The sequence below is a fragment of the Arthrobacter sp. MDT1-49-2 genome (assembly GCF_059090185.1).
In genome coordinates this window covers 344,297-525,822 of record NZ_JBNHFK010000001.1, presented here as the reverse complement: position 1 = coordinate 525,822, position 181,526 = coordinate 344,297, and the positions used below count along the sequence as shown (strand labels likewise).

Here is a 181,526-nt window from a genome sequence, read left to right as displayed (position 1 = left end):
GATGCCTGGCTTCATCACTACAATCATCACCGAGCCCATACCGGGATCGGGGGCCTCTCACCTATCGAACGCGTTCACAACGTCCGTAAGAGTTACACCTAGACGTCGCCGGGGAACGGGAGCCTCAGGCGGGCCTGGTTGCCCTGCCGTCCAGCCAGAGAGTGTCGGAATCGTCGCGGTGGGTTCCCGTTGTTCCAACGTGTTTCCGGTCAACGCCGGGGCCGTTCTTAATGACGTGGACGAGTGCCATCCCGTGTCCGCGGCCGACGCCGTAGTCGGTCTTGAGCCATTCGAGGACTTCCGAAGCCTTGATGTTTTCACCGCTGAAGCCTTTGGCTGCAGCGATATCCAGAAGTTGGCGTGGCGTCGAGCCTGTTTTCTCCTCAAGGGCATCGAGGTACGCCTGGAAGGACATGCTGTCTCCTCATGATGTATCACCCTCGAAGGGTGAAGCGTGCCAACATCCGCACGGACGCTGCGGTAAGTGCGAGGGCAGTGCCCGCCATCAGCCAGTTCCACGGCTCATGGAACGGCAACAGGAAAACCAGCCAGACAGCCACGAACGTACTCAGTATCACCGCAACCGTTCGCCTGGCGTGCTTCTGAGACCGCGTCGGGTCCTCGCTCATGCAGGGAGGCTAGCGCGGCTGCGGAGGACTTTCCAGACCTGGCCGAAAGGAGCGCCCGTCCGGAAACGCGAAAGCGCCGGACGGACCGGGTTTGGCGGCTTTAATAATCCTTGCGAGCTCTGCGAGCCAGGATTTTCGTTGCCGCCGTTCCGGTCCGCCCGGCGCCGGGCGAAGCAGACAGACTGGCTATGCAGCCACGGCCGCCTCATGGAACTTCTTGCCGTTGACCCGCTCGGATGCACCGACACGGTCCAGGTACGGCGTGATGCCGCCCAGGTGCATCGGCCAGCCGGCGCCGAGGATCATGCACAGGTCGATGTCCTCGGGACCTGCCACCACGCCTTCGTCGAGCATGAGCCCGATTTCCTCGGCCAGGGCGTCCTGCGTGCGGCGCAGGACTTCCTCCGAGGTGGAGGGGGTGGTGCCGAAGTCCAGCATCGCCAGGGTTTCCTCGGGGATGTAGGCGTTGCCGTCCTCGTCCTTCTGCCACAGGGACTTGATGCCGGCGTCAATGATCTTCTGCGAGTTCTTCGAGAGCCAGAAGCGCTCACCGAACGCACTGTGCAGGGATTCCTGGACGTGCTGTCCCACCGGCAGGCCCACGAGGGCAAGCAGCGTGAACGGAGACATCGGCAGGCCCATGGGGCGCAGCGCGTTGTCCGCCGTGGCGGCGTCGGTGCCTTCGTCGAAGACGCGGGTAATTTCGCCGAACATGCGGCCCAGGATGCGGTTCACCACGAAGGCGGCGGCATCCTTGACCAGCACGGCGGTCTTCTTGAGCTGCTTGGCGAGGACAAACGCGGTGGCCAGGACGGCGTCGTCGGTCTTGGGAGCCCGGACAATCTCCAGCAGCGGCATCACCGCCACCGGGTTGAAGAAGTGGAAGCCCACCACGCGCTCGGGGTGCTGAAGGTCCGCTGCCATCTCCGTCACGGAGAGGGAAGAGGTGTTCGTGGCCAGGATGCACTCGGGGGAGACGACGGCCTCCACCTCGGCGAAGACCTGCTTCTTGACTGACATCTCTTCGAAGACGGCTTCGATGACGAAGTCGGCGTCCGAGAAGGCTTCCTTGGAGACCGACCCGGTGACCAGTGCCTTGGTGCGGTTGGCGGCGTCGGGGGAGATGCGCTTCTTGGCGAGCATCTTATCCACCTCGGCGTGCACGTAGCCCACGCCCTTGTCCACGCGCTCCTGGTCGATGTCCGTCATGACCACGGGTACCTTCAGCTGGCGGGCGAACAGCAGGGCGAGCTGGCTGGCCATGAGGCCGGCACCGACCACGCCGACCTTGGTGACCGGACGGGCAAGCTTCTTGTCTGGCGCGCCGGCGGGACGCTTGCCGCGCTTCTGGACCAGGTCCAGGAACGCGTACACGGTGGAGGTGAACTGCGGGGACTGCATCAGTTCGGCCAGGGCGTCGCATTCGGCTTCGCGGGATTCCTCGCGGGTCCAGGTTTTGCCGTGCTCCAGCAGGTCCAGGACCTTGGCCGGTGCCGGTGCGGCGTTGGAGGTCTTTGCCTCCACAAACGCGCGGCCGCGGGCTACGGCTGCGTCCCAGGCTTCGCCCACGGCAGCCGGCTCGACGGCGTTGGGGCGCTGCACCTGCTCCTCGCCGGTGATGACGCGGGCGGCCCAGGTGAGGGACTGCTCCAGGAAATCGGCCGGCTCGAAGAGGGCGTCGGCGATGCCCAGCTTGTAGGCAGCCGGCCCGTTCAGGGTGCGGTTGTTGCTCAGCGGGTTTTCGATCATCACCTTGACGGCGTTCTCGGGCCCGATGAGGCGCGGCAGCAGGTAAACGCCGCCCCAGCCCGGAACCAGGCCGATGAAGGCCTCGGGCAGGGAGATCGCACCGGCACCGGTGGACACCGTGCGGTAATCGGACTGCAGTGCAATTTCCAGGCCGCCGCCCAGGGCGACGCCGTTGATGAAGGCGAAGCTGGGAACACCCAGGCTGCCCAGCTTGGCGTACACGTCGTGGCCCAGGCGGGCCATGGCGTAGCCGGCTTCGATGTCGGAGATGCCCTTGACCGCGGACAGGTCGGCACCGGCCACCAGGTAGAACGGCTTGCCGGTGACGCCGACGCCGACAATTTCCCCGGCTTCGGCACGTGCCTTAAGCGCGTCCAGCTTTTCACCGAGCTCGAGCAGGGTGTTCGGGCCAAGCGTGGTGGGACGGCTGTGGTCGACGTCGTTGTCCAGGGTGATCAGTGCGAAGGTGCCGGCATTGCCGGGCAGCTGGATGTCCGAGACGTAGGAGTGGGTGACAACCTCGTTGGGGAAGAGGCCCGCGAGGCGCTGGTAATCAGGAGCTGACATTACTTGGTGGCCTCCGTGGAATCGGTGTTGTAGTCGGGGTGGTTCGGGTTTTCCCAGATCACGGTGGCGCCCATGCCCAGGCCGATGCACATGGTGGTCATGCCGTAGCGGACGCTCGGATCTTCCTCGAACTGGCGGGCCAGCTGGTTCATCAGGCGCACGCCCGAGGAGGCCAGCGGGTGGCCGACGGCGATGGCGCCGCCGTAGCGGTTCACGCGGGGATCGTCGTCGGCAATGCCGAAGTGGTCCAGGAAGGACAGCACCTGGATGGCGAAGGCCTCGTTGATTTCGAACAGGCCGATGTCCTCGATGGACAGGCCGGTCTGTTTCAGCACCTTTTCGGTGGCGGGGACCGGGCCGTAGCCCATGACCTCGGGCTCAACGCCGGCAAAGGCGAAGCCGACCAGGCGCATCTTCACACCCAGGCCGAGTTCCTCGGCGGCTTCGGCCGAGGCGAGCAGGGCGGTGGTGGCGCCGTCGTTCAGGCCGGCGGCGTTACCGGCGGTGACGCGGCCGTGGGCGCGGAACGGGGTGCGCAGTGCGGCCAGGTCCTCGACCGTGGTACCGGGCCGCGGCGGCTCGTCCACGGTGTTCAGGGTCCAGCCGGTGCCGGGTTTCTTGGTGGCAACGGGTACCAGATCAGGCTGGATCTCGTTGTTGGCGTAGGCCCTGGCGAGCTTCTCCTGGCTGGCGGCGGCGTACGCGTCGGTGCGTTCCTTGGTGATGTTCGGGAAGCGGTCGTGCAGGTTCTCGGCGGTGTTGCCCATGTTCAGGGCGGCCGGATCCACCAGGCGCTCGGTCATAAAGCGCGGGTTCGGATCGGCGTCCTTGCCCATCGGGTGGTTGCCCATGTGCTCCACGCCGCCGGCGATGACGACGTCGTAGGCGCCGAAGCCGATGCCGGAGGCGGTGGTGGTCACGGCGGTCATGGCGCCGGCGCACATGCGGTCGATGGCGAAGCCGGGCACCGTGCGCGGCAGGCCGGCCAGCAGTGCGGCGGTACGGCCGATGGTCATGCCCTGGTCACCGGACTGGGTGGTGGCGGCAATGGCCACTTCGTCGATCCGTTCCGCGGGGAGGGAGGGGTTGCGGCGCATCAGTTCACGGATGCACTTGACCACCAGGTCGTCTGCACGCATTCCGGCGTAGATGCCCTTTTCGCCGGCCTTGCCGAACGGAGTCCGTACTCCGTCTACGAAAACTACGTCCCTGATCTGCCGTGATCGGCTTTGTGGGCTCACGTACTTACTCCTCTTTGAGATATGAAACGGAACAACGTCCGACTCGATGTTACTCGCGAGTAACATAGGCCGCAAGGGACCCCGGCGGGCCGAGCGGGCGGAACCGGCTATGACGTGGATCATGCAGGTCCCGCCACCGACCCTACCCACATACCGCCGGAATCCGCAGCCGGATTTCCACTGCTACCTTGGTCCGATGGATGCCGTTGCCGACCCAGCCCTGGCGGACTGGCTGACCGAAGTGCGCCGTGCGCCCGATGCACCGCCGTCCCTTGCGGAGATACGCCGGTTACGTGCGCCGCGGCGCAGGGAAGCCGGGCCGGATTTGGCCGCGGTGCGCGACATTTTCATTCCCGCTCTCCCGGACGCCGGAAGTGTTACGGACCATGTCCCGCTCCGGGCACGGCTGTACCGGCCCGGGCCCGGAGCGCTGCCGCTGACGGTCTTCGCTCACGGCGGGTGTTTCGTCTTCGGCGGACTGGACTCCCATGACCGGTTGTGCCGCCGGATGGCGCGTCTGGCGGGCACGGCGGTCCTGGCGGTGGATTACCGGTTGGCGCCCGAGCATCCCGCGCCCGCGGCGGTGGAGGACCTGGTCCGGGCTGTCCGGTGGGCGGCCGGAGGTCCGGAGGTGCTGGGGCCGATCCTTCCTGTAACGGGACTGGCCGGAGACAGCGCCGGCGGACTCATTGCCTATCAGGCTGCCCGCCGGCTGGCGGCAGGGGTTGCGGCATCCCGGCCCGATCTGCTGTTTCTGGCCTATCCCAACACCGACCTGACTCCGGGGCTGCCGGCGGCGAAGGAGAAAGGGGAGGGGTGGGGTTTGTCGGTGCGGAACCTGGACTGGTTTGTGCGGTTATGGCTTCCGGATGCCTCGCCCGAAAAGCTGGCTGAGTTCAGTCCCGTACACGGGCTTGCCGGTCAGGGGAGCCCGGCGTCGATGCCGGTCACCACCCTGTTGGCTACCGCTGAACACGATCCCTTACAGCCCGAGGGCGCTCGACTGGCCGAGCGGCTTCACGCGGCAGGCACACCGGTGGACTACGTTTCCCATCCCGGGCTGGTCCACGGTTTCCTCACACTGGATACCGTCTCGGAAGCCGCCCGGAGGGCCGGGGACAGGCTGCTTGCCCGCTACGGCGGCCGGCTTCGGGAGGCTGCCGGCTGATGCCCGCGGGCTCCCGGGCCGGAAGCTCCCGACCGGGACGCCTATGCCCCCGCAGCACCCGGGTGGCCGACGGCGCGGTGTTCCGCCCGCCGGAGAACCAAGCGCTGGCTCACCAGCGCACCTGCGGCGCTGCATACCCAGAGAATGAGTGCGGCGAGGACCCAGTCGCCAAAGCCTGCCACGCTCACGCCGCCGGGGAACAAGCCTGCTATCAACAGGGCCAGGAGCGCAGCGATCAATCCGGTTCCGCCGGCGAAAGTGGGGGCGTACCGGCTTGCAGCTCTAGAGACCAGCGGCAGCAGCGCGGCCTGGGCCAGCACCACCACCAGGACGGCGACAATGAAACCGGGCACCTGGAGCGAAAAACCTGAGACCCACCACAGACTCAGGAGGAGCCCCGCACAGGCCGCCAGGATGTGGATTCCGATGGTGGTTAGAAGGTTCTTCACGATGCTCACCTGACCTTCGCGTGGACTTGCATCAACGGAACCACACTAGGCCGCGCTCGCGGATCCGTGATCACCCGCATGGGGTGAGTGCTCGGCCGCTGAGCGCCCGGCCGCCTGAGTTCCCGGCCGGTGAGTTCCCGACCGCTTGAGTTCCCGACCCCGCGGGTTCAGGGCAGCTGTCCGCAGCGGTAGGCGGCCGAAACGGCGTCGTGTCTGGAGGAAACCCCGAGCTTGGCGTAGATGATCTTCACGTGGGTTTTGACCGTGTTGACGGATACCTGCAGTTCGGCGGCAACCTGAGGCAGGGAAAGGTGGGACGGCAGCAGCGAGAGGATCTCCTGCTGCCGCGGCGTCAGGGGATAGGGACGCCTGACGGCGGGGCGCAGGGCGAGCACCCGTTCAGCTGTTTCTTCCTCGGCCCCGCAGGCGCCGGCGCGTTCAGCAAGCAGGTCGGTGACCTCGGCTGGTCCGTTGGCCAGCGGGCGCAGCACATCAAGCTCCTCGCTTTGGTGCAGGGCCCGGCCCAGGTGCTCCACGGCCAGGGCCCGCCGGCCGGTGCGGACGGCCATGGAGCATTCCAGGACGGACACTTGGATCGCTGTCCAGCCGAGGAGGGGACGGCAGGAGCCGTTGTAGAGCGGCTGTAGGCGTTCGGCGGCGGTGGTGAACCGGCTGATGGCCGCGGCGCCGGAGGCACGCAGCAGGCACAACTCCCCGGACCGCGGAAGGCGTTCCCTGGTCCAGTCCGTCACTTCCCGCGCACGCCTGCTGTGCCCCAGTGCCAGGGCGGCGGTATGTTCCGTCACTGCGATCCAGGCGGCCAGCACCGCATCAAAGGGATCTTCCGGCGCCAGAAGGTCGCGTGCCCGCCGCAGTTCGTTCAGGGCACGGTATCCGCCGCCCAGATCCAGCAGTGCACAGCCCTCCAGGACGGCGGCAGCGGCACGCATCGTGGCTCCGATCCCGTGCGGAACTGATTCGAGCTGGCCCAGGTTGGCGCGTGCCGCCGCGCTGAGTTCCCGTGCCGACGCCGGTTCCATCCGCAGCAGGGCCCGCAGCGCCTGCACCAGGTGTGCTGCCGGGCGCTCCGGTCCGTTCGATTCCGGCGTTGCGGCCGGGGGATTGCCTGCCTGGGTCAGGAACCGGCCAGCGTCACGAAGCTGTCCCCGGACAGCCGCCCCGAAGGCCAGTGTGGTCAGTATTTTTTCGGCCGCACGGTTGTTGCGTACCTCGGCGGCATCCGCGAGCGCATCAGCCGCCCAGCCCTCGGCGGCTGAAAAGTTCCCCACCGCCTGCGCAGCCGCGGCCTCCAGCAGCATGGCCTCAATCCGGATATCCGGAAGCGGCGAGCCCGTCGGCGGGTCAGCCCTACGGAAGGCTGCGGTGCCGGCCGAAGGGGCGCGCCAGGACGGGCTGAACCAGGCGAGACCGGCATGCACCAGGGCCCTCAGGTCCCGGACGTCCTTTTCGGCGGCGCCGCTCCAGTTGTTTTCCGCGGCGTCGGCGAACCGTGCAGCGCTTATCGGTTCCAGGGTCTCCAGGTGCGCAAGCGCGGCTACAAGGCTGAGTTTCGTGTTGGTGAGCACTGCTGTCTCCGCCATCGGAGCGAGGGCACGAAGGACGGGAGCTGCCCGCCCCGAGGCGACCAGCCGGACCCCGTGACTGCAGAGGATTGCAGCCACCAGCCCGTCGTCTTCGGTGGCGGCGGCGTGCCGCAGGGCTGCCGCGGGATCACCGGCGCGGGTGTGCCAGTCAGCTGCCACCCCGTGCAGCCGGTGCAGTTCGCCAGGTACGGTCCGGATCAGGGCGTCCAGGAAGTAGTCCCGCAGCACGGACCGGGAACGGAATGTTCCCGGTCCGGCCGGCTCCACCAGCCCGCGCTCCGTGAGCTGCGTGAGCACCCAACCGGCATCCGGCCGGCCGGAGAGCTCCTCTGCCTGGGCGGCGCTGACTTCATGGCAGACACCCGTGCTGGCGAGCAGGCCGGCCTCGGCTCCGTTGAGGGTGGGCAGGACATCCCGCTCGAGATACTCCGTCAGCGGCCGCATACCGTCCGGCGGAAGGGGCCCGCCGGCAGACTGGTGGAGGGAACGCAGTGCCAGTACGGTGCACGCGGGCCATCCGCCGTGGTGCTGGTGCACCCGGCCCACCGAGTGCTCTCCCACCTGCGGAGCCAGCAGGCTGGCCAGTTCTTCCGTCTCGCTGCCGGTGAACGCCAGATCGGCGGCAAACAGGTCCAGCAATCTGCCGGAGAGGCGGGCGGGTCCGGCGTCCACGGCGGCAGCGTTCCGGGTTGTCGCGAGCGACTGGACCGGATATGCACCCCGGTTCAGCAGCTCCGGAAGCCAGTAGTCGCGTTCGCCCGCGCTGAAGACGTCAATGTCATCGAAGACCAGGCGCACCTGCCGGTCCCCGAGATGGGAACAGAGCCGGGAAAGAGCCGCACCGGCAGAACCTTCGGTTTCCTCCAGCGCATCAAGGGCGGCGGGGGAAATAACCGAAGACTCACGGAGTCCGGCCAACACGGCTGGCCAGACGGCCCCATGGTGGCGGGGGTCCGCCCCGTTGACCCAGATGGATGGGCAAGCGGATCCCTGCGTCCATTGGCGAAGCAGGGTTGTCTTACCGAAACCGGCGGGTGCCGTCAGGAGCACCGAGCCGGGGGCGGCATCCAGGGCGGCCATCAGCCGGGGCCGAACGATTAGCGCCGGCAACGGGGCCGGGGGAGACACCCCGGGCGGCCCGGTGCCGGCCTGCACGTAGCGTTCCACCTTTTGAGTCTAGGTCCGCCCGGCCGGGTTTAACCCGGACGCTTTAGGCGAGGGCCATGGACTTGAGGCGCTCATATTCGGATTCGCTAATCTCTCCCTCTGCCAGCAGTGTGCGGGCGGACTGGATTTGCTCCTCGGGGGTAGGGCGTCCCGCCACCCGCCGGACGTATTTCTCCGTTTCCTCCGCCATCCTCTCCTCACGCTCCCGGTTCCGCCGTGTCATGCCCTCGCCGCGGGCGATCACGTAGATCAATGCGCTGAGGAAGGGTGCCACAAACAGGAAAACGATCCACAGCGCCTTGGCGAAGCCGCCCATCGAGCTGTCACGGAACAGGTCACCAAGGATTTGGAACAGCAGCATCAAGTAGGCGACGAACAGGAAGGAAACCACTATGGTCCACATCAGTTCCCAGAAACTCATGGTTTGTCTCCTTAGGGATTGCCCGGCTGTGTAACACCATCTGCGCGCCGATTCGCCTGCCGGGCGTGCCGGCCCCGACGCTGGCTTCATTGTCGAACCGCTGACCGGGACGGCGCATCGTGCTGCGCAACCTGATTGGCGCAAAAGCGAGAGTTCACCCGATGGGGGTGAATTCGGAGCGTCGTCGGCGGTCCGGTTTCCCGCCCGTGATGCCGGTCTCGATTCGAAGCTCCGGCACCTGCCTCGCTAAAGTAAGTAGGATGAGTATTGAGACCAAAGCCGCGCCAGACAGCCGTGCCGATGTCCGCCGCAACGGCATGGTTCATGTTCGCGGAGCGCAGGAAAACAACCTGCGCAACGTCGACGTCGACATTCCGCGCGATGCCATCGTCGCCTTTACGGGAGTGTCGGGCTCCGGGAAATCCTCCCTCGCCTTCGGCACCATTTACGCCGAAGCCCAGCGGCGTTACTTCGAATCAGTGGCCCCGTATGCGCGGCGGCTCCTGTCCCAGGGGCACAACCCCAAGGTTGAGGAAATCACCGGGCTGCCGCCGGCCGTTGCCCTGCAGCAGCGCCGCGGAGCCCCCAGTTCCCGTTCCACCGTGGGTACGCTGACGACGCTCTCGAACTCCATGCGAATGCTCTTTTCCCGTGGCGGCACGTACCCGGCCGACGCGGAGCCGGGCAGCCTCGACTCGGATGCTTTCTCCCCGAACACCGCCGCCGGGGCCTGCCGGGAATGCTCAGGGCTGGGTATTGCCCACACGGTGACCGAGGATTCCCTCGTCCCGGATGCCGGCCTGACCATCCGCGAGGGTGCCATTGCCGCCTGGCCCGGGGCCTGGCAGGGAAAGAACCTGCGCGACATCCTCATCCAGCTGGGCTACGACGTCGACGTGCCCTGGAAGAAGCTGCCGAAGAAGGACCGCGACTGGATCCTGTTCACCGAGGAACAGCCGGTGGTGATGATCACGCCGCAGCGAGACCGCGTGGCCAAACCGTACAAGGGCCGCTTCTGGAGCGCCAAGAGCTACGTGATGCACACGCTGGCCGATTCGGGCAGCGAACAGATGCGCAACCGCGTCCTCGAATACATGGTCTCCGGACCGTGCCCGGTCTGCGGGGGCGCGGGCCTGCGTCCCGAGGCGCTCGCAGTCACCTTCGCCGGCCGGAACATTGCCGAGCTGAATGGCGCCACACTGGCGGAGCTGGCGGAAATCATCCGGCCGACGGCGGAGCTCAAGTCGGTCGGCACGGCCTCCCGTGCGGCTGCCTCCAATGAGGACACCGAAGTGGCCGTGACCATTACCCGGGACCTGCTGGGACGGCTGGAAGTGCTGCTCGGCCTGGGACTGGGCTACCTCAGCCTGTCCCGTGCCACCCCCACCCTGTCACCGGGAGAGATGCAGCGCCTGCGGATTGCCACCCAGCTGCGGTCGGGGCTGTTTGGCGTTATCTATGTCCTGGATGAGCCGTCTGCGGGTCTGCACCCGGCGGACGCGGAACCGCTGCTGACGGTCCTGCAGGAGCTGAAGGACGCCGGCAACTCGGTGTTCGTCGTCGAGCACAACATGGACGTGGTGCGCAGCGCGGAGTGGATTGTCGACGTCGGCCCGGAGGCCGGCGACGGCGGCGGAACCGTGCTCTACAGCGGACCCGTGGAGGGATTGGCCGAGGTCAAGGACAGTGCCACCCGCCCGTTCCTGTTCGGGGACGCCCGCGACGTGCCGCCGGCCCGCCGGGTGCCGGAACAGTGGCTGAGCCTGAAGGGCATCACGCGGCACAACCTGCGCGAACTGGATGCGGAAATCCCCCTGGGTGTGCTGACGGCGGTGACCGGTGTCTCCGGCTCCGGCAAGTCCACCCTGGTCAGCCAGGTGCTGGCTGAAACCGTGGGCGGCAAGGTCAACGGTGCCGCGCCGAAGCCGGCGGACGATGACGCAGCGGAGGATGACGATCCGGGTGCCAAGGTCCGCGGCATCGCCGGCCTGGAGCACCTGGACCGGCTGGTCCGCGTGGACCAGCGGCCCATCGGTCGCACGCCGCGCTCCAACCTCGCCACTTATACGGGCCTTTTCGACGCCGTCCGGAAGTTGTACGCCTCAACCGAGGAGGCCCGTGCCCGGGGGTACACCGCCGGGCGGTTCTCCTTCAACGTGGCCGGCGGACGCTGCGAGACCTGTCAGGGTGAAGGCTTCCTCGCCGTCGAACTGCTCTTCCTGCCCGGCACCTACGGGCCGTGCCCGGTCTGCCACGGCGCCCGCTATAACGAGGAAACCCTGCAGGTCACCTACCGCGGAAAGTCCATCGCCGATGTGCTGGCCATGCGGGTGGAAACCGCCGCCGAGTTCCTCGCCGACATCCCCGCAGCTGCCCGCAGCCTGCGGACCCTGCTCGACGTCGGACTGGGCTATCTGCGGCTGGGCCAGCCCGCCACGGAGCTCTCCGGCGGCGAGGCGCAGCGCATCAAGCTCGCCACCGAGCTGCAGCGCGCCCGGCGCGGGCACACGCTCTACCTGCTGGATGAACCCACCACCGGCCTGCATCCGCAGGACGTGCAGCTGCTGCTGGGCCAGCTCAACCGGCTCGTGGAAGCAGGCAACACCGTGGTGGTGGTGGAACACTCCATGAATGTGGTGGCCTCAGCCGACTGGGTCATCGACATGGGCCCCTCCGGCGGGGAGGAAGGCGGCCGGATCATCTGCGCCGGCACCGCGGCGGACGTTGCCGGCTGCGAGGCAAGCCGGACCGCGCCGTACCTTGCGGCGGCGCTCAAGACGCTCGGTTAGGCTTCCGGCCCGCGCCGGAAGCGTTCCCAGGCGGACTGCCGGGACATACCCAGGGCGGTGCCGATGGTTGCCCAGCTGATGTTCCGTTCCCGGGCGACCGCCACCCAGCGCTGAAGGTGCTGCTCCACCTGGTCCCGGGCTTCGGCGACCCGGGGCAAACGTGTGAGCAGCTCTTCATCGTTCAGCGCGTCCCAGGGGGTTCCGGGCAGCGGGTCCGACGCCGAGGAGCGGTGGGCCTCCAACATTCGCAGCGCTTTGGCGGCACAGTCGCGGCAGACAGCGGCAGTGGGTGCTGCCGCCAGGACCCCGGTTTCCTCCCGGCCGCGCAGGCAGAAGGAGCACATAAAGGGATGGCTCGGGGTGTCGGTGCGGTCCACTGCGGGCAGCTCGGGAAGCATGCGGCCATCCTATCCATCCCGGTGACCGGTCGCCCATCTCTTGTGCTGTCAGGTATTACCTGACAGGATGTCCGCAGTCTCGGGAGGTGCCCGGACGATACGGGGGATGGTCAGATGGCGGCAGAGGACATTGAGGCTCGGCCGGCCGGAACCGAGAGCAGCACGGCCACCCCAGGCACGCGGACCACTGGAGGACGCGGGTTGGGTTTCCTGCTCTGCACCGCCGCGTCGGAGGGATTCGGGGACGCCATCAGCCGCACGGTGCTTCCCATCCTTGCGGTGTCGGTGCTGGGTCTGGGCGCAGGGTTCGTCGGGATGCTCAATGCGGTAGGGGTTGCAGCGTTTGTGCTTCTGGGCGTGCATGTGGGTGCTGCGGTGGACCGGAAGGGGAAGCCGCACCGCGCCATGGGCACTGCGTCGCTGCTGCGGTGCCTGGCGCTCCTCGCCCTCGCAGGGGCTGCCCTCGCAGGGGCTGCCCTCGGCGGATGGCTCTCACCCCCGGTGCTCGCCGGGGCGGCGCTCCTTATCGGGGTGGCCGACGTCGTTTTCACCACCGCCCAGACGCTACTCATACCCACCGTCGCCGGCAGGCGGGGCCTCAAACATGCCTACTCACGCCTGGCGATCACCGGACAAACGGCATCGGCAGGAGCCGCCGCCGCGGCAGGTGCGTTCCTGGCGCTGCTCGGCATGCCTCTGCTGCTCGCGGCAGCGGCAATCGCCTACGCCGCCTCCCGGCTGTTCCAGCTTGGTCTTCCGCGCAGCGTGCGGAGCGGCGTCGTTTCCCACCGAAGCGGGCTGGGCGGCACAGGCACAGGCGCCCTTCGGCCGGGGGCCCGGCCGCGCCAAGGAAGGGAAGGTTTTGCCCTCCTCCGGAAGTCACCCGCCCTGTGGTCGCTTACCCTCAGTGCCTGCCTGACCAACGCCGCGGCCATGGTCGGTAACACCATCCTCCCGGTCTATGCACTGCGGGATCTCTCTCTGGCACCTGCTGCCTATGCCGTGCTTGGGGCTTTCGGTGCGGCAGGGGCGGTCCTGGGGGCAGCGGCGGCACCGTCCATCAGTAGCAGGTGGGGTTTGCGGGTCACCCGGGCGGGCGCGGCAGTGCTATCCGTCCCGGTCATCCTGCTGGTAGTGGCCTGCACCTGGCTTCCCGGCCCGGAATTGGTGTGGCTGGGTGCGGAATTCCTCTTGTGGGCCTTCCTGGTGGCAGTAGCCGGAGTGGCCGGATCGGAGGTCCTGCCCGGGTCCGTCCCGCCTGACCGTCTGGCCACCGCTGGTGCGGCGCAGCGGACGCTGACACTCGGCGTCATGCCGGTTGCTGCCCTCTCGGCCGGCCTGCTAGGGGCAACTGCCGGAACACCGCCCGTGTGCTGCTTGTGGGTCCTTCTGGCGGCAGCGGCTGCCGTACCGATCCTCGGCGCGCGGTCCCTCGAGCGTTTCCGGTAAGCCGGACGGGTGTGGCTGCAGTTACTCCGCAGGGGGAACGGAGGGGCCTGCGGTCCTGGGAGGCGGCGTCTGTCCCGGTACACCGGGACCGGCGTTCCGGCGGAAGCGAAGGTAGCTGTACACGATGAGTGCCAAGCCGATACACCCCGAGGCAATCAGGGTTCCGCCCGTAACCCAGCCGCCGGGCAGCCACCAGGAATCCCGCAGCCGCCACCACTGCGGCGCCTGCCGCCACAGCCCCCACACCACACCCGTTGCCATCACGGCCAGAGCGGCGCATACGGAGCCCGCAATGCGCGGCCAGGTTTGCACGCCCTGCGCTGCGGCCCGAAAGGCACGAACCCGGACCGGATGCAGCCAGCGGTGGGCCCACGCGTACCGCAGCGACAACACCGCCAGTCCGGCGACAATCATCAGCAGGCCCGGTCCGGGAAGCACCAATGCTGCCGCCCCCAGGACAACCAGGCTCCAGCCGGCCACCTCAATGCCGGTGCGGCGCAGCCAGGCCGGGATCCGTTCCGTGCGCATCATCCACCAAGCTTTGCACACTGCCGGACCGGGAAGCAGGTCCCGCCGCGTCACCAATTCCGCGGTGGGCCGCACCGGGTGCCAGAATGCTGCCTGACTATCCGCGGACAGGAAGGAAGACCAATGACGTTCCATATGGAGGCCATAGGGAAGGTGTCATCCAGCCGGAGCGAGGTGCGGGACGACGACTGGGACAGTGAGAGCGCCGTCATCTCGCTGGATCCGGCCCTGTTTACGGAGGAAGCGCTGTGGGGGCTGGCGGAGTTCAGTCACGCGGAGGTCCTTTTTGTCTTTGACCAGGTCCCGGAGAACAAGGTGGAGCGCGGCGCCCGCCGGCCGCGGGGCAACGCGGACTGGCCCCTGGTAGGTATTTTTAGCCAGCGCGGCAAGAACCGGCCCAACCGGATCGGGACCACCATTGTGCAGATCTCCTCGGTGGACGGGATGTCCCTGAAGGTCACCGGTCTGGATGCGGTGGACGGCACGCCGGTGCTCGACATCAAACCCTTTATGGCCGAGTTCGGCCCCCGTGGTGCGGTAGTCCAGCCACAGTGGGCCACGGAGCTCATGCGCAGCTACTGGTAGCCGACGGGGTGGCCGGCCCGGCGCCGTCACCGGGTTAGGCTGGGGCATGCTTACCGAGCCCCTTCCCGTTGCAACGCTGCTCCACGGAGTCCGGCTGCGGATGATGGACCCGTCCGATGCCGGTGCGCTTACCGCGGCCTACCGGCTTAACCGGTCGCATCTGGCGCCGTGGGAGCCGTTGCGGGAGGAGGACTTCTATACCTCAGCCGGACAGCAGGCCGTTATTGACGCGAAGCTTGAGCTGTACCGGGCGGGCAGCGAGGTGCCCTTGGTCCTGGTGGACGGGGAACGGATCATCGGTGCCGTCACACTGACTGGAATTGTCCGTGGCCCGTTCCTGTCCGCGAATCTGGGGTACTGGATAGATGGAGACTACGCCGGGCGGGGGATCGGCACCGCGGCCGTTGCCGCCGTCGTGGAAACCGCCCGGGAGCAGCTGGACCTGCACCGCATCCAGGCTGCGGCCCTACCGCACAACGTTCCGTCGCTGCGGATCCTGGAACGGCTCGGCTTTGAACGCATCGGCCTGGCGCCGCGGTACCTGAGGATCGCCGGACAATGGCAGGACCACGTTCTTCTCCAGCGGATCCTGCAGGGGCCGCTGTGAACGGGGTGCTGCGGGCCGAAGTGATCACTACGGTGCGCCTGAGGCTGGAACCGTTGTCCGTGCATCATGCCGAGGAAATGGTTGCGGTGCTGGCAGGCACTGCCATTTATCGGCACATCGGGGGTACGGCGCCCACCGTTGAGGAACTGGGTGCCCGGTACGCCGTCCAATCGGTCGGCGTGTCACCGGACGGCAGGGAGGCCTGGCTGAACTGGATCATCCGGGAGCAGGGCGCCGCCGTCGGCTTTGTGCAGGCCACCGTGGCCGTTGGCGAACCGAGCCCGACGGCGGACGTGGCGTGGGTGGTGGGCGAAGCCTTCCAGGGCCGCGGCATTGCCACGGAAGCGGCCGGGGCCGTGCTTGCCTGGCTGCTGCCGCGCACATCGGGAGCGGCAGCGGCCTCCATCCATCCGGAGAACCCGGCCTCCGCCGGTGTCGCGCTGAAACTGGGGCTGGCCGGCACCGGTCAGCTGGACGAGGACGGCGAAGAACTGTGGCACCGCGGGGCCATGCCTTCGTAGGAGTGCCTGCGCAGCAGAACGGCGGGTCCGGAAGCATCGTGCTCCGGCACCCGCCGTTCCATGGTTGGAAGGCTTACTTGACCTTGACGGTCATCATGCCCTTCGGGTTGCTCTGGATCACTTCAATGGTGGTGCCGGTGCCTGCCACTACTACGCTGCCCTGCGGGTTCGCCGGGTCATAGTACGCATTCGGATTGCTGTCATTGAAGACCGCGATACCGGGCTTGGAGGGCACGTTGAGCGTGGTCATCCCGGCCGCCGTTTCGCGGTGCAGGCTGATCGGATCGGTGGCTTCCTTGCTGAACGTCGCATCAAAGCTCTGGATCCGGTTCCGTGCCAGGGTGCCGTCGGTCCACCGCAGGGCCTGGGGCCGGGCATCCACCGGAAGCACCAGGCCTGCACCGGGATGCTGGCTGGTGTTGTTATTGCGCTGCCCTGCGTTCCAGTACGTCACCAGCAGCCCGTTCTGGTACGGGAAGTGCTCCACCTTGTCCGGTGCACTGACGGCCCAGCCGAAGTTGTACGGGCCGGTCTGGAGCGTGGTGTCGTAACCGGCATATTGCCGGTTCTCGGCAATGTAGTACCTGCCGTTGCCGTTGGCGTCCTTGGGCAGGGTTACCACTACAGCCTGCTGCTTCTTGGTGGCGTGGTAGGACGGGCCGAGCATGTGCGTGGATTTTTCTCCGGCCGTGGCTACGTCATAGTCCAGCCACCCCATCTGCAGCTTTTCCCAGGCGCCCATGTGGTTGGGGGTGGTGCCGATGGAGTCCTCGCCCCGGCCCAGCCAGGAGCCGGAGCTCATCAGGGTCCAGAATCCGGTTCCGTTGTCCCCGCCGGCCGTGTCGTACAGATCCGGCAGGCCAAGGTCGTGACCGTATTCGTGGGCAAAGACACCGAGTCCGCCGTTCTCCGGTTCAGTGGTGTAATCCCGGATCCAGACCTTGGAATCACCGATCCGGATACCGCCGAACGGGTTGCTGGCCGGGCCCTCGACGCCGCGCCCGGCCTGGCCGACGGACCAGCGGTGTGACCAGATGGCCGACGACGCCGCGCCTGCTTCCTCACCCTCGCCGGCATGGATTGCCTGGAAGTGGTCGATGTAGCCGTCCGGCTCGTCGAAGTTGCCGTTCTGGTTGTAGTCGTAACGGTCCCACTGGTCGAAACCGGCCAGATAGGCGTCAATATCCGCGGCACTCTTGCCGGCGGCAATCTGGCTGTCATACCAGGCATCGGCCGCATCCTGGACGAAACGGGTCATATCCGTCTGGGATTCGGTTTCACCGTAACTGGCCGAATTATAGGGCACCGTCACCCAGTCGCTGACGTCGCCGTCGACCGTGTACCGGCCGCTGGACATCTCTTCATACAGGGTTTTCAGGGATTCGCCCTGCGGATTGAAAAACATGTCCATGTAATGTTCCCGGTCGAACTCCGGGAGCCAATAGGTGGAGTTGTCCACGCTGCGATTGGGGGCGGGAATCTGGTTGTATGCCGGCCCCGGCGCCGATGCCGGGAAGCGGGGGTCCACCTGGTCCCCGAACTCAATCAGGAAGGACAGGATCTGATCGCTGTCCTCCAGGCCGTACTCCGCCCACTGGCCCGGAGCCACCTGGACGGATTTGGAACCGCCGCGGTTCTGGACGGGCGCTTCGCCGCGCACCACCTTTTCCACCGCCTGCTGGTTCCGCGCCCGGCGTTCATCCGCGGCGGCGTCGGGCCGGTCGTCGGTTTTCGCGGAGCTTCCGTTCGCCCCGGGAGCGCCGGAAGCGCCGTTGCTGCCGGCGGCCGGGGGCTGGGGAGACGGAGCGGCGACGGCGGCTACGGCCACCACCGGTGAGAGCAGAAGGGTGCTGCTGAAAGCCAGCACGGCAGCCTTCCGCGCAACGTTGTTCATTGAACTCAATGGATCCCCTTAGAAATGCTTGGTGCGTGAGTGAGGTGGAATCACGCTACTGGAGGGCCGTGTCCTGGCAGGGCCGGAAAACAGGCTGAAAATGAATTGGCACCAAAGTCGCACCGGTTTTCGGCAGACCTCTTCCCCTTTGATTCGCGTGGCTGTAAAGCGGCGGCGGTAGACAGCTAGACTGCCGTCCATGACACAGGCGGGGGGACTGACAGGGGACGAGACCGGGCGACAGACCGGGGGAGAGGCAGCGGGAAAGGCTGCGGAAGGTGCTGCCCTGCCGGAACCTGAATACCGGATTGATTCGCGAACCCTTCGGGAAGTCCCGGTGGATCCAGCCGCCGCCGAGGAATGGCTGGCAGCGACCAGCGGGGATGAAGCTGTAGCTGCTGCCCGGATCGCCTGGTTGCGGATCATGGGACGGCTTCCCGAAGCTGAAGCGGCAGCCCGGGCAGCACTCGAAGCCGCTTCCCCTGCGTCCTTATCTCCGCATACCCGAGCCGGGAGTGCCCTGGTGCCGGCGGGAATCCTCCCGTCCATCCGCCTGGCCCAAGTGCTGCAGTGGAAAGGGCAGCACGGCGACGCCCTGAGTCTGCTCGCGACCGTGGACCGGCTCCTGGGAGGGCTTGCTTCGGCATCCGCGGATGCCGGGCAGGGCACCCGGGCGTTCCTGCACCAGCACCGCGGCAAGGTGCTCCTGGACGCAGGGCATCCGGTCTGGGCGCTGAGCGAGTTCCGGCGGGCGTTGCAGCTTCGCATTGCTGCCGGGTCCCCGGACGACCAACGGCAATCCGCCGAAACGGCTGTGAGAGATGCCCTGCGGCGCCTGAAATAGACAGCAGGCTTAGGGAACTGCCGGCTTCCGGTCTAGGATTGATGGCAGAACAGCTCTCCGGAAGCGGATAAACCGCTCGGGCGTCCGTTGTTTGCACCGTTACGAAGGGATCAGGACCATGATCGGATTCATCATCGCAGGGCTAATCATTGGAGCGCTGGCGCGGCTGATCAAGCCCGGCAAGCAGAACCTGGGCATCGTGGCGACCCTGCTGCTCGGCCTGGCGGGTTCCGTCATCGGCGGCGTGATTGCCAATCTGCTGGGCACGGGAGACATATTCGAACTCAATGTCCTCGGCTTCATCATTGCGGTAGTTGCCGCCGTGCTGCTTATAGGTACGGCCGAAGCTATCGCCGGCCGGAACAAGGGCAACTCCCAGATTCGCCGGTAAATCTCCGGGCCGCCCCTGGGGAGATCAACGGGGCGACACCGGGGGACACCCGGAAAAACAAGCCGTCCCGGCTCCGCAGCATCATGCTGTGGGGTCGGGACGGTTTTGTTTAGGTGTGGGGCACGCGAAACGGCCGGGTCAGGCCGGCAGTCCCATCAGGCCGGCAGCGACTCCGGAGCCGGGTAACCGGCAGCCGGTTCGACTGGGGCGACGGCGGGGGTGATGGTTGCGGGGCGCAGGCTGCGCTCCTCAAGTTCCGCCAAGAGCGAGACATAGAAGCCGTAGAGGCCCTCGATGAGCGGCCCGTCTTCGAGCTGGTTGAACGCCTGGTCACACAGAGCTTCGAGGCTGCTCGTGTTCATGGAGGCGAAGTCGGGAAAAAGATCAACATGGGTGATCGGGGCATGGGTCATATGGATTCCTCACAAAGGAAGCAATGGTCCACGTCTTAAACCACAGCGACCCCCTACGCTAGCCGTTCCACCGGCCCCTGTAAATGCGGGCTGAACGCGGCCCGGGCGCGTATCCCGCTCTGCAGGGTGTCCGGGGGTTAGATTGAGGGCATGCAAACCGATAACCGGGTCGAACCGCCCGAGACTGCCGGGGAACTCGAGACCCTGACCGGATTTCTGGACTACTTTCGGGACACTGTGGTGATGAAGGCGTCCGGGCTCACCGATGCGCAGGGGGCGAAGCGGCTGCTGCCATCGATCACGACCGTCTCCGGGCTGGTCCGCCATCTTGCGGACGTGGAGCGTTTCTGGTTCCTCGGTCGGATCGACGGGCAACCGGATGTGAGGACCAGATGGTCCGATGACGATCCCGACGGCGAGTTCCGGGTCAGCGACCAGGACAGCCTGGCGGACATCATCGCGGATTACCAAGCAGCCTGTGCGGAGTCGCGTGCCGTGTTGGAGAACTACCAGCTGGACGAGCGCTGCCGCGGCGGCGAAGGCACACAGACGGTCCGCTGGGTGCTGGTGCACATGATCGAGGAGACCGGCCGGCACTGCGGACACCTGGACATCCTGCGCGAGTTACTGGATGGCTCCACCGGTGACTAGGTGCGGCGAAAACCCGCACCCCGCTCACGCCACCGGGAATGATTCCAACATGGCCTTTAGCCCGGCGTAAATCCCCGGGGTGTCGTGGTCGACCGAGATTGCCGATGCCCCGTAGAGTCCGGTGATTCGGACCGTGAGCTCGCAGCCGTCACCGGCCTGTTCCAAGGTGTATTCGAGGACGCCGGGGGATTCCGCTGCCACTGTACCGTTCCACTGCGGGTTGAAAGTGAGGGCCAGACGGACCGGTTCCTCGACGGTGAGGACTGTCCCGGTGATCAGGACCTCGCCGTCGTAGCCCATTGCGTAGGTACTTCCTTCGGACATGGCCCCGGAGAGAACCGAGTTCCACATCCACCGGCGGGGGATGTCCGTGGCCGTCAGCTCCTCCCACACCCGCTCAGGGCGGCAGGCAATGCGAGTCCGGTAGAGAGTTGCCGCGGTGTCGCTCATGACCTGCCTCCTGGGTGAAGTGCCGCGCGTCTGCAGCAAGGTGACACTAAACCATGCACCCTCGAACCGCCATCCCCTGGTACGGCCTGTGGATAGTGCTCATTCTCCGCCTTCGGCCGGATCGACCGGATGCAGTTCGGTTCGGATGGCGTCCAGGTGCCGGGCGCCAGCCCGCAGTGTCAACAGGTAGGGCAGCGGACTACCGTCGCCGTGCCGCTCCCCGCGTGTCTGCAGCCGGCTTCTCCTCCGCCGGCTTTTCCACCAGGGGATCGGGGTCCAGGAAGGCCACGGTGAGCACTGCGGCGGTTTCGCGGATCTGCCATTCCCGCGCGCCCAGCTCACGCAGCGCGGCACTCACGGTATCCAGGTTGATCTCGGCCGGCGGGCGCCAGGCCAGCCGGCGCAGGTGATCCGGAGTGAGGAGGTTTTCCAGCGGCAGGTCCAGCTTCTCTGCCAGCGCAGTCAGCCGGGGCTTGGCGGTCTGCAGCCGGGCAGCGGCAGCCGGATCGTTTTTGGCCCAGACACGCGGGGGAGGCGGGGCGTGAGTGGGGATGTGCAGCGGCGGAAGGTCCGTGGTGGAACGGGCAGCTGAAATACACCGCAGCCAGCGCGGAGCCTCCTTCTGCGCCGCACGGCCGTGGAACCCGGGTGTTTTCAGCAGCTGCGGAACCGTGGTGGGCATGGCCCGGGCAGCGGCCACGATCGCCGAATCCGGAATCAGCCGGCCGGGCGCGGTGTCGCGCAGTTCCGCCAGGTGCTCGCGTTCGGTCCACAGTTCACGCACAGCGGCCAGCTGGCGGCGGTCCCGGAGCTGGTGCATGCCGGAAGTGCGGCGCCAGGGGTCGACCCGGGGCGGCGCGGGCGGAGCGGTGCGGATCGCTTCGAACTCCTCCTCCGCCAGTTCGAGCTTCCCTGCCTCGTCCAGCACCCGGATCAGTTCGATCCGCAGCTCCGCGAGGACTTCGACGTCGAGCGCCGCGTAACGCAGCCACGGCTCCGGCAGCGGCCGGGTGGACCAGTCGGCTGCGGAGTGTTCCTTCGCCAGGGAGAAGCCCAGCAGGTTTTCAATCACTGCCGCCAGACCCACGCGGGGCAGCCCGGCCAGCCGGGCAGCGAGTTCAGTGTCAAAGAGCTTGTCCGGCCACATACCCAGGGCGGAAAGGCAGGGCAGGTCCTGGGTGGCGGCGTGCAGGATCCATTCGACACCGCGCAATGCCTCGTTGATGATCCGCAGGTCACCGAATGCCTCGGGGTCGATGAGCCAGGTGCCGGCGCCTTCACGTCGGATCTGGACCAGGAAGGCGCGCTGGCCGTAGCGGAAACCCGAGGCGCGTTCAGCGTCGACAGCTGCGGGGCCGGTACCGGCGGCCAGGGCTGCCGCGGCACGTTCCAGCCCGCGGGGAGAATCAATGACCAGCGGGACGCCGTCCCGCGGGGTTTCAAGGACCGGAAGCAGTTCCGGCGGTTCCCCGGTCTCGGCTGGTGCGGAGCTGGACGGGTTTTCGGTCTTGCCGGATATATGCGCGGTCATAAGGATTCCATTCTACCGACGAAGCCGGGAGCAGCGGACAGGGCGGCGGCCTCAGCTGCGCCGGCGGCCCGGAAGGGGGGTGACGCCGTCGGGCAGCGGGGGCAGGCCGGCGAAGGTGCAGACCATGTCCGACCACGCTTCCAGATGGGATTGCACGTCGGCATCTGCCGGCGTCCAGGAAGCGCGCAGCTCAATATCGATGGAGTCGTCCCGGCCCTCGAGGGTGCCGTAGCTTTCCGAAAGGACCCTGGTGGCCGTTCCGCCGGCCAGCGAATAGGGGGCACCGTGCTCCTCCAGTGCCTCCACCAGCCAGGTCCAGGCCACCGAGCCCAGCAGCTGGTCATTGCCCATATCCGGTTCCAATTCGGCGCGGATGTAGGTCACAATGCGGAAGGTGCCGTTCCAGACCGGGGAACCTGCCGGATCGTGCAGCAGGATGAACCGGCCCGTGGCCAGTTCCAGCTGTTCGGGGATCTGCAGGGCGGCCGGGCCGTGCAGGCTGGTGGGCCCGGCCGGTCCGGGTGCCAGGACCTCGGCGCCGAGCGATACGGCGTACGGAGCCAGGCGCGTGGGGGCGGGGATTTCCTCGAGTTTCAGTTCCGCCCGGCAGGTGGCCCGGCGCAGCGCGCCGAGGGCTGTCAGGAAATCCGGGGGCACCTGGGAAAGGTCACCTATTGCACTCACCTCCGCAGACTATGGCCTGCGGAACATTGCCGCCGACGCAGGCTCGCCGCTGTGGCCGTTTTGTTACCTGCCGCCCGTTGTGCGGACACGGACGGACGGCAGGTGAGCAGCGTTTAGTGTGTGCCCAGCGGTGCCGGATCGGCGGCCACTTCGCGGGCGATGGCTTCGGCGAAGGCATCGATATCGTCCTCGGAAGTATCGAAGGTGCACATCCAGCGCACCTCGCCGGTGGACTGGTCCCAGTCGTAGAACCGGAAGTCGCTGCGCAGACGGTCCGCCACGCCGGCGGGCAGCTTGGCGAAGACGGCGTTGGACTGCGTGGGCTGGGTGATCTCCACGCCGTCGATCTTCTCCACGGCGGCACGCAGGCGCTGCGCCATGGCGTTGGCGTGCGACGCCGAGCGGTGCCACAGGTCCGTGCCGTACAGGGTGACGAACTGGGCGGAGATGAAGCGCATCTTCGAGGCCAGCTGCATGTTCATCTTGCGCAGGTAGTCCAGGCCCGGTGAGGCCTCCGGGTCGAAGGTGATGATGCATTCGCCGTACATCATGCCGTTCTTGGTGCCGCCCAGGGACAGGATGTCCACGCCGGCATCGGCGGTCATTTCCTTGAAGGAGACGCCAAGGCTGGCGGCGGCGTTGCCCAGCCGGGCGCCGTCCATATGGAGCTTCATGCCGCGGGCGTGGATGTGCTCGGCAATGGCGGCGATTTCCTCCACGCTGTAGAGGGTGCCGAGTTCGGTGGACTGGGTGATGGACACGGCCAGCGGCTGGGCGCGGTGCTCGTCGCCCCAGCCCCAGGCCTCGCGGTCGATCAGTTCCGGGGTCAGCTTGCCGTCCTCGGTGGGGATGCCGAGCAGCTTCATCCCGCCGATGCGTTCGGGGGCGCCGTTCTCATCCACGTTGATGTGCGCCGTCGTCGGGCAGATCACCGCACCCCAGCGGGGCAAAAGCGACTGCAGTGCGGTCACGTTCGCGCCGGTGCCGTTGAAGACAGGGAATGCGCGGATGCGGCTGCCGAACTGGTCCGTCATTACCTCGCGGAGCTTGGCGGTGTACACGTCTTCGCCGTAGGCCACCTGGTGGCCCTGGTTGGCGGCGGTCAGTGCGGCCAGGATTTCCGGATGGACACCGGAGTAGTTGTCGGAGGCGAAGGCCCGGATGGTGGTGTCGTGCAGGGGGAGAATGTCAGTCACGGTTCCTAGTATCTCTTACATTGGGTGTTGCGCCGGTCACTTTTCCTAACCGGTGAGGGGGATCCGCTGCCCGTTGATGTCGCCGGCGTCCTGTTCGAAGAGGCGGACGACGGCGCGAGCCAGATCTGCCACGTCGGTGGCCCCTTTGAAGGTCCGGTCCGGGGACGCCCGGCGCTGCTCGTCATCCACCAGCGACTTCACCACAAACACCACGGCGGCGGAGTGCTGGGGCCCGGGGTTTTCCTTGCGCGCGGACTGGGCCCGACGGAAGCCGGCAGCAACGGCACGAACCCAGGCATCGGCGGCTGCCTTGGCGGCGGCATAGGCCGCGCCGCCGGCGGTGGGGGAGTCCACAGCGGTGGCGGACACGATCGCCAGGCGCCCGGCCGGTGATGCCTGTAGCTGGTCATAAAAACTGCGGCTGACGTTGCGCAGGGTGCGCAGGATGTTCGTTTCCAGGAACTCCCAGTCCTCCTCGGACTGCGAGGTGATCCCGGCACCGGCGCGCCAGCCGCCCACCAGGTGGATCAGCCCGTCGACGCCGCCGTAGGGTTCCTGCAGGTCGGCGGCGAGAGCCGCGACCTCCCCGGCGTCGTCGAGGTTACACGTACGCAGGTCGGCGTTCCTGAGCCGGGACAGCGTGTGTTCCAGCCGAGCGGCGTCACGGCCAACGGCCACCACCCGGGCGCCGGCGGCGTCGAGGGCTTCGCACACGGCCGTGCCCGAGGCGCTCCCGGCACCGGCCACGAGGACGGTCAAACCCGTGAGGGCAGCGGCGTCCCGGCTGGCGCCGGTGCCGGGAGGGGTGCTCATGCTGCGTGTTCGCCGGCTGCCGCGTCCGTGGCTCCGGTGATCCCGGCGGTGGACTCGATGACCGGGGCCATCTTCTTGGACAGTGCTTCGTAGAACATGGACAGCGGGAACTCGTCATCCAGGACCTGGTCGGTGAGTGCGCGCGGCGGTCCGTCCAGCGGCAGCGCCTGCGGTCCCCGGGCCCAGACCGAGGCCGGGTGCGGCGTCAGGGTTGCCGACACCAGATCGTAGGCCGCCAGCCAGTGCGCCGTCTTGGGCCGGTCGATGGAGCGCCAGTACAGTTCCTCGATCTGGGCGCCGAGCCGGACAACGACGTCGGCGGTCTCCTCCCAGTCGATGCTCAGTTTGCCGTCGGTCCAGTGCAGGACGTGGTTCTGGTGCATCCAGGCGAACAGCAGCTGGCCGCCGAGGCCGTCATAGTTGCGCACCCGGCTGCCGGTGATGGCGAAGCGGAAGATGCGGTCAAAGATCACTGCGTACTGGACCAGGCGGGCGTGCCGGCGGGTTTCCGCGGGAGCGTCCTCGTCGCGCTGGATTTTGACGGCTTCGCGGAACGCGGTCAGGTCGCAGCGCAGTTCCTCCAGCGAGTAGAGGAAGTAGGGCATGCGCTGCTTGATCATGAACGGGTCAAAGGGCAGGTCGCCGCGCATATGGGTGCGGTCGTGGATGAGGTCCCACATAATGAAGGTTTCCTCGGTGAGCTGCTGGTCCTCGAGCAGTTCCGCGGCTTCGGCGGGCAGCTGCAGCGAGGTGATGTCCGCTGCGGCGGCGAGGACGCGCCGGAAGCGGGCGGCTTCACGGTCGGCGAAGATGGCGCCCCAGGTGAATGCCGGGGTTTCCCGCACGGCGACGGTTTCCGGGAAGAGAACGGCGGAATTGGTGTCGTAGCCGGGGGTGAAGTCCAGGAAACGGATCGGGACGAACAGCCCGTTGGAGTACTCGCCGGCCTCGAGTTCCGCCACGAACTCGGGCCAGATGACCTCAATCAGCACAGCCTCCACCAGCCGGTCGGAGCTGCCGTTCTGCGTGTACATCGGGAACACCACCAGATGCGTCAGGCCATCGACACGCTCGCGCTGCGGCTGGAAAGCCATGAGTGAGTCCAGGAAGTCGGGCTCGGTCTCCAAGCCGGCGGCAACCCAGCGCTCGAAGTCGGCGACGACGAGTCGGAGGTAGTCGCCGTCGTGCGGGAAGGCCGGGGCCAGGGCCGTGACCGCTGCACAGATGGTGCCGATGAGTTCCACGGCCCGGTCATGGTGCGGGGCATCCACGGAACCGTTCTTGTTCTGCAGCGGCTGCAGATCGGTGGCGGCCTGTTTCAGGGTCAGCCATGCTTCGGTCCCGGCGGGGGCAGTGCCCGCCGGCACAGCGGCGATGTCGGGCCGGTTGAGCGCGGAGAAAGCGGGGGAGGACATGGCTGTGGCCTTCCGGGAAGGAGCCGTCACGTCGCGGACGGGACGGCAGCTGGACTAATTAGCCGCCAGCATACTCACGTATTCCTAACGCTTACCGAAGAACAGCCCGGACGTAAGCACTTCTTATGCTCATGTGGCGTCCGTCACGCCGGAGCTTCAGTGCCGCTTCATCTGGGATCCGCTAGTAGCCGCGGCTGTTCGGCGACTCGGTGCCGATGACGGTCAGCGAAACCTCCGGGTGGTTCTTTTCCACCCGGCGCAGCGCCCACACGTCGTTGAACACCGCGACGTACGCACCGTCGGTCCGCACCAGCACCTCGGCGCCGTGCACGTTGGCGAGGATCTCCGCCGCGTCCGGCGTGGTCAGCCGGGCCAGCGAGTAGGAGAGCTGCTCGTAGCGCATGGGGGCGTTGAAGTCCTGCGTCATGCGGTCCTCCACCACCTCGAACTGCATGGGACCCACGGCGGCCAGCACGGGCGCCTGATCGCCGCGCCGGTCCGAGCGGAGCACCTGGATGATGCCCTCGTGCTCGAGCTGGTCGATGCCGCGGCGGAACTGCTTGTAGCGGCTGGGGTCCTGGGACCGGGCCACGCGGAAGTGCTCGGGGGAGAAGAACGGGATGGGCGGGTACTCCACCGGTTCCTCCACGTACAGGCTGTCGCCCACCCGCAGCGCCGAGGCGTTGACCAGCCCGACGACGTCGCCCGGGTAGGCCTGGTCGATTACTTCGCGTTCGCGGCCGAACAGGTGCTGGGCGTACTTGGTGGCGAAGGTCTTGCCGGTGTTGGAGTGCGTGACCACCATGCCGCGTTCGAAGATGCCGGAGCAGACACGGATGAAGGCCACATGGTCGCGGTGGGCGCGGTTCATGCCGGCCTGGACCTTGAAGACGAAACCGGAGAACGGTGCATCGACCGGACGCAGGCCGCCGTCCTTGTCCTCGCGGGCGGACGCCGACGGCGCCAGATCGACCAGGGTGTCCAGGATCTGCTTGACGCCGAAGTTCAGTGCGGCGGAGGAGAAGAGGATGGGGGTGGCCTTGGCGTTGAGGAAAGCGTCACGGTCGAACTCGCGGCCGTCGATGACCAGCTCGGCCTCGTCCAGGGAGTCGGTCCAGACGCTGCCTTCGCGCTCCAGGGCCTGTTCCGGGGTGAAGTGTTCCTCCTTGGCCAGGGAGGCACCGGAGTTCTGCCGTTCGAAGTGGACGTATTCATCCTTCTTCAGGTCCCAGACGCCGCGGAAATCGCCGGCAATGCCGACGGCCCAGGTCAGCGGCATGGGTGCCAGCCCGGTGCGTTCGGTGATCTCGTCCATCAGCGCCAGCGGGTCCAGGCCCGGGCGGTCCCACTTGTTGATCACGGTGATGATGGGCAGGTTCCGGGCCCGGCACACTTCGAACAGCTTCATGGTCTGGGTTTCCAGGCCCTTGGCGGCATCCACCAGCATCACGGCACAGTCCACGGCGGCGAGGACGCGGTAGGTGTCCTCGGAGAAGTCGGCGTGGCCGGGGGTGTCCAGCAGGTTGATCACGGTGTCGCGGTAGGCGAACTGCAGGGCCGTGGAGCTGATGGAGATGCCGCGGTCCTTTTCCATCTGCATCCAGTCGGAAACCGTCTCGCGGCGGTTTTCCTTGCCGTTGGTGGCACCGGCCGTGCCGATCACCCGGGCGTGCAGGGCCAGCGCTTCGGTGAGCGTGGACTTACCGGCGTCGGGGTGGGAGATCACGGCGAAGGTGCGCCGCCGGGCGGACTCCCGAACGATCTCTTTGGTGGCGGTGGCGCTGACGGTGGTGGAAACCTGTTGGGACACTCCGCTGCTTTCACGTGTGGTGGGTTGGTGCCGCAGGATTCGCGGCTCGGGCTGCCAGTGATGGCAGCCTTTCCATTCTAGCCGTTCGCTGCCTGCCCCCGGGACTCCCTGTGCCGGCACCCGGTTTTGTCCGGCCATCCGGCACGTTTCGCGCATACCGGCGGTCGGATGACCGAACCAGCGGTATCCCCTAATGTGGTGCACGGCACACACTTGGCAACCATCTGCCTTACAACGACGAAAGGCCCTCCATCATGGCTGAAGCGTTCATCATCGACGCGGTCCGCACACCTGTCGGCAAACGAAAGGGGGGACTGAGCGGCATCCACCCCGCCGACCTTGCCGCGCATGTCATCGCCGAAACGGTCCGCCGCAGCGGGATCGATTCCGAGGAATACGATGAGGTGATCCTCGGCGCCATTGACCAGGTTGGACCGCAGTCCATGGACATTGCCCGCACCGCCTGGCTCGCGGCCGGCCTATCCGAGCGGGTTCCCGGAACCACCGTGGAACGCCAGTGCGGCTCCGGCCAGCAGGCGGTCTCCTATGCGGCGCAAGCCGTCATGAGCGGCACCAGTGACCTGGTGATCGCCGGCGGTGTGCAGAGCATGTCCTCCGTGCCCATCGGCTACGCGAACACCGCTGCCAGGGAGCTGGGTTTCCCGGACCCGTTCGCGGGCTCGGTCGGCTGGGAAAAGCGCTACGGCAACCAGCAGGTTTCACAGTTCATCGGTGCGGAGATGATGGTGAAGCAGTGGGGGATCAGCCGTGAAGAGATGGAGGACTTCGCCGTCGAGTCCCATGTGCGGGCCATCGCCGCGCAGGCAGCGGGACGCTTTGACCGGGAAATCCTGCCCATGAACGGGGTCACCGCCGACGAGGGTCCCCGGGATCCGGACCGGGCCAAGATCGCCACCCTCGCCCCGCTGGCCGAAGGCGGCTCCCTGACTGCCGCCACGTCGTCGCAGATTTCCGACGCCGCCGCCGTCCTGCTCATAGCCTCCGAGGACGCGGTGCGCCGGCACGGCCTGAAGCCGCGTGCCCGGATCCATTCCATCTCCGCCCGCGGCGATGATCCGATCATGATGCTCAGCGCCCCGATCGAGGCCACCCGGCATGCCCTGAAGCGCACCGGCATGAGCGTGGAGGACATCGATCTGTTCGAGATCAACGAGGCCTTCGCCTCCGTGGTGCTGGCCTGGCAGCGCGAGCTTGGCGTGGACATGGCCAAGGTCAACGTCAACGGCGGCGGCATTTCCCTCGGCCACCCGATCGGGGCCACCGGGGCGCGGATCATGACCACCCTGCTGCACGAACTCGAGCGCACCGGCGGCCGCTACGGGCTGCAGACCATGTGCGAGGGCGGCGGACAGGCCAACGTCACCATCATTGAACGCCTGGATGAGGACTTCCGGCTCTAACCGCTCCTTTCACGCTGCACCCACTGCACACCCGGCAGGACGGGCCTTCGCTTCGGCGGAGGCCCGTCCTGCTGTCCCGGGACCGTTCCCGGGCCGTCCAACGTGCTCAGCCAGCCCTGCGGAGTCCGCCGAGTCTGCGCGGAACCAGCCTGTCACCCAGGCCCGCGCCCGCCGCACCTGCCAGATAGGCCGGCAGGTCCCAGGGATTGAACGTGGTGCCCAGCACCAGGCGCAGCGGCGGCCACTGCGCACCCCAACGGGTGGGGTACGGAGTGAGTTGGAAGAGCTCGACCAGCACGCAGACCACGACGGCGGCGCCTGCCAGCCGCCAGGCCCGCGCCCCGGGCAGGACAAGGGCCATCAGCAGATAGATCAGTGCTGCGTACAGGATGCCGCCGGACGCGTCGCCCGGAATTCCCGGCAGCCCGCGGGCAAACAGGCCCAAAGCAAGAACAACGACGGCGGCGCAGGCCAGCGCGGCACGGCGGCGGACAACCCGCCTCCGGACAGGGCGCCGCCGGTCAACTTGCCGCCGGGTACCTCGTCGCCGGACAACGTGCCGCCGGTCAACTTGCCGCCGGGTACCTCGTCGCCGGACAACGTGCCGTCGGACGACGTGCTCTCGGGCAGGATCGCTCCGGGCAGCATCGGCGGGGTCAGGAAATGTATCGATGCCCCACAGTAACCGGCCTGCCCCGTCCGGCGACGGGCGGTCCGGGATCCATTCCGCATTATTTACCGGATTCCGGGCCGAAAAACGGTAAATTTTGCAGACTCGATTCCGACGCCGCCCTAACGTTTACCGGGTCTCACTAGCTAGGCAGCAGCTCACATCAGCCCGGCAGCCCAGCGCAGCCGCAGGCTTTCCTCCAGTTCCTGCTCGGCGATGCGCTGCTCGATGGCCTTCAGCTGCTCCTCGAGCAACGGAATCCACCGATTCTCCACGGCCCGCTGCCGGGTCCGGGTTGCGGCCAGTTCCTCGGAGACCAGCAGGAGCGCCCGCTCGGCCGCCGCCGCCGAGACCACCGCTTCGAGTGCGGTACGGTGCGCTGCCGCCGCGTAGGCCAGGGCCGAAGAACCGCCGGCCGGCGGTACGGACGGGACGCTGCAGGACGCTTCCTCGGGGTAGGAGATGCCCATGGCCCCGCCCCACCGCACGGCCACCAGCGCGTCCTGCAGCGGCGCCGCGGCCAGCAGACGGTCCGCGCCGTCCAGGGCAGTGGTACGCCGCAGCCACACGGATGCCTCACGGGCTGCCGCCTCCCACGCCAGCCGCGCGGCGTCCGCCCGCTCCGCCATCCCCTCGATGGAGCGCTGCAGGATGCGCTGTTTGCGGTCCAGCAGCTCGGCCCCGCGCCGCGCGGTCGCGAGCCGCCGCTGCACCTCGGCCCGCTCGGCCCGGCTGCCTCCGGACCGGAACCCGCTCACCGCACCGGTCCCGTCACAGCTGCGCTCCGCCCGCGGGTCCCGGCAGGTACCGGTCGAGGAACTCCGCCGAAAGCATGGTCAGCTCCCGCCGCGGCAGCAGTGACAGTGCCTGCCACGCCAGGTCCAGGGTCTGCTGCAATGTCCGCAGCTCATCACGGCCCTGGTTGAGCAGCTCGCGTTCCACCACGGTCCGGAATTCAATGTAGGCCTTGTCCGTCTCACTCAGCGCAGCGGCTCCCACCAGTTCGGCCAGTTCGGAGGCGGAGCGCGCACGGGACATTGCGGAGAGGATCTGGGCAGCGACGTCGAGGTGGTCCTCGCGGGTGCGTCCCTTCCCGGCACCGCTGCGCATCAGCCGGGACAGGGAGGACAGGACATCCACAGGCGGGTAGACCCCGCGGGCGTCAATGTCGCCGTCGAGCACTACCTGCCCTTCGGTGATGTAGCCGGTAAGGTCCGGCACCGGATGGGTGATGTCCCCGGCGGGCATGGTCAGCACCGGCACAATGGTGACCGATCCTTCACGGCCCCGGACCCGGCCGCAGCGTTCGTAGAGGGTGGCCAGGTCACTGTAGAGGTAGCCGGGGTAGCCGCGGCGGGCCGGGATCTCGCGCCGTGCCGCGGAAACTTCCCGGACCGCCTCGGCATAGCTCGTCATATCCGACATCACCACCAGCACATCCGAGCCGTGGTCATAGGCCAGGGACTCCGCGACCGTCAGCGCGATCCGCGGGGTGAGGATGCGTTCAATCACCGGATCGTCCGCAGCATTCAGCAGCAGCACCAGCTCGCCGGCGGCGGAGCGTTCCTCCAGCCGGTCGCGGATGTAGGCAATGTCCGCGTGCGTCATTCCCATGGCGGCGAACACCACCCGGAATGCGCGCCCCGACGAGGTGGCGGCCTGGGCTGCAATCTGCGTGGCCAGGGTCAGGTGCGGCAGGCCGGGGATGGAGAAGATGGGCAGCTTCTGGCCGCGCACCAGGGTGGTCAGGGCATCCACCACGGAGATGCCGGTGATGACCGGATCCTGGGGCGGTTCCCGGTAGACGGGGTTCAGCGGCCAGCCACCCACCGGTGCGGTCTCTTCCGAGGTGACAGGCGGGCCGCCGTCGAGCGGTTCCCCGCGGCCGTTGCACACCCGGCCCAGCCAGTCCGGGCCCACCGGTACGGACAGCGGCCGGCCCTGGAACCGGACCTCCACTCCTCCCAGCGCCATGCCCTCGGTGCCTTCGAGGACCTGCAGGGTGGTTTCATCCCCGTCAACCTCCAGCACCAGGCCGTGCCGCTCCGCCCCGCCGGCCACCGAGACCGTGGCGAACTCATCCCAGCCCACGCCGTCGGTATCTCCCATCACCAGCAACGGGCCGCGAAGCTCCCGCACATCGCTGTGACCCACCCGGGCCGTGGAACCGGTGTTGTTAGCCATGGGCTGCTCCCGCCGCTGGTTGCACTGGGGTTGGCTGATCAAGATCCCCCCGGAGCTGCTCGAGGAACTCCCGGGCACGCCGGGTGACGCCCTCCGCGTCGGTGGGACCGGTGTCCTCGCGCAGGCGGAGGATGGGGGAGAAGTCATAGCGTTCGACGTCGGCAGGCGGCACGCCCCGGCCCACCATGGCCTGGCACGCCTCCACGACGTCAAGGACCGTCTGCAGCAGGGCGGCACCCTTGTCCGCGGAGCTGTACCCGTCATTGGGGCTTAGCGCGTTCTGCAGTAGGACGCCGTCGCGCAGCAGCCGTCCGCCCAGCAGGACCATCTGCTCATGCCCGGGCAGCGAGGAGGCGCCGATGATCTCCGCCAGCGCGGTGAGCCGGTCCGCCTCGGCCAGCAGCAGCGACGCCCGGGCACGGCGCTGGGTCCATTGCGGGTCTCCGTGGGCGGAGTACCAGCGCCCCAGCGACTCGGCGTCCCGGGAGAAGGAGCCGCGCCAGCTGACCGCAGGATAGTGCCGGGAATAGGCCAGGTCCCGGTCCAGCAGCCAGAGGGTGCGGACAAAGCGCTGGGTGCCGGTAGTGACCGGTTCACTCATATCCCCGCCGGGAGGGGAGACCGCCCCGATGACGGTGACCGACGCCGTCGCACCGCCGAGGGTACGCACCCGGGCGGCACGCTCGTAGAAGGCTGCCAGTTCGCTGGCCAGGGAGGCCGGATAGCCTTCCTCCGCGGGGAGGTCACCGTTGCGGTTGGCGAACTCGCGCAGTGCCTCTGCCCAGCGGGAGGTGGAATCGGCAATCACCACGGCGTCGTAACCCATGTCGCGGAAAAACTCGGCCACGGTGACGCCGGAGGCAATGGAGGCCTCACGGGCCATCATCGGCATGTTGGAGGTGTTGGCAATGATCACCGTACGGTCAATCAGCTTGCCGCCGGTGCGCGGGTCATCCAGGCCGGAGAGTCCGTCAAGGACGTCAGCCATCTCATTGCCGCGCTCGCCGCAGCCCACGTAGACAATGACGTCTGCGTCCGACCATTTGGCAATCTGCTGCAGGGTCAGCGTCTTGCCGGTGCCGAAACCGCCGGGTACTGCGGCTGCTGCGCCTCGTGGAACCGGGAAGAGCAGGTCCAGCACCCGCTGTCCGGTCTGCAGCGGGGCAAGATCGGTGATGCGCTCGCCGAAAGGGCGGGGTTGGTGCACCGGCCAGCGCTGGGCCAGGGGAACCTCCACCCCGCCCACCACGGCCACCGGGTCCAGGGGACGGACCTTGCCTTCGGCCAGCCAGGTGACTTCCCCGGAGATTGCCGGAGGGACCATCACCCGGAATTCGAGGGTTCCGGCCTCCGGGACGGTTCCCAGGATCTGCCCGGCCCGGACGGTATCACCGACGGAAACCACGGGGGAGAAGCCCCAATCGGTTTCCAGCACGACGGGGTCCTCAGCCGAACTCTGCCGCTGCTGCGTCAGCCAGAGCGGTGCCGAGGAGAGCTGGCGCAGCAGCCCGTCAAACACCGTGCCCAGCAACCCCGGTCCCAGCAGCCCGGCGAGCTGGTGGCCCGTCCTCCGCACGGGGTCGCCGGCTTTGACGCCGCCCGTGTATTCGTAGGCCTGCACAGTGGCGGAATCCCCGTTGATGGACACAGCCTGGGCGGCAATGCCGTCCGGACCCACGTTGACCACTTCCAGCATGGACAGCCCCGGCAGGCCGCTGATTTCCACGAGCGGGCCGCTGACCCGTGTCACCGTCCCGGTTTCCCCGCCGCCCGACGGTTCCCCCTGCCGGGCAGCCCTGCTCGGACTCCCCGGGTTTGTTCCCGGAGTCCTTACGCGTCTTCCCATAATGTCTGCACCTCCCGGGCATGGTCTTCCAAAGCCTGTTCGGCCAGGGCGGGCAGTGAGAGATTCAGCCGACGCGATCCCGCCGTACCGACCACGCCGCCCAGATGGCTTTCGGTGACCGAGGCCATTGGCCCGAGCAGCCGGTCTGCCTGGGCGGTGAGCCGGCGCAGGATCTGCGGATACCGCGGGTCATGGCGGATCCCGCGTGCCCGCTGCATAACCTCTGCGGTCAGCAGCGAGTGAAGGTGCTCCTGCTCGGCCAGGACAGTCCGCCGTGCCTGGCGGCGGGCCCGCGCAGAGGAGGCCACGGCGTCTGCGCGGGCCGCATCGGCACCTTCACGCTCGGCGGTGGCGAGGATATTCCCGGCTTCGCTGCGCGCAGCGGCGAGAATCTGCTCCGCCTGCTTCCGAGCCTCCGTGACGGTCCGGGTGGCACCCTCCTCGGCCTGGCGGTGCAGGGCCTCGCGCACCGGACCGAGGGTGTTCTCAGCACCGCGGGGCAGCCGCGTCATAAGGGCAGCACCGCCGTCAGGGGTGCCAGGGGATCGGCCATTTCGACGGCGAGGGCCGCAGCGGCAGCAGGTGTCAGCAGCACCACGCAGACGGAATCTGGCAGCCCGGCCCAGACCGCACGCACGTCGGCGTCACCGGCCGCCGGGTAGAGCGTGGCCCCGGCCAGTCGAAAGCCCTGCAGCAGAGCCGGGCTGCCCACCGCGGCCACGGTCCCTTCGCGACTGCTCATGCCTGGCCGATGAGGATGATGGAAATGATCAGCCCGTAGATGGCAATGCCCTCGGCCAGGCCCACCACCACCATGGCGCGGCCAAAGATTTCCGGCCGTTCACTCATGGCGGCCAGTGCCGCCGACCCGGTATAGGCCACCGCGATCGCCGCGCCGATTGAGGACCCGGCGACGGCGATGGCCGCCCCCAGCAGGGCGGCGCTGCTGCTGTCACTGCCGTCGGTGGCCATGGCTACGGAAGCGGCGGCAGCACCGCCGTCGCCCGCCGTGGCAGGCACCGCGTTGAAGGCGGCCACCAGCAGTGCCAGCGCTCCGCCCATCAGGACGGCGTTGAGGCCGAGCAGTGCCCGCACGCCGGTTCGGCGCCGCCGCCGCATCAGCATCACGGCACCTACGGTCAGCAGGACGGTCAGGATCAGGACCAGCGGAATGCTGGCAAACCAGGGATTCACGGCAGGTGCCTTTCAGCAGGGGTGGGCGGGGAAACGGCCGCAGCGGCCCGGTTGTGGTTATCGCCAGTGGGGCCAACCGTGGGCGTCCACGGGCGGAACCGGCGCCCTTCATCGAGGAAGATGCGGGAGAAGAGTTCGTAGTACTCCAGCCTCAGGGCCTGGATCCCGGCAACCAGTCCCTCGAGGGCGAAGGTGAGGATGTTGCCTATAACGAACATCAGGATGGCGGGGATGATCCGCCAGTTCGGTTCCCAGATGGCCGTGGTGGCCTGCCAGACCACCATCATCAGTGCCGCGTGCGTCAGCCCGAAGGCGGCCAGACGGGTGAAGGACACCAGGTTTGACCCGAGCTGCACCACCGTATCCATCAGCTCCACAGAGGCCTGCAGGCCTCCGGTGGGTCCGCCGCCCGCTTCCACGAACAATCCGATGAAGATGAACACCAGCGCCACCAGGGCCGCCGCGCCGGCAAACACCAGCACAATGGTGTTCCCGGTGAGCAGCCCCCATGCCGCCAGACCGACGGCTACAAACAGCAGGGATCCGGCCAGGCCGGACCGGGCGTAGAGCGCATACCCCCAGCCGCCCTCCCGGACCCGGTTAATGGTGCCCAGCACGTAGGAACCCGCCAGCAGCACCGCGCCGAACGCCAGTGCGGCGATGATCAGGGTTATTGGTTCCTCCAGCGGTTCGAGCCACAGCACGGGCAGCACCCCGGTGGGGCCGAAGAATTCCCCGTACAGGAACCCAAAGACCACGGCGGAGAGTCCCGCCCCGGTGATGAACAGCCAGGTCCTGCGGTAGCGTTCCAGCCACGGTACCTTCAGGAAACGGATCAGCAGCCCGGCGATCAGCAGGAGGGCACCCTGCCCTGCGTCACCGAACATCATCCCGAACATGACCACGTACGCGACGCCGGCAATCCGCGCCGGATCCAGGTCCGAGTACGGGACGGTGGTGTAGGTATCCACCAGCAGCCGGGAGAGCCGCGGCACCTGCCGGGACGGGTCGTCGCCGGTCAGCTTGGTGGGCGGCTGGACCCCCCGGGGCCGGCGCAGCGGCACCACGGATGCGCCGTGGGGTTCAAGCGCCTTCCGCAGGGCGGGGAGCTCGGCCGTCGGCGTCCAGCCGACGAGGGCAGCCACCGGGCCGTGAACGACGGCGGCGTCGGCCGCGCGCTGAATCTCCTCCGGCCCCTCGCCGGACTCGTAGGGCAGGTCCAGTTCGACGGCGGCGCTGTCCGCCACTTCGGCCAGCATGGGTTCGCGGGCCTCAAGGGGGCAGACCAGGGCGATGCGCTCCATCCGCAACGGGCTCAGGTTCTCACGCCACGGCATCGAGCACCTCGCTTCCGCCGCCACCGGCGGACGCTGCAGCCAAGGCGGCGCGCAACCGCCAGGCATCAGCGGCCAATACTGCGGCGGCACCAAGGACCACGCCGGGACCCGGGAGCCCGGCGCGCAGCAGGGAAAACGCGTCGGTTTCCACCCGGGCGGCCAGCTGCGCTTCGGCCCGCCAGAGTTCCGCCGGATCCTCTGTCCCGGCGAGGGCCTGCCCGGCGGCCGGGCTGAGTGCCAGGGCCAGTTCCGGCAGTGAGCCTGCCTCCGTCCAGCCGGTGCCGATCAGCGGCCGGAGCAGGGAGATCAGGCGGTCGGTCGGGCGGGCGGTATCCACCAACAGCAGCCGGGCCACCAGCAGAACGGCTCCGGCCACGGCCCACGGGCGTGCCTGCGGGGCGGCAGAGGCCAGCCTGCGCAGCCAGACCGCCGTCAGCATGTCCGGCAGCGTTTGTGCGAGGCTGTCCGCCGGGCCGGGATTGCCCCAGGGCGACGCGGACAGCATGGCCTGCAGAGTATCGGGGGAGTCGGCGGTGCTTAGCCGGGGCCAGGCTGTGGCCAGTCCGCCCGGATCAAACGGTGCCGCGGACGCCGCGCCCTGTTCCCCGCTGCCCGTTGTGTCCGCCTGCAGGGCGGTGGAAAGGGAAACGATGTTGTCCGCCTCGAACCGTGCGGCGGCCGCCCGGATCACCGGCGTGCCGCTGGCCGGCAGCCAGCCGGCCAGCACACGCAGCTGCCAGAGCACGGCGCGGCGGGTGGCCAGCTGCGCGTCCTGCAGCGTGCGTGCGGAGGCTAGCTCCTCACCGTAGACGGATCCGGAAAGGGCATCGATCACGGCGGGAAGGTCCGGCCGCGTGGCCAGGTCACGGCAGGTTCCGGCACCGAGCCGGCGCTGTGCCATGGACCGTCCGCGGACGGTGGCCGCCACCCAGTCAGCCTGCATCAGGTGCTGTCCGTTCCGCGGCCGAGGAGGTCCTGGACCAGGTCCGCCACGATGGCCGAGGCCAGTTCGGGGACCCGGGATTCACCCCGCTGCCGGAGTTCGGCAGCTTCATTGCCTGCTTCGGTGAGCAGAGCCTCATCCTGCCGGGACATCTCGGCGGAAACCTGTGCGGCGGCCTCGGCCCGGACGCCGGCGCTGTCCATGCGTGCCTGTTCTATGAGAGCGGCTGCCTGACGGCGAGCTGCGGCGACGGTCTCCCGGGCCAGCCCGGCGGCGTCCTCGGCCACGGCCTGCGCGGCGTCAATCTGCGGGTCCAGGGCTTCGAAGACGGGAATCAGTTCGGCGGCCGGACCCTCGTCATCCTGGGCCGGAACTCCGGCAGGACCGGCGGCCCCGGGTGCCCCGACGGGCCGGAAGCGGTCCAGCAGGCTGTTGCGTGCCATGCGGTACCTCCTTGACGCAGGAGTGGGCGGGCCTCGTTTTAGGACCCGGCCCCGGGTCGCAGGGGCCTGGGCCGGTGAAGGCTCGGAACGGTTTTCCCCGTTCCTCGAGGTTACGTTTGGCCCGGAGGGGACACAATGGTTCGCGGTCCCAACCGTGCCTGCTCGGCCGAGCTCCCCGCCCAAGTCAGCCTCAGCGAGGCAGGGAAGATGCAGCCATGCAGGGAACTAGGAGCGGGGAAGTGTCAGGATTTCGGCGCCGTCGTCGGTAATGGCAATGGTGTGCTCGCTGTGCGCCGTCCGGCTGCCGGTGGCGCTCCGCAGGGTCCAGCCGTCGGGATCCATGGCCAGTTCAGCGGTGTCGGCCATGATCCACGGTTCAAGGGCGAGCAGCAGTCCGGGGCGCAGTTTGTAGCCGCGGCCGGCCCGGCCGGTGTTGGGGATGTGCGGGTCCTGGTGCATGGTGGAGCCGATGCCGTGACCGCCGAAGTCGGTGTTGACCGGGTACCCGGCAGCACTCAGGCTCGTGCCGATGGCATGGGAAATGTCGCCGATCCGGGCACCCGGCCCGGCGGCAGCGATGCCGGCCTTGAGCGCCTGCTCGGTAGCCCGGATCATGGCCGCACTCTGCGGGTCCGGTGTGCCGACAACGAAGCTGATGGCCGAGTCCGCAGCGATGCCGTTTTTGCTGACGGCCAGATCCAGGCTGACCAGGTCGCCGTCCGCCAGCGCATAGTCGTGCGGCAGGCCGTGCAGCACGGCGTCGTTCACGGAGGTGCAGATGTAGTGGCCGAACGGCCCTCGCCCGAAGGACGGCGCGTAGTCCACGTAGCAGGACTGCGCTCCGGCCTCCTGGATCATCTCCGCCGTCCAGCGGTCAATCTCCAGCAGGTTCGTCCCGGCGGTGCTGCGCTGCTTCATGGTCTGCAGGATCTCGGCCACCAGCGCTCCGGTTACCCGGGCGCGCGCTATTTCGTCCGGCGTCAGAATCTCGATCATGGTGCCTTCCTGCCGCATCTACTCAGCGGGCGAGCCTGGCGTACGCCGAGGCAAAGTGGATCAGGGGGTCAGACTCGTCGTCGGCGGAGGCCCGACGCCCCATCGACACTACCTCTCCCACGATCAGTTCGTGAGTAGCCGCCGTCGTAACGGAGGTGGTGCGGACCTCGAACCAGGCGATGGCGCCGTCAATGATGGCGGCACCGGTTTCGGGACCCCTGCCGTAGTCCACCTGGTTCAGCAGTCCCTCCAGGGGCGAGCCCGGGCTCGCCAGCCAATTGGCGGTGCCGCGCAGCCTCGCCGGCAGCAGGCTCAGCGCCCAGCTGCCGGCGTCGGTCACTGCCTCGGCAATGCGTGCCTCGGCGTACAGGCTCACCAGGAGGGTGGGCGGATCGTAGGAGACGGAGAGGAACCCGCTGACCGTGGCCGCGTAGTCACGCCCGCGGAGCCGGGTGGAGACCACGCCGACGCCGGAGGCAATGTCCGCGCTGAGCCCGCGGTAGCTGTCAATCACCTCGTCCGGAACATCCGGTCCTTCCACGGCCTCGCCCGGGAAAACCCCGTACTCCAAGGGGAACCCGCTATTCCGCAGCGGCGGTGCCGGCGGCCTCGCCGGGGACCAGCTTTACGGAAATGGAGTTGATGCAGAACCGCTGATCGGTGGGGGTGTCGAAACCTTCGCCCTCGAACAGGTGTCCCATGTGCGAATCGCAGTTGGCGCAGCGGACCTCAATGCGGTCCATGCCCATACTGCGGTCATGCAGGTAGCGCACCTTGCCCTCGGCCAGCGGCGCGAAGAAGGACGGCCAGCCGCAGTGCGAGTCGAACTTCTCGTTGCTGGTGAACAGCTCGCTGCCGCAGGCCCGGCACTGGTACACGCCGGCGGTCTTGGTGTCCCAGTATTCGCCCGTGTAGGGGCGTTCGGTCCCGGCCTGGCGGAGCACAGCGAACTCCTGCGGTGTCAGTTCCTCGCGCCACTGCTCATCGGATTTCTGGACAGGGATGGTTCCGGCGTTCTCTTCGGTAGTCATATCCGCCTCAACGCTTAAGAGTCGCCAATAAATCCCGAGCCGCTGTACAGGTGCAGCACCGGCACGCCGAGCCGGTCCTGTGCCTCATTGGCCCAGTCGGTGCGGAAGGTGTCCTCGATGGCGTGCGGGGTGGTGATGACCACCACCTGGCTCGCTCCGGTCCGCTTGGCGGTCTCGACGACGGCGGCCACGGGATCCTCGCCCGTCACGCTGCCGGTGGCTTCCAGGCCCACTGCCTGCAGTGCTTCCAGGGACTCGGCCAGCTCGGTGACGGCTTCCTTCACGCCTTCGGCCTTGGTCTGCCGCCCGCCCGTCAGGTCCTTGAACGCCGCGGAGAAGTCCAGCAGGCTCAGGTTGTCCAGCACGTCCACCAGCAGGTTCCGGCCGGTGTCCGCCGGCACCAGGATGTCGAAGCGGGTGGGTTCCTCACCCATCAGGGCCCGCAGGTTCTCCACATCGCCGCTGCCCAGCGATTCTTCCGTCAGCACCACAATTGTCGAAGTCATGCATCCCAGCCTAATATGTCCGCCGTCACGGTGCCGATCGGCGCGGCGCGGAGGGCCGGTGCCCGGGCCGTGCGCCTGCGTCGGTAAGAATGGTGTTATGGCTATTTCCGTTCCTACCGAAGTTTCTTCCGGTTCCGCTGCCCGCTCCGCCGCACCCTGGGTCCGCTGGACCGCGTTCGGCGCCGGCATAGGCGCTGCAGCATCCACTGCCGTTGTGGCCGCGGCATCGGGACTGGGCATTTACTTCGCCCGGCAGGTGGTGACCCCGGCGCGGACTCGGGACGCGAACCTGGAGATCCTGGCGGTCACCGAGGGCGGGCTCGGCCGGCAGATTATCCTCCCCGCCAACGCAGACACCACCGTGGACGGCACGTACAGCCTGTACTTCGACGACGGCAACGGTCACGCCCGGATCGGCGCCATCCGCTCCTATGTGCCGCGCGAGGGGACCGTGCAGCGGGACGTGGAGGAGGTGTACAGCGGCGACCTGGCCAAGGCAAGGCGCGGCTGGTGGAGCGGTTCGATCTATCCCTCGCCGGCCGCCGTCGGGCTGCCGGAGGAGGAAGTGGACATTCCGGTGGAGAACGGCACCGCACCGGCCTGGCTGGTACGGACGCCCGGAGCCGAAACCTGGGCGATCATGGTCCACGGCCGCGGCGCCCGGCGCACGGAATGCCTGCGTGCACTGAGGACCGCCCGGGAGGCCGGGCTGACCAGCCTGGTGATTTCCTACCGGAACGACGGCGAGGCTCCCTACGCCTCCGACGGACGCTACGGTCTGGGGCTGACCGAGTGGCAGGACGTTGAGGCAGCCATCCGCTTTGCCCTGGAGAACGGCGCCAAGGACGTGGTGCTGTTCGGCTGGTCCATGGGCGGGGCCATCAGCCTGCAGGCAGCGGATCGCTCACCGCTGCGCCGCTACATCCGTGCCATGGTGCTGGACGGTCCGGTGATCGACTGGGTGAACGTGCTCTCCCACCACGCCAAGGTGAACCGGATTCCCGCACAGGCCGGCAGGCTCGGGCAGTGGCTGATTTCCAATGCTGCCGGGCGGGCACTGACCGGGCTGGCCGCCCCGCTGGACCTGAAGAGCATGGACTGGGTGACCCGGGCCGAGGAGATCCGCATTCCCACGCTGATCCTGCACAGCAAGGATGATGACTTTGTGCCTTACGGACCGTCAGCGGAACTGGCGGAGAAAAACCCGGAGGTCATCACCTTCGAGCCGTTTACCGAGGCGGGGCACACCAAGGAATACAACGTGGATCCGGAGCGCTGGGAGCGCGTGGTGCTGGGCTGGCTCGGTGACGCGCTGGGGCGCACCCGGCACCCGTCGGAGCACCGCACGGGGGACTAGGACGGGGGGGTCAGGACAGGTGCCAGTACAAGGGCCAGTTCAGGACTAGCTTCGGGGACCAGCTCGGGGGAGCAGCTCGAGGGAGCAGCTCAGCGAAGGGCCGCGCGGTACCGGACTTCGGTCAGGAGTGATCCGTTGAGCATTTCGGTTTTGACGGCTCCGTCCGGGGCCAGTCCCATTCTTTCGTAGAACGCGCGTCCTCGTTTGTTCGTGTCCAGCACCCAGACCGTGACCTCGGTATGTCCGCTGGCGCGCAGCTGGTCCAGTGCTGCCTCCCAGAGGCGGCGCCCGAGCCCCGTGCCGACGTGGTCTTCCCGCAGATACAGGGAGGTGACCTCGCCAGTCTTCAGGCCGGCGTCGTCGTCGCGGCTGGTGTCCGCGTGGGAGAAACCGGCCATCGCCGTACCGCTCACGGCCACGTGCGGCGGTGCGGTTCCTTCCCGCACCAGGCGGGTCCAGCCGCCGGCCCGGCGGGCCGGGTCCAGGGCGTCCAGCAGGGTGTCCGGCATCAGCCCGCGGTACGCCCACTGCCAGGCCCGTACGTGGACTTCGGCTAGAGCCGGCATGTCGTTTTCGGCGGCGCGGCGTATGTTCGCGGTAGGCATGGGCGTATTCAACACTGGTCCGTGAGCCGGCGCCAGTGCCCATGCCGGCGCATGCGAGACTGGCGCGTATGCGGAACCTGTACCTCGTTACCCACCCGGAGGCAGAGCACCACGTCCGGAAGCAGGTGGGTGGCTGGTTCGACTCCGCGCTGACGGACCGGGGCATCATGGACGCCAGACGGATTGCGGCCGAACTGGCAGCACGGGTGTCAGGGGGCGAGCCGGCGCTGCTTTTTTCCTCGGATCTGCGGCGGGCGCGGCAGACTGCCGAGCCGATCAGCTCTTTGCTGAATCTGGAGGTGCGTGCGGAGCGGGACCTGCGTGAACAGACCTATGGATGTGCCGACGGCACTCCGGCCGGATCCACTCCCTACCTGCCGCCTCCGCCGCACGGGGACCGGATGCACCACTGGGATGGAAATCCCGGTTCGGAGACGAGGTTCCAGTGGGCGGGCCGTGCCTACGCCGCCCTGGACCGGATGCTGGCTGCCGGTGCGCAGGAGACGGTGGCGGTGACCCACGGAGGTACCGCGACCTATCTCATCGCGGCGTGGATAGGGCTTCCGCTTGAAGCCGCAGGGTATGTGAAGTTTCGGCTCTCGCCCGGCAGCATCACGCACCTTCGGGAGGATGACGTCTTCCGGGACCGCCAGGTGCTTTCCCTCAACGACACCGGGCATCTCTGACGCGCCGGTGTCCGGGGGGCGCCTATGCCTCCGGCCGGCGGGGCTGGCCCGGCTGATTCTCGGGATGCTGGTTCTCGGGATGCACGGCCAGGAAGATTGAATACCTGGTGCTGTCTGCTTCCCCGTCCGTTTCCTCCGACTTGATCTCCTCCAGGATTCCCATCACCCGTTCCAGGAACCGGTCGTGTCCTTCCTTGGTCAGCCGCACCGCGAGCCGGGAAATCAATACCTCGTCCGAGGCCGGGACCTGGCCCATTTCATCGACGAAGGCACCGATCACTGCCTGGCGGACGTCCAGGTCATGCCCGTCCTGCTCCAGACGCCATGACTTTTCGGTCGCCAGATAGGGGACTTCGTACGCCCCGCTGGGTCCGGACCGGGCCTCCTGCGCCTCGAGGAATCCGGTGGAGACGAGTTTCCGGACGTGGTAGAGCACCGTGGCGGGGTTGGCCCCGAGCCGGGTGGCAATCTCCTTGTTGGTGAGCTGTTCCTTGAAACACAGCCGAAGGATCCGAAGCCGTATGGCCGAGGCAAGGGCTTTGACTTCTTCCTCCGTAGGCGTCCGCCGCGGGGCCGGGCGGCTCTCTTGCATCATGTGGGCAGACTAGCAGACACCCATTGACAAATCTCAATCGATTGTTCAAGGTCAATCGCATGACAACGGACATCGCATGACGACTGACGAGCGCGCGGCAAACACGACGGCTGCGGGCATCGCGGCTCCTGCCGGCCGCCCGGTCCTGCGGGAGCGCGACTTCCGCAACCTCTTTTACTCCACCGCCCTGAGCAGGTTCGGACAGGAGGTCTCCGGCCTCGCGCTTCCGCTGGTGGCCGTGCTCTCGCTGAACGCGGGGGAGCTGGAAGTGGGACTGCTGGCCGCCATGAGCAGCGCGGCTTTCCTGCTGGTGGGACTGCCGGCCGGCGTCTGGGTGGACTGGCTCCGGTACCGGCACGTCCTGGTTCTCTCCGACGTCATCCGTGCCGTGGTGCTGCTGACCATTCCGCTGGCCTGGTGGCTGGGGGCGCTGTCCATCTGGCAGCTTTACGCGGTGGCGCTGGTCACCGGCATCTTCAGCGTTTTCTTTGACGTCGCCTACCAGAGCTGCCTTCCGCACCTGATCGGCCGCAGCCGGCTGGTGGACGGCAACGCCAGCCTGGAAACCGTGCGGTCCGTGGCCCAGCTGGGCGGCCCCGCCGTGGCCGGCCAACTCATTGCCTGGCTTACCGCGCCCATAGCGCTGGCCTTGGACGCCCTGGCCATGGGTTTATCCGCGCTTTTCGTCTTCCGGATCCGGAAACCCCAGGCCAAACCGGAGCGGGAACCCGGCTCCCAGCTCTTCGCGGATATTGCTGAAGGTCTCCGGTTTGTTCTGGCCAACCCCCTGCTGCGCGCCATCGCGGCGTCCAGCGGTTTGTTCAATCTGGCTTTCTCCGCCTACATGGCGATGCTGATCTTCTTCCTTCCCCGCGAGATGGGACTGGGATCGGGGCAGATGGGAGTCGTTTTCTCGGTGCTCGGGATTGGCGGACTCCTGGGTGCCCTGGCGGCCAAGCGGGTCACCGCATGGTTGGGTGAAGGACCTGCCATCTGGATCTGCGTGGCGGCAACGGCGCCTTTCGCCCTGCTCTGGCCGGCCGCAGCTGCCGGCTGGTCCGTCTGGCTCGGAGCAGCCGGCCTGGGAATCGCGAGTTTCGGCGTGGTGATCTACAACATCGCGCAGGTCAGCTTCCGCCAGCGGGTGACCCCGGACCGGCTGCTGGGACGGATGAATGCCACCATGCGGTTCCTGGTCTGGGGAACCCAGCCGGTCGGAGCGGTCCTCGGCGGAGTGCTGGGCCAGTTCTGCGGAGCACGGGCTGCGCTCTGGATTGCCGGTGCCCTCGCCTGCCTGGCGTTTCTCCCGGTGCTCCTGTCACCGCTGCGGGGGATGCGGGACCTGCCGGGCGGCGGGCATTGATCGGGCACCGCCCGCCGAACCGGTATCTTCGGGGAAGCAAAGCCGCATCTATGGGGGAACCAAATGCTGAATCATGACTCTGCCGGAATGCCGGCAGACTTCTTCCGGGCGTGGAACCAGGGGCTGCATCCGGACCTGTATGAGCTCGAGAACCGTGCCCTGGACCGCGAAGGACTGGTGTGGGCTGCGCTTGGCCGGCTGGCCTCGTGGAAGGACCGCGTCATCCTCGACCTGGGCTGCGGCACCGGGTTCTGGCTGCCGCGCTATGCGGAGCTGGCGGCCTCGGTGATCGGTGTCGAACCCGATCCGGATCTGCTGGCCGCGGCACGGTCCCGTCCCGGCGGCGCGTCCGTGCTGCACGGTTCCGCGGAGCACATCCCGCTGCCGGACAATTCAGTGGACGTCGTCCACGCCAGGTTCGCGTACTTCTTCCCGTCACCGCAGAACGACTGCTCCGCCGGGCTGGCGGAAGTGCAGCGGGTGCTTCGCCCCGGCGGGTCCCTGGTGGTGATCGACAACGACCAGCTTGCCGGCGAGTTCGCGGATCTGCTCCAGGCGGCCAACGCGTCAGCCGGGCAGGGCGACGGTGCTTATATCGCCAACTGGTGGAAGGCACGCGGTGCCTCAACCGAGCATGTGATGAGCAGCTGGACATTCGACAGCGCACAGGACCTGGCCGACGTCGTGCGGATGGAATTCCCGAAAGGTACGGCCGAGGCGTGGCTGGCCGCCGACCCGGAGCGCACACGGCTGAGCTACGGCTACGCCCTGCACCACCTGCGGAAGCCCTGAATATGTGCGGGGTGGTGGGGTGGGACGGTACCGGGCGTTCATAGTGCAGCAAACGTCGGGTAGTCCGTCCGAAGGCAGCATTTACTGCACTGTGAATGGGTACTGCACAGTGAACCTCGACGGACGCCGAACCGCGCCGGACGCCGACAAGGACCGGCACGGCCGAAGACGGGCGACACGGCCGCCATTCCCGTCCCTACGACGGAGCTACGACGGAGCTACGACGGAGCTACGCCGGCGCCGCCGCAATCGGCGCAGTGACGGCGTGCGTCAGGCGGATCAGGTCAAAGGGAGACACCCCGATCTGCAGTCCCCGCCGGCCGCCGGACACGTAGACGGTATCCAGCAGTTCCACCCCGTTGTCGATGCCGGCCGGCGAGGAATGCTTCTGCCCGAGCGGTGAAATCCCGCCCACCACGTAGCCGGTGCGTTTCTCCGCCTCATGCCGGTCCGCCATGACGGCCTTCCGGGCACCCATCAGTGCGGCAAACCTCTTCAGGTCCAGGTTCAGCGCCACGGGCACCATGGCCACCGCCAGGTGCCCGCCCAGATCCACCATCAGGGTTTTGTAGACCGATTCCGGCGGCAGGTCCAGCTTCTCCGCGGCCTCCAAGCCGTAGGACGGCGCACCGGCCTCGTGCTCGTAGTGGCGCACGGTGTAGCGGACGTTGTGCTGATCCAGCAGGCGTGTGGCCGGCGTCGCGCCCTTGCCCGCATGCTTATCCCGGTTCCCTGCCATGGCTGGAGCCTTCCGCCTTGGTGCGTCTACGCCTGGCGAAGCTTCTCGTGCTCTGACAGGCGGCGTTTGATACGTCCCAGCATGGCGGACATCCCGCGCATGCGCAGCGGGGTGATGGCCCGGGTGAGGCCCAACCGGTCAGGAACATCGGCGGGGACCGCCAGGATCTGCTCCGCCGGCAATCCGTTCAGGCCCTCGTAGAGCACACCGGCGAATCCGCGGGTAGTGGGCGCCTCTTTCGGTGCCTTGAAGAACAGGGTCACGAGATGCTCGGGGGAGTCGTCCACATCCAGGCTGAGGAACACCGGCGACTGGCATTCCACCACCTGCTCCAGCAGCTCGGGCCGGTCGGCGATTTCGGCCGGCAGGTCCGGCAGGTCGCGGGAGAATTCAAGCAGCAGTTCAAGCCGCTCTGCTTTCTCCAGCGCCTGGAAGTCGTCGACAATCTCGGCCAGAGAGTCCGGGACGGAGGTTTCGGGGGTGGCAGTCATAAGGGAGTTCTTTCGTTGTGCAGTGGGTGGATCAGCGGGGAGCGTTGCCGGGCTCTTCGCCGCGGGCAATCGGCACGCGTACCGCATTGCCCCACTCGGTCCACGAGCCGTCGTAGTTGCGGACGGAATCGAAGCCGAGCAGGTGCTTCAGCACAAACCAGGTGTGGCTGGAACGTTCGCCGATGCGGCAGTAGGCCACGACGTCGTCGCCCTCCCGCAGCCCGGCGCCGTCCTTGTAGAGGGCCTCGAGCTCTTCGCGGGTACGGAAGGTGCCGTCTTCCGCGGCAGCCTTGCCCCACGGAACCGACTTGGCGGTGGGAATGTGCCCGCCCTTCATTGCGCCCTCGTCCATGTAGTCGGGCATGTGCGTGCGTTCGCCGGTGTATTCGGCGGGGGAGCGGACATCGATCAGCGGTCCCTTGCCCAGGTGTCCGACGACGTCGGGGAGGAACGCGCGGATCTTCTCGTCGTCGCGCTCCACTACGGGGTAGTCGGTGGCATCCACGGTGACCTTGTCCGTGGTCATGGGGCGGCCTTCGGCAACCCACTTGTCCCGGCCGCCGTCGAGCAGGCGGACATCCTCGTGGCCGAAGAGGGTGAAGACCCACAGGGCGTACGCCGCCCACCAGTTGCTCTTGTCGCCGTAGATCACCACGGTGGAGTCCCGGGTGATGCCCTTGCGGGACATCAGCTGGGCGAAGGCTTCACCGTCCACGAAGTCGCGGGTGTCGGCATCGTTCAGGTCGGTATGCCAGTCGATCTTGCGGGCGCCGGGGATGTGGCCCGTTTCGTACAGCAGGATGTCCTCGTTGGATTCAAGGACCACCAGGTTCTCCGCGTCCAGGTTGTCGGCCAGCCACTGTGTGGAGACCAGGCGTTCCGGATGGGCGTAGGCGGCGAACTTGGGGTTGCTGTCAGCGGTAATCGACATACGTGCTACTTCTTTCCTCGGCTTTGTGCTTTCGGGTTTCTATCTAGCCTAACGACGGCGGCGGCCGAAAACTTCCACGGGACGGTGGCTTGGGTCTTCGCGTCGGTGTGGTTGGGTTGTGCCGGTGTGTGCCGGGACCAGCTGCCGGGGGCGGGATGGACGGTCCCGTGCGGAGTTGGGGGAAGGGGGTGCGGGAAGGATCGTGTCAGTGCGCTGCGGAACACCCTGGGTTCTCAAAAAAGACTGAGGGCGACTTGGCTTAGGACATCTTCGAACTCTATGACGGCGCCGTGGCGCTGGCCGGTAGACGCAACGCCAGCACAACAACCGCGGCACCGATTCCCGCAAACACCGCCTCCAGTGGCTGAAACTCAACAAAGGCGACTTCCCACGCTTCCAAACCGATCAGGGCGAGCCCGGCCGCTACGGAAACCGCCCGGGCCGCCCGCCGGTGCTGAAGATGCATCACCCCTGCGGCCAGATAGCCACCGCCGCAGCCCGCGGCCAGGAGCAGCCCGGGAACCCGCCAGTTCGTGAACGGGGTACGCCGCAGCACGTGCGGATCCGCGTGCAGGAAGGCGCCGTCGGGACGAAGAGCCAGCAGGATCCCGCCACCCAGGGCGGAGGCAGCAGTGCCGAATTCCAGGCCGATCAGGGTCCGTTCCGTGCGGGTACGCCGTGCTCTTGCAACATGCCGTGCCATGCCCCTGAGTATTCGCGGTCCCGGTGCACCCGTCCAGTGCCGTCGTCGTGTTTGGTGACGGAAACATGTTTCGTGATGGGAACGCTGCAGTGCGGCTTGGCGGGCGGCGTGGCGTATCGTTTGCAGGGCGGCAAAATGCCGCAGCACTCAGCACAAGAGCCCGGCGGATCCCTGCCGGTTCGCAGGCATGGAACGGACGGACAGCGCGCAGTGGCACAACTGGAGCACCTGACAGAACGGACTCCCCAGGTATCCGTAGACGAACTGTTGAAGGGGTTCTTCCCCTCGCCCCGCTTCGGCAGCGTGTCCTTTGATTCCTACCGTCCCGATCCGCAGCAGCCCTCACAGGCGCAGGCCGTGGAGGCCATGCGCGGTTTCGCAGCCGGGGTGGATACGCCCGAGCCGAGCGGCCTGCGCAAGCTCTTCGGCGGTAAGAAACCTCAGGGTAAGGCGGGTTTCTACCTGGACGGCGGCTTCGGCGTCGGCAAGACCCACCTGCTGGCCTCACTCTGGCACGCCGTGGAGGGCCCCAAGGCCTTCGGCACGTTCGTGGAGTACACCAACCTGGTTGGCGCCATGTCCTTCCGCAAGACGGTGGATGCGCTGAGCGCCTACAAGCTGGTCTGCATTGACGAGTTTGAGCTCGATGATCCGGGGGACACCGTGCTGATGTCCCGGCTGATGCGTGAATTGGCCGACGCCGGCGTCAAGCTTGCTGCCACGTCCAACACCCTGCCCGGTTCCCTGGGCGAGGGCCGTTTTGCCGCCGTCGACTTCCAGCGCGAGATCCAGGTGCTGGCCGACCAGTTCGATGTGGTCCGCATCGACGGCGAGGATTACCGGCACCGCGGGCTGCCCGAATCTCCGGCACCGCTGGACGACGACGAACTGGATTCCCGCATGGAAGCGGAGTTCAGCGGCAAGACAGTGGCTGCCGATGACTTCTCCGAGCTGATTGCGCATCTGTCCACCGTCCACCCGAGCCGTTACCGGCAGTTGATCGAGGGCGTGGACGCCGTCGTCTGGCGCAACGTGCAGACCATCACCGAACAGTCCGTGGCGCTGCGGTTCGTGGTCCTGGCCGACCGGCTGTACGACAAGGATGTGCCGATCCTGGCCAGCGGCGTGCCGTTTGATCAGTTGTTCACCACGGAGATGATGGGCGGCGGTTACATGAAGAAGTATTTCCGTGCCGTGTCGCGCCTGACCGCGCTGGCCCGCGAAGGCCAGACCGGCGAGGAATCCTAGCCTCCTGCAGGAACAGCCAGGCACTTAACTGGGCAGCCCTTAAATGACGAAAGCGCCGGTGCCGCCTCTCGGCGGGACCGGCGCTTCTTGTCGTGCCCGGCAGGCTTACTGGGCCGGAGGGGTCTGCCCGGGACCGTTGCCGGTTCCCGGTTCCTTGCCGCGGTTGGTCTTATCCACCGCTTCGGAAACCTTGTTCTGGAGGCCATCAATCTTGCTGGAGTACTTGTGGCCCGTCTTCTGGTCCACAAAGTTGCCGGCCTGATCGATTCCGCCCTTGATCTTGTCGGCGTTCTCGCCCACAAATCCGGCGGCCTTGTCCTTCAGCTCTCCGGCCCTGCCCTTGAGCTCGTCAAATACAGACACGGATCACCTCCTTTCACAGGGGAAACCCACTCGTTTCCCGTTCGCATACATCCTAGGTCCGGCAAGGGGGCGAGGGAAAGGCCTTTTCTCTTATGGCATATCCCGGTTGTCCGGCGGGTCGGTCAGTCTTCGGCGCCGCCGTCGGGCACACCGTAATCTGCGTGCCCGTGCCCGCCGCCATGTCCTCCGTGGTGATGGTGGCCGCGGCAGTTGGCGTCCAGGTCAATCCGGATGATGCTGCTGGTTTCCGGCGCCGGTTGCGCCGGAGGTTCCGGAGCAGGCGGCTGCGGGGCCGGCGGCTGCTGGGCACCCGTTGCTCGTGCCCCCGGCTCCATCGGTACTCCACCTGCCAGGGCATCCACCGATGCGTACAAACCGTCCCCGCGCAGTTCCACGGCCGCCGGCTGGTTGACCTCCAGGAACAGCTGCGGCGTGGCCGACCCGGCAGGCACCATGGAAATCCGGTTGCCGAACAGTTCTGCAACGAAAATGTCGCCGTTCCGGTTCACCGCCAATCCGGTGGCGCCGACGAATCCTGTGGTCACCAGCGCCGGTGCACCCGTGCCCGGGTCGATCCGGTACACGGCTCCGGGAACACCGGCTTCAAACGAGCCCGGCAGCGAGGTGACGTATAGGGCGCCGTCGGGGCCGCGTTCGACGTCGGTCGGAACGGGTTCAGCCCGGTAGGTAAGTCCGACAATGCACTCCGGAATCCCGGGGGCTGCAGGGATGGTGAAGGGGATCGGCGGCAGGACGGCCAAAGTGGAGACAGTGCCGTCGTAGCCGGCCAGCACCAGGGCGTTCATCCCGGCATCAGCCACAACTATCCCGTTGCGGCCCGGCAGGGACGCGACCGGGTTGGAGTCCGGCAGACCGGTATAGGGGGTCGGCCGGATGCCGGCCGGCAGCTGCGCCGCGCAGTCAGCCGGGAGCGCTTCCTCAAATCCGTACGTATTGATGCGGTCCGGGTTTGCCGCATATTCATAGCCGGCAATGTCGGCGACGGTTCGAACGTTGCCTCCCCGGTCAACCGCCTGCAGCAGCCCGATGTTCGTAGCCGGATCCTGGGTGTCCTGCCCGACACTGATCGAGAAGTAGGTGGTGCCGCGTGCGCGGGAGATGGAGGCGGTACCGAACCCCTGGTCCGGGGGCGCCGCAGCAAGGAGCTGGATGCCGCCGTCGTTGGTGATGCGGCTGACGATACCGGGAAAGGATTGGGCCACATCGATGGTGCCCCGTCGTCCGACGGCGAAGCTCAGGGGGCTGATCAGACCCTCGGCGACGGTGGTTACCTCTCCGGCAACAGGTACAGGCGGTGGTGATGGCGGGTGGTGCCGCCCGCCTGCGGATGCCGGTGACGCGGCCAGTCCGAGGGCGGCGGTTGCGGCGAGGACGGCGAGTGCGGGTGATGACTTCTTCACGGTGTTCTCCTCAGCATTGGTGTGGGCAATGCGAGACTTGCCTCCAGGCCTCCCGTGGTTTCCCCGCCACGCCCCCGGCCGAGGCAGTCACAGACTAGGGGCGCCCCCGCTGAGGGACCACGTGGTTTCTACATATGGGGCGGAACAGGACCTAGAAAAACCGAGTAGCCGAAGCGATTGTCAGGCGAGTATTTTCTGCGGCCCGAGTGTGGCGGGCGTGGTTACGCCGATTGGCTGGACCGGCGTGGTGGACTGAGCCGGGTCATGCGCCATTGCCCGACGTGATAATTGAGGATCCCCGATGCCTGCACGCACGCCGCCTCCCACGCCGCCTCCCACGACGCCGGCCCGGCTGCCGGCCCAGTCACGCCCGCCGATCCCGCGGTGGCGCGCACTTCAGGCGGCGGTGATCGGCTGGATGTTCCTCGGGATTGGTCTTGGCCTGGCCATCGGCATCTCGGAATGCGTGGGCAACGCCTTTGGCTGGGGACGCCTGGCCGAAGTACTGCTGCAGGCGGTCCTAATGACCGGCATTGTGGTCCCCGGCATCGTGTTGCTGCGCCGCAGGCTGGACCGCCGCGGACTGCAGGGGCTGGGCATCAGCAGATCGGCCGCCCGCCCGCTGACCCTTGGTTTCGCCGTCGGCGCCGGGACCGGGCTCCTTGTCTGGCTACCCGCGGGTTTGGCCGGATGGATCCGCGTGGAAGAGGTGGACGTTGCCGCGTTCCTGGGTTTCCTCCTCCTTAACGGCGTGGTGCTGGCCCTCTACGAGGCCCTTCCGGAGGAGCTGGCACTGCGCGGCTATGTATGGACGAATCTGCGGGACGGGTGGGGAGTGGCCGTAGCGACCCTGGTGACAACTGCGCTCTTCCCGTTCGTTGGGCTGGTGATCGGTCCGGTGCGATGGGCTGTCATTACTGTGATCGGCGGTGATGGCGGGGAAATCGACGTTTTCCCCGAAGGCAATGACCCCGTTGTGTACATCGTGCAGCTGGTCCTGTTCGGGCTGGCACTCGTAGCTGCCCGGCGCATCCCGCTGCCGGGGGCGCTGTTCGTGGCGGTCGCGTTCCACTGGACGCAGCTGACCGTTACGCGGACGGTCCTCGGCGGAACGGGCTGGCTCGACTCGGGATGGACCGTAGCCTGGGTCGAGCCGGATGCGATCGCCCTCGTCCTGGTGCACATAGTCCTGGCCGGCATTGCATTCATAGCGATACGCCGGCGTCTGCAGGGTTCGGCGTCTGCAGGGCCCGGCGGAACGTCCCGAGGGAGAAAGCCGCCCCTTCGGCGCAGAACATCCCGCCCACTGATACGGAAGTGACTCCTGTGACCACATGAGCAGCACCAGCACCACTCGATGGGATCCCGTGCTGAACACCGCCCGTCGCCACAGGTGCCGGCGCGGAGGTGCCAGGTTTTGGCGGCGTCCTTCTGCAGGATGATCTCCGACTCAACAGGCGTGAACCCGAGCCGCGCGTTGATGGCGCGCATCCAGACATTCCAGTTCGCGCTGCTGCTCCGGACTTTGTTCTGCATAGGCACACCCAACGGGCCGGCGGGCTGGAACCCCGGATGCCCCATAGGAAACCCGCACTGGTTAGCAACTCCGTGGTTAAACAAAAGAAGGAACAGGCGAAAACCTGTTCCTTCTTTTCCGGCCTGATGGACCGGGGGAGAGCGGACGACGGGATTCGAACCCGCGACATCCACCTTGGCAAGGTGGTGCTCTAGCCAGCTGAGCTACGTCCGCAAATGAAAACAGTCGAAACTGTCCGTGCGCGATACTGGGATCGAACCAGTGACCTCTTCCGTGTCAGGGAAGCGCGCTACCGCTGCGCCAATCGCGCCCTAAACTGCTCGGCCCGTTCAGGATTACTCCTGGAAAACCATAAGCAGAAGGGAGAGCGGACGACGGGATTCGAACCCGCGACATCCACCTTGGCAAGGTGGTGCTCTAGCCAGCTGAGCTACGTCCGCAAGAAAAGCACTGAAACAGTACTGTTCGTGCGCGATACTGGGATCGAACCAGTGACCTCTTCCGTGTCAGGGAAGCGCGCTACCGCTGCGCCAATCGCGCCCATAAATGGGTCTTGCATACCACTGTGGAGGTGGGGACGGGATTCGAACCCGCGTATACGGCTTTGCAGGCCGCTGCCTCGCCTCTCGGCCACCCCACCGTAACCGCCGCAAAAGCTTTGGCTGGCCGATCCCTGAAACTTCCAGGAACTCAGCTTGTACAGTGACTTGCGAGCGGACGACGGGATTCGAACCCGCGACATCCACCTTGGCAAGGTGGTGCTCTAGCCAGCTGAGCTACGTCCGCATGTTGAAGAAGTTAGAGGTTATTTCCCTCGGATCGCTTGCGCTTTCCGCGGCGAACCCCCGCTTTCCAACGAAGAAAAACTCTATAGGACGTTTGCGGGTTCGTCCAATCGGCGCAGGTTGCGGCGCGGTTCCCCTCCCGGTTTGGACTCCCGGCGGATCTGGGCTAGCATCTTTACTCGTTGGAGTGCTCGCGGGCACACCGGCCGGCAACAACAAAGCTGGGCGATTGGCGCAGTGGTAGCGCGCTTCGTTCACACCGAAGAGGTCACTGGTTCGAACCCAGTATCGCCCACCAGCAGAGGCTGTCACTTTCCTTACCGGAAGGTGGCGGCCTTTTTTGCATCTGGGTGCGTTTTCACTGGTGCACGGCCATCCAGCGGAGTACACAGGATCCTAAACCCGCATTCCCCGGCGCGTCGGTGGGATGGACCATGACCCTGAGTCCGTTGGAGACGCCGGTGGAGGGACTGCTTGCCACCGGCACCGCCCGGCTGCCGTACCAGCACAACATTTTGCTTCGGTCCTTTGTGCTGCTCCGGCCCCAAAGCAATCTCATCATCTACAACTCACCCGGCATCACCGGCTCGGCCGCCGCCATCCGGGAGTTGGGCGGAGCGGAACGGCTGCTGATCAACCACGCCCACGAGGCCGTGTACGGTCCGCCGGGGATCGACGTCCCCGTGTATGTGCATCGGGATGACCGCGAAGAAGTGGGTGCTTCACTCGACGTAGCAGGGGTCTTCGAGCAGCGGGGGATGCTCGCACCGGACCTGGAAATCATTCCGACACCGGGGCACACGGCCGGTACCACCAGCTTTCTCTGGGATAACGGTTCCCTCCGGTTCCTCTTCACGGGGGATTTCATCTGGCTGGAACACGGGGAGTGGAAAGCGGTGGTCCTGGATCCGCAACTCCGTCCGGCTTACCTGGAAAGCCTGGCGCTGGTTCGGGAACTGGATTTTGACGTCCTGGTTCCGTGCGGGAGTACCGACGACGGCGCCTCCTACGGGATGGCGGGTTCCCCGCGCGGGATCCGCGAACGGGTGGATGCGATCATGCGCCGGGTCGAGTCCGGCGGCAGCCGCTGAATAGGGAGCCCGCCGGGATAACGGGACTGTCACCGCCGGGTGGCAGACTGGAACTATGACTGAACCAGCATTGGCGCACGCTACCGAACATGGACGGATGTACTCGCGGTCCCTCTCCGATCCGCCCACGGTGCCCTCTATTACGACCGTGATCAGCCAGGGGTCCACCTCCCTGGACGGCTGGCACAGCTACATGGCCGCCACTGCCGTTGTGAAGGATCCCAAGCTCAGCGCCGCCCTGGGAAACCCGTCAGCTTTGCGCAGCGTCGTCAAGGACGCGTCGTCTGCCTCCGAGCGCTACCGCGACGCCGCGGCGGAGCGGGGGACGCGCGTGCACTTCTACGCGGAGCAGGTAGCGCTGCGTGCACTGGACCGGCCGCACGAACTCGAACGTGCCCGCGAGGACCTGGCGTCCCGCGGTGAACATCAGTTCGCGGACCGGTTCGATGAATGGTGGAAGCTCTACGACGTCCAGCCCGTTGCACCGGAGATCACCGTCTGGAACGCGGAGGTCGGTTATGCCGGCACCTTGGACCTGGTGGCGCGGATAGGCGGCCGGCTGTGCCTGATCGACTACAAAACCAAAAAGACGGACCGTGACGGGCAGGTCAAACCGCTGGATGACAAGGTGGTGATGCAGCTGGTCGCCGGCATGAAGGCGCAGGAATCCCTGGTCGACGCCGGTGCCGGCACCTGGGAGCCGTGGGCCTACGGGCAGGAGCCGCTGCTGCTCGGCGTTGCCGTGGGCCAGACCGAGGTGCGGCCCATGCGCGCCAATCCGGCGGTCCTGCCCCAGCACTGGTACAAGTTCTGCGCGCTGCGCAGGGTCTGGCAGACCAACCTGGATGCCGCCGCCGCCGGCCGGGCACTGCTGCCCGTGCCCCCGCCTCCGGTCGGTGCGCACGCCGCTCCGGGCCCGGAGACCCCCATCCAGCCGCCCGCCGTCCCGGTGAGCGGCGGAGCCAACTAGACTGGATTCGATCCCCCGCAGCAACAGTAAGGAACGAACACCCGATGGCCATCCTCACTATCCGCACCCTCGGCGACCCGGTTCTTCGGACCCGGGCCGAAGACGTCACCGAGTTCGGGCCTGAACTGGCCAAGCTGGTAGCGGACATGGAGGAGACCATGGAGGACGTCGACGGCGCCGGGCTGGCAGCCCCGCAGGTCGGCGTCAGCCTCCGGGTCTTCACGTATCGGATTGACGGCCAGTCCGGCCACGTGGTCAATCCCGTGCTGAAACTGAGCGAGGACCGCCAGGAAGACCACCTCGAGGGATGCCTGTCCATCCCGGGTCTGGGCTATACGACACCGCGCTTCCGCTGGGCCCGCGTCACGGGAGTGGACCAGCACGGCAACCCGATCAGCATCGAAGGCGAAGGCATGCTCGCCCGCTGCTTCCAGCACGAAACCGACCACTTGAACGGTTCCCTCTATATTGACCGGCTCGAGGGCGAGGACCGCAAGGCCGCACTGCGGGCCATCCGGCAGCGCGAGTACGACGCCGTTGCCGCCCGCACCGTCAGCGAGCGTGCGCAGAGCGTCGGCTCCAGTTTCGGCGGCGCCTTCGTTGCCGGCCACAAGGCAGGGGCCTAGTCCGCGTGGCACTGCGAGTACTTTTCGCCGGCACCCCCGGTGTTGCCGTCCCGTCCCTGGACGCACTGATTGACGGCGGGTTCGACGTCGTCGGCGTCCTGACCCGTCCCGACGCCCCGCTGGGCCGCAAGAAGGTGCTGACGCCGTCACCGGTGGCTGCCCGCGCCGAGGAACTGGGCCTGCCGGTGATCCGCGCGGCCAAGGTCGATGATGAGGCCATTGAAGCCATCGCCGCTTTGGAGCCCGACGTCGCCGCCATCGTCGCGTATGGCGCCCTGGTTCCTGCCCGGGCCCTGACGGTGCCCAAGCACGGCTGGATCAACCTGCACTTCTCCCTGCTTCCCGCCTGGCGCGGGGCTGCGCCCGTGCAGCACGCAGTGATCGCCGGCGACGACGTCACCGGTGCCTCCACCTTCGTGCTCGAAACCGGACTGGATACCGGTCCCGTTTACGGCACGCTGACGGAAACCGTGCGGCCGGAGGACACCAGCGGGGATCTGCTGGAACGGCTCTCCCACTCCGGTGCGGTGCTGCTGGCCCAGACCCTCAGCGCCGTGGAGTCAGGTGCCGCGGTGGCCGTGCCGCAGCAGGGTGACATCACCCTGGCCCCCAAACTGACCATCGACGATGCCCGGGTTGACTGGACCCAGCCTGCTCTGGCCATCCGCCGCCGGATCAACGGCGTCACCCCCGAGCCCGGTGCCTGGACCACCTGGGACGGGGCCCGGTTCAAGATCGGCGCCGCAGTCCTGCGCCCGGACATCACCGACCTGCGCCCCGGCCAGGTCCGCTTCAGCGGAGGCGGCAGCGCAGCCGCACTGGTGGGCACCGGCTCCCATGCCCTGGAACTGCTGCGCGTGCAGCCTGCCGGCAAGAAAATGATGCCGGGGGCCGACTGGGCCCGCGGCCTCGCCAACCGTGAGGACGTGGTCTTCGAATGACCTCCCAGCCCGAAAAGAAACGCAACGAAAAGGGCCACGAACGCCGCCGCGCCGCCGTGAAAACCCGCACCGCCGTTGCTCCCGGCCAGCGCACCCGCGCGGCCGATCCCGCCCGCCTGGTGGCGTTCGAGGTGCTCCGCGCCGTCTCCGGCGAGGACGCGTACGCCAACCTGGTGCTGCCCAAGAGCATCCGCAAACACCGGCTGGATAAGCGCGACGCCGGCTTCGCCACCGAACTGGCCTACGGTGCGCTGCGCGGCCAGGGCACCTATGACGCCATCCTGGCCAAGTGCGTGGACCGTCCCCTGGAGCGTCTGGACCCGGCGGTGCTGGATGCGCTGCGGATCGGTGCGCACCAGCTGCTGGCCATGCGCGTGCCCGCCCACGCGGCCCTGGACCAGACCGTGGGCCTGGCCCGCGCCGTCATCGGGGCCGGACCCTCGGCGCTGATCAATGCAGTGCTGCGCAAGGTTTCGGCCCGCAGCCTGGAGGACTGGGTGGAGATCCTCACCGCCGGGGAAACCGATGCGGTTAAGCGTGCCGCCATTGAGCACAGCCATCCCGAATGGATTGTCCGCGCACTGCGGCAGTCCCTGGTGGCCCACGGCCGCAGTGTCGAGGAAATCACCGACCTGCTCCGCGCCGACAACGACGCACCCGTGGTGAACCTGGTGGCGCTGCCCGGTCTGGGTGATCTGGACGAAGCCAGGAAAGCCGGTGCAACCGACGGTGAACTGGTGAAGGATTCCGCACTGTTCGCGGCCGGCGACGTCGGCCGGCTGGACTCCGTGCGCGCCGGCACCACCCGGGTGCAGGACGCCGGTTCGCAGCTGGTGGCCCGTGCCCTGGCTGAAGTGGAGCTGGACGGGTCCTCCATCGATGAGGACGGCGTGGAAAAGTGGCTGGACATGTGCGCCGGTCCCGGCGGGAAGGCCACGCTGCTGGCCGCACTGGCCCATGAGCAGGGCGCCGTGCTGCTGGCCAACGAGCCGGCTCCGCACCGGGCCCAGCTGGTCCGCCAAGCCCTGGACGCGGTCCCCGGGGAAACCTGGAACGTTCGCACCGGCGACGGACGCACCATTGCCGAGGACTATCCGGAGACCTTTGACCGGATCCTCGTGGACGCCCCCTGCACCGGCCTTGGCGCCCTGCGCCGCCGCCCCGAATCGCGCTGGCGCCGCCAGCCCGGCGACGTCGGCGACCTGGGCATCCTGCAGCGCGAACTGCTGACCACCGCCGTTGACGCCGTAAAGCCCGGCGGCGTGGTGGCGTACGTGACGTGCTCGCCGCACCCTGCCGAGACCACCGCCGTCGTCGCCGACGTGCTGCGCAAGCGCAATGACCTGGAGCTGCTGGATGCCGGTGCCGCACTGGATGCGGTCAGCCTGCCCGGTGCGCTGGAGGCCGGCCACGAGTCCACCGCCCAGCTGTGGCCGCACATCCACTCCACCGACGCCATGTTCCTGGCGCTCATCCGCCGCAAAATCTGATCCGCCCGACCCCACGGAGACCCTAGTGAGCAAGTGCTGCATCAACCCGAGCATCCTCTCGGCCGATTTCGTCAACCTTGAAGCCGAGCTGGAGCGGATCAGCGCTGCCGACGCGGTGCACGTGGACGTGATGGACAACCACTTTGTGCCCAACCTGACCATCGGGCTGCCCGTGGTGGAGCGGATCCAGCAGGTGTCGAAGCTGCCGCTGGATGCGCACCTGATGATCGCCGACGCCGACCGCTGGGCACCGTTGTATGCCGAGGCCGGCCTGGCCTCCGTCACCTTCCATGTGGAGGCCGCGACCGCGCCGATCAAGCTGGCCCGCGACCTGCGGGACCGCGGTGCCAAGGCGGGCATGGCGCTGCGTCCGGCTACCCCGGTGGAGCCGTACCTGGACATGCTCTCCGAGCTGGACATGCTGCTGATCATGACGGTGGAGCCGGGCTTCGGCGGACAGAAGTTCCTTGATGTCACCCTGCCTAAGATCCGCCGCGCTGCTGACGCGGTGCGCGGATCCGGGCTGCCGCTGGCCATCCAGGTGGACGGCGGGATTTCCGCCGAGACCATTGAACGGGCTGCGGAAGCCGGCGCGAACGTCTTTGTGGCCGGGTCCGCCGTCTACGGAACAGGTGATCCCAATGACGCTATCCGTAAACTGCGCGCCTCCGCTGAGGCGGCTGTGCAAGAATAGTTCCTAACAAACGTGCTCCGGGGTCGGTGTAATTCCGAACCGGCGGTTATAGTCCGCGACCCGCACTGCTGACACTGGTGAAATCAACACCGGTTCAGCGGTTCGGTTGAATCGGTGAAATTCCGATACCGACAGTTAAAGTCTGGATGGGAGAAGCACGTGCAGTTTGTTGTTCCGCCGGCTTTGCCGACCCTTCCAAGGGGACCCGTCTCGGGCTCCGTGTAAGGGTCTCCTCCGGCGACACACCTCCTGCCGTACGCCTGTCGTACCCACCCCGGAGCATCAGCTTAGGGATAAGGACGACATGGATTTTCTGCGGTGGCTCTTTGACGCACAACTACCGGTGGGCTCAAGCTCGCTGCTGGTGCGCGAACTTCTCGGCAACATCTTCGGACTGCTCAGCGCCCTTGGCGGCATGCGCCGGAAGGTCTGGGCCTGGCCCGTCGGCATTCTGGGCAACCTGCTGCTGCTCACCGTTTTCCTCGGGTCCATCTTCAGTGACGCCGATACCGCCACGCTCCTGGGCCAGGCCGGCCGGCAGATCATGTTCATCGCGGTCTCGGTGTACGGGTGGCGGCGCTGGCAGCAGAGCAAAACCAGCGGCGACGCCGCCGTCACCCCGCAGTGGGCGACCGGCCGGCAGCGTATCGGCCTGGTCACCGCGATGCTCCTGGGCACCGTGGCCCTGACCCCGGTCTTCGCCCGGCTGGGTTCCTACGAACCGGTCTGGGCCGACGCCTGGACCTTCGTCGGCTCGCTGCTCGCCACCTACGGGATGGCCAAGGGCTGGGTGGAATTCTGGCTCATCTGGGTGGCCGTGGACATTGTGGGCGTGCCCCTGCTCTTCAGTGCCGGGTACTACGCCACTGCCTTTATGTACCTCTTCTACGGTGGCTTCACCCTCGCCGGGTTCTTTGTCTGGTGGAAGGCGAAGAAGAATGAGAAACCGCAGGTGGAAGTCCTGATGCCGGATATCCGGACCCGCTGACCATGAGCCGCGAGGACTTCACCGCCGGCGAGGTGGCCGCCATGGACGAAGCACTGGACCTGGCGGCACGGGGCGTGCGGGGTGCCAATCCGCTGGTCGGGGCGGTGATTCTCGACGCCGACGGCGCCACCCTCGCCACCGGGTACCACCGTGGCCCCGGCACGCCGCATGCCGAAGCTGATGCGCTGGCCAACGCCCGCGCAGCCCGGGCGGACGTCAGGGGCGCCACCATGGTGGTGACCCTGGAACCGTGCAACCATACCGGCCGCACCGGCCCGTGCTCACGGGCCATCATCAACGCCGGCATGGCCCGGGTGGTGTACGCGGTCGCGGATACCAGCGGCACCGCTTCCGGGGGAGCAGCGGCCCTGCGGGCCGCCGGCATCGAGGCCGTCGCCGGACTCGGCGCCGGACCCGCCGCAGAGCTGAACGCCCGCTGGACTGTCGCCACGGCTGAACACCGGCCCTTCATCACCCTGAAGCTTGCCTCCAGCCTGGACGGCCGGATTGCTGCGGCGGACGGCACAAGCCAGTGGATTACCGGCCCGGAAGCCCGGCAGGACGGGCAGCGCCTGCGCGCCCTGGCGGACGCCGTCCTGGTCGGCACCGGAACGGTTTTGGCAGACAACCCCCGTCTGACCGCCCGGGACCCAGACGGCCGTGAGTCCCAGCGGCAGCCGCTGCGCGTCGTCGTCGGCCGCCGGGCCGTCCCCGCAGACGCCGCAGTCCGTGGAACCGACGGACGGTTCCTGCAGCTGCCGGAGCACAGTCCGGCCGACGTCGCCAAGGAGCTCTACGGACGCGGCGTGCGGCACGTACTGGTGGAAGGCGGCGCCACCGTGGCCGGCGCCTTCCTGCGGGCCGGCCTGGTGGACGAGCTGGTGGTCTACACCGCCCCGCTGCTGCTGGGAGCGGGACTCGCCGGCGTCACGGGGCTGGGCGTGGACACCCTGAGCCAGGCGCCGCGGTGGCGGTGGGACCCTGCCGGCGGCGGCACCGTCAAGCACCTGGGCCCGGACCTGCGCCTGCGGCTGGAGCCCGGCTTCTCAATAACCAGCCCGGCTTCTCAATGACCAGCCGCTTCTCTATGACCTCTGAACCAAAGGATGCATAAATGTTTACCGGCATAGTTGCTGAACAGGGCAGCGTGGTTTCCCTGGCACCAAACACCGACGGCGACGGCGCCGTCCTGGTGATCACCGCTCCCGTCACAGGTGAGGGGCTGGAGCCGGGCGGCTCCATTGCCGTCAACGGCGTCTGCCTCACCGCCACCGGCATCCGGGAGGGCGCCATCAGCGTGGACGTGATGGGTGAGACCCTCACCCGCACCACCACCGGCGAGCTGGCACCCGGTGCCACGGTCAACCTGGAACGCTGCGTCCCGGCCGGCGGACGGCTGGACGGCCATGTGGTCCAGGGCCATGTGGACGGCGTCGGCCGGTTGCTGGAACGCGAAAACCTGGGCAGCTGGGACCGGCTGCGGTTCGCCGTTCCGGCCCCGCTGGCCAAGTACATTGCGGAAAAGGGTTCCATCGCGGTGGACGGCGTCTCCCTGACCGTCACCGCTGTGAGCCCGGCGGGCGAGGAGGAGCAGTGGTTCGAGGTAGGACTGATCCCCACCACGCTGGCCGAAACCGGACTTGGGAAGCTGGCGCCAGGGGACAGGGTCAACCTGGAAGTGGATGTGCTGGCCAAGTACGCCGAACGCCTGCTGTCCTTTGCCAATCCGCGCGGGCACGGCCACCACGTGAAGGAGGCGTAAATGAACGCACCCGCCATGCACATTGTGCTGAACCCCGTGACCGAGGCCGTGGAGGCAATCGCCGCCGGCCGCGCCGTCGTTGTGGTGGATGACGCCGACCGCGAGAACGAGGGCGACATCATCTTCGCCGCCCAGCACGCCACCTCCGAACTGATGGGCTGGACCATCCGCCACACGTCCGGCGTGGTCTGCGTGCCGCTGCCCGGCAGCTACGCGGACCGGCTGGAGCTGCCGCCCATGACCGCGGTGAACCAGGATGCCAAGGGCACCGCCTACACCGTGTCCTGCGACGCCGCCGAGGGCACCAGCACCGGCATCAGTGCCTCGGACCGGGCGCTGACCGCCCGGGTGCTCTCGGACCCCGCTGCCGGGCCGGGGGAGCTGCACCGGCCCGGACATGTCTTTCCGCTGCGTGCGGCCGACGGCGGAGTCCGCGAACGCCGCGGCCACACCGAAGCCGCCGTGGAACTCGCGAAGCTGGCCGGATGCACTCCGGTGGGCGTGATCGCCGAACTGGTGCACGACGACGGCGACATGATGCGGCTGCCGGCGCTGCGGGACTTTGCCGATGCGCACGGGATTCCGCTGATTTCCATCGAGGACCTGGTCCGCTACCTGCAGGCACGGGAAGGAGACCGGGCATGAGTGAGGCAGCAGCCAACCCGCCCGTCCTGCCGGGGCCGGAGGTGCATCTGCCCACTGCCTTCGGGGATTTCACCGCCACCGCGTGGACGGACAGCCGCACCGGCGTCGAACACATGACCCTCTCGGCCCCCGGTACCGAAACGGAACGGTCCGGCACGCTGGGGGAGGGCGCCCCGCTGGTCCGGCTGCACTCGGAGTGCCTTACCGGAGACGTCTTCGGCTCCTACCGCTGCGACTGCGGCGAACAGCTGGAGCAGGCCATGGAACTGATCGCCCTGTACGGCGGAACCATCGTGTATCTGCGCGGCCAGGAAGGCCGGGGGATCGGCCTGGCCAACAAGCTGCGCGCGTATGCGCTGCAGGAAGCCGGGGCGGACACGGTGGAAGCCAACGAGCAACTCGGCCTGCCCGTGGATGCCCGTGATTACCAGGCCGCCGCGGACATCCTGCACCGGCTGGGCCTGCACCGGATCCGGCTGCTGACCAACAACCCGGCCAAGCAGGACTGGATGCGCCGCTTCGGCATCGAGGTGGAGGCCATGGTGCCCTCCGAGGTTCCCATCCGAGCCGAGAACGAGCGGTACCTGCAGACCAAGCGGGACCGGATGGAGCATCACCTGACCTTGCTGCGCACCAAACCCGTGCAGCAGAGCTAACCCCCCCCTTTCAGACCCTTCCAAAGGAGCAGCATTATGAGTGGACACGGCGCGCCCACCACCAACCTCACCGGGATCCGACTTGCCGGGGTTCCCGTCCGACTGGCCATTGTCGCGGCCAGCTGGCACACCGAAATCATGGACGGACTTATTGCCGGTGCCCTGCGTGCTGCCGAAGAGGGCGGTCTGCAGCCGAAGCTGATCCGGGTGCCCGGCAGCTTCGAACTGCCTGTTGCGGCGGCCCGGCTGGCACCCCACTATGACGCAGTGGTGGCGCTCGGCGTCGTGATCCGTGGCGGTACCCCGCACTTTGACTACGTCTGCTCGGCTGCGACCAGCGGCCTGACCGATGTCAGCGTTTCCACCGGCACACCTGTCGGCTTCGGGGTCCTGACCTGCGACACCGAGCAGCAGGGGCTGGACCGTGCCGGGCTGCCGGGCTCCTCGGAGGACAAAGGGTACGAAGCGACGGTGGCTGCCGTGCTGACTGTGGCAGAGCTGCGCGCCGCCGGGGTCTAGGCCGGCCGTTTGGCCGGCCGTTCGGGCTGATCGCCTGGGCTGGGCACTTGGGCCGGTCGTCTGGGCCAAGGGTTTGGGTCAGCCGCAGCAGGCCGTTTAGGCCACGCGTTTAGGCCAGCCGCCTGAGCCAGCCGCAGCAAAGTGCCCACCCGGGATATTCTCGCAGGATGGACAACATGCGTCGGGGGCGGCCCGGCGAAGGACACAAAAGCGACCCGCCAGAACCGGGGGTCCTGGACGACGCGACCCGCATCAGGGTCCAGCGACGCACCCTCTCGGTGGTTGTGCTCAGCCAGGTGCTCGGCGGCGCCGGTCTGGCCGCAGGTGTCACTGTCGGGGCGTTACTGGCACAGGACATGCTCGGCTCGGAAGGTCTGGCCGGTCTGCCGGCCGGACTGATCACTCTCGGTTCGGCGCTGGCCGCCTACCTGGTGGGACGGGGTACCCAGCGGGCCGGGCGGCGGATCGGACTGGGGACGGGCTTCCTTGCGGGAGGGCTCGGTGCTTTGGGCGTGGTTCTCGCAGCCGTGATGGACAGCCCGCTGCTGCTGTTTGCCGCTCTGTTTCTTTACGGAGCCGGAACGGCCACCAACCTGCAGGCACGATACGCCGGCACCGACCTGGCCCTGCCGGACCGCCGGGGACGGGCCATCAGTATTGCCATGGTCTCCACAACCGTCGGCGCCGTTGCGGGCCCGAACCTGGTCACTCCCATGGGCCGCTTTGCCGAAGGGCTGGGGATTCCTGCCCTGGCCGGGCCGTTCCTGCTTGCCGGCACCGCGTTCCTGGCCGCCGGCGTCGTTCTTTTGGTGCTTTTACGTCCTGACCCTTTCTTCCTAGCACGGCGGTTGGCGGATGCAGGGACAGGATCTGGGGCGGGTAGCGCGGCGGGTTCTGGGACAGGTATTGGGGCAGGAGCCGTCGGCTCGTCCGGATCGCGGGAGTCGGATGGTACAGATGATCCGGACGAACTGGCGGACTCGGCAGACTCGGCGAACGGAGCCGCCGCCCGTCCCGGCACCGGCGTTTATGTGGGTGCTGCCGTGATGGTGCTGACCCAGATTGCCATGGTGGCGGTCATGACCATGACTCCGGTCCACATGCTCGCCCACGATCACGACCTTGCTGCGGTCGGTGTAGTGATCGGAGTCCACATCGGCGCGATGTATTTGCCCTCGCTCGTGACCGGTGTTTTTGTGGACAGGATCGGCCGCACTCCCATGGCGGTCGCCGCCGGCACCACGCTGCTGCTGGCCGGAGTCACGGCGGCCCTCGCCCCTGGCGGTTCCGTGGCGCTGCTGGCTCTGGCCCTTGCCCTGCTCGGCATTGGCTGGAACTTCGGTTTGATCTCCGGTACGGCCCTGGTGGTTGACAATACGGCCCCGGAAATCCGGCCGCGCGTCCAGGGCAAGATCGACGTGTTTGTGGCTGTGGCCGGTGCCGGTGGAGGGACCCTGTCCGGGGTGGTGGTGGCCGGCAGCAGCTATGCCGTGCTGGCACTTTCCTGCGGCATTCTGGCCCTACTACTGATTCCCGTGCTGCTCTGGGCCCGTCCTGCGGGCGCTGTCTAGCTGTCTGCCCGCGCAGTGTAAGCGGGTCCGACGCGGAGGACCGCAAGGGTCGGCCACGTAACCCTGCTGGCAGAACGCTGCGCTGCCCAAAACGCTGCGATGGCAGAACCCTGCGCTGGCCAGAACGCTGCGATGCCAGGACCGTGCCCGTGGAAGCCGTTGTGTCGCACAGCACGCGATCTTGAAAAACCACGCTTGCCCGCGATCCCGTGACGCCATGATCCCGTGGGCAGCATCGTTACGAAGGCCGCAGCCGCCACCTGAGAAACTGGGGTCCAAACACGTCACGGTGCGGAGCGGTCCTAGCTGCCGCCCGTTGGGGAGAGGACACACCATCGGCGCGATGGACGACATGCTGGGGCCCACCGAGGTTTCGGCGCTGCATAAGGCATTGGTTACTGCGGCACCCGGGACCGATCTGGCCGGACTGCCGGCTGTGGTGCAACAGTTGGAGCCGCTGTCGCTTCGGGGCCGGACCGACGTCGTCGCCGATGCCCTTGTGGATGCGCTGGGTTCCTATCCTGCCGCGGCAGCTGCGTTCCGTGCGGCGTTGGAGGACCCGGCGTTCACCGGGTGGATGCTGTGGCCGGTCACCGAGGCGGCAGTCACGCTCGCCTTGCAGTCCGGTGGGGATGCTGAGTTCGACGACGCGTTGGTGCTGCTGGCGGACCTGACGCCGCGGCTGACCAGCGAGTTCGCGATCCGGAGGTTGCTGCGGGAGCGGCCGGAGCGGGCGTTGAACATCATTCAGACATGGACTGTCCATCCGGATCAGCACGTGCGGAGGTTGGCCAGCGAAGGCACCAGGCCTTATCTGCCCTGGGCTGTTCGGGTGCCGCAGCTGATTGGCAGGCCGGAGGCAACGCTGCCGATTCTGGAGGCGATGCACAACGACCCCGAGGACTACGTTCGCCGCTCTGTGGCCAACCATGCCAACGATCTGGCCCGGCATGCTCCGGACCTGGTCCTTGAGGCGGCTGCCCGCTGGCAGCAGACCGGGACGCCCGGCAGCAGCTGGGTGGTGCGCCACGCTTTGCGCACCCTGATCAAAAAGGGAAACCCGGGCGCTCTGGCGCTCATGGGCTTCGATCCGGCCGAGGTCAGTGTCACTGACCTGCATGCGGATGCTGAGATCATCACGCTGCCTGCCGTGCTGGCCTTCGGATTCCTGCTCACCAATACCGGGGACACTCCGGCAAAGCTCGTCGTAGATTACGCCGTGCACTACGTAAAAGCCAGTGGCGCCAGTGCCGAAAAGGTATTCAAACTGGCGACCGTGGACTTGGCTGCGGTGGAGTCCCGGAAGCTGTCCGGCCGGCATGCCTTTCGGCAGATGACCACGCGGCGGCATTATGCCGGGCTTCATGCTCTGGAACTGCAGATCAATGGCATCAGGCACGGCCGGTTGGAGTTCCGTCTGGAAGTCTAGGCTCAGGAAAAAGCCCTCAGGGGTTACCTTCCGCCCTGGTTCGTACGGCTCCGGCGCAGAGGCATAGTGGTTTGAGCGGAAGCACCGATCCAATCCTGCTTAGGACGACGGCGGCACGTCACCGTGGGCACTACGCACCGGCGCCACGCCGCTATGCACCGCTGCCGCTCGGCTGCCACGCCGTTGCTCCACCGTTGCCTGTCGGCTGCTGTTCCTCTGCGGCGTGGTTCTATGGTGCAGGACAGGATCCTCTTAGAACGGCGGTACCTCTTCCAGTTCCGGTTTCGATGCCGAGCGTTCTGATGCTGAGCGTGCCCCAGCTGATTGATCGGCGAGTTCCAAATAGGGTTCGGTCCGGTAGGTCCGTCCGGTAGGCGAGGTCCATTCCAGCACTCCGGGTTTGGGCTGGCAGGCCTTCCAATAGCCCAGGGTTTTGAACCGATGATGCCTCCGGCACAGGTGAGCCAGGTTCGAATGCTCGGTGTTCCCGCCTTTGGCCCAGTCAGTGGTGTGGTCAATCTCTGTCACCCCGGTACTGACCCGGCATCCAGGGAACCGGCAGGTCCCGTCCCGTGCCCGCAGCCACCGGGCGAGTCCGGCAGGGACTTTCCGCCGCCTGCCAACGCCCAGGATCTCGCCGGTGTGCGGATCCCGGACGAGTCCGGTCCAACGGGTGGCGTTGCGCGCCAACCGTCTGGCAGCTTCAGCACTGATGGGACCGTAACCGTGCAGTTCGGCGGGCTGCTCGTCAGCACCGAAGAGAGTCTCGGCGTTGATCAGGACCATGATCTCGGCGCGAGGGACGACGCTGTTGTCGTCCGGATCGATGTGACCGTTACCGGCTTTGTCCATGTGCCCAGCCCTTACGGCCGTGCCAGCATGAGCTCCGCCGTCGGCCGCACTCGTGTCACCCCCACAGCCGGTCGTTCCGTCGTGGCCGCAATGGCCGGCCTTGCGTGCGTAACCACCGCGGCCTGATCCGAGGCTGCCCATCAGCAACTGGCACAGGATGTCGGCACGCAGCTGGTCCCGGTTCCTCGGGTCTCCTGCCTGCTGTTCTCCCTGAGCGCTGGTGCTCAGGGCGGTGTAGATCTGCTGGGCCTCCGGTGCCGGCAGCAGAGCGGACAGCCAGGACATGCCATCCTCGGCCGGATCGAGGGTGACCTTCCGTTTCTCGAAGGCGCTTTGGTGCCGGGCGGGAATGGTGTGCGGATACTTCTTCTCCCGCAGCCTGCGGGCTTTGGCGGAGAACTGCGCCCGGGTCTGCCCTTCGGCAGCGCTCAGCAGGTCCGCTTCCAGTTCCGGCAAGTCAGCGGCGGGAACGTTCTCGCACTGGTCCAGAAGGACCTGCGCATGCCCGTAGCTGAGCGTACCGTCTTCCAGTGCTGTGAGGGTGGCGGTGTGCGGGCCGCAGAGCCTGCCTGCTTCGTCCATCAGCCGCTGGGCAGTCATCTGCGGTACCTTCAGGATGGCCGCACACTCGGCAGACGCAAGGCTGAACGCCATACCCGGCTCCAACCGGCCGGACGCTTGCTGGTAACTGTCCCGAAAGACCTCCTGCATCCGGTTCATCAGCCGGGCCTGCTGCGCCTGCGCCCAGGACATCAGGTGCGCCATCCGGCCCAAGGCCTCTCCAGTGGTTACTTCGTCAAAGGACTCGAGGTTTGCCAGTGCCAGGGTTCCGGTAAACCCGTCCGGGTAACCGTTGGTGGGGCTTCCGGCAGCGGTGGGGCTGATGAACTCGGAAGTGCTGGTCGAAGCAGTGGCATCGGATGAAGCGAAGTGACTGGCTGCACCCTTGGAACTCGCGGCAGGCACGGCATCCGTAAGGCCGACGCCCGGATCGATAGCCCGGGCAGCACGATAAACCGCGAGGCTGGGCGTCGCGCTCGGTTTCGAAGGCGCACCCGCACTGCCGGCCGACTCGTCACGCGGAAGGTCTTCGCCGGCCGGTATGCCCGTGCCCTGCTCCGTTTTCTCGTCCCGATCCATACCTCAGGATTTCATCCGGCACTGACATTTCCGGACCAAAAACAGGCCCAAAAGGGCGCCGCGAAAAACTCGAAATACCCGTCTTTTTCGTGCGGCTACCTGGACGAACGGTGAGGCGGATGGATGACACCCAGCGGACAGATTATCGTCCGACTGTGGCCGGCCTAAAGTTCGGCCAGCTCCTAGTACCTGGGCCAAAACTCCTCCGGGTCCAGCCGCTGTCCAGCCAGCATGGCTTCCAGATACAACAGATGCGTATGCCAGCCGGGCAGATAGTCGGCTATCTCCGTACCAGTTCTTCGTGGATGAGTTCCAACCGGGTTCCGCTGCCATCCGGGGTGAGGCCAATCCGGAGCAGCGAACGCGGCTCGTCGGGGAATTCCCAGCTCATGACCAACAGGCGTCCCGGAATGCAGTCCTGAATGGTGCTGGTCGAGAAATAGTCCTCGGCGTGCCTGATGGTCACTACACCTCCCGGGACAAACTCACCGGAAAGAAGCGGACCCAGCCAGTGCGGCAACGCCTCGGAATCCGTCAGGCCCCACCACACCCGCTCGGGTAAGTGGTAAGGACCAGGCAAGCACCACTCGTTCGGGGGCAGGCTCAATGGATCGGCTGATCAGCGGCATGCCGGGAGCCTACCTGATAGGGGATTCTTGAGTCATGAGTCCCGTACGGAACTCGGAAGTAACTCCGGTGTGGCCGGCTGATCGGGTTACCCGGGATCGAGCACGTAGGCAGGCAGACCGCCGAAGAATAAGAGAATCAGGACGGCGATTCCTCCCGCCAGAAACCAAATGAAGCGTCTGTGCTGCGGGGTCATGTCCACATGGTGCCACAGCGGACCCGGCGCAGCACGGCACTGCAGCGGACCCGGCGCAGCACGGCACTGGGGTGGACCCGGTGCCACATGGTGCCACGGCGGACCCGGTGCCACATGGTGCCACGGCGGACCCGGCGCCACATGGCACTGGGGAGGAGCCTGCGCAGCACGGAACCACGCCGGCCGTACGGGGGTGCGACGGCGGCCGTACCGTGGGCCGCGACGCCGGCCGTACCGTGGGCCGCGACGCCGGCCGTACCGTGGGCCGCGACGCCTGCCGTACGCGTGGGTCGCGACGCCGGCCCTACGCAGGGGTGCCGAAGCCGGCCGTACACGTGGTGTCAGGCCAGGATCACTTGGGATCATACGGGCCCAGCGGGCTGCCTAGGAAAGCATCAGCAGGACTCCCTGGCAGCGCCGAGGTTCAACGGCTTGAGCATGGAGGACAACCCGAGCCGTGCGGACTCGGAACAGAAGTCCAGCGGACCCTCGTATTCGACATGCAGTACGGCCTTGCCCGCCTCAGTGAACGGCGCATAACTGTCACATTCGCCGTACCGCATGCACTCCTCATTAATCGCGAAATCAAAGTCCTCCACCAGGTCCGGAATCTGGTCCAGGTCATTCTTCAATGCCACTGACAGGCCCCGGTTCCGCGCCAGCGCCGCCACGGCACGGTTGTAGGCCAGCTGGTCCTCGGCGGTCAGGGGGAAGCCGGATTCGTTGGCGTAGCCGTCCACGTTGTCCGGTTCCACCGCATCGAACCCCTTGGCTGCACAGGTGTCCATCCGGTCCGCCATGATGGGCAGCAGGACGTCCGTGCGGCGGATGTCCAGCCAGCGTTCATCCGGCCAGCCCTCAAGGGGGTTGCCAAGGACAACGTCCGGAAACCGGCCGGCATCACCGCGGTACTCTTCCCAGGAACCTGCGGAGAGGTAGCAGATGACCCCGCGTCCGGCGCGGCGAAGGGTGTCGACGTCGGCCGCGGAGGTGGTCTCATAGTCGACGTCATAGGTGTCCGCGCCGACGCCCAGATCCAGCGGGCCGGAGAGCTGCCACTGCCAGCTCCCGCCAGGGGGCGGTGCCCAAGTAGTGCCCGACGATGGCGCCCCGCTCCCCGACGACGGCGCCCCGCCCCCTGACGACGTCGCCACGCCTCCGGTCGACGGCGCGGAGGTGACGCCGGCGGCAGGGTCCGGTGCTTGGGAAGCCGGGGACCCGCCGTCGTCCGCCGAAACACACCCAGACAGCAGCACCAGCAGCAGGAGGGCAGCAGCCGGGATGCGCCGCCTCACGATTCCACCCGGGGGCTGGCTGCCAGACGCTCCGACACCGCAGAAGGAGGGCCGAGCCACGGATTGGGCAGAGACCGGTCAGTGGCAAAAAGATGGCCGGCACCGTGGCGCGCGGCCGCCAGACGGATGGCGGGGTTCTGCACGGGGGAGCAGGTATGGACCAGGTGCCACAACCGCGAGGGGGGTACCCGGCATGCCCAGCGCGGATGCCGGAAGCCTGCGTAGGCCTCGGCGGTTCCCTCGAAGACCGAGGTGACGTCAAAGAGTTCCAGATGATCAGGCGAAGGAAACACCCCCGGATTGGCAGCAAGGAAGGATACTCCCGCTCCCCGGGCCGCGCCTGCATAGTGGCGGCAGCGGTCCACGGTATCGGGAGCGGAGGGGACTTCGTCGAACATTATCCCGTCCACGCCGTAGAAGCGCTGCCACGCGCGGATTTCCCGGACGACGTCGGCGGGCGGCCGGTGTCCGTAGCTCAGGGTGACGTAGCCGAGCAGCCGGATGTGCCGCAGCCTGGCCACGGCCCGCGGGTAATAGGGATCATCCGATTGGCCGGGACCGTTGTGGACGTTGAGGACGGCAAAGGACACCTGTTGCGCGGCGAGCCAGGCCCAATCCTGCGGTGCGGCCGCGGGATGGACGTACCAGGGGATCGCCAGCCGAGGCGGATCCATGGGCGGATCCGTGGGCGGTGACGTCACGTGGGCCGCGTCCACTGCCGGACGGCCCTCACCGACGGGGCACCTTCACAGCCGGCCCGAGCTTCGCAGCTGGCCCGACCTTCACACAGCCCGGCGCCATCACAACCGGGCACCTCCGTAGCCGGACTACCCTCATGCGTACGTCCGCGGATCGGCGACCCGGGTCAGCAACACGGTGATGCCAATGGCCAGGAATCCCAGGGCCACCACGAGTCCGGCCAGGTTGCCCACCACAATCCACGCTCCCGCCGCCAGCGATGCTGCTGCGGCAAAACCCACTGCTCCGCGCGGCAGCCCGAACGCGTTGAGCGTGGTGGACGTGGTGGCCAGCGAGCTGAAGGTTGCCGCAACAATCACCGTGGTGGCCACCCGGTTTTCCTCCACAAGGAAAAGGACCACGAGTGCGGATACCACGGCGGAAATGACCACAATAGCCGCGGATATGGCCATGGTCAGCCCCCAGGCGTTCCGGGCGGCATGGCGCAGCAGCGGCGTGCGCTGGGAGGACCACTGGAGGCGCTGGCGCATCAGTACGAGCGCCGGGTCCGTTGCCGCAGCGGCGACGACGGTGGCTGCGACCAGGGCGGTGCCCTCCCACGCCGGCAGCCGGGTCAGGGCCATCGAGAGCGCGGCGGCAAGGAAACCGGCCTGGGCCGCCGGAGGAACAGCAGCTTTCCAATCGCCGCTGTTCAGGACCCGCCGCTCCTTAATGGTGCGCTGCTGGGCAATGAACAGCACGGTCACAGCCAGGATGACCGTCAGGGCCACGATCGCCACGATGACGGGAGCCGTGCTGTGGCCCAGCAAAATCTGCAGGGTGACCACGGCCGTGCCGAGGGCGAGGACCGCCAGCAGGAAACGGGACCGCCCGAGGATCACGAGCATGGACACAATGCAGGAGTACCAGCACCAGGCCATGAGCAGAACGGCCGCAGAGCCATCGTGGGCAGGCAGCAGCAGGGACACCACCAGGTAGCACGCCAGCACGGAGGTCACGAGCAGCATGGCCGCGGTTCCGCGGGCAACGCCGCGCTTGAGCTGGCCGACGCCGGCGTAGGCCCAGACAATCCCGGAAACCGACTGTCCGATCACCCAGGCGCCGATACCGGCGATCAGGATTTCACGCGTGGTGGCCGCCAGCATCGTGGCGGTAAGGCCGCCAAGCACCGCCCCGAGAATCAGGATGATGGCCCGCCGGACGGCTTCCAGCAGGGCGCCCTTGCCCAGCCAACCCCGAGGCCCGTGGAGGACACGGGTGGCACCGCGGACCTGCACCATGGTCTGCGCGTAGGCAAAAACGTCCGCAGCACCGTGGCGCTGGCGGACCAGACGGTCACTGAGCCCGGACGCCTCCAGCCGTGCCGTGATCTCGAACGTATCCACGGCGTCATAGGAGATGCCGTCTTCATCGAACTCCGGCAGGGGATTGCCGGAGGCGGGCAGGGTGACACTGTCGGCGCTCATACCGAGAGCCCCAACGCCGCTTTGTCCACGCTGAACGCCCTGGTCGGCGGCAGCGGTCCGGAGTGTTCGAAGAGCACCCGGTCCCGACCCGCGTCGTAAGCCTTGCGGTAGCTGGCGAGGCAGCGCTCGAGCGTGAATTCGGCGAGGGCACGACGTCGTGCGGCGGCGCCCATGGCCGCGCGCCTCGTGTGGTCGGTGAGCAGCGCGATGCAGGCGTCGGCGAACGCCACATGATCCCGGGCGTCCACGAGCATGCCCGCCGTGTGCTCGTCATCCAGGCATTCGGCTACGCCGCCAACATCTGTGTTCACCGTGGCGCGTCCGCACATCATGGCCTCGATCAGGGTGAACGGCAGCCCCTCCGAGACACTGGACAGGGCCACCACGTGGCCGGCGGCGATGGCGGCGCGGCTGCCCTTGGTCGGGCCTTCCCAGCGCACGGCGTCGGTGATGCCGAGCATTTCCGCCTGGTGAACCAGACCCGCCCGGTAACCGAGGTTTTCCGGCGGGGTGGGGCCGAAGATGCGCAACTGGGCGGTTGGCAGCCGTTCACGGACCAAAGCGAAGGCCGAGAGGAGCGTCCCGAGATCCTTTAGCGGATCTATCCGGCCCACAAAGCTAATGGTCGGCACGTCAGGCTCCGTGGTGACCGGCTCAAACTTCGCCGGGTCCACGCCGTTGGTAATGGTGTGGATACGTTCCGGACGGGCCCCGAGCCGCCGCTCCCAGCGGACATTGAACTGGTTCACCGGCAACACCATGTGTGCACTGGTGACGGCTACCTGGCACAGACGGCGCAGGAACGCCGTCACCGCCCGCCGCACCGGCCAGGAGAAATCGGCGCCGTACAGCGCCAGGTACCGCTCGCGCAGATACACCCCGTGTTCGGTCAGGAGAATCGGAGTGCCGTGCCGCCAGGACTGGGCCAGGGCGATCAGTGAGGAAGGCCCGTTGCTGGAGGCGTGGATGACATCCATGCCGGACAACCGGCGGTCCACCAGTGCCAGGGCACGGTCCACAATGCTCGCGGCCATCACTGCGTCCGCGACCGACATCGGCTCTTCGCCGGAGCTGACCAGATGCCGGGTCCAGGCGGTGAGAATGGGCTCCACGGATCCGCGGCTGGCGAGGGCATGCGCCAGCCCTACCTTGTTGCTGATGTCCACCAGGTGCCGGAGGGCATTTTCGGTCCTGCCGATCGGATCCGCAGTATCGGGTCCCAGAGCCGCATCCCACAGCCGCGTGAGTTCATACTGGACGGCTTCGATCGCATACCGGCGCCGGCTGCCGTGCCGGAGCGGTGAGACGGTAGGGCCCCAGACCGGAACCAGGCTGACGGTCCGCACATTGGGCGGCAGTTTCCAGATCGGCCGGCCGGCGTCGCCCCCGGTCAGCGCCACGAGGTGAAACTCGTGCTCCGACAGGCCGGTGACCAGCTGATCACACCAGGTGCTGACGCCCCCGGTCGCTACCGGATATGTGCCCTCGGTGATCAGCGCTATCTTCATCGGCTCATCCGTCCGGTGGGCCGAGGGCGCCGAGGCGCCCGGAGGAGTCCCGGCGGGACGGAAACGAGCACGTGCGGCATATTTGAGGCCTTCTCCTGGATGGACACCGTCATCAAGCGGCGATATCGGCCTCCAGTAGACAGCTTCCGCCGATGGCAGACATAAGTACCGGCTACGTGTTTCCTACCCGGGTGATGCGTGCAGGCGGCCGCGGCAGGACCGCCGGCCCGGCGTCGTCGTCGGCCCCCACCCGGGCGTTAAGCGGCGATCGGGACTACTCGACGTCGTAGACGGCAGCCGGATCCCGCTCGAGTATGCGGTCCCGCATTTCCTGCTTGAGGGCTTCCAGGTGGGCCAGTTCGGCGGACGTCTTGTCCGGCTTGCCGGTCAGCTCGATGAACTCATCGGTGACGATGCCGTCATCGCGGATCACGCAGGTGACCGTGGCGTCCCCGGTGCTGAGCTCAAAGACGTAGCGGGCCAGGGTGCTGCCACGCTCCGCGCGGGCCAGATCGGGAAGCACGGCGTAGCGGTTTTCGGTGACGGCCCGGGTGACGAGTTCGAAAGTGTCCCGGGCGCCCGGCCCGCCGAACGGCGTGCGCACCCGGATGTCACGGCGCTCAACCCGGCCGTCGGCGCTGCCGGCTGCCAGCACCGGCAGCGCCCGGCCGAGTGCGGAGAAGGCATGTGCGACGCCGCCGGGGAAGCCGGGGCCGTGATACTTCATGCAGTCAGCAAAAGTGAAGGTGAGTTCGACGCCGTCCTCCCAAACGGTGAGGGTCCGGTCCGGATGGGGGATGGGCGTCGGTTCGGGACGTTCGGGCATTGCTGCATGCTTGCTCATGGGGAGTCTTACTTTCGGTGCTGTGCTGGGGTTATTTGCCTGCCGGTGCTGGTCCCCGGCAGCTCACCGGGCGCCGGTGAATCCGTCTAAAAACGGTATCAGGGCGCGGAAGTCCGGGGTAAATGCCGTTAATCCGAAGAGACGGGCCACGGAAGGTTCCTTGCTGAAACGGGGGTATCGGCGTGATCCAGCCGCGGTTGGTCCTGTGGGCAGAGGCTTGCTAACCGGCCAGCGAATAATGCGACACGGTTTGGTCCCGGTCGAGCAGGTACCGGTCGTCTTCCGGATAGAAGACGGCCCGGCCGACGTCGTCGCCCGCAAAAGCGCGGATTGCGTCCAATGATTCCCACACCGAGACCGTGACAATTTCGCTGCGGCCATCCTCCAAGCTGCGGGTGAGGATCCAGGCGCCGACGTTGCCCGCCGTGGCGCGATACTCGTTTATCCCTGTCTCCTGGACGTATTTGACGTAAGCCTCAAGGTCGGGGGTGCGCACAACGCCCCGCCAGGTCCGCACAGTTCGCATGGAAGGCCCTTTCCTCATAACGCTCCGCTCTATCAAGGCGGGGCTGTGGGTTGCCCAGGAAGCAGGAGCCTAGTCCCCGGGTATGGGGGAAGCCAGAGTAAGGAATCGGGCCGCACAGCACCGGGTCACCCGGTGTCCTTCCGCACGGCGGCATTCAGGCGCGCCGCCTGCAGGGTCAAATGCTCGCGCTCGGCCAGGTTCGGTGCGGCCAGCGCGGCCTCCGCGTAGAGCCGGGCGGCGGTTCCGAGGTCGCCGTTGTGCTCCTGCAGGTAGGCCAGCGCGGCGGTGCGCCGGGGGAGCGCGGGATCCAGGTCCGCGAGGGCGGCCAGCCCGGCGCGCGGTCCGTCCGCCTCCCCGACGGCGACGGCCCGGTTCAGCTTCGCCACCGGGCTGCCGGTGAGCCGGACGAGTTCGTCATACCAGGAAACGATTTGCGGCCAGTCGGTCTCCGCGGCGGTCTGCGCATCCGCATGCAGGGCGGCGACGGCGGCCTGCGCCTGGTATTCGCCCAGCCGGTCCCGGGACAGCGCCCGCTGCAGGATCCCCACCCCTTCACGGATCAGCCCGGTGTCCCAGAGGGCGCGGTCCTGCTCGGCCAGCGGAACCAGCCGCCCGCCGCCGTCGGTCCGTGCCTGCCGGCGGGCGTGGTGCAGCAGCATCAGGGCCAGCAGTCCCTGCACCTCCGGATGGTCGACGGCGGCGGCGAGCTGGCGGGTGAGCCGGATGGCTTCGGCGGCGAGGTCGATGTCGCCGGAGTAGCCCTCGTTGAACACCAGGTACAGGACGCGCAGCACGGTGGAGACATCGCCGGGTGACTCGAACCGGACAGCATCGAACCCCACTCCGGCGATGGTCCGTTTGGCGCGGCTGATCCGCTGTGCCATGGTCGCCTCGCCTACCAGATAGGCGGTGGCGATCTGCCGGGTGGTCAGCCCGCCCACGGCGCGCAGTGTCAGCGCCACGGCCGAGGACGGGGACAGGGACGGATGGGCGCAGAGGAAATACAGCGCCAGCGTGTCATCGGCGGAGCTCGCGACGCCGGTCGGCGGCTCGGCGTCGAGCTTCAGTTCACGACGACGGCGGGAGGACTCGGCACGCGCGGCGTCCAGGAACTTCCGCCACGCAGCGGTGACCAGCCAGGCTCTCGGATCCCGGGGCGGGTGATCCGGCCAGCTGCGCAGGGCTTCGAGCAGGGCGTCCTGCACCGCGTCCTCGGCCGCCGCGAAGTCTGCTCCGCGGCGAACGAGGGCGGTGATGGCCTGTGGGGTGAGGATCCGGATCTGCTCCTCATCCACGCTGCCGGGGTGCATGGCCGGCGCTATTCCGTGATGGTAATGGGCGAGCCCAGGAACGGCCGCAGTTCGATCCATTCCTGCAGCGGTTTCCCGCCGGCAGCCGGCGCGGCGGAGAGTTCCCCGGCGAGTGCGACGGCGCGGTCATAGTCGTCCACATCAATCACCATCCAGCCGGCAATCAGATCCTTGGTTTCCGCGAAGGGACCGTCGGTCACCGGCGCCCGGCCCTCGCCGTCGTACCGAACAAAGGTGCCCTCCGGCGCGACGGCCTGCCCGTCAATGTACTCACCGCTGCCCTGCAGCCTGTCGGCGAAGTCCTGCATGAACTGCATGTGCGCGGCAACTTCCTCGGGGGTCCACTGGTCCATCGGCACGTTGTTGAGCGGTTCCGGTGCACCGCGGTAATGCTTGAGCAACAGATACTTGGCCATGACGGTCTCCCTTGTTCTCCTGGAACTTTCCTTCGACGACACCGCCATTGTGGCGGTGTCGTACAGGGGACGGAACGGGGGTGGGGATTTCGACATCGCATCGCCGGGCACGCCGCCGCCGGGCCGCCTCGTCATACCCCGCCCCACGATTCCGCCCCACCCGGCGCCACAGCGTACCCTTGAGCATGTGAAAACCTTCGAAGACCTCTTTGCCGAGCTGAGCCAGAAAGTTCAGGACCGCCCCGCCGGGTCACGCACCGTGGCCGAATTCGAGTCGGGCGTGCATGGCATCGGTAAGAAGGTTGTTGAGGAGGCCGCCGAAGTGTGGATGGCCGCCGAATACGAATCTGATGCCGAATGCGCCGAAGAAATCTCCCAGCTGCTGTACCACCTCCAGGTCCTGATGCTCGCCAAAGGCCTGACCCTGCAGGACGTTTACAAGCATCTCTAGCCGCGCGCTGACCTTGCGTCAGTGTGTGGCCCGCCGGTCGAACCTTCTCAGTAAAACGAACTTCCAGCGAAAGATGCTTCCATGCTCCGTGTAGCCGTACCCAACAAGGGTGCCCTGTCCGAATCCGCCTCCGCCATGCTCAACGAGGCGGGCTACCGCCAGCGCCGCGACACCCGCGAACTGGTCATGGTGGACCCCGATAACGACGTCGAATTCTTCTTCCTCCGCCCTCGCGACATCGCCGTCTACGTCGGAGCCGGAACGCTCGACGTCGGCATCACCGGCCGCGACCTGTTCCTGGACGCGCAGGTGGACGCGGAGGAAGTGCTGAGCCTCGGCTTCGGCGCCTCCACGTTCCGCTTCGCCGGCCCGGTGGGGGACTTCACCTCCGTTGATCAGCTCGAAGGCAAGCGCCTGGCCACCAGCTACGACGGCCTGCTGCGCTCCTACCTGGCCGAACGCGGCATCAATGCCTCAGTGGTCCGGCTCGACGGCGCCGTGGAATCCTCGGTGCGCCTCGGCGTCGCCGACGCGATTGCCGACGTCGTCGAAACCGGCACCACGCTGCGCGCCGCCGGAATGGAAATCTTCGGCGAGCCGATCCTGAAGTCCGAGGCCGTGCTGATCGGCCGCAAGGGCGCCAGCCCGGCCGGCGTCGACGTCCTCATCCGCCGCCTGCGCGGCGTGCTGGTTGCCCGCCAGTACGTGATGATGGACTACGACGTCCGCAAGGACCTGGTGGAGCAGGCCGCCGCCCTGACGCCGGGCCTGGAATCGCCCACCGTGTCCCCGCTGCAGAACAGCGACTGGGTGGCCGTGCGCTCCATGATCAAGAAGTCCGACACCAACCGGATCATGGACGAGCTCTATGACATCGGCGCCCGGGCCATCCTGGTCAGCTCCATCCACGCCTGCCGGATCTAGGGAGACGCACCATGAGTGTTGCCATCCGCGTCATCCCCTGCCTGGATGTCGACGCCGGGCGCGTGGTCAAGGGCATCAACTTCGCAGGTCTGCGTGACGCCGGTGATCCGGTGGAACTCGCGCACCGGTATGACCGCGCCGGTGCCGACGAACTGACCTTCCTCGACGTCACCGCCACCTCCGGCAACCGTGACACCACGTTCGACGTCGTTGCCCGCACCGCCGAAGAGGTCTTCATTCCGCTGACCGTCGGCGGGGGAGTGCGCACCATCGCGGATGTCGATAAGCTGCTGCGTTTCGGCGCGGACAAGGCGTCCATCAACACCGCGGCCGTTGCCCGGCCGGACGTGATCGATGAGATTACCCGGCACTTCGGTTCGCAGGTGCTGGTGCTCTCCGTGGACGCACGGCGCACGCACGACGGCGCCACGCCGTCGGGCTTCGAGGTCACCACCCACGGCGGGCGCACGGGCACCGGGATCGACGCCGTGGCCTGGGCGAAGGAGGCTGCCGACCGCGGTGTGGGGGAGATCCTGCTGAATTCGATCGACGCCGACGGCACCCGCGAGGGGTTCGACATCGAGATGATCAAAGCCGTCCGCGCCGCGGTGGACGTGCCGCTGATCGCCTCCGGCGGTGCCGGCAAGCCCGAGCACTTCCCGGCCGCCGTGATTGCCGGGGCCGACGCCGTCCTGGCCGCCTCGGTGTTCCACTTCGGCCCGGACGATGCGATCCACCAGGTGAAGCAGGCCATCCGCGACGCGGGGTTCGAGGTCCGCTAGCCGGTGCCCCTCACGGCCGATCAGGGGCCGGCCGTGAGGGCGCGCAGGGCTGCGCCCGGCTTCTGCTATAACGCGGAGAGGTGTGGCATGCTTCGCTCAATGACTATGCCAACACGCCTCCGGCGCGCCGAATTAAGCGACCTGCCCTTCATCCTGCGCCAGGAGCGCGAATACATGGAGACCATCGAGCCGCACGCGCTCCTGTGCTGGCTGACGGTTCTCGACCAGAACCTGGAACTCTGGATCGACTGCCTTCCGCACACGCTCGTCTGCCTTGACGCAGAGGGCCAGCCGCTTGGGTATGTGATGGGGACCCTCGACAGCGACAAAGCAACGCTGGTCTCGATCAGCGTCCTCGGCAGCCATCGCGAAGGAATGGGGCGGCTCCTCCTGGAGACGTTCGAGCAGGCGGTGCACGCAACCGGCGCCCGCGCTGTGGAACTCGGTGTCTACCGTAGCAATGATGCCCATCTGCTGTACCGGGCCGCGGGTTATGCGGCCACGGGTCAAGACGGTGAGTATGAGCTGTTCAGCAAGAGGCTTAGCGCTGCCGCAGGGGAAAACCGGGCATTGCTGGGCTGACCGCGTGGTGATTTCTGGACGCCCGGAACGTGCGAAGCGAGTGAACCGTCAGGACGCTGGGACGGCAGGGTTCATTCTTGCAGGTGTGCTTGTCTGTGCCCTGCCGGCATTGCTGTTCGGGATGAATCTGGGGCACTACCCGTCGCGGATGGTGTGCACCCCGGAAACCGGTTACGGTTCCGGCTGCGACGAGGGCGGAATGGGACTCTCGCTAATCATCTTCGCGTTCGTCGCCCTGCCCTGGGCCGTCTTCTCGGTGTATCTGACCACTCGGGTCCGGCAGGGGAGGACACGGATGCAAAGGTGGTGGCCGTTTACGGTGTTCGCCCTGCTGACCGGGTTCGCGGTCGCGTCCGGCGTGCTCAGCGCGCTGAACGACCCGTACGCCTACTTCTAGATCCTTTCGGGCTATGCCCCTAGCCCCGTGCCTGGACGAGGTTCGCAAAAGGGAGCCGGCCGTACTGCCGGATGAACTCCGCCTGATACTCCGCGAGGGCGGGGTTCAGATCTTCCGGCGGCAGTTCCTTCCAAGCCACAAGAAGGCTGTCCGCGTCCGCCAGCTGCCAGACCAGCCGGCCGTCCCAGTGGCCCGGCGGCTTACCCCTGCCGAAGTCCACAAATTCGGAGATCTGGCGGCGCAGGCCGCGGTTGCCCTTGCTGCCGGCCCCGGCCTTGCCGAGGAACAGGACGTCCGCGTCATCCACCCACTCGGCGGCGAGGTCCGCCTTGGAGAGGGAAGGATCCTTCTTCTTGAAAACCCCCGCAGTGCTTTTGGCCAGGAACCGCGGCTCGAACTCCGGGGGCCGAAGCACGGCAAAGATCCCCTGCCGCTGCGGAATCCGGTTGGTGTCGAGGTCCTGGAGGGGCCGGAAGCCGGTAAACCCGTGCTCTTTGAGTGATTTTCGATTCAACGGGATCGGGTTCCTTGCGGTGTGAAGTGTGGGCGCCACCAGCCGGGCGCCTTCAATGGTATCCGGGCCGGGCCGCGAACATATGGAAATAAACGGCGCCGGATCCGCCTTGTGCTCTAAGTGCCCTACGGCACTGATCCCCCAGAGTTTGGAGAAGTATGACCACCGCACGCGCTTACGCCGCCACTTCTGCCACGGATCCGCTGGTTCCCACCACCATTGAACGCCGCGAGGTCGGCCCGCATGACGTGCTGATCGACATTGCCTACGCAGGTATCTGTCACTCTGACATCCACACCGTCCGCGGCGAGTGGGGTCCCATTGCCTACCCGCAGGTCGTTGGGCACGAAATCGTCGGCACCGTCGCCGAGGTCGGATCCGAGGTCACCAAGCACCAGGTCGGCGACCGCGTCGGCGTGGGCTGCATGGTCAACTCCTGCCGCGAGTGTGAGAACTGCAAGGCCGGCATGGAGAACTACTGCCTGAACGGCAACGTGGGCACCTACGCCAGCAAGGACGTGGACGGCACCATCACCCAGGGCGGCTACGCCACCTCCGTCGTCGTCAATGACGACTTCGTGCTGCGCGTCCCGGAGAGCATTTCCTACGAAGCAGCCGCACCGCTGCTCTGCGCCGGCATCACCACCTACTCGCCGCTCGCCCACTGGAACGCGGGACCGGGCAAGCGCGTCGCCGTCGTCGGCATGGGCGGCCTGGGGCACATGGCCGTGAAGATCGCCGTCGCCATGGGCGCCGACGTGACCGTCCTGTCCCAGACGCTCAGCAAGCAGGAAGACGGACTGCGCTTCGGCGGGAAGGACTACTACGCCACCAGCGACGAGAGCACCTTCGAGAAGCTGTCCAACACGTTTGACCTGATCATCAACACGGTCAGCGCCCCGCTCGACCTCAACCAGTACCTGGCCCTGCTGAGGCTGGACGGCACCATGGTCAGTGTGGGTGCTCCGCCCGAGCCCATGCCGATTTCCGTGTTCACCCTGATGGGCAAGCGCCGCTCCTACGCTGCCTCGAATATCGGCGGCATCGCCGAGACCCAGGAAATGCTGGACTTCTGCGCCGCGCACGGCATCGCCCCCGAGGTGGAGCTGATTGACGCCAAGGACATCAATACCGCGTACGAGCGCGTGTTGAAGTCCGACGTGCGCTACCGCTTCGTCATTGACACGGCGACCATCTAAACCGGTCCCGTAGTCAGTTGAGGCGCCCCACCGGCCGGTGGGGCGCCTCAACTGTGTTTAGGGCTCTTTGCGGGTCAGGCACTCTTGTTTTTAGAAGCAAAAAACGGGTATCTGCTCCGGAATTTACAAGTAGTTTCGGGTAAGTCGTTGGCTTAATAGGCTGGTGTTGGTAAGTTCTCCCACGACCGGTCGCCGGCATTAAACGCTCGGCGGGTAAATGTCATTAGAGGGGGAATTCCATGTCACGCGTGTTGTCCACCGAGCAGGCGAAGTCTGCTATCAATCAGGTGCAGTCCATCATCAACGGCGGTTTCACCGACCAGATCTCGGCATTGGATGCGCAGGGCAAGATCCTGTCCGATCCGAACACTTGGGACGGCCCGCTGGCTGCCCAGTTCCGGGGATCCACGTGGCCGGAGACCAAGGCCGCCCTGGATAAGGCCCGCCAGGAGCTCGAAGAGCTGCGCACCCAGCTGCAGAAGATCTCGCAGGACATCTTCTCCGCAGGCGGCGGCGCCTAGTTTCCGTCACCTGCAGGTGATGGGAACGGTGGGTAGCCGCCGGTTCATGCGAGCCGGCGGTCACCCGCCGTTTTATCGCTCTGATAGTTTCCCGACGGCCCTGAACCCTGCCGGCACGGACCGGGAGTCCGTGCCGCTGGTATTCAGCGGCGATTCCATGCCTGCCCCGTGGGTATTCCGGGTCAGGCCCTGCCGGGGTTGATGAATTCTACTTTTGCTTTTTCTTCCGGTTCATTCAGTGGGGGCCCTGATTATGTCTGACACCAAGTTTGTTGAAGTGCCGTTGCTGCCGGAAGATTCCCGGGGACGGTTTGTCTATTCCGTGGCAGAGGAACTTAAATCGGCGTTTGAACAGGCGGCCTCACGGCTGGATGGCCAGGCAGGGCCGCGTGCCTCGTACGTTGCAACCGGCAAAGAGGACTTCGACGGAAACTTTGCAACCAAGTTCCAGGACAACGCGGTGGTGGCAGCCACTGACGCCCGGAACCTGGCTGCAGCGCTACGCGATGTGGCACGCTACGCCGGGACGATGATCGAGGCCGGGCACGAGGAAGATGACCGGCGCCGGGAGAACAACGAGTGGGTGTGGCGGCACAACAACCGCACCTGGCTGGAGGAAATCGGCGACTGGTTCGGCGGTGAGGAACCCAGACCCAACCAAGACCGCTACCCCGCCCCAACCTTCCCCGCGGCGACGGCAGCGTCCGGCCAGCGGGACACGCCACCGCCGGGCACCGGAGGATACGGGGGCGGCACATCTTCGGCACGGCCGTCGAACCTGCGCTCCTTCGCCGTCGGCTCCCGCGGCCTGGACGCGGATTTGTCCGCTACGCCGGGCACCCTGAGCCAGCACCTTTCCTCCTTCGCTGCGCAATGCAACTGGGGCAGAATCGACGCTCAGGGCGTCATCAACGCCTACAACGAGTATCTGGACGCCAACGAGAATGACGCCCGGTGGGCCACCGTCGTGGCTGATGCCTTCGCTGCAGCCGGAGGAGAAGGGAACGTCTCGACCGTCTCGGACGCCGCCCTGGAGGCTGCATTGACCGCCGCCGGCGTGGACGTCACCAGGGACAGCCTGCAGATCGATCCGCCCACGGCCTACGGCGCGGTCCCGACCACCGGGTACGCCAATGACCCGGTGAACACGGCCACCGGTAACTTCGTCGAACCCGAAACGGATTTAGGCTTCGCCGGCGCGGCCTCGAACCTGGTGCTGTCCCGGATGTACAACTCGCTGGCGCCGCAGGAGGTTTCCGGAGTATTTGGTCCGGGTTGGTCCTCGGTCCTAGACCAGGAGCTGGTGCTCTCGGATGAGGGCTGCCGGTGGATTATGGCCGACGGCCGGGCCGTGGATTTCCCCCGCGAAGGTGAGGGTTGGGGTCGAGCCGTGGGGGAGAACTACTGGCTGACCCGCGAGCCGGCTGCAGGCTTTGCAGAGCTCACCTCCCTGCCCGACGGCAGCACGGAACTCCTGGTGGTCCGGAACAATGAGGGCGCATGGTGGGCCTACACCCCGGCCGGGGTCTGGCTCGGTGCCGGGTCAGGGCCGGGCCGCACCGTGTCCGTGCACCGGGAGGAGACGGCCGACGACGCCGGCCGCCCGGGTGAGGTCACCCGGCTGTCCCACGTACGCGGCCGCTTCCTGAACGTCGACTACGTCAGCGGCCGTGCCGCCGTCGTGCGGGCCTCGGACGGGCGCCGGGCCGAGTACGGGTACGACGACGCCGGCCGCCTGGTCTCAGTGACGACGGAGACCGGCACACGGACGTACCGGTGGAACGACGCCGGGCTGATCGACGCCGTCTACTCCGCCGCCGGTGTGCTGGAAGCGGAAAACATCTACGACGAGCAGGGCCGCGTCACCCTGCAGGTCACCCAGCACGGCCGCCGCACCCGGTTCGCGTACCTGCCCGGCCGGGTCACCGCGGTTTCGGATGAAGACGGCACCCGCTCCAACTCCTGGATCGCCGATGCCAAGGGCCGGCTGGTCGGCGTCCTGGACTCGCACGACCAGCGCCAATCGATGGCGTACGACCGGCACGGCAATCTCGTGTCCCTCACAGAACGCGACGGCTCCGTCACCGTCCACGCCTACGACGACCGGGGACGGAAAATCCGCACGGTCACCCCTGAGGGCGCAGACCTGACCTACGGCTGGGACGAGCAGGACCGCATCACCACCCTGGTCACCGAATCCGGGTCCATCGTCACCTACGAATACGCGGACGATCTTTGCCGTGACCCCTCGGTGATTGTCGATCCGCTGGGCGGACGCACCGAACTGATCTGGGACCACGGGCTTATGACCCGGGTCACGGACCCCGCCGGGGTATCCGTTGAGTTCGACTATGACGACTTCGGTGACCTGGTGGCCACCCGCAACGCCCTCGGGGACACCGCGCGAATTGTGCGCGATGCCGCCGGCCGCCCTGTTGCCTCGATCACTCCCTCCGGCGCGCAGACCCGCTTCACCTATGACGCTGCGGGCATGCTGGTCCGGCGCGAAGACCCGGATAGTGCAGTCTGGGCTTTCGAGTACGACGCCGCCGGGCGGCTTATCGCGTCCGTTGCCCCGGACGGGGGGCGGACTGCACTGGAATACGCGGCCAACGGGGAACTGGTCCGCACCATTGATCCGCTGGGCCGCAGCATTGAGCGCGTGTTCGATGAACTGGGCAACGTCACCGCGGCGATCCTGCCCGACGGTGCCCGCTGGGGCTTCACCCATGACACGCTCTCCCGGCTGACAGGGATCACCGACCCGGCCGGGCACGACTGGATCCGGGAATACGACAAGGTCGGCAACCTCACCGCCGTCGTCGACCCCACCGGTGTCCGCTCCGATACCGTGACCGACCGCAGGGCCGGCACCGCCACCGTGGCTGATGCGTTCTCCTCCTCCACCTACAGTTTCGACGAATACGGCCGCCCGGTCAGGGCTGAAGCGGCGGATGGTTCCGCGGAGCTGACCACCTACGACGCCGCCGGCAACCCGGTGGAACTGCTCGACGGCGAGGGCGGACTCACCCGCCTGGAACGGGACATGGCCGGGAAGATCGCTTCTGTGACCTCCCCGTCCGGGGCGGTGACCCGGTACGAGTACGACGTCTGCGGTCGCCCGTGGAAGACCATCGACCCGCTGGGTGCGGTCACCGAACTGGTCTACGACGCCGATCAGCGCGTGATCGCCCGGATCCTTCCCACCGGGGAGACGGAGACGTTCGAGTACGACGCGTGCGGCCGGCTCATCCTGCGGGTCACCCCCGGTCGGGGTAATGCCCGGTACGGGTACGACAAGGCCGGACGGCTGAGCTTCTCCCAGGATTCCTGGTACGGGACCCGGCGTTTCCGCTACAACGTGGCCGGGGAACTGACCGAAACCGTCAACGGTGTGGGCGGACGCACCCTGTTCGAGTACGACGTCCGCGGCCGGCTTATTCGAATCACCGACCCGCTGGGCGGGGTGACCACACGGACCTATTCCGCAACGGACAAGGTGGAGTGGGTCAGTGATCCGCTGGGCCGGGTCACCACGGCCACCTATGATCCGGCGGGACGACAGCTCTCCCAGACCGACCCGGACGGAAACACCACCACCTGGACGTATGACGCTGCCGGACGGGAGCAGAGCACCTCCCGGAACGGGAAGCTGCTGGCGTCGGTGAACCGCGACCGGATGAACCGGCGGGTGGTGGTCACCGATTACACCGGGGATGACGGGCTGACGGTCGAGCACGAACTCGGCTTCAACCGGCGGGGCCAGGTGACTTCCCGTACCCGCGGATCCGAGGGCATGTCCTGGGAGTATGACGCGGACGGTAACCGTACGTCCTTCACCGACACTGCCGGTACCACCACCTACGCCCGGGACGCCTCCGGGCGGGTAAAGACCGTGTACAACCCCCGGCTGGGGGAAGCGCAGTTCACGCATGACGCTTCCCGCCGGCTGACCGCCGTCACGGCCGGGGACCTGGTGCAGGAATGGGTCTACCGGAACGGCTACCTGGCAGAGCACACCCGCAGGATGGGCTCCGCTTCGGACGCCTCCGCGGACATCACCCTGATCGGCCGCGACGAGGACGGCCGGATCACCGGCCTGACCCGTGCCGGTGCCGTGACCCGGTACGGCTACGACGGTGCGGGACAGCTCGTCGCCGCCGCGACCACGCCGTTGGGTGAGTCCGGTGCGGCTGCTACCGTGCGGTCCCAGGTTTCGGAGTGGGAGTACGACGTCGGCGGCAGGCTGGTCCGCGAGCACACCCCGGTTGGTTCTCGGCTGTATGCCTATGACGTTGCCGGTGAACTGACCTCCGTCACCGAGCCGGACGGGTCCCGGACCGAGTATGTCTACGACGGGTTGGGTCGCCGGTCACGGCTGATTCGCCCGGACGGGTCCTGGACCGAATACACCTGGGGCGAGACCGGGTACCTGCAGGCAACCGTGGACCGCACCCCGGACGGAGCCGAAACAGCCCGGCATACGTTGTGGGTGGATGCCCTCGGTGAACTTGCCTCGGTGGACGGGTGCGCGGTGTGGTGGGACAGCGCGAGCCCGATCCCGACGCTGGCCGGCGTCGGCGGCGAGCAGATATTGTCCCTGCCCGGTGGTGTGACAGGTGTCGGGGATGCGTGGCTCGCTCCGGGGTGGCGTGCTGCCCGGGCCACGGTTCAGGACGATCCGTGGGCGGTGCTGGGTGCTTCGGTCATTCCGGAACCGGGCGCCGTGTCCGGTAGTGCCGGGCCCGGCCTGGGTGCAATGCCCGGTACAGCTGGTGGTTTGTCGGCAGGCATCGGCCTGACCGGTGACGGCGGCCTGGATATTGCCGGCCTGGAATGGCTCGGCGCCCGGGCGTATGACCCGGCGGCCCGTGGTTTCCTTTCCACCGACCCGCTGTCCCCGGTCCTGGGCGCCGGGTGGGACGGCAACCCGTACTCCTATGCAGGCAACAACCCGCTGAACGCCAGTGACCCGACGGGTCTGCGTCCGTTGACCGATGAGGATTTGAAGGCGTACGACGCCTCGAGCCGCGGTGCCCTGGCTGCTGCGGGGGACTGGGTGAAGGGCAACTGGGAATACATCGTCGGCGGTGCTGCGATCATCGGCGGGGCGGCACTGATGTTCGTGCCCGGCGGGCAGGTCTTCGGCGCCGGTCTGATCAGCTTCGGTGCCGACGTCGTGATCCAGAAAGCCACTACCGGAGAGGTGAATTGGGTCCAAGCCGGGATCTCCGGCGGTTTGGCCATGACGGGCGCCGGCGTGGGCGTGATCGCGGGCAGGATGGTCAGCAATCCCGTGATCCGAATGGCGGTGGAGAACGGGGTCGAAGGGGCAATTACCGGGGCGGGGGACTACTACAACGGTCCGGGTCCGCATACCCTTCAGGGTGCTATGGCGGCTGCCGCACGGAATGGCGCCACGAGCGCCGTTCCGCTGCCGGGCATCGGCAACAAAGTAGATCCGACCTCGCCCACTCGGCTTGGAGCTCTGCGCCCCGAACTCGCCGAAACTTTCGCGGGAAGTCGCTACACGACGTCCGTATTAGATACTGAGACGGTTTTGTATCGAGCCGGCGTAAAGGATACGCCACTGGGACAGTTTTTCTCGGCTGACCCTCCGGTGGGAGTGTTGCAAACACGAATTGATAAGGCGCTCCCTCCAGTCTGGCAGTCGACCGGAAAACCCGCCCCGCTGGACACTGGATTCGCAGTGCAGTTTCCTGCAGGTACTGTGGTCCACAAGGGCGTGATAGCGAACCAGGGAGGTTTGTACATGGGTGGCACTGAACAGATAGTGATCGAAAAGCCATGGACTCTAGCCGACGGGGATCAGCCAGTAGTAATCGGCTCGTGGGATCTGAAATGACCATCCAAATGGAAGAAATCGCTGGGAAGCTAGCCGAACTCTATCGACGATACTCGTACGAAGATATGGCGAGACACTTCGAGTCCCTTGAGGCCTTGATTATCGAAGCCGATGGTAGTCCAGCGGTACAAAAAGAGATAGCAAGAAACGTGCTTGGCGATTACCGGGGAATGGGCAGCCTAAATGATCAGCTCATAATGGTAGACGGAAAAATCGATCATGAAGCTAGCTCACAGCTTGATCGGCTGCTGGGGGATCTACGGTCTGTGGCTATCGATATAGCTACCCGGCGCACCGGCTGAGGAGGAAAACTATAACGCGAGCGGCTGCTGCCCGGCCGGTGCCCGTTTCGGACTCGACGTCGTAATCCACTATAGCCTTCCGCAGACGGGGCGCCAGTGGACGACTAACCCTAAGGAGATCCTCATGGTGGATGAACTGCCGATGTACGTCAGGGCAACGAGGGTGACCCGACGGCATCTCTCCCTTGTATTTGGCAGGACATATTTTTCCTATGAAGTTCGCTTTGGAGACGGTCGGGTCCAAGATAACGTGAACCTGGACGACATGTTGCAAGGTGCCTGCTATCCAGCTGATTATCATGCGGTTAAGAATGGTGCGCAGAAGGTTGCCGGGGACGGAGTTCCAGGCCCCTGGGTGGACTATCCGTACGGTCGGCCTTCGTCGGGGTGACGTTCCTAGATGGTAACGCTGGATGATTTTATCGCTGGGCGGTCCTGGGAATTCAGTAACTCCAGAATTCGAGGCAGTTGGCCGCATTGAGAACATGATAGATAGACCGCACATTCCTGGAGAATCGTCCGTGTATCAAGGATCAAGACACGGGCGGAAGGGTAGTCTCCACGTTATGACTTACGATATTTTATCGTTTGAACCCGACAGTGTGGTTGATGCAGATTTTCCCGCATGGTGGTCTGAACAGTCGCGTTGGGCAGAGAATCATTCGTACGATGACGTAGCCGTAACAACTCCCTCGTTAGGCAGGTTTTACAGAGAGTTGATTCAAGCTTTCCCTCCGATGAACGGACCTGATTCGCCGAAGGAGATGGAACTCCACCAGGATCCCGACTTGGAAGATCGTCTTGCTGACTACTCGATTGGAACCACGGTGATCTACGGGGCGTTCGCGTGGAGTCAGGAGTTGGAGGCTCGGGAGCTTTTCACTTCGTTGGCTTCGAAGCATGGTGTTGCTGTTGCTTTGGTAAGCGACGGTGGAGAAATCCTTCGACCACGCGGACGTTGAGGGGGTATACCCCGGCGGAGACCCCGATGTTTGACGAGACGCGGAATTGTAATGTTCTTGCATGCGGGGGTCCCTGCAATGATGCCTAAGCTGATGCGATGACACAAACCCAATCGCTACCCGCTCTTTATGCCCGCATGATCGAGTGCGAGATTATCGATCTTCATCCTTGGTTTCTCCTGCAAGGAGAGATGCAGCTGCGGCGGGCTCAACATATTGAGCAGGTATTCCCGGGCTGGGGGATCATTCCCTTTGCCCGTCGGACTGATAACGATGATGTGGCGTGCTGGACCGGCAGCAAGGTTGTAGTGATCGATGACTGGGATGTCTGGCCCGACGAGAATGGCGCGCCTTGGCGCAAGGTGGAAAGGGAATACGCCTCCATGGAGGAATGGTTCCTAGCTGCCGCCCGCGACTTCATCGAGTTCGACCGGAGTTGACCCTAGCCCAGGAAAGGGCCAGCAAGGAGTGATTGGTTTGGACCCGGAACGCTTCGAGGGGCCCGATGACAGTGAAAAGCCCACTGAAAGGCAGCACACAAATGAGCAGTACCCCTAGCCGGTCCGAGATCAGTAGGGTGTTGTCCCATGCGCTTCGGCATGCCCCAAGTGAGTATGGACTGGTGCTGGATCCGGAGGGATGGGCGCCGGTTCCTCAGGTGCTTGGTGCCCTGCATGGGTTAGGTCCGGAGTGGGAAGCCGTTGATGAGGAGATGCTCCACGAGGTGTTGGAGGCGGCCGAGAAAAAGCGCCATCAGATAAGTGACGGCCGGATCCGGGCGGTTCATGGCCATTCCGTGCCGGTCCGACCAGCGGAGGAACCCGTTGAGCCGCCCGTAATGCTTTTCCACGGGACTGCGCGGGATACCGTCCCGGTCATTCGCGCTGCCGGGATCCTGCCCATGGGGCGCCGGTATGTTCACCTGGCGGAGACCGTGGAGCAGGCGAGGGACGTCGGGCAGCGTAAGGACAGCTCCCCGGTGATTCTTGCCATTGATACGGGTCTGGCGGTCCTGGGTGGTGTTTCCTTTTACCGGTCGGAGTCCGGAGTCTGGCTGTCCGGTCCCATCCCTGCGGCCGCGGTAACCGTACTGGACGTCAGCGACTGACACCTAGGAATAGCACGGCGGAAGGTATGGGAGTAAGAGGGGGTTACGAGTAAACCATGCAAAATAAGATGGGTCTGCTGACTGGAGATATGTCCCGCTTCGCCTTCATTCTGCGCGTGATGGGCCTATCGGATTTGGCGCTGGGGTATGGCGAAGTGGCCGGGAAGCTTCGGAATGATAACTCGCCGGAGGTTGTGTTAGGGGCACGGGCTTGGGTCGCGAGAAGTTTCGGAAACGGCAGCGGCAGTGTTAGCGATCGTTACGTTTACAAAGATGGAGTAATCGATGAGACGCTGAACGCCGAATACGAAGCCCTCCTTCGCAGACTGACTAACTTTGCGAATGGCGCCTAGGCCGTCCGGTGCGCCTTGCAGTCCTGCGTCGGGCTAGGTTCCTGGGGCGGACAAGCAGTGTCCTGGGCCCCCGACGACGTCGTATGTCACCGCTTCCAATGAGCGGCCCGATTCTTACAGCATTCGGAAGGCCATCAGCAGAGAGATTGACGGAGGTGTGTCTAGGGCGGTGCCTTAGAACACACCCCCCGCTCGTTCGCGGTGTATGCCTATGACGTTGGCGGTGAGCCGACCTCCGTCACCGAGCCCGACGGGTCCCGGACGGAGTGTGTCTACGACGGTTTGGGACGCCGGTCGCGGCTGATCGGTCCGGAGGGGGGAATTGGGACGAGCCGTCCCTGGTATCGAGTTGGACCGTCTGGAGGAGTATTGGATAAGAAAACTGGAGGGACCAACCGATTTGGGCAATCCGGAGGGTTCGCTTTCCAATCGACGCCACCAAATGAACAATAACGGGTACGAAGAATTCGGAGGAGCTCCGTGGGCAAGGGTCAAAGATTTCCGCCCCTAAAGAGCGGCGATACCTTTAAGGTTCCGTTGGGTGATGGCCGCGCTGCGATGGGTCAAGTTATAGCCACGCACTTGGCATCCATATATATTGTAATCTTTGATTTTGCGGTACCTGAGGAACAGCTCCTCTCGCGGGCACCAGAAGCGCTCCAGGCTGATCCAGTCTTTTCTGGCCTGACGTTTGATGGTCACTTCAAGCCAGGACAATGGGAAGTTCTAGGAAATTATCCCGCAGACAAGACTAGATTCCTCCCGGCGTATAAGCTTGGAACAAGCGAGTTTGCAGACTGCAGGGTTATAGATTTTGAGGGAACGCAGTGGCGTCCTGCCACTGCGTTGGAGGAAGAGATATTCCCATTTAGGAAGACTACGTCTTCGATCCGCTTTGAACGCGCTATTCGTGCGCATATGGGTTTGGAGCCTTGGAATCCGGCATTCGACCGAATACGGGTAAAAGACGTGGTTAAGAGTGCGGACATATTCGAAACCCGGCGGCTCCCTGGATGACCTGTCCGATCGCCCTGGTGTTGACCGGACGTCCGGCGGAGGCCGTGGAGTTCGTGATGCGGCATGTGGAAGACGTGGCGTCGAAGCCGGACCTGGCGTCAAAGTTCTACGCTCAATACGCAGTCCGGTTTATGGAAAAGTACGCGCAGATGCAGAGGCTGTCCTTGGAGGGTGAGCGGTGACGAAGCATGAATGGCCTCCTCTGGAAGACGGTGACGTGTTCAAGATTCCGCTCGGCGACGGCAGGGCAGCCGTCGGGCAGGTCGTATCTTCCTACCTGTCCGCGTATTACATCGTTATCTTCGATTGCGTGGTGCCGGAGGAAGAGGTGCCGCCGCTGGTCTCGGAGGTGCTAGGGTCTGGGCCCCTCTTTGCCGGGTTGTCGCGGGATGCTTTGTTCCGGCCAGGGCGATGGCAGGTGCTTCAGAACAGGCCCGTAGACGGTCGGAAATACCTGCCAGCATACAAAGCGGGGTGGCGTGTGCCGGGGGAGTACATGGTGGTGGACTTCTCGGGTTCAAGGAGGAGGCCCGCTACTGATCTGGAGAAGGAGATACTGCCCAACAGGACGACACTCTCTGCTGCAATCTTTGAAGATGCTATCCGGGCGCATGTCGGGTTGGAGCCATGGAGAGACTCCTTTGATGACGTCCGAGCTGGAAAGTATGTCAAAAGCGCGGACCTCTTTGGCGACTGATGTGCGCGATGGAAGAGGCGAAAGGATGAGAGGAGCCGAATGGGCAAGCGTCAAAGAGCAGCGTCCCTGAACGCCGGTGACATCTTCACGATTCGTTCGATGCACTGATTGGTCACGGGCATTGGAAGGTAGTGGGAAACCGGCCAGCGGACGGAAAGAAGTACCTGCCTGCCTACAAAACCGGCACTGCTGAGATGGGAAACTGCATGCTTGAAGACTTCAAAGGCGAAGTCTGGCGTCCCGCCACGGCCGTAGAGGCCGAGATCATCCCGTTCAGGGAGAACACGGCACCCATCCGCTTCGAAAAGGGATGAAGGCCCATCTGGGGTTGGAATTCTGGGATGACTCCTATGAACGCATCCGCATTGGAAAGGTTGTCACCAGCGCGGATATTTTCGGCTGCTGAGCCCAAGGAGGATTCGCCTGGACAGGGACCGTGGACGTACTTCCTTTGGCGATAGGTCCTGTTGAGCCGGGAACCCGCTGCCCGCCGGTTCTATAATTCCGGTATGCCAATTTTGCGCCTCGAGGGCGTTCTCCATGACCAACTGCCCGGATCACATCAGCACGGAGCCGGACTGTGAGCGGCGGGCTCGTCGCACTGCTGGATGACGTCGCCGCCCTGGCACGCATCGCGGCCGCATCCGTGGATGACATCGCAGCGGGAGCAGCGAAAGCCGGAGCCAAGGCCGCCGGCGTCGTTATTGATGATGCAGCGGTGACGCCGCAGTACGTCTCCGGTGCCGACCCGTCCCGCGAACTCCCGATGATCAAAAAAATCTTCTGGGGTTCGCTCCGGAACAAGCTGTTGTTCATCCTGCCGGCCCTGCTGCTGATCAGCGCCTTCATCCCGGGCGTGATCCCGTTCATCCTCATGCTCGGCGGCACGTACCTTTGCTATGAGGGCGCGGAAAAGGTCTGGCACAAGTTCTTCGGGCACCATGAGGACAAGGAAGCCCCGGCGGTAGAGCGGGGGCCCGACGCCGAGTCCAAGGTGGTCAAGGGAGCCATCACCACGGACTTCATCCTCTCCTGCGAGATCATGGTCATCTCCATGAACGAGGTGGGCGATGCGTCCATCTGGGTCCGTGCGGTCATCCTCGTGGTCGTCGCCATTGCGATCACCATCCTTGTGTACGGAGCTGTGGGGCTGATCGTCAAAATGGACGACATCGGCCTGCACCTCGCGAAGAAGGACTCGGCCGGCTCGCAGCGCCTCGGCGGCCTGCTGGTGAAGGGAATGCCTGCCGTCCTGGCGGCCATCACCTTCGTGGGAACCATCGCGATGCTGTGGGTGGGCGGGCACATCATGCTGGTAGGGGCGTCCGACCTCGGCTGGCACGCGCCCTATGACCTGGTCCACACCCTGGAGCATCCGTTCGCCGGCATTGCAGTGGTGGGCGGCTTCCTGGCCTGGCTGGTGAACACGCTGTGCTCGGCCGTCGTCGGACTGGCCTGGGGCCTGGTGGTCATGGCCGTTCTGCACCCGCTGAAAAAGGTGCTGCCGTTCGGCAAGAAGGACGCGCACACCAGCGGTGACACGAGGGCGGCAGCCGCCGGACACACACCGGACAAACCGGACAAACCGGACACCGGTCCCGCGGCCTAAGCGCCGGAGCCAACGGGGACGTGCGGGGGTCGGAACCTAGATTCCGATCTCCGCACTCTCCAGCAGCGCAACCGCGTCCGGCTGGCCCTCGAACATCACCAGGGCATGGCGGGTGCGGCCGTGGGCGTGCATCAGCAGCTCTCCGGGCTCGCCGACAATCGCCACGGACACGGGGGCCCGTTTGGCCACATGCCGTGGCCCGTCCGGACGGACCAGCACGATTCCCAAATCCACGCCGCGGTAGAGGATGGCGGCACGCTTGATCAGTTCAGCCCAAAGGGCATCCGAATAGTCGCTGTCCAACGCCCGCGGCGCCCACCTGTCGGTGCCGGCACGGCGGATGTCCTCGGTGTGGACAAAGTACTCGCTGAGGTTGGCGCTGTTGTCCACAGACTTGATCTTCATGGGGGAGAGCAGCGGCGGTCCGGACCGGAACTGGCGGACCAGCTTGGCATAGCTCTCCGTTGTGGAGGCTTTCTGCGCAACTTCTTCAAGGGCACGGTCAGCCCGCCCGGCCAGCGGCTTGACGAACAGGCCCATGGCGGAACTGATTTTGTGCTCGCGCAGGTAGAGGTGTGCGGCCAGCTGGCGGGTCTGCCATCCGTTGCAGAGCGTGGGCGCATCAGGACCCGCCGCGAGCAAGGTCTCGGCAAGGACTTCACGGGACGGTTCTACGTAATGCATCACTGCTGAAACTAGCATGGAACGCCGGAAATTGGCGGCGTAGCGGCACATTACCCCGGGTTGGGCAGGCAGATAGCAGCGGGCAGTAGAATCAGTACGATGTCCTCCACACCTTCTCCCCAGACTCCGCAGCTTGCCCCCGAGATCCGCGCCGCCCTGAAGCGCGACGACGCCGGGCTGGTGGCCGCCATTGTTCAGCAGTACGACACCAACGAGGTGCTGATGCTGGGCTGGATGGACGAGGAAGCCCTGCACCGCACGCTGACCAGCGGCCGGGTGACCTTTTGGTCCCGCTCCCGGCAGGAATACTGGCGCAAGGGAGACACCTCCGGACATGTGCAGTGGGTGAAGTCCGTGGCGCTGGACTGCGACGGCGACGCCCTGCTGGTCCGCGTGGACCAGATAGGCGCTGCGTGCCACACCGGCACCCGGACCTGCTTTGACGGCCGCGAACTGGACGCCGCCGTCGGCACCCGCTGACCGGACCGCCCGCAACGCCGCACCATCACCCGCCGTACCCGAACCCGATAGGGAAGCAGAACACCATGCGCGATCTTGGAGCCATCCGCCCCGGCCTGGAGGAATTCCGGTCCCTGGCCGCCGACCGCCGGGTCATCCCGGTCCGCCTGACGGTCCTGGCGGACGCACACACCCCCATCGGGATCTACCGCAAGCTCACCAACGGCGAGCCGGGAACCTTCCTGATGGAATCCGCCGCGTCCGGCGGCGTCTGGTCCCGGTATTCCTTCATCGGCGCCCGCTCCCGGGCCACTCTCACCACCCTGGACGGAAAGGCGCACTGGCTCGGCCAGCCGCCGGCCGGTGTTCCGGTGGACGGCAGTCCGGTGGAAGCCCTGGCCCGGACCGTGGAGCTGCTGGCTACCGAACGCTTCGAGGAGGTGCCCCCGTTCACCTCCGGCATGGTGGGGTTTGTCGGCTGGGAAACCGTCCGGCACTGGGAAAAGCTGCCCAACCCGCCCGCCGATGACCTGGACCTGCCGGAAATCGCCATGAACCTGGTCTCGGACATGGCCATCCATGACAACAGCGACGGCACGGTGACGCTGGTTGCCAATGCCATCAACTTCGACGGTTCGGACGAGCGGGTGGATGAGGCCTGGCACGACGCCGTCGCCCGGCTGCGTGCCATGCTCGACCGCCTCGCGTCCCCCACGCCGCAGGCCGTGTCGGTGCTTCCCGCAGGCGGAGTCGACACCGCCGACCTGACCTCCGACGTCAAGGAAAGCTGGCCGAAACCCGACTACACCCGCGCCGTGCAGCGCGGCAAACAGGCCATCGTGGACGGGGAAGTGTTCCAGGTGGTCATTTCGCGCCGCTTCGAAGCAGAATGCCGGGCCGCGGCGTTGGACGTCTACCGGGTACTGCGCACCACCAACCCCAGCCCCTACATGTACCTCTTCAATTTCGAAGACGCCCACGGCAACCCGTTCAACGTGGTGGGATCCTCGCCGGAAGCGCTGGTCACGGTGACCGGCCGCGATGTCATCACCCACCCGATTGCCGGTTCCCGTCCCCGCGGCCGGACCGCCGAACTGGACCGGGCACTGGCCGAGGAGCTGCTGGAAGATGAGAAGGAACGCGCCGAGCACCTGATGCTGGTGGATCTGGCCCGCAACGACCTCTCCAAGGTCTGCCGCCCCGGCAGCATCGACGTCACCCAGTTCATGGAAGTGGAGCGCTTCAGCCACATCATGCACCTGGTCTCCACCGTCGTCGGGCGCCTGGCCGACACTTCCACGGCCTACGACGTCCTCGCCGCAACGTTCCCCGCCGGCACCCTCTCCGGCGCGCCGAAGCCGCGGGCCCTGCGCCTGCTCGACGAGGTTGAGCCGCACCGCCGCGGCATCTACGGCGGCGTGGTCGGATACCTGGACTTCGCCGGGGACATGGACATGGCCATCGCCATCCGCTCGGCGCTGCTGCGCGACGGCAAGGCCTATGTGCAGGCCGGCGGCGGAATTGTCAACGACTCCGATCTGGAAGCCGAAGCACAGGAAACCGTGAACAAGGCGGCCGCACCCCTCCGGGCGGCGCTCATCGCCGGATCGCTGGAAACCGTCGCCGCACCCGGCGACACCGAACCGGGTACACCGGCGGACCGCATCTCCGTACCTTCCGCATCCGCCACCCGCGGATCCGTACCGCAAGAATCCTTACCCCAGGAAGCAGACAAGTGAGCACCCCTCCCGCCGCATCATCCCGCTCCACTCCGCCGGCACCCCGCTGGCGGCGGAAGGCAAACGTTGTGATGGGGACCGTCCTGCTGGCGGCCCTCGCCTTCGGCACCACCACCCGGACCTGGCTGAATGTCACTTTGCCGGCCACCGGCGTCGTGACCCCGGATGTGGCTGTTCCCGGCAGCGACGCCGCCACTGCGGTCACTGCCTTCGCCGTGGTGGCCGTGGCCGCCGCCCTGGCGGCAGCCATCGCGGGACGGATTGCCCGCTGGGTCATCGGCGTCATCCTTGTGATCTCCGGTATTGGTGTTGCGGTAGCCAGCTACCGGATCATCAGCGACCCGCTTCAGGGCGCGGCCGGGGCCATCGGCAAGGCCATCGGCGTCAGCTCCGCGGAAGGCACCGCGGTGGAGCTGACCGCCATGCCGTATGCGGCACTGGTGATCGGCATCCTCATTGCACTCGCCGGTGTCTGGCTCTCCCTCGCGGGACGGCACTGGACCACCTCGCGCCGCTACGCGGCCCCTGCGGCGGGCGCCGCAGGGGACAGCGACGGGGGAACCGGCGCGAGCACCCCGGGCGACGGCACGGCCGGCACCCCCGAGGACCGGGACGCTGAACCCGTGGACGAGATCGATGGCTGGGACCAGCTCTCCCGCGGCGAAGACCCGACCGACAAATAGACCCGCACCAAAGCTACATATAAGAGGGTTTCCGTCCAGCTAATGGCAGAATGGAACCCAGATTCGTTAAGAGGAGATTCACCATGAGCACAAACACCACTGACCAGCACCTCGAAGCCGGCCGGGAAAACGAGGGCGAAGCCCACGCAAGCATCCACGACGAGACCATCGGGCACGGCAACACGCCCGCCGCATGGACCTGCGTCCTCATCATGATCATCGGTGCCGCTGTTTCATCCGTCGCCTACATCATGGCCAGCTACGTCGGCTTCTTCGCCGGCATCGCCGTGATGCTCATCGGCTTGGTCGTGGGCTTCATCATGCGTAAGGCAGGCTACGGCGTCAACGGATCGAAGCTGAAGAACAGCAGCCACTAGGTGAGCGTTCTCGACGACATCATTGCCGGCGTCCGGGAGGATCTCTCCCGGCGCCGGCAGGGCGTATCGCTGGAGCAGGTGCGCGACGCCGCCGCTCTGGCTCCGGCGCCGCTTGATGCCTTCGCGGCGCTGGGCGGAAACGCCGAGCCGCGCACCGAGCTGCGGGTCATCGCCGAGGTCAAGCGCAGCAGCCCCTCCAAGGGCGCCCTGGCCGACATCGCCGACCCGGCTGCCCTCGCCGCCAGCTACGAGCGCGGGGGAGCGGCGGTTATCAGCGTCCTCACCGAGGAGCGCCGGTTCGGCGGCTCACTGGCGGATCTGGACGCCGTCCGCGCCGCGGTCGGAATTCCGGTGCTGCGCAAGGACTTCACCGTTGACGAGTACCAGATTTGGGAAGCCCGGGCACACGGCGCGGACCTGATCCTACTGATCGTTGCGGCGCTGGATGACGCACAGCTGCGCAGTTTCCTCGACCTCACCCACGAGCTGGGCATGAACGCCCTCGTGGAGACGCACACCCCCGAGGAAGTCGAGCGGGCCGTGGCCTTGGGCGCCCGGCTCATCGGCATCAACGTACGCAACCTCAAGACGCTCGACGTCGACCGTTCGGTTTTCGCCTCGCTCGCCGGCAGCATTCCGGCCGGGCCGGTAGTGATAGCCGAGTCCGGTGTCCGTGACGCCGCCGACGTCGAACACTATGCCTCCCACGGGGCGAACGCGGTGCTGGTGGGTGAAGCGCTGGTGAAGCACGCCTCCCCGGCACAGACCATCGGTGAATTCACCGCAGCGGGGGCCGCCGCCATTGCCGCGCGCGGCGCCGTGGAAGCCAACCCATAGCTCCAAACTCCCTGTCCGGGCAAAGATAGCCCGGGCTCAAGCAGGACAGGACACACACCCCATGATCGGGAAGTCGGAACAGGCACACGCAGCAGGCGCTGCAGCGGAAACCGGATCAGGCAGCGTCACCGACGCTTTCCTTAGCGGGGGAACCTCCCTGCGCCATGCTTCCGGTCCGTATTTCGGTGAGTACGGCGGCCGATGGATGCCTGAATCCCTGATCGCGGCCCTCGATGAGCTGGAAGAGACCTTCGAGAAGGCGAAGGCCGACCCGGAGTTCACTGCCCAGGTGGCAGATCTGAACAAGAACTACTCCGGCCGTCCGTCCCTGCTCACTGAAGCCAAACGCTTTTCCGAACATGCCGGCGGGGTGCGGATCTTCCTCAAGCGGGAGGACCTGAACCACACCGGCTCGCACAAGATCAACAATGTCCTTGGCCAGGCACTGCTGGCCAAGCGGATGGGTAAAACCCGGGTGATCGCCGAAACAGGTGCCGGCCAGCACGGTGTCGCCAGCGCCACTGCTGCGGCACTGCTGGGCCTGGAGTGCGTGGTCTACATGGGTGCGGAGGACTGCCGCCGCCAGGCCCTGAATGTAGCCCGGATGGAACTGCTCGGCGCGAAGGTCATTCCGGTGACCAACGGCTCCGAAACCCTCAAGGACGCCATCAACGAGGCCCTGCGGGACTGGGTGGCCAACGTGGACAACACCCACTACCTGCTCGGCACCGCCGCCGGCGCGCACCCGTTCCCGGCAATGGTCCGCTACTTCCACGAAGTCATCGGCGAGGAAGCCCGCGCCCAGATGCTGGAGCAGACCGGCCGGCTGCCGGACGCCGTCTGCGCCTGCATCGGCGGCGGCTCCAACGCCATTGGCATCTTCCACGGTTTCCTGGATGATCCGTCAGTGAGGATCTACGGCTTTGAAGCCGGCGGCGACGGTGTTGAAACCGGCCGCCATGCCGCCACCATCACCCTGGGCCGCCCGGGCGTGCTGCACGGCGCACGGTCCTACCTGATGCAGGACGAGGACGGTCAGACCGTTGAATCGCATTCCATCTCCGCGGGGCTGGACTACCCCGGAGTGGGGCCGGAGCATTCCTACCTCTCCGACATCGGCCGGGTCAGCTATGAACCCATCACCGATGCCGAGGCCATGGACGCCTTCCAGTTGCTGTGCCGCACCGAGGGCATCATTCCCGCCATCGAATCCGCGCACGCCCTGGCCGGTGCCATCAAGGTGGGCCGACGGCTCGCCGAGGAAGGCGACGCCTCCGAAAAGATTGTGCTGGTAAACCTTTCCGGCCGCGGGGACAAGGACGTCGCGACCGCCGCTGAATGGTTCAACCTGCTGGATGACCAGTCAGCCGAAGCCGAGATCGGCAAAGAAGGGGAACAGCTGTGAGCACCGAAGTCCAGCAGAGCAAGGCCGCAGCCGCCATTGACCGGGCAGCCGCCGAAGGCCGCGCCGCGCTGATCGGCTACCTGCCCGCCGGATATCCCAGCGTCGAGGAAACCATCGCCGCCGGTATTGCCCTGGCCGAAAACGGTGCCGACCTGATTGAAATCGGCATTCCGTATTCGGACCCCGTCATGGACGGCCACGTCATCCAGGCCGCCACCACCCAGGCCCTGGCCGACGGTTTCCGCGTGGCGCAGGTATTCGACGTCGTCGCCGGCATCACCGCGGCCACCGACGCCGCCGTGCTGGTGATGACGTACTGGAACCCCGTGGTCCGGATGGGCGTGGATGAATTCTCCCGCCGCATGGCCGAGGCCGGGGGAGCCGGGCTCATCACTCCGGACCTGGTGCCGGATGAAGCCTCTGAATGGTTCGACGCTTCGGACAAGTACGGTCTGGACCGGGTCTTCCTGGTGGCACCGTCCTCCACCGAAGCCCGCATGAAGAGCACCGTCGCCGCGAGCCGCGGCTTTGTCTACGCCGTCTCCATCATGGGGGTCACCGGAGCCCGGGACACCGTCAGCGACGCGGCCCGGGATGTGGTCAGCGCCGCCCGGGCCGCCGGTGCGGAGCGCGTGTGCGTGGGCCTGGGTGTCTCGCGTGCCGAGCACGTCCGCGAAATCGGCGCATACGCCGACGGTGTCATTGTGGGCACCGCCCTGGTGGCTGCCCTGCGCGACGGCGGCGCTTCCGCCGTCGCCGAGCTGACCCGTGAACTGCACTCCGGAACTCCGAAGGCCCCCTGATGAACCTCATGCCGGTGCCCGCGAGCATCCCCAGCCCCTCCTCCGACTTCAGCAGCTTCTCGCTGGGGCCGCTGACCATCCACGCCTACGCCCTGTGCATCCTGGCCGGGATCATGGTGGGTCTCTGGCTGACCGCGCGGCGCTGGAAGGCCCGCGGCCTGAACACCGACGCTGTCTGGGACATCGCCATCTGGGCCATTCCCTTCGGCATCATCGGCGGGCGGCTCTACCATGTCATTTCCTCGCCGGACGCCTACTTCGGTGCGGACGGGGACCTGGCCCTCATTCCGCAGATCTGGCGCGGCGGGCTGGGCATCTGGGGTGCCGTGGCGCTGGGCGCAGTGGGTGCCTGGATCGGTTGCCGGCGGGCGGGCATCAGGCTTTCCACCTTCGCCGATGCCGCTGCACCGGGCCTGCTCCTGGCCCAGGCCGTGGGCCGGTGGGGAAACTGGTTCAACCAGGAACTCTTCGGCGCGGAAACAGACCTGCCCTGGGGCCTGGAGATCGACGCGGACAACCCCAATTTTCCTGCCGACGCCGCACCCGGCACCCTGTTCCACCCGACCTTCCTTTATGAGTCGCTGTGGAACCTGGCCGGCGTGGCACTGCTGCTGCTCCTGGACCGCCGGTTCCGGCTGCGCGGCGGACGGCTGGTCTGGCTCTACGTGGCCTTCTACACCGCCGGTCGGCTGTGGATTGAGCTGCTGCGCATTGATGACGCCGAAATGATTACGCTTTTCGGCGTCACACAACGGCTTAATGTCTGGACCAGTGCAGCGCTGCTGATTGCCTCCCTGGCGGTGTTTATTTACCTGACAATCAAGGCACGCAAGGGCGGCGAGGGGTCCCTGTACCTTCCCGGCCGTGAACCCGCCGCCGAGGCGCCGGATAACAAGAACGAAACAGAAGCCGGGAAATCGGAAACGGCGTCATCCGGGCGCTCCGTGCGTGCTAATCTCGCAGAGACAAAAACCGAGGAGTCCCATCCTCACCGGTCCAAGGACAACGGACCTCCCGCCTAAGAACTCCGGGTTACCTCCCGGTGCTGCAGGCGGTAGCCACACCGAAGTGGCGCCAGCGGCTGCAGCCCGGGAGACCCATCCGGAAAGCGCCGGTCACGGCAGGCAGGATTCCCAGTGGAACCGGATTTCGGACTACTAGGACGAAGTGAGCCGTAGAATCAATAAACGCCGCGGAGGATCCCCCTGAGGATTTCCCGCCGTGGGGCCAGCGCTGTCCCCTCCCGACGCTCTAATAAGGGGGAAGGACTCACTTCTTATGACTGATTCCCTGTCTGCTTTTTCCGACACCGTAGTGTCGCCTTTCACCCGCTTTGCCGCGCTCCCGGAGGACTCAGGTCTGTACCGGGCCGAAAATGAGAAAGACGCCTGCGGCCTGGCGGTTATCGCCACCCTGCGGGGCGAGCCCACGCACGGGATTGTCGACGCCGCCCTGACCGCCCTGCGCAACCTCGAGCACCGCGGTGCCGTGGGGGCCGATGAAGGAACCGGCGACGGCGCCGGCCTCCTCACCCAGGTGCCGGATGAATTCCTGCGTGCCGTGGTGGACTTCGAACTCCCCGCCCCCGGCGGCTACGCCGTAGGCACCGCGTTCCTGCCTACCGAAGACCGCGAACAGCACACCGCCCGCGCCGGAGTGGAGGCCATCGCCGCCTCTGAAGGCCTGCGGGTACTGGGCTGGCGCGAGGTTCCCGTGGTCGCCGATCTGGTCGGTGCCATGTCCCGGGCCTGCATGCCCTACTTCGTCCAGGTGTTCCTGGCCCCCGAGGAAGGCCTCGGCACCGATGACCTGGATGCGCGGGCCTTCCGCGTCCGGAAGCGGTCGCAGAACAAGTTCGGCGTCTACTTCCCCTCCCTGTCCTCCAAAACCATGGTCTACAAGGGTATGGTCACCACGGCGCAGCTGGAACCATTCTTCCCGGACCTGTCCGATCCCCGGTTCAAGACCCGGCTGGGCATTGTCCACTCCCGCTTTTCCACCAACACCTTCCCGTCCTGGCCGCTGGCCCAGCCGTTCCGGACCATTGCCCACAACGGTGAAATCAATACGGTCAAGGGCAACCGCAACTGGATGCGTGCCCGGCAGTCGCAGATGAAGAACCCGCTGCTGGGACAGACGCCGGAGGAACTCTTCCCCATCTGCACCCCCGGGGCCTCCGATTCGGCGTCCTTTGATGAGGTTGCCGAGCTGCTGATGCTCTCCGGGCGGCCCATCACCCACGCGATCATGATGATGATCCCGGAGGCGTGGGAAAACCATGCCACCATGGACCCGGCCCGCCGGGCGTTCTACCAGTACCACTCCATGCTGATGGAGCCGTGGGACGGTCCCGCCGCCGTGTCCTTCACCGACGGCACCCAGGTGGGTGCGGTGCTGGACCGCAACGGTCTGCGCCCGGCCCGCTACTGGGTCACCGATGACGGTCTGGTGGTCCTGGCCTCCGAAGTCGGCGTCGTGGATATCGACCCGGCTACCGTGGTCCGCAAGGGCCGTGTCTCGCCCGGGAAAATGTTCCTGGTGGACACCGCCGAGGGCCGGCTGATCGAGGACGAGGAAATCAAGTCCGAGATAGCTGCCGCCAACCCCTGGGCGGAATGGGTGAAGGAAAACCAGGTCCGCCTGGAGGAACTGCCCGAGCGCGAGCACGTGCTGCACACCAAGGCCTCCATCAACCGCCGCCAGCGCACCTTCGGCTACACGCAGGAGGAATTGCGCATCCTGCTGGGCCCGATGGCCCGCACCGGTGCCGAACCGCTCGGAGCCATGGGCTCGGACACCCCTATCGCCGTGCTCTCCAAACGGCCGCGGCTGCTCTTTGACTACTTTGTGCAGTCCTTCGCCCAGGTAACCAACCCGCCGCTGGACGCCATCCGCGAGGAACTGGTCACCTCCATGCAGGCCTCCATCGGACCCAACGGCAACCTGCTGTCCCTGAAGCAGGTGAAAACCAGCCAGGTGGCACTGAAGTTCCCGGTGATCAATAATGACGAGCTGGCGAAGATCGCCAACCTCACCGACGAGGACGGCGAACGGATCGCCCTGAAGGTCCGCGGCCTCTACCGCCCCCAGGGCGGCGAAGCGGAACTTCGTGCCCGGATCAGCGAAATCTGCGAAAAGGTCTCCGGTGCCGTGAACCGCGGCGTGCAGTACATCGTCCTCTCGGACCGGGATTCCAACGCCCAGTGGGCGCCGATCCCGTCCCTGCTGTTGCTCTCCGCCGTGCACCACCACCTGCTCAAGAGCGCCAACCGCACCAGGATCTCCCTCCTGGTGGAGGCCGGAGACGTGCGCGAGGTGCATCACGTGGCAGTGCTCATCGGCTACGGCGCCTCCGCAGTGAACCCGTATCTGGCGATGGAAAGCTGCGAGGAACTGGTTCGCAACGGCGACATCACCGGTGTCACCCGTGAAGAGGCCGTGACAAATCTGATCAAGGGCCTGGGCAAGGGCGTCCTGAAGATCATGTCCAAGATGGGCATCTCCACCGTGGCCTCCTACTGCGGGGCCCAGACCTTCGAGGCCATCGGCCTCGGCCAGGAACTGGTGGACGAGTTCTTCCACGGCACGCAGACCCAGCTGGGCGGCGTCGGCCTGGACGTCATTGCCGCTGAGGCGGGTGCCCGGCACGCCGAGGCGTACCCCGGCGACGGCGTGGAGGAACCGCACCGTGCGCTGGACAACGGGGGTGAATACCAGTGGCGGCGCGAAGGCCCGCCGCACCTGTTCAACCCCGAAACGGTCTTCCGGCTGCAGCACGCCACGCGTGAGCGCCGGTACGACGTGTTCAAGGCGTACACCAACGGCGTCAACGACCAGTCCAGGAATTTGATGACCCTGCGCGGTCTGCTGGACTTCCGCACGGGGGAGCGGCCCCCCGTGCCGCTGGACGAGGTGGAGCCGGTTTCCAGCATCGTTAAGCGCTTCTCCACCGGTGCCATGAGCTATGGCTCCATCTCCAAGGAGGCCCACGAGACGCTGGCCATTGCCATGAACCGGTTGGGCGCGAAGTCCAACACCGGCGAGGGCGGGGAAGACGTGGAGCGGCTGCTGGATCCCGAACGCCGCTCGGCCATCAAGCAGATTGCCTCCGGACGGTTCGGTGTCACCAGCCTGTACCTGACCAATGCCGAGGACCTGCAGATCAAGATGGCGCAGGGTGCCAAGCCCGGCGAGGGCGGGCAGCTGATGGCGCAGAAGGTTTACCCCTGGGTAGCCCGTACCCGCCACTCCACCCCGGGTGTGGGGCTCATATCCCCGCCGCCGCACCATGACATTTACTCCATTGAAGACCTGGCGCAGCTGATCTATGACCTGAAGCGCTCCAACCCGTCCGCCCGGGTGCACGTCAAACTCGTGTCCGAGGCCGGAATCGGCACCGTGGCGGCCGGCGTGACCAAGGCCAAGGCCGACGTCGTGCTGGTCTCGGGACACGACGGCGGCACCGGCGCTTCGCCGCTGAACTCGCTCAAGCACGCCGGTGCTCCCTGGGAGCTCGGCCTGGCCGAAACCCAGCAGACCCTGATGCTCAACGGGCTTCGGGACCGCGTAGTGGTCCAGGTGGACGGGCAGTTGAAGACCGGGCGCGACGTGGTGATTGCCGCCCTGCTGGGCGGAGAGGAATTCGGCTTCGCCACCGCGCCGCTGGTGGTCTCGGGCTGCATCATGATGCGGGTCTGCCACCTGGACACCTGCCCGGTGGGCGTGGCCACGCAGAACCCCGAACTGCGCAGCCGCTTCACCGGCAAGCCGGAGTTCGTGGTGAACTTCTTCGAATTCATCGCCGAGGAAATCCGCGAAATCCTGGCCGAACTCGGGTTCCGCACCCTGGAAGAAGCGATCGGGCACACCGAACTGCTGGACACCCGGGCCGCGATTGACCATTGGAAGGCCGACGGCCTGGATCTGGAACCGATCCTGCGCGGTGCAGAGGTGGACCCCGGTGCTCCGCTGCGGAACATGGTGACGCAGAACCACGAACTGGATCTTCACTTCGACAACAAGCTGATTGAAATGAGCGCGGATGCGCTGCAGAACCGTGCCCCGGTGCGGATTTCCCTTGACGTGGTGAACACCGACCGCTCGGTGGGCACCATGCTCGGACACACCGTCACCAAAACGTTCGGGACCGATGTCCTGGCCCCGGACACCATCGACATCACCCTCACCGGCCAGGCCGGCCAGTCCCTCGGGGCCTTCCTCCCGGCTGGCATCACCCTGCGCCTGTTCGGTGATTCGAATGACTACGTGGGCAAGGGCCTCTCCGGCGGACGGATCATTGTCCGCCCGGACCGCGGAAACGTGTTCCCCGCGGAGCGCAATGTCATTGCCGGCAACGTGATCGGCTACGGTGCGACCAGCGGCGAGATGTTCCTCAGCGGCCAGGTCGGCGAACGCTTCCTGGTCCGCAACTCCGGAGCCACCGCGGTGGTGGAAGGTATCGGCGACCACGGCTGCGAATACATGACCGGCGGACAGACCCTCATCCTGGGTCCCACCGGACGCAACTTCGGCGCCGGCATGTCCGGCGGCACCGCGTTTGTCATCGACCTGGTCCAGGCGAAGGTCAACAAGGAAAGCCTGGAGCGCGGGGAACTGCGCCTGGAGGCTCCGGATGCGGAGGACATCGACATTGTCCGCGGCCTGCTGGTCCGGCATGTCGAGGAAACCGAATCCGATCTGGCACGCAAACTGCTGGAGAACTTCGAGGACACCGTGTCCCGGATTACCAAGGTGCTGCCGCGGGACTACGCAGCAGTGCTCGGCGCCCGCGCCTCGGCCGTTGAAGCGGGACTGGATCCCGACGGGGCTGAAGCATGGACTCAGATTTTGGAGGTTACCGGTGGCTGACCCACGCGGATTCTTGAAGGTACGCGAACGCGAAACACAGCCGCGGCGCCCCGTGAGCGTGCGCATCATGGACTACAAAGAGGTCTACGAAGCGCAGGAAAAGGGCGTGCTGAAGGCACAGGCCGGCCGCTGCATGGACTGCGGCATTCCGTTCTGCCATCAGGGCTGCCCGCTGGGCAACCTCATTCCGGAATGGAATGACCTGACCTGGCGGGACAAGGGCGCCGAAGCCATTGAACGGCTGCACGCCACGAACAACTTCCCGGAATTCACCGGACGGCTCTGCCCGGCACCCTGCGAGGCGTCCTGCGTGCTCGGCATCAACCAGCCCCCGGTCACCATCAAGCAGGTGGAGGTTTCCATCATTGATGAAGCCTGGGGTGAAGGCTGGGTCACCCCGCACCCGCCCGAGCGGCTCACGGACCGCACCATCGCCGTCGTCGGCTCCGGGCCCGCCGGACTGGCCGCCGCCCAGCAGCTCACCCGCGCCGGACACACCGTGGCCGTCTACGAACGCGATGACCGCATTGGCGGGCTGCTGCGCTACGGCATCCCGGACTTCAAGATGGAAAAAATCCAGGTGGACCGCCGCCTGGAGCAGATGCGCACCGAGGGCACCCGGTTCCGCACCGGCGTGGAAGTAGGCAAGGACATCAGCTGGGAACAGCTGCGCCGCCGCTACGACGCCGTGGTGATTGCCACCGGCGCCACCGTGCCCCGCGACCTGCCCATCCCCGGCCGTGACCTGACCGGCGTACACTTCGCCATGGACTACCTGGTCCAGTCCAACAAGGCCGTGGCCGGGGACAAGGTGAAGAACCAGATCAATGCCGAGGGCAAGCACGTGGTGATCCTGGGCGGCGGCGACACGGGTGCCGACTGCCTGGGCACCGCCCACCGGCAGCAGGCCGCGTCCGTCACCACCCTGGCGATCGGCCAGCAGCCGCCCGCCGAGCGTGCCGTACACCAGCCGTGGCCGATGTACCCGACGCTGTTCGAGGTGGCCAGCGCCCATGAAGAGGGCGGCGAGCGGACCTACCTTGCCTCCACGGTCGAGTTTGTGGGGGAGAACGGGAAGCTGACCGGCGTCAAGGTGGCCGAAACCGAGTTCGTCGACGGAAAGCGCCTGCCGAAGGCCGGCACCGAGCGGATCATCCCCGCCGACCTGGTTTTCCTGTCGCTGGGCTTCACCGGCCCGGAACCGGCCGGGCTCGCCGATCAGGTGTCCGCAGAATTTGATGACCGCGGCAACGTGGTCCGGGACGGTTACTACATGACCGGCACCCCCGGCGTGTTCGCAGCCGGCGACGCCGGACGCGGACAGTCCCTGATTGTGTGGGCGATTGCCGAGGGCCGTGCCGCGGCCGCCGCCGTGGACCAGTGGCTGATGGGCTCCACCAGGCTGCCGGCACCGGTGGCCCCCACGGATCGGGCCATCACACCGTTGTAGGCGCGCTTCCCGTCCCGAAACTGTAGGCCGGACCCGAAACACAGACCGGCCGCTCCAGACGCACAACAGAACACACGGGCTCGACAGAACAGGCCCGAAGACCCAGCCCCGGCGGCTGGGCCTTCGGGCCTTTTCCACGCCCCGGATTTTCCTGCCCTGGAATCTTCTGCCGCACCCTTTGCGCCGCTGCTACCCAGTGTTACTGTCTAGTGGTAGTCAGTAACACTGAGTAGGCGGAAGCGGCAGGGGCGGTCCATGGGCAAACAGATGACGGAGATGCTCAAGGGCACCCTCGAAGGCATTGTCCTGGCCCTTATCGCCGCCAGTCCGGCCTACGGCTACGACATCACGGCACGGCTCCGGGACCAGGGCTTCAGCGATATCGCCGAAGGCACCGTGTACGCCCTTTTGCTCCGGATCGAAAAACGCGGCCTCGTGGATGTCGAGAAGGTGCCCTCGGACAAGGGGCCGGCACGCAAGGTCTACACCCTGAACGCGCAAGGAGCGGATTACCTTCGTGAATTCTGGGGAAGCTGGAGCTTCCTGACGGCACGGATCGAACATCTGCAGCGAGACGTCCAACAGCCGCACGACACGGGAGGCAATGATGGCCGCGAAATGGATTGAGCTGGTGACGGGCTCATTTGAGGACAAAAGGCGCTGGCGCCGCTTCAAGCAGCGCAAGGCCCAGCTCCCTGCGGGATACCGGACCGCCATGGACGGCCTCGAACGCTACTTTATGTACGCGGGGCCGATTGCCAAAGGCGACGTCTATGTCCAAATGCTCGAAGACCTCGCTGACCTGTTTGAGCGTGCCGCCGTAGACGGCACACCTGTCCGCAGCGTCGTCGGTGAGGATCCGGTGGAGTTCGCAGAGGACTTCATCGCGAACTATGCGGACGGCCAGTGGATCGACAAGGAGCGCAGGCGCCTGATTGAGACCATCGAGCGGTCCGCGGGAGAGGCATAACCACCGGGATTGGAGGCCGGCTATGCGTACCAACCACACCCTCGCTCCCGCTCCCGCCATCCGGGTGGAGGGGATTGAGAAATCGTTTCGGAATCTGCAGGTGCTGCGCGGGGTCGACTTTGATGTGAGTGCAGGCAGCATCTTCGCACTCCTGGGCTCCAACGGTGCGGGAAAAACAACGCTCGTGCGGATTCTGTCGACGTTGTTGGCCGCCGACGCCGGGTCCGCTGCGGTCTCGGGCTTCGACGTCGGAACCCACCCCGCCGATGTGCGCCGCTCCATCAGCCTGACCGGACAGTTCACGGCCGTTGATGACGTGCTGACCGGCCGGGAGAACCTGGTCCTGATCGCCAAGCTCCGCCACCGGAAAAATCCGGGGGCTGTTGCGGACGAGATGCTCGCCCGGTTTGCACTCGCTGATTCGGGAACCCGCAGGGCCGGCACCTATTCGGGCGGAATGCGGCGCCGGCTCGATATTGCGATGAGCCTGATCGGGGAACCGAAGGTTGTTTTCCTGGACGAGCCGACCGCCGGCCTGGACCCCCAGGCGCGCAACGAGGTGTGGCACACCGTACGGGAACTGGCCGCTACCGGAACCACCGTTCTGCTGACCACGCAGTACCTGGACGAGGCGGAGCAGCTCGCCGACCGCATCGGGATCCTGCACGAGGGCGTCATCATCCGGAACGGCACCCTGGCTGAACTGCAGCAGCTCCTGCCGCCGGCGAAGGCTGAGTACGTCACCAAACAGGCGTCCCTTGAGGACGTCTTCCTCGCCCTGGTCGGCGGGACCGGCCGGACCCCTGCCGCAGAAAAGACACCGGCCGCGGAAGAAAGGGAAAGCCGATGACCGCACTTCGAGATACCACCGCACTGACGGGCCGCTCCCTGCGCCACGTGCTCCGCAGTCCCGACACCGTCATCACCACGGCCGTCACCCCGGTTGCCCTGATGCTGATGTTTGTCTACGTCTTCGGCGGCGCCATCAGCACCGGATCGGGGGAGGCCTATATCAACTACATGCTCCCCGGCATCCTGCTGATCACGATTGCCTCAGGTGTGGCCTATACGGCCTACCGGTTGTTCCTCGACAAGCAGGAGGGCATGGTCGAACGCTTCCAGTCCATGCCCATTGCCCGCTCGGGAGTGCTCTGGGCGCATGTGCTCACCTCGGTCAGCGCAAACCTTGCCGCGGTTGCCCTGGTCATCGGCGTGGCCCTGGTCATCGGGTTCCGCACCGGGGCATCGCCGGCGGCCTGGCTCGCTGTCGTCGGGATCCTGGTCCTGTTCACGCTGGCGCTCACCTGGCTGGCAGTGATCGCCGGCCTGGCGGCAAAAACCGTGGACGGCGCCAGCGCGTTCAGTTATCCGTTGATCTTCCTGCCCTTCATCAGCTCGGCGTTTGTCCCCACCAGTACGATGCCCGGACCCGTCGCGTGGTTTGCGGAGAACCAGCCCGCCACGTCCATTGTGGACACCATGCGGGCACTGTTCGCCCAGCAACCCGTCGGCACGGATGTCTGGATAGCGCTGGCCTGGCTGGCGGGGATCCTCGCTGCGGCCTACGCCGGGGCGACTGCCATCTACCGCCGCAAGGTTGGCTGACTGTTTCGGGTAGAGTGTGGCGTCCGTAGCGGATCCGGTATCCGGCGCGCACATTTTTGGGACACGCACATTTGGGGGAGAGCAGGATGGTGGCAGGGGTTATCGGGACCGTTTTCGGGGTCGCTTTGACGGTTGGTTTGGTGACACTGATTGTTTTCCTCACCGCACGCCGCAAGGCAAAAAAAGCCGGCCCCCAGGCACGGGTGGAGTTCAACCCCCGGGGATTGCGCGGTGTACTCCTGTTTATTGGCGCTCTCGCCGTCTTGGTGTGGGCCGCTGTGCTGATGGCCATTGACTCCGACAGGCCCTCGTGGGTGTTCAGCGTCGGAATTGTGTTCTTCCTCGGAGTGCTTCGGCCGGTGCTCCAAAAGATGACCGGGAGCATGTTTGTGGTCAGCGGGGAGGGTAAAGGCACGGGCGGCGCTGCTGCTTCACCGTCCGGGTATTACAGCCCGGCGCAGTTCCCGCCTTCCCAGTACCCGGCCCAGGCCAGCCCCGCTCCGTATCCTGCCGCCCAGTACCCGCCGGCCCAGGCCAGCCCGACCCTGTACCCGCCGACGCACTTTATGACCGGTGACACCGCTTCGGCGCAGTATGAATCGCCTGCGTCAGCGGCTGCGCCAGCGCCGGCGGCAGCGACCGCCGGTGGAACGCCTGAAGCGGCCGCCCGCGCCGGGGCCATGAAGAAACCGCTCACCCGCCGGCAGGCCGACCTGCGGCTGCTGTACCTTCCGGCGTCCGCCAGTGTGATGGTTGCCCTGGTGCTTGGCTTCGGCGGCAACTGGACGGCGGCCGGCTTCCTTATGGGGCTGGCAGTAATCAGTGCGCTGAGCTATGTGATGTACCGCAACTCAGTTGCCGGGCGGACAGACGCCAAGGCGGCAGAGGCAGCACATAGAGGAGAAGAAACCCCCGGGTAGGGTCGGAAGGGGTACTGCACAGATTCCCACGGTCCGCCGTCCGTGCCGCCGTCGTCGGGCGCGGAAGACAGCATTTGCGCCTGTCTGTGGGAATTTGTGCAGGCTTCTGCACTGGCGGTACGGCCTTTGACCTGTATCGGCGGCAGCAAGCCGGTGGTCCGGCCGCGCCCGCGGGTCCGTTCCCATGCGGAAATCCGCAAGGAAGACTAGGCTGGGAATTATGAGACGCGCAAAGATTGTTGCCACTTTTGGACCAGCGATCGCCAGCTATGAAAATACCGTAGCGGTTCTTCGCGCGGGCGTGAACGTCGCCCGTATGAATATGAGCCACGGCGACCACTCCGTACACAACGCCACGTATGAGAACGTGCGCAAGGCTTCCGCCGAGCTCGGCATGCCCGTAGGCATTTTCGCCGACCTGCAGGGCCCCAAAATCCGGCTCGGCCGGTTCACCGAGGAACCCCACTTCCTGAATGTGGGCGATACGTTCACCATCACCACCGAGGACATTCCCGGCACCCGGGAAATCTGCTCCACCACCTACAAGGGCCTGCCCGGCGACGTTAAGATCGGCGACTTCCTGCTGATCGATGACGGCAAGGTCAAACTGCGGGCCGTGGATGTCACCTCCACCACCGTCGTGACCCAGGTGGTTGTGCCCGGCAATGTCTCCAACAACAAGGGCATCAACCTGCCCGGTGTTGCCGTGAACGTTCCCGCACTCTCCGAGAAGGACGAGGACGATCTCCGCTGGGCACTGAACCGCGGCGTCGACATGGTTGCCCTCTCCTTCGTGCGCGACGCCGGCGACATTGCCCGCGTGCACGAGATCATGGATGAGGAAGGCCGCCGCGTACCGGTGATCGCCAAGATCGAGAAGCCGCAGGCCGTGGCAAACCTCGAGGAGATCATCGACGCGTTCGATTCCATCATGGTTGCCCGCGGTGACCTCGGCGTTGAGCTGCCGCTCGAAGAGGTTCCCCTGGTTCAGAAGAATGCCATTGAACTGGCACGCCGCTGGGCCAAGCCCGTGATCGTGGCCACCCAGGTGCTCGAATCCATGATCGACAACCCCCGCCCGACCCGCGCTGAAGCCTCCGACTGCGCCAACGCCGTACTCGACGGCGCCGATGCCGTGATGCTCTCCGGCGAAACGTCCGTGGGCAAGTACGCCATCGAAACGGTGGAGACCATGGCCCGGATCATCGAGTCCACCGAGGAGCACGGCCTGAACCGCGTTCCGCCGCTGGGTTCCAAGCCGCGTACCCGCGGCGGCGCCATCACCCGTGCCGCCGTCGAAATTTCGGACCAGCTGGATGCCAAGTACATCTGTACCTTCACCCAGTCCGGTGACTCGGCCCGCCGCCTGTCCCGACTGCGCCCGTCCAAGCCGGTGTTCGCCTTCACCCCCGTGGAGGAAACCTACCGCTACATGACCCTTTTCTGGGGCGTGGCACCCATGCTCGTTGAGTTCGCCGAGCACACGGACCAGATGACCCTCCAGGTGGACCGGACGCTGCTTGAAGAGGGCCTGGTGGAAGACAATGACCTGGTGGTCATCGCCGCCGGTTCCCCTCCCGGACAGGCCGGTTCCACGAACAGCCTCAAGGTGCACCGCGTAGGCGACATTGCCGACGCCGGCCAGCGCTACGAAGGCCAGGAGCGGATCAAGGAAAAGGTCGGCCCGTGGCCGGTCAAGGACAGCAAGAAGGGCAAGGCCAAGGCCATTTAGCCCCACGGCCTGCCGCACAGACAGGCACGCAGTTCAAACAGAGCAGTACAAACGGAAAGGCCCCGTCCGGTTGGACGGGGCCTTTCCGTTGCAGTCCCAGCTGTAAATCAGTTGACCTGGTTGATGATGGTCTCGGCGACCTCGCGCATGCTCAGGCGCCGGTCCATGGAGGTCTTCTGGATCCAGCGGAAGGCCTCGGGCTCGGTCAGTCCCATCTTGGTGGTCAGCAGCGATTTGGCGCGCTCCACCAGCTTGCGGGTGGCGAACTGTTCCTTGAGGTCCGTGACCTCTTCTTCGAGCGCCTTGATCTCCTCGTGGCGGGAGAGGGCAATCTCGATGGCGGGGATCAGGTCTGCGGGGGTGAAGGGCTTGACCACGTAGGCCATGGCGCCGGCCTCGCGGGCACGCTCCACCAGTTCCTTCTGGCTGAAGGCGGTCAGCAGCACCACGGGAGCAATACGGGCTTTGACGATCTGCTCCGCGGCGGTGATACCGTCCATCAGCGGCATCTTGACATCCATCAGCACCAGGTCCGGCTTCAGTTCCTGAGCCAGCTTCACTGCCTTTTCGCCGTTGTCAGCCTCGCCCACGACGTCGTATCCCTCGCCGGTGAGGATTTCGACGATGTCGAGGCGGATCAGGGTTTCATCCTCAGCGACGAGGACGCGGCGGGCCGGGGCATTGGAGGATGCGGCATTGGCTGCCTCGGCGGATGCCTCGGTGGTCGACGGTGCGGGCTCGGTGGACTCAGACACAGGTGGCTCCTCAGATACGGTCTCTCCTGCCGGCGCACCGGCAGTTCACGTATTCAGCCTATCCGCATGTAGAGTTGTTTTGCGCCCAACACGGCAACTACCCGTTGTTCGTGACAGAGGGCACGCCCGAATGGCGGAATTGGCAGACGCGCTGCACTCAAAATGCAGTATCGAAAGGTGTGTGGGTTCGAGTCCCACTTCGGGCACCAGCGGAATAGACAGCAGCACCCCGGTCTTTGGGCCGGGGTGCTGCTGTGTTCTCGGGTCCGGCAAACGTCAGTGCTGCAGCGACTCGGCGGAAAAGGGCCAGTTACGGAAAACCTTCGGCCTGCCCGGTGAGTAGGTGCGGACCTTCGAAGTGCTCAGTCCCATCCGGACCAGCGACTCGGCAACCGTGACTGCCGCGGCGACGCCGTCAACCACCGGTGCGCCGGTGCGTTCGGCGACGCTGTCCTTCAGTCCGGCCATACCGCCGCAACCGAGGCAGATCACTTCTGCCCGGTCTTCCTGCACCGCCAGTGCGGCCTGCTCCGTGATGGCACGCACGGCGGCCTCGGGATCCTCCTCCAGGCCCAGCACCGACATACCGCTGGCGCGTACCGAAGCACACCTGTCCAGCAGTCCGGCCAGTTTCAGGCGGTCCTCAATCAGCGGAACGGTGCGGTCCAGGGTGGTGACCACCGAATATTTGTGGCCCAGGTACATGGCCGTGGCGGCTGCGGCTTCGGTGATGTCCACCACCGGGACATCCAGGAGTTCCTGCAGCCCCTCCCTGCCGTGCTCGCCGTAGCCCGCCTGGATCACGGCGTCGAAGGGTTCCGGGTAGGCCCTGACCGTTTCCATCACCGCTATCGCAGCCAGGTAGCTTTCATAGTTTCCTTCCACGGACTCCGCCCCGAAGAGCGGGGTCAGCGGAACGATTTCGGTGCCGGGTGAGGCTGCCTCGGCGGCCTGGATGCCGATGGACTCGGTCATGCTCTCCGTGGTGTTCACGTTGAGTACAAGAATGCGCATTCTTTGGGTCCTTTCACGTGCCGTCAGTGCCGGCTTCGTTTTAGTGCCTGGGTGCCACGGCGATGGCTTCGCCGTCCACGGCCCGGAAAGGACTGTGGTGTTTGGTGATCAGCAGGTAAATGACCGCCGCCAGGATGGATCCGACAAACCAGGAGAATCCGGCCACCAGGCTGAAGGCGGGAACCAGTGCCAGGACCAGCGCGACGACGGCGGCCGGTGTGCCGGCGATGATGGCCTTGCGGTTCACTCCGCGGGTGTAGGCGTAGTCGCCGTCAGGGGACTCCGAGTAGAGATCGGGCATGTTCACCCTGCCCTTACGCACCAGCCAGTAGTCGGCCATAATGACGCCAAACAGCGGCCCCAGCAGGGCGCCGAGTCCGCCGAGGAAGTACACAATGACCACGGGGGAGTTGTACAGGTTCCACGGCAGGATGATGAGCCCGATGACCGCCGAGACCAGGGCGGCCCGGCGGAAGTTCAGCCGGCGGGGGAAGAGGTTGGCCAGAGTGTAGATGGGGGCCACGAAGTTGGCCATCAGGTTCACCGCGATGGTCAGGATGATCAGTGCGAGGGCCGCCAGCACCAGCAGGAAGGTGTTGGGGATGGTATTCACAATGTCGGTGGGGGATTCGATGATGGTCCCGTCGATGCGGTACTGGGCACCGGCCAGGACAATCACGATGACGGCAAAGAAGAGCATGTTGATCGGGATGCCGAAGAAGTTGCCGCGCACCACCGAGCGTTCGGAGGGGGCGCCGCGGGTGAAGTCGCAGAAATTCAGGACAAAGGTTCCGTAAATAACCACCCACAGGGCAGCCGACTGGAAAATCCGGACCCACATTTCCCCGCCGGTCAGGGACTCGCTGGTGGACCAGGCGATGGATCCGCCCGCTTCCACGAACATCCAAATGGCCAGGGCCAGCATGGTGACCAGGATGATGGGCCCGGCGAAGGCTTCATACTTGCGGATCATTTCCATCCCGAAACTGACAATGATCACCTGCACCGCCCACAGGGCCACAAAGGAGATCCAGCCCAGCGTCGAGAGTCCCAGGAAGGAATTGGTGTTCAGCGGCGCCAGGTTCGGAGCCAGGGCGAGAATCAGTACGCGCAGCACCACGGACGCCAGATAGGTCTGGATACCGAACCACGCAATGGCCACGGCGCCGCGAATGACTGCGGGAATCTGCGCTCCCTTCACGCCGAAGGCTATCCGGCTGATCACGGGAAAAGGCGCGCCCGTGCGCTCTCCCATGAATCCCGAGAGGTTCAGCAGCAGGAAGAGCAGCACGGCCCCCAGCGCAAAGGCCAGCAGGATCTGCCAGGCGCCCAGGCCCAATGCGAAGAGTCCGATGGCGAAGGCGTAGTTGCCCAGGGAGTGCACATCGTTGGCCCAGAGCGTGAAGATGCTGTAGGCGTGCCAGGTTCGTCCCTGCCTGGTGGTGGGCGCCAGATCCTCGTTGTACAGCTTCGGGCTGACCCCGGGCGGCAGCGGAACCGGCTCCGGCTTTGTCCCCGTCAGGGACGCGGCGGCCGGGTCTCCCACGCCTCCCGGCTCGGGGTCCACCAAATGCGGGGGTAGGCGCTTTGCACGCGCGCCGCGGGCGTTTTGAGACATTTTCAGGCCTTCCTGCAGGCAGTAATCCGGACAGTCCAGCCAGCATAGTGTGATGCGCGTCATATGTAGTTTTGTGTAACGGCACACCGCTAGGCTGAAGCCGCCCACCCCTCAAAGGAGATGAATCCGCCGTGACCGACCGGTTCCACATAGTGCCCGCCAGCTATCTGATCCTGCCGCGGGAGGATCGCATCCTGCTCCAGCTCCGGCGAGGCACCGGATACATGGACGGCTACTGGGCAACTGCCGCTGCCGGGCATGTGGAAGCGGGGGAGTCTGCGACGGCCGCCGCCGTAAGGGAAGCGCGGGAGGAGCTTGGCATCTCCGTGGCCACCGACGACGTCGTGCCCCTCACCGCGATGCACCGCACGGCAGGTGACGGCAGCGCGGACGGGGAGCGGGTGGATTTCTTCTTCACCTGCACCCGCTGGACCGGTGAGCCGAGCATCATGGAACCCGGGAAGGCGGCGAAGCTCCAGTGGTTTCCGCTCGATGGGCTGCCCGACGCCGTCGTACCCCATGAACGCTATGTGCTGGAGCGCCTGCGCAGCACCGTGCCGCCGATTCTCGCCTTCGGTTTCGAGTACGCGTGATCACCAGCGCCGGCATCCTGCTGTACCGGCGGCCGCAGGACGGGCTGCAGGTCTGGATAGGTCACATGGGCGGACCGTTCTGGGCCCGGAAGGATATTCACGCCTGGTCCCTCCCCAAGGGTGAATACCTGCCGGAGGAAGAGGAGCCACTGGCGGCCGCACTGCGTGAATTCGCCGAGGAAATGGGCACCCCGGCGCCGCCTGCAGACTACGAACTGTTGGCCAGCTTCCGGCAATCCGCGAAGAAAACCATCACCGTGTTCGCTGCGGAAGCGGATTTTGATCCGGAACGGATCGCCGGCAACACCTTTGCCTTGGAGTGGCCCAAGGGCTCGGGCCGCATCCACGAATACCCCGAGATTGATGCTGCCGGCTGGTACGGCGAGCCCGAGGCCCGGACCAAGCTGGTGAAGGGGCAGGTCCAGGTGCTGGACGCCTTGCTCCGCCGCTTGGCGGCGTAGGCTGGCCGGCAGACCCAGGCGGGCCGGCAGACCCAGGCGGGCCGGCAGACCCAGGCGGGCCGGCAGACCCAGGCGGGCCGGCAGACCCAGGCGGGCCGGCAGCCCCAGGCTAGCCGGCCAGCGTCTGCGCATGCAGGACCAGTGCGTCACGCACGAACCTGGCCCCGTCCGGGAACTCGCGGGTGTAATGCGCTGCGAACCGCTCGTCGGCGGCGTACATGTCCGCCAGGCCGGCCAGCATCTTCGGATCGAGCTGCGGCTTTCCGGTGCCGGCAGCAATCCACCGGGCATGCCGCCTGGCGACCTCCTGCACCTCGGCACTGTCCGGGGCCAGACCCTGCCGCTGCGCCGCGTCCCACGCGTCCCGGAGCGCTTCGTGCTCCGCGGTGAAGCCGCGTTTCTGCGCCTGGTCCAGGGATTGCCACCAGCCATCCGACGCCGCGTAGTCCTCCTGCCCCCAGCGTTCCTCCACTTCTTCCCGGTACTGCGTATGGTCAAAACCTTCAAACATCTTCTCGGCCACGATGTCCTCTCCTTCTTCCAGTGCTGCCAGCGTGGAGCGGACAGCGTTGATTTGGGTCTGCAGTCGGTTCCGTTCAGCCTTCAGATGGACCAGATGCCCGGCCAGGGCCACTGCGTCATCCTGTTCACCGGCCAGGATTTTCGCGATCTGCGGCAGCCCCAGGCCCAGATCGCGCAGCAGCAGGATCCGCTGCAACCGCACCAGGGCATCCCGGCCATACCGCCGGTATCCGTTGCTGCCTACCCGTGTGGGCGGCAGCAGGCCGATGCTGTCGTAATGGCGGAGCGTGCGGGACGTTGTCCCGGCCAGTTTCGCCACCTCTTTGATGGACAGGTCCATGTGCTTTCCCTTTCGCCGTGCTTCCAGCCTAGAAGTTGACGCGGCGTCAAGGTCAAGCCGGGGCGGCAGGCACCTCGGCCGGCGTCGGGGATAGGCTGGATAGGTAAGCAAAAGCGCACCATGGAGGGAGTATTTCCATGAAGGCATGGCAGTTTACCGGGACCAACAAACCGCTGGAACTCAATGAGGTTCCTGAGCCGCACGCCGGGCCCGGGCAGGTGGTGGTGGAGGTCAAAGCGGCAGGGGTCTGCCACTCGGATGTGACCGCACTGGATGATCCGGGCTGGATGCCGCTGTTCTTCCAGCTGCCCCGGACCATGGGCCATGAGAATGCCGGCGTCATTGTGGAAGTCGGCGACGGCATGGAGCACTGGAAGGTCGGGGACCGGGTGGGGCTGGCGCCGGTCATGAGTGACGGAGATGCCCTGGGCTACGGCAAATGGGACGGCGGCTTCGGGCCGAAGCTGCTGGCCACGGACGACAACCTGGTCAAACTTCCGGATGAAGTCCCCTTTGATCTGGCGGCCATGGCCACCGACGCCGGCCTTACCGCCTACCACGCCATCATGGCCGTGGGCGGAGCGAAGGCTGGCATGAAGGTGGGCGTGATTGGCCTGGGCGGCCTGGGATACATTGGCGCCCGGGTTGCGGTGCTTTCCGGTGCCGAGGTCTACGGTGCGGAAATCAACGCCCAAACCCGCGAACTGGCCGATGAGATCGGTCTGGCCGGTGTTGCCGAGTCGATTACCGAGTTCAAGGACAAGAACCTGGACCTGATCGTGGATTATGCGGGCTTCGGCAGTACGACGGCGGCCGCCGTGGAGACACTGGCCGAGTACGGCACCCTGGTACAGGTGGGAATGGGCCGCCTGGAAGCGAACATCAGCACCTATCCGCTCATCATCAACCAGCTCACCATCAAGGGCTCCAAGTCCGGCACCAAGGAGGACCTCGAAGCACTGTATGAGCTGATGAAGTCCGGGAAGCTGAATCCGCCGATGAATATCATCGAGCAGAAGGACATCCCCGACGCGATCGATAAGCTGCGGGCCGGCGGCGTAGTCGGCCGCTTCATCGCCAAGTACTAGGGCTGACCGCTCCGGAGCCGCGCGGCAGGAATTCGGCCCCCCGCCGGGCCGGGCGGCCTCGGAGCGTATCCGCGAACCGGGGCGGAGAGCTAGCCTCGAACGGTAAGGGCGATAAGGTGCGTCCACAGTTCAGGTCGGCTTCGTCGGAGGTATCCGCATGCCCGCACATTCAGCGCAACCGGATTCAGCGCAACCCGGAGGCCACTCGCCGCAAAGCCGCCGGGGAGCGGCGCCGTCGCGGGCCGGTGTGTACCTTTCGCCGCGCATGTGGCTGTTGCCGCTCCTGGTCCTCCTGCTGCTCGGCGGGGCGGGGACCGCCCTGTATATCGGCGGCCTGGGCAGCCCGGGAAACCACCTCAAGCACTTCCCTGTCGCCGTGGTGAACCAGGACAGCGGGGCGCAGACACCCGCCGGCAGCGAGAACCTTGGACAGAACATCACCGACGAAATGGTGAAGGGGTTCAGTGGCGATGATGAGATTGAGCTGCGCGTCCTGTCCTGGGAAGAGGCGCAGGAGCAAATGGGCAAGGGGCAGATTCACGGGACGGTGAGGATCCCGGAATCCTTCTCCGCGGATGCCACGGCCCTGGTCAGCGGGTCACTCAGCGACTCGGAGGTCACCCGGCCGGAAATCACCGTCTATACGAACCCCCTCGCGGGCCCGCTGGCCAGCAGCCTTGCGACGTCCGCGCTGGATCCCGCCGTCGAGCAGGCCAACAAAGCCCTGGGGGAGCAGTTGACCACCTCGGCACGGGAAGCCCAAGGGCAGGCACAAGCCGAACTCCAAGCGCAGCTGGCACGGCTGGGAGCGGAGCTGCCCGCCCAGCTTCAGGAGCAGGTGGCTCCCAAAGTTGCCGGTGCCTCCTCTGATTTGCTGGCGGACCCGATTGCCGTCACCCGGGATGTTTACAACCCGCCGCCGGAGGGTGCGGCACTGGGAATGGGTGCGTTCTTCTATTCCGTGCTGCTGATGGTGGTGGGACTCAGCGGCACCGTCGCCATCCACTTCCTGGTGGATGCCCGGCTGGGGGTGGCACCGGTGGAACTCGGCCCCCGCTTCTCGCTGGGCCCGCCACTGCAGCCCGCGCGCTGGAAGACCTACCTGCTCAAGTGGGGCCTGGTGGTCCTGGGCGGGCTGCCCACCGCCGGCCTGATGATGTGGGTGGCCTCCGCCGTCGGCATGCAGATACCGCACGGCGGCTGGTTCTTCCTCACCACATGGCTGTCCATTGTCACGGTCTCGGCGGTAACCATGGCCCTGATCACGCTCTTTGGCAGCGCCGGAATGATCCTTTCCCTGATCTACGTGGTGTTCATGGGTCTCCCGGCCGCCAGCGGGGTGGTGCCGCTGGAGGCGCTGCCCGGATTCTTCACCTTTATTGCCCGGGGTGAACCCCTCTACCAGATGACCATGGCCAACCGGGCGGTGCTTTACTTCAACGCGGATGCCGACGCCGGGGTGCAGAGCGGGATCATCGGCATGCTCATCATCATGCTGATCGCCGTGGCCCTGGCCATGATTTTCGCGGCCATCTATGACCGGATGTTCGGGTACCGGGCACTGCGGGCGGCTGCCCCGGCCTAAAGCGGCAGAGGGTACCCACCGTGCCGTGACGGCACTCAGCGCCATGCACAAAGCCGCCCTCTCGTCTCGTCAGAGCAGGTATACCGACGACGGCTGTGCCAGGAAGTCTCCGGGATGAGTGACCGGGGCGGCCAGCATCCCGGCGCAGGCATCCACGAGGAAATAGCCGACGCCGGTCCAGTTGGGCTCCTCGACGCCTTCCTGCACGCGCGCTTCATAATCCGCGCAGACACTGAGGACCATGCCGCCGAGGATGGACGAACGGCCGTACAGCACCGAGGGAGTGACGTTGCCCGCGGCGGCGTGGGTACGGCGGACGAGTTCCTCCATGGCGGGGCTGGCCGCCGCGGCGCCGGTGGCCACCGAGTGCACCGAAGGGAAGCTCCTGATCTGGGATACGAAGCGTGCGCGCCAGCTCGGCACGGGCAGCGATGCCAGGTGCTCCACCCACGGAAGGACCATGGCCGCCAGCAGGTCCGGGAGGGCGGCATTCGCCGGCAGGGAACGGAGCAATTCGGTTCGCCGGCGGTTGGTTTCCTGCAGATGGCGCGTCGAAAGGGTCCGCAGCAACTCGTCCCGGCTGCCGAAATGATAAGCGACGGCGGAATGGTTGGCGGTGCCGGCGTGCTCGGCTATCCGCCGGTTGGACACCGCATCGATGCCGTAGCGGGCGAAGAGTTCCTCGGCGGCGTCCAGCAGTGCCGTGCGTGCCTTGTCACCGTGCTGTCCCATGCTGGTCTTCCCACTTCCGGTGGCCTTGTGAACGGATTTCTGATTTTACGCCACGTGGCGTAAATTTGGCCATTCGGCCCACCGGCCCGCACCGCCGCTTTCGGCGCCGCGCACTTCGCACCACCCCCGCCATTCATTACAGGAGCACGTTCTTGACCAATCCCCACCCGACCTCCGCTGACTCACCGCCGGACACCGTGCCGGCGTTGGAGCCTGAAGCTGCGGAGGCCGAGGCCAGAGGCGCCGCGAAGCGGGCCAAGGCCGAGAAAATCGGGCGCTATGTCGCCATGTTCATGATGCCGCTGCTGATGGTGTCCATGCTGGTGGGCGGCTACCTGGCCGCCATGCATTCTCCCGAACCGAACAACATGCCAGTGGCCGTGGCCGGCTCGACCCAGCAGGCCGGTGCCTTCGCCAACGCGCTGGAGTCCGCGGATCCCGACGCCGTTGACGTCCGGGTGGTGGGCTCCGCCGATGAAGCCAGGGCGCTCGTGCTGGACCGAGAGGTGTCCGGCGCCGTGGCGCTGGCCGACGGAACGGCCACCGTGTACACCGCCGGGGCCGCCGGGGCATCCCAGTCCGGTGCCGTCACGGCACTCCTGGCACCGCAGGTGCTCGAACAGGGCCTGGCTCTGGCAACCGAGGACCTCGCCCCGCTGCCGGACCACGACATGGCCGGTCTGGGTGCCATGTTCATGACGACCGCACTGATGCTGGCCGGCTACATGCCGCTAAGCCTGGTGTTGTCCAACTCGCCCGAACTGCTGCGTTTCCGCCGCTTTGTTCCGCTGCTGGCCGGCTGGTCGGCGCTGATCGCAGCGTTGGTGTGGACCGTCGTCGGGCCGGTCATGGGCGTCGTGGAAGGCCACACCGCCGCCGTGCTGGGTATCTGCTGGCTCTCGGTGTTCGCCGTGGGCAGTGTCCAGCTGTTCCTCACCCGTATCCTGGGGCCCATGGCAGTCCTGGCCGGCATGCTGTTCCTGATGGTGCTGGGGGTCCCCGCCTCCAACATGAGCATGTCCGTGCACACCATGCCCGGACTGTACCCCTTCCTGCACAGCTTCCTCCCGGCCGCTGCCACCGGTGAATCACTGCGCTCGGTGCTGTATTTCGACGGCGACGGCGCCGGCCGGTACCTGATGGTCCTGGTCATTGGTATTGCCGCCTCCCTGCTGCTGACCCTGGGCCTGGACGCCCTGAAGCGCCGCCGCACGCCGGATGCCAAGCCGCTGCAGGTCAACGTAGCCTCGCTGCACGGCGGACCGCGGCCGAAGAGCCGCATTTGGCGCTACGTAACCCTTGCCTTCTTCCCGCTGGTGATGGTCTCCATGATGCTGACCATGATGCTCGGTGCCATGTACCAGCCGGCACCCCGGGACATGCCGGTTGCCGTGGTGGGCGCAAATACCGCGCAGGCCGAACAGGCGGTGGCCGGCCTGGAGAAAAACATGTCCGGGCTCTTTGACCTGCGCGCACTGGATTCCGCTGATGAGGCACGGGAGCAGGTGCAGGACCGTGAGGTGGCCGCGGCCTACGTGCTGCCCCCGGCGGAGACTCCCTCCGCGACCCTCTTCACCAACCAGGCTGCGGGCGTCAGCGCACAGCAGGTCGTCAGCCAGGTCTTTGCCCAGGTGGCCGCAGGCCAGCAGATGGAACTGGCGACGGAGGATATTGCACCGCTGCCGGGCAGGGACTCCATGGGCATGGCCACCATGTATCTGGCCATGGGCTGGATGATGGCCGGTTTCATGATCATCGTGGTGGGCGCCACCGCGCAGCCGGCGAGCCGGCCGCTCCGGAAACTGGTGCCAATCGTGGCGGCCTGGGCCGTGGGCTTCTCGGCCTTCCTCTGGGTGATAGTCGACGTTTTCGTGGGCGCCGTGGACGGGCACTTCTTCCAGCTGTGGGGTGTCGGGGCCATCGCGATCTTCTGTGTGGCCATGTTCACCACGGTCTTTGAACGACTGATCGGGATGCTCGCCATCCTTCCGGTGATCGGCATCCTGATGTTCCTGGGCGTTCCGGCTTCCGGTGCTGCCATGTCCGTGTATATGGAGCCGGAAATCTTCCGCTTCCTGCACGAGGTCCTGCCGATGCCTGCCGCAGTGGAGTCCATCCGCTCGATTCTTTACTTCGGCGGGGACACTGTGGGCTCGCATCTGCTGACCCTGGGCATCTGGGGTGCGGCTTCCCTGCTGGTTGTGATGATTATTGACCGCATTAAGCCGCCCCGGGATGAAGCATGGCCGGCGGATGAGGCGCCGTCGCCGGCCCCGACACCGGCTGCGGCGGAGCGCGAACCCGCCGCCGTCTAGGAAAGCTCCGCCATCCGAAAGGACCCGCTGCCGCCGCAGCGGGTCTTTTCCCGTTAAAAGCGCACGGCTGTGGGAAAGTTGCTGGGGGAGGAATTGCCATGCCGCGCCAGTACGTCACTACGCACATAGCCTTGATTGGCTGCGTATGCCTCGCCCTCCTGATGTTCCTGCCGCCGGCGGGCACGGAACCTGAGGTGTCAGCGACGGGCCCCGGCGTGGATTTCGACTCGGCCGCCAGCATCACCGTTGTCGTCAACAAGGACCGCGGGCTCAGCGATCCCGGGTACCGGCCACCGGACCTTACCGACGCCTACGGGATCCAGCTGCGCCGCGTTGCCGCGGAAGCCTACGGCCGGATGTCCGCCGATGCCGCGGCCGGCGGCTCGCCACTTAGGGCGGTCAGCGGATTCCGCTCCGCCGAAGCACAAGCGGAGCTGCACGCCGCCTATATCCGCAACCAGGGCCGGCCTGCGGCCGAAGCAATCTCCGCCCGTCCCGGCCACAGTGAACACCAGACCGGACTGGCCGTGGACATCGGGAACCCGGACGCTGCCTGTTCCCTGCAGGCCTGCTTCAAGCACACCCCCGCCGGGGCCTGGACGGCCGCCAACGCGCACCGGTACGGCTTCATCATCCGCTATCCGGAAGGCAAGGAGGTGACCACCGGGTACAGCTACGAGCCCTGGCACCTGCGCTTCGTCGGCATCGACCTGGCCACCAGGCTGCACGGTGCCGGAATCACCCTCGAGGAATACGCTGGGCTGGCGGAATAACCCGGCGCCCTGTCACAAACCTGCACCTGCCACAAACCTTCGCCCTGCCACAAACCTTCGCCCTGTCACAAACCGGGCCTCCGCGGTGTCTTATGTGCACAGCCGGTGCGCAGGACGCCGCACCGGGCCGAACATAGAGGCAGGGAGCACCCCATGGAAACCACAGTAGTCATCCTGGGTGGCGGGTATGCAGGAGTCATGGCGGCCAACCGGCTGGCCGCCAGCAGGCGGGCCGGGCTGGAGGTGGTCCTGGTGACGCCCGGGGCCCGGTTCGTGGAGAGGATCCGGTTGCACGAATATGCTGCCGGCACGCGTCCGGATGCAACGGTGGACTTCAGGTCCGTCCTGCATCCGGCGGTGCGCCTGGTTCAGGATGCGGCGGCAGGGATCCTGCCGGCGCAGCGCAGCGTCCGGCTCGCCGGCGGCAGCGAGATCATGTACGACTACCTGGTGTACGCCGTCGGATCCGCGGCCGGCGCCGCCCCTCCCGGCGCGGTGCGGATTGAACAGCTCGAAGGGGCTGCTGCGGCCCGCCGCGAACTGTCGGCACTGCCGGCAGGGGGCCGGGTGGCCGTGGTGGGTGGAGGGTTCACTGCCGTCGAAACCGCGGCGGAAGCCGCCCGTGCCTATCCGCATCTCAGTGTGGCGCTGCACAGCGCCTCGGAGATCGCCGGGACGCTGGGGGAACCGGCCCGCAGGGCGCTGGCGCAACGCCTCCGGCGTGCCGGCGTGGTGGTGCACGCCAACAGTCCTGTTGCCCCCAGCGGGGACACTCGCTCGGAGCTGGACGCCGACGTCGTGCTGTGGTGTGCCGGGTTCGCAGTCCCTCAGCTTGCCGCCGGGTGCGGGCTGCCCGTGGACGGCGATGGCAGGCTGTGCCTTGATCCCACGTTGCGGGTGCAGGGACATGAGCGTATTTACGGTGCCGGTGACGCCGGGGTGATTGCCGGGCCGGACTACGCGTACCTGCGGATGTGCTGTGCGGCAGCCCTGCCGATGGGCGCGGACGCGGCGGGCAATATTCTCCGTTCGCTGGACGGAAAGCCCGGCGTGCGGCACAACAGCGGATTCCGCGGGGTGTGCATTAGTGTGGGCCGCACCGACGCAGTGGTCCAGTTCCTGGCGGCCGACGACTCGCCTGCCCGGCTGCACCTGCACGGCAGGACGGCGGCGGTACAGAAGGAAATCATCTGCCGCATGACGCTGCGGTGGATCCGGGGTGAAGCCAAACGAAGCGGAGCGTACACATGGCCGACGGGACCGAAGATGCAAGTGGCGACGCCGGCTCCGCCGTCCGCCCACACCCTGAGGTGAGCACGCGGCGGAACCGGGATTCCCAGTTCCTGGCGCACCGGCCGCTGGTGTTCACCATTGCCTATGACGTTCTGGGCACGGTGGCCGATGCCGAGGATGTGGTGCAGGAAACCTACCTGCGCTGGCGGGATGTGCCGGAACCTGTCTCCGATCCGCGCGCCTATCTGGCGCGGATCGCGTCCCGGCAGGCGTTGAACCTGCTCCGCGCCGCCGGCCGGCGGCGGGAGGACTACCCCGGGGAATGGCTGCCGGAACCGCTGCCCACCGGTCCGGACGCGCGCCCCGGGGACCCGGAGGCGGCGGTGCTGACGGCGGGGGAGGTATCCACCGCCATGCTGGTGCTGCTGCAGACCCTCACGGGGCCGGAACGCGTTGCCTTTCTCCTGCATGAGGTATTCGGGTTCGGCTATGCGGAGATCGCCGCAATCCTGGACGCCGGTCAACCTGCGGTGCGGCAAATGCTGCACCGCGCGCGGTCCCGGGTGCGGGCCGGCAGCCCCCGCACCCCGGCGGATGCCTCCGAGCACCGGGCGGCGGTGGAGCGTTTCCTGCGGGCGGCCATGACAGGGCAGGTCCAGTCCCTGATGGACCTGCTGGCACCGGGGGTGGTGTTGGTGTCCGACGGCGGCGGCAAGGCCAGCGCGGCACTGCGCCCCGTTCACGGTCCGGAGAAGGTGGCACGGCTGATGCTGGGCCTGGCGGACAAATACGGCGAAGGAGCGGTGCCTGAATTCATCGAACTCAACGGCCTGCCCGCCGTCGCGTTCCGGGAGGCGGGAAGTGTGACGACGGTGTTCCAGTTGGAGCTTGCCGGCGATGGAGCGGTGCAGTCGGTCTATGCAGTCCGCAATCCGGAGAAGCTGGTGAGGCTGCAGGGCAGCTCCGGAGAAAGTCACTTGCCTTAATGGAAAATAAGTAGGACACTTTCCCTCATGGAAAACGACTTTGAGGCGCGTGCCACTGATGCTGCCGCCAATCTCCGGTTACTGAATGAGGACCGCAGCACCCTCGCCGAAGCCGTACGGGTACCCAAGGTCCTGCTGGCCGCCTACGGCGGTGTGGCTGCCTGGTCCGTGGCTGCTGCCGCAACGGCTAACCCGGGAACAGACTATGAGCCGTCCGGATCAGCATGGCTGGCGCTGGTGGCGGTGCTGATCATCACCCATCTGGTCCAGCGGGAGACCGGAGTGAAGTTCCGGAAGATGGGCACGCGTGCCGTGGCGGCCGTGATGGGCATTATGGTGGGCTGCCTGGTGCTTTTCTCGGTCTCGCTGGCACTGGTCTCGCTGGGTGCCGCATGGGCCGTGGCCGCCACAAGCCTGGCGGCCTTCGCGCTGGCCACATGGCTGTCCGGCGTTGCCTACCGCACGGGGCTGGATGAGCTCCGCCGTGCCTGAGGCCCGCTTCAATGACCTGATCCATGCCCCCGTCCGGCTCCGGATCTGCGGACTGCTCCGGCCCGTCGAGCAGCTTGATTTCGCCGTGCTGCGCGAAACCCTGGGCCTGGCGGACGCAGCTCTGTCAAAGCACCTGAAACTCCTGGCCGAGGCAGGCTATGTCCGGCTGAACAAACAGGCATCCGCTCAGCGCCGGGACTCCCGGCGGCTGACTTGGGTGGGCCTGACCCCCAGCGGTACGGAAGCCTTCGACAGCCACGTCCGGGCACTGCGGGAGATTGCCGGAGCTGCGGGTGAGGGCGGGACTGCCATCTGAGGACTAGGGTGGAACAATCCCGCAGGATCCCGGCAGTGCCCATCGAAAGCAGGCGTGCGTGAGTCGAAAAACGATTGTGATCACCGGCGCGAGCGACGGCATCGGCGCCGCCGCCGCGAAAGCGCTGGCCAGGGAGCAGCAGCACGTGGTGGTGGTTGGCCGGTCCGAGGAAAAAACAGCGGCCGTCGCGGACCAGACCGGAGGGGAATACTTCCTTGCCGACTTTGCGGATCTGGACAGTGTGCGGAACCTGGCCTCGGAACTGCTGCAGAGGTATGAACAGATAGATGTCCTGGCCAACAACGCCGGTGCCATCTTCGGCAAGGAGCGCCAGGTGACCGGCGACGGTCATGAAATGACGTTCCAGGTCAATTACCTGGCCCCGTTCCTGCTCACCCGGCTCCTGACCGACCGGCTGATCCGGTCCAAGGGCACCGTGATCAATACTTCCAGCGTCGCGAACCGCTACTTCGGCCACGTGGACCTTGACGATCTGGAGCAGGAAAAGGCCTACAACCCCCGCAAGGCCTACGGCGACAGCAAGCTGGAGCAGATTCTCTTCGCCGAGGAATTCGACCGGCGCTACCGTTCCCACGGAGCAACCTCCACCGCGTTCCATCCCGGCGTGATCGGTTCCAGCTTCTCCAGTGCCGAAGGGTCCGCCATGCGCTCCCTCTACCAGGCGCCGCTGGTCCGCCGGCTGCTGCCCACACCGGAAAAGGGTGCCCGCACCCTGCTGTTCCTGGCCCGGGGAACGCCGGGGGAGGACTACCCCACGGGCAAGTACTTCGAGCGCTGCAAGGTGGCCCGGCCCAACAAACAGGCCGGAGACGCGGCACTGGCATTGGGGTTGTGGAACCGCTCTGTGGCCATGCTGGATTCCTGACGGCGGAGGAACAGTCAGCGGCCGGCTGCCGGGAGGAGTACCCCGCGGACCACTGTGGCATCGGCGCTGAAGCGGTGATGCACTTTCGGGTCCAGGCCCGCTCCGGCGAAGCTATCCGCCACCGCCTCGGCCTGCGACTCGGCGCATTCGACCATGAGCACGCCGGACGCCGCCAGCCATTCCGGGGCGTGCGCCGCAATGCGGGAGAGCACCGCCAGTCCGTTGCTCCCGCCGTCGCGGGTGAACGCGGGCTCATGGTTCCGTGCCTCGGACGGCAGGGTGGCCATCAGCCCGGCCGGAACGTAGGGTGCGTTGGCCACGACCAGATCCACCCGCCCGTGCAGGCCGGCGGGCAGGGCCGAGAACAGGTCGCCCTGCAGCACCACCGCACGGTTTCCAAGGTTGGCGCGGGCGCAGGCCACGGCCGCTGCGTCACTGTCCACCGCGTAGATGGTTGCGGCCTTGACCCGGTCCGCAATCACGGCGCCCACCGCCCCCGAGCCGCAGCACAGGTCCACGACGACGGCGTGCCGGCGGCCGCCTGCCTCTGCGGACGCGAGAGCGGCCAGGGTTTCGGTCCGCCGGCGGGGAACAAAGACCCCGGGACTGATCAGCAGCCGGAGGCCGCAGAAGCCGGCCCAGCCGAGGATGTATTCCAACGGACGTCCGGCAATCCGGTCCGCGAGCATCCGCTCCAGGGTGGCGCCGTCGGCGGGCGCGGCTGCCAGGAGCAGTTCGGCCTCTTCTTCGGCATAAACACAGCCTGCTGTCCGAAGCCGGGCAGCCAGACGGCCGGCCTCAGCTGATGCAGGTGTCTTCACCACGGCGGACCTCCGACTGTTCCGGGATATGACCCCCGTACGAGTCTCCCGCATCAGGCACGGGAGCAACAGGGGGAGGCGTTGTTGCCCCGTCCGGTCCGGGTCTTAGCTGGCTGTGAGCCGGCGTGCGGAGTTCTCATCCAGGATCAGGTCCGTCACCAGCCCTGCATGCAACGCGCCCAGCAGGCTGGTGGTTTTGGTTTCGCCGGCCACTACGCAGATCCGCCGCGGCACCTGCCGCAGGGTGTCCAGATCGGGGCCGGTGCTGCGGCTGTTGAGCCGGATGCCGTCCCAGGTGCCGTCCGCGCGGTAGAACATGGTGGCCACATCGCCCACCACGCCCTCGGCCAGCAGGTCATTGAGGTCCTCGTCATCCAGGTAGGAACCGTTGTACACATGGCTGGGCACGCCGGCCTCCATGGAACCCACACCGAAGATGGCGGTGTTCATCCGGGCCTGCAGGTCCAGCACGCGTTTCACCGGCCGTTCCCGCCACATGGCGTCCTTCGTTTCGGCGTGGTCGAAAAAAGCCGGAACTGGGAACTGCACCACCCGTGCACCGTAGGCGTGGCCAAAGCGCTGCAGGATCTCACTGGCATAAGTGATGCCCGAGGTGCGGAAGTTGCCGGCCCCGTTCATCTGCACAATCGTGCTGTCATGCGTGCTTTTGACCGGCAGGTGCTGGCTGACCGCCGTGAGGGTTGAGCCCCAGGCCACGCCCACAATCGCATCCGAGTCGATGAGCGGACTGATCAGGTGCGCCGCCTGGACCGCCACCCGCTGCAGTGCCTGCGCCGCGGAGACCGTCTCGGCCACCGGAACCACATGGGCCTGAATGCCGAAGCGCGCACTGATCTGCCGTTCCAATGCCGGCGCCCGGTCAGAGGGACTGCGGATCTCGATGCGCACCAGCCCGGTGCTTCTGGCATGGGCCAGCAGCCTGGATACCGTGGAGCGCGAAACCCGCAGTTCACGGGCAATCGCCTCCATGGTCAGGTTCTGCAGGTAGTACATCTGGGCGGCCCGGAGGGCATCCCTGTCCCTGCCCTCCTTCTCCGTGGCGGGAACCCCGCCGTTGACCTCCCGTGGAGGAATGGTGAGACCAACGTTCACTTGCTGACCACCGACACCGCTAGGTTTTCCATAAATCCATTATCGCAGGGTGCACGTTTGTGCATTGGTTCGATGCGGCGGGGCACGGGCTCTGAACATTGTGGGATATGGCAAAGCCGCCACAGAAGCGTTTGGAGATATCGTGGACAATTCCGTGAACCCCAGTAGTACAGACAAGACCGCCGCAGCCCGGACCCGTCCGGTTGTACAGCAGCTGAAGGACCGCCCCCGGGCCTCGGTGCTGATTGTCGGCGGCGGCATCAACGGTGTAGGCACCTTCCGCGACCTCTCGCTGCAGGGCGTGGACGTTGCCCTCGTCGAGCGCGGCGACTACTGCCAGGGTGCTTCCGGCGCCTCCTCGCACATGATCCACGGCGGCATCCGCTACCTGGAAAACGGCGAGTTCCGCCTGGTGCACGAGTCCGTCGTCGAGCGCAACGCGCTGCTGAACCTGGCCCCGCACTACGTGAAGCCGCTGGAGACCACCATCCCGATCACCAGCACCTTCTCCGGCATCACCGCCGCGCCGATGCGCTTCCTGACGCACAAGCCGGGCAAGCCGAACGAGCGCGGCGCCCTGCTGATCAAGGCCGGCCTGATGATGTATGACTTCTTCTCCCGCGGCGGCCGCGTGGCCCCCAAGCACAAGTTCGTGGGCAAGAAGAAGTCCCTGCAGGAACTGCCCCTGCTGCGTCCGGACGTTAAGTACACGGCCACCTACTTTGACGCATCGGTGCACAATCCCGAGCGCCTGACCCTGGATGTGCTCCGCGACGGTCTGGAAGCCAATCCGCAGTCCCGCGCCAGCAACTACGTCAGTGCCGTGGGCACCACCGACGCCGGCACGCTGCTGCGCGACGAACTGACCGGCGAAGAGTTTGTCTTCGACGCCGACGTCGTTATCAACGCCACCGGCGCCTGGGTCGACGAGACCAATGATTCTTTCGGCAAGCGCACCTCCTTCATGGGCGGCACCAAGGGTTCGCACATCGTGCTCGACCACCCGGAACTGCTCGAAGCCTGCAACGGCCGGGAAATGTTCTTCGAGCACACTGACGGCCGCATCGTCCTCATCTACCCGATGGGCGACCGCGTCCTGGTGGGCACCACGGACATCGACGCCGACATCCGCGAAGACTCGGTCTGCACGGACGAGGAAGTGGAGTACTTCTTCGAGCTCATTGCCCACGTTTTCCCGACGGTTGACGTGCGCCGTGACCACATTGTCTACACCTTCTCCGGCGTCCGCCCGCTGCCCAAGCACGACGACACGCAGCCCGGCTTTGTCTCCCGCGACTACCGGATCGAAAAGCGGATGGACAACCGCGGCGGGCGGAATGTCACCAGCCTTTCGCTGGTGGGCGGCAAGTGGACCACCTTCCGCGCCCTTTCCGAGAATCTCGCTACCGAGGCAATGACGGCCCTGGGCATGCCGCGGAAGACCACCACCGCCGATCTGCAGATTGGCGGCGGCAAGGACTTCCCGCGTACCGAGGCCGAAGAGCGCCTCTGGGTCAACCGCACCGCTAACGAGGTTGCCGACCGTGACCGCGTCCGCGTCCTGCTGACCCGTTACGGCACCCGCGCCACCGACGTGATGGCGTTCCTGGCCCAGGGCGGCGACCAGCTGCTGGCCTCCACCAAGGAGCTGAGCACCCGTGAACTCGAGTACATGGTGCAGAACGAGCAGATCACCCGCCTCTCCGACGTCCTGATCCGCCGCACCTCGCTGGCCTTCCGCGGCCTGGTGTCCGAGGAAATGCTCACCGAGATGGCGGAGCTGCTTGCTCCGCAGCTCGGCTGGGACGACGCCGAAGCCAAGCAGCAGGTGAAGGCAGCACGTGAGCTGCTGGTGACCAAGCACGGGATGAAGATCCCGGCCATGGCTTCCTAGCAGGCAACAGCACAACAGCAGAGGGCGGGCACCGGATCCGGTGCCCGCCCTCTGCTGTTGTGTTCCCGGATGGGTTTGTCTCCGGGGGACAGGCTGTCAGAGCTCCGTGACGGCGTCTGCGTATTCCAGGCGGGGCAGGCGCGGATGGCGCGGTTCTGTTGCGGCCGGGACACCGATGTTCACCACCAGGAAGGATTGGCGGTCCATGCCGGCGTGCAGGTCCGCGTCCAGCGACGCAGCATCAAAGCCGCCCATCGGGCCGGCGGACAGTCCCACTGCCCGAACCGCAAGCAGGAAATAACCGGCCTGCAGGTGGGCGTTGTTGTTGCCCATGAGCGCGCTGAGCTCTTTGTTGGCGGCAAAAACGGCGCCCTGGGCGGGAGCCGGCGGGAACACCGTGGCGAAGTGCCGGTGCCAGCTGCGGTCGAAGCTCAGGACCGCAGTCAGCGGGGCGGCCCCGGTTTTCGCCTTGTTGCCGTCTGCCATGTGGGTCACCAGGCGGCTGCGGGCCTCCGACGAACGGACCCAGGTAATGCGCAGCGGCTGGATGTTCATGGCGGTGGGGCCGGATTTGGTCAGTTCATAGATGTCCCGGAGCTGTTCGTCCGTGACCTGCTGGTCCGAGAACTCGCTAACCGTCCGGGCACTGCGGTACAGCAGGTCCAGTGCGGCGTCATCGAGTGCGGTAATGGATTCAAGAGTGCCGTCGCTCATGCGCAGCATTCCCCCTTCAAGATTGTTGAAGGTCTAACCGTACGGCTGGGGCTGGGCATGTCAAAACGGCCGGCGTTCACCAAGGCGAACGCATCGCATGGTGTTGCCGGCCTGTCGTCCGTCCTGAATACCTCCAGCGATCCGGTGCTAGGCGGCCGCCCCCGAAGCCGACCAGACAGCGTCCAGCCGGCCGCCGGCGTCGTCCTCCGAAATTCCCAGGGACAGGGAAATCTCGGTCAGCAACGGACGCCGGGCATGCCGGAGCATTTCGCGTTCAGCCTGCGAGAGGCCCCTGTCGGCGTCGCGCAGCATGAGGTTGCGGACGACGGCGGCAATCACCATCGGGTCACCGGTGGCAATTTTTTCGGTGTTCTCCTTGTAACGCCGGGACCACTGGGGATCCTCGGTGTCGGCGGGCGCCTTCAGGACGGCGAACAGGGCAGCCAGCCCGGCCTGGTCAAGCACCGGACGAAGGCCAACGTGTTCGACCTGGTCAACGGGAACCCACACCAGCAGGCGGGAGGACTGAACCTCCAGGACAATGCAGTCCTTCTGCATCCGGGGGTGGGTTTGATAGGACATCACGACCGCTGGGCCGTGGTGGGGGTGGACCAAAACCTGTCCCTCTGAAAATGGCAATTAACTACCTCCTGGCGGAAGTCCGGGACCCGGCTCGATGCTCCCGGCAGGTTGCCGGCGGTAACGATCGTTTCGGCCGCGGACAGAACTGCCCAACGCGCCAAAAGCGCAGGTGTGCCCTGCCCCTGTGGGAGGGAAACGGCTGCACCTGCGAGCCTGGGCCACTCGATATATTTTACGCCGGATACACCTGCAAAATCCGGTTCCGGCAGCCGGATGCACGGCGACGAAAGGCGAAAAAAGCCCGCTGCAGGCCCTTCTTGGCCGGGGGGAAACCCGGCTGGAAGGCAGAATGGAAAAGTGAATGCTCCATCTTCCCCGTTCCCGACGGACCCTCAACGGCCTTTTGACCTGTCCCGCATAGCCGCCAACCTGGCCTTCGCGCAGTCGCTGCCGGAGCTGGCAGGCCTGCTGGCAGCCGGTGCAGGGAGCGCCGTGGTGCAGGCACCGCCGGGCACCGGCAAAACAACGCTGGTCCCGCCGGTGGTTGCCAATGCCGCCGCGGGCAAAGGGAGGGTTGTGGTGACACAGCCACGCAGGGTTGCAGCCCGGTCCGCAGCCCTCCGGCTGGCTGAGCTCGACGGTTCAGCACTCGGACAGCGAGTCGGCTACACGGTGCGCGGCGAGACCCGGACATCAGCGGACACGATGATTGAGTTCGTGACGCCGGGAATCCTCCTGCGCCGGCTGCTGGCTGACCCCGGACTGGAAACAACGGCAGCCGTCATCCTTGACGAGGTCCACGAACGGGGACTGGAAACGGACCTGCTCCTGGGGATGCTGGGTGAAGTCCGGCAGTTGCGCGGTGACCTGACCCTCATGGCCATGTCTGCAACCCTGGACGCGGAACGGTTTGCCGAACTGCTCGGTGCCGGCGACGGCGAGGGGGCCGCTCCGTTGGTGGACTGCCCCTCGGCTCTCCATCCGCTCACGGTCCACTGGCGCCCGCCGGCGGTGCCGCGGTTTAACGATCACGGGGTTACCCGCGCGTTTCTGGACCATGTCGCAGATACAGCTGCTTGCGCGCACGCCGAAGCGCAGGGCGGCGACCCAGCGGTCGACACCCTCGTATTTGTGCCCGGAGCCCGGGAGGTGTCGCACGTGGCCGGCCGCCTGCGGTCCCGGGCTGCGGACGGTACGGAGGTGCTCGAGCTGCACGGGCAGGTCCCGGCGAGGGAACAGGACCGCGCGGTCTCGGGCCGCGGCGCAGGAGAACCGGCGCGGATCATCGTGTCCACATCGCTGGCCGAGTCCTCGCTGACGGTCCCGGGTGTGCGCCTGGTGGTCGACTCCGGCCTGGCGCGTGAGCCCCGGCGCGACGCGGCTCGGGGCATGTCCGGGCTGGTGACGGTTTCCTGCTCCCGGGCATCTGCCGAACAGCGTGCCGGGCGGGCGGCCCGCCAGGGGCCGGGGCGGGTGGTGCGCTGCTACGACGACAGGGCATTCGGTGCCGCACCGGCGCACCCGACCCCGGAAATCGCCGTCGCAGACCTCACCGCCGCGGCCCTGATACTGGCCTGCTGGGGTGCCCCCGGCGGTAACGGGCTGGCGCTGCCGGACGCACCCCCGGCAGCGGCCATGCAGGACGCCCTGAACGTGCTGCGCGGGCTTGGAGCCATAGACAACGAAGGCCTGGCCACCGCGACGGGCAAAACGCTGGCCGCTGTTCCCGCCGATCCCCGTCTGGCCCGGGCCCTGCTGGACGGCGCCGCCACAGTCGGCGCGCGGACGGCTGCCGAAGCCGTTGCTCTGGTAGCAGGTGACCTGCGCGCGCCGGCGGCCGATCTGCCCCGCCTGCTCTCCGCCCTGCGCGCCGGACGCGACCCAGGGGAGCGGCGCTGGTCGGAAGATGTGCGGCGGCTCGAAGCGATGGCCCGGCGGGCCAAACTGCGGGATTCCCCTGCCACGCAGGAGTCCTTTGTCCCCGGACCAGAGGACGCCCTGGGATATGTGCTTGGCCTCGCCTTCCCCGAGCGTGTTGCCAGGCGGGTCCAGGGAGACGGACCCGAGCGATACCTGCTCGCGTCCGGCACCCGTGCGGGCCTGCCGGCAGGCAGCCCGCTTACCGGGCAGGAATGGCTGGCCGTAGCCGAGGTAGCCCGCGCGTCAGGCCGGGATGCCGCCGGCACCGGCGCTGTCATCCGGGCCGCTGCACCCCTGTCCGAGGCAGCTGCCGAGGCCGCCGCCGCTCACCTGCTCACGGAAACAGTGGAGGCCCGGTTCGCCGCCGGGCGTGTCACCGCCCGCCGGGAGCGGCGGCTGGGCGCCATTGTGCTGTCATCCACTCCGGTGCGCCCCTCGGCAGAAGCCGGCAGGTCCGCGGTTGCCCGCGCCCTCACGGCCCAGGGGCTGGATATCATCGGCTTTTCCCCGGCCGCAGACATGCTTCGGCGCCGGCTCGCGCTGCTGCACCGGGAACTGGGGGAGCCATGGCCCGATGTCGGCGATCAGGCGCTGCTGGCCCGGCTGCAGGACTGGCTGGCACCGGAACTGGAGGCGCTGGCCGCCGGAAAGCCCGTGCGCGGCATCGACCTTGCCGAACCGCTGCGCCGGCTGCTGCCGTGGCCGGATGCTGCGCGGCTGGGCGAGCTTGTGCCCGAACGCCTTGAGGTGCCCAGCGGATCCCGTGTGCGGATTGACTATGCCGAAAACCCCGGGGAGCGGCCCGTCGTGGCCGTCAAGCTGCAGGAATGCTTCGGGTGGGCGCAGACGCCGCGGCTGGTCCAGGGCCGGGTTCCCGTCCTGTTCCACCTTCTTTCCCCGGCCGGCCGGCCCCTGGCTGTCACTGATGATCTGGCCTCCTTCTGGTCCGGGCCGTATGCCCAGGTCCGGGCCGAGATGCGCGGCCGGTATCCCAAGCACCCCTGGCCGGAGGATCCATGGTCGGCAAGGGCAACGGCGCGCACCAAGGCCCGCATGTAGGGGGGTAACGGCTGTGCTGAGTGCAGAGTCACAGCGGCCGTGCCCCGCGGCCGTGCCGGGCGGGTCCTAGGCTGGAAGGGCACAGCGCACCGTCCTGCGCCGGCGTGAAAGGCTATCTGCACCCCGTGAAGTACTCCGTCCGTAAATTCCTGAGCGTCCCCTCCGGCCGCGGACACCGCTTCCCGGCCGTACGTGTTGCACTGGGGATGCTGCTGCCGCTCCTGGTCCTGATTCCGGCAGGCCGCACCGATCTGACAATGTGCGCCATCTTCGGCTCGCTGACCGGCGTGTTCGGACGCAGCGAGCCGCACTGGCGGAGGCTGAAGCAACAGGCCGCCTCCGGAGTGCTGATGGTCCTAACCGTAGTCGCCGGGGTTTCGTTGTCCCAGGCAGGCGGCGGGCCCTGGACGGTGGTCGTGATCGGAACGCTGATGGCAGCGGGCATCTCCGCGGCGGCCGACTCTTTGCGGATCCGCCCCGCGGGCCCCTTCACCTACATCTTCGCCTTCACGGCGACGTCGGGTGCACCTTTCGCCGGATCTTTGAGGGAAGCGTTTATCACCGTGGCGGCCAGCGTCCTGCTGGCGCTGCTGCTCGGCGTGGCCGGCCGTTTGCACGCCCGCCGGCATAGCCCGGGAAGTCTCCGGGAGACTCCGATACGGCCCGCGAGCCCTGCACGTGCCGGCCTGGTGCTGGCCCACGCGGGCCGTTACGCGGCGGCTGTGGGGACTGCGGGCTCAGTCTCGGCCGCCCTCGGACTGGGGCACGGATACTGGGCGATGCTGGCCGCGTGCGCCCCGCTGGCCGCCGTCGACTTGTCCGGGGGGCCGGCCCGGGCAGTGCACTTCATCGCCGGCACTTACGCAGGCGTGCTGTTCTCCGCCGTATTGATGCAGGTGCCGTGGTCGCCGGTGCAGTTGGCGTTGCTGCTGGCCGTCCTGCAATTCAGCGGCGAACTGTATGTGGTTCGGCACTACGGAGCGGCAATGGTGTTCCTGACGCCGGTGGCCCTGCTGATGACAGGTTTCACTGCGGAGCTGCCGGTGTGGGCCCTGGTGGCGGACCGTGCCCTGGAAACCACTATCGGTGCCCTCACGGCACTGGCTGTGATAGCGGCAGCGGGCAGGATGCGGACAGATTCCTTCAGGTTTTCGACGCGATGAAGACTTCTGCCGGACCGTGGATCCGCACCGCCACCGGATCGCCCACATAAAGCACGCTGGAACCGGGTTCAATCCGGGTGGTCACGTCGCCAATCGTGACAACGACGGCGTCGAGCGCCGCCAACACCACGGAAAAACTGTGCAGCCGCAAGGACTGTCCCTCAGTACCGGCCACAATCCGGCGCAGGTCCAAGTCATCGCCCCAGAGCGGAATCCGTTCCTGCCCGGGGCGCAGCGGCACCACGGGCAACGCTGAAGGGGCAGGTTGGCCTTCCCGAAGCAGCTCCTGCAGTTCCGCAATGTCCACGTACTCGTGGGTCAGGCCGAGGGCCAGGGCATTCTCGGACCTCCCCATGACCACCAGCGCTTTGCCGGACAGATACGTGTGCAGGCAGCCTGCGGGGGTCACCATCGCCTGGCCCGGTTTGAGGCAGATCAGCCTCATGCAGATGGCCAGCAGGATCCCGCGGTCGCCCGGGAAGACCGGCTGCAGCCGGCGGACCACGTCAGCTGCGGCGGAAACCGTGGCGGCTTCGGCGGAGTTTTGGTCCGGCGGCATACCGGCGTCGTAGTGGGCGAGTGCCGCCCGCGTCTCGCCCAGGGCGCGGGCCTGTTCACTCGGTGTCATGCGCAGGATCGCGTGGACAGGGTCCTCATGCCGGAAGGTCAGCAGCGAGTGCAGCCAAGGCAGGTCGAGTCCGTCGGCAATGATCCGCAGCTCTTCATGGCTCCGTTGTCCGGAGAGCATGCGCAGGGACGTGAGCGCCACGGCCACCTCGTACTTGGGATAACGGTCCTTGTAGTGCCGGTTTCCCGCGGTGACCGGAACGCCGCGCGCCTGTTCACGGACAAAGCCGGCCAGGGCGTGGTCCAGGCGGGGGTGGACCTGGATGGGCAGGGGAACGGTTGCGTCAAGGACCACCAAGCGGAAGGGCACGGGGTCGGCGGGAAGGGCATCAGGTCCGGAGAAGGCTTCGGGGTGAGCGGTGATCAGGTGATCGAGGGCTCCGGACAGGGCAGCCGGATCCCAGTTCACGAGCAGTCCGGGCGCTTGCGGAGTGTTCTGCGCAGGGATGGAGCCCGTCCCGCGCTCCGGGCCGGAGGGAGGGGGAAGCTGGCCGCGCTCAGGCGGGGCAGCGAGGTTCGGAACGTCATTCAGGAGACCGTAAAAAGCAGTCATCGGAAATACCATGCCTCGGACGCTGGTGAGAGGAACACTGGGAAACCCATCATTTAATGCTAGCTCCGGAACTCCGGGTCCGTTCCGTCTGCAAGGCCGGAAGGTCATGATGATCGCCACCCCTCCACGTGATTCCGGCCGCCGGGACAGTGCTGCGGCACCGGGTTTCGGCTAATGCGATAATAGGCGCGGAAACTGCAGGAAACGCGAGAGATCCGGAAACATATGGAACACAGCAGCTGCCCGCCATCGGCCGCAGGAACGGGGTACTGAGGGCATGGAATTCCTGGTACTGCTCATCGGACTGCTGTTTGGGACCGTACTGGCTGCCGGACTAGGCGAACGCATCAGGCTTCCCTACCCGGTACTGATGCTTATCTTCTCTGCCCTGGTGGCTTTCCTCCCGGTAATCCCCGAGATTCACATCAACCCCGAACTGATCCTGCCGCTCTTCCTGCCTCCGCTGCTTTACGCCGCAGCCCAGCGGAGCTCCTGGTCCGTTTTCCGGCTACGGTGGCGTTCCCTGGTGCTGCTGGCCGTAGCCCTGGTGGCGGTCACGGTAGCGGTGGTCGCCGGGGTGTCCTGGGCCATGATTCCGGCCCTCGGGCTGCCGGCAGCAATCGCCCTGGGTGCCATCGTTGCGCCGCCGGATCCGGTGGCGGTGGAAGCGGTCGCAGGCAAGGTGAAGATGCCGCGGCGCCTGATCACCGTGCTGCAGACCGAGGGGCTGTTCAATGACGCCATCGCCATCGTGATTTTCCAGGCCGCGGTGGCGGCCAGCACCAGCGGCGGCGAGGTCGGGTGGGATGTGGTGCCCAGATTCCTGATCGGTGCTGCGGGAGCCGTCCTCCTGGGCCTGGGCATGGCCTGGCTGGTGGGCAGCCTGAACCGGTTTGTGCCGAACATGGTGGCCCGTTCGGCAGCTACCCTGGTGGCGCCCTATGCCGTGTACCTGATTGCTGAAGAAGCCCACTTCTCCGGGGTGGTGGCTGTGGTGGTCACCGCACTGGAACTGGGACGGCGTGCACGTCCGCAGGATTCCGAGGAACGGCTGACCCGCACCGCTTTCTGGGACGTGGTGGAGATGCTGACAACCGGTGTTGCCTTTGGGCTGGTGGGCATTGAAATGCGGTACATCATTGAGGACGAGGGCGCGGAACTGCTTGGTTTTATCCCCGGAATTGCTGCCGTTTGTGTGGCGGTCCTCGCGGTTAGGTTCCTATGGATGCTCGGCATTTACCGGGTGGGAGGCGCCGAGATGAACCGCGTTCCCGGCTCGCTGAAGGAAGTATTGGTGCTGACCTGGTGCGGCATGCGCGGGCTCGCAACCCTGGCCCTGGCCCTTGCGCTGCCGGGCACCACCATGTCCGGAGAAACCCTGCCCGGGCGCAACTTTGTCGTAGCGTGCGCGGCGGCCGTGCTGGTGGTCACTCTTGTTATACCGGGCCTGACCCTGCCCTGGCTGATGCGGGTCCTGAAACTGCCCAACAATCACAGGGACGTGGACCGCAAGGAACGCGAACTGGCGCATCGCGCGGAACGGGCGGCCGTCGAAAGCATGAAGCGCTCCCCGGTCATTGGGCAGCTTCCGCCGGAACGGCGGGCCGTGCTCGCCAAGCGGATGTCCTCGCTGCACTCGATGCTGCAGGAAGACGACGAACCGGATCCGCAGAAGATGCTGGACCGCAAGGCCACCCTGGAAATCATGGATGCGGTTCAACGCGAAGCCCTGGACGCGGCACGGCGCGAAGTGCTCGCAGCCCGGCGAAGGCCCGGGACGGACCCGGAGGCCGTGGACCGGGTGCTGCGTCGGTTGGATCTGCGGACCGTCACCTTGGACTACAAGGGCCGTCACTAGACTCCCCGCGGCTAGACTGCGGGACTATGAGCAACAACGAGCAGACCTGGCCGCTATTGGGGCTGGCATGGCTGGTGCAGGCGGCGGCGGCCATCACGTTGGCGGTTGCTGTGGTGATACTGCAGTTGTGGGTTCTGCCCGAGCCGGTGCTGGTCACCGTGCTGCTGGCGCTGATCCTCGGTTCACTTCTTATGCTGTTGCTGGCCGCGCCCCTGGTGTTCGGCTGGCTGCGCAACCGGGTGCAGCCGACGTGGCTCATGGTTCTGATTATGGCTGCGCTGGCCGTGGTGTTCGGCTGGTGGCTGGTGGTTGCCTGCGTTCTGGGCTTTGGTCTGCTTGTGATCGGCTTCGGCTAGTCCGGATTGAGCCGCGACGGGCCCAACCGCATAGGATGGCAGGCCGGGCCGCGATTGCCGTGTGCCCGCAGAACTCTGCTTGATTGGATTCCACCCCTGTGAGTCTTGACCCCCAAACCAACCCTTCAACCGTGCCCGCAGCGGGCACCGCGAAACGTGCAGGACGGACACCGGCACCCGGTGCTTTGGATCCGCGGACCAAAACCGCCATCGGACTGCTGCTGGTTTCCTCCTTCGTCGTCATCCTGAACGAAACCATCATGAGCGTGGCGCTGCCCAGGCTGATGGCGGACCTGAACATCACTGCGGGCACCGCCCAGTGGCTGACTACCGGTTTTATGCTCACCATGGCCGTGGTGATCCCTGCGACCGGGTTCCTGCTGCAGCGTTTCTCCATGCGCGGGCTGTTCATGACGGCCATGTCTCTGTTCAGCGCCGGCACCCTGCTGGCTGCCCTGGCCCCCGGTTTCACGGCCCTGCTGGGCGGGCGGATCATCCAGGCCGGCGGCACGGCCATCATGATCCCGCTGCTGATGACCACGGTGCTGAACGCGGTGCCTGCCCACCGGCGGGGACGCATGATGGGAACCATCTCGATTGTCATCGCCGTGGCCCCGGCCATCGGGCCGACGGTTTCAGGCATCATCCTCAACGCACTGGACTGGCGCTGGATGTTCTGGCTGGTGCTGCCCATCGCCCTGCTCTCCCTCGTCCTGGGAACGGTCTTCATCCGCAACCTCACCGAACCCCGGCAGGTTCCCTTCGATGCCCTGTCCATAGTGCTTTCCACGTTTGCCTTCGGCGGAATCATCTTCGGCCTGAGCAGCATCGGTGAAGCGGCTCAGGGCAATGAACTGATGCCGCTGTGGGTTCCGCTGACCGTCGGCGCACTGGCCATGGCCGGCTTCGTCTACCGCCAGCTGGTGCTCCAGCGGCAGGACCGGGCGCTGATGGACCTGCGCACCTTCACGAGCAAGCCGTTTGTCGTAGCCGTGGTGATGGTGCTGGTGAGCATGATGGCCCTGTTCGGCTGCCTGATTGTGCTTCCGCTTTACCTGCAGAACGTGCTGGGCCTGTCCACACTGGAAACCGGCCTGCTGCTGCTGCCCGGCGGTGCGGTCATGGCAATCCTGTCCCCGATTGTCGGTGGTCTCTTTGACCGTTTCGGTCCCCGCCCGCTGGTTATCCCCGGCGCCCTGGTACTGAGCGGTTCCCTTTGGGGGATGACCCTGCTGACCCAGGACTCTCCGGTGCCGCTGGTGATCCTGCTGCACTGCTTCCTGAACGCCGGCCTCGGTTTCATCTTCACCCCGCTGTTCACCTCTGCACTGGGCTCCCTGGACCGCTCGCTGTACTCGCACGGCAGCGCGATCATCAACACGCTCCAGCAGCTGGCCGGAGCCGCGGGCACGGCCGTCTTCATCACGCTGATGACGGCGGGCACCACCGCAGCGGTCAATGACGGTATGGCGGGGATCCCGGCTGCAGCTGCCGGAATCCATACCGCCTTCTTCTGGGGTGCCGTGATCTCCCTGGTCGCGCTGGCGGCATCCTTCTTTGTCCGCCGGCCGGTGAACGAACTGCCTGACGGGGTAGCCATGCACTAAGTCGGGTGCCTGTTGCACGGCAGCGGCGGCCACTATCCTCGGTAATGCACGTGCAATCCGCTTCGTCGCAGGCACTGCACTCCGGGAAGTGGCAAGATGTCCGAATCCGAGCACAGGCAGACAATTCGGGAAAACCGTGTCCGGACGCTGCTGGCGCTGGCGGGTCCGGCGGTCCTGTTCGGCGTGGTGTCCGCCCTGGTCCTTTGGGGCCTCGACCGGCTGGGCGTTTTGCTGGAGCACGCCGTCTGGGTGGACCTGCCCGGCGCTGTCGGGGCGGATCCATCAGGAGGCTGGTGGATCCTGGGCACCCTGACAGCTACCGGACTCGCTGTGGGACTGACCGTACGGTTTGCGCCCGGCCATGCGGGTCCGGATTCGGCAGCTTCGGAGCTGGGCGGCCCGGCGCTGCCGCCGCGCGTGGTGCCGGGCCTCGCCGCCGCGACGGTCCTCAGCCTGGCCGGAGGCGTCAGCCTCGGACCCGAAAACCCGGTCATCGCCATCAATACCGCCCTGCTGGCGGCGCTGTCGGGACGGATCTTCGCCAGGATCCCTGCCCGCGTCGTCGCGGGGCTCGCCGTCGCAGGAACCGTGGGCGCGCTCTTTGGAACACCCGTAGCTGCCGCACTGCTCTTTACCGGGCTGGCCGGTGCCATGCGCGCGGGTGGAGCGTTGTTTGACAGGCTCTTCCTGCCGTTGGTCTCCGCCGGTGCCGGAGCAGTGACCATGACCCTGCTCGGTGGCACGCTGCTGCAGATCCGGCTCCCGGCCATGGGCGCCCCTGACGGCTGGGACGTGGCGGCGGCATTGCTGATCGCCCCGCTGGCGGCTGCGTTTGGCCTGCTTGGGGCGGCGGTCTTTGCCCGGGTGCACCGCGGCTTCCGCCGGTTGGGCAGCCCCATCCTGTACACAACGCTCGGCGGGGCTTTGCTCGGTGTGCTGGGCGTGATCGGCGGGCCGGTGACGCTGTTCAAGGGCGCGGCCGAGTCGGAGCGGCTGCTACAGGATCCGGCCGGCGAAGGGCCGTGGTCCCTGCTCGGTTTGGCACTGGTGAAACTCGCTGCGCTGGTGATAGCGGCGGCGGCAGGCTTTCGCGGCGGGAGGATCTTTCCGGCGGTGTTCATCGGCGTTGCTGCAGGCCTGGCAGTTGCAGGCTTTATTCCCGGCGTGCCGGTGGGGCTGGCCGTTTCCGCTGCCGTGCTGGGACTGGTGCTCGCCGTCGCCCGGGACGGCTGGCTGGCCCTTTTCATTGGGGTGGTGATCACCGGCGATGCATCCGTGACGGGTGTGCTCTGCCTGGCGGTCCTCCCGGCCTGGCTGGTGGTGACCAACGCCCCGCACATGCTCGCCGAACAACCGACACCAAAGAATCCTTGACCACGGGTGTGACGGACGCCATACTAAATGAACGATTAGTTAGTGCTTACGTCAGGAGCCCCGATGACCGTCCTTCAGTCCGTCCGTCCCGCGTTCGATCCGAACGACGTCGCCGACGTCGATGCCGACCTCTACCTGCTCGACGAAATGCTGGATGAGGAGACAAAGGACGTGCAGGCACGTGTCCGCGCCTTCGTCGACCAGGACCTGCTGCCGGTGATCAACGGCTATTGGGAGCGCGCCGAGGTGCCGTACGAGCTGATTCCCAAGCTCGCAGCCCTCAACATTGCCGGCGGCACCATCAAGGGATACGGGTGCCCGGGCATGAGCCGGATGTCGGCCTCCATCGCCGCTGCCGAGCTGGCGCGCGGAGACGGCTCCATCAATACCTTCTTCGGAGTCCACTCCGGACTGGCCATGGGCAGCATTGACATGCTCGGCAGCGAGGAACAGAAGCAGCGCTGGCTGCCGGCCATGGCCCGGTTTGAAAAGATCGGCGCCTTTGCGCTCACCGAACCTGCGCACGGGTCAGACTCTGTATCCCTGGAGACGACCGCCCGGCGCGAAGGCGATTTCTACGTCCTGAACGGCAGTAAGCGCTGGATCGGCAATGCCAGCTTTGCGGACATCGTGATCATTTACGCCCGGGATGAAGCCGACGGGGCGGTCAAGGCCTTCGTCATGGAGAAGGGCGCTGAGGGCCACCCGGCCGGCTACGACGCCGAGGTCATCACCGGGAAAATGGGCAAGCGTGCCGTCCTCCAGCCGAACATTGTGATTGAGAACCTGCGCATCCCGGCGGCCAACCGGCTCGAAAACTGCAACTCCTTCAAGGATGTGAACAAAGTCCTTGCCGCCACCCGCGGGGGAGTGGCATGGGAGGCCCTGGGACATGCTGTCGCTGCGTATGAGATAGCCGTTGCCTACGCCAAGCAGCGTGTGCAGTTCGGCAAGCCGATTGCCGGATTCCAGCTGGTGCAGAACAAGCTGGCCAATATGCTCGCCCAGCTCACCGCCATCAAGATGACATGCTTCCGCCTCAACCAGCTGGCCGATGCCGGCAAGATGACCAGCCCCATGGCCTCCATGGCGAAAATGTTCGCAGCCCGGCAGGGCCGCTGGATCTGCCAGGAGGCGCGGGACATCATGGGCGGCAACGGGCTGCTGCTTGAAAACCATGTGGCCAGGCACCTGACCGATATGGAGGTGGTCTTCACCTACGAGGGCACCGACACCATGCAGTCATTGATCCTGGGCCGGCACATCACCGGACTCTCGGCCTTCGCCTAGGCGGACACGTTACGGGTGCCGGGGCTCACGCACGCGGAGTCCCAGCACCCTGCCGGTGTTCCCCGCCATCGGGTCCATAGCCTCCGGCCACTGGGCGGTCATCATAAAAAGGAGTCCGCCGTCGTCACCGCCCACCGCGCAGGAGAAGCAGCCCTGTTCCAGCTGCACGGATTCCACGACGTCACCGCCCGGCCTGATCCGCACGCACCGCTCGCCGGGCACTTCGGCAAACCAGATGCCGCCTGATCCGTCCCAGCAGATGCCGTCCGGCGCACTGCCGGGAAGGCCGGCCCATTCGCCCGCCGGGGTGAGCGTGCCGTCGGCGTTGATGGCGAAGGATGCCAGGCGGCCGGCGTTGGACTCCGCTACTACCAGGGTACTGCCGTCGGAGGAGACCAGCATGCCGTTGGGGAAGGACAGGCCGCCGGCGACGGTCTGCGCCGATCCGTCCGGCCGGACCAAGGCAATAAGGCCGTCGCTGCCCGCGCCGGCGGCGTAGTCGCCGCCGATCCCGTTGACGTATATGTTGCCGCCGGGGTGCACGGCAATCTCGTTCCAGGGGTGGTCGGAGAGCCGCCGCAGGTCGGCCAGGGGGACCAGACCGGCGTGGGGGACTTCCACCAATACTGTGCCGTCGCTGCCGGAGACCACCACCATTCTCCCGTCCGGCAGCCAGTCAAAGCTGATGGGAAAGGAAGGCACCGCTGCGGCGCGGCGTAGGTTTCCCAGCGCGTCCAGCGCGGAGATGGTTCCGGCGGTCCAGTCCGCGAACCAGAATTCATTGCCGTGCCAGCGTGCGGATTCGCCCATTCCGATGCCGGATGCCAGGGTTGCCGGTTCCGCCATGATGCGCCTCGCTTCATCCGGGTGTACCAGTGTGCAGCTACAGTATGTCGCCCGTGCAGGGCGGGGAACAGGCAGCGCGGGTCAGGAGCCGGCAGCACCAAGCATCCGCAAGGCCAGCATGCTGTGGTTCGCCGCGACGTCGGCGGCGCTGAGCCGGCCGTCGGCGCGGAACCAGCGGGCCACATCGACGCACAGCGAGAGGAGCCCGAAAACCGCCAGCCCGGTATCCGGCACCGAGAATACGCCCAGTTCGCGGCCGCGGTCGACGACGGTCCGGAACTCGGCGTCCACCGCGCGGCGGATCTGGAGAACCTCAGCCCGGTGCTCATCGCTGAGGGCGGCCAGCTCGAAATTCACCACGCTCGATTTGGTGCGGTTGCTGCTCTGCCATTCCACGAAGTCCCGCACCACGTTGCGGATCTGCTCCACGGGATCCGTGCTGGAAGCCATTCCGGCCTGCACCAGTTCCAGGGTCCGCTCATGGCCCAGCTTCGAGATGCTGTACAGCAGCTCTTCCTTGGACCGGTGGTGGACGTAGACGGCGCCGGGCGTCACCCCTGCAGCTGCAGCGATGTCCCGGGTTGTGGTTCCGTGGAAACCCTTGGCTGCGAAGGCCTCGGTGGCGGATTCCAGCAGGCGCTGGCCCGTATCCGTTGCGGGCACCTGGTCCTCCGGTCTCTGAACATAATGAGCGTTTAGCCACCAGAGTAACAGGGGCCCGCCCGCGGCGCGGGCCCCGGTTACGCCAGGCGCGAGCGGACGATCTCGCTGACGGCCTTACCGTCAAAGCGGCCGGCCACCCGGGCGGTCACCGGTTTCATGACCTGCCCCATCTGCCGCATGGTCGGTTCCGTGCCGCCGGCGCGCAGCGCGGCAATCTCCTCGTCCACGATGGCCTCCACCTCGGCCCGGCCCAGGGCGGCGGGAAGGTACGCCTCGATGATCTCTGCTTCGGCGATTTCCGCCGCCGCACGGTCCGTTTCCCCTGCCTCGGTATAGATCCGCGCGGTGTCCCGGCGCTTGGCTGCCTCCTTCTGCAGGAGCGAGACCGTCTGCGCGTCATCGAGCTCCACGGGTGTCTTTCCGGACTTCTCCCGGGTGCCGATTTCGCCGAGCACATTGCGGACAGTGGTCAGCGCTGTGCGGTTGCCCGCTCTCATGTGGGCCTTCATATCCTGCTGCAGCTGCTCTTTAAGCGTTCCCATACCGTGTTCCTCTTTCGCTGACTCCTCCATCCTCCCCTACCCGGGAGGCGGCGGTCACAGCGTCCGGAATCACAGTCCAAAAGGGGCAAAGTTGTCTTGAGTGGTTCAAAACAACTGATAGGGTTTTTGTATGCAGACGGACGCAGACACAGAACGGCTGGCCGGCAATATCCGGACCGCCGGACTGAAGGTCACCGCGCAGCGCCTGGCCGTTCTGCGGGTGCTGCAGAACGCCCCGCACTCAAGTGCGGAGCAGGTTCTTGCGGCTGTCCGCCAGGGTTTGCCGGCCATATCCGCCCAGGCGGTGTACGGCATCCTGGCCGCCTTTACCGAGGCAGGTCTGGCCCGACGGCTTGACCCTGCCGGTTCACCGGCCCTCTACGAGTCCCGAGTGGGCGATAACCACCACCATCTGGTGTGCATTCGCTGCGGGAGGATCAGGGACGTTGACTGTGTGATTGGCCAGGCACCCTGCCTGGCGCCGTCGGATGATTCCGGCTTCACCGTACTGGCCGCTGAAGTGACTTTCAGCGGCATCTGCAGCAGCTGCCGGCAGCTGGCGGAATCCTCCGCCCCGTAGACAGCACCCACCGTCGATCCACCGGCGGGCCCCCTTTCAATGGCGATTTTCCCTTTCCGGGCTTCACGCTGCCCGGAAAGCCGCCCTTGCCCCGGCCTGCATTCGTGCAGACCGGTGGAAGGAACCGGCCCGAGTCTCACCACAACGCGTTATCCGAGGAGAGAACCATGACCATTTTGATCAACCCGATTGCCACCCGCGAAAACAACGCCCAGGACCACGCCCTGCGGCCCGCCGGCACCGAACCCACGGAGCGGGCCTCAGCCGCGGTCCGCCCCGAAGGCAGCTACACCAGCCGCTATGACACGGCTGCCGCAGCGCGCCCCGCCGCCCGTCCCCGGGGCAGCTACGTCACTGCCGCGAGCCAGCGGACCCGCCCGGCAGGCACCTACACCACCGCGGACGGTGCATCCGGCCGCCGCCGCGCCAAGGGAAGCTACACCTTCCGGGGCTAGGCAGCGGCATGCCGGGACGTGCGCGGCCGATAAGCTGAATGCTCGTTGTCCCGCGGGGCGAGGAAGACCGACCCCTATGAGAGGACACCATGAGCCTGATCCGGCTGCAGGACGTCAACACATCGTTCGAAAACAAGCAGGTCCTTCGCGAGGCGTTCCTGCGCCTGGAGCCCAAGGACCGGATCGGGCTGATCGGACGCAACGGATCCGGCAAGTCCACTATCCTCAAACTCGTCTTGGGCCGGTTGGAACCGGATTCCGGGTCAGTGACGGTGGAACCGGGCCTGAAGATCGGCTACTTCTCCCAGTTCTCCGAATTGGACGGGCAGGCCAGCATCACCGAGGTGCTTGACGGCGTCTTTGCAGAGATCAAGGACGTAGAGGCGGAGCTCGCCGGCATAGACACCGCCATAGCCGCCGGCCCCGCGGAGAAGGAGATGGACCGGCTCATCAGCCGCCAGTCCGAACTGTTTGAGACCATGGACCGGCTGGACGGCTGGGACTACCCCCGCCGCATTGATGCCGTCCTGACCACCCTCGGATTTACCGAAGCGCATCGCACCTGCGCCATCGATGCACTTTCCGGAGGGTGGCGGAACCGGGCGGCGCTGGCGAAGATCCTGCTTGAACAGCCGGATGTACTGCTGCTTGATGAACCCACCAATTACCTGGACGTGGACGGCGTGGAATGGCTGGAGGGCTGGTTCCGTGATTTCCGCGGTGCGGCGATCATTGTCTCGCATGACCGGAAGTTCCTGGACGCCGTCGTGACCCGCATCGTGGAGGTGGAGAACTTCCATCTGCACGAATACGCGGGAAACTTCGCCGAGTACGTGGTGCAGAAGCAGTTCCGGCTGAAAACCCTGCAGGCCCAGTTCGTGCATGAAGCCGAGCTGCTGGCCTTTGAAGCCGAGGGCATTGCAGACCGCCGCGAGGCGGCCAAGGCCGGCGGCCGGCTGAGCAGCCAGCTGGCCCGGATCAAGAAGTCCCGGGCACCCCGCCCGGTGGATGAAATCATCACCGGCATCTATGCCGGGCTGCACGTCAAGGACGTCCTGGGCCGTTTCCGCTCACTGTCCAAGTCCTACGGCGAAAAGGTCCTGTTCTCCGACCTGAGCTTCGAGATCAACCGCGGGGACAGGATTGCCGTTACCGGTACCAACGGCAGCGGCAAGACCACCCTGCTGCGTGTCCTTACGGGCGAGGAAACCCCCGATACCGGCGAGGTCAGCTGGCCCAAGGGCCCGTCCATGGTCTCCTACAACAAAATGCTCGATGCGCTCGACGACGGCGACACGGTCACCCACGCGGTCAACGCCCTGCCGGGATCCCTTGCCTTCAGTGCCACGAAAAAGTCCGTGAACCGGTTCCTTACCATGTTCCAGTTCTCCGAAGCGGACCTGACGCAGAAGATCGGCAACCTTTCCGGCGGCCAGCGGGCCCGGGTGGCCATGGCCCAGTGCCTGCTCTCCGGCGCCCCCGTGCTGCTGCTCGACGAGCCCACCAACCACCTGGACATGTCCAGCACCCAGGTGATGGAACGGGCACTGATGCATTTCCCCGGTGCCGTGCTTGTGGTCAGCCATGACAGGTTCTTCACCGAGAAGATTGCCACCCGCCGCCTCATCTTTGGTGCCGAAGGGGCCGCCCCGGGTGAGGTTGAAATCCGCGAAGCCTAGCGGGACCTCTGGCAGGAGGGGATACCCGCTGCTACGTTGGCGCGATGGGTGTGCACGGGCGCAGTATGAACGGCGCAGTATGAACGGCCGCAGTATGAACCGGCCGCGACCTGCCGGGCCCCCGGTGGCGCCTCCGGTGCTAATGGCCCAGAGTTGGGCGGACGCGGTCTTCCTGCATTGGCGTATCCGGCCTTCTGCGGCCGCAGCGCTTATGCCGCCCGGTGTGGAACCGGACGTCCTCCATGGGGACACCTGGGTGGGGCTCATTGGTTTCCGCGCCAGAAAGACCCGCCTCGCGGGCCGGGTGCGACTGCCCTACGTCGGCTCTTTCACCGAGATCAACGTACGGCTGTACTCACGCGGCGCGGACGGCAGCAGGGGAGTGCTGTTCCTTTCCCTGGACGCGTCACGGCTGGCGCCGGTGCTGCTGGCCCGCTCGCTGCACATTCCCTATGTCTGGTCCCGGTGCGTGCCCACCCGTTCCGGGACGGCATGGGGGTACGACGTCGAGCGGTTCGGCAGGCAGGCACGCTCATCGTTCGCCGCAGTCCCGGACGACGCCCGGCAGGCGGAGGACGAGCTCGCGCTGTGGCTCACTGCCCGCTTCGGACTCCACGCGAGATTTGGCGGCAGGACGGTATTCATCCCCAACTCACACCGCCCCTGGCCGCTGCGCCCCGCCCGGCTAACGCACTTTTATGACGAACTGGTCCCGGCAGCCGGACTGGAGGTTCCCGGTCCGCCGGATACCGTGCATTATTCCACCGGGGTGGACACCCTGTTCGGACGGCCCCGGCGGGTGGCCTGAACCGCTCCCGGGGTGCGGCGCAACCGGCGCTGCAGGCCCTTTTCGCCGCGGTGCATCAGCGCAGCGTGCGCGGCTGTGAGGACCGGCCGGGCAACCGGGGTGAGCAGGCGCATCCACCGCCGGGTCGGCCGGACCCGCCACTCGATGTCCATCCGCGTCCGCCCCGGCTTCAACCCGCCTGCTTCCAACCCGAATGCTTCCAACCCGCATGCCTCCCCGCCCGGCTCCATCCCGCCGCCGTCGGCCGCCAGGGACGTCAGGGTGATCCGTCCGCTGCCCGCCAGATCGCCGGTGGCATCGAAGACAATGGACACCGGGTGGCGCACCGCGGTGGGACGCAGGGAGATGGACAGGCTGTAGCCCAGTGCCGCGCGGAACTGCAGCCGGACGGTCGAGGAGAGCAGTGCTTCGACGGGGTCTCCGGCTGAGGCAGGATCCGGGAAAACGTCCTGCTGCGTGCAGCCGGGCCACCAATGTGGCCAGTCCATCTCCGGACCGGCCACAGTGTTCCATACGTCTTCGGGGGAGGCATCAAGCAGCCAGCTGGAGGGCAGGACATAGAGACCGGGCATTCCACCAGCATGCCATCACTGCCGAAGTGCCGGGAAACGGGGCCGGCAGCCCCAAAGGCCCGACTACCCGGCAGCCCCGACGGCCCGACTACCCGGCAGCCCCGAAGGCTCGACTGCCGGCAGTCCGAAGGCCCGACTACCCGGCGGACTCAGACCGCGTAGGCCGGCGGCAGCGGAAGCCCGCGCTCGGCCATCACCGTCCGCAGCCTGGTGGGGTAGTCGGTGATGATGCCGTCCACCCCCAGGTCGATCAGCGCGTTCATGTCCGCCACCTCGTTCACGGTCCAGGGAATAACGGTCAGTCCCAGGCCGTGGGCCTCGGTGATCATCGCGGGAGTGACGCTGGTGGCGATGGGGGAGACGACGTCGTACCCCTGGGCAGCGGCCGCCTGGGGAACCGATCCGCCGAAGTCATCAATGTCGATGCCGCCCAGTTCCGGTGCAGCGCCCGGCTGCCCCACGCCCAGCTCCTCCGGGGTCCCCGCCAAGGCCACCAGGACCAGCTCCGGGGCTATCTCGGCTACGAGGTTCAGCGTGGACCAGTCGAAGGACTGGATGGTGGTGCGGTCCGCCTTGCCTGCTGCCCGCACCTCATTGACAACCGCCTGCGTCAGCGCCACGCTGCCCGGACCGCCGGCCAGCCCTTCTTCGACCTTGGTCTCCACATTGAAGCGGACCGTGTCCGCCCCGTACCGGTCGGCGAGCGCGTACACGTCCCGCAGTTCCGCAATGGTATTCCCCTGCGACACGACCTGTTCCGGGTAGCCCGGCAACTGGGCATATCCGCAGTCCAGCATCTGGATCTGCGCCAAGCTGAGCTCGGCCACCCGGTCACCGACGTAGGGGAACTCCGGATCAACGTACGTAGCCGGTCCGGTGTCGGCGCACTTCTCGGGCTGGATGGTGTCGTCATGCCAGACAATCACCTTCCCGTCCTCCGTCAGGTGCGTGTCCAGTTCCAGGGTGGTGACCCCCAGTTCCAGGGAGTGGGCAAAGGCGGCGAGGGATTCCTCGGTGTTTTCCCCCCGCCCGCCGCGGTGGGACTGCAGGTCGAAGGCGCGCTCGGTGCCGTTCTGCATGACTTCCACCATCACGTCGAAGATGCGGGTGTTCTCGTACACCCCGGTCAGCATTTCGGCGCCCGGCCCCATGGCCGTCAGGGGCACGTCGTCACCGGTGTGGCCGTTGGTGGTCCAGTCAATACGGAACTGCTGCTCCGAACCGGCAACGTCAAAGGGCTCCTCCTGTACCGGGCTGTCGGGATTGGTCGGGTCTGCGCCGCCCAGCGGTTCGATAACCATCCCGCCGGTCTGGTGGTCTCCAACCGTGATCAGCAGCGTATTGCCGTCCTGCTCGGCGAACTCCCTGGCCAAAGCCACTGACCGGTCAAACTCAATGCCGGACTCGATGGTGAGGGCGCCGTTATTGACGTGGCTGAAGGCGTCGATGCCTTCTTCCTCCACCATCAGGAAGAAGCCGTTGCCGGACTGGTTGCCGTCCAGCACGGAGAGTGCCTTGCGCGTCATTTCCGTCAGCGGAACCGTGGGGTTGTAGGTTTCCTCGACGTCGTCGCCGTACTGGAACATTTCCTCGTTGGCGAAGAGTCCCAGAATCCGGTCTCCCTGTGCGGCCTGCAGGCCCGGCAGGTCCCACACGTATTCGTAGCCCTGGTCCATGGCCTCCTCGACCAGATTGCCTTCGGTGCCGGCGCTCTCCTCCGAGGGGTCCTCGGCAGGATTGTCCGGGTACCGGCCCGGGCTGCCCTCCGGGTACCAGTGGTCTTCGCCGCCGCCCAGGATGACTTCCGGGTGCGAGCTGCGCAGGAACTGGGCGGCAATGGCGCTCTGCTCGTCCCGGTCCAGCACATGGGAGCCAAATGCGGCCGGAGTGGCGTCGGTGACCTGGCTGGTGGTGACCAGCCCGGTGGCCTTGCCCAGGTCCTCGGCGATTTCCAGGGCGGTGGTGACCGGCTGCCGGTCCACATCCATCCCGATGGCGCCGTTGTAGGTTTTGACGCCGGTGGCCATGGAGGTGGCGGCGGCGGCGGAATCGGTGACGAAGGTTTCCTCGTCCGCGGAGTTGGTGTGCACCCTGCCCACTTCGGGAAGTGAGTCCATGGCGGTTTCCCCGGTGAGGCCTACGGATGCGAGCCGGATGGCATCGCGCTGGCTGGTGCCCATGCCGTCTCCGACCATGAGGATGACGTTCACCGACTCGTCAGTGTCTCCGCCGCCGTCGCCTCCGCCGTCCGTCGGGCTGGGCGAAGGGGAGGGGCTCTCCGTAGGGGAGGGACTCTGCGTGGGGGTGGCAGTAGGTGTGGCGGTGGGAGCCGGCGTCTCCGTAGGCCGGGGCGGCTTGGTGGGGCTTGCCGTGGGGGTGCTGTGGCCGCCGCCGGTGGCCGGCAGCCCCACCCCGGTTCCGCATCCTGCCAGGACGCATATGCCCAATATCGCCGTTGATAGTGTCCGAACCGTCTTTTTCATGTGGATTCCCCTGTGAGTGCTAGCGGTGAAGGCCGCCCTGACGCGTGCAACACTCTGTACCGGCTGCCGGGGAGTCAACCGAGGGGAGGCATAAACGTGCCCCGCGGCAGCCGTTTCGCTGCCGCGGGGCACGAGGCACGGGTGCGGCTACTCGAACGGGGCGGGGTCCCCGGTTCCGCGGCGGACCACTTCCGGGGCGCCGCTGGAGAAATCGATGACGGTGGTGGGATCGGGGCCGCAGAAGCCGGAGTCGATGACGGCATCCACCTGGTGGTCCAGGCGCTCCTTGATTTCCCAGCCCTCTGTCATCGGCTCCTCATCACCGGGCAGCAGCAGCGTGCTCGAGAGCAGAGGTTCCCCCAGACCGGCGAGGATGGACTGGACAACGGCATTATCCGGGATCCGTACGCCCACCGTCCGCTTCTTGGGGTGGGAGAGCCAGCGGGGAACGTCCTTCACGGCCGGCAGAATGAAGGTGTAGCTGCCCGGGGTGGCGGCCTTGACACTGCGGAACACCGAGTTGTCCAGCTGGACGAACTGGCCCAGCTGTGCGAAGTCCCGGCAGACAAGGGTGAAGTGGTGCTTCTCGTCCAGCCTGCGGATCTGCCGTATCCGTTCCACACCTTCCCGGTTGCCCAGCTGGACGCCCAGCGCATAGCAGGAGTCTGTGGGGTAGGCGATGAGGCCCCCGGAGCGGACGGTATCCACTATCTGGTTGATGGAGCGCGGCTGCGGATTGTCGGGGTGGACGTCATAGTATCTGGCCATGGTCAAAGCCTACCGGCGGAGCACTGTCTGCGGCCCTCAGCTGCTCCACCGCAGAGCTCAGGGAAGCCAGGGCCTTCGGGCCCGTATGCCCCTCATCCTCGACCACCGTCAGAGTGCTGGAGGGCCATCGCCGGTGCAGCTCCCAGGCCGTACCCACGGGACTGCCGATATCGTGCCGCCCGTGGATCAGCCGGGCAGGTGTGCCGGCCAGCTCCCGCACCCTCGCCAGGATCGCCGCGTCGCCGGGCAGAAAACCGTCCTGTGCCCAGTAGTGCGTGGTCAGCAGGGCGAACGTCCCCAGGCTGCGCTCGCCGTCGAAACGGGGCCCGGCAGGCGCACCGGGTTCCAGAGCCGCAACCGCCGATTCCCACCGCTGCCAGGCGCCGGCAGCGGCAAGGGCATCCGTGCGGTCCCCGCCTGCCAGACGGCGGGCGTAGGCTTCCACGGGTCGCTCGCCGGGGAGTGCCCGTGCATCCCGGCTGAACGCTGCCAGGGCTTCGGGGCAGAACCGTCCGACGCCGCCGGTGATCCAGTCCACCTCGGCACGGCTGGTGGTGGTTACGGCAGCCAGGGCCAGCCCGATGACACGGTCCCTGTGTCGGAGGGCATAGGCCATCGCGAGCGTGCTGCCCCATGAGATTCCGGTAACGACCCACCGGCTGATCCCAAGGCTGGCCCGCACCGCTTCGATGTCCGCGATCAGCGCTGCGGTGGTGTTCAGGTGCAGGCGCCCGAGATCATCCTGCGCGGCCGGCGTGCTGCGGCCGCAGCCGCGCTGATCGATCCCGACGGTGTAAAACCGCGCAGGATCATGCAGGCTGCGGTAGCCGCCGGACCCGAGCGAGCTGCCGGGGCCGCCGTGCAGGTAGAGGACCGCAGTTCCGGCCGGATTGCCGCTTGCCTCCCAGTAGATGCGGGCCTGCGGCACCGCTACCCAACCGTGGCTACCGCTGTCCCGGACACTTTCCATCCCGCCAACCTACGGCACCCGGACTGGCTGGCGGTGAAGCTGCCGGCGCAGGGCGCGGACCGAATGCGCGGCGGTCCTCAGCCGCGTGCCGGAATACGGGACACCGCCGCCCACCCGCCGTGCAGCCGCCAGCCAGATGCAGACCGCCCGCTCGGTGAGCCATGCCGGCGCCCACAGTGCCGCCGTCGGCGGGAAAACCTGCCGTCCGCCGCGGCGCCGCCGGCCGAATTCAGCCGCGGACACTGCAAGGCCGGCCAGGACGGACAACCGGCGCGGCCGGTGCAGGCCCCAGATCAGCAGCGGCAGGAGGGACAGCTCAGCGGCCAGCCGCAACGGCTGCGCGAAACCGTCATAGGCCTGGCGCACCCGCTGTCCGAAGAAGTGGACGGTTGAGCATGGCAGGCGCGCCACGAAGAGGTTCCCGGCGTGCAGCTCGCGGCCGCCCGCTGCCCGGACGGTACGGAGCAGTTCCAGGTTCTCGAACAGGACGTTTCCGCTGTATCCGCCTGCCCGTCGCAGAACCTCAACGCGCACCGCCAGGGTGCCGGGGTAGTCGGTTCCGAAGGCGCGGTTCAGCAGGATGCGCCCGGTGTCCCACCGGGCATGCCACGGCAGCGGGGCAGTGAAGTAGTTTTGCGGGACAACGACGTCGGCCCCCGCCAGCAGCTCCAGGATGCCGTTCAATCCCGCCGGGGTGTAGCGGACGTCGTCGTCGGCAATGATCAGGTACTGAGCCCGGGCGAGGTCCAGCCCCGTCATGACGGAATCCACTTTGCCGTTGAGGCATTCCGGATGTCCGGGCCGGTAATGCCGCACCGCGGACGGGAAGGCGCGGCGGTGGGCAGCGAAGCGTTCCTTCCCGGACCCGTCCACCACGAGGACGGGCAGGCAGGTGCAGAGGACCGCCAGGTATTCGCACAGCTCCTCGAGGCCGCCGTCGTCTGACCATTTCAGCGGCAGAATGTATTCAGCATCTGGCCGGAGGGGCGCTTCCATGGCTGAGAAGATATCCGACCCGTTAGTGCTAAGCAAGCTTAGTAAATACCGTAGGATAGGCGGATGGAGCAGCGCGACTATTTCCCCGGAGATACCCGCAGCATGCGCGAGCGGATGCTTGCCGGGGACCTCAATCTGACCGCCCTCGACGTCGCCGCCATCACCATCGGCGACGACGTCCAGATCGGGCCCAACGTCCAGCTGCTGACCCCCACCCATCCGGTGGAACCGGCACCGCGCCGCGACAAGCTCGAAGCCGCCAGGCCCATCCGCATTGAAGACAACGTGTGGGTCGGCGGCGGGGCGATCATCCTCCCCGGCGTGAGCGTGGGAGAAAACAGCGTCGTGGGTGCCGGCGCCGTCGTGACGCGTGATGTGCCGCCCAATACCGTAGTCGCGGGCAACCCGGCCAAACCCCTGCGCACACTCTAGGACTGCCATGTTTTTCATCATCGGATTCAAGACCGTTGTGCGTGCCCTGTTTTCCCGCCCGGCCACCTGCCAGTACTGCGGAGCCTACGCGCAGCAGTACGTGGAGGAGCGCGCCAACCGCTTCACGCTGTTCTTTATCCCGGTCCTCACCACCAGCCGCCGCTACGCCTTCACCTGTTCGAACTGCGGACAAAGCACCGAAATCAGCCGCGGACAGAAGAACGCCCTCGAGCGGGCCTGACCCGCAAAAACGCCGTCTCCGGCGGCACGGTGACGCTCCCGGAAACCCGTTGGTCCGCGGCGCGCCGGAAAAGTCAATAGAATAGACGTAAGCACCACAGCCGACGGCCCTGTTCTGGCCGCACCACAGACTTTCGGAATGCCGCCGCACGGCTGCCATTCCACTTTGCAATCCAATCCCCAACGAAAGAAAAATCATCCGTGAATAGAACACCTGCCGTCCTAAAAGCCCCCCGGGAACTCGCCAAGGGAACCATGCGAGTCATGAATCTTGGCGGCCTCGGCGAAATCGGCAGGAACATGACCGTTTTCGAGTTCGACGGCAAGCTGCTGATTGTTGACTGCGGCGTGCTCTTCCCCGAAGAGGAACACCCCGGCGTCAACCTCATCCTGCCCGACTTCAGCGCCATCCGTGACCGCATGCAGGACGTTGTGGCTGTTGTCCTGACCCACGGCCACGAAGACCACATCGGCGGTGTGCCGTACCTGCTGCGCGAGCGTTCGGACATCCCCATCGTGGGCTCCAAGCTGACCCTGGCGTTCATCGAGGCCAAGCTGAAGGAACACCGGATCAAGCCCAAGCTGATCCAGGTCAAGGAAGGCGACCGCCGCACCATCGGCGGCTTCGACCTGGAATTCCTGGCCGTGAACCACTCCATCCCGGACGGCCTGGCCATTGCCATCCGCACCGCAGCCGGCATGGCGCTGCACACCGGTGACTTCAAGATGGACCAGTTCCCGCTGGACCGCCGCATCACCGACCTCACCGGCTTCGCCCGGCTGGGTGTTGAGGGCGTGGACCTGTTCCTCACCGACTCCACCAACGCCGAGGTTCCCGGCTTCATGGCCTCGGAAAAGGAACTGGCACCGGCCATCGACACGGTGTTCCGCACCGCGCCGCGCCGCATCATCGTCTCCAGCTTCGCCAGCCACATCCACCGCATCCAGCAGGTCATCGACGCGGCATCGCGCTACAACCGCAAGGTCTCCTTCGTGGGCCGCTCGATGATCCGCAACATGACCATCGCCGAGGAACTGGGCTACCTGAACATCCCCAAGGGCATCCTGGTGGACTTCAAGTCGCTGCAGCGCGCCGATGACCACAAGGTGGTGCTGATCTGCACCGGTTCTCAGGGCGAGCCGATGGCTGCGCTGTCCCGGATGGCCAACAAGGACCACCAGATCCGCATCCACGAGGGCGACACCGTGCTCATGGCCAGCTCGCTGATCCCGGGCAACGAGAACGCCATTTACGGCATCATCAACAACCTGACCAAGATCGGCGCCAACGTGGTGCACAAGGGCAACGCCAAGGTGCACGTCTCCGGCCACGCCAGCGCCGGCGAACTCGCCTACTGCTACAACATCGTCAAGCCGCGCAACGTGATGCCGGTGCACGGCGAATGGCGCCACCTCAAGGCCAACGGAGCCATCGCCGAGGCGACCGGAATGGATCCCCGCGACGTCGTTATTGCCGAGAACGGCATGACCGTTGACCTGCGCCGCGGACGGGCCACCATCTCCGGCAAGCACCAGGTGGACCTGGTGTTCGTGGACGGCGACAGCGTTGGCCACACCACCGAGGAAACCCTGAAGGAGCGCATGCAGCTGGCCGAGGAGGGCGCCGTGACGGTGCTGGCCCTGGTCGATGCCGATACCGGCACCATCGCCGAGCCTGCCGAGTTCTTCACCAAGGGCTTCACCGTCAAGTCAGAGGACCTGAAGAAGGCCGAAGAAGCCGTGGAGAAGGCCCTGGCCAACGCGGCGTCCGGCAGCCGCCGCGGCCCCAAGGGCGAGGATCTCGAAGATGTCATCGAGCGCGCCGTCGCCAACTGGATGCGCCGGTTCTACAACCGTACGCCCGCCATCACGGCGATTGTTGTTGACGCGTAGCTAGCCCGGGGACCCGTCCCGTGCTCCGGCCCGCAGCGATTATGCTGCGGGCCGGATTTGCGTTAACCGGGGCCCGTGAACCGCCGTGCCGTGTGATTTTGTTCTCCCCCCGGCGGGCGGCATCCCGGTTCCCGCGGACCGGCCCCGGGGCGCGGGGTGCCGCCTGATCCCCGCCAGCACGCGGAAGGACGGCGGATGGCAGGCCGGTGCGGCCGCCCCGCAGGGCGCTTCCGGGCATCCGCCGGCGCCGGAGCGCTCACAGGAAAAACCGATAACTTAGCCGGATGCAAGCCCCCAAACCCTCGTTCCTGGAACGACTTCCCCTGCCCGGACGGGTGGCAGCCTTCCTCCTCGTCAGCCTGCTCGCCGGCGTACTGACCGCAGCCACCCTGATCCCCGTGGCAGCAGTGGCGGCCACCGGCACGGACATGACTGTCGAGGTCCTGGACCAGCTGCCGGACGAGCTGGAAACCGGTCCGCTGGACGAGGGTTCCAAGATCTACAGCGCCGACGGTGTCCTCCTGGCCACGTTCTACGCGCAGAACCGTGTCCCGGTCACCCTGGACCAGATTTCCCAGAGCATGCAGGACGCGATTGTCTCCATTGAGGATGCGCGCTTCTTCGACCACAACGGCATCGACTTCAAGGGCGTGGCCCGTGCCGTGGCTTCCAACGCCAGCGGCAGCGACACCCAGGGCGCCTCCACGCTGACCATGCAGTACGTCAACAACGTCCTGATCAACCGCGACATTGCAGCGGGCAAGGGCGGCAGCGACCTGACCCTGAGCGGCACCAAGGACCTGGGCGACAAGCTGCGCGAAGCCAAACTCGCCGTCGCCGTGGAGAAGCAGTACACCAAGGAGAAAATCCTTGAGGGGTACCTGAACATTGTGCTCTTCAGCGGGCAGACCTACGGGGTGGAGGCCGCGGCGCGCAGCTTCTTCGGCGTTTCAGCGTCGCAGCTGACCCCGGCGCAGTCGGCCATGCTGGCAGGCATGGTGCAGTCGCCGAGCCACTACAACCCCTTCACCAACCCCGAGGGCACCCAGGCCCGCCGCGACACGGTCCTCGCCGCCATGCTGAAGAACGGAAAGATCAGCCAGGCCGAGTACGAACAGGCCGTGGCCACGGGCCTGGACCTGAACCCCCAGACCGTCACTTCCGGCTGCACCGGCGCGGAAACCGCCCAGTACTTCTGCAGTTACGTGGAGCAGACCATCCTGCAGTCCGAAGCCTTCGGAGCAGATGTGCAGGACCGTGCCAAACTCCTGGCCCGGGGCGGGCTGACCATCCGCACCACCCTCGATTCCCGCCTCCAGGCCGAGGCACAGGCACAGATTGAGGCGCAGGTGCCCGTCGGTGATGCCTCCGGCGCCGGATCGGCCATGGTTTCCGTTGAACCGGGAACGGGCAAGATCCTGGCCATGGCGCAGAACACGGTGTACACGCCGGAACCCGGGGCCGGCAGGACCCAGCTGAACTTCAACGTGGATGCCGATATGGGCGGAACCCCCTACGGGTTCCAGCCGGGATCCACCATGAAACCCTTCACCACGGCCCAGTGGCTGAAATCCGGCCGGGCCCTCAGCGACACCATTGACGCCACCCGCACCTCCTATCCCGCCGGGTTTGGCTGGCAGGCGAAATGCCTGGGGGCAAACACCGAATTCGACGAGTGGAAGTTCAAGAACGCGAGCGAGGGCTACGAACGGCCGATGACCGTCAGCCAGGGCCTCACCCAGTCGGTCAACACCGCCACGGTGGCCCAGGCTGCGCTGCTGGACCTGTGCGACATCAGGGATACGGCCACCAGCATGGGCGTGCACCGGGCGGTCGACGGGGAACCCCTGGAGGTTACCAGCCCGTCCTTCGTGCTTGGCGGACAGGAAGTTTCACCGCTGACCATGGCCGCAGCGTACGCAACGTTCGCCAGCGGCGGGCAGTACTGCGAACCCACGGCGCTGACCGAGGTCACCGACGGCCGCGGCAACTCGTATGAGGTCCCGGGCGAAGACTGCACCCGTGCCATCTCCGAGGAGGTGGCGGCCGCCGTCACCCTGCCGCTGCAGAACCTGGTCAACGGCGCCCCGGGCAGCATCAGCCCCATCGGTGTACCCGCGGCAGCCAAGACCGGTACCACCGACCAGTCCGAACAGACGTGGACGGTCGGCTACACCACGGGTATTTCCACGGCCTCCTGGGTCGGCAACTGGAACTCCTACACGTCGCTGAATAACCAGGCAATCAACGGCGTCACCCGTTCCTACGTGGACGGTTCCTCCCTCGCCGGTGCCCAGTGGACGCAGTACATGAAGGCTGTTGCCGGCCTCTACTCCGCCGAGACCTTCCCTGCTGTTCCCGCAGAGCTGCGCTAGCCGCAGGCGGGACCGGCGTGCTGCAGCCCCGGGCCTGGCGGTAATGGCAGACTGGACGGGGACGCGAGGACTATTGAAAGGTCACCTGTTACATGACGACGCCGGACTGGGTGCAGCACGCTGTGTGGTGGCACGTTTACCCCCTGGGGTTCACGGGCGCGGAAAAGACGGCTGGCGAGGCTGCTGCGCAAACGGCTGCCGGTGAAGACCCCATACGCCACCGGCTGCCGCATCTGGCGGGCTGGCTGGACTACCTGGTGGAGATGGGCGCGTCCGGCCTTGCCCTCGGCCCCGTGTTCGCCTCCGAATCCCACGGTTACGACACCACGGACTATTACCGGATCGACCCCCGGCTCGGCGACGGTGACGATTTCGACGAGCTGATCCGTGCGGCCCGGGCCCGCGGCATCCGGGTCCTGCTGGACGGGGTGTTCAACCACACCGGCCGCAGCTTTGCCCCGTTCAGGGAAGCGCTGGAACAGGGACCAGCGGCTGGAACGGCCGGCTGGTTCCACCTTGACTGGCCGGACGGCTGGAAGCCCGGGAGCGAGCCGGAGTACGGCGACTTCGAAGGGTACCACCATCTGGTGGCGCTGAACCATGCCGAACCGGCCGTCGCGGAATTCGTGGCGGATGTCATGAAGCACTGGCTCCGGCGGGGCATTGACGGCTGGCGGCTGGACGCCGCCTACGCCGTGCCATCGGCCTTCTGGGCCCGCGTGCTCACCGAAGTCAGGTCCGAGTTCCCGGAAGCCTACTTTGTGGGGGAGTACATCCACGGCGATTACCCGGCGGAGGTCCGCGAGGGAAAACTGGACGCAGTCACACAGTACGAATTGTGGAAGGCGGTCTGGAGTTCGCTCAGCGACGCCAACTTCTACGAACTGGCCGCCGCACTGGAGCGGCACAATACGTTCCTGGACACCTTCGTGCCGCTGACCTTTGTCGGCAACCATGACGTGACACGCATTGCCAGCCGGCTGGCGCCGTCGGGCAGGCTGGCGCAGGCGGTCGTGCTGCTGCTGACCCTGCCGGGCACCCCGGCCATCTACTACGGCGACGAGCAGGGCTACCGGGGAATCAAGGAGGACCGGGCCGGGGGAGACGATGACATCCGGCCGCTGTTTCCCGCCGGCCCCGCCGAACTCTCCGATGTCGGTGCGCCGCTGTACCGGCTCCACCGCGAACTGATTGGCCTGCGCCGACGGCACGCCTGGATCCATGCGGGGCGCACCCGGGTGCACTCGCTGAGCAACGAGCAGATTGTCTACGAGGTGTACGACGCCGGGAACTCACTGTTCGTGGCGCTCAATGCCGCCGCCGCCGCCGCGGAAGTTCCGGTGCCGGCTGCAGCCCGGGACGTGCTCGCCGGCGAGGGCGGACTGGACGTTCCGGGGCTGCAGCTGGCATTGCCGGGCGGCGGGTGGGCCGTGCTCGGTACTGCTGCCGGCTAGTAGAGCTTGATGGTCCCGCCGTCGGCCATCAGGGTCTGGCCCGTCAGGTACTGGGAATCATCGCTGGCCAGGAACACCACAATCGGGGCAATGTCGGTTTCGGGATCACCCAGCCGGCCCAGCGGCACGCCGTCGACAACCTCCTGGTACGCGTCCGGGAAGGCCTTGCTCCACTGGACAATGCCCGGCGTCAGCGCCACGGGGGAGACCACGTTGACGCGGATGCCGTCCGCTGCCCACTCGTTGGCGGCCGTGCGGGAGATGGCGCGGATGGCTTCCTTCGCCGCCGCGTAGGCAACCTGGTTGGGCAGGCCCTTGATGCCGGCCCCCGAGCCGAAGTTGATGATGCTGCCCCGGGTCTTCTTCAGCTCGGGGTAGGCGGCCCGCATCAGGTGGAAGGTGGCCATGGTGCCGGTATTGAAGGACAGGTCCCATATTTCCTGCGTGGTTTCCATGATCGGAGCCTGCTTGGAGGCATGGGCGTTGTTCACCAGGATGTCCAGCCCGCCGAAGCGCGCCACGGTTTCGGCCACGATGGCTTCGGCGTTCTCAGGCTTGGAGATGTCCTTCGCGATAAAGATGACGTCGCCTTTGCCTTCGAGCTCGGCCAGCAGCTTGTCACCCTGCGCCTGGTCGATGTCCACCACGGCCACCTTGGCGCCCTCGGCGAGGAACCGCCGCACGATTCCCTGGCCGATCCCGCCCGCCCCTCCGGTGATGATTGCGGTCCTGTTGCTGAGTTTCATGCTTATTCCTTCCGTGTCGCAGGGCCCGTTGGCAGGCCCGGAGCGTGTGCCAGTGTCTGTTCGACGCCGGCAATGAAGTTGGCAACGAAGAAGTCCAGGGACCGGCGTGAACCCGCATAGGTGATGCCCTGCTGCTGGAAGCGGGCCGCCCGGGGGTAGCGGGCTATCGCCGTACCGTCCTTCCATTCGCCCTGTCCGCCGTCGGCAGGCGCCGGCTGCCCCTCAAAGGCCGGCCCGTAGTGTGCCGCCGATGTAATGGCCGACGTACCGATCACCGCAGCGGAAATGCCGAGCAGGCAGTCGAAGCCATGCTCCTCGCTAAGGCCGGCCGAGGCGAGCGTGGCGAGTATCCGTTCCACGTCCCCGGGGGAGGCCATGTTCACCAGCCGGCGCGGAGTGAGCACAATGCGCAGCAGCCACCGGTGTGCGGTGAACGCCTCCCACTGGGCAACGGCCATTCGGGTCAGCACCTGCTGCCAGGTGCGGGCTCCGGGGGCGAGCAGGGAGAATTCAGCGGTGGCCGCTCCTGCCATCATCAGCAGCAGGTCGCTGCGGTCCGCCACGTGCCGGTACAGGGCCATGGCCGAGACGCCCAAATCCCCGGCAACCCGCCGCATGCTGACGGCATCGAGCCCTTCGGCGTCGGCTATGGCGATGGCGGCATCGGCTATGCCGGCCGGGGTCAGCGGAGTTTTCCGGGACACGGGCGTGCCTTTCTGGGAATGAGGCCTACGGTCCAAGTTTACGGCGTACACGCCGGGGTGGGTTGCAGGTGGTGCGACCCACGGCAGCGCTCGTCGTGCGTATTTCGTAAGGGTTTGTTCCGGGGGCGTAAGGAAAGCGTTAGGACGGCCGCCGGGACCACCGGCGGAGGCTTCTAATCGAAGGCGGCACAAGGTGTGCCCGTGCTCCGCTTCGGCGGCACGCTGATCCCACTGGGGGCAATTCCCGTGCTCGATGTCTTGTTTGTGCTTGGTTTCGCGGTGCTTTTTGCCGCGTTTGTTGCGGTTGCGGGGGCGGTGGAAAAGCTGTGATCGTTTTCAACGTCGTTGCGTTGTGCCTGGCCGCTGCCGCGGTGGTTTACCTCCTGGCGGCACTCGTTCGTCCGGAGCGGTTCTGATGGGCTGGTGGGTACTGGCCGCACAGGGCCTGGCCCTGGCTCTTTTGCTGGCCTTGGTGCACCGGCCGCTGGGCGACTACATGGCCCGGATCTATTCCACGGACAGGCACCTTCGCACCGAACGCGGCTTCTACCGCCTGATCGGGGTGGACGGTTCTTCCGGGCAGGCATGGCAAAGCTACCTCCGCAGTGTCCTGGTGTTCTCCGGCGCCGGCATGCTGGCGCTGTATCTGCTCCAGCGTGCCCAGCACCTGCTGCCCGGCTCGCTTGGACTGCCTGCCGTTCCGGAGGCCCTGTCCTTCAACACCGCGGCCTCCTTCCTGGCCAACACCAACTGGCAGTCCTATTCCCCGGAAGCAACCATGGGGTACGCGGTGCAGATGGCCGGCCTAGCCGTCCAGAACTTCCTGTCCGCTGCTGTCGGCCTGGCGGTTGCCGTGGCGCTGGTCCGCGGACTCGGAGGCCGTCACCGGGGGACCATCGGCAATTTCTGGGTTGACCTGACCCGCGGCGTGCTGCGGCTGCTGCTGCCTGCGGCTTTTCTGGCTGCCGTGGTGCTGATGGCGGGAGGCGTGATCCAGAACTTCAACGGCTTCAGCACCGTCACCACGCTGACGGGCGGATCGCAGGTTCTGCCGGGCGGTCCGGTGGCCTCCCAAGAGGCCATCAAGCTGCTGGGCACTAACGGCGGAGGGTTCTTCAACGCCAACTCCGCGCATCCGTTTGAAAACCCTTCCGGCTGGACAAACCTGGTGCAGATTTTCCTGATGCTCGCCATCCCCTTCAGCCTGCCCCGCACCTTCGGCACCATAATCGGGGACCGCCGGCAGGGCTACGCCATCCTGGCGGCCATGGCAGGCATCTTCACGGTGTCCCTCGCCGCAATGACGGCCTTCGAATTCGGGGCTTCCGGCGGAGCTGCAGGGTCCATGGAAGGAAAGGAGCAGCGGTTCGGCATCACCGGGTCCACGCTCTTCGGCTCCACCAGTACCCTCACCTCCACCGGAGCCGTGAACTCCATGCATGACAGCTTCAGCCCGCTGGGCGGCATGATGGCGATGCTGAACATGATGCTGGGCGAGGTGGCGCCCGGCGGGGTGGGTTCGGGCCTCTACGGAATACTGATCCTGGCCGTGATTACCTCCTTCATCGCCGGATTGCTGGTCGGACGCACACCCGAATACCTGGGTAAAAAGATCGGTCCGCGGGAAATCAAACTGGCCAGTCTCTACATCCTCACCATGCCCGCCCTGGTGCTGGCGGGGACGGCACTGAGTTTCGCCATTCCGGCCGTCCGTGCGGACATCGAGGGAACGTCCATCCTGAACACCGGACTCCACGGCTTCAGCGAGGTCCTGTATGCCTTCACCTCCGCGGCCAACAACAACGGATCCGCGTTTGCCGGCCTGACGGCGAACACGCCCTGGCTCAATACCGCACTGGGCGTGGCCATGCTCGTTGGCCGGTTCCTGCCCATGGTCTTTGTGCTGGCGCTGGCAGGCGCGTTTGCCGAGCAGGGCAAGGTCCCGGCTTCAGCGGGAACCCTGCCCACCCACCGGCCACAGGCCGTGACACTGCTGTGCGGCGTCACAGTCATCGTGACCGCCCTGACCTTCTTTCCCGTACTCGCGCTGGGCCCCCTGGCGGAAGGACTGCAATAACCATGTCCACACTTATCAAACCCCCGGTCTCCGAAAAGGAACCGTCGCCCGCGCCTGTGGCGCGCGGGATCAATGCAGGCGCATTGGCTGCCGCACTCCCGGGCGCTTTCCGGAAGCTGGACCCGCGGTTGATGGTCCGCACACCCGTGATGTTCATTGTCGAGGCGGGGGCCGTGCTGATCACCGCCGTCGCCGTGGCCGAACCCTTCCTCGGCGGCCCTGCCGCATCCGGCGGGACCCCCGTCCCGGGAGCGTTCTCCTGGCTGATCGCAGGATGGCTCTGGGCCACCGTCCTCTTCGCAAACCTGGCCGAGGCCGTGGCCGAGGGGCGCGGGAAGGCGCAGGCCGCCAGCCTGCGCAACAGCCGGGCCACGACCACTGCCTACCGGGTGGCCGGCTACGACGCAGTCCGGGATCCGGCCGCTCTGACGGCCAAACCTGAAGAGGTTCCGTCAGCCGATCTGGGTCTGGACGACGTCGTCGTGGTCGAGGCCGGGCAGGTCATTCCCGGTGACGGTGACGTCATTGACGGCATCGCTTCCGTGGACGAATCCGCCATCACGGGTGAATCAGCGCCCGTGGTCCGGGAGTCAGGCGGTGACCGTTCGGCCGTCACCGGGGGCACCCGGGTGCTCTCGGACCGGATTGTCGTACGGATTACCAGCAAGCCGGGTGAAACATTCGTGGATCGGATGATCCGCCTGGTGGAGGGCGCAGCCCGCCAGAAGACACCCAACGAGATTGCCCTGAACATTCTGCTGGCCACGCTGTCCCTGGTTTTCCTGGTGGTGGTCCTGACCCTGAACCCGCTGGCCGCCTATTCCTCGGCAACCGTCAGCCTTCCCGTCCTGGTGGCGCTGCTGGTCTGCCTGATTCCCACCACCATCGGGGCGCTGCTCTCCGCCATCGGCATTGCCGGGATGGACCGGCTGGTGCAGCGCAATGTCCTGGCCATGTCCGGACGGGCCGTGGAAGCCGCCGGAGACGTCACCACGCTTTTGTTGGATAAAACCGGCACCATCACGTACGGCAACCGCCAGGCCGCGGATTTTGTCCCGATCAACGGCGCGGACCGGCAGGACCTGATCGATGCGGCGGTACTCTCTTCCTTCGGCGATCCGACGCCGGAAGGTAAATCGGTAGTGGACCTCGCCGCCCGCGAAGGCTGCCGGCCGGAGCCCCCGGCCGGTTCCGTCAGCGTGCCGTTTACCGCCTCCACGCGGATGAGCGGCATGGATTTCCCGGACGGAGCGAAAATCCGCAAGGGTGCCTCCTCCGCCATCCTCGACTGGAGTGCCGAAACAGGAGGCATCGACGTCGACGTCCTGATTGCCGTGGAGGACCAGGTCAAACGGATCTCCACGGGTGGCGGCACCCCGCTGCTGGTCGCGGTGCGCGGCACCGACGGCGGCACCAAGGTCCTCGGGGTCATCCATCTCAAGGACGTGGTCAAGGACGGGTTGAAGGAACGCTTCAGCCAGCTCCGGTCCATGGGCATCCGCACCGTCATGATTACCGGTGACAACCCGTACACGGCCAAAGCCATTGCTGCCGAGGCCGGGGTGGACGACTTCCTGGCCGAGGCCACCCCCGAGGACAAAATGGCCCTGATCCGCCGCGAACAGGCCGGCGGGCACCTGGTCGCCATGACCGGGGACGGCACCAATGATGCGCCCGCACTGGCCCAGGCGGATGTGGGGGTGGCCATGAACACGGGAACCTCGGCGGCCAAGGAAGCCGGCAACATGGTGGATCTGGATTCGGATCCCACCAAACTCATCGACATCGTGGGAATCGGCAAGCAACTGCTGATCACGCGCGGCGCGCTGACAACGTTCTCCATCGCCAACGATATTGCCAAGTACTTCGCCATTATCCCGGCGATGTTTGTCGGAATCTTCCCGGGGCTGGCGGCACTGAACCTGATGCAGCTGCATTCCCCGGCCTCGGCCATCCTCTCTGCCGTAATCTTCAATGCGCTGATCATCATCGTGCTGATTCCGCTGGCCCTGCGGGGAGTGAAATATCGGGCAGCGGGTTCTTCGGCGGTGCTTGGCCGCAACCTGCTGGTCTATGGCGTGGGCGGCGTGCTGGCGCCGTTCATCGGCATCAAGGCCATTGACCTCCTCGTCAGCTTCATCCCGGGGTTCTGACATGGTTTCCCAGTCTCTTTTCCGCATGAAACCCCGGATCCGCAGCAACACCCACATCAGGAGCACACCATGAACCCCGTCCGCAGCAGCATGCGCCAGCTTGGCGTCTCCGTCCGTGCCCTGGCGGTGCTGACGCTCCTCCTCGGGCTGGCCTACCCGCTCGCCGTAGCGGGTGTGGGCCAGGCCGCGCTGCACGGGCGGGCCAATGGCTCGCAGGTCGGCAGCGGCGGCACTGACGTCGGGTCCGAGCTGATCGGCCAGTCCTTCACGGATGCGGACGGCGCGGCCCTGCCCGAGTGGTTCCAGTCGCGGCCGTCTGCGGCCGGTACGGGGTACGACGGCGCTGCCTCGGGCGGTTCAAACCTCGGCCCGGCGAACCCGGAGCTGGCGGCAGCGGCGGCCGAGCGCAGGGCCGCCGTCGCCGAGCTGGAAGGCGTAGCGGCCGGCGACGTGCCGCCAGATGCCGTCACTGCTTCCGGATCGGGCCTGGATCCGCATATCAGCCCCGAATACGCCCGCCTTCAAGTGGATCGGGTAGCCGCCGCACGGGGTCTGGACCCGGCACGGGTTGCGGCCCTGGTGGACGCGGCAACCCGGGCGCCCGCGGGCGGTTTTCCGGGGAACGCCACAGTGAACGTGCTCCTTTTGAACATTTCGCTGGCGGAGCTGGACACTTAGTCCATGACGAGGGGACAACTGAGGGTATTCCTGGGGGCGGCGCCCGGCGTGGGCAAGACCTGCGCCATGCTTGAAGAGGGGCGCCGCCTCCGCGACGAGGGCCGGGACGTGGTCATCGGCCTGGTGGAAACCCACGGCCGCGCCGGAACGGCAGCCGCCGCGCAGGGGCTGGACACGGTGCCCCGGATCACCGTGGCACACCGCGGACTGGACCTGCAGGAAATGGACCTCAAGGCTGTACTGGCCCGTGCCCCCGACTACGCGCTGGTGGACGAACTGGCCCACACCAATGCTCCCGGGATGCAGCACGAAAAGCGCTGGCAGGACGTGCAGGCCCTGCTGGAAGCCGGTGTCAACGTCCTCTCCACGGTGAACATCCAGCACATTGACTCCCTGAACGATGTGATCGAGCAGATCACCGGCACCCCGCAGGCGGAGACCGTTCCCGACGCGGTGCTGCGCGGTGCCGAACAGGTGGAACTGGTGGACCTGGCACCGCAGTCACTGCGGGGACGGCTGGCCGACGGCGTCATCTATCCGGCGGAAAGGGTGGACGCCGCCCTGTCCAACTACTTCCGGCTGGGCAACCTCACCGCGCTGCGCGAGCTGGCGCTGCTCTGGCTGGCCGATGAGGTGGATTCAGCCCTGAACCGGTACCGTGCCGAACAGGGCATAGACCGCAAATGGGAAGCCCGGGAGCGGGTGGTCGTGGCCCTGACCGGCGGACCCGAAGGCCGTACGCTGCTGCGCAGGGGTGCGCGGATAGCTGCCCGCTCCGCCGGCGGGAAACTGTTGGCCGTCCATGTCTCCGGTGCGGACGGGCTGCGCGGAGCGGAGCCGGGGGAGCTGGCAGCGCAGCGGGCCCTGGCGGAAAAGCTGGGCGGCACTTTCCACCAGGTGGTGGGCCATGACATTCCCAAGGCCCTGGTGGATTTTGCCCGCGGCGTCAACGCCACGCAGCTGGTGGTGGGTGTGAGCCGCCGCCCGCGGATCGCGGCGCTGCTCTCCGGGCCCGGGATCGGCGCCACCGTGATCCGCGAGTCGGGGGATATCGATGTGCACATCGTCTCGCACTCGGCGGCGGCGCGGACACTTGTGCTGCCGCATTTCGGCGGTGCGCTCTCAAAGCGGCGCCGGCTGCTGGGCTTTGCCCTGGCCCTCGCGGGCGGGCCGCTGCTCACCGCGGGGCTGGTGGCCGTCCGGAGCGCCGAGACCATTACCGGCGACGTCCTCAGCTACCAGCTGCTCGTGATCCTGGTGGCGCTGGTGGGAGGTATCTGGCCGGCACTGTTCGCCGCACTGCTTTCGGGCCTCACCCTGGACTTTTTCTTCATCCAACCGCTCTACACGGTAACCGTTGCCACTCCCTCGCACATGCTGGCCCTGGGCCTGTATGTGGTGAACGCACTGTTGGTCAGTTACGTAGTGGACGCAGCTGCCCGCCGCGCCCGCACGGCCCGGCGGTCGGCGTCGGAGTCTGAGGTGCTGGCCTCGGTGGCCGGCAGCGTGCTGCGGGGCGAGGATGCACTGGCCGCCCTGGTCGGCCGGACCCGGGAGGCTTTTGCCCTGGTTGCAGCACGGCTGCGGGCGGACGGCGGTGACCTGTACGCCGACGGCGACTGGCCGGCAGACCTTCGGCCCGGGGATCCCGCGTTCACCCGGCTGCCGGTTGGGGAGCGCGCCTTCCTGGACCTGTGGGGACGTGAGCTGGCTGCCTCGGACCGCAGGCTGCTGGCGGTGATCACCGCGCAGCTTGAAGCGGCACTGGAGCATCGGGACCTTACGGAGACTGCGCGCGGGCTGGGATCCTTGGCCGAGGCGGACAAGGTCCGCACGGCGCTGCTGGCCGCCGTCGGACATGACCTGCGCCGGCCGCTGACGGCCGCCACCGCCGCGGTGACCGGGCTGCGGGCCACGGACGTCACCTGGTCCGAGCAGGACCGCAGCGAGCTGCTTGCCACCGCGGAGGAATCCCTCGCGTCCCTTTCCTCACTGGTGACCAGCCTCCTGGATGTCAGCCGGCTGCAGGCAGGGGTGGTCGGCGTGAACCTGGAGTCCCTGAATGTTGCAGATGCGGTGCTGCCGGCACTGGAGGAACTGGACCTGGGCCCGGCCGAGGTTGAACTCGAGATTCCTGCCGCGGGACGGGTCGTCGTCGCCGATCCGGTGCTTTTGCAGCGGGTCCTGGTCAATCTTCTGGCCAACGCCGTGCGTTTCAGTCCGGAGGGGGCCAAAACCGTGCTGGCCGTGAGCGAGTTTTCGGGGCGGGTGGAAATCCGTGTCATAGATTCAGGCCCCGGCGTCCCTGAATCCCGGCAACCGGACATCTTCACCCCGTTCCAACGCCTGGGTGACACGGATAATCAATCCGGCCTCGGTTTGGGGCTGGCACTGGCGAAGGGGTTCACGGAAGGCATGGGCGGAACGCTGGAGGCTGAAGACACACCAGGCGGCGGCTTGACCATGGTGCTTTCGCTGCCTGCCGCAGGCCGAATGTCCAACGGGGCGCTCACCCGGCCGGCGGTGGCGGGATGAGAATCCTGGTGGCCGACGACGATACGCAGATCCTGCGCGCGCTGCGCATCACACTCGCCGCGTACGGATATGAGGTAGTCACGGCTGAAAGCGGCAGCGCGGCCATCCGCAAGACCGTGGATACCCATCCGGACCTGCTGGTCCTGGATTTGGGCATGCCGGGGCTCGGCGGGATGGATGTCATTGAAGCGGTCCGCGGCTGGAGCACGGTGCCCATCCTGGTGGTGTCGGGCCGGATGGACCCTGCGGATAAGGTGCGTGCCCTTGACCTGGGCGCCGACGACTATGTCACGAAGCCCTTTTCCACGGACGAGCTGCTGGCCCGCATCCGTGCCCTGTCCCGGCGAAGGCCCGTCGCGGCCGGTCAGAGCGAAATATCCTTCGGAACGGTGCGGGTGGATCTGGCGGCCCGGCGGATTATCCGGATGCCGGACGGATCGGACATCCGCCTGACGCCCACTGAGTGGCGCCTGCTCGCGGCCCTGCTGGCCCATCCGGGCATGCTGGTGACCCGGGACACCCTGCTCCGGGAGGTGTGGGGTCCGGGCACCGGTGATTCGGGCTACCTCCGCCTGTACATCGGCCAGTTGCGCCGCAAACTGGAGACCGATCCTGCCTGCCCCGAGCATCTGCTGACCGAGCACGGCATGGGCTACCGGTTTGTGCCGTGAGCCTGCCGGGGAACGCAAAAGCGTCCGTCCCCTGCAGGGAACGGACGCTTTTGCGGAGCTACGGCAGGATTGCCGTGCGCGGACGGGCCGCTAGGCCTTATGCCCGGTAGAACACGGGGCCGGAGCCGACGTTGACGGACTGGACCACGGTCTGGTTGCCGTTCCAGCCGCTGTGGATGGCCTCGCCGTTGCCGATGTAGATGGCGATGTGGGCCAGGCCCATGCCGCCGTCGGCGTAGTAGACCATGTCACCGGGCTCCGGGGTGGAGACCTGGGTGCCGTAGGCAGCCAGCTGTGCGGGGGCGAGGTCGCCCACGGAGTGGCCTGCGGCGCGCAGGGCCACCTCAACCAGCACGGTGCAGTCCTGGGCGGCGCCCAGCTGCGAGTAGGCCGAGGACAGCATGGTGGCATTGGTGCCACCGACAGCGGCGGGGGCCGGGGTTACCGAGGCGGCCTGGGTGCTGATGATGCCGGTATCCGCGGCGGCAGGGGCAGCAGGAGCAGCCGGTGCGGCGTAGGCATCAGTGGCGTAGGCGGCGGCAGCGTAATCCAGGGCAGCCGGTGCGGCTGCGGCCTCACCGGAAACGGTGATGACGTCCCCGGGGTAGATGATCGACGCCATGGACAGGCCGTTCAGGGCGAAGACGCTGTCCAGGCTGACGCCATAGTTGGCGGCAATGGCGCCCAGGGTGTCGCCGGACTGAACGGTGTGGGTGGTGCTGGCGGCAGCCGGAGCGGCAACGGGAGCGGCTTCAGCCACGGGCGCTGCAACCGGTGCGGCCGGTGCGGCTGCCTGGGTCGGCGTGTAGTTGTCGTTGGCTACGACGCCTGCGGAGGCCGGTGCGGCCATTCCGAGCATCAGGCCGGAACCTGCAGCGACAACGGCTGCGGCGCTGCCGATGGTCCGTCCGCGGGTAACGGTGGTCTGTGAGATGGTGGACCAAACGCCGGCGGTCTCGGCACGGTGACGTCCATGGGTCTTGTTGAATGACATGTTGATATTTACCTCTCCCGATACCTGCGAGGTGAGCTGTCGGATGCGGATGGGAGACACCCGGTCGTCGGATTGAATCCGGCGACTTAACCCCAAGGATTCGTGGAACCCGTTATTGGTTCCCCCGCCCCTGCCGTGGTGATGCGTTCTGTGGACCCCGGATAAGCGGCAGAGCTAGGTAACTAGTCCGGGGGAGCCGCGTTCAGAGCGGCATGGGAATAACCGTACAAGATGGTTACGGTTGGATAACCATTTAGTGATCCGGTTCTCGAGTGTGTGTGCGTGGCGCCTCAATATGTTAGTCACTTGGGCCCCTCGAGTGCCGTCCGATGCCATCCCGTCACTCTGTTTTCGCCGAATTGTCCTCGTCGGCAGCCCGCCCGCAGCGGACGCGCCTGACAGGTGTTGTATATGTGGCCCGTGATGCGGGGGATGCGCGGCCGTTTGGGAAACAAAAAATGTGAAGTCGCTCTCCCATGCGGCTGTGGATTGCCGATGCAGCAGCCCTCCTGCCTAAGATACTTAGGCTACCTTTCAATTGGAGGTGGGCTCATCGATGCACAGGAGTACGCGCGTGTCAGGCAGTGGCCGAAAACTATGGACCAGGGAATTCGTGCTGGCGATCGTCACCAACCTGTTCATTTCCCTCGTCTTTTACCTGCTCATGACCACCATGGCGCTTTACGCCGTGCAGGAGTTTGTGGCGTCTGACAGTGCTGCCGGCTTCGCTTCCGGTTCCTTTGTGATCGGGGCGCTGGCCGCGCGGGTCTTTGCCGGAAAGTTCCTGGATTTCGTGGGCCGCCGGCGCATGCTGATCGCCAGCCTGGCAGTGTTCACGGCAGCCTCGGTGCTCTACATTCCGGCGTCCAACCTGGGCCTGCTGCTTGCAGTCCGGCTGCTGCACGGCGCCGCCTTCGGTGCCGCCAGCACCAGCCTGTCAGCATCGGTCATGGGGCTCATCCCCGCCCACCGGCGCGGAGAAGGCACGGGATACTTCGGCATTTCCACCACCCTGGCCACGGCCGTCGGGCCGTTCCTGGCTGTGCTCCTGGTGGATTCGGTCAGCTACCGTGCGCTTTTCCTGTTCGCTGCCGTGTGCGCCGCCGTCGCCCTGCTCCTGTCCCTGGTGCTCCGGTTACCCGAACGCACCCCGGGTCCGGAGGAACTGAAGAACAAGTGGCGCATGCACCTGAGCGACATCCTCGATGTGTCGGTGCTTCCGATTGCCTCGGTGATGTTTATAGCCGGTGCGGCCTATGCGGGCATCCTGTCCTTCCTGAACTCCTATGCCCAGACCGAGGGGATGGTGCTCGGAGCCAGCCTCTTCTTTGTGGTCTATGCAGGGGTGGTGCTGGTATCAAGACTCTTCGTCGGCCGGATCCAGGACCGCCACGGCGACAACGCAGTGGTGTACCCCACGCTTCTCTCCTTCGCCGCCGGGCTGGCGCTGCTCGCGTTCGCCCCCAATGACACCGTCATGGCGGTGGCCGGCGTCTTCGTTGGATTCGGCTTCGGTGCCCTGATGCCCTGCGCGCAGGCCATCGCGGTGGGCATGGCAGCGCCGGCGAGGATCGGCCTGGCGACGTCCACGTTCTTCATCTTTATGGACGCCGGCGTGGGCCTTGGCCCGCTGCTGCTGGGAATGCTGCTGCCGCTGAGCGGATTCCACGGCATGTACTGGGTTCTGGCTGCTGTCCTGCTGGGCAATACGGTGCTGTACCACTTTGTCCACGGCCGCAGGAAGCGCAAGCCGGAGCTGCTCGCCGCCGTGGTCCGGGACGCCTCCGCCGCCTGACGGGGTACCCTCGTTCAACAAGCGAGGGGAGCATGCCCATGGCACGCGAGGCAGCAACACTGACGGTTCCCGGCCCGCACGGGGAGCGGGAAATACGGATATCCAGTCCCGGACGGGTGCTTTGGCCTGACCCCGGGATCACCAAACTCGATCTGGCGCGCTATATGGCGGACGTTGGCGAAGCCTTTATCCGGGCGAACGGGGACCGGCCGGTATCCCTGGAGCGGTTCCCCGAGGGAATCGACGGCGAGGTGTTCTTCTCGAAGAACCCGCCCCGGGGGATGCCGGACTGGATGCGCGGGGTCACGGTGACCTATCCCAGCGCCCGGTCCCATCCGCAGGTAGTGCTGGACGAGCCGGCGGCCGCGGTCTGGGCAGTGCAGATGAACACGGTGGTTTTTCATCCCTGGCCCTCCCGGGCGGAGAATACGGACAACCCTGATCAGCTCCGTATCGATCTGGACCCCCAGCCGGGCACGGACTTCGACGACGCCGTTCCGGCCGCGCAGGAACTGCGCTCCATTCTCGCTGAGGCCGGCCTGGAGGGGTTCATCAAGACCTCCGGCAACCGCGGCATCCATCTTTTTGCCCCGATCCGGCCCGAGCATGAGTTCCAGGATGTCCGGCATGCCGTTATCGCGGCGGCACGGGAAGTGGAACGGCGGATGCCGGAGAAGGTAACCACCGCGTGGTGGAAGGAAGAGCGCGGCCGGCGCGTGTTCGTGGATTTCAACCAGGCGAACCGGGACCGGACCATGGCCGGCGCCTATAGCCCGCGTGCCCTGCCGGATGCCCCCGTCTCCTGCCCGGTCAGCTGGGAGGAGCTCGAACGGGTTCATCCGGCGGACTTCACCATCGCCACCATTCCCGAGCGGCTGCGTACGGTGGGGGACCCGTGGGCGGACATGTATGCGCGGCCCGGCTCCATTGACGTTCTACTGGGCTGGTGGGAGCGGGACCTTGCCAACGGGCTGGGCGAGCTGCCCTTCCCGCCGGACTATCCCAAGATGCCGGGGGAGCCGCCCCGGGTCCAGCCCAGCCGGGCCCGTCGCAAGGACTGACGCCGGGTGACCCGGGGCGGGCGCCGCGCGGGGCTCCCTACCGGGCGCCGCGCGGGTGTCCCGGGGCGGGCATCGCGCAGGGCTCCGTACCGGCCGAACTACGCCTTCGCGACCGTGATGGACCACTCCGCGGGCCCGGTCTTGGAGAAATCCGTCACCGGATAGCCGCTCTCGGCCGCCCAGCGGGGGATGGCATCCGTGGCCTGCGTGCAGTCGAAGTTGATCACGAGCTCATCGCCCGCGGCCATGGTTTTCATGGCCTCCTTGGCTTCCACGAGGGGGAAGGGGCATACGGATCCGTTGGTTTCCAGGGTTACTTTTGCCACGGGGGAACTCCTTTGGGTTTGAAGGTGGGGGAAAGGCGATGGATGGTACTGCCGGTTGGACCGGGCTGGTCAGACCCCGGCGAAAACGCGGGCTTCGGCCGGTGCCTGCCGCCGGTTCATGATGGTCAGCTTCGCGGCCAGGCCGGTGCCCAGGATCATAAAGACCAGGGCTGTCCACCCCTGGAAGCTGAACTGTGCCGTCTGCACCATGGCGTTGCCGATGGTGCATCCGCCGGCAAGTGCGGCGCCGATGCCCATGAGCGCGCCGCCGCCCAGGCTTTTCATCACGGTGCCGGCGTCCGGCACCCGGACCCGGAACTCGCCGCTGGCCTTGGCGGCAATGAAGGATCCGAGAAGGATGCCGAGCACCAGGAACACACCCCAGTCCACCAGCTCGGCGTCACCGGTCACCAGGTAGCCCACGAGTTTGGAGGAGGGGGTGGTGATGCCCAGGCCGTCTTCGCGCCCCGTGGCCCAGCTGAGCGGCCAGGCGGCAATGGCAATAATGCCGATGACCACCGCGGTGGCGAAGGCATTCCACGGCTTCTCGAACAAAAGGTGCGCCAGGCCGGTTTTGGAAGCCGGCAGGGCGGCCATGGCGATCCTGGGTTTGTTCAGGTGGTGCCGGACGGCGAGCGCCACGGCGGTGACCAATACGGCGACAAACAGCCACGGCGACACACCCAGGACGGTGTAGAAGTTGCTTTGTTCCACGGTGACTGAACGCATGGCCGTGTTGAAACCGGCCAGCGGGCCCGTCTTCATGATGGCGGCAAACAGGGCATAGGTGATCAGGGCAAGCCAGCTTCCCACCAGTCCTTCGCCCGCCCGGTAGTACGTTCCGGTGGCGCAGCCGCCGGCCAGGACGATGGCGAAACCGAAAATGAAGCCCCCCACAATCGTGGCGAGCCAGGGAAAGGCGTCCGCGTGGAGCGTGATGACTCCCGCTGCATCGAGGGCGAAAACGCCCACGCTCTGGACAGCAACCACCACGAGGAAGGCCGTCAGCCACCGCGTATTGCGGGTGACCCAGATGTCACGGAACGCGCCGGTGACGCAGAAGCGTCCCCGCTGCATCACGAAACCGAGGGCCGCCCCGACCAGCAGGCCTGAAATTAGCATGTTAAGCACTCCTCCGAAGACGAACTGCGGGGCATCCCGCCGCAGTTGAGCAACGTTAGTGCGGGCCGTTCTCCGCCCCCCAACGAGTGTGGCCTCATGTGACCGGGCATGAAGCCCGGTTACGCTCCGGTGGACAGCCGCCGGTTTACTTTCCGCTCCGGACCATGCCGGCGGGAGCCGTGCGTGGCCGTCCCGGGTGCGCGGTGCGATGATCGGATGGCAGGACCTTCGAACATCCAACCGTGGAACGGGATGCGATGCCGACCATCTCGGTGGTGATTCCTTGCCGAAACGACGCCCCCATGCTTGCCGTGTGCCTTGCGGCCCTGGCGGAACAGACCCGAGTCCCGGACGAAATCCTGGTGGTGGACAACGCCAGCACCGATCGGACCGCTGAGGTATGCCGTGCCTTCGGGGTCCGGCGGGTCGGGGAGGACAGTGTCGGTGTTGCCGCCGCCACGTTCCGCGGATTCGACGAGGCCGCCGGCGAATGGCTGGCCCGCGTCGATGCCGATTCGGTTCCCCCGCCGCACTGGCTTGCCCAGCTGGAGACTGCCCTCCTGGCCGCAGGCAAGGACACTGCGGTGACGGGTCCCGGGGATTTCTACGGAGCCGCACCGGCCATCCTGTGGATTGCCCGGAATCTCTACATCGGGGGCTACCGCTGGTCAATGAACCTGCTGATGGGGCACCCGCCGCTCTTCGGATCCAACTTCGGTTTCCACCGGAGTATGTGGGAACAGGTCCGTGACCGGGTCCACCGCGGTGCCCCCCGGGTCCACGATGACCTGGATCTCAGTTACCAGCTGCGTCCATGGATGAAGGTGGTCTGGGATGAGACGCTCCGTGTCCGGGTATCCGCCAGGCCGTTCCGCACCTGGGCCGGCCTGGGCAGGCGGCTGGCCATGGCCTACGTGACGTTCCGGGTGGATTTCGCCGCGGAAAGCCCGATGGCCCGGCGCAGGGACCGCCGCCTTCTATCCCGCGGTGCGGTATAGCCGCAACAGATCGCGGGTCAGCTGATAAGGCGATTCCTCACT

General features: G+C 66.5%; 176 protein-coding genes, 8 tRNA genes, 1 pseudogene and 2 riboswitches (1 of these 187 cut by a window edge). Of the genes and pseudogenes, 103 read left to right on the top strand and 82 right to left on the bottom strand.

Annotated features, from left to right (window positions below):
- Positions 1 to 124: 124 nt before the first annotated feature.
- The 4 genes from AC5RTS_RS02485 to AC5RTS_RS02470 form a co-directional block, all read right to left on the bottom strand.
- Positions 125 to 415, bottom strand: coding sequence for a DUF4287 domain-containing protein (locus AC5RTS_RS02485; RefSeq protein WP_493990472.1), 291 nt, complete (start codon positions 413 to 415; stop codon positions 125 to 127).
- 19 nt (positions 416 to 434) lie between these two features.
- Complete coding sequence (locus AC5RTS_RS02480; RefSeq protein ID WP_493990471.1) at positions 435 to 629, bottom strand: hypothetical protein; 195 nt, start codon at positions 627 to 629, stop codon at positions 435 to 437.
- A gap of 186 nt (positions 630 to 815) precedes the next feature.
- The gene (locus AC5RTS_RS02475; RefSeq protein ID WP_493990470.1) at positions 816 to 2,945 is read right to left on the bottom strand and encodes a 3-hydroxyacyl-CoA dehydrogenase NAD-binding domain-containing protein; all 2,130 of its coding nucleotides are present in this window, start codon (positions 2,943 to 2,945) and stop codon (positions 816 to 818) included.
- Positions 2,945 to 4,186 carry a thiolase family protein gene (locus AC5RTS_RS02470; protein ID WP_493990469.1) on the bottom strand — a complete coding sequence of 414 codons (1,242 nt, stop codon included), beginning with the start codon at positions 4,184 to 4,186 and terminating at the stop codon, positions 2,945 to 2,947. The genes AC5RTS_RS02475 and AC5RTS_RS02470 overlap by 1 nt, the downstream gene beginning before the upstream one ends.
- 196 nt (positions 4,187 to 4,382) lie before the next feature.
- Here AC5RTS_RS02470 and AC5RTS_RS02465 point away from each other — a divergent pair, with 196 nt between their 5' ends.
- Complete coding sequence (locus AC5RTS_RS02465) at positions 4,383 to 5,354, top strand: alpha/beta hydrolase (RefSeq protein WP_493990468.1); 972 nt, start codon at positions 4,383 to 4,385, stop codon at positions 5,352 to 5,354.
- Positions 5,355 to 5,395: 41 nt separating this feature from the next.
- On the opposite strand, the gene AC5RTS_RS02460 is transcribed toward AC5RTS_RS02465, so the two are convergent.
- The 3 genes from AC5RTS_RS02460 to AC5RTS_RS02450 form a co-directional block, all read right to left on the bottom strand.
- A complete protein-coding gene (locus tag AC5RTS_RS02460; protein ID WP_493990467.1) occupies positions 5,396 to 5,803 on the bottom strand; it encodes a phage holin family protein in 408 nt (135 codons plus the stop codon).
- A gap of 167 nt (positions 5,804 to 5,970) precedes the next feature.
- Positions 5,971 to 8,574, bottom strand: coding sequence for a helix-turn-helix transcriptional regulator (locus tag AC5RTS_RS02455; protein ID WP_493990466.1), 2,604 nt, complete (start codon positions 8,572 to 8,574; stop codon positions 5,971 to 5,973).
- Positions 8,575 to 8,617: 43 nt separating this feature from the next.
- On the bottom strand, positions 8,618 to 8,995 hold the full coding sequence (locus AC5RTS_RS02450; RefSeq protein WP_493990465.1) for an SHOCT domain-containing protein: 378 nt from the start codon (positions 8,993 to 8,995) through the stop codon (positions 8,618 to 8,620).
- Between the two features lie 260 nt (positions 8,996 to 9,255).
- On the opposite strand from AC5RTS_RS02450, the gene uvrA reads away from it, so the two are divergent.
- Positions 9,256 to 11,784, top strand: a complete 2,529-nt coding sequence (gene uvrA, locus AC5RTS_RS02445; protein ID WP_493990464.1) for an excinuclease ABC subunit UvrA — start codon at positions 9,256 to 9,258, stop codon at positions 11,782 to 11,784.
- Here the strand turns inward: uvrA and AC5RTS_RS02440 are convergent.
- Positions 11,781 to 12,182: a ClpX C4-type zinc finger protein gene (locus AC5RTS_RS02440; RefSeq protein WP_493990463.1), complete on the bottom strand. Its 402-nt coding sequence runs from the start codon at positions 12,180 to 12,182 to the stop codon at positions 11,781 to 11,783. The two genes, uvrA and AC5RTS_RS02440, sit on opposite strands and share 4 nt — an antisense overlap.
- A 201-nt stretch (positions 12,183 to 12,383) precedes the next feature.
- On the opposite strand from AC5RTS_RS02440, the gene AC5RTS_RS02435 reads away from it, so the two are divergent.
- Positions 12,384 to 13,631, top strand: coding sequence for an MFS transporter (locus tag AC5RTS_RS02435; RefSeq protein WP_493990462.1), 1,248 nt, complete (start codon positions 12,384 to 12,386; stop codon positions 13,629 to 13,631).
- Between the two features lie 21 nt (positions 13,632 to 13,652).
- Here AC5RTS_RS02435 and AC5RTS_RS02430 read toward each other — a convergent pair whose 3' ends face one another.
- On the bottom strand, positions 13,653 to 14,162 hold the full coding sequence (locus AC5RTS_RS02430) for a PGPGW domain-containing protein (protein WP_493990461.1): 510 nt from the start codon (positions 14,160 to 14,162) through the stop codon (positions 13,653 to 13,655).
- A gap of 120 nt (positions 14,163 to 14,282) precedes the next feature.
- Here AC5RTS_RS02430 and AC5RTS_RS02425 point away from each other — a divergent pair, with 120 nt between their 5' ends.
- Genes AC5RTS_RS02425 through AC5RTS_RS02415 form a run of 3 tightly spaced genes read left to right on the top strand, consistent with a single transcriptional unit; the run spans position 14,283 to position 15,872 of the window.
- Positions 14,283 to 14,744 (top strand): SAM-dependent methyltransferase, encoded by a 462-nt coding sequence (locus AC5RTS_RS02425; protein WP_493990460.1) that lies wholly within the window; start codon positions 14,283 to 14,285, stop codon positions 14,742 to 14,744.
- Positions 14,745 to 14,790: 46 nt separating this feature from the next.
- Positions 14,791 to 15,351, top strand: a complete 561-nt coding sequence (locus AC5RTS_RS02420) for a GNAT family N-acetyltransferase (RefSeq protein ID WP_493990459.1) — start codon at positions 14,791 to 14,793, stop codon at positions 15,349 to 15,351.
- A complete protein-coding gene (locus tag AC5RTS_RS02415; RefSeq protein WP_493990458.1) occupies positions 15,348 to 15,872 on the top strand; it encodes a GNAT family N-acetyltransferase in 525 nt (174 codons plus the stop codon). The genes AC5RTS_RS02420 and AC5RTS_RS02415 overlap by 4 nt, the downstream gene beginning before the upstream one ends.
- Positions 15,873 to 15,945: 73 nt before the next feature.
- Here AC5RTS_RS02415 and AC5RTS_RS02410 read toward each other — a convergent pair whose 3' ends face one another.
- Entirely contained in the window at positions 15,946 to 17,766 is a 1,821-nt protein-coding gene (locus tag AC5RTS_RS02410; protein ID WP_493990502.1) for an immune inhibitor A domain-containing protein, read from the bottom strand.
- Between the two features lie 199 nt (positions 17,767 to 17,965).
- Here AC5RTS_RS02410 and AC5RTS_RS02405 point away from each other — a divergent pair, with 199 nt between their 5' ends.
- The gene (locus AC5RTS_RS02405) at positions 17,966 to 18,610 is read left to right on the top strand and encodes a hypothetical protein (RefSeq protein ID WP_493990457.1); all 645 of its coding nucleotides are present in this window, start codon (positions 17,966 to 17,968) and stop codon (positions 18,608 to 18,610) included.
- 118 nt (positions 18,611 to 18,728) lie between these two features.
- Positions 18,729 to 19,001, top strand: coding sequence for a GlsB/YeaQ/YmgE family stress response membrane protein (locus AC5RTS_RS02400; protein ID WP_493990456.1), 273 nt, complete (start codon positions 18,729 to 18,731; stop codon positions 18,999 to 19,001).
- Between the two features lie 155 nt (positions 19,002 to 19,156).
- Here the strand turns inward: AC5RTS_RS02400 and AC5RTS_RS02395 are convergent, their stop codons facing one another.
- A complete protein-coding gene (locus AC5RTS_RS02395; RefSeq protein ID WP_493990455.1) occupies positions 19,157 to 19,414 on the bottom strand; it encodes a hypothetical protein in 258 nt (85 codons plus the stop codon).
- Positions 19,415 to 19,564: 150 nt separating this feature from the next.
- Here AC5RTS_RS02395 and AC5RTS_RS02390 point away from each other — a divergent pair, with 150 nt between their 5' ends.
- Positions 19,565 to 20,065: a DinB family protein gene (locus AC5RTS_RS02390; RefSeq protein WP_493990454.1), complete on the top strand. Its 501-nt coding sequence runs from the start codon at positions 19,565 to 19,567 to the stop codon at positions 20,063 to 20,065.
- 24 nt (positions 20,066 to 20,089) lie between these two features.
- On the opposite strand, the gene AC5RTS_RS02385 is transcribed toward AC5RTS_RS02390, so the two are convergent.
- From AC5RTS_RS02385 to AC5RTS_RS02355, 7 genes are all read right to left on the bottom strand, one after another.
- Positions 20,090 to 20,515 (bottom strand): SRPBCC domain-containing protein, encoded by a 426-nt coding sequence (locus AC5RTS_RS02385; protein WP_493990453.1) that lies wholly within the window; start codon positions 20,513 to 20,515, stop codon positions 20,090 to 20,092.
- A 199-nt stretch (positions 20,516 to 20,714) separates the two neighbouring features.
- On the bottom strand, positions 20,715 to 22,046 hold the full coding sequence (locus tag AC5RTS_RS02380) for an HRDC domain-containing protein (protein WP_493990452.1): 1,332 nt from the start codon (positions 22,044 to 22,046) through the stop codon (positions 20,715 to 20,717).
- Positions 22,047 to 22,097: 51 nt separating this feature from the next.
- Positions 22,098 to 22,721 (bottom strand): DUF3000 domain-containing protein, encoded by a 624-nt coding sequence (locus tag AC5RTS_RS02375; RefSeq protein WP_493990501.1) that lies wholly within the window; start codon positions 22,719 to 22,721, stop codon positions 22,098 to 22,100.
- 122 nt (positions 22,722 to 22,843) lie between these two features.
- The gene (locus tag AC5RTS_RS02370; RefSeq protein ID WP_493990451.1) at positions 22,844 to 23,926 is read right to left on the bottom strand and encodes a threonine aldolase family protein; all 1,083 of its coding nucleotides are present in this window, start codon (positions 23,924 to 23,926) and stop codon (positions 22,844 to 22,846) included.
- Between the two features lie 45 nt (positions 23,927 to 23,971).
- Entirely contained in the window at positions 23,972 to 24,739 is a 768-nt protein-coding gene (locus AC5RTS_RS02365; protein ID WP_493990450.1) for an SDR family NAD(P)-dependent oxidoreductase, read from the bottom strand.
- Positions 24,736 to 26,154 (bottom strand): DUF6421 family protein, encoded by a 1,419-nt coding sequence (locus AC5RTS_RS02360; protein ID WP_493990449.1) that lies wholly within the window; start codon positions 26,152 to 26,154, stop codon positions 24,736 to 24,738. The genes AC5RTS_RS02365 and AC5RTS_RS02360 overlap by 4 nt, the downstream gene beginning before the upstream one ends.
- Positions 26,155 to 26,335: 181 nt before the next feature.
- Positions 26,336 to 27,964, bottom strand: a complete 1,629-nt coding sequence (locus AC5RTS_RS02355; protein ID WP_493990448.1) for a peptide chain release factor 3 — start codon at positions 27,962 to 27,964, stop codon at positions 26,336 to 26,338.
- Between the two features lie 254 nt (positions 27,965 to 28,218).
- Here AC5RTS_RS02355 and AC5RTS_RS02350 point away from each other — a divergent pair, with 254 nt between their 5' ends.
- A complete protein-coding gene (locus AC5RTS_RS02350) occupies positions 28,219 to 29,385 on the top strand; it encodes an acetyl-CoA C-acetyltransferase (protein WP_493990447.1) in 1,167 nt (388 codons plus the stop codon).
- A 106-nt stretch (positions 29,386 to 29,491) separates the two neighbouring features.
- On the opposite strand, the gene AC5RTS_RS02345 is transcribed toward AC5RTS_RS02350, so the two are convergent.
- From AC5RTS_RS02345 to AC5RTS_RS02280, 14 genes are all read right to left on the bottom strand, one after another.
- Positions 29,492 to 29,830 (bottom strand): ribosomal maturation YjgA family protein, encoded by a 339-nt coding sequence (locus tag AC5RTS_RS02345; protein WP_493990446.1) that lies wholly within the window; start codon positions 29,828 to 29,830, stop codon positions 29,492 to 29,494.
- 383 nt (positions 29,831 to 30,213) lie between these two features.
- Positions 30,214 to 30,813, bottom strand: a complete 600-nt coding sequence (locus AC5RTS_RS02340) for a V-type ATP synthase subunit D (protein WP_493990445.1) — start codon at positions 30,811 to 30,813, stop codon at positions 30,214 to 30,216.
- A gap of 13 nt (positions 30,814 to 30,826) precedes the next feature.
- The gene (locus AC5RTS_RS02335; RefSeq protein ID WP_493990444.1) at positions 30,827 to 32,239 is read right to left on the bottom strand and encodes a V-type ATP synthase subunit B; all 1,413 of its coding nucleotides are present in this window, start codon (positions 32,237 to 32,239) and stop codon (positions 30,827 to 30,829) included.
- Positions 32,232 to 33,989, bottom strand: a complete 1,758-nt coding sequence (locus AC5RTS_RS02330) for a V-type ATP synthase subunit A (protein ID WP_493990443.1) — start codon at positions 33,987 to 33,989, stop codon at positions 32,232 to 32,234. The genes AC5RTS_RS02335 and AC5RTS_RS02330 overlap by 8 nt, the downstream gene beginning before the upstream one ends.
- An 80-nt stretch (positions 33,990 to 34,069) precedes the next feature.
- On the bottom strand, positions 34,070 to 34,597 hold the full coding sequence (locus tag AC5RTS_RS02325; RefSeq protein WP_493990442.1) for a hypothetical protein: 528 nt from the start codon (positions 34,595 to 34,597) through the stop codon (positions 34,070 to 34,072).
- A complete protein-coding gene (locus AC5RTS_RS02320) occupies positions 34,594 to 34,827 on the bottom strand; it encodes a hypothetical protein (protein ID WP_493990441.1) in 234 nt (77 codons plus the stop codon). The genes AC5RTS_RS02325 and AC5RTS_RS02320 overlap by 4 nt, the downstream gene beginning before the upstream one ends.
- On the bottom strand, positions 34,824 to 35,279 hold the full coding sequence (locus AC5RTS_RS02315) for an ATP synthase subunit C (protein ID WP_227902152.1): 456 nt from the start codon (positions 35,277 to 35,279) through the stop codon (positions 34,824 to 34,826). Before AC5RTS_RS02315 ends, AC5RTS_RS02320 begins: the two co-directional genes overlap by 4 nt.
- Positions 35,276 to 36,616, bottom strand: coding sequence for a V-type ATPase 116kDa subunit family protein (locus AC5RTS_RS02310; protein WP_493990440.1), 1,341 nt, complete (start codon positions 36,614 to 36,616; stop codon positions 35,276 to 35,278). Before AC5RTS_RS02310 ends, AC5RTS_RS02315 begins: the two co-directional genes overlap by 4 nt.
- Positions 36,603 to 37,559 carry a hypothetical protein gene (locus tag AC5RTS_RS02305; protein ID WP_493990439.1) on the bottom strand — a complete coding sequence of 319 codons (957 nt, stop codon included), beginning with the start codon at positions 37,557 to 37,559 and terminating at the stop codon, positions 36,603 to 36,605. Before AC5RTS_RS02305 ends, AC5RTS_RS02310 begins: the two co-directional genes overlap by 14 nt.
- Positions 37,559 to 38,002: a hypothetical protein gene (locus AC5RTS_RS02300; protein WP_493990438.1), complete on the bottom strand. Its 444-nt coding sequence runs from the start codon at positions 38,000 to 38,002 to the stop codon at positions 37,559 to 37,561. The genes AC5RTS_RS02305 and AC5RTS_RS02300 overlap by 1 nt, the downstream gene beginning before the upstream one ends.
- Before the next feature lie 225 nt (positions 38,003 to 38,227).
- On the bottom strand, positions 38,228 to 38,998 hold the full coding sequence (gene map / locus AC5RTS_RS02295; RefSeq protein WP_493990437.1) for a type I methionyl aminopeptidase: 771 nt from the start codon (positions 38,996 to 38,998) through the stop codon (positions 38,228 to 38,230).
- Positions 38,999 to 39,020: 22 nt separating this feature from the next.
- Positions 39,021 to 39,569 (bottom strand): flavin reductase family protein, encoded by a 549-nt coding sequence (locus tag AC5RTS_RS02290; protein WP_493990436.1) that lies wholly within the window; start codon positions 39,567 to 39,569, stop codon positions 39,021 to 39,023.
- A gap of 10 nt (positions 39,570 to 39,579) precedes the next feature.
- Positions 39,580 to 40,029 carry a peptide-methionine (R)-S-oxide reductase MsrB gene (gene msrB / locus AC5RTS_RS02285; RefSeq protein WP_493990435.1) on the bottom strand — a complete coding sequence of 150 codons (450 nt, stop codon included), beginning with the start codon at positions 40,027 to 40,029 and terminating at the stop codon, positions 39,580 to 39,582.
- A 14-nt stretch (positions 40,030 to 40,043) separates the two neighbouring features.
- Complete coding sequence (locus tag AC5RTS_RS02280; protein ID WP_493990434.1) at positions 40,044 to 40,535, bottom strand: hypothetical protein; 492 nt, start codon at positions 40,533 to 40,535, stop codon at positions 40,044 to 40,046.
- A gap of 97 nt (positions 40,536 to 40,632) precedes the next feature.
- Here AC5RTS_RS02280 and AC5RTS_RS02275 point away from each other — a divergent pair, with 97 nt between their 5' ends.
- Entirely contained in the window at positions 40,633 to 41,892 is a 1,260-nt protein-coding gene (locus AC5RTS_RS02275) for an alpha/beta hydrolase family protein (RefSeq protein WP_493990433.1), read from the top strand.
- 89 nt (positions 41,893 to 41,981) lie between these two features.
- Here AC5RTS_RS02275 and AC5RTS_RS02270 read toward each other — a convergent pair whose 3' ends face one another.
- Positions 41,982 to 42,497, bottom strand: coding sequence for a GNAT family N-acetyltransferase (locus tag AC5RTS_RS02270; protein WP_493990432.1), 516 nt, complete (start codon positions 42,495 to 42,497; stop codon positions 41,982 to 41,984).
- A gap of 68 nt (positions 42,498 to 42,565) precedes the next feature.
- Between AC5RTS_RS02270 and AC5RTS_RS02265 the strand changes: the two genes are divergently transcribed.
- Entirely contained in the window at positions 42,566 to 43,183 is a 618-nt protein-coding gene (locus AC5RTS_RS02265; protein WP_493990431.1) for a histidine phosphatase family protein, read from the top strand.
- Positions 43,184 to 43,205: 22 nt separating this feature from the next.
- On the opposite strand, the gene AC5RTS_RS02260 is transcribed toward AC5RTS_RS02265, so the two are convergent.
- Complete coding sequence (locus AC5RTS_RS02260; RefSeq protein WP_493990430.1) at positions 43,206 to 43,778, bottom strand: helix-turn-helix domain-containing protein; 573 nt, start codon at positions 43,776 to 43,778, stop codon at positions 43,206 to 43,208.
- Positions 43,779 to 43,854: 76 nt separating this feature from the next.
- Between AC5RTS_RS02260 and AC5RTS_RS02255 the strand changes: the two genes are divergently transcribed.
- A complete protein-coding gene (locus AC5RTS_RS02255; RefSeq protein WP_493990429.1) occupies positions 43,855 to 45,141 on the top strand; it encodes an MFS transporter in 1,287 nt (428 codons plus the stop codon).
- A gap of 63 nt (positions 45,142 to 45,204) precedes the next feature.
- Positions 45,205 to 45,933, top strand: a complete 729-nt coding sequence (locus AC5RTS_RS02250) for a class I SAM-dependent methyltransferase (protein WP_493990428.1) — start codon at positions 45,205 to 45,207, stop codon at positions 45,931 to 45,933.
- A gap of 229 nt (positions 45,934 to 46,162) precedes the next feature.
- Here the strand turns inward: AC5RTS_RS02250 and ybaK are convergent, their stop codons facing one another.
- The 4 genes from ybaK to AC5RTS_RS02230 all read right to left on the bottom strand — a co-directional run bounded on the left by ybaK (position 46,163) and on the right by AC5RTS_RS02230 (position 48,797).
- Complete coding sequence (ybaK, locus tag AC5RTS_RS02245) at positions 46,163 to 46,672, bottom strand: Cys-tRNA(Pro) deacylase (protein ID WP_493990427.1); 510 nt, start codon at positions 46,670 to 46,672, stop codon at positions 46,163 to 46,165.
- Positions 46,673 to 46,698: 26 nt separating this feature from the next.
- Entirely contained in the window at positions 46,699 to 47,163 is a 465-nt protein-coding gene (locus AC5RTS_RS02240) for a SufE family protein (protein WP_493990426.1), read from the bottom strand.
- Positions 47,164 to 47,194: 31 nt separating this feature from the next.
- Positions 47,195 to 48,094, bottom strand: a complete 900-nt coding sequence (locus tag AC5RTS_RS02235; RefSeq protein WP_493990425.1) for a sulfurtransferase — start codon at positions 48,092 to 48,094, stop codon at positions 47,195 to 47,197.
- Between the two features lie 277 nt (positions 48,095 to 48,371).
- A complete protein-coding gene (locus AC5RTS_RS02230) occupies positions 48,372 to 48,797 on the bottom strand; it encodes a hypothetical protein (protein ID WP_493990424.1) in 426 nt (141 codons plus the stop codon).
- A 210-nt stretch (positions 48,798 to 49,007) separates the two neighbouring features.
- On the opposite strand from AC5RTS_RS02230, the gene zapE reads away from it, so the two are divergent.
- Complete coding sequence (gene zapE, locus AC5RTS_RS02225; protein WP_493990423.1) at positions 49,008 to 50,045, top strand: cell division protein ZapE; 1,038 nt, start codon at positions 49,008 to 49,010, stop codon at positions 50,043 to 50,045.
- A 105-nt stretch (positions 50,046 to 50,150) separates the two neighbouring features.
- Here the strand turns inward: zapE and AC5RTS_RS02220 are convergent, their stop codons facing one another.
- Entirely contained in the window at positions 50,151 to 50,408 is a 258-nt protein-coding gene (locus tag AC5RTS_RS02220; protein WP_493990422.1) for an antitoxin, read from the bottom strand.
- A gap of 122 nt (positions 50,409 to 50,530) precedes the next feature.
- Positions 50,531 to 51,829: a ScyD/ScyE family protein gene (locus tag AC5RTS_RS02215; protein ID WP_493990421.1), complete on the bottom strand. Its 1,299-nt coding sequence runs from the start codon at positions 51,827 to 51,829 to the stop codon at positions 50,531 to 50,533.
- Positions 51,830 to 52,130: 301 nt separating this feature from the next.
- Here AC5RTS_RS02215 and AC5RTS_RS02210 point away from each other — a divergent pair, with 301 nt between their 5' ends.
- Positions 52,131 to 53,150: a CPBP family intramembrane glutamate endopeptidase gene (locus AC5RTS_RS02210; RefSeq protein WP_493990420.1), complete on the top strand. Its 1,020-nt coding sequence runs from the start codon at positions 52,131 to 52,133 to the stop codon at positions 53,148 to 53,150.
- 355 nt (positions 53,151 to 53,505) lie between these two features.
- Here AC5RTS_RS02210 and AC5RTS_RS02205 read toward each other — a convergent pair.
- The 6 genes from AC5RTS_RS02205 to AC5RTS_RS02180 all read right to left on the bottom strand — a co-directional run bounded on the left by AC5RTS_RS02205 (position 53,506) and on the right by AC5RTS_RS02180 (position 54,152).
- A tRNA-Gly gene (locus AC5RTS_RS02205) sits at positions 53,506 to 53,579 on the bottom strand.
- A 25-nt stretch (positions 53,580 to 53,604) separates the two neighbouring features.
- A tRNA-Val gene (locus tag AC5RTS_RS02200) sits at positions 53,605 to 53,676 on the bottom strand.
- A gap of 56 nt (positions 53,677 to 53,732) precedes the next feature.
- Positions 53,733 to 53,806, bottom strand: a tRNA-Gly gene (locus AC5RTS_RS02195).
- 28 nt (positions 53,807 to 53,834) lie between these two features.
- Positions 53,835 to 53,906, bottom strand: a tRNA-Val gene (locus AC5RTS_RS02190).
- Positions 53,907 to 53,932: 26 nt separating this feature from the next.
- Positions 53,933 to 54,006, bottom strand: a tRNA-Cys gene (locus tag AC5RTS_RS02185).
- 72 nt (positions 54,007 to 54,078) lie between these two features.
- Positions 54,079 to 54,152: transfer RNA gene (locus AC5RTS_RS02180), tRNA-Gly, on the bottom strand.
- 222 nt (positions 54,153 to 54,374) lie between these two features.
- Between AC5RTS_RS02180 and AC5RTS_RS02175 the strand changes: the two genes are divergently transcribed.
- The 15 genes from AC5RTS_RS02175 to AC5RTS_RS02105 all read left to right on the top strand — a co-directional run bounded on the left by AC5RTS_RS02175 (position 54,375) and on the right by AC5RTS_RS02105 (position 67,533).
- Positions 54,375 to 54,449, top strand: a tRNA-Val gene (locus AC5RTS_RS02175).
- A 136-nt stretch (positions 54,450 to 54,585) separates the two neighbouring features.
- Positions 54,586 to 55,242: an MBL fold metallo-hydrolase gene (locus AC5RTS_RS02170; RefSeq protein ID WP_493990419.1), complete on the top strand. Its 657-nt coding sequence runs from the start codon at positions 54,586 to 54,588 to the stop codon at positions 55,240 to 55,242.
- 55 nt (positions 55,243 to 55,297) lie between these two features.
- Positions 55,298 to 56,212 (top strand): cytochrome, encoded by a 915-nt coding sequence (locus tag AC5RTS_RS02165; protein ID WP_493990418.1) that lies wholly within the window; start codon positions 55,298 to 55,300, stop codon positions 56,210 to 56,212.
- Between the two features lie 44 nt (positions 56,213 to 56,256).
- Positions 56,257 to 56,838, top strand: coding sequence for a peptide deformylase (gene def, locus AC5RTS_RS02160; protein WP_493990417.1), 582 nt, complete (start codon positions 56,257 to 56,259; stop codon positions 56,836 to 56,838).
- A gap of 11 nt (positions 56,839 to 56,849) precedes the next feature.
- On the top strand, positions 56,850 to 57,779 hold the full coding sequence (gene fmt / locus AC5RTS_RS02155) for a methionyl-tRNA formyltransferase (protein ID WP_493990500.1): 930 nt from the start codon (positions 56,850 to 56,852) through the stop codon (positions 57,777 to 57,779).
- Complete coding sequence (locus AC5RTS_RS02150; protein WP_493990416.1) at positions 57,776 to 59,269, top strand: RsmB/NOP family class I SAM-dependent RNA methyltransferase; 1,494 nt, start codon at positions 57,776 to 57,778, stop codon at positions 59,267 to 59,269. Before fmt ends, AC5RTS_RS02150 begins: the two co-directional genes overlap by 4 nt.
- A 25-nt stretch (positions 59,270 to 59,294) precedes the next feature.
- Entirely contained in the window at positions 59,295 to 59,963 is a 669-nt protein-coding gene (gene rpe / locus AC5RTS_RS02145) for a ribulose-phosphate 3-epimerase (RefSeq protein ID WP_493990415.1), read from the top strand.
- Positions 59,964 to 59,972: 9 nt separating this feature from the next.
- Positions 59,973 to 60,125: riboswitch (FMN riboswitch) on the top strand.
- A gap of 142 nt (positions 60,126 to 60,267) precedes the next feature.
- On the top strand, positions 60,268 to 60,951 hold the full coding sequence (pnuC, locus tag AC5RTS_RS02140) for a nicotinamide riboside transporter PnuC (protein ID WP_493990414.1): 684 nt from the start codon (positions 60,268 to 60,270) through the stop codon (positions 60,949 to 60,951).
- A gap of 2 nt (positions 60,952 to 60,953) precedes the next feature.
- Positions 60,954 to 62,024 (top strand): bifunctional diaminohydroxyphosphoribosylaminopyrimidine deaminase/5-amino-6-(5-phosphoribosylamino)uracil reductase RibD, encoded by a 1,071-nt coding sequence (gene ribD / locus AC5RTS_RS02135; RefSeq protein WP_493990413.1) that lies wholly within the window; start codon positions 60,954 to 60,956, stop codon positions 62,022 to 62,024.
- A gap of 41 nt (positions 62,025 to 62,065) precedes the next feature.
- Positions 62,066 to 62,713, top strand: coding sequence for a riboflavin synthase (locus AC5RTS_RS02130; RefSeq protein ID WP_493990412.1), 648 nt, complete (start codon positions 62,066 to 62,068; stop codon positions 62,711 to 62,713).
- Complete coding sequence (gene ribB, locus AC5RTS_RS02125; protein WP_493990411.1) at positions 62,714 to 63,358, top strand: 3,4-dihydroxy-2-butanone-4-phosphate synthase; 645 nt, start codon at positions 62,714 to 62,716, stop codon at positions 63,356 to 63,358.
- The gene (ribA, locus tag AC5RTS_RS02120; RefSeq protein ID WP_493990410.1) at positions 63,355 to 64,014 is read left to right on the top strand and encodes a GTP cyclohydrolase II; all 660 of its coding nucleotides are present in this window, start codon (positions 63,355 to 63,357) and stop codon (positions 64,012 to 64,014) included. Before ribB ends, ribA begins: the two co-directional genes overlap by 4 nt.
- 36 nt (positions 64,015 to 64,050) lie before the next feature.
- Positions 64,051 to 64,533, top strand: a complete 483-nt coding sequence (gene ribH, locus AC5RTS_RS02115; protein ID WP_493990409.1) for a 6,7-dimethyl-8-ribityllumazine synthase — start codon at positions 64,051 to 64,053, stop codon at positions 64,531 to 64,533.
- Between the two features lie 167 nt (positions 64,534 to 64,700).
- Positions 64,701 to 66,104, top strand: coding sequence for an MFS transporter (locus tag AC5RTS_RS02110; protein ID WP_493990408.1), 1,404 nt, complete (start codon positions 64,701 to 64,703; stop codon positions 66,102 to 66,104).
- 343 nt (positions 66,105 to 66,447) lie between these two features.
- Positions 66,448 to 67,533, top strand: coding sequence for a DNA alkylation repair protein (locus AC5RTS_RS02105; RefSeq protein ID WP_493990407.1), 1,086 nt, complete (start codon positions 66,448 to 66,450; stop codon positions 67,531 to 67,533).
- A 252-nt stretch (positions 67,534 to 67,785) separates the two neighbouring features.
- Here the strand turns inward: AC5RTS_RS02105 and AC5RTS_RS02100 are convergent, their stop codons facing one another.
- The 10 genes from AC5RTS_RS02100 to AC5RTS_RS02055 form a co-directional block, all read right to left on the bottom strand.
- Positions 67,786 to 69,525, bottom strand: coding sequence for an HNH endonuclease signature motif containing protein (locus AC5RTS_RS02100; protein WP_493990406.1), 1,740 nt, complete (start codon positions 69,523 to 69,525; stop codon positions 67,786 to 67,788).
- A gap of 280 nt (positions 69,526 to 69,805) precedes the next feature.
- Positions 69,806 to 70,075, bottom strand: a complete 270-nt coding sequence (locus AC5RTS_RS02095; RefSeq protein WP_493990499.1) for an SRPBCC domain-containing protein — start codon at positions 70,073 to 70,075, stop codon at positions 69,806 to 69,808.
- Positions 70,076 to 70,743: 668 nt separating this feature from the next.
- Positions 70,744 to 71,643 (bottom strand): endo alpha-1,4 polygalactosaminidase, encoded by a 900-nt coding sequence (locus AC5RTS_RS02090; RefSeq protein ID WP_493990405.1) that lies wholly within the window; start codon positions 71,641 to 71,643, stop codon positions 70,744 to 70,746.
- The gene (locus tag AC5RTS_RS02085) at positions 71,640 to 72,317 is read right to left on the bottom strand and encodes a spherulation-specific family 4 protein (RefSeq protein WP_493990404.1); all 678 of its coding nucleotides are present in this window, start codon (positions 72,315 to 72,317) and stop codon (positions 71,640 to 71,642) included. Before AC5RTS_RS02085 ends, AC5RTS_RS02090 begins: the two co-directional genes overlap by 4 nt.
- 159 nt (positions 72,318 to 72,476) lie before the next feature.
- A complete protein-coding gene (locus AC5RTS_RS02080) occupies positions 72,477 to 73,808 on the bottom strand; it encodes a hypothetical protein (RefSeq protein WP_493990403.1) in 1,332 nt (443 codons plus the stop codon).
- Positions 73,805 to 75,316 carry a GT4 family glycosyltransferase PelF gene (gene pelF, locus AC5RTS_RS02075; RefSeq protein WP_493990402.1) on the bottom strand — a complete coding sequence of 504 codons (1,512 nt, stop codon included), beginning with the start codon at positions 75,314 to 75,316 and terminating at the stop codon, positions 73,805 to 73,807. The genes AC5RTS_RS02080 and pelF overlap by 4 nt, the downstream gene beginning before the upstream one ends.
- Positions 75,317 to 75,590: 274 nt before the next feature.
- Positions 75,591 to 76,160: a hypothetical protein gene (locus tag AC5RTS_RS02070; protein WP_493990401.1), complete on the bottom strand. Its 570-nt coding sequence runs from the start codon at positions 76,158 to 76,160 to the stop codon at positions 75,591 to 75,593.
- Between the two features lie 220 nt (positions 76,161 to 76,380).
- Positions 76,381 to 76,686, bottom strand: coding sequence for a hypothetical protein (locus AC5RTS_RS02065; protein WP_493990400.1), 306 nt, complete (start codon positions 76,684 to 76,686; stop codon positions 76,381 to 76,383).
- A 125-nt stretch (positions 76,687 to 76,811) separates the two neighbouring features.
- Positions 76,812 to 77,996 (bottom strand): RNA polymerase sigma factor, encoded by a 1,185-nt coding sequence (locus AC5RTS_RS02060; protein WP_493990399.1) that lies wholly within the window; start codon positions 77,994 to 77,996, stop codon positions 76,812 to 76,814.
- A gap of 8 nt (positions 77,997 to 78,004) precedes the next feature.
- Entirely contained in the window at positions 78,005 to 78,412 is a 408-nt protein-coding gene (locus AC5RTS_RS02055; protein WP_493990398.1) for a YciI family protein, read from the bottom strand.
- Between the two features lie 187 nt (positions 78,413 to 78,599).
- Between AC5RTS_RS02055 and AC5RTS_RS02050 the strand changes: the two genes are divergently transcribed.
- From AC5RTS_RS02050 to AC5RTS_RS02030, 5 genes are all read left to right on the top strand, one after another.
- On the top strand, positions 78,600 to 78,863 hold the full coding sequence (locus AC5RTS_RS02050; protein ID WP_152218540.1) for a phosphoribosyl-ATP diphosphatase: 264 nt from the start codon (positions 78,600 to 78,602) through the stop codon (positions 78,861 to 78,863).
- Between the two features lie 81 nt (positions 78,864 to 78,944).
- A complete protein-coding gene (hisG, locus tag AC5RTS_RS02045) occupies positions 78,945 to 79,787 on the top strand; it encodes an ATP phosphoribosyltransferase (RefSeq protein WP_493990397.1) in 843 nt (280 codons plus the stop codon).
- Between the two features lie 11 nt (positions 79,788 to 79,798).
- On the top strand, positions 79,799 to 80,569 hold the full coding sequence (gene hisF / locus AC5RTS_RS02040) for an imidazole glycerol phosphate synthase subunit HisF (RefSeq protein WP_493990396.1): 771 nt from the start codon (positions 79,799 to 79,801) through the stop codon (positions 80,567 to 80,569).
- A gap of 99 nt (positions 80,570 to 80,668) precedes the next feature.
- The gene (locus tag AC5RTS_RS02035) at positions 80,669 to 81,151 is read left to right on the top strand and encodes a GNAT family N-acetyltransferase (protein ID WP_493990395.1); all 483 of its coding nucleotides are present in this window, start codon (positions 80,669 to 80,671) and stop codon (positions 81,149 to 81,151) included.
- A gap of 85 nt (positions 81,152 to 81,236) precedes the next feature.
- On the top strand, positions 81,237 to 81,548 hold the full coding sequence (locus tag AC5RTS_RS02030) for a hypothetical protein (RefSeq protein WP_493990394.1): 312 nt from the start codon (positions 81,237 to 81,239) through the stop codon (positions 81,546 to 81,548).
- A 19-nt stretch (positions 81,549 to 81,567) separates the two neighbouring features.
- On the opposite strand, the gene AC5RTS_RS02025 is transcribed toward AC5RTS_RS02030, so the two are convergent.
- Positions 81,568 to 82,068, bottom strand: coding sequence for a hypothetical protein (locus AC5RTS_RS02025; protein ID WP_493990498.1), 501 nt, complete (start codon positions 82,066 to 82,068; stop codon positions 81,568 to 81,570).
- 152 nt (positions 82,069 to 82,220) lie between these two features.
- Between AC5RTS_RS02025 and AC5RTS_RS02020 the strand changes: the two genes are divergently transcribed.
- The 12 genes from AC5RTS_RS02020 (at position 82,221) to AC5RTS_RS01965 (ending at position 95,696) form a co-directional block, all read left to right on the top strand.
- Positions 82,221 to 83,261, top strand: a complete 1,041-nt coding sequence (locus AC5RTS_RS02020; RefSeq protein ID WP_493990393.1) for an NAD(P)-dependent alcohol dehydrogenase — start codon at positions 82,221 to 82,223, stop codon at positions 83,259 to 83,261.
- 239 nt (positions 83,262 to 83,500) lie between these two features.
- Positions 83,501 to 83,782 (top strand): pyrophosphorylase, encoded by a 282-nt coding sequence (locus tag AC5RTS_RS02015; protein WP_227902099.1) that lies wholly within the window; start codon positions 83,501 to 83,503, stop codon positions 83,780 to 83,782.
- A 253-nt stretch (positions 83,783 to 84,035) separates the two neighbouring features.
- Entirely contained in the window at positions 84,036 to 89,648 is a 5,613-nt protein-coding gene (locus tag AC5RTS_RS02010) for a DUF6531 domain-containing protein (RefSeq protein WP_493990392.1), read from the top strand.
- On the top strand, positions 89,645 to 89,950 hold the full coding sequence (locus tag AC5RTS_RS02005; protein ID WP_493990391.1) for a hypothetical protein: 306 nt from the start codon (positions 89,645 to 89,647) through the stop codon (positions 89,948 to 89,950). The genes AC5RTS_RS02010 and AC5RTS_RS02005 overlap by 4 nt, the downstream gene beginning before the upstream one ends.
- 566 nt (positions 89,951 to 90,516) lie before the next feature.
- Positions 90,517 to 90,912 carry a hypothetical protein gene (locus tag AC5RTS_RS02000; RefSeq protein WP_493990390.1) on the top strand — a complete coding sequence of 132 codons (396 nt, stop codon included), beginning with the start codon at positions 90,517 to 90,519 and terminating at the stop codon, positions 90,910 to 90,912.
- 98 nt (positions 90,913 to 91,010) lie between these two features.
- Entirely contained in the window at positions 91,011 to 91,352 is a 342-nt protein-coding gene (locus AC5RTS_RS01995; protein WP_493990389.1) for a hypothetical protein, read from the top strand.
- A 65-nt stretch (positions 91,353 to 91,417) separates the two neighbouring features.
- On the top strand, positions 91,418 to 92,020 hold the full coding sequence (locus AC5RTS_RS01990; protein ID WP_493990388.1) for an RNA 2'-phosphotransferase: 603 nt from the start codon (positions 91,418 to 91,420) through the stop codon (positions 92,018 to 92,020).
- 833 nt (positions 92,021 to 92,853) lie between these two features.
- Positions 92,854 to 93,390, top strand: a complete 537-nt coding sequence (locus AC5RTS_RS01985; RefSeq protein ID WP_493990387.1) for an Imm26 family immunity protein — start codon at positions 92,854 to 92,856, stop codon at positions 93,388 to 93,390.
- Positions 93,387 to 93,572, top strand: a complete 186-nt coding sequence (locus AC5RTS_RS01980; protein ID WP_493990386.1) for a hypothetical protein — start codon at positions 93,387 to 93,389, stop codon at positions 93,570 to 93,572. Before AC5RTS_RS01985 ends, AC5RTS_RS01980 begins: the two co-directional genes overlap by 4 nt.
- Entirely contained in the window at positions 93,569 to 94,087 is a 519-nt protein-coding gene (locus tag AC5RTS_RS01975) for an Imm26 family immunity protein (RefSeq protein ID WP_493990385.1), read from the top strand. The genes AC5RTS_RS01980 and AC5RTS_RS01975 overlap by 4 nt, the downstream gene beginning before the upstream one ends.
- 131 nt (positions 94,088 to 94,218) lie before the next feature.
- The gene (locus AC5RTS_RS01970; protein WP_493990384.1) at positions 94,219 to 94,401 is read left to right on the top strand and encodes a hypothetical protein; all 183 of its coding nucleotides are present in this window, start codon (positions 94,219 to 94,221) and stop codon (positions 94,399 to 94,401) included.
- Between the two features lie 266 nt (positions 94,402 to 94,667).
- The gene (locus AC5RTS_RS01965; RefSeq protein ID WP_493990383.1) at positions 94,668 to 95,696 is read left to right on the top strand and encodes a DUF808 domain-containing protein; all 1,029 of its coding nucleotides are present in this window, start codon (positions 94,668 to 94,670) and stop codon (positions 95,694 to 95,696) included.
- Between the two features lie 36 nt (positions 95,697 to 95,732).
- Here the strand turns inward: AC5RTS_RS01965 and AC5RTS_RS01960 are convergent, their stop codons facing one another.
- The gene (locus tag AC5RTS_RS01960; RefSeq protein WP_493990382.1) at positions 95,733 to 96,380 is read right to left on the bottom strand and encodes a TIGR03085 family metal-binding protein; all 648 of its coding nucleotides are present in this window, start codon (positions 96,378 to 96,380) and stop codon (positions 95,733 to 95,735) included.
- A 99-nt stretch (positions 96,381 to 96,479) separates the two neighbouring features.
- Between AC5RTS_RS01960 and hisI the strand changes: the two genes are divergently transcribed.
- From hisI to pyk, 16 genes are all read left to right on the top strand, one after another.
- Positions 96,480 to 96,860 carry a phosphoribosyl-AMP cyclohydrolase gene (hisI, locus tag AC5RTS_RS01955; protein WP_493990381.1) on the top strand — a complete coding sequence of 127 codons (381 nt, stop codon included), beginning with the start codon at positions 96,480 to 96,482 and terminating at the stop codon, positions 96,858 to 96,860.
- Between the two features lie 65 nt (positions 96,861 to 96,925).
- Positions 96,926 to 98,578, top strand: a complete 1,653-nt coding sequence (locus tag AC5RTS_RS01950; protein ID WP_493990380.1) for an anthranilate synthase component I — start codon at positions 96,926 to 96,928, stop codon at positions 98,576 to 98,578.
- Entirely contained in the window at positions 98,575 to 99,261 is a 687-nt protein-coding gene (locus AC5RTS_RS01945; protein ID WP_493990379.1) for a Trp biosynthesis-associated membrane protein, read from the top strand. Before AC5RTS_RS01950 ends, AC5RTS_RS01945 begins: the two co-directional genes overlap by 4 nt.
- A gap of 83 nt (positions 99,262 to 99,344) precedes the next feature.
- On the top strand, positions 99,345 to 99,638 hold the full coding sequence (locus AC5RTS_RS01940) for an HGxxPAAW family protein (protein ID WP_493990378.1): 294 nt from the start codon (positions 99,345 to 99,347) through the stop codon (positions 99,636 to 99,638).
- Entirely contained in the window at positions 99,639 to 100,475 is an 837-nt protein-coding gene (trpC, locus tag AC5RTS_RS01935) for an indole-3-glycerol phosphate synthase TrpC (protein WP_493990377.1), read from the top strand.
- 61 nt (positions 100,476 to 100,536) lie between these two features.
- Positions 100,537 to 101,880, top strand: a complete 1,344-nt coding sequence (trpB, locus tag AC5RTS_RS01930; protein ID WP_493990376.1) for a tryptophan synthase subunit beta — start codon at positions 100,537 to 100,539, stop codon at positions 101,878 to 101,880.
- A complete protein-coding gene (trpA, locus tag AC5RTS_RS01925) occupies positions 101,877 to 102,683 on the top strand; it encodes a tryptophan synthase subunit alpha (protein ID WP_493990375.1) in 807 nt (268 codons plus the stop codon). The genes trpB and trpA overlap by 4 nt, the downstream gene beginning before the upstream one ends.
- Positions 102,683 to 103,705 carry a prolipoprotein diacylglyceryl transferase gene (gene lgt / locus AC5RTS_RS01920; RefSeq protein WP_493990374.1) on the top strand — a complete coding sequence of 341 codons (1,023 nt, stop codon included), beginning with the start codon at positions 102,683 to 102,685 and terminating at the stop codon, positions 103,703 to 103,705. Before trpA ends, lgt begins: the two co-directional genes overlap by 1 nt.
- 256 nt (positions 103,706 to 103,961) lie before the next feature.
- The gene (gene gltB, locus AC5RTS_RS01915) at positions 103,962 to 108,551 is read left to right on the top strand and encodes a glutamate synthase large subunit (RefSeq protein ID WP_493990373.1); all 4,590 of its coding nucleotides are present in this window, start codon (positions 103,962 to 103,964) and stop codon (positions 108,549 to 108,551) included.
- Positions 108,544 to 110,001: a glutamate synthase subunit beta gene (locus AC5RTS_RS01910; protein ID WP_493990372.1), complete on the top strand. Its 1,458-nt coding sequence runs from the start codon at positions 108,544 to 108,546 to the stop codon at positions 109,999 to 110,001. Before gltB ends, AC5RTS_RS01910 begins: the two co-directional genes overlap by 8 nt.
- Positions 110,002 to 110,256: 255 nt before the next feature.
- Positions 110,257 to 110,628, top strand: a complete 372-nt coding sequence (locus AC5RTS_RS01905; RefSeq protein ID WP_493990371.1) for a PadR family transcriptional regulator — start codon at positions 110,257 to 110,259, stop codon at positions 110,626 to 110,628.
- Positions 110,609 to 110,971 (top strand): DUF1048 domain-containing protein, encoded by a 363-nt coding sequence (locus AC5RTS_RS01900; protein ID WP_493990370.1) that lies wholly within the window; start codon positions 110,609 to 110,611, stop codon positions 110,969 to 110,971. Before AC5RTS_RS01905 ends, AC5RTS_RS01900 begins: the two co-directional genes overlap by 20 nt.
- Before the next feature lie 22 nt (positions 110,972 to 110,993).
- Positions 110,994 to 111,821 (top strand): ABC transporter ATP-binding protein, encoded by an 828-nt coding sequence (locus tag AC5RTS_RS01895; RefSeq protein ID WP_493990369.1) that lies wholly within the window; start codon positions 110,994 to 110,996, stop codon positions 111,819 to 111,821.
- Positions 111,818 to 112,576, top strand: coding sequence for an ABC transporter permease (locus AC5RTS_RS01890; RefSeq protein ID WP_493990368.1), 759 nt, complete (start codon positions 111,818 to 111,820; stop codon positions 112,574 to 112,576). The genes AC5RTS_RS01895 and AC5RTS_RS01890 overlap by 4 nt, the downstream gene beginning before the upstream one ends.
- Before the next feature lie 140 nt (positions 112,577 to 112,716).
- A complete protein-coding gene (locus tag AC5RTS_RS01885) occupies positions 112,717 to 113,496 on the top strand; it encodes a hypothetical protein (RefSeq protein ID WP_493990367.1) in 780 nt (259 codons plus the stop codon).
- Between the two features lie 220 nt (positions 113,497 to 113,716).
- Entirely contained in the window at positions 113,717 to 115,228 is a 1,512-nt protein-coding gene (pyk, locus tag AC5RTS_RS01880; protein ID WP_493990366.1) for a pyruvate kinase, read from the top strand.
- A 107-nt stretch (positions 115,229 to 115,335) separates the two neighbouring features.
- Here the strand turns inward: pyk and AC5RTS_RS01875 are convergent, their stop codons facing one another.
- On the bottom strand, positions 115,336 to 115,983 hold the full coding sequence (locus tag AC5RTS_RS01875) for an ANTAR domain-containing response regulator (protein ID WP_493990365.1): 648 nt from the start codon (positions 115,981 to 115,983) through the stop codon (positions 115,336 to 115,338).
- 124 nt (positions 115,984 to 116,107) lie between these two features.
- Between AC5RTS_RS01875 and AC5RTS_RS01870 the strand changes: the two genes are divergently transcribed.
- Positions 116,108 to 116,192: transfer RNA gene (locus tag AC5RTS_RS01870), tRNA-Leu, on the top strand.
- Positions 116,193 to 116,259: 67 nt separating this feature from the next.
- Here the strand turns inward: AC5RTS_RS01870 and AC5RTS_RS01865 are convergent.
- Both AC5RTS_RS01865 and AC5RTS_RS01860 read right to left on the bottom strand, forming a co-directional pair.
- Positions 116,260 to 116,997, bottom strand: a complete 738-nt coding sequence (locus AC5RTS_RS01865) for an aspartate/glutamate racemase family protein (protein WP_493990364.1) — start codon at positions 116,995 to 116,997, stop codon at positions 116,260 to 116,262.
- 40 nt (positions 116,998 to 117,037) lie between these two features.
- Positions 117,038 to 118,615, bottom strand: coding sequence for an NCS1 family nucleobase:cation symporter-1 (locus AC5RTS_RS01860; protein ID WP_493990363.1), 1,578 nt, complete (start codon positions 118,613 to 118,615; stop codon positions 117,038 to 117,040).
- A gap of 131 nt (positions 118,616 to 118,746) precedes the next feature.
- On the opposite strand from AC5RTS_RS01860, the gene AC5RTS_RS01855 reads away from it, so the two are divergent.
- Both AC5RTS_RS01855 and AC5RTS_RS01850 read left to right on the top strand, forming a co-directional pair.
- Positions 118,747 to 119,208: an NUDIX hydrolase gene (locus AC5RTS_RS01855; RefSeq protein WP_493990362.1), complete on the top strand. Its 462-nt coding sequence runs from the start codon at positions 118,747 to 118,749 to the stop codon at positions 119,206 to 119,208.
- The gene (locus tag AC5RTS_RS01850) at positions 119,205 to 119,669 is read left to right on the top strand and encodes an NUDIX hydrolase (RefSeq protein WP_493990361.1); all 465 of its coding nucleotides are present in this window, start codon (positions 119,205 to 119,207) and stop codon (positions 119,667 to 119,669) included. Before AC5RTS_RS01855 ends, AC5RTS_RS01850 begins: the two co-directional genes overlap by 4 nt.
- Before the next feature lie 109 nt (positions 119,670 to 119,778).
- Here the strand turns inward: AC5RTS_RS01850 and AC5RTS_RS01845 are convergent, their stop codons facing one another.
- Entirely contained in the window at positions 119,779 to 120,531 is a 753-nt protein-coding gene (locus AC5RTS_RS01845) for a MerR family transcriptional regulator (RefSeq protein WP_493990360.1), read from the bottom strand.
- Positions 120,532 to 120,668: 137 nt separating this feature from the next.
- Here AC5RTS_RS01845 and AC5RTS_RS01840 point away from each other — a divergent pair, with 137 nt between their 5' ends.
- Both AC5RTS_RS01840 and AC5RTS_RS01835 read left to right on the top strand, forming a co-directional pair.
- Positions 120,669 to 121,619, top strand: coding sequence for a zinc-binding dehydrogenase (locus tag AC5RTS_RS01840; protein WP_493990359.1), 951 nt, complete (start codon positions 120,669 to 120,671; stop codon positions 121,617 to 121,619).
- Positions 121,620 to 121,776: 157 nt separating this feature from the next.
- Positions 121,777 to 123,204 carry a YhgE/Pip domain-containing protein gene (locus AC5RTS_RS01835; protein ID WP_493990358.1) on the top strand — a complete coding sequence of 476 codons (1,428 nt, stop codon included), beginning with the start codon at positions 121,777 to 121,779 and terminating at the stop codon, positions 123,202 to 123,204.
- A 69-nt stretch (positions 123,205 to 123,273) separates the two neighbouring features.
- Here the strand turns inward: AC5RTS_RS01835 and AC5RTS_RS01830 are convergent, their stop codons facing one another.
- Positions 123,274 to 123,936 (bottom strand): TetR/AcrR family transcriptional regulator, encoded by a 663-nt coding sequence (locus tag AC5RTS_RS01830; RefSeq protein WP_493990357.1) that lies wholly within the window; start codon positions 123,934 to 123,936, stop codon positions 123,274 to 123,276.
- A gap of 152 nt (positions 123,937 to 124,088) precedes the next feature.
- Between AC5RTS_RS01830 and AC5RTS_RS01825 the strand changes: the two genes are divergently transcribed.
- The 7 genes from AC5RTS_RS01825 to AC5RTS_RS01795 all read left to right on the top strand — a co-directional run bounded on the left by AC5RTS_RS01825 (position 124,089) and on the right by AC5RTS_RS01795 (position 130,937).
- On the top strand, positions 124,089 to 126,251 hold the full coding sequence (locus AC5RTS_RS01825) for an ABC transporter permease (RefSeq protein WP_493990356.1): 2,163 nt from the start codon (positions 124,089 to 124,091) through the stop codon (positions 126,249 to 126,251).
- A 98-nt stretch (positions 126,252 to 126,349) separates the two neighbouring features.
- On the top strand, positions 126,350 to 127,024 hold the full coding sequence (locus AC5RTS_RS01820; protein ID WP_493990355.1) for a M15 family metallopeptidase: 675 nt from the start codon (positions 126,350 to 126,352) through the stop codon (positions 127,022 to 127,024).
- Positions 127,025 to 127,177: 153 nt separating this feature from the next.
- Positions 127,178 to 128,338, top strand: coding sequence for an NAD(P)/FAD-dependent oxidoreductase (locus AC5RTS_RS01815; RefSeq protein WP_493990354.1), 1,161 nt, complete (start codon positions 127,178 to 127,180; stop codon positions 128,336 to 128,338).
- Entirely contained in the window at positions 128,335 to 129,243 is a 909-nt protein-coding gene (gene sigJ / locus AC5RTS_RS01810) for an RNA polymerase sigma factor SigJ (protein WP_493990353.1), read from the top strand. Before AC5RTS_RS01815 ends, sigJ begins: the two co-directional genes overlap by 4 nt.
- 27 nt (positions 129,244 to 129,270) lie before the next feature.
- Positions 129,271 to 129,735: a hypothetical protein gene (locus AC5RTS_RS01805; RefSeq protein ID WP_493990352.1), complete on the top strand. Its 465-nt coding sequence runs from the start codon at positions 129,271 to 129,273 to the stop codon at positions 129,733 to 129,735.
- Complete coding sequence (locus AC5RTS_RS01800; RefSeq protein ID WP_493990351.1) at positions 129,728 to 130,051, top strand: transcriptional regulator; 324 nt, start codon at positions 129,728 to 129,730, stop codon at positions 130,049 to 130,051. The genes AC5RTS_RS01805 and AC5RTS_RS01800 overlap by 8 nt, the downstream gene beginning before the upstream one ends.
- Before the next feature lie 58 nt (positions 130,052 to 130,109).
- Complete coding sequence (locus AC5RTS_RS01795; protein ID WP_493990350.1) at positions 130,110 to 130,937, top strand: SDR family NAD(P)-dependent oxidoreductase; 828 nt, start codon at positions 130,110 to 130,112, stop codon at positions 130,935 to 130,937.
- Positions 130,938 to 130,951: 14 nt separating this feature from the next.
- On the opposite strand, the gene AC5RTS_RS01790 is transcribed toward AC5RTS_RS01795, so the two are convergent.
- Both AC5RTS_RS01790 and AC5RTS_RS01785 read right to left on the bottom strand, forming a co-directional pair.
- Positions 130,952 to 131,758: a putative protein N(5)-glutamine methyltransferase gene (locus tag AC5RTS_RS01790; protein ID WP_493990349.1), complete on the bottom strand. Its 807-nt coding sequence runs from the start codon at positions 131,756 to 131,758 to the stop codon at positions 130,952 to 130,954.
- A 105-nt stretch (positions 131,759 to 131,863) separates the two neighbouring features.
- Positions 131,864 to 132,772, bottom strand: coding sequence for a sugar-binding transcriptional regulator (locus AC5RTS_RS01785; protein ID WP_493990497.1), 909 nt, complete (start codon positions 132,770 to 132,772; stop codon positions 131,864 to 131,866).
- Between the two features lie 241 nt (positions 132,773 to 133,013).
- On the opposite strand from AC5RTS_RS01785, the gene AC5RTS_RS01780 reads away from it, so the two are divergent.
- A complete protein-coding gene (locus tag AC5RTS_RS01780; RefSeq protein ID WP_493990348.1) occupies positions 133,014 to 134,765 on the top strand; it encodes a glycerol-3-phosphate dehydrogenase/oxidase in 1,752 nt (583 codons plus the stop codon).
- 96 nt (positions 134,766 to 134,861) lie between these two features.
- On the opposite strand, the gene AC5RTS_RS01775 is transcribed toward AC5RTS_RS01780, so the two are convergent.
- Together AC5RTS_RS01775 and AC5RTS_RS01770 are read right to left on the bottom strand one after the other, a co-directional pair.
- Positions 134,862 to 135,479, bottom strand: a complete 618-nt coding sequence (locus tag AC5RTS_RS01775; RefSeq protein ID WP_493990347.1) for a malonic semialdehyde reductase — start codon at positions 135,477 to 135,479, stop codon at positions 134,862 to 134,864.
- Between the two features lie 147 nt (positions 135,480 to 135,626).
- Entirely contained in the window at positions 135,627 to 136,118 is a 492-nt protein-coding gene (locus tag AC5RTS_RS01770) for a CarD family transcriptional regulator (RefSeq protein WP_493990346.1), read from the bottom strand.
- A gap of 300 nt (positions 136,119 to 136,418) precedes the next feature.
- Here AC5RTS_RS01770 and hrpB point away from each other — a divergent pair, with 300 nt between their 5' ends.
- Entirely contained in the window at positions 136,419 to 139,040 is a 2,622-nt protein-coding gene (gene hrpB, locus AC5RTS_RS01765) for an ATP-dependent helicase HrpB (protein WP_493990345.1), read from the top strand.
- A 125-nt stretch (positions 139,041 to 139,165) separates the two neighbouring features.
- Positions 139,166 to 140,203 (top strand): FUSC family protein, encoded by a 1,038-nt coding sequence (locus AC5RTS_RS01760; RefSeq protein WP_493990344.1) that lies wholly within the window; start codon positions 139,166 to 139,168, stop codon positions 140,201 to 140,203.
- Here the strand turns inward: AC5RTS_RS01760 and AC5RTS_RS01755 are convergent.
- Positions 140,184 to 141,383 carry a type I phosphomannose isomerase catalytic subunit gene (locus AC5RTS_RS01755; protein ID WP_493990343.1) on the bottom strand — a complete coding sequence of 400 codons (1,200 nt, stop codon included), beginning with the start codon at positions 141,381 to 141,383 and terminating at the stop codon, positions 140,184 to 140,186. The two genes, AC5RTS_RS01760 and AC5RTS_RS01755, sit on opposite strands and share 20 nt — an antisense overlap.
- Before the next feature lie 277 nt (positions 141,384 to 141,660).
- Here AC5RTS_RS01755 and AC5RTS_RS01750 point away from each other — a divergent pair, with 277 nt between their 5' ends.
- From AC5RTS_RS01750 to AC5RTS_RS01730, 5 genes are all read left to right on the top strand, one after another.
- Positions 141,661 to 143,241 carry a cation:proton antiporter gene (locus tag AC5RTS_RS01750; protein ID WP_493990342.1) on the top strand — a complete coding sequence of 527 codons (1,581 nt, stop codon included), beginning with the start codon at positions 141,661 to 141,663 and terminating at the stop codon, positions 143,239 to 143,241.
- A 26-nt stretch (positions 143,242 to 143,267) separates the two neighbouring features.
- Positions 143,268 to 143,597, top strand: a complete 330-nt coding sequence (locus AC5RTS_RS01745) for a hypothetical protein (protein ID WP_493990341.1) — start codon at positions 143,268 to 143,270, stop codon at positions 143,595 to 143,597.
- A gap of 131 nt (positions 143,598 to 143,728) precedes the next feature.
- Entirely contained in the window at positions 143,729 to 145,204 is a 1,476-nt protein-coding gene (locus tag AC5RTS_RS01740) for an MDR family MFS transporter (RefSeq protein ID WP_493990340.1), read from the top strand.
- Positions 145,205 to 145,300: 96 nt separating this feature from the next.
- On the top strand, positions 145,301 to 146,578 hold the full coding sequence (locus AC5RTS_RS01735; protein ID WP_493990339.1) for an ion channel protein: 1,278 nt from the start codon (positions 145,301 to 145,303) through the stop codon (positions 146,576 to 146,578).
- 63 nt (positions 146,579 to 146,641) lie between these two features.
- On the top strand, positions 146,642 to 147,868 hold the full coding sequence (locus AC5RTS_RS01730) for an acyl-CoA dehydrogenase family protein (protein WP_493990338.1): 1,227 nt from the start codon (positions 146,642 to 146,644) through the stop codon (positions 147,866 to 147,868).
- Positions 147,869 to 147,877: 9 nt separating this feature from the next.
- Here the strand turns inward: AC5RTS_RS01730 and AC5RTS_RS01725 are convergent, their stop codons facing one another.
- The 3 genes from AC5RTS_RS01725 to AC5RTS_RS01715 all read right to left on the bottom strand — a co-directional run bounded on the left by AC5RTS_RS01725 (position 147,878) and on the right by AC5RTS_RS01715 (position 149,919).
- Entirely contained in the window at positions 147,878 to 148,714 is an 837-nt protein-coding gene (locus AC5RTS_RS01725; protein ID WP_493990337.1) for an SMP-30/gluconolactonase/LRE family protein, read from the bottom strand.
- Positions 148,715 to 148,795: 81 nt separating this feature from the next.
- Positions 148,796 to 149,377, bottom strand: a complete 582-nt coding sequence (locus AC5RTS_RS01720) for a TetR/AcrR family transcriptional regulator (protein ID WP_493990336.1) — start codon at positions 149,375 to 149,377, stop codon at positions 148,796 to 148,798.
- A 77-nt stretch (positions 149,378 to 149,454) separates the two neighbouring features.
- Positions 149,455 to 149,919 (bottom strand): GatB/YqeY domain-containing protein, encoded by a 465-nt coding sequence (locus AC5RTS_RS01715; RefSeq protein ID WP_493990335.1) that lies wholly within the window; start codon positions 149,917 to 149,919, stop codon positions 149,455 to 149,457.
- Positions 149,920 to 150,049: 130 nt separating this feature from the next.
- Between AC5RTS_RS01715 and AC5RTS_RS01710 the strand changes: the two genes are divergently transcribed.
- From AC5RTS_RS01710 to AC5RTS_RS01695, 4 genes are all read left to right on the top strand, one after another.
- Positions 150,050 to 150,499 (top strand): Fur family transcriptional regulator, encoded by a 450-nt coding sequence (locus AC5RTS_RS01710; RefSeq protein WP_493990334.1) that lies wholly within the window; start codon positions 150,050 to 150,052, stop codon positions 150,497 to 150,499.
- Between the two features lie 167 nt (positions 150,500 to 150,666).
- Positions 150,667 to 150,954 carry a hypothetical protein gene (locus AC5RTS_RS01705; RefSeq protein WP_493990333.1) on the top strand — a complete coding sequence of 96 codons (288 nt, stop codon included), beginning with the start codon at positions 150,667 to 150,669 and terminating at the stop codon, positions 150,952 to 150,954.
- Positions 150,955 to 151,043: 89 nt separating this feature from the next.
- Complete coding sequence (locus AC5RTS_RS01700) at positions 151,044 to 152,633, top strand: ABC-F family ATP-binding cassette domain-containing protein (protein ID WP_493990332.1); 1,590 nt, start codon at positions 151,044 to 151,046, stop codon at positions 152,631 to 152,633.
- Positions 152,634 to 152,775: 142 nt separating this feature from the next.
- On the top strand, positions 152,776 to 153,441 hold the full coding sequence (locus AC5RTS_RS01695; protein ID WP_493990331.1) for a YqjF family protein: 666 nt from the start codon (positions 152,776 to 152,778) through the stop codon (positions 153,439 to 153,441).
- On the opposite strand, the gene AC5RTS_RS01690 is transcribed toward AC5RTS_RS01695, so the two are convergent.
- From AC5RTS_RS01690 to AC5RTS_RS01670, 5 genes are all read right to left on the bottom strand, one after another.
- A complete protein-coding gene (locus AC5RTS_RS01690) occupies positions 153,390 to 154,013 on the bottom strand; it encodes an SRPBCC family protein (RefSeq protein ID WP_493990330.1) in 624 nt (207 codons plus the stop codon). The genes AC5RTS_RS01695 and AC5RTS_RS01690 overlap by 52 nt on opposite strands.
- Positions 154,014 to 154,162: 149 nt before the next feature.
- Complete coding sequence (locus AC5RTS_RS01685; RefSeq protein ID WP_493990329.1) at positions 154,163 to 156,424, bottom strand: alkaline phosphatase; 2,262 nt, start codon at positions 156,422 to 156,424, stop codon at positions 154,163 to 154,165.
- Between the two features lie 219 nt (positions 156,425 to 156,643).
- Entirely contained in the window at positions 156,644 to 157,264 is a 621-nt protein-coding gene (locus AC5RTS_RS01680) for an L-threonylcarbamoyladenylate synthase (protein WP_493990328.1), read from the bottom strand.
- A complete protein-coding gene (locus AC5RTS_RS01675) occupies positions 157,248 to 158,234 on the bottom strand; it encodes an alpha/beta fold hydrolase (protein ID WP_493990327.1) in 987 nt (328 codons plus the stop codon). Before AC5RTS_RS01675 ends, AC5RTS_RS01680 begins: the two co-directional genes overlap by 17 nt.
- Positions 158,235 to 158,243: 9 nt before the next feature.
- Complete coding sequence (locus AC5RTS_RS01670) at positions 158,244 to 159,230, bottom strand: glycosyltransferase family 2 protein (protein WP_493990326.1); 987 nt, start codon at positions 159,228 to 159,230, stop codon at positions 158,244 to 158,246.
- A 132-nt stretch (positions 159,231 to 159,362) separates the two neighbouring features.
- On the opposite strand from AC5RTS_RS01670, the pseudogene AC5RTS_RS01665 reads away from it, so the two are divergent.
- The 5 genes and pseudogenes from AC5RTS_RS01665 to AC5RTS_RS01645 form a co-directional block, all read left to right on the top strand.
- Positions 159,363 to 159,662, top strand: a pseudogene (locus AC5RTS_RS01665) (DapH/DapD/GlmU-related protein); the annotation flags it as partial.
- Between the two features lie 7 nt (positions 159,663 to 159,669).
- Positions 159,670 to 159,903 carry a zinc-ribbon domain-containing protein gene (locus AC5RTS_RS01660; RefSeq protein WP_493990325.1) on the top strand — a complete coding sequence of 78 codons (234 nt, stop codon included), beginning with the start codon at positions 159,670 to 159,672 and terminating at the stop codon, positions 159,901 to 159,903.
- A 254-nt stretch (positions 159,904 to 160,157) separates the two neighbouring features.
- Entirely contained in the window at positions 160,158 to 161,795 is a 1,638-nt protein-coding gene (locus AC5RTS_RS01655) for a ribonuclease J (protein WP_493990324.1), read from the top strand.
- Positions 161,796 to 162,079: 284 nt separating this feature from the next.
- On the top strand, positions 162,080 to 164,170 hold the full coding sequence (locus AC5RTS_RS01650) for a transglycosylase domain-containing protein (RefSeq protein WP_493990323.1): 2,091 nt from the start codon (positions 162,080 to 162,082) through the stop codon (positions 164,168 to 164,170).
- A gap of 92 nt (positions 164,171 to 164,262) precedes the next feature.
- Complete coding sequence (locus AC5RTS_RS01645; protein ID WP_493990322.1) at positions 164,263 to 165,624, top strand: alpha-amylase family protein; 1,362 nt, start codon at positions 164,263 to 164,265, stop codon at positions 165,622 to 165,624.
- Here the strand turns inward: AC5RTS_RS01645 and AC5RTS_RS01640 are convergent.
- Positions 165,621 to 166,370, bottom strand: coding sequence for an SDR family NAD(P)-dependent oxidoreductase (locus AC5RTS_RS01640; protein WP_493990321.1), 750 nt, complete (start codon positions 166,368 to 166,370; stop codon positions 165,621 to 165,623). The two genes, AC5RTS_RS01645 and AC5RTS_RS01640, sit on opposite strands and share 4 nt — an antisense overlap.
- Positions 166,371 to 166,372: 2 nt before the next feature.
- Entirely contained in the window at positions 166,373 to 167,074 is a 702-nt protein-coding gene (locus AC5RTS_RS01635) for a TetR/AcrR family transcriptional regulator (protein ID WP_493990320.1), read from the bottom strand.
- Positions 167,075 to 167,275: 201 nt separating this feature from the next.
- Between AC5RTS_RS01635 and AC5RTS_RS01630 the strand changes: the two genes are divergently transcribed.
- The 7 genes from AC5RTS_RS01630 (at position 167,276) to AC5RTS_RS01600 (ending at position 175,188) form a co-directional block, all read left to right on the top strand.
- A complete protein-coding gene (locus tag AC5RTS_RS01630; protein ID WP_493990319.1) occupies positions 167,276 to 167,404 on the top strand; it encodes a hypothetical protein in 129 nt (42 codons plus the stop codon).
- Positions 167,401 to 167,490 carry a potassium-transporting ATPase subunit F gene (locus AC5RTS_RS01625; protein WP_493990318.1) on the top strand — a complete coding sequence of 30 codons (90 nt, stop codon included), beginning with the start codon at positions 167,401 to 167,403 and terminating at the stop codon, positions 167,488 to 167,490. Before AC5RTS_RS01630 ends, AC5RTS_RS01625 begins: the two co-directional genes overlap by 4 nt.
- The gene (kdpA, locus tag AC5RTS_RS01620) at positions 167,490 to 169,151 is read left to right on the top strand and encodes a potassium-transporting ATPase subunit KdpA (RefSeq protein WP_493990317.1); all 1,662 of its coding nucleotides are present in this window, start codon (positions 167,490 to 167,492) and stop codon (positions 169,149 to 169,151) included. Before AC5RTS_RS01625 ends, kdpA begins: the two co-directional genes overlap by 1 nt.
- Positions 169,152 to 169,153: 2 nt before the next feature.
- Positions 169,154 to 171,304, top strand: coding sequence for a potassium-transporting ATPase subunit KdpB (gene kdpB, locus AC5RTS_RS01615; RefSeq protein WP_493990316.1), 2,151 nt, complete (start codon positions 169,154 to 169,156; stop codon positions 171,302 to 171,304).
- Between the two features lie 69 nt (positions 171,305 to 171,373).
- A complete protein-coding gene (gene kdpC / locus AC5RTS_RS01610; protein ID WP_493990315.1) occupies positions 171,374 to 171,982 on the top strand; it encodes a potassium-transporting ATPase subunit KdpC in 609 nt (202 codons plus the stop codon).
- 3 nt (positions 171,983 to 171,985) lie between these two features.
- Positions 171,986 to 174,517 carry an ATP-binding protein gene (locus AC5RTS_RS01605; RefSeq protein WP_493990314.1) on the top strand — a complete coding sequence of 844 codons (2,532 nt, stop codon included), beginning with the start codon at positions 171,986 to 171,988 and terminating at the stop codon, positions 174,515 to 174,517.
- Positions 174,514 to 175,188 (top strand): response regulator, encoded by a 675-nt coding sequence (locus tag AC5RTS_RS01600; RefSeq protein WP_493990313.1) that lies wholly within the window; start codon positions 174,514 to 174,516, stop codon positions 175,186 to 175,188. Before AC5RTS_RS01605 ends, AC5RTS_RS01600 begins: the two co-directional genes overlap by 4 nt.
- 97 nt (positions 175,189 to 175,285) lie before the next feature.
- On the opposite strand, the gene AC5RTS_RS01595 is transcribed toward AC5RTS_RS01600, so the two are convergent.
- Positions 175,286 to 176,182: a LysM peptidoglycan-binding domain-containing protein gene (locus AC5RTS_RS01595; RefSeq protein WP_493990312.1), complete on the bottom strand. Its 897-nt coding sequence runs from the start codon at positions 176,180 to 176,182 to the stop codon at positions 175,286 to 175,288.
- 7 nt (positions 176,183 to 176,189) lie between these two features.
- A riboswitch (cyclic di-AMP (ydaO/yuaA leader) is annotated at positions 176,190 to 176,338 on the bottom strand.
- Positions 176,339 to 176,756: 418 nt separating this feature from the next.
- On the opposite strand from AC5RTS_RS01595, the gene AC5RTS_RS01590 reads away from it, so the two are divergent.
- On the top strand, positions 176,757 to 177,977 hold the full coding sequence (locus AC5RTS_RS01590; RefSeq protein WP_493990311.1) for an MFS transporter: 1,221 nt from the start codon (positions 176,757 to 176,759) through the stop codon (positions 177,975 to 177,977).
- A gap of 38 nt (positions 177,978 to 178,015) precedes the next feature.
- Entirely contained in the window at positions 178,016 to 179,038 is a 1,023-nt protein-coding gene (gene ligD / locus AC5RTS_RS01585) for a non-homologous end-joining DNA ligase (RefSeq protein WP_493990310.1), read from the top strand.
- 98 nt (positions 179,039 to 179,136) lie between these two features.
- On the opposite strand, the gene AC5RTS_RS01580 is transcribed toward ligD, so the two are convergent.
- Both AC5RTS_RS01580 and AC5RTS_RS01575 read right to left on the bottom strand, forming a co-directional pair.
- Positions 179,137 to 179,364: a sulfurtransferase TusA family protein gene (locus AC5RTS_RS01580; RefSeq protein ID WP_493990309.1), complete on the bottom strand. Its 228-nt coding sequence runs from the start codon at positions 179,362 to 179,364 to the stop codon at positions 179,137 to 179,139.
- 69 nt (positions 179,365 to 179,433) lie between these two features.
- Positions 179,434 to 180,486 (bottom strand): YeeE/YedE family protein, encoded by a 1,053-nt coding sequence (locus tag AC5RTS_RS01575; protein ID WP_493990308.1) that lies wholly within the window; start codon positions 180,484 to 180,486, stop codon positions 179,434 to 179,436.
- Between the two features lie 242 nt (positions 180,487 to 180,728).
- Here AC5RTS_RS01575 and AC5RTS_RS01570 point away from each other — a divergent pair, with 242 nt between their 5' ends.
- On the top strand, positions 180,729 to 181,484 hold the full coding sequence (locus tag AC5RTS_RS01570) for a glycosyltransferase family 2 protein (RefSeq protein WP_493990307.1): 756 nt from the start codon (positions 180,729 to 180,731) through the stop codon (positions 181,482 to 181,484).
- Here the strand turns inward: AC5RTS_RS01570 and AC5RTS_RS01565 are convergent.
- A protein-coding gene (locus tag AC5RTS_RS01565; RefSeq protein WP_493990306.1) for an alpha/beta fold hydrolase crosses the window boundary here: on the bottom strand, positions 181,464 to 181,526 show its 3' portion. It continues 909 nt past the right edge of the window; the window shows 63 of its 972 coding nt (coding positions 910–972); its start codon lies beyond the right edge, outside the window; it ends in the stop codon at positions 181,464 to 181,466. The two genes, AC5RTS_RS01570 and AC5RTS_RS01565, sit on opposite strands and share 21 nt — an antisense overlap.

Coding starts and splice junctions, on each gene's coding strand:
- AC5RTS_RS02105 (WP_493990407.1), top strand. CDS start 66,448: ATGGACGACATGCTGGGGCCCACCGAGGTTTCGGCGCTGCATAAGGCA.
- AC5RTS_RS01940 (WP_493990378.1), top strand. CDS start 99,345: ATGAGCACAAACACCACTGACCAGCACCTCGAAGCCGGCCGGGAAAAC.
- AC5RTS_RS02260 (WP_493990430.1), bottom strand. CDS start 43,778: ATGATGCAAGAGAGCCGCCCGGCCCCGCGGCGGACGCCTACGGAGGAA.
- AC5RTS_RS01690 (WP_493990330.1), bottom strand. CDS start 154,013: ATGCCCGGTCTCTATGTCCTGCCCTCCAGCTGGCTGCTTGATGCCTCC.
- AC5RTS_RS02150 (WP_493990416.1), top strand. CDS start 57,776: ATGACCTCCCAGCCCGAAAAGAAACGCAACGAAAAGGGCCACGAACGC.
- AC5RTS_RS01735 (WP_493990339.1), top strand. CDS start 145,301: ATGTCCGAATCCGAGCACAGGCAGACAATTCGGGAAAACCGTGTCCGG.
- ribH (WP_493990409.1), top strand. CDS start 64,051: ATGAGTGGACACGGCGCGCCCACCACCAACCTCACCGGGATCCGACTT.
- AC5RTS_RS02360 (WP_493990449.1), bottom strand. CDS start 26,154: ATGTCCTCCCCCGCTTTCTCCGCGCTCAACCGGCCCGACATCGCCGCT.
- AC5RTS_RS01755 (WP_493990343.1), bottom strand. CDS start 141,383: ATGACTGCTTTTTACGGTCTCCTGAATGACGTTCCGAACCTCGCTGCC.
- AC5RTS_RS01950 (WP_493990380.1), top strand. CDS start 96,926: ATGCGCGATCTTGGAGCCATCCGCCCCGGCCTGGAGGAATTCCGGTCC.
- AC5RTS_RS01840 (WP_493990359.1), top strand. CDS start 120,669: ATGAAGGCATGGCAGTTTACCGGGACCAACAAACCGCTGGAACTCAAT.
- AC5RTS_RS01865 (WP_493990364.1), bottom strand. CDS start 116,997: ATGCGCATTCTTGTACTCAACGTGAACACCACGGAGAGCATGACCGAG.
- AC5RTS_RS02080 (WP_493990403.1), bottom strand. CDS start 73,808: ATGAGCGCCGACAGTGTCACCCTGCCCGCCTCCGGCAATCCCCTGCCG.
- AC5RTS_RS02020 (WP_493990393.1), top strand. CDS start 82,221: ATGACCACCGCACGCGCTTACGCCGCCACTTCTGCCACGGATCCGCTG.
- AC5RTS_RS02210 (WP_493990420.1), top strand. CDS start 52,131: ATGCCTGCACGCACGCCGCCTCCCACGCCGCCTCCCACGACGCCGGCC.
- AC5RTS_RS02405 (WP_493990457.1), top strand. CDS start 17,966: ATGACACAGGCGGGGGGACTGACAGGGGACGAGACCGGGCGACAGACC.
- AC5RTS_RS01640 (WP_493990321.1), bottom strand. CDS start 166,370: ATGAAACTCAGCAACAGGACCGCAATCATCACCGGAGGGGCGGGCGGG.
- AC5RTS_RS02060 (WP_493990399.1), bottom strand. CDS start 77,996: ATGCACCCCGGCAGCGTGGATGAGGAGCAGATCCGGATCCTCACCCCA.
- AC5RTS_RS02310 (WP_493990440.1), bottom strand. CDS start 36,616: ATGCCGTGGCGTGAGAACCTGAGCCCGTTGCGGATGGAGCGCATCGCC.
- AC5RTS_RS02350 (WP_493990447.1), top strand. CDS start 28,219: ATGGCTGAAGCGTTCATCATCGACGCGGTCCGCACACCTGTCGGCAAA.
- AC5RTS_RS02335 (WP_493990444.1), bottom strand. CDS start 32,239: ATGGCTAACAACACCGGTTCCACGGCCCGGGTGGGTCACAGCGATGTG.
- AC5RTS_RS01960 (WP_493990382.1), bottom strand. CDS start 96,380: ATGCATTACGTAGAACCGTCCCGTGAAGTCCTTGCCGAGACCTTGCTC.
- AC5RTS_RS02240 (WP_493990426.1), bottom strand. CDS start 47,163: ATGACTGCCACCCCCGAAACCTCCGTCCCGGACTCTCTGGCCGAGATT.
- def (WP_493990417.1), top strand. CDS start 56,257: ATGGCCATCCTCACTATCCGCACCCTCGGCGACCCGGTTCTTCGGACC.
- AC5RTS_RS01605 (WP_493990314.1), top strand. CDS start 171,986: ATGACGAGGGGACAACTGAGGGTATTCCTGGGGGCGGCGCCCGGCGTG.
- AC5RTS_RS02130 (WP_493990412.1), top strand. CDS start 62,066: ATGTTTACCGGCATAGTTGCTGAACAGGGCAGCGTGGTTTCCCTGGCA.
- AC5RTS_RS01675 (WP_493990327.1), bottom strand. CDS start 158,234: ATGGAAAGTGTCCGGGACAGCGGTAGCCACGGTTGGGTAGCGGTGCCG.
- AC5RTS_RS01650 (WP_493990323.1), top strand. CDS start 162,080: ATGCAAGCCCCCAAACCCTCGTTCCTGGAACGACTTCCCCTGCCCGGA.
- AC5RTS_RS01575 (WP_493990308.1), bottom strand. CDS start 180,486: ATGCTAATTTCAGGCCTGCTGGTCGGGGCGGCCCTCGGTTTCGTGATG.
- AC5RTS_RS02420 (WP_493990459.1), top strand. CDS start 14,791: ATGCTTACCGAGCCCCTTCCCGTTGCAACGCTGCTCCACGGAGTCCGG.
- AC5RTS_RS02385 (WP_493990453.1), bottom strand. CDS start 20,515: ATGAGCGACACCGCGGCAACTCTCTACCGGACTCGCATTGCCTGCCGC.
- pnuC (WP_493990414.1), top strand. CDS start 60,268: ATGGATTTTCTGCGGTGGCTCTTTGACGCACAACTACCGGTGGGCTCA.
- AC5RTS_RS01990 (WP_493990388.1), top strand. CDS start 91,418: ATGACAGTGAAAAGCCCACTGAAAGGCAGCACACAAATGAGCAGTACC.
- AC5RTS_RS02325 (WP_493990442.1), bottom strand. CDS start 34,597: ATGACGCGGCTGCCCCGCGGTGCTGAGAACACCCTCGGTCCGGTGCGC.
- AC5RTS_RS02380 (WP_493990452.1), bottom strand. CDS start 22,046: ATGACCGCGCATATATCCGGCAAGACCGAAAACCCGTCCAGCTCCGCA.
- kdpA (WP_493990317.1), top strand. CDS start 167,490: ATGGGCTGGTGGGTACTGGCCGCACAGGGCCTGGCCCTGGCTCTTTTG.
- AC5RTS_RS01995 (WP_493990389.1), top strand. CDS start 91,011: ATGACACAAACCCAATCGCTACCCGCTCTTTATGCCCGCATGATCGAG.
- AC5RTS_RS02300 (WP_493990438.1), bottom strand. CDS start 38,002: ATGGCACGCAACAGCCTGCTGGACCGCTTCCGGCCCGTCGGGGCACCC.
- uvrA (WP_493990464.1), top strand. CDS start 9,256: ATGAGTATTGAGACCAAAGCCGCGCCAGACAGCCGTGCCGATGTCCGC.
- AC5RTS_RS01805 (WP_493990352.1), top strand. CDS start 129,271: ATGGAAAACGACTTTGAGGCGCGTGCCACTGATGCTGCCGCCAATCTC.
- AC5RTS_RS01705 (WP_493990333.1), top strand. CDS start 150,667: ATGACCATTTTGATCAACCCGATTGCCACCCGCGAAAACAACGCCCAG.
- AC5RTS_RS02440 (WP_493990463.1), bottom strand. CDS start 12,182: ATGCTTCCCGAGCTGCCCGCAGTGGACCGCACCGACACCCCGAGCCAT.
- AC5RTS_RS02270 (WP_493990432.1), bottom strand. CDS start 42,497: ATGCCTACCGCGAACATACGCCGCGCCGCCGAAAACGACATGCCGGCT.
- AC5RTS_RS01820 (WP_493990355.1), top strand. CDS start 126,350: ATGCCGCGCCAGTACGTCACTACGCACATAGCCTTGATTGGCTGCGTA.
- AC5RTS_RS02430 (WP_493990461.1), bottom strand. CDS start 14,162: ATGATGCGCACGGAACGGATCCCGGCCTGGCTGCGCCGCACCGGCATT.
- AC5RTS_RS01600 (WP_493990313.1), top strand. CDS start 174,514: ATGAGAATCCTGGTGGCCGACGACGATACGCAGATCCTGCGCGCGCTG.
- AC5RTS_RS01905 (WP_493990371.1), top strand. CDS start 110,257: ATGGGCAAACAGATGACGGAGATGCTCAAGGGCACCCTCGAAGGCATT.
- AC5RTS_RS01895 (WP_493990369.1), top strand. CDS start 110,994: ATGCGTACCAACCACACCCTCGCTCCCGCTCCCGCCATCCGGGTGGAG.
- pelF (WP_493990402.1), bottom strand. CDS start 75,316: ATGAAGATAGCGCTGATCACCGAGGGCACATATCCGGTAGCGACCGGG.
- AC5RTS_RS02170 (WP_493990419.1), top strand. CDS start 54,586: ATGACCCTGAGTCCGTTGGAGACGCCGGTGGAGGGACTGCTTGCCACC.
- AC5RTS_RS02065 (WP_493990400.1), bottom strand. CDS start 76,686: ATGCGAACTGTGCGGACCTGGCGGGGCGTTGTGCGCACCCCCGACCTT.
- AC5RTS_RS02275 (WP_493990433.1), top strand. CDS start 40,633: ATGGCTATTTCCGTTCCTACCGAAGTTTCTTCCGGTTCCGCTGCCCGC.
- AC5RTS_RS02235 (WP_493990425.1), bottom strand. CDS start 48,094: ATGTCGATTACCGCTGACAGCAACCCCAAGTTCGCCGCCTACGCCCAT.
- AC5RTS_RS01680 (WP_493990328.1), bottom strand. CDS start 157,264: ATGGCCAGATACTATGACGTCCACCCCGACAATCCGCAGCCGCGCTCC.
- AC5RTS_RS01775 (WP_493990347.1), bottom strand. CDS start 135,479: ATGAGCGACGGCACTCTTGAATCCATTACCGCACTCGATGACGCCGCA.
- AC5RTS_RS01645 (WP_493990322.1), top strand. CDS start 164,263: ATGACGACGCCGGACTGGGTGCAGCACGCTGTGTGGTGGCACGTTTAC.
- AC5RTS_RS01830 (WP_493990357.1), bottom strand. CDS start 123,936: ATGGGACAGCACGGTGACAAGGCACGCACGGCACTGCTGGACGCCGCC.
- AC5RTS_RS02450 (WP_493990465.1), bottom strand. CDS start 8,995: ATGAGTTTCTGGGAACTGATGTGGACCATAGTGGTTTCCTTCCTGTTC.
- hisI (WP_493990381.1), top strand. CDS start 96,480: ATGTCCTCCACACCTTCTCCCCAGACTCCGCAGCTTGCCCCCGAGATC.
- ybaK (WP_493990427.1), bottom strand. CDS start 46,672: ATGGCAGGGAACCGGGATAAGCATGCGGGCAAGGGCGCGACGCCGGCC.
- gltB (WP_493990373.1), top strand. CDS start 103,962: ATGACTGATTCCCTGTCTGCTTTTTCCGACACCGTAGTGTCGCCTTTC.
- AC5RTS_RS01750 (WP_493990342.1), top strand. CDS start 141,661: ATGGAATTCCTGGTACTGCTCATCGGACTGCTGTTTGGGACCGTACTG.
- kdpB (WP_493990316.1), top strand. CDS start 169,154: ATGTCCACACTTATCAAACCCCCGGTCTCCGAAAAGGAACCGTCGCCC.
- ribB (WP_493990411.1), top strand. CDS start 62,714: ATGAACGCACCCGCCATGCACATTGTGCTGAACCCCGTGACCGAGGCC.
- AC5RTS_RS02320 (WP_493990441.1), bottom strand. CDS start 34,827: ATGAGCAGTCGCGAAGGGACCGTGGCCGCGGTGGGCAGCCCGGCTCTG.
- AC5RTS_RS02070 (WP_493990401.1), bottom strand. CDS start 76,160: ATGAGCAAGCATGCAGCAATGCCCGAACGTCCCGAACCGACGCCCATC.
- AC5RTS_RS02100 (WP_493990406.1), bottom strand. CDS start 69,525: ATGGATCGGGACGAGAAAACGGAGCAGGGCACGGGCATACCGGCCGGC.
- ribD (WP_493990413.1), top strand. CDS start 60,954: ATGAGCCGCGAGGACTTCACCGCCGGCGAGGTGGCCGCCATGGACGAA.
- AC5RTS_RS02055 (WP_493990398.1), bottom strand. CDS start 78,412: ATGGCCAAGTATCTGTTGCTCAAGCATTACCGCGGTGCACCGGAACCG.
- AC5RTS_RS02305 (WP_493990439.1), bottom strand. CDS start 37,559: ATGCAGGCTGACTGGGTGGCGGCCACCGTCCGCGGACGGTCCATGGCA.
- AC5RTS_RS01670 (WP_493990326.1), bottom strand. CDS start 159,230: ATGGAAGCGCCCCTCCGGCCAGATGCTGAATACATTCTGCCGCTGAAA.
- AC5RTS_RS02085 (WP_493990404.1), bottom strand. CDS start 72,317: ATGGATCCGCCTCGGCTGGCGATCCCCTGGTACGTCCATCCCGCGGCC.
- AC5RTS_RS02165 (WP_493990418.1), top strand. CDS start 55,298: ATGACTGAACCAGCATTGGCGCACGCTACCGAACATGGACGGATGTAC.
- AC5RTS_RS01860 (WP_493990363.1), bottom strand. CDS start 118,615: ATGTCTCAAAACGCCCGCGGCGCGCGTGCAAAGCGCCTACCCCCGCAT.
- AC5RTS_RS02390 (WP_493990454.1), top strand. CDS start 19,565: ATGCAAACCGATAACCGGGTCGAACCGCCCGAGACTGCCGGGGAACTC.
- AC5RTS_RS02000 (WP_493990390.1), top strand. CDS start 90,517: ATGACTTACGATATTTTATCGTTTGAACCCGACAGTGTGGTTGATGCA.
- hisG (WP_493990397.1), top strand. CDS start 78,945: ATGCTCCGTGTAGCCGTACCCAACAAGGGTGCCCTGTCCGAATCCGCC.
- AC5RTS_RS01595 (WP_493990312.1), bottom strand. CDS start 176,182: ATGTCATTCAACAAGACCCATGGACGTCACCGTGCCGAGACCGCCGGC.
- AC5RTS_RS01695 (WP_493990331.1), top strand. CDS start 152,776: ATGGCCCAGAGTTGGGCGGACGCGGTCTTCCTGCATTGGCGTATCCGG.
- map (WP_493990437.1), bottom strand. CDS start 38,998: ATGATCGAGATTCTGACGCCGGACGAAATAGCGCGCGCCCGGGTAACC.
- AC5RTS_RS02465 (WP_493990468.1), top strand. CDS start 4,383: ATGGATGCCGTTGCCGACCCAGCCCTGGCGGACTGGCTGACCGAAGTG.
- AC5RTS_RS01745 (WP_493990341.1), top strand. CDS start 143,268: ATGAGCAACAACGAGCAGACCTGGCCGCTATTGGGGCTGGCATGGCTG.
- AC5RTS_RS02475 (WP_493990470.1), bottom strand. CDS start 2,945: ATGTCAGCTCCTGATTACCAGCGCCTCGCGGGCCTCTTCCCCAACGAG.
- AC5RTS_RS01980 (WP_493990386.1), top strand. CDS start 93,387: ATGACCTGTCCGATCGCCCTGGTGTTGACCGGACGTCCGGCGGAGGCC.
- AC5RTS_RS02035 (WP_493990395.1), top strand. CDS start 80,669: ATGACTATGCCAACACGCCTCCGGCGCGCCGAATTAAGCGACCTGCCC.
- AC5RTS_RS02395 (WP_493990455.1), bottom strand. CDS start 19,414: ATGACCCATGCCCCGATCACCCATGTTGATCTTTTTCCCGACTTCGCC.
- AC5RTS_RS01900 (WP_493990370.1), top strand. CDS start 110,609: ATGGCCGCGAAATGGATTGAGCTGGTGACGGGCTCATTTGAGGACAAA.
- ribA (WP_493990410.1), top strand. CDS start 63,355: ATGAGTGAGGCAGCAGCCAACCCGCCCGTCCTGCCGGGGCCGGAGGTG.
- AC5RTS_RS01655 (WP_493990324.1), top strand. CDS start 160,158: ATGCGAGTCATGAATCTTGGCGGCCTCGGCGAAATCGGCAGGAACATG.
- AC5RTS_RS01890 (WP_493990368.1), top strand. CDS start 111,818: ATGACCGCACTTCGAGATACCACCGCACTGACGGGCCGCTCCCTGCGC.
- AC5RTS_RS01730 (WP_493990338.1), top strand. CDS start 146,642: ATGACCGTCCTTCAGTCCGTCCGTCCCGCGTTCGATCCGAACGACGTC.
- AC5RTS_RS01815 (WP_493990354.1), top strand. CDS start 127,178: ATGGAAACCACAGTAGTCATCCTGGGTGGCGGGTATGCAGGAGTCATG.
- ligD (WP_493990310.1), top strand. CDS start 178,016: ATGGCACGCGAGGCAGCAACACTGACGGTTCCCGGCCCGCACGGGGAG.
- AC5RTS_RS02425 (WP_493990460.1), top strand. CDS start 14,283: ATGACGTTCCATATGGAGGCCATAGGGAAGGTGTCATCCAGCCGGAGC.
- AC5RTS_RS01710 (WP_493990334.1), top strand. CDS start 150,050: ATGCAGACGGACGCAGACACAGAACGGCTGGCCGGCAATATCCGGACC.
- AC5RTS_RS01715 (WP_493990335.1), bottom strand. CDS start 149,919: ATGGGAACGCTTAAAGAGCAGCTGCAGCAGGATATGAAGGCCCACATG.
- lgt (WP_493990374.1), top strand. CDS start 102,683: ATGAACCTCATGCCGGTGCCCGCGAGCATCCCCAGCCCCTCCTCCGAC.
- AC5RTS_RS01845 (WP_493990360.1), bottom strand. CDS start 120,531: ATGGACCTGTCCATCAAAGAGGTGGCGAAACTGGCCGGGACAACGTCC.
- AC5RTS_RS02005 (WP_493990391.1), top strand. CDS start 89,645: ATGACCATCCAAATGGAAGAAATCGCTGGGAAGCTAGCCGAACTCTAT.
- AC5RTS_RS02480 (WP_493990471.1), bottom strand. CDS start 629: ATGAGCGAGGACCCGACGCGGTCTCAGAAGCACGCCAGGCGAACGGTT.
- AC5RTS_RS02110 (WP_493990408.1), top strand. CDS start 64,701: ATGGACAACATGCGTCGGGGGCGGCCCGGCGAAGGACACAAAAGCGAC.
- AC5RTS_RS02255 (WP_493990429.1), top strand. CDS start 43,855: ATGACGACTGACGAGCGCGCGGCAAACACGACGGCTGCGGGCATCGCG.
- AC5RTS_RS01835 (WP_493990358.1), top strand. CDS start 121,777: ATGCCCGCACATTCAGCGCAACCGGATTCAGCGCAACCCGGAGGCCAC.
- AC5RTS_RS02410 (WP_493990502.1), bottom strand. CDS start 17,766: ATGAACAACGTTGCGCGGAAGGCTGCCGTGCTGGCTTTCAGCAGCACC.
- msrB (WP_493990435.1), bottom strand. CDS start 40,029: ATGACTACCGAAGAGAACGCCGGAACCATCCCTGTCCAGAAATCCGAT.
- AC5RTS_RS02365 (WP_493990450.1), bottom strand. CDS start 24,739: ATGAGCACCCCTCCCGGCACCGGCGCCAGCCGGGACGCCGCTGCCCTC.
- AC5RTS_RS02280 (WP_493990434.1), bottom strand. CDS start 40,535: ATGACTTCGACAATTGTGGTGCTGACGGAAGAATCGCTGGGCAGCGGC.
- AC5RTS_RS01785 (WP_493990497.1), bottom strand. CDS start 132,772: ATGTACTACCTGCAGAACCTGACCATGGAGGCGATTGCCCGTGAACTG.
- AC5RTS_RS02250 (WP_493990428.1), top strand. CDS start 45,205: ATGCTGAATCATGACTCTGCCGGAATGCCGGCAGACTTCTTCCGGGCG.
- hisF (WP_493990396.1), top strand. CDS start 79,799: ATGAGTGTTGCCATCCGCGTCATCCCCTGCCTGGATGTCGACGCCGGG.
- trpB (WP_493990376.1), top strand. CDS start 100,537: ATGATCGGGAAGTCGGAACAGGCACACGCAGCAGGCGCTGCAGCGGAA.
- AC5RTS_RS01660 (WP_493990325.1), top strand. CDS start 159,670: ATGTTTTTCATCATCGGATTCAAGACCGTTGTGCGTGCCCTGTTTTCC.
- AC5RTS_RS02265 (WP_493990431.1), top strand. CDS start 42,566: ATGCGGAACCTGTACCTCGTTACCCACCCGGAGGCAGAGCACCACGTC.
- kdpC (WP_493990315.1), top strand. CDS start 171,374: ATGAACCCCGTCCGCAGCAGCATGCGCCAGCTTGGCGTCTCCGTCCGT.
- AC5RTS_RS01725 (WP_493990337.1), bottom strand. CDS start 148,714: ATGGCGGAACCGGCAACCCTGGCATCCGGCATCGGAATGGGCGAATCC.
- AC5RTS_RS02400 (WP_493990456.1), top strand. CDS start 18,729: ATGATCGGATTCATCATCGCAGGGCTAATCATTGGAGCGCTGGCGCGG.
- AC5RTS_RS02230 (WP_493990424.1), bottom strand. CDS start 48,797: ATGGCACGGCATGTTGCAAGAGCACGGCGTACCCGCACGGAACGGACC.
- pyk (WP_493990366.1), top strand. CDS start 113,717: ATGAGACGCGCAAAGATTGTTGCCACTTTTGGACCAGCGATCGCCAGC.
- AC5RTS_RS02485 (WP_493990472.1), bottom strand. CDS start 415: ATGTCCTTCCAGGCGTACCTCGATGCCCTTGAGGAGAAAACAGGCTCG.
- AC5RTS_RS02010 (WP_493990392.1), top strand. CDS start 84,036: ATGTCTGACACCAAGTTTGTTGAAGTGCCGTTGCTGCCGGAAGATTCC.
- AC5RTS_RS02015 (WP_227902099.1), top strand. CDS start 83,501: ATGTCACGCGTGTTGTCCACCGAGCAGGCGAAGTCTGCTATCAATCAG.
- AC5RTS_RS01700 (WP_493990332.1), top strand. CDS start 151,044: ATGAGCCTGATCCGGCTGCAGGACGTCAACACATCGTTCGAAAACAAG.